Raw genomic sequence first — 224352 nt, 5'->3', positions numbered from 1 at the left:
AGGCGGTGCCTCCGCTCGACGCGCAGGGCGGGTACCTGACACCGAACCGCGATCTCAGCCCGGCGCAGACCAGCTGGCATGTACGCGCGGCGCTGAACGTCGCGGCGCTGGGGTGCCGCGACGCCCTGGAGGCTGAGACGATCGCCGAGTACAATCAGCTGCTGGCGGTGCATCGCGACGCGCTGGCGCAGGCGGATGCCAGCGTGAAGGCGCAGTTCCGCCTGCGCCATGCCGCCGAGTGGGAGAACGAGCATGATCACGCGATGACGCGGGTCTACAATTTCTTTGCACAGCCCCCGGCGCATGAAGCGTTCTGCGCGGTGGCGCATGAGGTGCTGCGCGAGGCGCTGGCGGTTAAACAGGAGGAGTTCGAGGCGTTCGCGCTGGGCGCGCTGCCCCGGTTGGAGGCGCCGTTCACCGGCTTCTATCGCGCCTACGACCAGTATCGCACCACACTCGCCGCCTGGCGCGAGGGCGCGGCGGGCGTGACCCTGGCTTCGATCGTACCCGCCAGGATGCGGATGCCGCTGGTCCCCTGAGCCGTGGCGTGGGCTGGCGCAATCTGTTAGCGCTGGCGCCATGGCCTTGACCGCAGCCGCATCCGCCCGTGAGATCCTCACTCGCCTTCACGACGTGATGGCCCGACGGCTGCCGGCGCAGGCGAAGCTGAACGCCGTTGTGGAGGTGATTGGCACGGCGCTGAATAGCGAAGTGTGCTCGATCTACCTGCTGCGGGAGGGCGTATTGGAGCTGTTCGCGACCCGGGGGCTGGCGCAGGAGGCGGTGCACGTCACCACCCTCGCGCTGGGGGAAGGCCTGGTCGGCACGATCGCCGCCAACGTCGAGACGCTGAACCTGGACGAAGCGGCGACGCATCCCGACTTCGCCTATCGCCCCGAGACGGGCGAGGAGCGCTTCCACAGCTTTGCCGGGGTGCCGATCATCCGCCGTGAGCGCTCGGTCGGCGTGCTGGCGGTGCAGCATGAAGAACAGCGCCGCTACGCCGATGTCGAGATCGAGGCGCTGCAAACCGTGGCGATGGTGCTGTCGGAACTGATCGCCAATGCCGACCTGATCGATGCGGCAGGCGCGCCGTCGACGCGCCTCCAGTCGACCGCCGCAAGCCATGCACCGGGTTTCAAGCTGGTGGACGGGATGGCCGCAGGCGTGGCCGTGTTCCACCAGCCGCGCATCGTCATCGAGCACACGGTCGCCGAGGATACCGAGGCCGAGCGCCACCGTGTCTATGCCGCGTTCGACAAGATGCGCGACCAGATCGAGCGCATGGCGAGCCAGGCCGAATTCGGCGGCGGGGGCGAGCATGACGAGGTGCTCCAGACCTACAAGATGTTCGCCTATGACGAAGGTTGGAGCCGGCGCATCAACGAGGCGATCGATTCCGGGCTGACTGCGGAAGCGGCGATCGAGCGGGTGCAGCAGCGCACCCGCCAGCGCATGCGCGAGATCGACGATCCGTTGTTGCGCGACCGCATGCACGACCTGGAAGACCTGTCCAACCGGTTGCTGCGCATCGTGTCGGGCCAGCTGGGTACCGCCGCGCAGATGGGGCTGCGGCAGGATTCGATCCTGGTCGCGCGCAATCTGGGGCCGGCCGAGCTGCTGGAATATGACCGGCGCCGGCTGAAGGGCGTGGTGCTGGAGGAAGGGTCGCTAACCGCGCACGTCACCATTGTGGCGCGGGCGATGGGCGTGCCGGTGCTGGGTCGCGTGCGCGACGTGCGCAAGCTGATCGCCGAGGGCGACCTGCTGCTGCTCGACACGGCTGAGGAGAGCCTGTTCATCCGCCCGAGCCAGGCGATGCAGGAAGCGTTCGAGGCCAAGCTGGCGCTGAGCCAGAAGCGCCGCGCCGCCTTTGCCCAGTTGAAGAACGAAGTGCCGGTGACCCGCGACGGGCAGCGGGTGACGGTGATGGTCAACGCCGGGTTGCGCGACGACCTGGCCGCGCTCGACCTGACCGGCGCCGACGGCATCGGGCTGTTCCGCACGGAGTTCCAGTTCCTGGTGTCCGCCACCCTGCCCCAGCGCGAGGCGCAGCGACGGCTGTACAAGGATGTGCTGGAAGCCGCGGGGGATCGCCCAGTGGTGTTCCGCACCGTCGACATCGGCGGCGACAAAGCGCTGCCCTATCTCAACCATGACGAGCATGGCGAGGAAGAGAACCCGGCCATGGGCTGGCGCGCGCTGCGGCTGGCGCTGGACCGCGATGGTTTGATGAAGGCGCAGGCCCGCGCGCTGGTCGAGGCCGCGGCGGGGCGGACGCTGAATGTCATGTTCCCGATGGTGTCCGAGCCCTGGGAGTTCGACGAGGCCAAGGCGCTGTTCGAGGCGCAGCGGGCGTGGCTGGCGGCGCGGGGCAAGAAGCTGCCGCTCGAGATCCGCTATGGCGCGATGCTTGAAGTGCCGGCGCTGGCCGAAGTGCTGGACGTGCTGCTGCCGAAGGTCGACTTCCTGTCGATCGGCACCAACGACCTGACGCAATTCCTGTTCGCGGCCGACCGCGCGCATCCCAAGCTGGCGCTACGCTATGACTGGCTGAGCCCGTCGATCCTGCGCTTCATCCTCCGGGTGGTGCAGCAGGCCGACGCCGCGGGCGTGCCGGTGACGGTGTGCGGCGAAATGGGCGGGCGGCCGCTGGAAGCGATGGCGCTGATCGGGCTGGGCATTCGCCGGCTGTCGATCACCCCGGCGGCGGTGGGGCCGATCAAGGCGATGGTGCGCTCGCTCGACCGCGAGGGGGTAGTGGCGATGCTGGCTACGTTGCTCGCCGAGCCTCGCACGCCGGTTCGCGACGCCCTTACGGCCTGGGCGGCGGAGCATTCGGTCGAACTCGCCTGATTATCCGGCGATTTGCCGCGTCGCGGCGTTGACAGCGGGGGCGGCGTGGGGGACATCCCCCGCCAACAGGCGCGGCAGCGGTGCCGACGCCTTGGCCGGAGACCAGGATGGAAGGCGACAGTGCCGCTAACGCCAACACGACGCCGGTAGGCGCGGGCGCCAGGCTGCGCGCCGCGCGCGAGGCGCAAGGGTTGGACCTGGCGGAGATCGCCGTGCGCACGCGTATCCCGCAGCGCCACCTGGAGGCGATCGAAACCGGCGATTATTCCGGGCTGCCCTCTTCCACCTACGCGCTGGGCTTTGCCAAGGCCTATGCCCGCGCCGTGGGCGAGGACGAAGTGGCGGTCGCGCATGACGTGCGCGGCGCGTTGGGCACGCTGCCCGAGCGTTCGGCGCCGCCGCAATATTATCCGCTGGACGATCCGGGCCGAGTGCCCTCGCGCGGGTTCGCGTGGAGCGCGCTGGTGGTCGCGGTCCTTGTGCTGCTGGGCGTCGGCCTGTGGTATGGCACTAGCCTGTTCCGATCGAGCACGCCGCCCGAAGACGTGCTGGCGCCGCTCGACACGCCGGCGGCGGGAAGCCCCTCGGCGCCCGGCGTCGCCGTCGCCCCCTCCCCCACGCCGATAGCCGGTGGACAGGTGACGCTGGTCGCGACCGAGACGGTGTGGCTGCGCGTACGCGATGGCGCGGGCAATCGGCTGTTCGAGAAGGAAATGGCCAAGGGCGAACGCTTCGATGTGCCGCAGAATGCGCAGGATCCGGTCGCGCGCACGGGCCGCCCGGACCGCGTCCAGGTGCTGATCAACGGATCGCAGGTCGCGCCGCTCGGCACGGGTGTGGAGACGGTGAACGTGCCGGTCAGCGCAAAGGCGCTGCAGGCGCGGGGCAGCGCCGGGGCGGATGCCGCCGCCGGCAATGCCAGCGCGCCAGCAGCCGAGTGAACGGGCGACAAGCCTGCCAACTTGCGCTATGACGCTGAACCTCAAGTTTTCTTTCAGCGAATCCACCGGGGGGTGTGACCTGATGCGTATCATGATGGCCGCGGCAGTTGCCGCCGTGGCGCTAGGAACCGGCGGCGTGGCGCAGGCCCAGACCGTGGAAGTCCGTGTCGACAAGCTGGAGCGCGAAATGCGCGCGGTGCAGCGCAAGGTGTTCCCCGGCGGCGCGGGCCAGACGGTCGAGCCGCAAATCACCCCCGAAGTGAACACTGTGGTTCCCGGCGTCCCGGCGAGCAGTCCGCTGGCCGACCTGACTCAGCGCGTGTCGTCGCTGGAAGGCCAACTGGCCACGCTGACCGGACAGGTCGAACAGAGCCAGTATCGCCTGCGCCAGTTGGAAGACGCGTTCAACGCGTACAAGGCCGCCACCGATGCGCGCATGAAGGGCTTTGAGGCGCCGCGCGCGCCCGCTCCCGGCGCGGCCGTGACCGGCGATACTGCCGAAGTCGACCCGGCGCCCGAGACCGCTTCGCGCCCTGCCCCGGCACGGCCCGCCGCTGACAAGCCGGCGGCCAAGCCGACCGGTGCACGCGCGCAGCAGCTGGCGGCGGTCGCCAAGCCGAGCAGCGGCGACCCGGCGGAAGACGCCTATACCTATGGCTATCGCCTGTGGCAGGCCAAGCTGTACCCCGAGGCGCGCGCGCAGTTCGAGACGGTGGTGAACAAGTATCCGCAGCACCGCCGCGCCAGTTATTCGCAGAACCTGCTTGGCCGCTCCTATCTCGACGCCGGTGCGCCGAGCCTGGCGGCAGTGGCGTTCTATGAAAACTACAAGAAGAACCCCAATGGCGAGCGGGCGCCCGACAGCCTGTATTACCTGGCCGACGCGCTGACCAAGCTGAAGAAGCCGTCGAGCGAAGTGTGCAAGGTCTATAACGAGCTGTCCCAGCTTTATGGCGACCGCCTCTCGGCCGAGATGAAGGCCGGGGTCGCAGAGGGCCGTGCCACCAACAAGTGCAAGTGAGCTGACGCCGCCCGCCGATCTGGTCGGGCGGTTCCGGCGTGATCTGGAGGCGCTGACCGGAGCGGCGCCATCGCCCGAGCGAAAGCTGGCGCTGGCGGTCTCTGGGGGTGGCGACAGCTTGGCGCTGCTGCTGCTGGCCGCCGCGGCATATCCGGGTGCGGTGATCGCAGCGACCGTGGATCATGGGCTGCGGCCCGAAGCCGCCGGGGAAGCCGCGTTCGTCGGATCGATCTGTGCCCGGCTGGGTGTGCCGCACCAGGTGCTCGTGGCGCCCGAAGACGCCGATCTCCATGGAAACCTTCAGCAGGCGGCGCGGCGGCTGCGCTATCGCTTGCTGGGGCGCTGGGCGGGCGACGCGGCGTGGCTGGCGGTTGCGCACCAGCAGGACGATGTCGCCGAAACCTTTCTGATGCGGGCGCGGCGCGGCGCCGGGGTCGGCGGGCTGGCCGGAATGGCCGGGCGCCGCACGTTGCGGCCGGGCCTCCAACTGGTGCGGCCGCTGCTGGGGTGGCGCCGCGCCGAACTCGCCGCTGTGGTGGAGGCGGCGGGGATCGAGGCGGTGGAGGATCCTTCGAATCGTCACCCACGCTTCGATCGGGCGCGGATGCGGCAGCTGCTGGCCGGCACGGCTGAGTTGCGGCCCGAGCGGCTGGCGCTCGCGGCGAGCAACCTGCGCCATGCCGAGGACGCGCTTGCGCACTATGCGGCGCAGGAATGGGAAAGCCGGGCGCGGGTGAGCGAGGATGGGCGGCGTGTCGCCCTAGTGGTCGCCTCCCTGCCCTATGAAATCAGGCGGCGCCTGGCCCGGCAGGCGATCCTGCAAGTGCTTGAGGCAGCGCAGCTATCCCCCGCGCCTGCGCTCGACCGGCTCGATGCGCTGGTGCAGCGGCTGGACGCGGGGGGCACCGGTACGATTGCGGGGGTGAAAGCGAGCGCCAAAGCTGCGACATGGGCGTTCAGCGTGGCACCGCCGCGGCGATCACACTGATCAACGTTGTTCCATTGCGATTAACCTGGACGCACCTATCTTGAGCGTCGGAAAGGTACCGAGCACCACATGAACGACAACGACAAGCAGCAGGGTCCGGAAAACGGCGGCAACCCGTGGATGAAGAGCCTGTTGATCTGGGTGGGCATCCTGGCGGCGCTGGCCCTGTTCGTCACGATGTTCGACGGCCGCAGCACGGCGGCGCAGGGCGATTCGATCGCCTATTCGAGCTTCTTGGACAAGGTGCAGTCGGGCGAAGTGAAGTCGGTGAACGTCACCGGTGGCACGGGCGGCACCAGCACGGTGACCGGTACGCTGTCGAGCGACGCGAAGTTCCGCACCAACGCGCCCTATGATCCCCAGCTGATCCAGACGCTGCGCGAAAAGAACGTCACCATCAACGCGCGCCCTGAAGAGCAGCCGTCGGTGTGGTTCTACATCCTGTATCAGTCGCTGCCGTTCCTGCTGTTCCTGGGCATCGCTTTCTTCGTGGTGCGCCAGATGCAGAAGAATTCGGGTGCGGGCGGCGCGATGGGTTTCGGCAAGAGTCGCGCCAAGCTGCTGACCGAAAAGCATGGCAAAGTGACCTTTGACGACGTTGCCGGCATCGACGAGGCGCGCGAGGAATTGCAGGAGATCGTCGAGTTCCTGAAGGTCCCGACCAAGTTCGCCCGTCTGGGCGGCAAGATCCCGAAGGGTGCGCTGCTGGTGGGTTCGCCCGGTACCGGCAAGACGCTGCTTGCCCGCGCCATTGCGGGTGAAGCGGGCGTGCCGTTCTTCTCGATCTCGGGCTCGGACTTCGTCGAAATGTTCGTCGGCGTCGGCGCCAGCCGCGTGCGCGACATGTTCGAACAGGCCAAGAAGTCGGCGCCGTGCATCATCTTCATCGACGAAATCGACGCAGTCGGCCGTTCGCGCGGCGGCGGTGTCGGCAACCAGAATGACGAGCGCGAGCAGACGCTGAACCAGTTGCTGGTCGAGATGGACGGCTTCGACGCAAATGAAGGCATCATCATTGTCGCGGCGACCAACCGTCCCGACGTGCTGGACCCCGCGCTGCTGCGCCCGGGCCGCTTCGACCGCCAGGTGGTGGTGCCGCGTCCGGACATCGAAGGCCGCGTGAAGATCCTGGAAGTCCATATGAAGAAGGTGCCGCTGGCACCCGACGTGGACAGCCGCACCATCGCACGCGGCACCCCGGGCTTCTCGGGCGCGGACCTGGCCAACCTGGTCAACGAGGCCGCACTGTTGGCAGCACGCCGCGGCAAGCGCCTGGTCGCGATGAGCGAGTTCGAGGACGCCAAGGACAAGGTAATGATGGGCGCCGAGCGCCGGTCGATGCTGATGACCGAGGACGAGAAGCGGATGACCGCCTATCACGAGGCCGGTCACGCGGTGGTGGCGCTGCACGAGCCGGCGTCCGATCCGATCCACAAGGCGACGATCATTCCGCGCGGCCGCGCGCTGGGCATGGTGATGCGCCTGCCCGAGCGTGACCAGAACTCGATGCACCGCGACCAGATGTATGCGCATCTGTCGATCGCGATGGGCGGCCGCGTCGCCGAGGAACTGATCTTCGGTTATGACCGGGTGTCTTCGGGTGCTTCGTCGGACATCCAGTCGGCAACGCGCCTTGCCCGATCGATGGTGACCAAGTGGGGCATGTCCGAGGCGGTGGGTCCGCTGGAATATGCCGAAGAGGATAATGGCTATCTGGGCTATGGCGGCAGCCGCGCGGCGCACATGTCCAACGAGACCGCGCTGCTGATCGATGCCGAGATCAAGAAGCTGGTCGAAGGCGGCCTCAACCGCGCCAAGCAGGTGCTGACCGATCATATCGACCAATTGCATGGCCTCGCCCAGGCGCTGCTGGAATATGAGACGCTGACTGGCGACGAGATCAAGCGGGTGCTGGCGGGCGAGCAGATCGACCGCGATGACCCCGGCGCAAAGGCGACGGTGGTGGCGACCGCGGGGACGTCGATCCCCAAGATCCGCAAGCCCAAGGGTCCGTTCGGGAACCCGGCACCGCAAGGGGCCTGATCTCCCAGCATCTATGTACAGGGATGAGCCCTCCTCCGGGATGCCGGAGGGGGGCTTTTCCTTTGCCTGTTCGTCTTCAGCGTAGAATTCCGGAGCCCGGTGACCAGGCTGTGCGGCCGCTTTCTTCCTACAAAGGCCTGGAGGAGCTTCGGCTCAACGCACAGGCGGAGGTTGCGGGCATGACACGGACGTTCCAGCGCTGGCACCCTTCCAGGAAGATGCTGGCGGCGCTTTCGGCGCTGGCGCTGCTTACGGGCGGCATTGCCGGCGTCGGCTATGTCATGGCCGACCAGGGCACGACCGCTCCGGTGATGTGACGCAGCGGATCGGCCGCCGCCGCTACCCCGTCGCGCCCATCGCCAGCAGGATCAGCACGAACAGCATGAGGATCAGCCCGATAAAGACCGACAGGATCACCGAGCGGACGATCGCGGAGGTCCAGCTGAGGCGGTAGGCCTGTTGCAGCTGCCGGGTGATGTGGATGAAGGGAACGAACAGCCCCAGCGTCTGGATCAGGCCGGACGATACGCCCACTGCCCTTCCCACGCTGAGCACGATGAACAGCAGCGACATGAACGCAATCGAATAGATGATGAAGATTGCGTGGTCGTAGAGCCTGAACTCGCGCTTCCAGAAGAACAGCAGCCACAGGAACGGCAAGGACAGCGGGATCAGCAGCCAGGAGAATTTATAGCCTGACGACTGCAGCTTGTAGAGCATCAGCGACGGGTTCTTCTGCCACTTCTCGATACCGTGATCGACGAAATAGTATCCGGTATAGCTGCCCTTCTCGGAGTCCGGGACCTCGCCCGCCTTGCGAAGCGGCAGGGCGGCGGCTTCGAGCACCTTCAGGCGAGCGTTAGCGTCGTCGATGCGTTCCTGCTCGTCGACCCGGTCGGGATCGCTGGCGGGAAGCTTGTCGCGGTCCTTGATGGCGTCGTCGCGGCGTTCGAGCACCGCCTTGTGCTCCTGCTCGATCGCGGCAAGCGACTTGACTGTGTTGGCCTTAAGATCGGTGCTGGGCGTGACGCCGACCCAGGAAAAGACCGCGAACATTGCGAACAGAGAGAAGAGGAAGATCGCCATGGGCGAGACGAAGCGCGCGCGCTCGCCAGCGATGTAGCGGCGGGTGAGGTCGCCCGGACGCCAGGCGAGCAGCGGCAGCGTGTGCCAGAACTTGCCTTCGAAATGAAAGACGCCGTGGACGATCTCATGCCCCACGGCGTGGAGCGAGCGGTGGACATGGCCCGGCTGCCCGCAATGGTGGCAATGCTCGCCGATCAGCGCGGTGCCGCAATTGAGGCAGAGGCGGCCATGGCCGTGCGCGCCGCTGTCCGGTGTGGCGTGATCCATCGCCCGCCCGAGCAGCGCACCCGTGACGAGTTCGCCCGCCGCTTCCATTCCCCCCATGGTGCACCTGTTCCGTTTCCCCGCAAGCATGCTAGCAGAGGCACATGGCCGATGCCGAGAGTGAAAATCTGATCGCCGACATGGGGGCGCGGGCCCGGGCGGCGTCGCGGGTGCTTGCGGGCATGCCGAGCGACGTCAAGCGTCGGGCGCTGCTGGCGGGTGCAGAGGCGCTGCGGGCAGCGAGCGAAGCTATTCAAGCAGCCAATGCGCAGGATGTCGCCGCGGCGGAGGCGGCCGGATTGTCGGGCGCGATGCTGGATCGGCTTCGGCTCGACGCGGGCCGTATTGCGGCGATGGCCGACGGTGTCGCCGCGGTGGCAGCGCTCGCCGACCCGGTCGGTGCGGTGATCGAGCGGGTGGAGCGGCCCAATGGGTTGCAACTCAGCCGCGTGCGCGTGCCGATCGGCGTGATCGGCATCATCTACGAAAGCCGGCCCAATGTGACCGCGGATGCCGGCGCCTTGTGCGCAATGGCGGGCAACGCCGTGATCCTGCGCGGCGGATCCGAGGCGATCCGCAGCAACCGGTCGGTGCATGCAGCTTTGGTCGAGGGACTGGTGGCAGGGGGTATGCCCGCCGACGCGGTGCAACTGGTGCCAGTGACCGACCGCGCGGCGGTGGGCGCGATGCTGCGGGCGGTCGGCATGATCGACATGGTGGTCCCGCGCGGGGGCAAGGGGCTGGTGGCCCGGGTGCAGGCCGAGGCGCGCGTGCCGGTGCTGGCGCATCTCGACGGGCTGAACCACACCTACATCCATGCCGCCGCCGATCCGGCAATGGCGCGCGACCTGGCGCTGAATGCCAAGATGCGGCGGACCGGGATCTGCGGCGCGACCGAGACGCTGCTGGTCGATCGTGGCTTTGGCGGAACCGCAGCGGTGCTGGCGGCGCTGGCCGAAGCCGGTTGCGAATTGCGCGGCGACAGCGACGTACAGGCGATCGATCCGCGGATATCGCCGGCATGTGCAGAGGATTGGGATACCGAATACCTCGATGCCGTGCTCTCGGTGAAGTTGGTGGACGGGCCCGACGCAGCGATGGCGCATATCGCCGCGCACGGATCAGGGCATACCGATGCAATCGTCACGCAGGACGCCCACGTGGCCGAGCGGTTCCTGGCGCAGGTCGATAGCGCGATCGTGATGTGGAACGCGTCCACGCAGTTCGCCGATGGCGGCGAGTTCGGGCTGGGCGCGGAGATCGGCATTTCCACGGGGCGGCTGCATGCGCGCGGGCCGGTGGCGCTGGAGGGGCTGACCACCTACAAATGGGTCGTGCGCGGAGCCGGTCAGGCGCGGCCTTGAAGCATTGCTGCACGAGGCGTAGTTTGGGCGCATGAACAAGCCCGCCGCCATTACGGCCCATGTGGACGCCGACACGCTCGCGATGGTCGAAGAATTGGCGGCGGCGCAGGGACGCAGTGTGGCGGACTTCGCCGCGGAGGTGATCCAGCGGGTCGCGGAGAGCGAAGCCGACTATCGCGCCTTCATACAGGCGGGAATCGACGCTGCCGATCGCGGCGAGTTCGTGTCGCACGAAGACGTGATGGCCGAGTTGGATGCGATGATCGAGCGGCATGAGGCGCGATGCCGAGGCTGAACTGGACGGTACCGGCGCGCGACGACCTCCGCCAGATCAACGCTTGGCTTACCGAGAACCGCACCGGCAGCTTCGCGGCACAAATCGTGAGGAAGATCCGGGCGCGCGCTGCCTTTCTCGAAAACTTCCCTACGGAGGCAGGCCCGGCAAGGATGGTATTCGCGTCTTGCGCGTCCACGACACCCCTTTGCTGATCTTGTACCGTCTGCCCGATGGGAACACTGTCGATGTCCTGCGCGTCCGCCACGAGCGCGAAGACTGGCTGATCGAGCGCTGAAACGCATCGGGCTTCTGGGCGGGTCGTTCAACCCGGCGCATCGCGGGCATCGGCGGATCTCGCTTGGCGCGATGCGGGCGCTCGGTCTGGATGAAGTGTGGTGGATGGTTTCGCCGGGCAATCCGTTGAAGGCCGAAGCGGGCATGGCACCGCTCGCGGCAAGGCTAGCGTCGGCGCGCAAGGTGGCGGGGCATGCGCCAATCCGGCCGAGCGCGATCGAGACGGAATTGGGGACGCGCTACACCGCCGATACGCTGGCCAAGCTGGTGAAGCGATACCCGCAGCACCAGTTCATATGGCTGATGGGCGCGGACAATCTGGCGCAGTTTCACCGCTGGCGCGCGTGGCGGCGGATCGCGCGGACGGTTCCGATTGCGGTTATCGCGCGCCCGGGCTATACTGCGCGGGCTCACGCAAGTCCTGCGATGAGTTGGCTGCGGCGCGCTGTGCGGCCCGCAGGCCAGGCAAAGAACTGGACGTGTTGGAGATTGCCGGCCCTCGTGTTGCTGCGCTTTCGCCCCGATCCGACTTCAGCGACAAGCCTTCGGGCTGTCGATCCCGCCTGGCACCGGCACTTCCCGGGCGGCAATCGAGACACCATATCGATTTCGTCCGTGCCGACACCAAGCGTCAGCACAGACGTTTTGGAACCTTAAGGAGCTATCTTGGCAACTACCCCCCATGTGCAGGCGATCGCCGATGACGCCGATGCGCTGCACAAGCTGATCCTCGACTCGCTGGAGGACGATCAGGCGGTCGAGACCGTCTCGATCCCGCTCGCCGGAAAGTCGAGCATCGCCGATTACATGGTCGTCGCAAGCGGCCGATCGACGCGCCAGGTGGCGTCCATGGCCGCCAAGCTGGGCGAGAAAATCAAGGCGCAGACCGGCCGCAGCCCGCGAATCGAGGGCCTGGCCACCGCCGACTGGGTGCTGATCGATGCCGGCGACGTGATCGTCCACCTGTTCCGCCCCGAAGTCCGCACCTTCTATAATCTGGAGCGGATGTGGGCGTTCGGAGACACTGCCCCGGCCGCCAAGGCCTGAGCAACCTCACCGATGCTGCTCCACATCGTGGCGCGGGGGCGCATCGGCCGGTCACCCGAAGCCGAGCTGGTCGAGCGCTACCTGAAGCGCGTGGCCTGGCCTACCCGCGTCACCGAGCTTTCCGATACCGGCGGCAAGGTGCCGCCGGTCGAGCCCGCCACCCGCATCGTGATGCTGGATGAGAAGGGCGAAAACCTGCCTTCCAAGACGATGGCCGAGCGGCTGGGCCGTTGGCGCGACGACGGCATCCGCGAGACGCGCTTCCTGATCGGTGCCGCCGACGGATTCGACGACGCGCAGCGCCAACAGGCCGATATGCTGCTGTCGTTCGGCAAGGCGACCTGGCCGCACATGATGGCGCGAGCGATGCTCGCGGAGCAATTGTGGCGGGCTTCGTCGATTCTCGCAGGCCATCCCTATCACCGGGAAGGGTGATGGGGGTGTTTTCGGTTAGAAGTGGGCAGATTGCTTCCCCTCCCTGCAAGGGAGGGGATCAAGGGGTGGGTTGTAGCGTCAGCCGGGGCTCGATGCCCCGGGTGGCGCTCTTCTGATGCGAGCTTGGAGTCTCTTGGGCGCGCAGACGCGCGCACCCACCCCTAGCCCCTCCCTTCTAGGGAGGGGAATTATCTGCGTGATTGCCCTCACCGCAATTCTCGCAACCGGGAGCCTAGCCGGAGCCCAAGCCCCCACTCTCGGCGACCAGCAAGTGCGGCTAAAATCCGCCGCAGCCGAGGCGTCGGCTGCACGGGAGCGAGCCCGGACGCTGGAGCGGGCGGCCGCTGCGGAGCGCGACCGGGCGGCGCAGGCAAAGGCAGAAGAAGCGGCGGCCAACGAGCGGATCCGGGCGGCGGAGGCGGACATCGCTGCGGCCGATGCGCGGATCGCGATCGTCGACCGCTTGCTGGCAGCGCAGCGCGCCGGATTGAGCGCGCAGCAAAGCCCGATTCTGAAGCTGCTCGCCGCGTTGCAGTCGATGGCGCGCCGGCCGCCGATCCTGGGGCTGATCCAGCCGGGATCGACCGCCGACATGGTGCATGTCCGCGCAGCGCTGGGCGCCGCATTGCCGCTGGTCGAAGCCCGCACCGCGGCCGTTCGCGCCGAATTGCAGCGGGTCGGCCAGTTGCGCGCCACCGCGGGCACCGCCGTCGCACGATTGCAGCAGAGCCGCGCGCGGCTGGAGGATGAGCGGCTGGCGCTGGTGCAATTGGAGGCCGAGCATCGGCTGCGCTCCGAGGCGCTGGGGCGCACCGCCCTCGTGGAGAGCGACCGGGCGATCGCGATGGGCGAGCGCGCGCGTGAGATCGCCGACCAGATGGAAGTCGCCGGGAGCGTGGCCGAGATACGGGCGTCGCTTGCCGGGCTGGAGGGGCCCCTGCCCCGCCCGAACGAACGCGACACCCTCTTGGCTAGATCGCCGGGTGGACGTCCCTATCTGTTGCCGGTCTGGGGCCGGCTGGCCACCGGGTTCGGCGAAATGTCCGCGACCGGCGTGCGCGCACGCGGGCTGACGCTTGCCTGTGCCGCTGGGGTGCCGGTGCGTGCGCCCGCGGCCGGTCGCGTCGCTTATGCCGGGCCGTTTCGCGGGTATGGGGGTGTCATCATCCTGGACCACGGAAATGGCTGGACGTCGCTGCTCGCCGGGCTTGGCGGGATGCGCGTGCGAGTCGGTCAGCACGTTGCGCAGGGCGCGCCGATCGGACGCGCCGGCAGCGGCGACAGCCCCCATGTGACGGTGGAACTGCGGCGGCGGGGAACGCCGGTGGACCTTGTACAATTGCTCGACTGACAGGCCGTGAAAAGGCCGCTATCTTTCCCCATATGCGGGGTAATCCCCAGAACTGAAAGTTCGTGTCGATGCTGCGTTCGTTTCTTCAGGTGACTGCCGCCGTAAGTGCTCTGGCGCTGGTTCCCATTGCCTCGGGCGCGATGGCAGGCGTCGATACCGGCAATTACCGCGAGCTCGACACCTTCATGGCCGTGCTGACGCAGGTGAAGGCGAACTATGTCGACAAGGTCGACGACAAGAAGCTGATGGAAGGCGCGATCCAGGGCATGTTGGCCTCGCTGGACCCGCACAGCAGCTATGCCGACGGGCTGGAGTACGACAATCTCCAGATCCAGACCCAGGGCAATTATGGCGGGCTCGGCCTGACGGTCACGGAAGAAGACGGCGCGGTCAAGGTGATCGCCCCGACCGAGGATACGCCGGCCGCACGCGCAGGCATCAAGCCGGGCGACTACATCACCCATATCGACGGCAAGTTCATCGTCGGCGGCAGCCTGGACGAAGCGGTGCAGCAGATGCGCGGCGCGCCGGGCAGCAAGATCGCGATGACCATCATCCGTCCGGGCGCGGACAAGCCGCTACAGTTCACGCTCACCCGCGAAGTCATCGTGCAGAAGCCGGTGAAGTGGGAAGTGAAGAACGGCGTCGGCATCATCAACATCAACACCTTCACCGCGCAGACCGGTGCGGACACGGTGAAGGCCATTCAGGCGATCGACAAGCAGCTGGGGCATAAGCCGAACGGCTATGTGATCGACCTTCGCGCCAATGGCGGCGGGCTGCTGAGCGAGGCGATCGCGGTGTCCGACGTGTTCCTGAGCCATGGCGAGATCGTGTCGCAGCGCGGGCGCGAGGCGAACGACATCGAGCGTTATTATGCCGAGAGCATGGTGCCCGGCGACTTGACCGCCGGCCGGCCGCTAGTGGTGCTGGTGGATGCGGGCACGGCGTCTGCGTCGGAGATCGTCGCGGGCGCGTTGCAGGACCATCACCGCGCGCTGGTGATGGGCACGCGCAGCTTCGGCAAGGGATCGGTGCAGACCATCCTGCCGATGGGCGAGCATGCGGCACTGCGCCTCACCACCGCACGCTACTACACCCCCTCGGGCCATTCGGTGCAGGAGGGCGGGATCAAACCCGACCTGCTGGTGCCGCAGATCTCCGACCCCGATTACAAGACGCGGCCGGTGCTGCGCGAGGCGGATCTGCGCCGCCACCTGATCAACCAAGACAAGGTGGATGATTCGGTGCTGGAGGACGATGCCCGCACCGACCCGCGCTTCTCGGCGACGCCCGACGAGCTGAAGAAGCAGGGGATCGAGGACTTCCAGCTGCATTATGCGATCCAGACGGTCTCGCGCACCGGCGCCAAGGCCGGCCAGGTCGCGGCCAAGAGCCGCTGACGCGATGCGCAAGGATGGACTCCGCACCGCGCGCTGGATCGCGCTGCTCCTGCCGGCGGCGCTGCTCGCCGGGGCTTGGGGATCGCAGCTGCTGGGACTCGTGCCATGCGAGATGTGCCATTGGCAGCGCTGGCCGCATTATGCCGCGGTGGTCGTCGCCGCGCTGAGCTTCGTGGTGCGGCCCCGAGTGGTGCAGATGCTTTTCGTGCTTTTCGCCGGCGTGCTGGTGGCGGTGAGCGGGGCGATCGGCCTGTTTCATGCCGGCGTGGAGTATCACTGGTGGCAGGGCATCACCGCCTGCACCACCAGCCTGGCGCAGCATAGCGATCCGATGGCGATGCTGAAGGAAGCACTGGGCAAGCCGATGATCCGGTGCGACGTGCCGCAATGGTCGTTGTTCGGGATCAGCCTGGCCGGGTATAACGCGATCCTGTCGCTCTCCGGCGCGGTGCTGATCTTCATCCTGGCGGCAAGGAGGCCGCGCGCATGAGCTGGAAGCCCGGAGACAAGCGCGAGGCGCCCGACATGATGGTCCGGGTCGACCAGGCCGGCGAATATGGCGCCACCCGCATCTATGCCGGTCAGCTGGCGATCATGGGCGACCGCACGCCGATGGCACGGATGATCCATGGCATGGCAGTGCAGGAAGAGGAGCATCGTGCGTTCTTCGACGCGATGCTGGCGCGGCGTGGGATCCGGCCGACGGCGCTGCAGCCCTTCTGGAACGTGGCCGGGTTCGCGTTGGGTGCGGCCACGGCGGCGATGGGCCCCAATGCGGCAATGGCGTGCACCGCCGCGGTCGAGACCGAAATCGACAAGCATTACCAGCAGCAGATCGACGATCTGGGCGAAGACGATCCCGAGCTGAGCCAGGCAGTGCTGAGGTTCCAGGCGGAGGAGCTGGAGCATCGTGACACCGCACTGGGCAACGGCGCAGAGAACGCGCTCGGCTATCCGGTTCTGTCGGGGCTGATCCGGCTGGGGTGCCGTGTCGCCATTGCAGTGTCGAAACGGATATGACAGCAAACGCCGCACGGATATGACAGGCGCGGTTAAGCGTTGACCGGGCAAGACCGGGTTCGAAGGAGTAGATCATGCTGAAGCGCATCGCCCTGTTCGCGGCTGTTGCCATCGCGCCGTTCTCGGTCCCGGGCGCTGCGCAGGCGCAGAACGCCGCGCAAAATGGCGTGCTGGTGATCTATGGCGAGGACAAGTGCCCGACCAACTCGAATGGCGAGGAAGTCGTGATCTGCCGCCGGCTGGACGAGTCCGAGCGCTTCCGCATCCCCAAGACGCTGCGTGAGCAGCCGGGCCCGCCGCAGCAGACCGAGAGTTGGGCGGTGCGCTCGCAAGGCGCGCTGGAGGAAGGCGCGTTCGGCACCGGCAGCTGTTCCACCGTGGGCGCGGGCGGCGGCACCGGCTGCTTCGTCCGCCAAGCGCGGCAGGCCAAGGCCGAGTCCAACGCCCGTCGCGAAGCGCAGAACAACCTGCCGCTGCCCTGATCGGCTAAGCCGCCCCGGCGCGGCGCTTATAGATACTCGTCCCAGTGGCGATATGCCGGCTCCTGCGTCAGTTGGGGCCGGTCCGCCTGATCGAGCGTCATATAGGGCGCGTCCTCGATATCCTCGCGCTTAAGGTGGAGGCAGTAGCCGCGTTCCTCCTTGCTATAGGTGAGCATCGACCACGGGATCGGGTAAGCGCGGGTTCCCAGACCCAGGAACCCGCCAAAGGTCAGCACGGCGTGCGTCGCCTGGCCGCTGACCTTCTCGATCATCACCGAATGGATCGCGCCGACTTTTGTGCCGCGCCGGTCGAATACCGGCGTGCCTTCGATCCGCCTGGAAGAGATAAGCTGGTGCGCGACGTCGATCGCGTCGGGCATTTCGGCTGTGTGTAGGTCCGTCATGGCAAGCCTCCGCTGCCCCCCACGACTATTTGGCTGCCGTCGCACTCGCGACTCCCCGCGCCGCCGCTGATTATGCGCCCTTTTTGAAGATGCCGCTACGTCTTGCGCGGATTTTCTACCCATGAAGGCGCGCGGCGAAGCACGCAATCGCCGATGATCCATAGCATCGCCGCGCCCCGGAAAGCTGCGGCCAGTGCGATGTGCGTCGGCGTGGCGGCGGGCCATGCCCCCTCCAGCCCCGCGAACCACCAGAACTCGGCAAAATAAGCGGCAACGTCGCCAGCGACGAACAGCGCGACGGGAAGCAGGCGCGGAGCGGTGAGCAGCAGCGCCGGGTACAGCCACAGGTCGAATTGCGGCGAGTACACCTTGTTGGTGAGCAGGAACCAGGCGAGCACCGGCGTGAACAGCACCCACATATGGTCCCGATGCTGTCGCCAGCCCAGCCTAACGATCAGCGCGAAGCCGCCGAGGAAAAGCGAGGCAGCGTACAGATTGCGCTGTTCGGTCCAGGTGAACCAAAGGCCCGAGTTGGCGAGCACTTCCCAGGTCGCGCCCGCAGTACCCTGGCGTTCCTGTGAAAAGCGGTAGAACTCGCTCCAATTGTCGGGAGCGAGCAACGCGATGGGCAGGTTCACCACGGTCCAGGCGGCGATCGCGGCGGCAGTCACGGTTGCGGCGCGCACGAGACGCTCGCGCCACCCTCCCCTGCCGAACAGCGCCTGAAGCCCGATCAACGGCAGGGCAAGTGCGGGGAACAGCTTGGCGGCGGCTCCCAGTGCGGCGGTGGCGGCGGCCGGCACAAGCCTGCCGGATCGGGCGAACAGCAGCGCGGCGAGCGCCAGGGTGGCGGCTGCCATGTCCCAATTGTGACCGAGGTACAGGACCAACGGCGGGGCTGCCGCCCATGCCCAGAGCCGGCGGCGCTCCACGCCTGCGCGCATCAACATGCGCAGGATCAGCGCGGCGAGCAGGGCATTCGCCAGCGTGACGATCAACAGGAATCGCTGGTCATTGGCGTGCCGCCCGAACACGGCGCGGGTGACGGCGCCCTCCACCCAGATCTGCGCACCGGTGAGAACCGGATATTCCATTCGCGTTTCGAGGTACGGGATCTTGCCCGCTTTGACCTCGCGCACATGCCAGAACGGAACCACATCGCTGTAGCAGCCGGTGGTATATTGCTCGGCATTCTGCCAGCCGCCGGGTGCGCAGTGGCTCTTGAACAGATATCCAAGCGAACAGGTGAGCGCGAGCGCAAGCCACAATGCGTCCAGCTGCCGGCCTGCCCCTGCCCCCCTCTTTTTCATGCCGGATTCCTTACCGGGTGCGGCGAAGCGCGTCCACTTGCTCTGGACTTTGGCCGACCCAGAACATAGATGGAACGCATGGCCCAGTTGGACGTCCGCGCCAAGCTCGCAATCCTGGCGGATGCCGCCAAGTACGACGCGTCGTGCGCGTCGTCGGGCACGGCCAAGCGCAAGTCGGACAAGGGCGGCAAGGGGCTGGGTTCGACGGAGGGTATGGGCATTTGCCACGCCTATGCGCCGGACGGACGCTGCATCAGCCTGCTCAAAATCCTGCTCACCAACAGCTGCATCTTCGACTGCCATTATTGCATCAACCGCAAGAGCTCGAACGTGCGGCGGGCGCGGTTCACGCCCGAAGAAGTCGTGGACCTGACGCTGAGCTTCTACCGGCGCAACTATATCGAGGGGCTGTTCCTCTCCTCGGGCATCATTGCGTCCTCCAACTACACGATGGAGCAGATCGTGCGCGTCGCGAAGCTGCTGCGGGAGGAACATGATTTCCGCGGCTACATCCACTTGAAGACCATCCCCGATGCCGACCCGGAACTGGTGCATCAGGCCGGCATGTATGCCGACCGCGTGTCGATCAACGTCGAGCTTCCGACCGTAGCCGGGCTGACGCGGCTGGCGCCGGAGAAGTCGGCGCGCCGAATCGAAGGTGCGATGCAGGACGTCCGCACGGCGATCGATGACGGCAGCGACGCGAAGAAGCGCTACAAGTCGGCGCCCCGATACGCGCCTGGCGGACAGTCGACGCAGATGATCGTCGGTGCCGACGCCGCGACGGATGGCGACATTATTGGCCGGGCCGCCGGGCTGTACGACCGGTTCAAGCTGCGGCGGGTTTATTACTCCGCGTTCAGCCCCATCCCCGATGCCAGCGCCGTGCTACCGCTCCAGCGCCCGCCGCTGATGCGCGAGCACCGGCTATATCAGTCGGACTGGCTGATGCGCTTCTACGACTATCAGGCGAGCGAGGTGGCCTCGGCTGCGGACGCGACCACTGGCATGCTGCCGCTCGATATCGATCCCAAGCTCGCCTGGGCGCTGAAGTTTCGCGACCGCTTTCCCGTCGACGTCAATCGTGCGCCGCGTGAGGCGCTGCTGCGTGTCCCCGGGCTTGGCGTGAAGGCAGTGGATGCGATCCTGGCTGCGCGGCGCTGGCGGCGTCTGCGGCTGGCGGATGTGGCGCGGCTGACCGCATCAGTCATGAAGGTGCGGCCGTTCCTGGTGGCCGAGGATTGGCGGCCGGTGGCGCTGGCGGACAAGGCCGAGCTGCGGCCGTTGGTAGCCCCCAAGCGCGAGCAACTGGAGCTGTTCGCCGCCTGAACTGCCGGAGCGAACGATTCGCAGGAGAAACATGCGCCCGCGCGCGCCGTTTGGTGGGGCGAAGGGAATTCCGACATGTCTAATATCTATGAAGTGCTGAAGGCCGATCATGACCGCCAACGCGCGCTGCTGAAGCGGGTTGGCGATCATCCCGGTACGGACCAGCCGCGCAAGGATGCGTTCGAGACGCTGCGGCTGGACCTGCAGGCGCATGCCGCCGCCGAGGAAGAGTCGCTGTACGCCACGATGCTGGGTGATCCCGAGCTGCGCGAGGATGCGCGGCATTCGGTGTCCGAGCACAAGGAAGTCGATGATTTCCTCGGCGAATTGCTGGAGCTGGAGTTCGGGACGGCGGAATGGGACGCCAAATTTGGCGAGATGCGCCACCGCTACGAGCATCACATCGACGAGGAAGAGGAAGAGATGTTTCCCACCGCCGACGAGCATCTCCCGGAGGAAGTGGAAGAAGCGCTGGGCGAGAAGTTCGAGGAGCGCAAGCCGGCCGAACTGGAAATCGCCAAGGAGCACAAGCCGGGCGACGAGCGGGAGTGAGGGGCTGCGACCTGAGGCCGGGATCGTTCCCCTCCCTGCAAGGGAGGGGCTAGGCGTGGGTGCGCGGCGCAGCCGCGCTCCATCGCGTGCCACAGGAGCCGCCGTTGGCGGCACCCACCCCCGACCCCTCCCTTGCAGGAAGGGGAGATCCTCATGCGCGTCGTAAGCCTCGCCGACGAGGACGACTTCGAAGGCTGGCGCGATGCGGCACGCGCGCTGGTGCAGGCGCGGGTGCCCGCCTCCGACGTCGTGTGGCAGGTCGGCGATGCGCCCGTCGATCTGTTCGGGGACGAGGCGGTGCTTGAGCCCGCTGCGCCTGCCCCGTTCCGCGTGCCGCGTGCCTTTGTCGACTTGGCCCAGACCGCTGTGCTGCATGCCGATCCGCAGCGCTTCGCCCTGCTCTACACGCTGCTGACAGGTTTGGTTGATCAGCCGAAACGCATCGAAGATCGCGCCGATCCGCTGGTGCGGCAGCTGGAGGAAATGGCCAAGGCGGTGCGGCGCGACATCCACAAGATGCGCGCCTTTGTCCGCTTCCGTGAGAGCGAGGAAGAGGGCGGCACGCGCTTCGTCGCCTGGTTCGAACCCGAGCATCACATTGTGCGGGCGAATGCGCGCTTTTTCGTCGACCGCTTCACCAACATGCGCTGGTCGATCCTGACACCCGAACTGTCGCTGCATTGGGATGGGGAGACGCTGCAGGAGGGGCCGCCGGCGACCAAGGCGGACGCGCCGGAGGGCGATCCCGTCGAGGACGTCTGGAAGACCTACTACGCGTCCACCTTCAATCCTGCGCGGCTGAAAACCGGGGCGATGCTGAAGGAAATGCCGCGCAAATACTGGAAAAACATGCCCGAAACGGCGTTGGTGAAGGACCTGATTGCAGGCGCACGGGCGCGGGAGACGGCGATGGTGGATGCGGCTCGGGCGACGCCCGCCGGCAGCAACAGCGTGGGCGCATGGGAAGCGCTGCGCGACGAAGCGATGGGCTGCACCCGCTGCCATTTGTACCAGCACGCGACTCAGACCGTGTTTGGCGAAGGGCCGGTGGACGCGCGGATGATGTTCGTCGGCGAGCAGCCCGGCGACCAGGAGGATCTTGCCGGCAAGCCCTTCATAGGCCCTGCCGGGCAGATGTTCGACCGCGCGGTGACGCAGGCAGGGATCGACCGCAGCACGGTGTACGTCACCAATTCCGTCAAGCATTTCAAGTTCGAGCCGCGCGGCAAGCGGCGCATCCATTCCAAGCCGGACGCGGGCGAGATCAGCGCATGCCGCTGGTGGTATGAGCAGGAACGGCTTATCGTCCGGCCCGAGATGACCGTGGCGCTGGGCGCGACCGCGGCGCGGCAGATGCTGGGTAAGACGGTGACGATCAGCCGCGAGCGTGGCCGGGCGATCGACTTGCCCGATGGCGGGCGCGGCTGGATCACCATTCATCCCAGCTTCCTGCTGCGCATGCCCGACAAGTCGCGAGTGGAAGACGAGTTCGCGGCGTTCGTCGAGGACCTGAAGGGCGCTGCCGCGACGCTGCGATAAACCGTGTGGAACTTAGGTTAGGTTCCGGCGCTTGGTGCCGCTGGTGCAACGACCTGAAAGGGTGAGGATGAAGTTCGTGATCAAGGCGGCAGCAGCCGCAGGCCTGCTGGCGCTGGGTGCGTGCGGCGGCAACGCCGATGACAAGGCAGCGGAGAACATCGAGGCCGCAGCCGAGAACAAGGCGGACGCGCTGGAAGCACAGGCCGACAACACGCAGAACGAGCAGGCCGAGGATGCGCTGGAAGAGCGCGCCGACGCAGTGCGCGACAAGGGCGACGACCTTGCCGAGAAGGCGGACGACAATGACGACGCCCGCGTCGAGCAGCAGGCCGCCAACCAGATGTAAGCGCCTCCGCCGTTACTGGCGGAACGACTTGGAAGCCCCCGCGTGGCCCTTTGGCCCGCGGGGCTTTTTGTGCCTCTAGCACACGCTCTACTTCCTCGGCCCGAAGTTCAGCCGGCGCGTGACGTTGTAGTCGAGCACGGCCATGACGAAGTACGCCCCAAACTGCTTCACCCGCGTCCACGGCCCAGTACGCTGCTTGTAGAGCTCGGGCGTAATCAGCTCTGACCGGGCAACTTCGCCATCGACATAGCTGCGGACATAGGCGGCAAAGGTCGGGTCGGCGATACGGAACATCAGCTCCAGGTTCAGGAACATCGAACGGATGTCGAAATTCGCCGAGCCGATATGGACGACATCGTCGATCACGAACAACTTCGTGTGCAGCTTGGTCGGTTGATACTCGTAAATCTCGACCTTCTTGCGCAGCAGCCCGGCATAGGTGAAACGCGCCGCCCAGATCGCCGCCCCATGATCGAGTTTCGACGGCAGCACCAGCCGCACGCGGCCACGGCGCCCCGCCTTGTCGAGCCGGCGCAGCATTGCGGGACTGGGGGCGAAATAGGCGGCGATCAAGTCGATGGTGCGCGCGCGCTGCATGTCGCGCTTTACCACCCGCGCCCAGGGCGAAAGCCGCTGCATCGGCCCGCCGAGCAGCCAGCGGGTGGTGCCGAGCGGCTCGCTCCATCGATGCAGCGTCCGCGCAAGCGATCGCATTGACGCGCGCGGGCGGCGGGTCCACTCGGCAAGCGCATCGAAATAGCCGACCAGCCGCGCGGCGGCGGGCCCCTCCACCAGCAGGCCGAGATCGCGCCAGCCATCCTGCTCAGCCGTTTGGAAATAATCGTCTTCGATGTTGAAGCCGCCGATCAGCACCCGTTCCTCGTCAGCGAGCGCCAGCTTCTGGTGGTTGCGCATCAGATAGCGACGGCCCAGGCGCGGCACGAACCGGCACACCCCCACGCCGGCTTCCCGAAGCGGATCGAAGAAGTCGTTGCTGGCGGCCGGTTCGCTGCCCAGCCCGTCGACGATCAGCTGAACCGTCACGCCGCGCCGGGCCGCATCGATCAGCGCGCGGCGAACCGCGTTGCCGGCATCATCGTCGACATAGATATAATAGAGCACGCGCAGCGTGCGCGTCGCCGAGCGGATCAACTCCAGCAGCATTCTCAGACGCTCGGGCCCTTCGGTGACCAGCGTCAGTTGGTTACCGTCGACGGTGAAGCTGGGCTGAGTGGGCATGGGCATCATCCGTCCATGAACGGATTGTGTGACCAGAGCGGGGCTGGCGCCGGCAAGCTCGGCATCGGAATTTCCTGTATGGTCGTGACGCGGATGCAACAGGCCAACCGATAAGGGCCCGCCGGGTTCATCACCCCCGCAAAAAGGCCGGTTTCCTTGACATTCCAGCCGGCCTCGCGTAAGCGCTTTCGCTTTCCGGACAACATAGACCAAGGAAGCGTTCAATGGCGCGCGTCACCGTCGAGGATTGCGTCGACAAGATCCCCAACCGTTTCGACCTGGTGTTGTTCGCTGCGCAGCGTGCGCGGCAGATCTCGGGCGGCGCCGAACTGACCCTGGATCGCGACCGCGACAAGAACCCGGTCGTGGCACTTCGCGAAATCGCCGAGGAAACGGTGCGCCCGACCCATCTGGAAGAAGCTGTGGTGTCGAGCCTGCAGCGCGTGCAGATCGACGACGAGGAAGCGCCGGACGAAGTCGGCTCGCTGTCGGCTCAGGCCGAGGCGCTCCGCCTCACCGCCGCCGCCCCGCCGCGCAACCAGAATCTGGGCGCGGATTACGAGGGCTAAGGCCTTCGCCGTTTAAGTTCCAAAGGCTCCGGAGCGATCCGGAGCCTTTTTCATGTCTAGCAGCGCTGCGGATTAGGAGGGATCGGCCTCCACCTCGGGCGGCCGTACGCCCTTGAAGCCCTGCGCGACCACGAACCATTCCACCGAGCCCTTGCGGCTGGCGGGGGGCTTGGCGTGCTTCACGGTGGTGAAGTTGCGCTTCATTTCCGCCACCAGGCTCGAATCGGCGCCGCCGGCGAAAACCTTGCTGACGAAGGTGCCGCCAGGCTCGAGGACGCGGAGCGCAAAGTCGAGCGCGGCCTCGACCAGGCCCATGGTCCGCAGCGCGTCGGTTTGCGGGTGGCCGACCGTGTTGGCGGCCATGTCGGACAGGATCAGGTCGGGCGCGCCGCCCAGTTCCTCGATCAGCCGCGCGGGCGCAGCATCGTCCATGAAGTCCATCTGAAGGATGGTTGCTCCATCGATAGGATCGACGGGCAGCAGGTCGATTCCGACCACGGCGGCGTTCGGCAGGCGCTTGCGCACGACCTGAGTCCAGCCACCCGGAGCGATACCGAGATCGACGATCCGCTTGGAACCGCGCAAGAAGCCGAACTTCTCGTCGAGTTCGGTAAGCTTGTACGCCGCGCGGCTGCGATAGCCCTCCGCCTTTGCCCGCTTCACATAAGGGTCGTTCAGCTGGCGCTCGAGCCAGCGGGTCGACTGGGCAGTGCGGCTGCGCGCCGTCTTCACCCGCGTATGGCCCCGCGCTCCGCCTCGGCTCACAACCCGCTCCCGTTCATCAATCTGCGCAAAATGCCCTCGCGTATGCCGCGGTCGGCGATGCCGAGCCGTTCGGCCGGCCATAGATCGAGGATCGACTCAAGGATAGCGCAGCCCGCGACCACGAGGTCGGCGCGTTCGTTGCCGATGCACGGTACCTGACCGCGTTCGGCAATGCTCATGGCACCGATCCGGCGGCTGACGTCGCGCATTGCCGCGGACGGCACGATCAGCCCGTCGATGATCGAGCGGTCATAGCTGGGAAGCCCCAGATGCACGCTGGCCAGCGTGGTGACCGTCCCGCTGGTGCCGAGCAGACGCGGCGTGCCGCGCGGCGGCTTCAGCCGGGCGACGAACGGCGCGAAGCTTTCGGAAACCCGCGCACGCATCTCGGCATAAGCCCGCGCGCGACCTTCCGGCGTATCCTCCGCCCTCGCCGACTCGGTAAGCGACACGACTCCCCAGGGCGCGCTGTGCCAGTCGAGGATGCGCGGAACCGGCGAACGCGAATCGACCAGCACCAGTTCGGTCGAACCGCCACCGATGTCGAACACGAGTGCGGGCCCGTCGCCGGGCTCGAGCAATGCGTGACAGCCGAGCACCGCCAGCCGCGCTTCCTCTTCAGCGGTGATGATATCCAGCGCGATGCCGGTTTCGGCATAGACGCGTTCGATGAAGGCGGAGCCGTTGGATGCCTGGCGGCACGCTTCGGTGGCGACCGAGCGGGCGAGCGCCACGTTGCGGCGCTTGAGCTTTTCGGCGCAGATGCGCAGCGCCGCCAGGGTGCGCTCGATTGCCGCGTCGGACAGCTTGCCGCTGCCGGCCAGCCCCTCCCCCAGCCGGACGATTCGCGAGAACGCGTCGATCACCACGAACGCCGAACCGGCAGGCCGCGCGATCAGCAACCGGCAATTGTTGGTGCCAAGGTCGAGCGCGGCATAATGGCGCCCCTCGGGCATCCGCGCACGGATCTGCCGCTCCTCTTGCGGCTTGGGCGCAGGCCGGGGTGGAACATTCCTCCGGCCGCGGGGCAGTCTGGCGGAGCCATCCCCCATGGTTTTACTCGCTTATGTTCTTCCGTCACGGCTCCAACACGGAACCGCCGGTGCTTGGAAGCGAGGCTAGCGCAGCGCGGAGGTCAGAGCAAGCAAGGTCGCAGGATGGCGTTGACAGGGCGGAATCAGCCGACTATTGCGCACCCCTCTTGGTGCCCTGTCGTCTAAAGGTAAGACTACGGACTCTGACTCCGTTAATTGAGGTTCGAATCCTCACGGGGCATCCAAGCTTTCATCTCTTTGCAAATCGTCCCGTCTTCGGGGTCGCGTAGAATTGCCCGCGAGACCCTTCGCGTAGCCGCACGAACCCTTGTCCGCTCGGTACGACGCCCTCGAACTAGTAGTAAGCCTCGCTCTCAGCGCAGCCACCGTAGCATCACCGGAAACGCCCGTGCGTCCGGCACTGCTCGTACCCAGCTTCTGGCTGCCCAAGCACAATCCTGAACCTCGCTGTAACCAGGGACATTCGCGCATAGGTACGCTGTTCGGCCAGCGAAGTGATTATCTTGCCACGGGTCCAGCTTGCCTTGGCGAAACGCGGCTCCGCCCTTTCGGAGGGACACTTCGGCAGATCAGCGCGCTTCCGCCAGCAACGCCGCCATGTTGGCACCCGCCCAGTCGCGTTCGCCCAGTGCGCGCCAGACTTCCTTGCCCGCCGAATCGTAGAGGATCGTGGTCGGCAGGTTCGCGCCCATCCCCAGGCTGAACGCCGCGTCGGCATCTAGATAGGGCTGGAGATGCTTGAAGCCGTTCTTCTGGAAGAACGGGGCGACGACTTCGCCCCCCTTGAAGTCCTGACTGACGGCGAGGACCTGGAGCGCGCCCGCCTTCTGGCCGGCAAGGGCGTCGAGGGTGGGCATCTCCTTAATGCAGGGGATGCACCAAGTCGCCCACAGGTTGAGCAGCACTGGCTTCCCCTTGAAACTGGCGAGCGTAACCGCCTTGCCGGCAGGATCCTTGAAGGGGATGGAAGGCGCCGCCTCTCCCTTGTGACTGCGGTCGACGGTGGTGGTCATGGGTGCGGGAGCGGCGGTGTTGTTCTGCGTCGCTTGCTGCGACGGCTGTGAGGGCCTATCGCAACCGCCGATTGCCACCAAGCCTGTGAGGAGAAGCGCGATAGCTGGGCGCAAGGACAGCTCCAATGCCATGTGGGGTGGGCGGTTCGCCGAAGGGCCGTCCGCAGTGATGCGTGAGATAAACGCGTCGATCCCCTTCGACAAGCGCATGTGGCGTCAGGACATTCGCGGCAGCCAGGCGCATGTCGCCATGCTGGGCAAGCAAGCCATCGTTGCGGCGGAGGATGCCGCGCGCATCGCGCAGGGGCTGGAACAGGTCGCGGCCGAGTTCGAGGCCGAGGGCGTGCCCGACGACCTGAGCCTGGAAGACATCCACATGCTGACCGAGGCGCGGCTGTCAGACCGGATCGGCCCGGTCGCCGGGCGGCTCCACACCGCGCGGTCGCGCAACGACCAGGTTGCGACCGATTTCCGGCTGTGGGTGCGCGACGCGATCGACCAGGTCGAGGCGGCACTCGACACCCTGCAGGACGCGCTGCTCGCGCGTGCGGAAGAGCATGCCGCGACGGTGATGCCGGGCTTCACCCATTTGCAGAGCGCGCAGCCGGTTACGCTCGGGCATCACCTGATGGCCTATTTCGAGATGATCGGGCGCGACCGGTCGCGCTTTGCCGATGCGCGTGCGCGGATGAACCTGTGCCCCTTGGGATCGGCGGCTTTGGCCGGCACTGGCTTCCCGCTGGATCGCGAAGCCACAGCGGCAGCGCTGGGCTTTGATGGTCCGACACGGAATTCGCTCGACTCAGTATCGGATCGCGACTTTGCCCTCGAATATCTGACCTGTGCCTCGCAGTGCGCGCTGCACCTGTCGCGGCTGGCGGAGGAATTCGTGATCTGGGCGAGCCAGCCCTTCGGCTTTGTCAGCTTGAGCGATCAGTGGTCGACCGGCAGTTCGATCATGCCGCAGAAGCGCAATCCGGACGCGGCCGAGCTGGTGCGCGGTCACTCGGGGCGGATCACCGGCGCGCTGGTCAGTCTGATGATGACGATGAAGGGCTTGCCGCTCGCCTATTCCAAGGACATGCAGGACGACAAGCCGCCGGTGTTCGAGGCGCACGACCTGCTGGGGCTCTCCATCGCGGCGATGACTGGGATGGTAGAGAGCGCCACCTTCCGGGCCGAGCGGATGCGCGCCGCCGCAGAGGCGGGTTTCTCGACCGCCACTGACCTGGCCGACTGGCTGGTGCGCGAGGCTGGCGTGCCGTTCCGCGAGGCGCATCACATCACCGGGCGTGCCGTGGCGAAGGCTGAAGCGGGCGGCGTCCGGCTCGATCAACTGCCGCTCGATGCCTTGCAAGCAATCGACGCGCGGATCGACGAACGCGTATATGACGTGCTGAGCGTCGACGCTTCGGTGTCGAGCCGCACCAGCTTCGGCGGCACGTCGCCCGTGCGGGTGCGCGAGGCGATCGCGGCAGCGCGGGCGATGCGCGAGGAGGACGGGCGATGAAACGACTCTTGCTGGTGGCAATGGCGGCGGCGCTGAGTGGGTGTGGGGCGCGTGGCGACCTGAAAACGGCCGAGGGCCAGCCGCTCCCGCCCGCGCCTTATGGCGCCACTGCGACGCCGACCCCGGCCGACCTGTTGCAGCCCGCGCCGCAGACGCGGCCGGCGCGCAGCGATGACCTGATCCAGAGCTCGGAGCGCCGGCGCAGCGACGAGTTCGACCTGCCTCCCCCGAACTGACGGACTCCGATGGACCATTTCGAACTGATCGACGGCGAACTTTACGCCGAGAACGTGCCGCTGTCGCGCATTGCCGCCGAAGTCGGCACGCCGGTCTACGTCTATTCTACTGCCACCTTCCAGAGGCACGCACGCGCGTTCCGCGAGGGTCTGGCTGGCATTCCGCGGGCGCGTGTTGCTTTTGCGATCAAGGCCAACCCCAACCTGGCGGTGCTGCGGTTGCTCGCCAATGAAGGCTTCGGCGCCGATGTGGTGTCGGGGGGCGAGCTGGCACGCGCCCTGGCGGCGGGCATGCCGGCGGGGGACATCGTGTTCTCGGGCGTAGGCAAGAGCCGTGCCGAGCTCGACCAAGGGCTGAAGGCGGGGATCGGCCAGTTCAACCTGGAGCTGGAGGAAGAGGGCGTAGTGCTCTCCGAACTGGCGGTGGCGCGAGGTTTACGGGCGCCGGCTACGCTGCGGGTCAATCCTGACGTCGATGCAGGCACGCATGAGAAGATCTCGACCGGACGCGCCGAGAACAAGTTCGGCCTGCCGATCAGCGAGGCTCGGGCGATCTTTGACCGGCTCGCGCCACTGCCGGGGCTGAACCTGCGCGGGGTGGCGGTGCATATCGGCAGCCAATTGCAGAGCTTGGAGCCGCTCGAGCGGGCCTATACCCGCGTAGGCGAACTGGTCGCCGAATTGCGCGCGGCGGGTCACACCATCACTCATGTCGATCTGGGCGGCGGTCTGGGCGTGCCGTACCGACCGAGCGACAATCCGCCCTCGCCCGCCGAATTCGGCGAGATGGTCGCGCGGGTGACACGGGACTGGGGTGTCGAGCTGATGTTCGAGCCGGGCCGGGTAATTGCGGCCAATGCCGGCGTGCTGCTGACGCAGGTGCTGTGGGTGAAGCCAGGCGTCACGCATCCATACGTTATTGTCGACGCGGCCATGAACGATCTTGCCCGTGTGGCGCTGTATGACGCCTATCACGATTTCGTGGCGGTCAAGCCGAGCGGCGAGACGATGGTCGCTAATGTCGCCGGGCCGGTGTGCGAATCGAGCGACGTCTTCGCCAAGGGGCGCGAGATTGACGTGGTGAAGACCGGCGACTTGGCGGTGCTGCGCAGCGCCGGAGCTTATGGGGCGACGATGGCGAGCACCTATAACAGCCGGCCGCTGGTGCCCGAGGTGCTGGTGTCGGGCGACACCTATGCCGTGGTCGCGGGACGGATCTCCGCCGAGACGATCATGGCCGAGGAACATGTGCCGGACTGGCTGAAGTGACACTGCCCGCCCTGGCCTTGTTCGTGAAACTGGCGGGGCGGCCGGTGATCCTGGTCGGCGAAGGCGAAGCCGCCGACGCCAAGCGGCGGCTGCTGGAGCGGGCCGGTGCGGCGATCGTCGGACTTGAGGATCAGGCGAGCCTGGCGGTTGTCGCCTTGGACGAACCCGAGGCGACAGTGGCGGCGCTTCGGGCGCGGGGCGTGCTGGTGAACACGGTCGATCGGCCGGAGCTTTGCGACTTCACGGTGCCGGCGATCGTCGACCGGTCGCCAGTGCTGGTGGCGATCGGGACTGCTGGGGTTTCGGCGGGATTGGCCGCGGCGTTGCGGCAGCGGCTGGAGCTGTTGCTGCCCGCAGGGCTCGGGCGATTGGCCGAAGCGTTGCACGCCGCGCGGGGCAAGATGCGGGCGCGGTGGCCCGATGGCGGCGTGCGGCGCAGGGCATTGGCCGAGGCGTTTGGCGGGCCGCTCGACCCGATGGTAGAGTGTGACGTAGAGGCGGTCGACAAGTGGCTGGCGGAGGGGGAAACCCCCTCTAGTTCGCTGGTGCGCTTCCGGCTTCAATCGGGCGATCCCGATGATCTGACGTTACGGCAGGCGCGGTTTCTGGCACGGGCGGACCGGGTGTTCCACCGGCCCGACGTGCCTGCGGCGATAGTAGAGCGTGCCCGCGCCGACGCGATTCGCATCGCATGTCCGGCACCGCCTGCCGAGCCGGGCGAGGGCATATCGGTGGATCTGGAGATGGCGCGGTGAGCGGCTTTGCCTATGTCGTCCATGACGGCAAGACGCGCAAAACGACGCTGCGCGAGGCGCTGCACGACCAGGCCGACCTCAGCTGGACGCACCTGACCACCAATGACGAGCGCGCCAAGGCGTGGCTGGGCGGCGAAGCGCAGCTAGGTTCGATCGTGCTGGAAGCGCTGACCGCCGCGGAAACGCGGCCGCGCTGCGATGCGGTGGGCGATGGCGCGGTGATCAACCTGCGCGGCCTGTCTTCCGAGGCGCTCGCCAGTTCCGACCCGCTCGCATCGATCCGCATCTATGCGCAGGGCGGTCATGTATTCTCGGTCACCCGCAAGCCGCTCAATGCCCTTGATCCAGTGCGCAAGCAGGTCGAGGCCGGCGAGATCCTGGACCCGGGCGACCTGATCGCCGCGATCGCCCAGGCGATCACCGAGGAACTCGACCCAGTGGTCGCCGATCTGGGCGACTCGCTGGACGAATGCGAGGAGCAGATCGCCAGCAGGCAGGTGTTCGATTTGCGCCGCAGCGTGAATAAGGCGCGCACGCAAGCGATCGGCTATCGCCGCTTCATCAATCCGCAGCGTGCCGCGCTGGAGCGACTGGCCACGCTGCCCGTCGAGTGGCTGCGCGACGACGACCGGCTGCACCTGAACGCCGCCGCCGACCGCGCGGCGCGCATGGCCGAAGAACTGGAGAGCATCCGCGAGCGTGCGGCGCTGATGCACGAATCACTCACTGACCTGCGCGCGGAACAGATCGACCAACGCTCACTGTTGATCGCAGTGGTGGCGATGGTGTTTTTGCCGCTGACGTTTCTGACCGGGCTGTTGGGCATGAACGTCGAGGGCATTCCCTTCGCGCATGCGCCTTGGGCGTTCTGGGGCGTGGTTGCGGTGTGCGTGGTGATGGCGGTGGGGATCGCCGCTTATTTCCTGCGGCGGCATTGGTTTGAGACTTGAGGGGTTGATGCGGAAGTCCTGCCTATAGCACCCTCGTCACCCCGGCCTTGAGCCGGGGTCCCGCTGCCTTTCTTGCCGGCCCTCAGAAGAAGAAGCGGGATCCCGGCTCAAGGCCGGGATGACGGGGGGGTGGGGTGCGGCTGATCGTGACGCGTTGCAGCTGGGCCCCGGCCTTCGCCGGGGAACTGGGCGGGCTTGGCTCAGCGGTTGAGGAAGCCGAAGATCTGGGCGACCATGGTGTCGATGGGGGCTGCCGAGCGGGCGATGGCGTCGCCGGGTTCGCTGGTGTTGATCGCCAGGCCAAGCGGGGTTGGCCAGCCGCGCAGCGAGTGGATGATCGTGCGCAGGGCGTGGAGCGTCGAGACGGCTGCCTGCCAGCCGCCGGCGGTGGCGATCAGGCCGACGGGCAGGCCGTCGAAATAGACGCGGTCGTCCGTACGCAGTTCTTCGACATAATCGAGCGCAGTCTTCACCAGCCCGGACAGCGTGCCGTGATAGCCCGGTGAGCCGACGATTACCGCGTCGGCGGTGCGCAACGCCTCAAGATACTGGGCAATGACGGGATTGCCCGCGCCCATGCCCGGTTCGTAGTGCGGGAAGGCGATGGCATCCCCGGTCAGCAGCGTCGTGCGCGCGCCGCGTGCTTGCGCCGCGGCAAGCGTCGCAGCGAGCAGCCGGCCGGTCGTCGATTCGGTGCGAAGCGTGCCGCCAAGCGCGACGATGTGAGGCTGACTCATGCTGCCTCCGCTAACCCAAAGCCCTGCGGCACGCCAGCGCCGCAGGGCCTGCGCGGGTCAGAAGAACAGCTTGCGCAGCGTCAGCCGCACCGTGCGGCCGGTAGGATCGAGCAGGTTGGGCTGATAGGCGTTGGGGACGACGCCCGCTTCGTCGGTGACGCGGCGGCGCGCGTCGAACAGATTGTCGACGCGCAGGCTGACGCGGGTGCCGCGCAGCCAGGGGTGCTTGAGCAACAGATCGACCTGCTGGCCGAGATCGGCCTGGGCCACCAGGTTGAATCGCGTCAGGCTGCCGAAGTTGAGCGTGTCCCCGCTGCCGAGCGTGCCGGTCGCCACTTGGCTTCCGCTCTCCCAATTGCCCTCCAGCCGCAGGCGCAACCCGTCGCGCTGAACACCGCTCTGGAACTGGATGCTGTGCGCAGGCGTGCCGCCCGACAGATTGCTGGACGCCGCGCCGTTCAGATAGTCGAGCACGGGAAGGCCTTCGCGGATCAGCCGCTCATCCTGGAACACCCAGGTGTGATAGAGGCTGAACTGCACGACATTGCCGCCGCCTCGGCCGCCCGGACCGCCACGCCCGCCGCCAAAGCCGCCACGGCCACCAAAGCCACCCGGGCCGCCGCGCGGCCGCGCCGCTGCCGCCGCGTCGGGGCCCTGCCCCTCCGCCTGTGCCGGGGGCGTGGCGCCGCCCGGAACAGGCGCCGCGCCTGCGGCTGTGGGCGGCGTAGCCTCAGCCTGGGGCTGGTTCGGCCCCTGCCCGCCCTCGCCCCGGTTCCGGCCTGCGCCGCGCTGGTTGCTGCCGAACAGGCTTGGCTGCTGCCCCAGCTTGCGGAACTGTTCGACCTGCGCAGTCAGTTCGGGCGGCAAGGGCTGGCCGGTGCGGCGCGCCTCCTGCATCGCGGTGCGCACTTGCGCGAAGCGCGCCTGCTGGCGCTTCTGCGCCGGTGAAGCGATCGGCAGAAACAGATTGAAGCCCCAGCGCAATTCCTTGCGATCATAGCGCGCGAAGTTGATCGGGCGCAGATCGATGCTGGTCAGGCGCCCGTCCAGGTCTCGTACGAAGCGGTCCGGAAACGCTGCCTCGACTTCAGCGGTGGCGCCGGGAAGGCTGCCGGTCGTGTTGCGATAACGCTGGTTGGTGTAGTTGGCGATCAGGTTGAGATTGGTTTCCTTCAAGGGACGGACATTGAGGCCCAGCTTGAAGACGCGGCGCGTGTCGGCGGACAGCAGCGGGTTGCCGCCGGTGATGGAAGAAACCTCCACGCTCTGGCCGCGCACATAATCGAACACGCGGACATTGGGCGTGACCAACAGCGGATCGCCGAGATTACCGGGGCTGGGCGCATTGCTGTCCCGCGTCCAGCTGACGATCGCGCGTACTGGCTCGATGGGCGACCAGTTGAAGCCATAGCCGGTGCTGGTCAGGCGGCCGAAATCGGAAAGCTCCTCGGCCTCGAAATTGGCGTTGAGCGACAGGTCGCCGATCGCGGAGAGCACTTCGCGGCGGCGGCTGGAAATCGGCAGGTCGAGATTGGCGCGGATGCTGCCGGTGTCGCGCGAAATATCGGCGGTGCGGGCCACACCGTTGCGGAAGGATTCGCTCGACAGGTCCTGGAAGCGGCCGCTGACGCGGATGCTGGCATTGACGTCGCCAGCCGGGAGCTTGAACAAGGCGCCATTGGTGAGCAGATCGATGCGCGCATCGCCGTTGCGCGAATGGCTGGTGTCATCGAGACGCGATGTGAACAGCGACGGCACGAGCGGGCCGAACGGATTGACGCCGGGCGACCGCGCGTCGAGCAGCGCTTGAAGGCCGGTTGGATCGATGCCGCGGTCAGTGGTCGCATCGTTGGTGGACACATCGTAGAGCGCGTTCAGCGACCAGCGCCAGCTGTTCGCCCAGGGCGTGCCATCGCCGTTGACCGTCACTTCGCCATGATACGCGCGCGAGCTGCTGGCGCGGGTGAGCGGAGCGCCGCCATCATAATAGCGCAGCAGCTGCACGTCCTGGCCAAAGGGCGAATAGGGGCTGCCGGCGGGAAGGCGCAGCGCATAGCTGGGCAGGCCGAGCAGCGCGCTGCTTTCGGTGCCGTCGACGCGGAAATTGGCGCTGGCACGGATCTTGTCCGTCAAGGGCCGGCTGTACACGCCGCCAATCGACAGGTTCTTCTGGGGGTTCACCAGCGTGCGGACGTCGGTGAGATCGGTGACATTGGCGCGGTTGGCACCAGCCGCGAAGGCGCCAAGCCCCAGCGGCCCGCCCGCCGCGGCATCGGGCACACCCACGATGCTGACCGCGCCGCCAGCGAGCGCGCTCAGCGCCGGATCAATCTCGCCGCCGCCAAGTGCGGTGATGTTGCCGCGCAGATCGTAGAGCGAGCCGTCCGAGCGCGACACGCCCCGCTCGCTTTCGAGGATGCCCGAGGACTGGTCGTACTGGACGGTGAGGTTGATGCGTTCGTCGCGGCGGATCACATCGACCTTCGCCTCGCCACGGCCACCGGCATTGCCGCCAGCGGTGGGCATCCGGCCCTCGATCTCGGTCGCGAGCGCGGCGAAGCGCGGACGCAGCACAAAGTTGATGACCTTTTGCGTGGCGGTGTAGCCATATTTGAGCGCGACTTCCTCGGGCAGGATGTCGACACGCTCGAGCGCCTCGGGCGGGATGTCGCGTACTTCGCTGAAGCTGGAGCGGCGGCCGCTGAGCAGCACTACCGGGCGTTCGCCGCCGCGGCCCTGACCGGTGCCGAGCTGGGCCGAAAGCTGCGTGATCAGTTCGGACACGCTGGAAGCGCCATAGGCGCGGATCTCGGAGGGCCCGAGCTGCTCCTCGGGCTTGATGTCGCCGGGCACCGCGCCGCGCACCGTGCCGGTGACCACCACTTCCTCAATGGATTCGTCCACCGGCTCGTCCACGGCGGGACCCGCTTTGTCGGCTGGGTGGGCCGGGGCGTCGGCGGGAGCCGTCGTCGTCGGCTGTTCCTGTGCCTGCGCGAGCGCCGGCATCGCGCCGACCATCAGGCCCGCCACCGCGCATCCCCACTTACGCATCGCACATACTCCGAATCTTACCTGCGGGCCGCAAACACCGGGTCCGCCTCTGGTTCGCCGGCTACAAGCGAGTTGTCGCAGAATTGTGCCAGGCCAGGAAAAGAATGGGCTGAAAAAAGAACGGCGCCCCGAAGGGCGCCGCTTTTGGTTTCTGGTGCGGTCGAGAAGACTCGAACTTCCACGGCCTTTCGGCCACAACGACCTCAACGTTGCGCGTCTACCAGTTCCGCCACGACCGCACGTGAAACTCCGTCGGAGACCCCGACGGCTGGTAAGGCAGCGGCCCCTAGCAGGCGGTCCGGGGCATGGCAAGCGGGGTTTGTGCACTTTCCTCGATCCGCATGGCCCCCTAAGCCAGCGGCGATGCTGCTGACCCCTGCCCTTCGCGCCGAAACGCGCCGCATCCTGGCGCTGGCATGGCCGGTGATGCTGACCAGCCTCAACTGGACGGTCCTCCACGTCACCGACGTGGCGGTGGTGGGGCTGACCGGCGCGCACGAGGCCGCAGCGCTGGGAGCGAGCCGGGCGATCACCTTTCCCGGCATCGTCATGGGACTGGGGGCGCTGACCGGGATCCTGGTGCATGTGTCGCGAGCAGACGGCGCGGGCGACCTGCGCGAGACGGGACGCGTGTTGCACCAGGGGTTGGCGCTGGCGGTGCTGCTGGGGCTGGTGAGCGGCGCGATCCTGTTCGCCTTTCCCGGGCCGATGCTGCGCGGGATCGGCGTGGCCCGGGAAACCGCGCCCGCCGCCGCGGCGGTGGTGCGGGTGATGGCGCTGGCCTACCCGTTCCAGCTGGTGATCATCGCCGCGAGCTTCTTCCTGGAAGGGGTGAGCCGGCCGAGGCGAGTGACGGTGGTCAATCTGGCGATCCTGCCGATCAACGCGCTGCTCGCCTGGGCGATGTCGGGTGGGCATTTCGGCTTGCCGGCCTTAGGTGCGGTGGGTGCTGCGGGGGCGACGGCGATCGCCTCGGCGCTGGGCGCGGTGGGGATGGTTGTGGCGGCCTGGACATTGCCGCGGGCCGAGCCCCGCGGCGTGAAGGACCTGTCCGACTTTGCCAGCGCGGCGACGTTCGCGGGGGCGGTGCGGCTGCTGGGGTTCGGGGTGGTGCCGGCGGTGGCGTCAGGGTTAGAGCTGGTGGGCTTCGCGATCCTGATCGCGCTGTCGACCCAACTGGGGGACGTGCAGGCGCATGCGTTTCAGATCGTGTTCTCGATCCACAACGTCACCTTTGCCGTGGCGTTGGGGCTGGGATCGGCGGCGGGGGTGCGGGTCGGCAATGCAGTTGGTGAGGGTGTGCCAGCGGCAGCGGCGGGGCGCACGGTGATCGCCGCGGTGCTGGCGGCGCTCGCGACCGGGCTGCTCGCGCTGGTGCTGGTGGTGATGCCGGGGCCATTCATCCAGCTGTTCCCGGCCGGAGCGGGGGTGCACGCGCTCTCCATGGCGATGCTGGCGATCTGGGCGCCGTTCATCCTGTTCGACGGGGTGCAGGTGGTGTTCGTCTATGCGCTACGCTCGCTGGGCGACCAGGTCGCGGCGGGGGTGAACGGCATCCTCGCCTTTTTCGTGGTGACGGGCGGCACGGGGCTGTGGCTGGTGCGCAGCGGCTATGGGCCGACCGGGCTGGTGCTCGCCTCGGGCATCGGCATGGTCGCAGCGGCGTTGCTCAATGGGAGCCGCTTCGCCTGGATCAGCCGCCGATCTCGCTTGCAAAGCTGAGCTGCACGACCTTGGCGTTGGCCGGCACGTCGACCTTGGCGCCAGTGAAATCGAGCTGGCCATTGGGCGCGAGCTGACGGTTTTCCGGGGTGATCCGCCAGCTATAGACCAGATCGTCCGACGCGTTGCGCAGCTCCACGCGCACATCGGGCACCTGTTGCCGGTCGCCGGTAGGATTGCGGATCTTGCCCGAGACGACCAGCGCCTCGCTGCCATTGGGCATGGTCTTAAGCTCGACGCTCTTGTCTGTGAACAGCAGCGGGGTTTCGACCGGGCCACCGATGCCGAGGCCCAGCTGCGCGGCGATGCCGGGGGCGCCGGAATACAGGATCGCGGCGAGGCCGAGCAGCATCGACACGCCCGCGACGATCGCGGCCGCAGTCCATTTGCGTGCCGGGTTCTTGCGCGGGCGGAAGGGCGGGCGCGGCGCGAAAGGATCATATTCAGGACCCGCATCGGCGAGCGGATCCTCGAACCTGCGCGCCGCCGCAGCCGGTTCGACAGGACGGGTGCGGGGCAGCACGGGTTCGGTGGCGCGCGGCACGGGCGCGGGTTCCGGTGCTGGGGGGGTGGGAACGGGTGTGGGTGCAGGCTGCACCGGCTCCACCGGCAGCTCGCGCTGGGCGAAGTCGGCAACCGCAGGGGCCTGAAACCAGCTGTGCTTGCAATTGGCGCACCGCACCGTGCGCCCCTCGGCGCCGACGGCGTGATCGGGAACGAGGTACCGTGTCCGGCACTGGCTGCATTCGAGGATCATGAAACGTCTCAAGCACCGGCTTGCCCACTGGCCGGCGCAGCGAACCTACCCCGTTCGAATCGGCGTCACAAGAGTCCGCGCCGCGTGGCCCCGTGCGATTCGGGGCGGTCCGCTTGAGCACATGGGGCGGACGTGCAATGGCTGCGCCACGCACAGTAGGGAGCCGGCGGCCGACCCCATGGCCAATATCGTCCAATTCGAGAATGTCGGGCTGCGCTATGGCAGCGGGCCAGAGACGCTCTCGGACGTCAGCTTCACGCTAAAAAGCGGCGCGTTTTATTTCCTCACCGGCGCGTCGGGCGCGGGCAAGACATCGCTGCTCAAGCTGCTTTACCTCGCCCAGCGCCCGTCGCGCGGCGTGGTGCGGCTGTTCGGCGAGGATGCCGGCGCCCTGCCCCGCGCGCGGCTGCCCGGCTTTCGCCGCCGCATCGGCGTGGTGTTCCAGGACTTCCGGCTCGTCCCGCATCTGTCGGCCTATGACAACATCGCGCTGCCACTGCGCGTCGCCGGCGTGCCCGAAAGCGATGTCGAGGCGCCGGTGCGCGAGATGCTCGCCTGGGTCGGGCTGACCGAGCGCAGCCGTGCCAAGCCGCCGACGCTGTCGGGTGGCGAGCAGCAGCGCATCGCCATTGCGCGCGCCGTGATCGGCCGCCCTGAGATCCTGGTTGCCGACGAGCCGACGGGTAACGTCGATCCGGCAATGGCCGAGCGGCTGCTGCACCTGTTTGAATCGCTGAACCGGCTGGGCACCACGGTGGTGGTGGCGACCCACGACTTCCACCTGATCAACCGCATTCCCGCCGCGCACATGATGCGGATCGAAAAGGGACAGCTGAACGACCCCACCGGCGCACTGCGCAACCCGCCGCCGATGCCTGTCTGATGGTGGAATACGGACCCGGCACCGGCGACCGTGGCCTGCTGGACGCGGGGCGGCGCACGCGCGTCATGACCTGGATCATGGCGATCATGCTGTTCCTCACCGTGCTGGCCGGCGCGCTGGGCCTGGGCATGTTCGCCGCCACCGCGCAAATGGACCGCCAGCTGACCGGGCGTCTGACCGTGCAGATCGTCGAACCCGACGCGCAGGCGCGCGATCGCCAGGCCGCCGCGCTGCTGCGCGCGCTTCGTCAGACGCCGGGTGTGGTCCGGGCGGCGGAAGTCGACCGCGCGCGGCTGGCCGAGCTGTTGCGGCCCTGGCTGGGCGATACCGGCCTCGACCCTGAGCTGCCGATGCCGGCGATGATCGACGTCGAACTGGCGGGCAACGACGCCGGTGGCGTGGAGCAGGCGGCGCGCCGCATCGCGCCCGGCGCGCGGGTCGACCGGCACGCGCAATGGCTGTCGCCCGTGCGCGGCTTCATGGTGACGATGAGCTGGCTGGCGGTGGGGCTGATGCTGCTGATCGCGACGGCGACGGCCGCGGTAGTGCTGCTCGCCACGCGTTCGGGGCTGGACACGCATCGGGACACCATCGATGTGCTCCACATGCTCGGCTCCACCGATGTCCAGATCGCCCGCCTGTTCCAGCGGCGGATCGCCTTCGATACGCTGACCGGCGGTCTGGGCGGCGCCGTGCTTGCGCTGGGCCTGGTGTGGTTCCTGCAGCTGCGCATGGCTTCGGTCGGTTCCGAAGTGCTGGCGGGCGTATCGCTGGGGGCGCGCGACTGGCTGATCCTGCTGCTGCTGCCGGTGCTCTTTGCCCTGTTGGCGACCGTGGCGGCACGCGTGGCGGTGCTGCGTACGCTTGGGCGGACGCTATGATCTGGCGCACGCTCCTGTTGCTGGCCGTTGCCTGGGCTGCGGGGTTTGGCATGTTCATGCTGTCGCTCGGACGGCCGCTCGATGATCGCAAGACCGATGCGATCGTGGTGGTGACCGGCGGGCCGGGGCGCATCGACCGCGGCTTGAAGGTGCTGCGCGACCGCGACGCTGAGCGGATGCTGGTGAGCGGCGTGGATGTCGATGTGCGGCCGGTGGAATTCGCCGTCGAGTACAAGATCGACCGCAAGCTGTTTTCCTGTTGCATCGATCTGGGCTGGCAGGCTGTGGACACGCGATCCAACGCCGAGGAGACCGCCGCCTGGGCGAAGCGCCACGACTTCAAGTCGGTGCGGCTGGTGACGACCGACTGGCACATGCCGCGCGCGCGGATGGAACTGGCGCACGCGCTAGGCAGCCGGGTGGAGATCGTCGGCGACGGCGTGCGCAGTGTCACGGGCTGGCGCGTGTTGATCCGGGAATACAACAAATATTTGGTGCGCCGCATCGCCTTGTGGCTGGGCGCGAGCTGATGGAGCGGCTTCGCGAACTGATCTTCAAGACCGCGTTCTTTGGCGGTTCGGTGCCGATCGTGCTGCTCGCGCCGGTGGCCGCCTGGTTCGGGGAGCGGTTCTTCCGCAGCTGGGTGGTGGGTTGGACGCGCTATCATGGCTGGTGCGCGCGCACCCTGATGGGCATCCACACGCGTTTCGACGGACAGCCGCTGCCGGGTGCGGCGCTGTATGCAGCCAAGCACCAGAGCTTCTACGAAACCTTTGAACTGGTGCGCCTGCTGGACGCGCCGGCGGTGGTGATGCGCCAGGAATATGCCCGCATCCCGTTTTGGGGTTGGGCGGCGCGGCGCTATGGCATCATCGTGATCGACCGCAGCGGATCGGCGTCCGCGCTGCGGCAGATGATGCGCGAAGCCAAGGCCGCGGGTGCGGCGGGGCGGCCGGTGGTGATCTTTCCCGAAGGCACGCGTGGCGCGATCGGCGACGCGCCGCCGCTCCAGGCCGGGCTTGCCGGGCTGTACCGTGCGGTCGGGCTGCCGCTGGTGCCGATCGCGCTGGATTCGGCGCGGGTGTGGCCGAAGGTCGGGCCGATGCATTCCGGCGTAGTGACGTTCCGTTTCGGAGAGGCCATCCCGGCCGGGCTGCCGCGCGAGCAGATCGAGGCGCGGGTGCATGCGGAAATGAATTATCTCAACAATCCTCCCCCGGAGGGGGAGGGGGACCGTGCTTGCGCGGTGGAGGGGTAGTTCGCCCCAAGCGGCATCGCTCGTGGAGAGTACCCCTCCGTCGCGCTTCGCGCGCCACCTCCCCCTCCGGGGGAGGACCTCAAGCTAGTCGTGCGAGCGGCCAAAGTCGGGGCGGGCGTCGTCCTGGCCCTGGTCGATGATCGAGCGGCGGACGGCGCGGGTGCGGGTGAACAGGTCGAACAGCTCGTCGCCTTTGCCCCAGCGGATCGCGCGCTGGAGGCTGGTCAGGTCCTCGGTGAAGCGCTGGAGCATGTCGAGCACGGCTTCGCGGTTAGACAGGAACACGTCGCGCCACATGGTCGGGTCCGACGCGGCGATGCGGGTGAAGTCGCGGAAGCCGCCGGCGCTGTACTTGATCACTTCCGAGGCGGTGACTTCCTCGAGGTCCGACGCGGTGCCGACGATGGTATAGGCGATCAGGTGCGGCAGGTGGCTGGTGACCGCGAGCACGCGGTCGTGATGCGCGGGCTCCATGGTCTCGACCATAGCGCCCAGGCGGCGCCAAAATTCGCAGACGCGTTCGGTGGCGAGGGCATCGGCGCCCTCGGGCGGGGTGACGATGCACCAGCGATGCTGGAACAGCGTCGCGAAGCCGGCTTCGGGGCCGCTATTCTCGGTACCCGCGACCGGGTGGGCAGGGACGAACAGCGCATGCGGGGCTGCCTCACGCACCGCGGCGAGGACGCTTTCCTTGGACGAGCCGACATCGCTCAGCACCGCGTCGGCGGGCAAATCGTCGGCGATCTCGCCGGCCACCTGTCCCATCGCGCCGACCGGCACGCACAGGATGACGAGATCGGCGTCGATCACCGCCGCGCCGGGTGTGTCGGCAACGTCGTCGCACAACTGAAGCCGGAGCGCGGTTTCGCGCACCTGCGGATCGGCGTCATGGCCGGTCAGGCGGACGCTCGGCATGTGCTGCCGCACCGCGCGCGTGATGGACGAGCCGATCAGGCCGAGCCCGATCACGCTCACGCGCGCGAAGGGGAGCATCAGGCGCCGACCAGCGTGCGCAGCGCCTCGACCACGCCGCGCATCTCCTGCTCGGTGCCGATGGTGATTCGCAGGCCATGGGCGAGGCCCTGGCCCGGCAGCCAGCGGACGATGTAGCCGGCCTCCATCAACGCCTTGTACGCCTGCTCGGCGGTCACATCCCCTTCGAACAGGACGAGCTGGAAGTTCGCCTTGGACGGGACGGCGCGCAGGCCCTTGTTGCCCATCGCGTCGACCTGCTGCGCGAACCAGCCGCGCCACTGCTTGTTGTGGCTGCGGCTGCGCTCGATGAAGGCCGAGTCGCCGAGTGCGGCAATTGCGGCGCGGCCGGCGCCGATGCCGAAGGCGAAGGGCGCGCGGATACGGTGCATCGCCGCGATCAGGTCGGGATGGCCATAGCCCCAGCCGACCCGCTCGGACGCCAGGCCGAAGATCTTAGAAAAGGTTCGGGTGACCAGCACGTTGGTCTGCGTGCGGGCGAGTTCGAGGCCGCCATCGTCGTCCTCGGGATCGAGATACTCGGTATAAGCCTGGTCGAGCACCAGCAGGACATGGGCCGGGAGCCCGGCGTGGAGGCGAGCGATCTCTTCGCGCGACGTGTAGGTGCCGGTAGGGTTGTTCGGGTTTGCCACGAAGACGACGCGGGTCTTGTCGGTCACTGCCGCAAGAATGGCGTCGACATCGGTCGCGTAATCCTTGTCGGGCGCGACCACGGGCGTGGCGCCGACGCGGCGGGCAGCGATGTCGTAGACCGCAAAGCCGTAGCGGACATAGATGATCTCATCGCCCAGGCCTGCGAACGATCCGGCGGCCAGGTGCAGCACTTCGTCCGAGCCGGTGCCATAGACGATGCGGTCGGCCTCGATCCCGTAGTGCGCGCTGATTGCGCCGCGCAGATCGGCTGCGCTGGCGTCGGGATAACGCTCGAGCTCCGCGGCGGCCATGGCATAGGCGCGGCGCGCGACTTCGGGCGTGCCGAACGGATTCTCGTTGGAGGAGAGCTTGGCGACCTTGCGGCCGTCATCGGTGGTGGCGCGCCCCGGGATATAGGGGGCGATGTCCATGACCCAGGGCTTGGCGACGGGAGCGTTCATGGGGCCGCGGATTGGCCCAAGGACAAGGGCTTGGCAAGCGCAGCTTGAACCCGGGGCCTCCCCTGCGTAACGCAAGGGAATGTCAGAGGATGCCCGTTTCGGCCTCAGCCGCTCGGTTACGCTGCCGGGGCCGCTCCGGCTGGATGGCGGCGTGCTGCTGTCGCCGGTCGACATCGCGTATGAGACCTATGGCACGCTTGCCGCCGACGGTGGCAACGCGATTCTGGTGTGCCATGCGCTGACCGGGGACCATCACTTGGCCTCCAACCACCCGATGACCGGCAAGCCTGGCTGGTGGACGCGAATGGTGGGACCGGGCAAGCCGATCGACACCGACCGCTATTTCGTGGTGTGCGCCAATGTGCTGGGCAGCTGTCTCGGCTCGTCGGGGCCGGCCAGCATCAATCCGGCGACGGGCAAGCCCTGGGCAATGGCGTTTCCGGTGATCACCATCAGCGACATGGTGCGGGCGCAGGCGATGCTGCTCGATCATCTCGGCGTCGCTAAGCTGTTTGCGGTGGTGGGCGGATCGATGGGTGGCATGCAGGCGCTCAGCTGGGCGGCGACCTTTCCCGAGCGCGTGGCGGCGGCGGTGGTGATCGCCAGCGCGGCGCGGCATTCGGCGCAGAACATCGCCTTTCACGAAGTCGGGCGACAGGCGATCATGGCCGATCATCGCTGGCGCGGCGGGGATTATTACGCCGACAACGATCCGCCGGCTTCGGGGCTGGCCGTGGCGCGGATGGCCGCGCACATCACCTATTTGTCGGAAGCGGGGCTGACCGCGAAGTTCGGGCGGCGGCTGCAGGCGCGTGAGGCCAAGACCTTTGGGTTCGACGCGGATTTCCAGGTGGAAAGCTATCTGCGGCATCAGGGGTTGAGCTTTGTCGACCGGTTCGACGCGAACTCGTATCTCTACATCACCCGGGCGCTCGATTATTTCGATTTGGCCGAGGAGCATGGCGGGGTGCTGGCCAATGCCTTTCGCGGCGACACGCGCTTTTGCCTAGTGAGCTTCGACACCGACTGGCTGTACCCGACCAGCGAGTCGCGGACGATCGTGCATGCGCTGAACGCCGCGGGCGCGCCGGCGAGCTTCGTGGAACTGTCTTCGCCATTTGGGCACGACGCCTTCCTATTGGAAAGCCCGGAGCTGGATCGGGTGATCTCTGGGTTCTTGGGCGCCGGGGCACGATGATGATCGGCACGCGAAGGCGCGAAGGCACGAAGAGAAGGTTAGAGGTTCGCGCAGAGGCGCAGAGGCGCAGAGAGTTTGCCCGGCGGCTGAGAGCGGGAGACCAACCAAGCGCGTGCTGTAGCGACATGCGGGGGGAGCTTCCTGCCGCTATCGCGGCGACTGCCCTTCTCCGCGCCTCTGCGCCTCTGCGCGAACCTCTTCTTCTCCGCGCCTCCGCGCCTTGGCGTGAACCAAAAGAAGCACAGCAATGACCCTGCGCCCCGACCTTTCCATCATCGCCGCCAATGTGCAGCCACGCAGCCGGGTGCTGGATGTCGGTTGCGGCGATGGCGCGCTGATGGCGGCGCTGCGGGACCGGCATGGCTGCGATGCGCGGGGGTTGGAGCTAGACCCCTCCGATGTCGCCGCCGCGATGGGGCGCGGGCTGTCGGTCATCCAGGGCGATGCCGATGTAGATCTGGCCGACTATCCCGACAACAGCTTCGACTATGCGATCCTCAGCCAGACGTTGCAGACCACGCGGCGGCCCGATTGGGTGCTGGACCAACTGCTGCGGATCGGACGGCGGGCGTTCGTGTCCTTTCCCAATTTCGCGCATTGGCGGGTCCGGGCATCGCTGCTGCTGGGCGGACGCATGCCGGTCACGCGGCTGCTGCCGATCGAGTGGTATGCCACGCCCAATATCCACCATGTCACGGTCGACGATTTCCGCGCATTCGTGAATGGCCGCGGGATCGTGGTCGAGGGTTGCTGGTTCCTCTCGGGTGACCAGCGCACCGGATCGGCGATGGCGAACCTGTTCGCCGAACATGCGGTGTTCCTGTTGAGGAGAGCGGTGTGAGCGAACGGACCATCCTGCGGCTGCACCAGGCGCGGCGCGACGATATCGGCGACCTCGTTACCCGCCGCCCGGTGCCCGGGCCAACGGTGGAGCATGTCGGCGCGTTTCTGTTCCTCAACCACCATGGGCCGCAGGTCTATCCCCCGAACAATCGCGGCTTGCCCTTTGGGCCCCACCCGCATCGCGGGTTCGAGACGGTGACGTTCATCCTCGAAGGCGAACTGGCGCATACCGATTCGGGCGGGCACGAAAGCATCATCCGCGAGGGCGGTGTGCAGTGGATGACTGCGGGACGCGGGCTGGTCCATGCCGAGATCTCGCCCGAGGACTTCAAGCGCGTCGGCGGGCAGCTGGAGATATTGCAGCTGTGGGTGAACCTGCCCGCGCGGCTGAAGATGTGCAGCCCGCGCTATGTCGGGGTGCAGGCGGATGCGATTCCCGCGATCGCCGCCGATGGCGCGACGGTGCACCTGGTGTCCGGCGATTGGGGCGGCCAGACTGGGCCGGTGGAGTCGCTGACCGGCGTGTTCATGACCTGGGTGGCGCTGGAGGCTGGCGGCAGCGTGACCTTTGAGGGCTTAAGCGGGCGCGACGTGTTCCTGTATGGCGTGCGCGGCGGGTTCGATGTTGGGGGCGTGCGGGTGCCGCAGTTCACGCTGGCCGAACTGGAACAGGGCGAGCGGGTGACGCTCAGTGCTTCGGAGCCGGCGCTGCTCCTGTTCGGCCATGCCGAGCCGATCGATGAGCCGATCGTGTCGCATGGGCCATTCGTGATGAATTCGGTGGAGGAGATCCGCCAGGCCTTTGCCGATTACCAGGCGGGGATGTTTGGGTCGGCGGAGATCGTGAAGGGCTGAACCTTACCGTTCCCCGGCGAAAGTCGGGGCGGCAGCCGGCCTTCTCGACTTTACCGCAACTGGGCCCCGGCCTTCGCCGGGGAACTCGGGTTGATTTATTGGACCGGTCCACTCCAGTTTACCGTGACCCGCGTAGCGCCCTGATAGGGTTCGGACAGGATCATCAGCTTGCGCCCCTGGTGCACGCCGGTGGTGAGCTTGTCGCCATAGACCGACGCGTCGGTCAGACCCGCCCCCTTGGCCTGGTCGAGCGACCAGGCGAGCACATCGGTCGGACTAGTGTGAGTGGTATAGACGATCGAGCCGCTGACATGGCGCGGCTGGCCGTCGGGGCCGGAGACGCAGGTGGTGATCTGTGCCTCGCGATAGATCGGCACGAATGTCGGCTTGTTGTTGCAATCGATCGCCGCGGTCACCGCCGCAGGGGTGCCTTCGGCGGCGGCCGCTACGACATTCTGCGCAGTGGGATCGTTGGTGGTCGCGACGGTGGCGTTGCCGGTGCCGTCCCCTTCCTCGCCGCACGCCGCGAGTAGCAATAACAGTCCCATCAGGCCGTAGCGCATCGTCGATCCTCCCGTTGGAGGAGGACCAACGAGCGCGAGCCTTAGGGGTTCATCAGAACGGAACGTCGTCGTCCAGATCGTCGGGGAAGCCGCCGCCGAAGTTGCTGCCGCCGCCGCCGCTGCGCTGGCCGCCACTGTTGAAGTTGCCGCCGCCCGCGCCGCCACGGGCCGGTGCGCTGCCGCCGCCGAAGTCATCGCCGCCGCCCCAGTCGTCGCTGGGACCGCTGCTGCGGCCACCGCCGCCGCCGCCCTGGCGATCGCCCGGACCATCGAGCATGGTGAGGACGCTGTTGAAGCCCTGCAACACGACTTCGGTCGAGTAGCGGTCGTTGCCCTGCGGGTCCTGCCACTTACGGGTGGTCAGCGCGCCTTCGATATAGACCTTGGAGCCCTTGCGCAGATAACGCTCGGCCACGTTGGCAAGGCCTTCGTTGAAGACCTTCACCGTGTGCCATTCGGTCTTTTCCTTGCGCTCGCCCGAATTGCGGTCCTTCCAGGACTCGGACGTGGCGATGCGCAGTTCGACCACCTTGCCGCCGTTCTGGAAGCTGCGGCTTTCGGGGTCGCGCCCGAGATTGCCGACCAGGATCACTTTGTTGACGCTGCCCGCCATGGAAACTCCGCTGAGGATTCTGTAAACTGAGAACGAAAGGCGTACTCGCAGTGGCAGAGATCATCAACCTCAACCGCGCGCGCAAGGCAAAGGCGCGTGTGGATAAGCAGCAGCAGGCCGAAGAGAACCGCGCGAAGTTCGGCCGGAGCAAGGCCGAGAAGCAGAAGGAGGCGGCCGAGCGGAACAGGGCCGAGCGGGGGTTGGACACTATCTTGTAGACGTGGATTTCGCCTGTCCACGTAGCGAAATCAAGAACTTAGAGGCCCAGCCCCACGGCGGTCCAATAGGTCAGGCCGGCAGAAATGTAGGCGATTCCAAAGAGATAGCCGATCATAAAGGCCGGCCATTTCCAGCCATTCGTCTCGCGCCGCGTCACTGCGATAGTGGAAATGCATTGGGGGGCGAAGACGAACCACATCAGGAAAGCGAGTGCGCTCGGCAGGCTCCAATGCGTCTGGAGGCTTTCGCGCAGGCTTTCTTCGCCTGCGGCATCGTCGGGATTGTCGATCGCATAGACCGTGCCGATCGCCGCGACCGCGACTTCGCGCGCCGCCATGGCGGGGATGAGCGCCAGCGCCATGTCGCGGTTGAAGCCGATCGGTGCGACCACCGTCTCGAGCGCGTTGCCGATGCGGCCGGCGACCGAATAGTTGACCGGGGAAATGTTCGACCCCTCGGGCGGCTTGGGGAAGCTGAGCAGCGCCCACAGCACGATGGTGGTCAGGAGGATGATGGTGCCGGCGCGTTTCAGGAAGCTTTCCGCGCGCTGCCAGAGCCCCAGGCCGATGTCGCGCAGGCGCGGCAGCTGGTATTTGGGCATTTCCATCATGAAGCCGCTGGTCGCCCCCTTGGTCACGGTGCGGCGGAGCACCAGCGCGGCGACGAACGCCCCGGCGATGCCCAGGATGTAGAGGGCGAACAACACCACGCCCTGAAGGCCGATGCCCGGGCCGATCGCACGATCGGGAATCAGCGCGCCGATGATGATGGTGTAGACCGGAAGTCGCGCCGAACAGGTCATCATCGGGGCGATCAGGATGGTGGTGAGCCGGTCCTTCTCATCCGAGATGGTGCGCGTCGCCATGATGCCGGGAACGGCACAGGCGAAGGAGGACAGCAGCGGGATGAAGGCGCGGCCCGAAAGCCCCACCCCCGCCATCAGCCGGTCCATCAGGAACGCCGCGCGGACCATGTAGCCAGTGGCTTCGAGCACCAGGATGAAGCCGAACAGGATCAGGATCTGCGGCAGGAAGACGATCACCGCGCCGACGCCGGCGATCACGCCATCGACCAGCATCGAGCGGAACAGCCCCTCTGGCAGGGCGTCACCGACCAGGCCGCCGAGCCATGCCATGCCGCTTTCGATCCAGCCGATCGGCGCTTCGGACCAGGCGAACACCGCCTGGAACATCACGAACAGCAGGCCGAGCAGCAGAATCGGACCGGAGACGGGGTGGAGCGCGACGGCGTCGAGCCGGTGAGTCCAGCGGCGCGCGGCGGTTTCGGACACAGTGACGGCCGCGGCGATCTGACGCGCGCGGCGCTGGAGCACGACCATGTCGTGTTCGATGGCGGGGTTCGGGCGCGCCTTGCCCGCGGCGCGGGCCAGGTCGCCGATGCGGTCCTTGAGCGCGTCGAGGCCGCGGCGGCGCACCGCCACGGTGGGGACGACGGGCACGCCGAGTTCGCGCTCGAGCTTTTCGGGATCGAGCTTCAGTCCGTCACGCTCGGCCAGGTCGACCATGTTGAGCGCGACCACGATCGGCAGGCCCAGCGCGATCAGCTGGAGCGTGAAGCGGAGGTGATTGTCGAGGTTGGAGGCATCGACCACGGTGACGATCGCGTCGGGCACCCGCTCGCCAGCCTGCTTGCCGAACAGCACGTCGCGGGTGACCTGCTCGTCGGGGCTGGAAGGATCGAGGCTGTACGTGCCGGGAAGGTCGATCAGCTCGACCGGGCGGCCATCGGGCAGCGCCATGCGGCCCGAATGCCGCTCCACGGTGACGCCGGGATAATTACCGACCTTTTGCCGCGCGCCCGTCAACGCGTTGAACAGCGCGCTCTTGCCGGCATTGGGGTTGCCGACCAGCGCCACCAATGGTGCGGGGTTCATGCGATCAGCCGGCGCTCGGCGAAACGTGGATCGCGGCGGCGACGTGACGGCGCAGTGCCACCGTCATGCGGCCGATGCGGCAGGCGACGGGGCCGCCGAACAGGCCGGCGCGGTGGAGCAGTTCGACTTCGACGCCTTCGTCGAGTCCCAGTTCGCGCAGACGGCGCGCCTCGGGCTCGGAAAGATGGCTCCAATCGACATCAGACACGGTGCCGGGCTTCATCCGGGGAAGCTGGGCGAGGCGCACTGGCACGGGAATCGCTGCGGCCATGTTCATGCTGCGAGTGATTATCAATAAGTGCGGGGGAAGGCTAGACTTTTGTGAAGGGGCGTGCGGATCGCAGGTCGGGGAGCCCAGCCGCCGCGTCCAGGCAGGAAGCCTAGACGGCGAGGGTGAGGGCGCGTGCGGGAATGGCGGCACCGGCCATGTCTGCGCGACGCTCCGGCGCAGGCCGTGCCGCGCCGAAGCGGACACCGCCGCCGGCGGCTTTTGCCTGGTACAGCGCCGTGTCGGCCTCACGCATCAACTGCTCGAGCGGCTTGGTGCAGTAGGCGTCGAACGTCACGCCGATGCTGCCAGCCAGGCTGACGCTTTCGCCGCCGATGACGAAGGGGCGCTGCGCGATGGCGGTGGCGATCACGCCGGCCGCGAACTGAGCGGCCTGCGCGTCGCTTGCCGGCACGAGCATGACGAACTCATCGCCGCCGATGCGCGAAAGGACACCGTCGCGCTCCGCTGCCGAGCGGAGCCGATCCGCGACTTCGACCAGAAGGCGGTCACCGGCCGCATGGCCGAGCGTGTCGTTGATTGCCTTGAATCCGTCGAGATCGAGATAGAGCAGGCCGAAGGGGCGCCCCGCCGCGCGTTGCTGGTCGAACGCTTTCCCCAGGCCCACGCGGTTGGTGAGCCCGGTGAGGCTGTCGTGACGGGCCCGGCGGTCGTTATCGCGCTCCGCCTGCATGGTGGTGATCAGGATCTGGTTCAGGCGGTACGACGCCTTGGTCATGGCGATCAGGTAGAACGGGATCTGCGCCGCGACGACCAGCAGGATGAACTCGCCCGATATCAGGCTGGCGATGACGCAGGGGCCAAGGCTGAGGCCGATCATCACTGCCACGAGGCGCGGCGCGCCGAAGTTGCGGAAGCAGATGCCGCCCACCATCGCCGCCGCCGAAAGGCAGGCCAGCGTACTGGCGACCCAGTCCCCACTGCAGATCGTGATGAAGCAGCCATAGCCGACGCTGCCCGCCCACAGCACGGCGAGCCACAGATACAGGTCCGTCGCGGTCTTTCGGCCCGCCCGAGCGGCCTTCAGGCTGTGCATCAGCACGACCAAGCGCACGACGCACAACAGGAGCTCCGCCCACAGCCAGAGCTGGAACAGCGATCCTGGATGGCGGAACGACACCAAAGCCGCCACGGCCACGGTGTTGAGGACGCCGCCGGCAAAGATCGGCAGCGTGCCGAACAGCGTGCGCAGCAACGCGGCCCTGATGTCGTCCGAGACGGAAAGGCCGGGATCGGTAAGCCAAAGCGTCGCTCCCGCGCGCGGTGCGCTGAACGACATGGTAGTTCTGAACATGTTGCCGACCCCCCGATCGGATCGCCAGTAGCGGCTGCCCCCCGCTAGGGCCGAAATGGTAAAGGGTTGGTTGTCGCTGTGCCCGTTGCCGGAGCGTGTCCACGATGTTTCGGCGGGTGTTGCGCAAAAGATGCGCAACTATGACCCTCTGCGCGATCTTGCTTATCGAGTACCGCGCAAGGCAGTGCCCGTGGCAGCGTTTTGGGAGAGAGAATGCAATGGTCGTGAATCGTAGAGGCTGGATCGGACTGCTGATGATGCTGGGCCTGGCGCCTGCCGGCACGACGTTGGCGGCGGCTTCGCGTGACAAGCGAATCGTCCACCATGTCTTTTTCTGGCTGAAGAACCCGGGATCGCAGGCAGACCGGGACGCGCTGATCGCCGGATTGAAGACGCTGCGCGCCATTCCCCAGATTCGCGAGATGCGCATCGGCGTTCCCGCCCCGACCGAGCAGCGATCGGTAGTGGACAGCAGCTATGCCGTGTCCGAGCTGATGGTCTTCGACACGGTAGAGGACCAGCGGCGCTACCAGGAGCATCCCATCCACCTGAAGTTCGTCGAGACGTGCAGCGGGCTGTGGGAGCGCGTGGTGGTGTATGACAGCGTCGACGTCTGAGGCCGGAGGCTAGGCCCGCTTGAAGGTGTCGGCGACGATGGTGGCGCAGCGGGCGATCACCGAGTCGCGCTGCGCCATTGGCGTGGGCGCGCCGGTGTAGAAGACCGACAGCAGGATCGGCGCGGCGCGCGGCGGGTAGAGGATGCCGGCATTGTTGCGGCTGCCATTGTCGCCCGACCCCGACTTGTCGGCGGTGTGCCAGTCGCGGGGCAGGCCGGCGCGGAACAGCTTGGCGGTGATCTCGCTGTCGAACATCCAGCCCTTGAGCCGGGTTCGTGACGCGTCGCTGAGCGCATCGCCGAACAGCATGGCGGCGAGCGCGCGGCTCATCGCTTCGGGGGTGGAGGTGTCGCGGGGGTCGCCGGGAACCGCGCTGTTGAGCTCGGGCTCGTAGCGGTCGAGGCGCGACACGGTGTCGCCGATGCTGCGGGCATAGCGCGTCCAGCCGGCGGGGCCGCCGATCCGTTTCAGCAGCAGATTGTCGGCGGTGTTGTCGCTCCAGCGAATGGCGGCTTCGCACAGCGTCTCGACGGTCATCGCGCCGGCGGGCAGGTTCCGGCGCGTGACGGGCGCGTATTCGAGCAGATCGTTCGCGCCATAGGGGATAGGGTCGTCGAGCCGCAGCGTACCGGCTTCGACCGCGGAAAGGATCGCGGCGCCGACCAGGACCTTGTGCGTGCTGCACATCGCGAAGCGTTCGGTCGTGCGGTGGGCGATGCGGGCGCCGCTGCCGGTATCGATTGCGAGCACACCCAGGCGGCCGCCAGCGCGCGCCTCCAGCGCAGCGATCTGGTCGGCTGCGGTGGCGGCAGCCGATGGGGCAAGGGTTGCGGCGGCGGCTCCGCCCAGCGTGACCGCAGCAAAGCCGCGGCGGGTGAGCGGCATGCCGGTCATTCAGACCGCAGGGTAGCGGAGGCGGCCGATGAAGCGCGAGAGGCTGGGGCGATGAGTGGTGCGGCCGAACAGCTGCGCCTTGGTACGCTCGAACTGCATGATGTTTTCGATGCGGCGGGCGAGGAAGGCGCGGGTTTCGGCGTGGCCGTCGCTGTCGTCCTGGAGGAAGACGGCGATCGTCGCGGCGTAGATGCCGCCGAGCATCGCGCGCTTGGTGTAGTGGTTATAATCGGCGGCGGTGTCGCCGGCGAGGCGCCACATGACGTCGGCCGAGCGCCAGCCGAGCTTTGCCGCGCGCGCGGCGTTCTGGGGCATGGCGAGGATCGCGATGGCGCGGCGCAGCGCTTCGCGATTGGGGGCGGCGATGTCCAGGCGGGTTTCGACGAGCGCGGTGATGCGCTGACGGATCTTCATCGCGGCTAGCGTTTCGGGCGGCAGGCGGCGGGCCATCTCGCGGTCGATGCTGGCGAACCAGGCGTCGATCATCGCCACTGCGCCACCGGCAAAGGCGAGCCGGGCGACGTCGCGGTCGACTCCCATGCCATCGGCCGTGGCGTCGAGCGCGGCCGGCGACCAGCCGTCGAACGCGGCATTGGCGGCGAGCGCGGGGGCGAGTGCTTCACGCAGCTCGTCCAGGGTTGCGTCTGCGAGATCCTGAGCCATCAGGCTGATTTAGGCTCCTGGGCGGCAGGCGCAAGCTGCTGGGGCTGCTTGGTGCCGCTCTGGCGGACGAGGACCAGCGCGACGGCCACGAGGATCGCGCCGAACGCGTCGGCGGCAGCGAGCTGTTCGTCAAAGATCACCCAGCCGAGCGCGGCGGCCACGGCGGGCTGGATCAGGAGGGCGATGCCGACCACCAGGGGGCTCAAATGGCCGAGCGCATAGATCATGCAGCCCTGGCCGATCAGCTGGCTGACGACCGCGAGTGCGAGCAGCGGCCACCAATTGCCGGGCATGACCTGTTCGCCCAGCGTCAGCGAGAGGATGAGCAGCGGCGGGATGGTCGCGAGCGAGGACAATGCGAGCGCGGGCACGGGGGCCAGACGCTCGCGGGCGCGGGCCATGAAGATGAAGTACACCGCGTAGAGTATGCCGGCGAGCAGGCAGAACAGGTCGCCGACCAGATGGGTCGAGGACAGGCTGGCCGAACGGCCAAGCAGCAGGCCGCCGCCCACTGCCGCGAGCAGCAGCGCGACCGCCTGCATCCGCGAGGGCCACATGCGCGCGGCGAGGAAGCCGTAGATCGGGAAGATCAGCGTCGCCGAATTGCCGAACAGGGTGGAGTTGGCGAGCGTCGTGCGGACGATGCCGATATGCCAGCTGGCGAGATCGGCGGCAAAGGCGACCCCGGCGATGGCGAGCACGCCCCACAATCCCTTGGTCGCCGAGATCGGGCGGCCGCCCGCCGCAAAGGCGACGACCAGCAGCACGGGCGTGGCAAGCGCCAGGCGCCAGAAGCCCGCGGCCACCGGACCGACATCGGCATAGCGCACGAACAGCGGCCCGAAAGCGAGCGCGACATTCGCCACCACGACGGCGAGCACCGCGGTCGCGGCATGGTTTCGGGCAATGGGCTGCGAGTCCATGGGGGCGCTGTAGCGTGGTAATTGATGGGCGTCGTGGGGGTATTGGGGCTGCGCGCCCCTCCTTTTCAGGGAGGGGAGTGCCGTTACCGTACTTGGTCCAGTGTATCGACGAAGCGGGTGCTGGCGTCGCGCAGCTGGGCGCGGACCTTGTCGCTGAGCAGGAAGCCGAGCACGCCGATCGCGAGCGGCCAGAACAGGAAGCCCAAGGCGACGAGCAGCGCGATGGCGATGGCGCCGCCGAAGCGGACGCTGTCCAGGCGCTTGCGGGTGACGAAGTTGATGCGGATCGTGCGGGGCGCCTTGGCGTCATAGAACGCCTTGGTGACGAAGGTGTCGGCGTCCAGGCCGGCGGTTCCGCTGGCCGGGGGGCTCTGCCGCAGGCGGCGCATCCTGGGGAAGAGGCTCTCGCCGCCCGACAGCGGCGGCGGGGGGGCGTGGTGCGAGCTCGCCGGCTTGCCGGTGCGGGTGTCGATGACTTCCAGCCGCCGCCCGCGCTCCACCACCTTGTAGCGGGAGGGGGGCGGCTGGGTGGTCATGGGATCAGGCGAACTTCTGCTTGAGCGCGAGCATTGCCAGCGCGGCCTTGGCAGCCTCGCCGCCCTTGTCCTTCTGCGCGGGATCGGCGCGGACCAGCGCCTGTTCGTCGTTCTCGACCGTCAGGATCCCGTTGCCGATCGCCATGCCGTCGAGGGCGAGGGCCATGATGCCGCGCGCGCTTTCGTTGGAGACGATCTCGAAATGATAGGTCTCGCCGCGGATCACCACGCCGAGCGCGACATAGGCGTCGTACTGGCCGGTGTCGGCCGCGAGCGAGATGGCACCGGGCACTTCCAGCGCGCCGGGGACGGTGATCACTTCATAGTCGTGGCCGGCCTCCTGCAGCGCGGTGCGGGCGCCGTCGAGGAGCAGGTCGTTCAACTCGGCGTAGAAGCGGGCTTCGACGATCAGGACGCGGGCCATCAGGATTCCATATCGATTGCACGCTCGCCGACGATCGACAGGCCATAGCCGTCGAGCCCGACAAGGGTGTGGTGGGTGTTGGTGAGCAGGACCATGTCCTGGACGCCCAGTTCAGTGAGGATGGTGGCGCCGACGCCGTAATCGCGCAGCTCCTCCATGTCCTTGGGCGGGAGCGTGCCGGCCTTGGCATCGAGCGCGACCGAGAACTGGTCCGGGCGCGGGCGGTTGATGACGACCACCACCCCTGCCCCTTCGCGACCGATGATCTCCATCGAGCGGCGCAGCAGCCCGCCGCGCGCACCGCCTTCGCCGAAGATGTCGGAGAAGGGCGACAGGGCGTGCATGCGCACCAAAGTCGGCTTGGCCGGATCGATGCGGCCCTTGACCAGCGCGACCTGTTCGGAGCTGGTCGCCTTGTTCCAGAAGGTCATGGCGGTCCATTCGCCGCCCCAGTCGCTGCTGAACTTCGCCTCCGAGCGCTTCTCGACCAAATGGTCGTGGCGGCGGCGATAGGCGATCAGGTCGCGGATCGTGCCGATCTTCAAGTTGTGGAACTGCGCGAAGGAGACGAGGTCGTCGAGACGCGCCATCGTCCCGTCGTCCTTCATGATCTCACAGATTACGCCGGCGGGGTTGAGGCCGGCGAGGCGCGCGACATCGACCGCCGCCTCGGTATGGCCAGCGCGGACCAGCACGCCGCCGTCGCGCGCGACGAGCGGGAAGACATGGCCGGGGGTTACGATGTCGGCCTTGTCCTTGGTCGCGTCGATCGCGACCGAGATGGTGCGCGCGCGGTCAGCCGCGGAAATGCCGGTGGTGACGCCCTCGCGTGCCTCGATCGAGACCGTGAACGCGGTCTCATGCCGTGTGCCGTTGGCGCGGCTCATCAGTTCGAGGCCGAGCTGGTCGACGCGGCTCTTGGTCATCGCCAGGCAGATCAGGCCCCGGCCGAACTTTGCCATGAAGTTGATCGCGTCCGGCGTCGCCATCTGGGCGGGGATGACGAGATCGCCTTCATTCTCGCGGTCCTCGTCATCGACCAGGATGAACATGCGGCCGTTGCGCGCCTCGTCGATCAGCTCTTCGGGGCTGGAGAGGAAGCCGTGCTTCAAGGTGGCGAGTTCAGGCTTTGGCACGGAGTGCCTCCATGCGCTGGAGATAGCGGGCGAGCACGTCGATCTCGAGATTGACGGCCTGACCGGTCTTGAGGTCGGCGAAGGTGGTGACTTCGGCGGTGTGGGGGATGATGTTGAGCATGAAGTGCACGCCGTCGGGCGTGTCGGCGACGTCGTTGACGGTCAGCGACACGCCATCGACGGTAATCGAGCCCTTGGCCGCGACATAGGGCGCAAGGTCCTTGTCAGCGGCGATGGTCACGCGGTGCGAGCCGCCTTCCTCGCGGACGTCGACCACCGTGCCGATGCCGTCGACATGGCCGGTGACGATGTGGCCGCCGAGTTCGTCGCCGAGCTTGAGCGCACGTTCGAGGTTGAGGCGACGTCCTTCAGTCCACTGATCCGTGGCGGTGCGCGAGATGGTCTCGTTCGACACGTCAAAGGCGATCTCGCCCGGTGCCTTGTCGACCACCGTCAGGCAGACGCCCGAGCAGGAGACCGAAGCGCCGAGGTCGATGCCGTCGGTGTCATAGGCGGTGGAGACGCGGACGCGCAGGTCGCCCTGTTGGTGCGCCTGGGTGATGGTACCGATGTCGGTGACGATTCCAGTGAACATTTCAGCTGCTCGCGTAGACTTCGAGACGGTCGCTGCCAAGCTGCCGTGCATCGAGAAGGGACCAGCGGCCATGTGCCGAAGCGAGATCTGGCAGGCCGATGTCGCCAAGCGCGGGCTTGCCGGCGCCCAGGAGGATGGGCGCGCGGTAGAGGAGGAGGCGGTCGACGAGGTTGGCGCGGAGGAAGGCGGCGGCGGTTTGCGCGCCGCCTTCGACCAGGAGATGGTCGACGCCATCGAGCGCGGCGATGTCTTCGGGGCTGCGCAGATCGCCGCTTGAGGACAGGATCAATTGGCGCGGTGCGCGGTCTTCGAGGCCGAGGAGGCGCACATCGAGCTTGGGCTGGTCGATTTCCCAGGTGCCTCGGCCGACCAGGATCGCTTCGTGGCGGGCGCGCTCCAGGTGCGCGTGGGCGCGGGCCTGGGAGCCGGTGATCCAGCGGCTCTCGCCCGAAGGAAGGGCGATGCGGCCGTCGAGCGAGGTGGCGAGCTTGAGCGTGACGTGGGGGCGGCCCTTCGCCTGGCGCGTGAGGAAGCCGGCCATGGCGTAGCGGGCTTCGGGTTCCAGCACGCCGGTGGTGACTTCGATGCCGGCGGCGCGGAGGCGGTCGGCCCCTGCCCCATCGGTGCGCGGATCGGGATCGCGCAGGGCGATCACCACGCGCGCGACACCGGCGTCGATCAGCAGGTTGGAACAGGTCGGCCCCCGATACGAGCGGTGGGCGCAGGGTTCGAGCGTGGTGTAGCAGGTGGCGCCCCGGGCGCGCTCCCCGGCCTGCTCCAGCGCCATCGCCTCGCCATGCGGGCGGCCGCCGGGCTGCGTCCACCCCCGGCCGACCACCACGCCGTCACGTACGAGGACGCAGCCGACATTGGGATTGGGCGCGGTTTGCCCGCGGGTACGCTGCGACAGTGTCAGCGCGGCCGCCATCCAGCGGCCGTCGCTCAGATGCCCCATTTTTCCAGGCGATCGTCCAGCCGCTTGAATTCTTCCTGACGCTTCTTGCGCTTCTTTTCGAGCTCGGCCTGCTGGGCGTGCTTCTTTGCCTGGTCGATCTTCTGCTGGGCCCGAATTTGTTCGTCGCTGCGGTCGAGCGGCCAGGATTCCACGTAGATGATGTTGCGCTTGTAGGGCACCGCGATGTTGGAGTCCTTCACGAACGCCCAGATCACCACCAGGGTGAGCACCATGGCGAGCATCAGGAACCAGATCTCGTACGCCGGACGGCCCGCGAGATAGCGGCGCAGGTCGCGGATCGCGCGGAGCGGCGAGAAGAAGCGGAGAAAGGTCATGCAGGGGCCAAGATAAGGGTGCTGGGGCTCAGCCGCAAACCCTCGTGCGCTGGCGCTGCAAGAACGATGCGTTTCTCCCTCTCGTCACCCCGGCACGGGCCGGAGTGACGAACCAGGCGATGCTACAGATTCTCGATCTGGAAGCGCGCGGTGATCTGTTTCCAGCTTTCCTGGGGCACGTCGCCGCGGGTGGCGGGCTTGAAGCGCCATTTGCTGAGCGCCTGGCGGCGGGTCGCCTCGAAAAAGGCAGGGCTGGTGGCGCTGACCTGGTGCACTTCCTTTACGCGGCCGTCGGTGCCGATCCGTATGCGGACCACGACCACGCCGTCGCGCTGGGCGCGCAGTTCGCCCGAGGGATATTCGGGCTGGAAATCGCCGGCGTAGCGCGGGTCCTGGGTGGCGCCGATCAGCGGCAGGAGGACGGGCCTGGGGGTTTCGGCCGGCAGGATCGTGGTGGGGCCGGGGTTCGGCACCGGCAATGGCGGCGGCAGGTCCCGCGGCAGCTCCGCGCTGCCCTCAATAACGGGCTGGGTGGGCTGCGGGGCGATCGGCGGTGGAATGTAAGGCAAAGGCGCCTGGGAGACGACGGGATCCTCAAGCTTGGGCTGGGGCTTGGGCGGCTCGGGCGGGGGCACCGGCGGCAGCGGGATGTTCTCGGTTTCGAGGACCTTCTCCGGCTCGATCAGGCCGATATGGGGCGCCGAGAACATCAAACCCGCGATGATCGCGCCGTTGATGAGAAACGCCGCACCGAAGCTGACGGTGCGGGATTTGGGAGGCGTGTAGCGGTCGGCTTGCATGCGTTGCACTCCTTCTCCTGAGGCCGGACTCGCGCCGGCTTAGGTGATGGTACAACGTTTCATTGGCGGGGCAAGTTGCAATTGCTTCGCGGGCAGGAGCCCATCCCAATCCTCCCCTGGGAGGGGGGGTCGCGTGCGTAGCACGTCGGAGGGGTGTCTCCGTCTCGACGAAGTCCTCCGCTGAAGCGGATACACCCCTCCGCCAGCCCTGCGGGCTGCCACTTCCCCTTCCAGGGGAGGATCTTTAGCGGAGCCGCTCTAGCGCCCGACGCTTGCCGATGAGGGGCAGCAGCGCGGCCATGTCGGGGCCGTGTTCTCGCCCGGTGAGGGCGAGTCGCAGCGGGAGGAACAGCGCCTTCCCCTTGCGGCCGGTTTCTTCCTTCAAGGCGCCGGTGAGCGCGCGCCACGGGTCTGCGCTCCAGTCGAGCGACTCGGCGATCGCGGCGGCGCGAGTGAGGAAGGCGCGGTCTTCGTCCGATCGCGTGGGGGCGTCGATCGGACCCTCAACAACCTGCCACCAGTCGACGGCCTGGGCGACGGTTTCTAGATTGGGGCGAATGGCGTCCCACGCCGCTTCGTCCATGCCCTGGGGCAGGCGGTCGGCCACCGCCGCGAAGGGCAGCTGGTGGACGATGCGGGCGTTCAGCTGGGCAAGTTCGGCTTCGTCGAAGCGCGCGGGTGCGCGGCCGAAGCGGGCGAAGTCGAAGCCGGCGATCAGCGGGGCAAGATCGGCGAAGGGCTCGACCGGGTCGCTGGTGCCGAGGCGACCGAGCAGCGAGGCGATCGCCTGGGGCTCGATGCCGATGTCGCGGAAATGGGCGATGCCAAGCGAGCCGAGGCGCTTGGACAGCTTGCCCTCGCTGCCGGTGAGCAGCGCTTCATGGGCGAAGGCCGGGGGCACGCTGCCGAGCGCCGAGAACATCTGGAGCTGAGTCGCGGTGTTCGAGACATGGTCCTCGCCGCGCACGACATGGGTGATGCCCATGTCGATGTCGTCGATCACCGAAGGCAGCAGATAGAGCCAGGAGCCATCGGCGCGGCGGATCACGGGATCGCTCATCGTCTTGGGATCGAAGCGCTGCGGTCCGCGGACGAGATCGTCCCATTCGATTGCCGCATCATGATCGAGGCGGAAGCGCCAATGGGGGGCGCGGCCCTCCGCTTCCAGCTTGGCACGGTCTTCGTCGGTGAGGGCAAGCGCGGCGCGGTCATAGACCGGCGGCAGGCCGCGGCCGAGCAGCACCTTGCGCTTGAGATCGAGTTCCTGCGCGGTCTCATAGGCCGGATAGACGCGGCCCGTAGCGGCCAACTCGGCGAAGCGCGACTCGTACCGATCGAAGCGGGCGGACTGGCGCTCCTCGGCATCGGGGTGGAGCCCCATCCAGGCGAGATCGGCGCGGATCGCCTCGACATAAGCCTCCTGCGAGCGCTCCTTGTCGGTGTCGTCGATGCGCAGCAGGAACGTGCCGCCATGGCGCCTGGCGAACAGCCAATTGTGGAGCGCGGTGCGCAGGTTGCCGACATGCAGCGTGCCGGTCGGGCTGGGAGCGAAGCGGGTGGTCACCGTCATGGCGCGCACGCCTAAGCCCAGCGCCGTTTAGCGGCAATGGGGCATTGCCTCTGGCGGACATCGGCCTAAGGAGTGCGCAAACATCATAGCCGACGGGACCTCGCGCACATGAAATTGATGGCCGGCAATTCGAACATGCCGCTCGCCAAGGCGATCGCCGACTATCTGGAGATCCCGCTGACCAAGGCGAATGTGCGCCGCTTCGCCGACGAAGAGATCTTCGTCGAGATTCTGGAGAATGTGCGCGGCGAGGACGTGTTCGTGCTCCAGTCGACCAGCTATCCGGCCAACGACAATCTGATGGAGCTGCTGATCATGATCGACGCGCTCAAGCGCGCGTCGGCCAAGCGGATCACCGCCGTGCTCCCCTATTTCGGCTATGCCCGCCAGGACCGGAAGCCGGGTCCGCGCACGCCGATCTCGGCCAAGCTGGTTGCCAATCTGATCACCAAGGCAGGTGCCGACCGCGTCCTCTCGGTCGATTTGCATGCCGGGCAGATCCAGGGCTTTTTCGACATTCCGACCGACAATCTGTTCGGCGCGCCGGTGATGTCGGCCGACATCCAGACTCGGTTCCCGGGGAAGCAGTGGATGGTGGTGTCGCCCGACGTCGGCGGCGTGGTGCGCGCGCGGGCGCTGGCCAAGCGGCTGGACAACGCGCCGCTGGCGATCGTCGACAAGCGCCGTGAGCGGCCGGGCGAATCCGAGGTGATGAACATCATCGGCCATGTCGAAGGGCGCTTCTGCATCCTGATCGACGATATCGTCGATTCGGCAGGCACGCTGTGCAATGCGGCGGCGGCGCTGAAGGCGGCCGGCGCCGAGGGTGTCGTGGCCTATTGCACCCATGGCGTGCTGTCGGGCGGTGCGGTCGCGCGCGTCGATGGTTCGGCGCTGACCGAGCTGGTGATCACCGATTCGATCGGCAATCATGCCGTGATCGCCGAGAGCCAGAAGATCCGCCACCTCACCATCGCGCCCCTGTTGGCCGAGGCAGTGCGGCGGATCGCGGACGAGGCGTCGGTCTCCAGCCTGTTCGACTAGGCCAGCGCTTCCCAAAGAAGCGCGGCGCCGACGGCGATCATCAGCACGTAGATGGCCGTGAAGAATCGCTCCGCCGGTACGCGGCGGACGAGCCACACGCCCGCCACCGTGGAAGCCAGCGCGAGCGGGAGCAGCGCGGCGGAGGTGCGCAGGTTGGCTGGGGTGAACTGGCCGAGCGCGAGGTAGGCCGGTACCTTGATCCAGTTGATCAGCGCGAAGAACAGCGCGGTGGTGCCGACGAGCAGCTCGCGCGACAAGTTGCGGGGCAGCACCCATAGCTGAAACGGCGGCTGCCCGGCATGGGCGATCTGGCTGGTGAAGCCTGAGGCGATGCCGAACAGCGAGCCCACCCATTCAGGCCAGCGGCTTGCCGCACGGGGCGTGGCATGGCTCGCTGCCCAGAGGCGATAGGCGCCGAATACCATGGAGATGGCGCCGACCGCGGCCATGACCGCCCGGGGTGAGACGCTCGCGGCAAAGGCATAGCCGAGCACGATGCCGACCACAGCGCCCGGCACCATCCAGCCGAGCAGCCGCCAGTCCACGGTACGCCGGAACGCCCACACGCCGACCACATCCTGCGCGATCAGCAGCGGCAGGGTGATCGCGGCGGCACGCACCGGATCGACCGCGAAGGTGAGCAGCGGCAGCGACAAGGCGCCCATGCCGGCAAACCCGCCCTTGGCGAGGCCGAGCAGGATCACGGCGGGGATGGCGAGCGCGTAGAAATGCCAGTCGGTGATCATGGCGGTGCGCTAGCGGCTTTGCGGGACGAGGCAAAACTTCTTACGCTGGGGGCATGGAACAGGACCGGACCGGCCAGACCGCCGTGATTTTCATCGCCGAGCGAACGGCGGACGACGATGCCGGTTATGCAGCAGCGGCCGCGGCGATGGATGCGCTGGCGGCTGCGCAGCGGGGCTATCGCGGCATTGATTCGGTGCGCGGGGCCGATGGCGTGGGGATCACCGTCAGCTATTGGGCGGACGAGGCGAGCGCGGTGGCGTGGCGCAAGCATCCCGAGCATGCGGCGATCCGCGAGGCCGGGCGTGGGCGGTGGTATCGCTGGTACCGGCTGCACGTCGCCGAAATTGGGCGGAGTTATGGGTGGAGCAGACCGGCGCGGTAAACTTCCCGTCATCCCGGCCTTGAGCCGGGATCCCGCTTCTTCTTCTGGTGGTCAGAAGTAGCGGGACCCCGGCTCGTGGCCGGGGTGACGAGGGTACTTTGGGCGGCCACTATCCTCCCCCCGCGAAGGAGGACAGCCCCGTCAGCCGCTGCCTTTCGGGCCCCGCCCCTCCAGCATGCCAGGAGCGATGAAGCCCAAGGGCTGGATTGCGCTGGCCTGTTGCTTGAGGCGGCCCTGCATGGCGCGGTATTCTTCCTCCATTTCGGGCGTCACCGTGGCGCGGCTGTCGCCCAAGGCTTCGTCGAAATGGGCCATCGTCACTTCGCGCGAAGTGAGCGACTGGCGCAGCGCGATCAGGCCGGCGCGGCGGACCACGTCTTCCAGATCGGCGCCGGTATAGCGCTCGGTGCGGCCCGCGACCTCGCCGAGATCGACGTCGCTGGCGAGCGGCATCTTCTCGGTCTGGATGCGCAGGATGCGCTCGCGGCCCGCCTTGTCGGGGACGCCGACATAGATGAGCTCGTCGAAGCGCCCGGGACGCAGCAGTGCGGGATCGATAAGGTTGGGGCGATTGGTCGCACCGATCACCACCACCGATTGCAGCTCCTCCAGCCCGTCCATCTCGGCCAGGATGGTGTTCACCACCCGCTCGGTCGCCTGCGGCTCACCCAAGCCGCCACCACGGGCGGGGACAAGGCTGTCGAGCTCGTCGATGAAGATGACGCAGGGCGCCACCTGGCGGGCACGCGCGAACAGCCGGGCAATCTGCTGCTCGCTCTCGCCATACCATTTGGACAGGAGGTCGCTCGATTTGGTGGCGATAAAGTTCGCCTCCGCCTCGCGCGCGACGGCCTTGGCGAGCAGGGTCTTGCCGGTGCCAGGCGGGCCATAGAGCAGGAAGCCCTTGGCCGGACGGATGCCCAGGCGGCGGAACGCGTCGGGGTCCTTCAAGGGCAGCTCGACGCCTTCCTTGAGCCGCATCTGCGCGTCGTCCAGGCCGCCGACATCGTCCCAGCGGACCTGCGGCGCCTGCACCATGACTTCGCGCATCGCCGATGGCTGCACGCGCTTCAGTGCCTCGACAAAGTCGTCGCGGGTGACTTCGAGCGTATCGAGCACCTCGGACGGGATTGTCCCGTCGGCGAGGTTGAGCTTGGGCATGATGCGGCGCACCGCCTCGATCGCCGCCTCACGGCAGAGCGCCGCCAGATCGGCGCCGACAAAGCCGAAGGTCGTGCGGGCGAGTTCGTTCAGGTCGACGCCCTGCGCCAGCGGCATGCCGCGGGTGTGGATGCCCAGAATCTCGCGCCGGCCGCGATCGTCGGGAACGCCGACCACGATCTCACGGTCGAAGCGGCCCGGACGGCGCAGCGCTTCATCGATCGCTTCGGGGCGGTTGGTGGCGGCGATGACGACGATGTTGGCACGGGCCTCCAGCCCGTCCATCAGCGTCAGCAGCTGCGCGACCAGGCGCTTTTCCGCTTCGCCCGAGACCTGACCGCGCTTGGGCGCGATCGAGTCGATCTCGTCGATGAAGACGATAGAGGGTGCGGACTTGGCCGCTTCCTCGAACACCTGACGCAGGCGCGACTCGGACTCGCCATAGGCTGAGCCCATGATCTCCGGACCGTTGATCAGGTGGAAGGTGGCGTCGCTTTCGTTGGCGACCGCGCGCGCCAAACGCGTCTTGCCGGTTCCGGGCGGCCCATGGAGCAGCACGCCCTTGGGCGGATCGACGCCCAGGCGCTGGAACAGCTCGGGATAACGCAGCGGCAGCTCGACCATCTCGCGCAGCTGATCGATCGTGCCGGCCATGCCGCCGATATCGTCATAGGTGACGTCGGCGCGACGGCTCTCCTTGGGCTCCTCATATTCGGAGCGCAGCTCGACCTCGGTATTCTCGTCGATATGGACGACGCCGCGCGGCACGGTGGAGATAACCGCGAGGCGGATTTCCTGAAGCGCATAGGCCGGCGCGCGCAGATATTGCGCGACGTTGGGCGGCACATCGGCGCGCTGGTGGCCGACCGTGGCGATAGTGTCACCGGCGGTAAGCGGGCGGGCGAAAAAGGTGCGCTTGAGCGCGTTGCTCGACCCCTGGAGGCGCAGATTGGCCTGAGCTGGAGCGAACACCACGCGAGTCGCGGGCTTCGACTCGGCTTTTTGCACTTCGACGAAATCACCGGAGCCGACGCCGGCATTTGCGCGCTGAAGGCCGTCGATGCGGAGCAGCTCGAGCCCTTCATCCTCGGTATAGGGCAGCACGGCGCGTGCCGGCGTCGAGCGCTTGCCCATGATCTCGATCACGTCGCCTTCGGTAATGCCGAGTGCCGCCATCAGCGAACGGGGGATATGCGCCAGGCCGCGGCCGCTATCCTCGGGCCGCGCGTTGGCTACCTGGAGCTTGCGCCCTCTTGTTTCATCGTCCGCCATGGGATCCTTCCAGAAGCATGAAGGGCGGAACATAGGAACGGCACCGGAGTGCCGCGAGAGGGGCAAAAAAAATGGCGGACCCGGGGGCCCGCCTTGGAAAGGTTTAGGAGAGGATGCCTGAAAGGCCTGCTCTATGTGCGGTGCGACGCATTTTTGTGCAAGTGCGAAAGATACTGAAGCGACGTGCAGGACTTGCAATCGCAAAGGTGCCAAACGATACCAGTGCGAGAGCAGACGCTGGCTGGAAGGGTGATTTCAGTCAGATTCGTTTGTGACGCAGTGCACAATGAGAACCCTATGCGCAGGCTTCCTCCCCTTACCGCCATCGAAGCGTTTGTGCAGGTCGCCCGCCTCGGCTCCATCAAGGCCGCGGCCGAGGAACTGGCGCTGTCCTCCCCTGCGCTCAGCCGGCGCGTGCAGTCGCTGGAGCGCTTCATCGGCAAGCCGCTGTTCGAACGGCGCCACCAGGCGCTGCGGCTCAATGCCGAGGGCGAGCGGCTGCTGGGGATGATCGCGCCGGCGCTGGACGGGATGACCGACGCGGTGGAGGCGATGATGAGCGGCAGCGAGCTGCTGCGACTGCGCCTGAGCGTATTCCCCCTGTACGCGACGCAACAGCTGATGCCCAAGATGCCCGAGTTGCGGCGGCGTCACCCCGAGCTGCACCTGGACGTCGACACCGCGGGTCATGCCATCGCACGCCTTGGCGACAGTCTGGACGCGGCGATCGTGATCGCGCGCGACATCGATCCTGGGCTCTATTCGCGGCGGCTGGACCGCAACAACGTCCATGTGATCGGGCATCGTTCGCTGCTGGAGGGGCCCGATCCGGTGACGCGGCCCGAGCAGCTGTCACGGCTGACCGCGCTGGTGCACCGCGACATGCCCGAGAGCTTCACCGCGTGGAAGGCGGCGGCGGGTGTTCCCGACCTGGAGCCGCTGGCGATCGACCATTTCGATGCGGGCAATTTGATGCTGGAAGCCGCCGCGCAGGGGCTGGGTGTCGCGTTCATGCTCGAATCGCATTTCGAGGCGGCGCGCGACGACCGGCTGGTGCGGCTGTTCGACCTGACGGTGGAGAGCCAGTACAGCTATTGGTTCGTATGCCGCCCCCGCGCGTTGACACAGCGGCCGGTGAAGGTGTTCCACGACTGGCTGGTCGAAGCGTTCGAGGCGGAATAGCTGCCGAAAAGCAAAAGGCGAGGCATCGAGCCCCGCCTTTAGTTGCCCCAGGTTTAGGGCGAATATTCTTCTTCGTCACCTCGGCCTTGAGCCGGGGTCCCGCTGCCTTGATCCGCCAGAAGAAGAAGCGGGATCCCGGCTCAAGGCCGGGATGACGGGAGGATTTCCGGCTTACGCTTCCGAGCGGGCCTTTACGATCTTGCCCGGGTTGCGGGGCGGCTCGCCCTTGGGGAGGGCGTCGACATGGTCCATGCCTTCGACCACTTCGCCCCAGACCGTGTACTGGCGATCGAGGAAGCTCGCATCGGCCAGGCAGATGAAGAACTGCGAGTTCGCGCTGTTGGGATCGTTGGTACGTGCCATCGAGCAGACGCCGCGGGCGTGGCGCTCGGCCGAGAATTCAGCCGGAAGGTTCGGCTCCTTGGAACCGCTCATGCCGGTGCCGGTGGGATCGCCGCCCTGCGCCATGAAGCCGTCGATCACGCGGTGGAACACGACGCCGTCGTAAAAGCCTTCATCGGCAAGCTTGACGATGCGGGCGACGTGCTGCGGGGCGAGGTCAGGGCGCAGCTTGATACGGACGTCGCCGGTTTCGAGCGTCATCACCAGCGTGGTAGGATCGGCCATGGGGAACTCCTGAGAAACAATGCGCCCGGACTTAAGGGGCGTGCCCCCAAACGGCAATGGCCAGGGTGCATTGGCAGGAGGAAGGCGGCGCGTTAGGAGCAGCGCGACCGGGCGCGACGAAGGAGGTCCACCATGAGCGAGACCGAACTTCTGGACGCCACGCCGCCAGCCGAAAGCGAGCTGGACGAGGACGACCGGCTGAAGCCCGAATTCGTCGACGCAGTGCTTGAGGCGGTCGAGGCGGGCGACGCGGAATCCGCACGGTTGAAGGTAGCGCCGCTCCATCCGGCCGACATCGCCGATCTGGTCGAGCTGACCCCCGCCGAGCAGCGCCCCGCGCTGGTGGCGGCGATCGGCGACCTGATCGACGGCGACGTGCTCGCCGAGATGAACGACTGGGTCCGCGAGACCCTGGTCGACGCGCTGACCGCCACGCAGGTCGCCGACATTGCCTCCGAACTCGATACCGACGACGCCGTCGCGATCATCGAGGACATGGAGCCGGAGGACCAGCGCGAAGTGTTGCGCGCGCTGGACCCGGACGATCGCGCCGCGATCGAGGAAGCGCTGTCGTTCCCTGAGGAATCTGCCGGGCGCCTGATGCAGCGCGAGCTGATCGCGGTGCCTGAGCATTGGACCGTTGGCGGCGTCCTTGATTACCTGCGCGGGCACGAGGAGCTCGCGACCGATTTCTGGGAAATCTTCGTGGTCGACCCAGCGCACAAGCCGGTCGGCACCTGTGCGCTGTCCTGGATCCTGCGCTCGCCGCGATCGGTGTCGGTCAGCGACGTCATGGCGCGCGAGCAGACGCTGATCCCGGTCGACATGGACCAGGAGGAAGTCGCGCTGCGTTTCCAGAAATACGCGCTGATCTCCGCCGCGGTGGTCGACGGCACCGGACGGCTGGTGGGGATGATCACGGTGGACGACGTGGTCCACATCATTTCCGAGGAAGCCGGCGAGGACATTCTCCGCCTGTCGGGAGCCGGCGAAGGCGACATCAACGAGCCGGTGTTCGACAGCTACAAGGGGCGCGTGCGCTGGCTGATCACCAATCTGGTGACGGCGCTGTCGGCGGCGACGATCATCAGCATGTTTGGCGGCACGATCGAGAAGCTGGTAGCACTGGCCGCGCTGGGGCCGATCGTGTCGGGGGTCGGCGGCAATGCCGGCACGCAGACCATGGCGGTGACCGTGCGCGCGCTGGCGACCAACCAGCTGACTCAGTCCAACACGCTGCGCGCCATCCGGCGTGAGGTGCAGGTGGCGTTGCTCAACGGGATTTCGGTGGCGTCTCTGGTGGGCATGGGCGTGGCCTTGTGGTTCGGCCATGCCGCGTTGGGCGGCGTGATCGCGGTCGCGATGCTGGTCAACATCGTGATCGCCGGCATGGCAGGCGTGGCGGTGCCACTGACGCTGGAGCGGTTCGGGGCGGACCCCGCGGTGTCGTCATCGGTGTTCGTGACGATGATCACCGATTCCATGGGCTTCCTGGCGGTACTGGGGCTCGCGACGCTCGTGGGACCGGCGCTGCTCGCTTGAACGGCGTGGGGCGAACGCCCAGCTAAGCCGCGTGCCGCTTCATCTGACCAAGGTCGCCTTTGGCTGCGACAGTATCGAGTTTTTGCAGGAACGCCTGGCGATGCGCGCGGCGCATGGGCCAAGCTATCTGAGCACGCGCTATCTGCCCAAGCGGCATGAAGAGATTGCAGGCGGATCGCTGTTCTGGATCATCAAGCACCAGCTGATCGGGCGGTCGCCGATCCTGGGCTTTGGCGAGGCCGAGGGCGGGCGCGTGGCGATCCATCTCGAGCCCCGGCTGGTGCTGGTCCACGCGCGACCCAAGCGGGCGCATCAGGGCTGGCGGTATCTGGAAGGGGCCGATGCCCCGGTCGATTTGGGCGAGGCCGGCGGGGGTATGGACGAACTGCCGCCGCACTTGGTGGGCGAGTTGGCGGGGTTGGGTTTGCTGTGACTTCAATCCTCCCCCGGAGGGGGAGGTGGCGCGCGTAGCGCGACGGAGGGGTACTCCCCACCCGCGACGCCGCTTGTGGTGACTACCCCTCCACCATGCTTCGCATGGTCCCCCTCCCCCTCCGGGGGAGGATTATTCAGTTTGCCAGCTGGGCGTAGGCGTTGCGGAAGGCAGTGACCTTCGGCTTGTCCCAGCGGGCGATGTAGGGGTGATTGGGGTTGCGCCAGAAGAAGTCCTGGTGCTCGGCCTCTGCAGGATAGAAGGTGCCGGTCTCCAGCTTGGTGACGATCGGGCGCGGATAGGCTTTGGCGCGACCGAGTTGGGCGATGTACGCCGCGGCCACGCGCTGCTGCTGTGCGTTCTGCGGGAAGATCGCCGAACGATAGCTGGGCCCCTGATCGGGGCCCTGGCGGTTAAGCGACGTCGGATCGTGCGCGACCGAGAAGAAGACGCGCAGCAGCGTCGCGTAGCTCACCTTGCGCGGATCATAGACGATGCGCACCGCTTCGGCATGGCGGGTGCGCTCAGTCGACACCTGCGAGTAATTGGCGGTCGCCCTGGTGCCCCCGGCATAGCCGTTTGTCACCGATTGGACGCCCTTCATCGACTGGAAAACCGCCTCCATGCCCCAGAAGCAGCCGCCGGCGAGCACGGCGACCTGTGGCCCCTTTGCCGGCGGCACATCCTGCTGTGCGGCAGGGATCGGCACCGCCCGCTCGGCGCCGACCGAGGCCGGCGCGAGGAACAAGGCTGCCACGACTGCCGCGGCTGGAAGCGTCCATTTGAGCATGAACGCCTAGATCGTGCGGCGAACGGTTCAGCGCAAGGCGGCGCAGGCGTCCTGAATGCGCGTGCACGCCTCGGTCAGCGCCTGCTCCGACGTGGCGTAGCTGATCCGCATCGCCGGTGAGAGGCCGAAGGCGGCGCCGTGCACCGCCGCGACCTTGGCTTCGTCGAGCAGATAGCCGATCATTTCCTCGTCGGTGGTGATCGTCTGCCCCTTGGGCGTGGCCTTGCCGATCAGGCCGGAGAACTCGGGATAGACGTAGAAGGCGCCCTCGGGCGTCGGGCAGGTCATGCCCTCGATCTGGTTGAGCATGCCGACCACCAGGTCCCGCCGCTTCTGGAAGGCGGCGTTGCGCTCGGTCAGGAAGCTCTGGTCGCCGTTCAGCGCCGCGACCGAGGCGGCCTGGCTGATGCTGCACGGGTTCGAGGTCGACTGCGACTGGAGCTTGCCGATAGCCTTGATCAGCCAGGCCGGGCCGCCGGCATAGCCGATCCGCCAGCCGGTCATCGCATAGGCCTTGGACACGCCGTTCGCGGTCAGGGTGCGATCATAGAGCTGGGGAACGACCTGGGCGATCGTCGCGAATTCGAAGCCGTCATAGAGGATATGCTCGTACATATCGTCGGCGTAGATCAGCACGTGCGGGTGGCGCAGCAGCACCTCACCCAGCGCCTTGAGCTCCGCGGCGCTATAGGCGGCACCGGTCGGGTTGGACGGCGAGTTGAGCACCACCCATTTGGTCTTGGCAGTGATCGCGCGATCGAGCTGCTCGGGCTTGATCTTGTAGTTCTGGTCCGCGCCCGCCGCGATGAAGATCGGCTTGCCGCCCGCGAATTCGACCACGTCGGGATAGCTCACCCAATAGGGGGCCGGGATGATCACTTCGTCACCCGCATCGATCGTCGCGCAGAAGGCGTTGAACAGCGTGTGCTTGCCGCCCGAGTTCACGCTGATCTGGTTCTCGGCATAGGTGAGGCCATTGTCGCGCGCGAACTTGGCGACGATCGCCTGCTTGAGCTCGGGCGTGCCATCGACATTGGTGTATTTGGTTTTGCCCGCGCGGATCGCCTCGATCGCGGCTTCCTTGACGAAGTCGGGCGTGTCGAAGTCAGGCTCGCCAGCGCCCAGGCCGATCACGTCGATACCCTGCCGCTTCAGCTCGAACACGCGGCTCGTCATCGCGAGCGTGGCGGAGGGCTGGATGCGCCCGAGCGCGGCGGAGGTCTGCATGAACGGCGGCCTTTCCGGGAGGAGAACGCCGCGGGCTATACGTCCGGGTTCGCGCTTTCCGCAACTGTAACGGCTGCAACCAATCCGCGCACGGCATTGCCGAGGAAGAAGCCGCCAGCGAGATCGGCGGGGGTGAGGTCCCCTTCCACTGCACGGCCGGTCTCCAGAAGCTCGGCGCGCAGCACGCCCGGCAGGAGCCCGCGGGCGAGCGGCGGCGTGATGAGGGTGCCGCTCCGTTCCACGAACAGCGAGGTGAAGCTGCCCTCGGTCAGATACCCATCAGCGTCGGTGAACAGCACTTCCCAGCTGCCCGCCGCCTCACGGGCGCGGTCGTAAAAGGCGCGGCGGGTGGTCTTGTGCGCAAGCCGGAAATCGTCGGGCGCAACCGGCAGCGGGCGGAGCGCGACGCCCACTGGTGCAGCGGGTGCCTGCGGAAGCGGGCGGGCCCCGATCGCGATCGCCCCCGATGGGCCGAGCAACAGGCGAACCTTGGCAGCGTGGCGCAGGCGGAAGGTGGCGGCCTGAAGTTCGTTGCGGACGGCGTGCCGGTCGAACGGAAAGCCCAGCGCCAGCGCACTCGCCTTCATCCGCGAGAGATGCCGCTCGAGATAGGCGAGCCCCTCCAGCGGATCGAAGCGCATCGTCTCGATCAGGTCGAACGCGGACTCACCAGCCGTCACGAACGCTCCCTTGGCAAGGCATTCCTCCCATTCGGCGCGCGGCCGCGAATCGGCGACGATGCCAGACCCCAGGCCAAGCACCGCCGTTCCTGCCCCATCGCAGACCAGCGTGCGGATCGCCACGTTGAACATCGCATCGCCATTCGGATCCAGCCTGCCGATCGTCCCGGTATATACGCCGCGCGGATCGGGTTCGACCTCCCCGATGATCTGCATCGCGCGGATCTTGGGCGCGCCGGTCACCGAGCCGCAGGGGAACAACGCACGCAGCGCGTCCACGGCGTCAAGCTCCGGGCGCAGCGTGGCCGTGACGGTGGAGATCATCTGGTGGACCGTGGGATAGCGCTCGACCCGGAAAAGCTCGGGCACCGCAACGCTGCCCGCTGTCGCGACGGTGGCGAGATCGTTGCGCATCAGGTCGACGATCATCAGGTTCTCGGCCTGCTGCTTGGCGTCGGCGGCGAGCGCCTGGGCAGCGGCGGCATCGCGAGCGTCGTCGCCGGTACGTGCGGCGGTGCCCTTCATCGGGCGGGCGGTGAGCTGACCGTCCTCCAGCGCGAAGAAGAGTTCGGGGGAGAAGCTGAGCAGCCAGTTGCGGCCGGTGGCGATCAGCGCGCCATAGCCGGCGCGGGCGCGCTGGCGCAGCAGGGCGAACAGCGCGGCCTCGCTGCCCGCGTAGCGCAGCGTGGCGCGGAAGGTGAGGTTCGCCTGATAGATGTCGCCGGCCCGGATATAATCGAGCACCCGGTCGCAAGCGGCGCGATACGCACTCCAGCTGACGCCGGGTTCGGGTGCGCCCGCCCAAGCGCCAGCGGGATCGGGAAGCAGTGCCGAAACCCCCTCTGGATCAAGCACTTGAAAGCCGCGGAACAGGCCGAACCACAGGCTCGCCCCCTCATAATCGAGATAGCCGGCGGCATGGAGCCCCCGCCTTGAGGCAGTGCGCAGCCCCTCTATCGCGCGCTCTACTTCTCGCTCGCCCTGCGCTTCGATGATCTCAACCGGGTCGCGATAGAGCCGCGCGGGCGCGCCGCCGTCGCGGGCGTCGTCGAGCAGGACGAAAGGAGGGGCCGGCAGCGCCATGCCGAGCGCATGCCGCTACCCGATCGCAGGAGCAACCCCGTGTTGCCGCCACGCCCCTGCCCGGCCTATCAGCGGATATGTCCGACCTTCCGCTTCGCGCCGTCATCGTCCCCGTCACCCCGCTGCAGCAGAACTGCACGCTGTTGTGGTGCACCCGCACCATGCGCGGCGCCTTCGTCGATCCCGGCGGCGACCTGCCCAAGCTGCGCGCGGTGGCGGCCGAGCATGGCGTGACCGTCGAAAAGATCCTGCTGACGCACGGCCATATCGACCATTGCGGCGAGGCCGGGGTGCTGGCGCAGGAACTCGGCGTGCCGATCGAGGGACCGCAAGAAGCTGACCGCTTCTGGATCGCGCGGCTGGACAATGATGGCCGCAAATACGGGATCCGCGGCGTGCCGTTCGAGCCCGACCGCTGGCTGAACGAAGGCGATCGCGTCACCGTGGGCGACCTGGGCTTCGACGTGTATCACTGCCCCGGGCACACGCCGGGGCATGTCGTGTTCCATCAGCGCGAGACCAAGCTGGCGCTGGTTGGCGACGTGCTGTTCCGTGGATCGGTCGGGCGCACCGACTTCCCCTTAAGCGACCACCAGGCGCTGATCGACGCAGTGGTCACCAAGCTGTGGCCGCTCGGCGACGATGTCGCGTTCATCCCCGGCCATGGCCCGGCGAGCAACTTCGGGCATGAGCGGCGGACGAATCCGTTCGTCGGCGACGTGGCATTGGGCCGGGGCTGAGCCGCCCCGGCAAGGCTCAGCGGGTCTGCTGGATGCGGAACACGGTGGTGCCAGGTTCCGGCGTACCGCGGCTCTGAAGCCCGGTCCAGGCGGCGAACAGCGCCAGCCCGACCATGATGAGCATGGTCGAGATGATGCCGACCTGGCGCAGGCGCATGGCTCCGTCCATGCCGAAGCCGTGCAGGATGCGGCCGATGATGAACACCGCCGCGACCACCCAAAGCCACAACTGGGTCCCGACTGCGAATTCGATCAGCGCGATCAGGATCAGCACGATCGGGGCATATTCGGCGAAGTTGGCATGCGCCCGCATGCGCGCGAGCAGCCGGGGGTGGCCGCCGTCGCCAAGCGAGATCTTTTTGCCGATTCGCAGTTGCCCCACGCGCATGGCGAGCCAGAAGTTGATCAGCGCGGCGGCGCCCGTGGTGGTGAGCGCGACTGGCAACAGCATGATATTCCCCCGGGTGTTAAGCGCCGGCACCCTACACAGACTTGCAACATGGGCAAGAATCGCTATAGGCGCTGCCTCGCTTCGTGACCTGTCCGCTGGTCCGGCGGGCGGCCGGCATCAGCCGTCGCTTGCCTGAACATCGACGCGGGCGTATCGCGACCTATATTCAAGTGTCTGTTTTGTAAGAAGGTGCCTCGATGGCCGTTCCTAAGAGAAAAACTTCGCCGTCGCGGCGTGGCATGCGCCGGTCGCACGACTCGCTCACCGTTGCAGCATTCCAGGAATGCTCGAACTGTGGCGAACTGAAGCGCCCGCACAACCTGTGCACCGGCTGTGGCCACTATAACGGCCGCGAAGTCATCGCCGCCGAGGCCTGAGCCAAACGCGGACAAGAGGCCTGCCGGCATGACCAGCTTGCGAATCGCCGTCGATGCAATGGGCGGCGATGAGGGTATTGCCGTCATGCTGGCTGGGGCCGCGCGAGCGCGCCGCCGTTTCGACGGGATGGAATTCATCCTTGTCGGCGACGAGGCGCGCATTCGCGAAGGGCTGAACGCCCACCCCCATCTGACAGCCGCGTCGGAGATCGTCCACGCGGCCGATGTCGTTGCGTCCGACGCCAAGCCCAGCCAGGCGATCCGCCGTGCCAAGACCACGTCGATGGGCATCGCCATCGACATGGTGAAGCAGGGCCGCGCCGGCGCCGCTGTGTCGTCGGGTAATACCGGGGCGCTGATGGCGATGTCCAAGCTGGCGCTGCGCACCATGCCGGGCATTGATCGTCCAGCTCTGGCCGCGCTGATGCCGACGCTGGGCGAAAATGATTCGGTGATGCTCGATCTTGGCGCCAACACCGAAGTCGACGCCCGCAACCTGGTGCAGTTCGCCGTGATGGGCGCCGCCTATGCGCGGATCGCGCTCGATCTGGAAAATCCCCGAGTCGCGCTGCTGAACATCGGCACCGAGGAGATGAAGGGCACCGACAGCATCCGCGACGCCGCGGCCGAGCTGCGCAATGCCACGCATCTGCGCCTGGACTTCAAGGGCTTCATCGAAGGCAACAAGCTGTCGCGCGGTGAAGTCGATGTGGTCGTGTGCGACGGCTTTTCCGGCAACATCGCATTGAAGACGATCGAGGGCACGGCCCGCTTCGTCGGCGATTTGCTGAAGCGCGCATTCTCCAGTTCGGTACGCTCGAAGATCGGCTTCCTGATCTCCAAGCCCGCGACCGAGCTGCTGCGCCACCATCTCGACCCCAACAATCACAATGGCGCGATTTTCCTGGGGCTGAACGGCATTGTCGTAAAGAGCCATGGTGGCGCCAACGAAGTCGGCATAGATACCGCCATCGGCTTTGCGGCGAAGATGCTGCGCGACGACCTGAATCGGCGCATCGCCGAGGATCTTGGGAATTTCGAGGCTAAGGCTGCGTGACACGGCGTTCGGTTATTCTCGGCACCGGTTCTTTCCTGCCGGCGCGGCGCGTCTCCAACGCCGAACTGGCGGAAACGGTGGACACCACCGACGAGTGGATCGTCGAGCGCACCGGCATCCGCTTCCGCCACATCGCCGCTGAAGACGAGACGACGGGCACGCTGGCTGCTGGCGCCGCGCGCGCCGCGCTGGAAGCCGCAGGGATCGAATCGACGTCGATCGACCTCATCGTGCTCGCTACCGCGACTCCGGACCAGACCTTCCCCGCCACCGCGACTCGCGTGCAGACTGCGCTGGGCATCGGCGATTGCGTGGCGTTCGACGTGGCGGCGGTGTGCTCGGGCTTCCTTTACGCCGTGCAGGTCGCCGATTCGATGATCCGCGCGGGCGCACATACCCGCGCGCTGGTGATCGGTGCCGAGACGTTCAGCCGCATCCTGGATTGGGAAGACCGCGCGACCTGCGTTCTGTTCGGCGATGGCGCCGGCGCAATCGTGCTCGAAGCGCAGGAAAGCGACGAAGCCTCTGGTGCCGGCATCCTGGCGACTCGGCTCCACGCCGATGGGCGGCACAACGACTTGCTCTATGTCGATGGCGGGCCGTCGACCACCGGCACCGTCGGCAAGCTGCGCATGAAGGGCCGCGAAGTGTTCCGGCACGCCGTGACCAACCTGGCCGCGGTGATGGGCGAATCGCTTGAGGCGGCCGGACTGAGCGCCGGTGACGTGGATTGGGTCGTGCCGCACCAGGCCAATGCCCGCATCCTCGACGCCACGGCGCGCAAGCTTGGCCTCGCGTCCGAAAAGGTCGTTGTTACTGTCGACCAGCATGCCAACACGTCGGCGGCGTCGGTCCCGCTCGCGCTCGACACCGCCGTGCGGGACGGACGAATCCAGCGCGGCGACCTGCTGGTGCTTGAGGCAATGGGGGGCGGCTTCACCTGGGGCGCGGCGGTGGTTCGCTTCTGACGCGACGCACGGTGCAAGGGATGCGCCGTTAGGCATGTTGCTGGTTTGCGAATTTTTCGCAATCTGCTAAGCTGGGGCAACACAGGTTAAGTTCGGGGGACATTCGTGGACAACGCCGATGCAGGCACGCTGACCAGAGCCGATCTGGCTGAATCGCTGCATCGCGAAGTTGGCCTGTCGCGCGCGGACGCCGCACGCCTGGTCGAGCAGATTCTTGCCCATATGTGCGAGTCGCTGGCCAAGGGGGAAAATGTGAAGATCTCCGGCTTTGGCAGCTTCATCCTGCGCGACAAGGGCGAGCGGATCGGCCGTAACCCGAAGACCGGCGTCGAAGTGCCGATCGCGCCGCGCCGTGTGCTTACCTTCCGCGCCAGCCAGATGATGCGCGACCGCATCGTGGCGGGTGACTGAATAACCGATGGCGGCGCCGGGAAAGGCAGCCGGCGCGCTGCGAACGATCGGCGAACTGGCCGATGAGATCGGGCGGCCGCAGCATATCCTGCGATACTGGGAAACGCGCTTTCCCCAGCTGCGCCCGCTGACGCGCGCAGGTAACCGCCGCTATTATCGCACCGAAGACGTCGCCCTGGTGCGGCGTATCCACCATCTGCTGGCGGACCAGGGCTATACCATCCGTGGGGTCCAGAAGCTGCTTGCGGAGGAAAAGGGCGTCAGAGCGCCTGCTCCTGAGGTGGTGGTACCCGACGGGAACCTGCGCGCGGTGCGGGATGCCTTGGCAGAGGCGCTGCGGGACGACCGGGACTAGGCGCGGTGCGGCTTGTGCGCGCTGAGATGCGTCGCGCAGGTGCGCAATAAGAGCTCCCCGGCGAAGGCAGCCGTGAACAGCTAAGGCGTGTCGGGGCCGAGCGTCGGGTCGAGATCGCGCGGGCGTACGAAGAAGGCCAATTCCGCCGACCCGCGCCGAACATCGGCCCACTCTCCTGCGAAGTGCAGCTGCGCGAGGCTGGCGGTGGGAAACTTGATCGCCACTTCGTCACGCAAAGCGCTGCCTTCGGGCACCAGCTGCAAGATCAGCTCCTCAAGCCCCGGATTATGCCCGGCGAGCAGCACTTCGTCGGCATCGGCTGGCAAGTCGTGGATCACGTCGAGCAAGGTCGCGGCGGAGGCCAAGTACAGGCGCTGGTCCCAGGCGGGCGCCAGCGCACTGCCATAACCGCGCCCGACATGGTCGAGCGTCTCCATCACCCGCAGTGCCGGGGAGGCGACGGCATGGCCGAAATGGAGCTTCAGGCTGCGCAAGTGGCGGCCCATCATCGCTGCGGCGCGCTGCCCCTTGGGGTTGAGCGGCCGGTCGAAATCGCGCGCGACGAGGTCGTCCCACCCGGACTTGGCGTGGCGCAGCAGCGTGAGCGTCTTCATGCGTCCCCGGGTGGTTCAGGCGGTTGCCGGCGCCTCATGCCGCAAGCGCGCTGCCAAGGAAAGCCGGACACGCTCGATCGCCTCGTCCAACGTCACCCGGGCCACCGGCGTTCCCACTGGAAACGCACTCAGCAAGCGTGACGGCATGGCGGCGGAGAGCAGCACGAAGCTGCCGCGATCGTCGGCGCGGCGGATCAGCCGCCCGAACGCCTGGGCGAGCTTGGCGCGGATGATGCGGTCGTCATAGGCGCTGCCGCCCCCGGCGAGCCGCCGCGCGGCGTGGAGCACGGTCGGCTTGGGCCAGGGCACGCCCTCCATCACCACCAGGCGAAGCGATTCACCGGGCACATCTACGCCGTCGCGCAGCGCGTCGGTGCCGAGCAGCGAAGCGCGCGGATCATCGCGGAAGATGTCCACCAAGGTGCCGGTGTCGATCGGGTCGACATGCTGCGCGAGCAAAGGCAGCCCTTCGCGCGCGAGCCGGTCGGCAATGCGGGCATGCACCGCGCGCAGGCGACGAATAGCAGTGAAGAGGCCAAGTGTGCCGCCCTCGGCCGCCACGATCAGGCGAGCATAGGCGTTGGCAAGGGCCGGCAAGTCGCCGCGCTTGATATCGGTGACGATCAGCACTTCGGCCTGCGCGGCGTAATCGAACGGGCTGTGCGCTTCGAACCGGGCAGCAGGGCGGATCAGGTGCGTGGCGCCCGAGCGGGCCTCGGCGATGTCCCAGTCGCCACCGGCACGCAGCGTTGCCGAGGTGACCAAAGCGCCGTGGGCGGGCTTGAGCACGGTGTCGGCGAACGGCTTTGACGGGTCGAGCCAGTGGCGGTGCAGGCCAATGTCGTATTCGCGGCCTTCGACGCGGTCGATCGCCAGCCAGTCGACATATTCGGGATCGGCCGGGCCACCGATGCGCGCGATCAGCGCCAGCCAGGCACCCACCGTCTCCGTGCGCCAGGCGAGCGAAGCGATCGCGCCTTCGATCCGCGCACGTGCCGGACCGTCCATCCAGTCGGGCGAGTCGGCGAGCACCGCTTCGAGCCGGCGGCCAAGCGCCACCATGGGGCGGATCAGCGCGTCGAGCGCGGTGGCGGCTGGGCCTGCGGCCTCGACCAGTGCGGCGTCAGGTTCGGCCAGTTCGGTTTCCAGGCCATAGCCGGCTTCCGCCGAACCGTTGACGTCGCGGGCATAGACCAGCCCGCGCACCGCGCCGAGCAGCGCCTCGACTGGGCCGAACGGCTCCCCTTCGGCGACGCGCTGAAGCCAGCCGTCGCTCGGCAGCGCGCGGGCTGCATCGACTGCTTCGGCAATGGCGATGCCGCCTGCCTCGTCATAGCTGGCGACGTCCGACAGCCGGGCGGCGAGGCCGCGGCGTCGGCCGCGGGAACCCGATTCGGGGCCAGTGACCCAACGGCGGATCTCGATCGACTCCTGCCCCGTCAGCGCGGCAGAGAACATCGCGTCGGCCGCGTCGAACAGATGATGGCCTTCGTCGAACACGTAGCGCGAGGGGCGCGTCGCCGATTCGCGGCCGCGCGCGGCGTTGACCATTACCAATGCGTGGTTGGCGATGACGATGTCGGCCTCGGCACTGGCGCGGGCCGCGCGTTCGATGAAGCATTTTCGGTAATGCGGACAGCCGGCGTAGATGCACTCGCCGCGGCGATCCGTCAGCGCAGTCGAGCCGTTGCGGCGGAACAGCGTGGGCAGCCAACCGGGCAAGTCTCCGCCGATCATATCTCCATCGGCAGTGAAGGCGGCCCAGCGCGCTACCAGCTGCGCCAGGATCGCCGCGCGCCCGGCGAACCCGCCTTGCAGCGCATCCTCAAGGTTCAGCAAGCAGACATAGTTCTCGCGCCCCTTGCGGGTGACGATGCGCTGGTGACGTTGCTCGGCGTCGGGGAACAGCCGTTCGCCCTCGGCGGCGAGCTGGCGCTGGAGCGCCTTGGTGAAGGTGGAGACCCACACCGCCCCGCCCGCCTGCTCGGCCCAGAGCGAGGCAGGGGCGAGATAGCCGAGTGTCTTGCCGATGCCGGTGCCGGCTTCGGCGAGGACGAGGTTGGGCGCGTCGCGCACCGCGCGCGGGGTGAAGGCGCTGGCGGCGGCGGCGGCATAGTCGCGCTGGCCCTGACGGCGTTCGGCGCCGCTGCCGGTGAGCGCGGCGAGGCGTTCCGCCACCTGTTCGGGATTGAGCGAGATCGTGCGCGGCGCAGGGCGCGGGGGTTGCTCCTCCCATTCGGGCAGCTTGGAGAACAGCCAGCGCTCGGCGCGCTCGGGCTTGGCGATCTGCTCGCTGAGCGCGGGCGCCCAAGGCCAGCGGAGGCGGTAGAGCGATTGGAGCGCGTGCCAGCCCCCTTCCCGCTCCTTCCACTCACCGTTCGGGACGGCGAGGAGTGCGGCAGCGGCTTCTCGGAGGAAGGCCGCGATGTCCGCGTCTTCGGCCGGTGCCGAGAGATCGGTGACACGCGCCAGGCCCTTGGGCGTGGGCACCATGAAGCGCGCGGGGTGGAGAAAGGCGAAGAGTTCGAGGATATCGAGCCCCGACAGTTCGGGGTGGCCCAGGCGCTGGCCGATCAGAGGCGCATTGAGGAGGATGGTGGGCGTGTCGGCGGCGATGCGGATCGCTTCGCCGCGACTGACGGCGCGGGTCTCCTCAGCAGTGGCGATCCAGATGCCGCCATGGCTGGCGTGGAGCGCGGGATAGGGAAAGGCGGCGGTCATCGGCACGCCACTATGTACGCGCTTCGTTCCGCCGGGAACAGGGTGTACGTCATTCTGTAGAGTGTGCCGTAGAGGCCCGAAGTGCCTTCCAGAGAGCCTGGACCTGATGATTGAGGGTGCCGAGCTGCTCGACGCCCATACCTGCACGATCCAGAAGATGCTCACCGAGGCAGCCACATTCCTCACGCATCGCCGCTCCGCGATCAGAGAGGCGGACGCGGACCTGGCGCTCGTCGTTTGGGTTGCGCTCGCGGGTGACGAAGCCGGCGGCTTCGAGGCGCTTCACCAGCGGGGTGATCGTGCTCGATTCCAGCGACAGCCGCTCAGCGATGGCGCCGACAGTGCGGCCATCCTGCTCCCACAGGGCGTGGAGCACCAGATATTGCGGATAGGTGATGCCGAGGCGGTCGAGCATCGGCTTGTAGGCGCGGGTGATCGCCATGCTGGTGGCGTAGAGCGAGAAGCAGAGCTGGTCGTCGAGCGGCAGGGCGGCGGGCACGGGGTTCTCCTGAGACAGATTGTATATCGCGATAAATAAACTGCTGGACAAGGGGGGCCCGCCGGCCTAGCTAGATAGTTATCGCGATACATATCTGTCCCCAGCAAAGGAGTTCGACCATGTCCGTCGATGTGAAATACACCACCCGCGCCACCGCCACCGGAGGCCGTGATGGCGAAGCCCGCTCTGAGGATGGCCGCTTCACCGCCAGGCTTTCCACGCCCAAGGAACTGGGCGGCGCCGGCGGTGACGGGACCAATCCCGAGCAGCTGTTCGCAGCGGGCTATTCGGCATGCTTTATCGGCGCGCTGAAGGCGGCGGGGGCGCAGCTGAAGCTGAAGGTTCCGGCGGAGACGACCGTGACCGCGACGGTGGGCATCGGCCCGCGCAGCGAAGGCGGGTTCGGGATTACTGCCGACCTGGAAGTCAGCCTGCCTGGGCTGGCGCGTGCTGATGCGGAGAAGCTGGTGGAGACTGCGCACCAGATCTGCCCGTATTCAAATGCGACCCGGAATAACGTGGATGTTGGGCTGAGCGTGGCCTGACGCCTTAGGTAGGTTCCCGCCTTCGTCACCCCGGCCTCGAGCCGGGGTCCCGCTGCCTTGCCCTGGTAGAAGAAGTAGCGGGATCCCGGCTCAAGGCCGGGATGACGGAAGGAAGGAGCTTGTGACACCATCGCTGCATCGGTTGCTGGAACCTGTCGCGCCAGTTCGCTAGAGGCGCGGGATGACTGATCTATCCGCCTTCCGCGACGCCGCACTCACTTCAAAGGCCTGGCCCTATGAAGAGGCGCGGAAGCTGCTGAAACGCTATGCGAACGGCGCGCCGGCCAAGGGGCATGTGCTGTTCGAGACCGGCTATGGCCCGTCGGGCCTGCCGCATATCGGCACGTTCAATGAAGTGCTGCGCACCACCATGGTGCGCCATGCGTTCGAGACGCTGTCGGACGTGCCCACCCGGCTGATCGCGTTCAGCGACGACATGGACGGGCTCCGGAAAGTGCCCGACAATGTGCCCAACCAGGAGATGCTGCGCGAGCATCTGGGCAAGCCGCTGACGCGCATCCCCGATCCGTTCGGCACGCATGAAAGCTTTGCCGCGCACAACAATGCGCGGCTGCGCGAATTCCTCGACCGGTTCGGGTTCGAGTATGAGTTCGCGTCGTCCACCGAATATTATACGGGCGGTCGTTTCGACGAGGCGCTGAAGCTGGTGCTGCGCCATTATCAGGGCATCATGGGCGTGATGCTGCCGACGCTGCGCGCCGAGCGCCAGGCGACCTATTCGCCGGTGCTGCCGGTCAGCCCCAAGTCAGGCATCGTGCTGCAGGTACCGGTCGAAGTACTCGACCCCGAGACGGGCATGATCGCGTTCGAGGACGAGGGCGAGCGCATCGAACAGAGCGTGTTTGCCGGCCAGGCCAAGCTGCAATGGAAGGTCGATTGGGCGATGCGCTGGGTGGCGCTCGACGTCGATTACGAGATGGCGGGCAAGGACCTGATCGACTCCGTCATTCAGTCGGGCAAAATTGCTCGCGTAATGGGCGGCAAGCCGCCCGAGGGCTTCAACTACGAGATGTTCCTCGACGATAAGGGCGAGAAGATCTCAAAGTCCAAGGGCAATGGGCTGAGCCTGGAGCAATGGCTGAGCTATGGACCCGACGAGAGCCTGGCCTTTTATGCTTATCGCGAGCCGAAAAAGGCAAAGGCGCTGCACTTTGGCGTGATCCCGCGCGCGGTGGACGAATATTGGCAGTTCCGCGGCAATTATGCCGCCCAGCCGGCCGAGCAGAAGCTGGGCAATCCGGTGCACCATATCCACAATGGCGATGTGCCGAGTGAGGCGCTGCCGGTCACCTATAGTCTGCTCCTCAACCTGATCGGGGTGCTGGGCGCGCAGGCGAATGAGGACGCGGTGTGGAAGCTGCTGGAGCGCTATGGCGAGGGCCTGACGCGCGAGAGCAACCCGGACCTGGCCAAGCTGGTGCCGCTGGTGCTGGCCTATTATCGCGACGTGGTGGCGAGCACGCTGAAGCGGCGAGCGCCGACCCAGATGGAAGCCGAGGCGCTACGGCGGCTGGACGCGGTGCTGGCGGAACTGCCCGAGGGCGCGTCGGCCGAGGATATCCAGAACCATGTGTACGAGATCGGCAAAACGGGCGGGTTCGAGAGTCTCCGGGACTGGTTCAAGGCGTTGTACGAGACGCTGCTCGGGTCCGAGCAGGGGCCGCGCATGGGAAGCTTCATTGCGCTGTATGGGGTGGAGAACAGCCGTAAGCTGATTGCTGAGGCTTTGGCGGCTTAGTCTCGGCGCTGACGCTCCCTTCGTCATCCCGGCCTTGGATGGCGGCGGGAGGATTGGCTCTTCTAGTTCCCCAGCGGAGGCCGGGGCCCAGTTGCGGGGCAGCTGTTGCATGCGTCATGCGCCATCGAGACGACATTGCAGCTGGGCCCCGGCCTTCGCCGGGGAATTTGTGGGGGTGCGGCGGCGGTGCCTCGCTGCTTTGACCGGCGGTGGCGATCCGGTACGGGTGGGGCATGCCTGCCCTGACACCCCTTCGCCGCGCGCGCTCCGCCACTCGTGACTTTCTGCACAGCGAAGCGGCGGGTGGTATCGTCCTGATCGCAGCGGCTGTGCTGGCGATGCTGGCGGCGAACTGGCCAGGCGTGGCCGAGCAGTACTTTCATCTGCTGCACATTCAGACCGGACCGGTGATCAGCCCGCATCACGGGCCGATGACGGTGCATCTGTGGATCAACGACGCGCTGATGGCGCTGTTCTTCCTGCTCGTGGGTCTCGAGATCAAGCGCGAGTTCGTCGATGGGCGGCTGGCCACCTGGGACCGGCGGCGCTTGCCGGTGGTCGCGGCGGCGGCGGGGATGGCGTGCCCTGCCCTGTTCTACCTGCTGGTGGTGGGGGGCTATCCCAGGCTGGTGCATGGCTGGGCTATTCCGGCGGCGACCGACATTGCCTTTGCGATCGGGCTGCTGGCGATCCTGGGGAAGCGGGCGCCGACATCGCTCAAGCTGTTCCTGACCACCGTGGCGATCGTCGACGATCTAGGCGCAGTGGTGATCATCGCCTTGTTCTACACCGCCGAGCTCGACTTGGTGTCGCTGGGCATCGCCGCAGCGATCGTCGCGGGCATGTTCGCGCTCAACCGGGCGGGGGTGAAGCGGCTTTCGGTCTATCTGTTGCTCGCGGTCATATTGTGGGTGTTCGTGTTCCGATCGGGCATCCACGCCACGATTGCGGGGGTGCTGGCGGCGCTCACCATTCCGATCACCAAGTCGCCGGCGGCGCCCGACGATGCAGAGTCGCCGCTGCACCGGCTGGAGCATGCGCTGCACCCCTGGTCGGCGTTCGTGATCGTGCCGTTGTTCGGGTTCGCCAATGCCGGCGTGTCGCTGGCCGGGAGCAGCCTGGGCGTGTTGGCGGAGCCGCTGCCGCTGGCCGTGCTGCTGGGGCTGTTCCTGGGCAAGCAGATCGGCATCTTTGCCAGTGTGGTGGTGGCGGACAAGACCGGGTTCGCCAAGCGCCCGGGCTGGGCGAGCTGGCCGCAGATTTATGGGGTGTCGCTGCTCGCCGGAATCGGATTCACGATGAGCCTGTTTATCGGCGGGCTGGCGTTCGCGGGCGAGGATATGTTGATCGACGAAGTGAAGATCGGGGTGCTTGCCGGGTCGGTGCTGTCGGCGGCGGCGGGGTATGCGGTGCTGCGCTTTGCGCCGGCGCGGCGGGTGTTGGCGGTGAAGGCGCTGGCGCGGCGTTCTGGGCGGTGATCTTCGGCGTGTAGCTGTTCCCCGGCGGAGGCCGGGGAACTAGTTGGGGTACGTCTTCTTCGTCACCCGGGATGACGGGGTCAGGCGGCGGTGCCGCCTACGGTCAGACCGTCCACCAGCAGGGTTGGCTGGCCCACGCCTGCGGGGACGCTCTGGCCGCCCTTGCCGCACATGCCGATGCCTTCGTCGAGGGCGAAGTCATTGCCGATGCCTGTGACCTTGTTGAGCACCGTGGGGCCGTCGCCGATCAGCGTCGCGCCCTTGATCGGGCGCCCAAGCTTGCCGTTCTCGATCAGATACGCCTCGGTGCAGGAGAAGACGAACTTGCCCGAGACGATGTCGACCTGGCCGCCGCCAAAGCTCTTGGCGAAGATGCCCTTCTTGACGCGCGACAGCAGTTCGGCGGGATCGTCCTTGCCGCCCTTCATGAAGGTGTTGGTCATGCGCGGCATCGGCGCGTGCTGGAACGATTCGCGACGGCCATTGCCGGTGGGCTCGACGCCCATGAGGCGGGCGTTCAGGCGGTCCTGCATATAGCCCTTGAGGATGCCGTCCTCGATCAGGATGGTCTCGCGGGTGGGCGTGCCTTCGTCGTCGATCGACAGCGAGCCGCGGCGATCATGAATCGAGCCGTCATCGACCACGGTCACGCCCGGCGCGGCGACGCGTTCGCCGATACGGCCCGAGAACGCGCTGGTGCCCTTGCGATTGAAGTCGCCTTCCAGGCCGTGGCCGATCGCTTCGTGGAGCAGCACGCCAGGCCAGCCCGGGCCGCACAGCACGACCATGTCGCCGGCCGGAGCGTCGACCGCGTCGAGGTTGACCAGCGCCTGGGCCAGCGCTTCGTCGATCGCGCGGTTCCAGGTTTCGGGCTGGAACAGGCGGTCATAAAGGGTGCGGCCGCCGGTGCCGAAGCTGCCCGTTTCGCGCCGGCCATTCTGTTCGACCACAATCGAGACGTTGAGGCGAACGAGCGGGCGGACATCGGTGGCGATGAAGCCGTCGGGGCGGACGATCTCGACCACGCTCCACGAGCCGGTGAGGCCGACCGACACCTGCACCACGCGCGGATCGCGCGCGCGGGCGGCGGCGTCGATCGACTGGCACAGATTCACCTTGTCGGCGAAGGGCACCAGGTCCAGCGGATCGGCATCGGTGTAGAGGTGGCGGTTGTTGCCCTGCGGTGGCGGGGCCTTGCCGGCCTTGCCGGGCTCGATCAGCGCCATGGTTTCCGCCGCGCGGCGGATCGCCTGGGGGGTGATCTCGTTGGCGTGGGCGAAGGCAGTGGTTTCGCCCGAGACCGCGCGCAGGCCGAAGCCCGACTGGGTGTCGTAGGACGCAGTCTTCAGGCGGCCATCATCGAAGCCGAACGCCTCGGTCTTGCGATATTGCAGGTAGAGCTCGCCATCCTCGGCATTCGCCAGCGCTTCGGCAGTGAGCCGGGCGGCGGTGTCGGGGTCGAGATGGTCGCGGTAGAGGAACGCGCGCGGATCGGAAGGAAGGCTCATCCTTCCGATATAGGACGCTTAGAGGCTGGCGCCAGACGCGATGTCGGGCTGACCTTCGGTGCCGGGCTTGTCGGCCGGGCCGCCAATCAAGATGAAGCGGCGATCGCAATAGCCGCAATCGATATAGCCATGCTCGTCGATCTGAAGGAACACGCGCGGATGGCCGAGCGATGCCGGCACGCCAGGGCCGCTGCCGTCGCACGACACGCGGGCATGGGAGGTACGGATGGTCTCGGACGGCGGGATCATGCCGACTCGCCTAGCAAAGCGCGGGAGGGCTCGCAATCGCCGCTTGAGAGTCTTATGCGGATCGTCATGACTCAGGCAGCGATCCAGATCGACCAGCTCTGCAAGACCTATGCAGGAGGCAAGCGCGCACTGGACGGGGTCAGCTTCGAGGTGCCGCGGGGGCAGATCTTCGGGCTGCTGGGGCCGAACGGCGCAGGCAAGTCGACACTGATCAACATCCTGGCGGGGCTGGTCAACAAGACCGACGGCCGCGCCACGATCTGGGGCTTCGACATCGACGCGCATCCGCGCAACGCCAAGGCGTCGATCGGGATCGTGAACCAGGAGATCGTGTTCGATCCGTTCTTCACGCCCAAGGAGACGCTGGAGATCCAGGCGGGGCTGTACGGCATTCCCAAGAGCCAGTTCGACGCGATGGCGCTGCTGCGCGCGGTACATCTTGAGGACAAGGCCGAGGCGTATTCGCGCACGCTCTCGGGCGGCATGAAGCGGCGGCTGATGGTCGCCAAGGCGATGGTGCATTCGCCGCCGATCATCGTGCTGGACGAGCCGACCGCGGGCGTGGACGTCGAACTGCGCCAGCAGCTCTGGGCCTATGTGAAATCGCTGAACGCGCAGGGCGTGACGGTGGTGCTGACCACGCATTACCTGGAAGAAGCCGAGGAGCTGTGCGACCGGATTGCAATCATCAACCATGGCCAGCTGATCGCCAATAAGCCGACCCGCGAGCTGGTGGGCATGGCGCAGGAGAAGGTGGTCGAGGTGACCGTCGATCGCGACGTGGTGACGGCGCCTGAGAATCACTGCTTCCAGAAGATCGAGGTCAAGGGCGAGCGGACGCTGGTGATCACCTATCGCAAGGACCAGGCGAATGCCGGCGAAGTGCTGGGCGCGGTGCAGGGTGCAGGGTTGGGGATCGTCGATGTTTCCACGCGGGAAGCGGATCTGGAGGACGTGTTCCTCAACCTTACGCGCTCGGCGGGCTGATCCTTCTTCGTCACCCCGGCCCTGAGCCGGGGTCCCGCTGCCTTGCTCCGACAGCAGAAGAAGCGGGATCCCGGCTCGAGGCCGGGATGACGGAAGCTGGGGTTAGCGGTGGTGTTTATCGAAGAACTGCCACATGGCTTCGTTGTCGGCGACCCAGCTATGGCCGGCTTGCGGATCGATGTGGGCGATCATGTCGGCGCCGTGGCGGCAGTTGGTGTAGCCGCGCAGTTCAATGCTTTCCGCAAGACTCTCGCGGCAGCCGTTGAGGTCGGCCCAGCGTGCTTCGGCGCGGCGCATCGGGTATTGCCAATAGCCGGCGCCACCACCTTGGACCGGGTTGGTAGTGTCCTTGGCACCGGCAAAGGCGATTACCGGCATCGGGCGCGCGGGCTTGCAGGTTGCGGGATCGGGGAAGCGCGGATCGGCGGCGGAAGGGTTGCCGGCGCGCAGGCCTACGACCGGAGCGATCGCGGCGAAGCGGTCCGCGGCTACGCAGCCGAGCCATGACGTCATGCGTCCGCCGCCGGAGAGGCCAGTGGCATAGACCCGCGTCCGATCGGCGCAGCCCTGCCTGGCCAGAACGTCGATCGCGGCGGCGAGATAGGCGACATCGTTGGGATCGCCGGGTCCGGGCAGCTTGCCGGTGACGGTGGGGACGCCGGGGATGTTCCAGACATAGCCCTGCCCCGCTGCGATGCCGCCATCGGGTGCGGCGACCACGAAGCCGTGGCGGTCGGCGGTTTCGGCCAGCCGCGATTCCGCAAGCATCTGTGCGCCAGTGCCGGTGCTGCCATGGAGCAGCAACACCAGCGGGGCGCGACCGGTGTAACCGTGCGGCACGTGGATCAACATCGCTCGCCCGGTGGTGCCGACCGCCACCCGCGCGCTGGTGCCCGGAGCAATGCCCAGACACTGCGCGGCGCGCGCCGAGGGCGCTGATACGGTGGCAAACAGGAGCGCGGCACAAGCGAGCATCAGTTGGCGCATAAGTCTCTTTCGTTGCAACGGGCCCATTCTAGCGCCTAGGCGGGGCGGCGAACCAGCGGAAGAACGTATGCCCGGCGATCCCACAAGCAGCGACATCCTCGTGATCGGCTCCGGCGCGGCCGGGCTTACCGCCGCGCTTAACCTGGCCGAGCGCTTCAAGGTGACGGTGCTGGCCAAGGGCGGGCTGGACGAGGGGTCGACCGCCTGGGCCCAGGGCGGGATCGCCGCGGTGCTGGAGCCCGGCGACACGTTCGAGAACCATATCGAGGACACGATGGTCGCAGGCGCGGGCCTGAACGACCGGGCGACGGTGGAGATGGTGGTCGAGAACGCGCCCGCCGCGATCGAGACGCTGGTGAAGCTGGGCGTGCCGTTCAACATGAATGGCGACGCGCTGCACCTGACGCGAGAGGGTGGGCACAGCCATCGCCGCATCGTCCATGTCGACGACGCCACCGGGCTGGCGGTGCAGACCGCTCTGCTCCGCGCGGCGCAGGCGCATCCCAACATCACGCTGGTGCCCGACATGGTGGTGATCGACCTGGCGACCAGCCAGCATGAGCTGCGCTATTCGGGCGCGGGCAATGTGTGGGGCGTTTATGCCTTCAGCCGCGCGACGGACCGGGTCGAGCTGTTCACGGCGCGCGCCACAGTGCTGGCAACGGGCGGCGCGGGCCGTACCTATCTGTTCTCCACTGCGCCCAGCGGTGCGACCGGGGACGGCATCGCCATGGCGTGGCGGGCGGGTGCGCGCGTGTCCAACATGGAATTCATGCAGTTCCATCCGACCTGCCTGTACAATCTGGAGGTCAAGAACTTCCTGATCACCGAAGCCGTGCGGGGCGAAGGCGGGCACTTGCGCAACCCCGAAACGGGCAAGCGCTTCATGCCCGATCTGGACCCCCGCGCAGAGCTGGCGCCGCGCGACGTGGTCGCCCGGGCGATCGATGCCGAGATCAAGCGGCACGGCCTGGACTATGTCCATCTCGACATCAGCCATATGGGCGCGGACTTCGTAAAGGCGCACTTCCCGACGATCCATGCCCGGCTGCTCGACCTGGGCATCGACATGACGCGCGAGCCGATCCCTGTGGTGCCGGCGCAGCATTACACCTGTGGCGGCGTGGTGATCGACCGCGACGGGCGGACCGACCTGCCCAACTTGTATGCCGCGGGCGAAGTCAGCCAGTCGGGGCTGCACGGCGCAAACCGCCTGGCGTCCAATTCGCTGCTGGAATGCTTCGTGTTCGGCGAGGCAGTGGCGCGCGACATCACCGCACGCTGGGGCGAGCTGGCGCCGCCGCCAGCGATCCGGCCATGGGACGAGAGCCGGGTGACGCATTCCGACGAGGAAGTGGTGATCAAGCAGAACTGGACCGAGATCCGGCGGTTCATGTGGAATTATGTCGGCATCGTCCGCACCACCAAGCGGCTGGAGCGCGCGGCGCATCGCATCGCCATGCTGCGGGAGGAAGTGAACGATTATTACGGGCATTTCCGGGTGACGCCGGACCTGATCGAGTTGCGGAATTTACTGGAAAGCGCGGATCTGATCGTGCGGTCGGCCTTGCACCGCAAGGAGAGCCGCGGGCTGCATTATACGCTGGATTATCCGGAGGCGCTGGATGTGGCGGCGGATACGGTTTTGGTGCCTTGATGGGGTGCAGGTGGGGTTGGCGCCCCCTCCGTCATCCCGGCCTTGAGCCGGGGTGACGAGCTAGGGGCAGGGCTTCCTGCCTCCTAGACCTTCTCGCAGCTGAATCTTGGCCTTAGCCGGGAACTGAAGATTTTGCGCCTACTTCGCAAAGTGTTGCAGCTTTTCTCACCATTCACCGCTATACACACCGTATTCGTCGCATACGGACACGGCCGGACTTTGCCCCACGGGCTGAGCGCCGCATGTTCGGCAGGAGTTATGGGGCGTACGCGTGAAGAAAACGGTGGGATTCTCGTCAATTGAACGCGCACTGACCATCGCGGGGCTAGGCCCGGCGATGCTGGTCGGGTGCGCGGTGCACGATGACTCGATGCTTGCCGCCTATCTTCCGGCACCAAGCTACAGCGTCGCGATGCCCTTCCCCGCCGCAGTGAAGCCGCCGCGGCGCGCCTATGCGCCTGCGCCGCAGCCGTTGATGTCGGCCTTGAGCGATATCACCGGCAATTTCGACGGGGTGGTCGGCGTCGCGGTGGAGAGCATCGAGGGCAATTGGATGGCCACCGCCGGTGCGCCGAACCGACCGATGCCGCAGCAGAGCGTCAGCAAGCTGTGGGTTACGATGACCATGCTGGACCAGGTGGATCAGGGGAAGATCCGCCTCGACGATCCGCTGACCATCACCCGCGCCGATTTCACGGTGTTCCACCAGCCGGTGGCCGCGTTGGTTAAGGGCGACCAGGGCTATACCTCCACGGTGGGCGAGATTGCCCGCCGCGCCATGCAGATGAGCGACAACACCTGCAACGACAAGATCCTGCGGCTGGTCGGCGGTCCGCAGGCGGTGCGTGATTTCGTTGCCAAGAACCAGTTGGGAACAATCGGCTTTGGTCCTGGCGAGCGGCTGTTGCAGGCCGGAACCGCCGGGCTGGAATGGCGGCAGGAATATTCCTTCGGCAACGCCTTTGCCGTGGCACGATCGCGGCTGTCGCCGGCGGTGCGGCTAGCGGCGTATGAAGCCTATGTGAAGGATCCGCCCGACGGCGCGTCCGCAGCCGCCATTGCCGGCGCCCTTGGCCGCCTGAAGCGCGGCGAATTGCTGTCGCCCGCTTCGACCCAGTGGCTGCTCGCCACCATGGGCGCGGCGCGGACCGGCCATGCCCGCGTGCGTGCCTCGGTTCCCGCGGGATGGGCTTATGGTCACAAGACCGGGACCGGCCAGGACCTGGGCAGGCGCACGGCCGGCTTCAACGATGTCGGCATCCTGACGGCGCCCGATGGCCGCTCCTATGCGGTGGCAATCATGATCGGCGACACGCCGCGTCCTCCGCGCGAGCGCCAGCTGCTGATGCAGGCAGTGGGTGCGGCGGTGGTATCGTTTCATGGCTTCTGAACTGGTGCAATTGGGCCACAGTTGAGAATGCCGGCAGGGTTGGGCTTGGCGCCCGGCGCTGCTATCTGACGCCGGATGCCTCATCTCTATCTTGTCGACGGCTCCGGCTATATCTTCCGGGCCTATCATCGGCTGCCGCCGCTCACCAACAAGCATGGTGAGCCGGTGGGCGCGGTCTATGGCTATACCACCATGTTGTGGAAGCTGGCCGACGAGCTGCACAAGGCTGATGGGCCGACGCACATGGCGGTGATCCTCGACAAGTCGTCGAGCACGTTCCGCAATGCCATGTACGACGCGTACAAGGCCAACCGTCCGCCGCCCCCCGAGGACCTGGTCCCGCAATTCCCAATGATTCGCGAAGCGACTCGCGCCTTTTCACTGCCGTGCATCGAGGAGGAAGGCTGGGAGGCGGACGACCTGATCGCCAGCTATGCCAAGGCGGCGCTGGCGCAAGGGTGGGAAGTGACCATCGTCAGCTCCGACAAGGACCTGATGCAGCTGATTGAGCCCGGGCTCGACATGTACGACACGATGAACAACCGCCGGCTGGGCCCCGAGGCGGTGATCGAGAAGTTCGGCGTGCCGCCCGAGCAGCTGGGCGAAGTGCTGGCGCTGATGGGCGACAGCGTCGATAATGTGCCCGGCGTGCCGGGTATTGGGCCCAAGACCGCGGCCAAGCTGATCCAGGAGCATGGCACGGTGGAAGCGGTGCTTGCCGCCGCGCCGGACATGAAGAAGAGCAAGCTGCGCGACAATCTGATCGAGCATGCCGACAAAGCGCGGCTTTCGCGCGAACTGGTCACGCTTGCCTGCGACGTGCCGCTGCCCGATCCGCTCGACTCGCTGGAGTTGCAGGGGATACCGGACGCGCCGCTGCGCGCGTTCCTGGAGCATCACGGGTTCAAGTCGCTGATCCTGCGGCTTTCCACCGTGGCCGATGCGCCGGTGGACAGCCCCGAATCGGTCGACCTGCCCGACGATCCGCCCTGCGATCACGATGCCTATGAGACGGTGGTAACGCAGGAGGCGCTGGACCGCTGGATCGCCGAGGCGCGGCACCAAGGCTGGGTGGCGATCGACACCGAAACCAGCGAACTGGACGCGATGCGGGCGGGGCTGTGCGGCGTCAGCCTGGCGCTGGCGCCCAACAAGGCGTGCTACATCCCGCTCACCCATGGCGGCAGCGACATGTTCGCCGAGAAGCCGGTTCAGCTCGACAAGCCGATGGTGCTGGAAAAGCTGAAAGGCCTGCTGGAGGATCCAGCGGTGCTCAAGATCGGGCACAATCTGAAGTATGACATGATCGTGTTCGCGCGGCGGGGCATTGCCGTCGCGCCCTATGACGACACGATCGTGATGAGCTTCGACCTGGACGCCGGGCTGCACGGGCATGGCATGGACGAACTGGCGGCGACGCACCTCTCGCACAGCTGCATCGCGTTCAAGGACGTGGTCGGCACCGGCAAGAAGCAGCTGAGCTTCCGCGAAGTCGATCTGAAGAACGCCACGCGCTATGCCGCGGAGGATGCCGACGTGACGCTGCGGCTGTGGCAGCGCTTCAAGCCTCGGCTTTCGGCCGAAAGCGCGACGCGCGTGTACGAGATGGTCGACCGGCCGCTGGTGGGCGTGATTGCGGGCATGGAGCGCGAGGGCGTCAAGGTGGACGCTGGCGTGCTCTCGCGGCTGTCGGACGACTTTTCCAGGCAGATCGCTGCGCTGGAAACGGAGATTCACAGCATCGCCGGCTTCCCCTTCACCATTGGTAGCCCCAAGCAGCTGGGCGACGTGCTTTTCGACAAGATGGGGATCAAGGGCGGGCGCAAGGGGAAGTCGGGCGTCTATTCGACCGACGTGAACGAGCTGGAGCGGATCGCGGCGGACAAGGATTCGCCCGGGCGCGAGATGGTGGTGAAGGTGCTCGACTGGCGCCAGCTGACCAAGCTCAAGAACACCTATACCGACGCGCTCCAGGCGCAGATCGACCCCGAGACGGGCCGCGTCCATACCAGCTATTCGCTGACCGGCGCGCAGACCGGGCGGCTGTCCTCGACCGACCCCAATCTCCAGAACATCCCGATCCGCACCGAGACCGGGCGGCAGATCCGCGACGCCTTCGTTGCCGAACCCGGCAATGTCATCCTCGCGGCCGACTATTCGCAGATCGAGCTGCGGCTGGCTGCGCACATTGCCGATGTGCCGGCGCTGCGCGAGGCATTCGCCAAGGGCGACGACATCCACAACATGACGGCAATGGAGCTGTTCGGCGAAGTGAACCGCGACACCCGCGGGCGCGCCAAGACGATCAACTTCGCGATCCTGTACGGCATCTCGCGCTGGGGTCTGGCCGGGCGGCTGGATGTCAGCGTCGACGAGGCGCAGGGGATGATCAACCGCTATTTCGAGCGCTTCCCCGGCATCAACCGCTACATCGCCGACACGCTGAACGAGGCCAAGGCGCGTGGCTATACGACTACGCTGTTCGGGCGGAAGACGCACTTTCCACGCCTGAAGGCCTCCAACCCCAATGAGCGGGCGGGATCCGAGCGGGCGGCGATCAATGCGCCGATCCAGGGCACCTGCGCCGACATTATCAAGCGCGCGATGGCGCGGATGGGGCCGGCGCTTGCCGACGCTGGCCTGCCCCGGGTGCGCATGCTGATGCAGGTGCATGACGAACTGGTGTTCGAACTGCCCGAGGAAGATGTCGAGCGCGCGCGCGGCGTGATCGAGCATGTCATGGCGACGGCGGCCGAACCGGCGGTGAAGCTGACCGTGCCGCTGGGCGTCGATATCGGTGTCGGCCCGAGCTGGGGCGCCGCGCATTGAGCACCGCCACGGCTTCTGAGGACATCAGCGCGCTGGCCAAGGGAGGGCGGACCAATGTGTTCGGCTTCCTGCTGCGCCTGCTTGCCCGCCTGCCCTTCCTGTTCATCGCCGGCCGTGTCTATGGGCCGGATATTGTCGGCCGCTTCGCGCTGGCCGTCGTCGTGGTCGAACTGGCCGCGCTGCTGGCCACGCTGGGGCTGAAGCGGGGACTCGCGCAGGCGCTGACCAATGAGGAGCGCCCGCAAAGCTGGGTGGTGTGGGACGCGATGGCGGTGGCGCTGGTGGCGTCGCTGATCGGGACCGCGCTGCTGCTGGTCTTTCCGCAGGTGATGTTCCCCAACAGCCCAGTGAGCGGCCTCGACCGGCTGCTCCCCTTGATCATCTTCGCGGTCGCCTTGTCGGACGTGAGTCTTGCGGCGTGTGCTTATCGCCTGAACGTCAAGGCCAGTGTCACCGCGCGCGCGGTGGTGGAGCCCTGGACGATCAGCATCGCGGCGTTCGGCTTCTCATTCGTGTCGCTGCGCGACGGGCTGATCCTGGCCTATATGCTGTCGATGGCGGCGGCGCTGGTGGCTTCGCTGATCCCCTTCATTCGCAGCTATGGCCTGCCGCGCGACTGGCGACCGCAGCTTCCGACCATGTGGGGGTTGGCGCGATCCAACGCGCCGCTGGCCGGGGCGGACGCGATCGAATGGGCGACTCGCAATGTCGACCGCTTCATCCTGGGGCTGATGTTCGCACCCGCGATCGTTGGCGTGTATTACATGGCGCAGCAGGTCGCTTCGCTGCCGCAGAAGCTCAAGACCAGCTTCGATCCCGTGCTGGGTCCGGTGATCACCCACAGCCTGCAAGTGAACGACCGCATGGCAATCGCACGCCAGGTGCGGCAGGTCGCGTTCTGGATCATGGCCGCACAGGGCATGCTGGCGCTGATGGGATCGGTACCGGGTGAGGCGGTGATGGGCGTCGTGGGCCCGCAATTCGTGCAGGGCACGGCTGCGCTCGCCTTCCTGCTCACCGCCGAAGTGCTCGCCTCGCAAGGTGCGGTATGCGAATCGGCGCTGGTCTATGTCGCGCGGCATCGCAATCTGCTGATCTCGATCTGCGTGCTGATCGTGCAGATCGTGCTGAGCTTTGGCCTGATCCTGGCGATGCGGGCGATGGGTTGGCCGATTGCCTATCAGGCGGCAGGCGTGGCGGTGGCGCTGATGCTGGCGGTAACGCTCGGTTCGATCCTGAAGTCGCAGTTGCTGCGCAAGCTGCTTGGCGCGCATGTCTCGGGCTGGCGGTGGCCGGTGGTGGGTGCGGCGGTCGTTGGCGTGGGCGTGGGGACCATCTTCACGTCGCTGCCTCAGGAATATGAATGGGCCGAGCTGGTGATCGGCATTCCTGCGATCGCGGCAAGCTATGCGCTGGTGCTGTGGAAATGGGCGTTCAAGGAGGAGGACCGGGCGCTGTTTCGGAAGGTGCCTAGCGCGGAGGCTGGGCCGACCTTGCCGGTGGAGGAGCGGATTTAGGCGGGGGCTTGGCGGAAGGGTTCCGCGTCCTTCTATCTTCGTCACCCCGGCCTTGAGCCGGGGTCCCGCTGAATTGCCCCACAGAAGAAGAAGCGGGATCCCGGCTCGAGGCCGGGATGACGGGATCGGGTTTTCAATAGTCGGCTTGCACCTCGGCCCGGCCTTCGCCGGGAACTGCAGCTGCGCGCTTAGTGCCGGAAGTGGCGCATGCCGGTGAAGACCATAGCGAGGCCCGTCTGGTCCGCGGCGGCGATGACTTCGTCGTCGCGGATCGAGCCGCCGGGCTGGATGACTGCGGTGGCGCCGGCTTCTACCGCTGCCAGCAGGCCGTCCGCGAAGGGGAAGAAGGCGTCCGACGCCACGGCTGAGCCGATCGTGCGCGGGCTTGCCCAGCCGGCCTTTTCCGCAGCGTCCTTGGCCTTCCAGGCGGCGATGCGCGCGGACTCAAGCCGGTTCATCTGGCCGGCGCCCACGCCCGCGGTGGCGCCATCCTTGGCATAGACGATCGCGTTCGACTTGACGTGCTTGGCGACGGTCCACGCGAAGCGGCAGTCGGCGAGTTCCTGCTCGGTCGGCTGGCGCTTGGTCACGACCTTCAGTTCGCCCAGTCGGCCATTGTCGCGCGACTGGACGAGCATGCCGCCGGCGATCGACTTGAGCATCAACCCCGGACGCGCCGGATCGGGCAGTTCGCCGGTCAGCAGCAGGCGGAGATTCTTCTTCGCCGCGAACACTGCGCGGGCATCGGCATCGGCGTCGGGTGCCACCACTACTTCGGTGAAGATGCCGACCATCGCCTCTGCGGTTTCTCGATCGAGCGGGCGGTTGACGGCGATGATGCCGCCGAAAGCCGACACGCTGTCGCACGCGAGCGCATCGAGATAGGCCTGCTTGAGCGTGTCTGCGGTGGCTACGCCGCAGGGATTGGCGTGCTTGACGATCACCACCGTGGGTGGACCATCCTTGAACTCGCTGACGAGTTCGAGCGCGGCGTCGGCGTCATTGAAGTTGTTGTAGCTGAGCTCCTTGCCCTGAAGCTGTTCAGCCTGAGCGACGCCCGATGCGCCGGTCTGCGGCAGATAGAGCGCGGCGGACTGGTGCGGGTTCTCGCCATAGCGCAGTTCCTGCCCCTTGGTCAGCGCGACGGGCAGGGTCACGGGCAGGCTCTCGCCCTGATCGGCAAAGGCAAACCAGCTGGCGATCGCCGCGTCATAGGCGGCAGTGGCGGCATAGGCCTTGGCAGCGAAGCGGCGGCGGTCGGCGAGCGTCGTGGTGCCGCCGGCGACCAGTGGATAGTCGGCGGGATCGGTGAGGATCGCGACGGCATCATGGTTTTTCGCAGCCGAGCGGACCATTGAGGGGCCACCGATGTCGATATTCTCGATGATCTCGTCGCGCTCGGCGCCGCGGGCGACGGTCTGGGCGAAGGGGTAGAGGTTCACCACCACCAGGTCGATCGCGCCGATTTCGTGCTCGTCCATCGAGGCGACATGCTCGGCATTGTCGCGCACCGCTAGCAGGCCGCCATGCACCTTGGGGTGGAGCGTCTTGACGCGGCCGTCCATCATTTCGGGAAAGCCGGTCAGGTCGGAGATGTCGCGGACTTCAAGTCCCGCCTCGCGCAGCGCCTTGGCAGTGCCGCCGGTGGAGACCAGCTCCACGCCTTGGGCGGCAAGTGCCTGGCCGAGTTCGAGGATCCCGGTCTTGTCGGAGACCGAGAGGAGCGCGCGCTTGATGGTGACCTGATCCATGGCCGGACGCTTTAGAGCCCGAGGCGTCCAGGGCAAGCCCCGGCGCGCTTACTTGGCGCGGTGGAAGACCCAGCTGAGATTGGTGCCGCCCGCCGGAGACTCACCGGTGATGACGAGCTGCTGCGCGCCAAGCGGGCGACCGCGCCCGTCGATCCACACGCTGTCCTCCAGCGTGAGCATGCCGCCCTTGCAGCGAAACTGCCACAGCGCGCCATCGCCGATGCGCAGGATTGCAGCCTGACCGTCCTGCGTTGGCGATACCTGAACCTGTGGGTGCAAGTGGAAGCGGATCGCGAAGGGCGTAGTGCCTCGCGTACGCTTTCCCTTTGCCGGGATCAGCATGTCCTCGCCGCGCACGTCCTTGCCGTCGGGCGAGAGGCCGAGGACTCGGCGGTGGAGGAAGCCGAAGCGGCGGCAATATCCGTCGTGGCTCGCCTCGATCCGGCTGCCATGGTCGGTTTCGTGCCGGGCGAGTTCGACTTCGATCACGCCGCGGCCGAGCGACCCATCGGCATGAATCGCTGTGGAGTTGCTGTCGGACAGCACCAGCGTGGAATGCGCAGCGGTGGTACGGAGCCCCTCTGTAAGCTGGGCCGGAAGCTGATGGAGCGCCGCACGCGCGCCGCCACAATTAACGACGATGCGGCTGGGGCCATCGGACAATTCAAACGCCAGCGTCGAGGCGCAGCCGCCTTCCACCAACCGTGCGAGCGGCGGCGGCGCGGCATCGATGACCACAATGCTGGAGCCGGCGGACAGCCGCTGATAGCCCCATTCGCGCGCCTGCTTGAGCGGGCGGGTGCGCACGCCCGTGGCTTCGATCACCTGCTGGATGCGATCGCCGGGCACCGGTGCGCTGCCCTGGAAGCTCGCCATCCCCTTGTCGCCGTGACAGACGCCGAGCAAGGCAGTGACCATCTTTGCCTGCACCTGTTGCAGGAATTCGGGCGGCTCCTGCCGTCGTGCGGCATAGGCCTCGATCAACACGGTGAGCAGCTGGATCGCGTCGAGCTGCGCGGCGGGCGAGCGGGTGACGATGCCGCCATCTTCGAACACCGACTGGTCGAGCGCGCGCTTCAGCCCCGCCTCTCCAAAGCCGCGGCGGGGATCGCCTCCCGGCATGATCAATCCGGCGACCAGGACTCCGCACCAGGCGGCGATGCGCGGCGGGCCGATCTGGACCCGGTCGCTGGCGCGGTCGAGGTGCCGGGCGCCTTTGGCCAGCGTGTGGAGGAGGGTCGAGCGATAGACCAGGTCCTTGCTCGACAGGATCAGCGGCGCATGGGCGGTCCAGGCGAGGATGCGCCGGCCCCAAAGGTCGCCGCGCCAGGCGGCGTCCGACACCCTGTCGGCATGTACGGCGAGCCAGCGCCGCATGATCTCTTCGGCGATGGGCGCGCCATGGGCTCGGGTGGTGACGCTGGACAAGTCACGCAGCCAGGCGAAACTTTGCAGATATTCCGTCAGCGCCGGGGAGCCGATCGGCTTGGCGAAATCGAGCGACAGGATATCGACCTGCTCACCGCGAAGCGTGACACGGCCGTCGAGCAGCGCTTCGCCGCGGGCGACGTCGCCGAAAAAGGGATCGTCGGGAACGGCGATCAGCTTGAGCGGATAGCGGCCCTTGAGCCGCATGGCGTGGAGCGGGGTTCCCCAGGTAAGGCGGGAGAGTCGGTCGGCAATGCGGTCGGCAAGCGACAGGCCACGGTCGCCGCCCACACGAATCAGCCGCTTGCCTTCTTCGACTCCGTCGGCAGCGGAGCCGGGGAGCGAGTCGCTCAACTCCCCCGCAACGCAGCGATGTTGGCGGCGTAGCAGGATGGCCCGCCCTTGAAGGTCGCGGTACCGGCGACCAGCGCGTTTGCGCCGACGGCAATGGCGCGGGGGGCGGTGGCCTGATCGATACCGCCATCGACTTCGAGATCAATGGCGCGGCCGCTCGCGTCGATGCGGCGACGCAGCTCAGCAATCTTGTCCAGCTGGCTCTCGATGAACTTCTGTCCGCCGAAGCCCGGATTGACGCTCATCACCAAGATCAAATCCACCATGTCGATAACATGATCCACAACGTCGATCGGCGTTGCCGGGTTCAGCACCACGCCGGCACGCTTGCCCAGGCTCTTGATGGTTTGGAGCGTGCGGTGGAGGTGCGGGCCGGCTTCGGGATGCACCGAGATGATGTCGGCGCCGGCGTCGGCGAAGGCTTCGAGCAGCGGATCAACCGGCGCGATCATCAGGTGGACGTCGAAGGTCTTCGTCGTGTGCGGGCGGAGCGCCTTGATGACCGCGGGGCCGATAGTGATGTTCGGCACGAAATGGCCGTCCATCACATCGACATGGATCCAGTCGGCGCCGGCTTCGTCAATCGCGCGGATCTCCTCGCCCAGACGGGCGAAGTCGGCGGACAGGATGGACGGCGCGATACGGACGGCGGACATGACCTCAGTCCTTAGCATGCGCCGAGTCACGCGCAACTAGAGCGTGCGATAGAGGCCGGAGTGCCTCAACCCGCGCGCTTCAGCCGGGCAATGAAGAAGCCGTCGCACCCGCCGGCTTCAGCAAGCGTGCCGGGGAGCAGGCGCAGGGTGCCGTTTTCACGTGGAACAATGGCGGCCGGCAGTTCCTCGGTGCGTACCGCATCGACTGCATAGTCGCTGTGGCTGGCGAGGAACCCCTCTAGTTGCGCCTCGCCTTCTTCGGGCTCTAGCGAGCAGGTGGAGAAGACGAGCGTGCCGCCTGGACGTACCCACTCCGCAGCGCGGGCGAGCAGGCGCGATTGCAGATCAGCCATCTCGCGGATCAAGGACGGGCGAACGCGGTGGAGCACGTCGGGATGGCGGCGGAAGATGCCGGTGGCGCTGCACGGCGCGTCGAGCAGCACGGCGTCGGCCGGTGCTTCCGGCTCCCACTGGAGCAAGTCGGCTGCGATCACGTGCAGCGGGAGCCTGGTGCGCGCGCTGTTTTCGCGAAGTCGCGCGAGACGACTTTCCGAAACATCGACCGAGGTGACATTCCATCCGGCCGCGGCGAGTTGGAGCGACTTGCCGCCAGGGGCTGCGCACAGATCGAGCGCATTCCCCTGCCCGGCACCGATCAGACGAGCGGGGATGGAGGCGGCGATATCCTGCACCCACCAATCGCCTTCCTCAAAGCCGGGCAGCTCGGGAACCGAGGTGCCAGGTGCGAGGCGCAGATGGCCGGGGGCCAGCGATTCTGCGCCGTCGATCTCGATGGGGCGTTGCAGGCTGAGATCGAGCGGCGGAGGCGCAGTGATGGCGTGCGCGGCGGCGTCGACCACCGCTTCGCCCCAATGGCGCTGCCAACGCTCGATGATGGCGTCGGGCAGCGCGGGCACTTCAGGAAATGCCACGTCGCGGCGCATCAGCGTGCCGAACACGCCATGGACGAGCTTGCGCGGACCGCCATCGACTAGCGGCAGCACCGTGGAAATTGCGGCATGGTGCGGCGTGCCGAGCCCCAGCGCCTGGGCTAGCGCGATGCGCAGCGCGAAGCGCGCCTTGGCATCATCAGGCAGCGGGCGCTGCGTCGCGGAATCGATCAGCGCGTCGAGATCGGGCAGACGGCGCAACGTTTCGGCGGCGATGGCATGGGCCAGCCCGCGATCGCTGGGCGCCAGACCCTTGGCCGCGCTGTCGAGCGCCTGTTCGAGCGCGAGGCCGCGGCGCAGCACCGCGTCGAGCAGGCGGAGCGCGGCGCGGCGGGCGGGAACGCCAGGGGGTTCGGAACGCGGCGCGGATTTTTGCGAAGGTTGAGCCATCGCCCTGCCCTAGCCCCTCCCTTCGGCACAGGGGAAGCCTTATAGAAGAGAGGAACCGACGGAGATCTACCATGGGCCAGCGCCCTGCCCACGTGAAGCCGCCTGAATATCTGACCGAAAGCCCGCCCGTGCCGCAGCCCGAGCCGGTTGCTGCGCCGGAGGGCGATCCGTTGGGGAAGGACCCGACGCGCTATGGGGATTGGGAATTGAAGGGGGTTGCTGTCGATTTTTAGTCGCCGAGCGGCGGGATCTCTTTCGTCATCCCGGCCTTGAGCCGGGATCCCGCTTCTTTCTTCTGCGGGGCAAGGCAGCGGGACCCCGGCTCAAGGCCGGGGTGACGGGGGTTTGGGGCTACGGCTTTCCTGGCCTTCGCCCGGGAACTGGTAGTTTGCGCTGGCTGGAGACTTAGCGTTCGCGCTTGAGCGGACGCGACAGCAAGGCTTCGATCACCTCGCTCACCGCTGCGCCTTCGAGGAGGGCGTTGACGGCGGCGGTAACAGGCATGTCGACGCCGGCTTCGGCTGCCGCTTCGCGCAGGACCGGGGCGGTGAAGGCGCCTTCGGCCACCGTGCGGCGGTCGCTTAGCAACTCGGCGGCGCTGCGGCCCTGGCCCAAGCCCACGCCCAGCGAGAAGTTGCGCGAGCTGGTCGAGGAGCAGGTGAGCACCAGGTCGCCGAGACCCGACAGTCCAGTCAGCGTTTCCGCCTGCGCGCCGCGTGCCAGGCCGAAGCGCGTCATTTCGGCGAAGCCGCGCGCGATCAGTGCGGCGCGGGCATTCTGGCCTAGCCCTGCTCCCTCCACCACGCCGCAGGCGATGGCGAGCACGTTCTTTACTGCGCCGCCAATCTCCGCGCCGACCACATCGGTCGAGCCGTAGATGCGGAAGGCCGGCGCGGCGAGGCGGTCGGCGAGCCGGGTGCGCAGCACATCGTCCTCACAGGCGAGGGTGACTGCGGTTGGCTGTCCCGCGGCGACTTCATGCGCGAAGGTGGGACCGGACAGGACGGCGATCGGCGCGTCGGGTGCGGCGGCCTGCGCGACGTCGCTGACCAGGCGGCGGGTGCCGGCCTCGATACCCTTGGCGCACAGCACGAGCGGCGTGTTGCCGATCGGCGCCTGGGCGAGCACGGCACCGACATGCTGGGCCGGCGCGACGACCAGGATCGCGTCGGCCACCGCCAGTTCGGCGAGGGCGCCGGTGGCGCGGATCGCGGGCGATAGCGGCACATTGGCGAGGAACTGGCTGTTCTCGTGCCGGGTGTTGATGCTCTCCACCACCTCAGGCTCGCGCGCCCAAAGCAGCACGGGTTGATCACCACGTGCCGCGACCTGCGCCAGCGCGGTGCCCCACGCTCCGCCGCCGATGACTGCGATCCTCATGCCTTCACTCCTGCGCCCCGGACCTTTTCCGCCTGCGGATCGAGCGGCCAGCGCGGGCGGGCGGGAACGTCGAGCGGGTCGAACAAGCCTGCGGCATGGCGCTCCACGCCCGCCCAGGCGATCATCGCGGCATTGTCGGTACACAGCCAAAGCGGTGGCGCGACAAAGGGAAGGTCGTGGCTTGCCGCCAGCGCCTGGAGCGCGTTGCGGACGGCGGTGTTGGCCGCGACACCCCCGGCGACGACCAGCGCGGTGGGACGCACCTTCGCCAGCGCAATGCGGGTGCGGTCAACCAGGCAGTCCACCACCGCCTGCTGGAACGAGGCGGCGATGTCCTCTGCACTGTACTGACCGACAATGCGGGCGACGGCGCTCTTCAGCCCAGCGAAGGAGAAATGGGGTTCACCCGAGCCGACCAGCGGCCGGGGAAGCTGGACGGCCTTTGGATTGCCCTTTGCGGCAGCGGCTTCGACGGCAGGGCCGCCGGGGAAGCCCAGCCCGAGGATCTTGGCGGTCTTGTCGAACGCTTCGCCGGCGGCATCGTCGATGGTGGTGGCGAGGCGGCGGTAGCGCCCTACCCCTTCGACCAGCAGAAGCTGACAATGCCCGCCCGAGACCAGCAGCAGCAAATAGGGGAATTGCAGGTTGCGATCGGTGAGGCGCGGCGACAGGCCATGGCCTTCGAGATGGTTGACCGCGATCAGCGGCTTGTTGGCCGCGAGCGCCAGCGCCTTGCCGGTGACGAGGCCGACCATCACGCCGCCGATCAGGCCCGGACCGGCGGTGGCGGCGATCGCGTCGACCTGATCGAGGGTCACGCCCGCTTCTTCCAGCGCAGCCTCCACCAAGGGCCCGAGCACTTCGACATGGGCGCGTGCGGCGATTTCGGGGACGACGCCGCCATAGGGGCGGTGCGCCGCCTCTTGCCGAGCGAGTTTGTGCGCGCGGATCGTGCCGTCGCTTTCCACCAGTGCCGCGGCGGTTTCGTCGCAGCTCGATTCAAGACCCAAAATCAGCGCCATTGCATCCATCTAAGCTGCCGGGGCATTAGCACAAGCCATGGCTAAGTTCCGTATCGGTACCCGCGGTTCGCCGCTGGCTCTCACTCAGGCCAACATGGTTGGCCAGCATCTGGTCGACGCGGAAAAAGTTGCGCGAGACGACTTGGAGATCGTGACGATCAAGACGACCGGCGACCGGGTGCAGGACCGGGCGCTGGCGGAGATCGGCGGAAAGTCGTTGTGGACCAAGGAGTTGGACCGCGCGCTGCTGGCGGGTGAAATCGACTGCGCAGTGCATTCGATGAAGGATGTCGAGACATTTCGCCCCGACATGATCGAAATTGCGGCCACGCTCCACCGCGCGGACGTGCGCGACCGGCTGTTGGGCGCCGATTCGATCGATTCTTTGCGCCAAAATGCCGTGATCGGCACCAGTTCGCCGCGCAGAGCCGCGCAAATGTGCAAGATGCGCCCCGATGTGAGCATCGTGCTGTTCCGCGGCAACGTCGACACGCGGCTGGCGAAGCTGGCCGCGGGCGAGGTCGATGCGACGTTGCTCGCCGCCGCAGGACTGGAGCGGCTGGGCCGGCACGATGTCGGCACCCCCATCCCGATCAACGTGATGCTGCCCGCAGCGACGCAGGGGATCATCGCCATCGAATGCCGCGCCGACGATTCGCACACCCGCGCCATGCTGAAGGCGATCGACGACCCGCAGACTCATGCCTGTGCCGACGCCGAGCGCGCGTTCCTGGCCGCGCTGCGGGCCGATTGCCATTCGCCCGTGGCGGCGCTGGCGACGCTGGAGGGCGGCATCCTGACGCTGCGCGCGGAATTGCTGTCCGAAGATGGCGCGCACCATCTGTATTCGCAGATCGAGGGGGCGCCGCTGGACCCGCAGCTGCCGCGGGCGGTGGCCGAGGATCTGCTGGGCCGCGCCCCGCCCGAGATCCGGCGGCTGTTCGAAGGATGAACCGTCCCTTTGCCGTGTTGCGGCCCGAGCCGGGCAACCGGATCATCGCCGCGGCCGCCGAAGCGCGCGGAAGGCGCGTGGTGCGAATGCCGCTGTTCCAAATCGCGCCTACGCCCTGGGAACTGCCCGATCCGGCCGCGTACGACGCACTGATCCTGACCAGCGTCAATGCCGTGCGGCATGGCGGCGCCGGGCTGTCGACGCTGCGCGACTTGCCGGTGCATGCCGTGGGCGCATCCACCGCCGAAATCGCGGAACGCGCCGGGTTCCGCATCGCGCAGGTGGGGCGCAGCGGCGCGGCCGAGCTGGTGACGCAGGCCGAGGCGATGGGCGTGGCACGAGCGCTGCACCTGGCCGGGCGCGAACGCACGCTGGCGCAGGGCGGGATCGTCGCGGAGATCCGCACCGTTTATGCCAGCGAGGAACTGCCGATTCCCGCCGAACTCGCCGCGCGGCTGCCCGGATCGATCGCGCTGGTGCAGTCCGCCCGCGCCGGGCAGCGGCTCGCCGAGGTGGTCGACATGCATGGGCTGGATCGCAGCCGGATTGCCCTGGTGGCGATGAGCGCGGCCTGCGCCCTTAGCGCAGGCGACGGATGGGCGGTCATCAGCGTCGCGGCCGAGCCGAGCCCGGAAGCGCTGCTCGACGCTGCGATCGCGCTCGCCGATTGACCGCGCCCCATGCGGGGCGAATAAGGACGCCATGAACGACGAGCCTCTCGCGCCCGAAACAGCCCGTACTGTTTCCGGACGGCGGAACACCCTGTTGATCGGCGGCGTCGCCTTTTTGGGCGGCATCGCCGCCACTGCGGGCCTGCTGCAATTCACCGGCTGGGACGCTGCGGCGGACCCGCAGCCGGTGCCGACGGTGGCGGTGCCGGTGCAGCCGGTGCCGGTGAAGGTGCCCGCGCTGCCGCCGGGTACCGACCTGGCGACGCTGAACGCGCGCGAACAGGAATTGGCCGGGCGGCTGAACCAGCTGGAGGACCGGCTGAACGAGGCGGGCGCCAGCGCGCGGACCGCATCCACCTATGCCAGCCAGGCCGAGCGGCTGATGATCGCATTCTCGGTGCGGCGCGCGATCGAGCGGGGCACGCCGCTGGGTGCGCTGGACGTGCAGCTGCGCCGGCGATTCGGCGACGAGCATGGCAATGCCGTGGCGGCGATCACCCGTGCCGCCGCCCAGCCGGTGACGATCGAGGATCTGCGGCTGGCGCTGGACACCATTGCGCCCAAGCTGCTGACCGGGCCCGACGACAGCCTGTGGATGCGCGCGCGCCGGGTGCTGGGCGACCTGGTGGTGCTGCGCGAGGCCGGATCGCCGAGCCCGAGGGCGCCTGAGCGCCTGCGCCGGGCGAAGCGCGACCTGAACGCCGGCAAGGTGGAAGCGGCTCTGGCCGAAGTGGCGCATTTGCCCGGCGTAAGCAGCGCGGAAAGCTGGGTGTCGGCGGCGCGGCGCTATGTCGAGGCGCGGCGTGGACTGGACGAAATCGAGCGGGCCACGGTGCAGCTGCCGGTAGTGGCGCCGCCGCCGCTGGCCCCCGCGCCAATCTCGCCCGACGCGATCTGAGGAATAAGAAACCATGGCAGAGATGGGCCGGTTCGACTGGCAGGACCCCTTCGCTCTTGAAGCGCAGCTGACCGACGAGGAGCGGATGGTGCACGCCGCCGCGCGCGATTATGCGCAGGGCGAGCTGTTGCCGCGGGTGACCCGCGCGTTCCTGGACGAGCGGTTCGACCGCGAGATCATGTCCGAGATGGGCCAGCTGGGGCTGCTCGGCGCGACGATTCCCACCGAATATGGCGGCGCCGGCCTGGGCTATGTCGCCTATGGCCTGGTGGCGCGCGAAGTGGAGCGGGTGGATTCGGGGTACCGCTCGGCGATGAGCGTGCAGAGCTCGCTCGTGATGTATCCGATCCATGCCTATGGCAGCGAGGAACAGCGGCAAAAGTACCTGCCCAAGCTGGCGAGCGGCGAATGGGTGGGCTGTTTCGGGCTGACCGAGCCCGATGCGGGATCGGACCCGGCCGGCATGCGCACCCGGGCCGAAAAGATCAACGGCGGATACCGGCTGACCGGCGCGAAGATGTGGATCACCAACTCGCCGATCGCCGACGTCATGGTGGTGTGGGCCAAGTCCGACGCGCATGACGGCGCGATCCGCGGCTTCGTGCTGGAACGTGGGCTAGCCGGACTGACCACGCCCAAGATCGAAGGCAAATTGAGCCTGCGCGCCAGCGTGACCGGCGAGATCGTGATGGACGGCGTGGAAGTCGGCGAGGACGCGCTGCTGCCCAACGTCCAGGGATTGAAGGGGCCGTTCGGCTGCCTCAACCGCGCGCGCTATGGCATCGCCTGGGGCGTGATGGGCGCGGCCGAAGCGTGCATGCACGCCGCGCGGCAATATACGCTGGACCGCAAGCAGTTCGGCCGGCCGCTGGCCGCGACTCAGCTGGTGCAGATGAAGCTAGCGAACATGCAGACCGAGATCGCATTGGGGCTGCAAGCCGCGCTGCGAGCCGGGCGGATGTTCGACGAAGGCACGCTGTCGCCCGACGCAATCAGCATCATCAAGCGCAACAATTGCGGCAAGGCGCTGGATATCGCCCGGGTGTCGCGCGACATGCACGGCGGGAATGGGATTTCGGCTGAGTTCCATGTGATGCGGCATGCGATCAACCTGGAGACGGTGAACACCTATGAGGGCACGCATGACGTGCATGGGTTGATCCTGGGGCGGGCGATCACAGGAATCGCGGCGTTCTGATGGACCCGGCTGCACCCGCTGCTGAGCACACCAGTTCCCCGGCGCAGGCCGGGGCCCAGTTGCTGCGCAGTGGCGATGGCTGACCTTCCTCTCCGAGTGCGCCGAAGCTGGACCCCGGCCTGCGCCGGGGAACTGGTATTGCTCGAGGGCTTGGTGTGAAGCCGCTTGAGGGCATCCGGGTTGTCGAGCTGGCGCGCATTCTTGCCGGGCCTTGGTGCGGGCAGTTGCTGGCGGATTTGGGCGCCGAGGTGGTCAAGGTCGAGCGGCCAGGTGCGGGGGATGATACGCGGCATTGGGGGCCGCCCTTCCTCCACGATGCGGCCGGCGAGAATCGCGACGCGGCCTATTTTCATGCCACCAATCGCGGCAAGACCAGCCGGTTTATCGATATCGCTACGCCTGAGGGTCAGGCGGAGGTGCGGGCGCTGATCGCGGGCGCCGACGTGGTGATCGAGAACTACAAGGTCGGGGGACTGGTGAAGTACGGGCTCGACCCCGCCAGCCTGCGCGCCGCCGATCCGCGGCTGGTGGTGTGTTCGATCACCGGGTTCGGCCAGACGGGCCCTTATGCGCACCGCGCGGGATACGACTTCATCATCCAGGGGATGGGCGGGTTCATGTCGCTGACCGGCGAGCCCGATGGCGCGCCGCAAAAGGCAGGGATTGCGTACGCCGACATCTTCACCGGGGTGTATTCGGCGGTGGCGATCCTGAGCGCGCTGCGGCGGCGTGATGTCACGGGCGAAGGCGCGCATATCGACATGGCGCTCCTCGATACGCAGGTGGGGGTGCTGGCGAACCAGGCGCTCAACTGGATGGCTTCGGGCAAGGTGCCGCATCGCATGGGCAACGGGCACGCCAATCTGGTGCCCTATCAGGCGTTCGAAACGCGCGACGGGGCGCTGATCGTGGCGGTGGGCAATGATGCACAATTCGCGCGGTTGTGCGGGGTGCTGGGGCTCGATCTGGCACAGGATGCGCGCTTTGCGACCAATCCCGGGCGCGTGACCCACCGCAAGGCGCTGCTGCCGCTGCTCGAGGCGGCGATCGCCGGCTGGGGCAAGGCCGCGCTGTACGAGGCGCTGGAGGCCGTGGGCGTGCCGGCCGGGCCGATCAATCGGATGGACGAGGTTTTCGCCGACGCGCAGGTCGCCGCACGGGGCATGCGGATCGAGCGCGACGGGTTGCCGGGGGTCGCAAGCCCCATCGTGATCGATGGCGAGCGGATGGTGGCGGAGCGGGCGAGTCCCCGACGGGCGAGCGGGCATGAAGCGAAGTAGCGGCGTGCGGTGCTTCGGGATCGCGTGGGTCTTGGGCTGGGCGGTGGCGATATACCTGCCCAGTGTGCTGATTGCGTGGGACCAGCTTGGTGGGCGGTTCGACCTGCGGCGGCTCTTGGCGGATACCTGGCATGTCGCCGACGCGATGGCGCCCGGGGCAAAGCTGATGCTGGGCGGGTTGATGCTGGTGGGGTTTCTGGCTGCTGACCGCTTCGGCCGCAACCGGCGGGTGGCTGTGGTGCTTGGCGCGGTAGCGGGAGCGGCGGCGCTGCTGCTGACGCTGCTGCTGCTTCCGGCGGAGTGGTCGCGGGGGTTCGGGATTGGGCTGACTGGCGAGCGACTGCCCCGTGGCTTGTTGCCGTTCTACCTTGGCGGTGCCGCGGTGGCGGGAGTCTTCAACGCACTGTCCGTAGCCGCGTGCCGGGCAAAGCTGGGCGAGGCCTGATACTCTTTTCGTCACTCCATATGATGGGCGCTTAGGCCAGGCGGCGGATCAGTTCCTGGGCGGCGGCGGGGGCGCGGACTTTGCCGCCGTGGATGAAGAAGACGAAGGTGTCGCGGGGTTCTGCCGGGGGCGTGTCGGCGGTGACATAGGGGAGGCCTTCGGGACGGTCCCCCTGTGCCCAGCTGCGTGCGGTGTCGAGCCAGCGGGGGAAGTCGGCTGCCGCATAGCAGAGCGGGTTGGTGTCCTCGCCGGCTTCGAGGCGGGCATAGACGAAGTCGGCGGTGATGTCGGCGAGCGCAGGGTATTGCGGCGAATCGGCGTAGACGATGGCGACGCCGGCTTCGCGGCACATGGCGACGAACTCAGGCACGTGGAAGCTGTCGTGCCGCACCTGCACCGCGTGGCGCAGCGCGATGCCGTCCTGGCTGCGCGGGAGAAGGGCGAGGAAGGCGCGGAAGTCGTCGGCGTCGAACTTCTTGGTGGCCATGAACTGCCACAGGATCGGGCCGAGCTTGTCGCCCAGTTCGGTGAGCCCCTGCCCCACGAAGCGCTGCACCGATTCGCCGGCTTCGGCCAGCACCTTCCGATTGGCGACGAAGCGCGAGCCTTTGACCGCATAGACGAAGCCTTCGGGGGCGGTGGCGGCCCAGCCGGCGAAGCTCGCGGGCTTGAAGGTGGAATAATAAGTGCCGTTGATCTCGATCGCGGTGAGCTGCCGGGTGGCGTATTCCAGCTCCCGCTTCTGAGTCAGGCCTTCAGGGTAGAAGGTGCCGCGCCACGGCTCGAAGGTCCAGCCGCCGATGCCTACTTTGATGCTGCCGCTCGTCATGGGCGCCAGCATAGCGCGCGATCAGCGCAGGCGCGACCAGGTCTGCGACTTGCAGACCAGCCCGGCGATCAGGCAGCCGCGGCCCGAAAGCTCGTCGCCACGCACGGTGATGCGGCCACTGAAGGTTTGGCCGATATCGGGGACATGAACCCTGCCGCGCCAGACCTGGGGGCCGGCGCTCTCGAAGTCGCGGAAGATGCGGGTGCCGACCAGGGGTGCCTTCGTACCGCGGGCAGCGTCGGCAATGGCCTTGTCGCTGGCCCAGACTACCGTACCGCACAGCAGCGCGCCGCACGGCGCAAAGCGGACATGAACGCTGTTGCTGGGGTTGCGCCAGGTGGTGCCCGCCAAGTCGGTCGACGTGGCTTGGTTCGGGCTGGCGATGGCAAGAACGAGCGAAAGCAATGCGGTCATGCGCATCAACTTGGTTCTGGCCAGGCGGGGGATCAATCCCCTTATGTGCGGAATGAAACCGCTGGAGCGGGCGAAGGGATTCGAACCCTCGACCCCGACCTTGGCAAGGTCGTGCTCTACCCCTGAGCTACGCCCGCTCTGGCGTTCTAGCCCGCTGCGCCGAAGCGCTTGGGCTGGGTGAGGCGCGTCCACTAGCGGTGGCTTTCCGGGTGCGCAACACCTTTTTCGACATTTCCGGAAAAAGCTTGGCGCGTGCCCGCTTAACGCCCACATAGCGGCCCAACCTGTTTTGCCGCTTAGGAGTGCCCCTTGGCCACGCTTGGAATGAGCCCCGCCGAAAAGGAAGCCGTCGACGCTTTCCGCCGCGACATCGTCGAACCGTCGATGACCAATCTGGTGATCATCGATTTCTGGGCGGAATGGTGCGGGCCGTGCAAGGCGCTGGGTCCGATGCTGGAAAAGGTCGCCGACGATTATGCGGCCAAGGGCGTGAAGCTGGCCAAGGTCGATGTCGACAAGAACCAGTTCATCGCCGCGCAATTCCAGGTGCGATCGATCCCAACCGTCTACGCGATGTTCCAGGGGCAGCTGGTCGCCGACCTGACCAGCGCGCGCACCGAATCGCAGCTGCGCACGATGCTGGACCAGATCCTGCGCCAGCTTCCCGTCGCGAGCGAGGAAGCGCAGGCCGAGGCCGAGCTGGAGCCGCTGATCGCGATGGGCGAGCAGGTGCTGGCCGATGGTGATGCCGAGCGAGCGCTATCGGTGTTCGACCAGATCGAGGAAATGGCGCCCGGGCATCCGGTGGTTGCCGCCGGACGCGTGCGCGCGCTGATTGCGCTGGGACGGATCGAGGAAGCGCAGGCCGCGCTGGACGCATTGCCCGAGGACGCCGCCAAGGCGCCCGAGCTGGCCGGCGCACGCGCGGCGCTGAGCCTGGCGCAGGAAGCCACGCCGGTGGACGACCTGGGTGGCCTGCGCGCGCAGGCTGCGACCGGCGACATGGAAGCACGCTTTGAGCTCGCCGGCGCGCTGATGGCGAGCGACCGCGAGGAAGCGGCGAGCACGCTGCTGGAGATGATCCGCGAGGACAAGGCGTGGAACGAAGGCGCGGCGCGCCAGCGGCTGTTGAAGCTGTTCGAGGCAGTCGGGCTGGAGGATCCCTGGGTCTCGGCACAGCGCCGCAAGCTGTCGGCGATCCTGTTCGGATGACAGTGACGCGCCTTTCGGTGTTTCCGCTGGCGGGCGCGCTGCTGTTCCCGCGGATGCACTTGCCCCTGCACATTTTCGAGCCACGCTACCGGGCGATGGTGTCCGACGCGCTCGCTCGCGACCGCCGGATCGGCATGATCCAGCCGCGTGGCGGCGGGGACAAGCCGCCGCTGTTCGCGATGGGCTGTGTCGGGCGCATCGCCGAGGTGGAGGCGTTGGACGATGGGCGCTTCGACATCGTGCTGGAGGGGCTGACGCGCTTCACCGTGCTGCGCGAGTTGGATGTGACCACCCCGTTCCGCCAGGTCGAGGCGGAGCTGGAGGCAGTCGGCGAAAGCGAGACATTGGCGCTGGCCGAGCGCGCCTCGCTGGAGATCGAGGCGCGGCGCTTTGCCGATGTGCTGGGCTATGCGGTGGATTGGGAAGCGGTGACGCGGCTGGATGATGAGTCACTGGTCAACGGCATTGCCCAAATCGCGCCCTTCGATGCGGCGTCGAAGCAGGCGTTGTTGCAGGCAGATTCGCTCGGCGAGCGCGCGGAGCTGGCGGTGCAGCTGATGCAGTTCTTTGGCCGGCATGGCGAGGAAGGGGCGACGCTGCAATGAGCCTCGATCCCTGGCTGGTGGAGCGGCTGGTGTGTCCGGCCACGCGGACGAAGCTGCGCTATGACGAGGCGCGGCAGGAGCTGGTCTCGGATGAGGCTGGCGTGGCGTATCCGGTGCGGGATGGGGTGCCGGTGCTGCTGGTGGAGGCGGCACGAAAAATCGACTGAGAGTTGCGGCGCGATCTAAGACGATCCGCTTGTGGCCCTCCCCTCCACCGCGCCCTGCGGGCGCGGTCCCCCTCCCCGTCCCGGGGAGGTTCTTAGACGCTCAGTCCTTGCAGCAGCTTGGGCACGTCGCCGCTTTCGCCGCGGGCTTCGGCCATGAACCAGTTCTTGAGCGGCGGCAGCTTGTCCACCGCCGAGAGCCCGAAGCGGCGGACGCTGGCTGCGGTCTTGCCCGGGATGCCGAACAGGCGGGTGAGGCCATCGGTGGCGGCGGCGACCATGAAGGTGTCGAAGCCGCGCCAGCGCTGGTAGCGCGCGAGGAGCTGGGGGTCGCCCAGGTCCATGCCGAGCCGCTTGCCGTCCACCAGCACTTCGACCAGCGTGGCGACGTCGCGGAAGCCGACGTTAACGCCCTGGCCGGCGATCGGATGGATGCCGTGCGCGGCGTCGCCGACCAGCGCGAGGCGATCGGCGGTGATCCAGGCTGCGTGGTGGAAGCCGAGCGGATAGCTGGAGCGCGCCGACAGGTTACTCAAGGGCCCCAGGAAACCGCCCATGCGCTTCTCGACCTCGGCGAGATAGCCGCGCTGGCTGATCTTCATCCATCCCGCGGCTTCGCTGGCCTTGACCGTCCACACCACTGCCGAGCGATGCCCCTCGTCATTGTCGGGCAGCGGCAAGATTGCGAAGGGGCCGTCGGGATAGAAAATCTCGAAGGCGATATTCTCGTGGCTGCGCGCGTGGTTCATCGTCGCGATCATCGCGGCGTGATCATAGGTCCAGCTCGCGGTCTTGAGCCCGGCGGCTTCGCGCATCGGCGAATTGCGGCCTTCGGCGGCGATCAGCAGCTGGGCGCGCACGGTGGCACCCGAATCGAGCGTGGCGGTGACGCCGAACTCGCCGCGTTCGACCGACACCGACCGCGTCTTCATCCGCAGGTCGGCGAGTGGGGCAGCTTGGGCGGCCTCCAGCAGGGCGGTGCGCAGGACGCGGTTTTCGAACATCGTGCCGACGGCGCCTTCGCCATCGGCGGGCGCGAAATCGAGCTTGCCGGGTTCCAGTCCGTCGCTGACGCGGATGCCCTGGATCGGGCAACCCTTGCCGGCCAGCCGTTCAGCCACGCCGATCGCTTCGAACATGCGCATCGGGGCGCTGGCGATCGCCGAGGCGCGACCGTCGAAACCGGCCTGGAGGATGAGTTCGGGATCGGCAGGGTCGACCACGATCGAAGTGATGCCATGGGCGTCGAGCGCGACGGCGAGCGCGCTCCCCACCAAGCCGCCGCCGAGGATGAGAATGTCCGCGCTATCCATGCCCCCGCCCTACCCCCGTTCGCGCGTACAGGCCAGCGGTACAAAACAGGCCCATAGTTGACGCGGGAGTCCCTTTGGGCGATCATCCGCGCGTACCCTGACAATCTGGAGGCTGGGCAATGGCGACCCGGGCACAACCGTCGCTGCTGCGCGACACGATGAAGGCTGGCGTGCTGCGCAGCACCGCGCTGATCGGCGGCACAATGCTGTTCGTGGCGACGGTGGCGCTGATGATCGCGATGCTGAGCTATCATGCGCAGGATCCGTCGCTGAACACGGCGTCGGGCGGCCCGGCGCGCAACCTGCTGGGCAGCACCGGGGCGTGGGTGTCCGACCTGCTCTATTCGCTGCTGGGATTGCCAGTGCTGCTGGTGATGCCGGTGGGGTTCATCGTGACCAACCGGCTGTGGCTGGACCGGCCAGTGGGCGCGTGGGGGCAGATGCTGCGCAACGCCGCGCTTTCGGCTGCGCTGGTGGCCGTGGGCCTGACGCTGCTGCACATCGACTGGTCGCTGGCGATCGATTGGCGGCTGCCCGGTGGCATGGGCGGGATCGTCGGGCTTGCGGCGGCGGGGTTCCTCGACTGGCTGATCGGGCTGGCGGGCAATCCCGACATGTCCTTCTGGGCCGGGCGCGTGCTTGGCACGGTGGCGACGCTTTCCGGCCTGTTCTTCTGGTGGCGCTCGCTGGACTTCACGCTGCCCAATCGGGTGATGCGCTTTCCTGGCCTGGCGGGGCCCGCCAAGCAGCGGCTGTTGCGCGGGCCGGAGCGGCTGGGCGGCGACGATGTCGCCGAGCTGCCTTCCGCCAATGCACTGTTCGACGCGGGCGAGCCGAGCGCGCCGCGCAAGGTGGTGGTGCCGGACAACCGCCCTGCCCCGGTGATCGCCGAGCGTGGCACCTCCCCTGCCCCGGCCAAGACGCGGCTGGCACCCGAGCAGACCAGCCTGGACCTGAAGGACAGCTATACGCTGCCGCCGCTCGACCTGTTGAAGGAGGGCCCGGTCAACCAGCACGCGACGATCGACAAGGCGGCGCTGGAGCGCAACGCCCGGCTGCTCGAAAGCGTGCTCGACGATTTCCATGTGCGCGGCCAGGTGGTCGAGGTGCGGCCCGGGCCGGTCGTGACGATGTACGAGTTCGAACCGGCCAGCGGCATCAAGGCAAGCCGCGTGATCCAGCTGGCCGACGACATCGCCCGTAACATGAGCGCGATTTCTGCGCGCGTGGCGACGATTCCCGGGCGCACGGTGATCGGCATAGAACTGCCGAACGTGAAGCGGGAAGGCGTGAACCTGCACGAGCTGATCGGCAGCCAGAGCTTCGAGGATCAGGGCGCGAACCTGCCGCTGGTGCTGGGCAAGAACATCGCCGGCGAGCCGGTGATCGCCGATCTAGCACCGATGCCCCACCTGCTGGTCGCGGGTACCACCGGGTCGGGCAAGTCGGTGGGCTTGAACTGCATGATCCTGTCGCTGCTGTACCGGCTGACGCCGGACCAGTGCCGGATGATCATGATCGATCCCAAGATGCTGGAACTCAGCATGTACAAGGATATCCCCCACCTGCTGGCCGACGTCGTGACCGATCCGCCCAAGGCGGTGCGCGCGCTGAAATGGGCGGTGGAGCAGATGGAAGACCGCTATCGCATGATGGCGAGCGTCAATGTCCGCAGCCTTGCCAGCTTCAACGACAAGGTGCGCCTGGCCAAGGCCAAGGGGCAGCCGCTGGGGCGCAAGGTGCAGACCGGCTATGATCCCGACACCGGCCGGCCGATCTATGAGGAAGAGACGCTCGACCTCCAGCCGCTGCCGCTGATCGTGGTGATCGTCGACGAGCTGGCCGACCTGATGATGACCGCGGGCAAGGAGGTCGAGTTCCTGATCCAGCGGCTGGCGCAGAAGGCGCGTGCCGCCGGCATCCACCTGATCATGGCGACGCAGCGCCCGTCGGTCGATGTCATCACCGGCGTGATCAAGGCGAACCTGCCGACGCGCATCAGCTTCCATGTGACCTCGAAGATCGATTCACGCACCATTCTCGGCGAACAGGGCGCCGAGCAGCTGCTGGGCCGCGGCGACATGCTGTACATGGCTGGCGGCAAGCAGATCCTGCGCGTCCACGGGCCGTTCGTCAGCGACGATGAGGTTCAGGCGGTGTCGGACTTCTGGCGTTCGCAAGGGACGCCCGATTACATCTCGGCGGTCACCGAGGAGCCAGAGGATGGCGGCTTCGCGCTGGAAGGTGGGCCGCAGGGCGACGACACGCCCGAGGAGCAGCTGTACCGCCGCGCGTGTCAGCTGGTTGCGGAAAGCCAGAAGGCTTCGACGTCATGGCTCCAGCGCCAGTTGCGGGTGGGCTACAACAGCGCTGCGCGGCTGATCGAGCGGATGGAAAAGGACGGGCTGGTCTCGCGCCCGGACCATGTCGGCCGCCGCGAGGTGCTGATGGACACCGATGGGCGGCCGCTGAACTGAGTCGGATCGTTTCGCCCAGGCGCGGGTTCAGGGGACATTCAAGCCGCGCCGCTTATGGTGCCATCCAGCATTTGGAGATTTGAATCGTGTTTGCACGGCCCCTTGCCTTGACCCTGCTTGCAGCGCCTGCGCTGATTGCCGCGGCGCCTGCCGGTGAGCTCGCCCAGGTGCAGCAGCATCTGCAGGGCGTGCGCAGCATGACGGCGAACTTCACCCAGACCGACCGGACCGGACGGACGGTCGGCGGTACGCTGACGCTGAAGCAGCCGGGGAAGATCCGCTTTCAGTACGAGAAGGGTGTGCCGCAGCTGATCGTCGCCGATGGGCGCAGCCTGTATTTCATCGATTATCAGGTGCGGCAGGTCGACCGCTGGCCGATCGGCAGCTCGCCGCTGGGCGTGCTGCTGAACCCGAAGAAAGACATTTCGAAGTTCGCCAAGGTGCTGCCGACGGGTGACCAGCGAGTCGTGTCGGTCGAGGTGCAGGATCGGGCGCATCCTGAATATGGGCGGATCACGCTGATCTTCCAAAAGAACGCGTCTGGTCCTTCGGGGCTGATGCTGCAGGGTTGGGTCGCGCTCGATTCGCAGAACAACCGCACCACGATCCGGCTGTCGAACCAGCGGTTTAACACGCCGGTTTCCGACGGAACGTTCCGCTGGAACGACCCGCGGCAGCGCAGCCGCTGATTTCTGAACATCGTTCATGCTGGCGACAGGTTCGGGCGCCTAAAAGCATATTTGCGGATGTGGGGCGGTACTCGGGATTTTCCCCCTGTTGCTCGAGGTCGAACCACTTCCCGCCTGCGTGACGAACGCTAGGTCGGCCCTCGCTCCATTGCCCCCGGAGCGGGGGCCTTTCCATGTCTGGCGAAGTTGCCGCCGCGTCGCTACATCGCGCGCGTGAAGATCGCCTCGTGGAACATCAACTCGGTCCGCTTCCGGATCGGCATCGTCGAACAATTCCTGCGTGAGGAATCGCCGGATATCCTGTGCTTGCAGGAGACGAAGGTCATCGACGGCGACTTTCCCGAGGATGCGTTTCGCGCGCTCGGATATGATCACATCATCAAGCACGGCCAGCGCATGCACCATGGCGTCGCGATCATTTCGCGCGTGCCGGTAGTGGAGGACGACCGGCTGGATTGGCAGGCGAACCAGGAAGCGCGGCATGTGGGCGTGAAGCTGCCCAACGGCGTGCGGCTGGAGAATGTCTACGTGCCCGCTGGTGGGGACGTGCCGAACCGTGAGGTGAACCCGAAGTTCGGGCAGAAGCTCGATTTCGTCGAGCGCATGACCCAGTGGTCGGCGCAGCTCGACACCCCCACCATCCTGAGCGGCGACTTCAACATCGCGCCGCTCGAATGCGATGTGTGGAGCCACAAGCAACTGCTCGACGTGGTCAGCCACACCCCTATTGAAGTCGAGGCGCTGGGCCGATTGCAGGCGGCGCATGATTGGGTGGATCTCGGGCGGCGCTTCATCCCCGCGCCCGAGCGTTGCTTCACCTGGTGGAGCTACCGCGCGAAGGACTGGCGCGCGAGCAATCGCGGGCGGCGGCTGGACCATATGTGGGCGAGCCCGAGCGTCGCGGACCAAGCCACAGCGCATAAGGTATGCGAGCCGTGCCGCGACTGGCTGAAGCCATCTGACCATGTGCCGATCGTGACCGAGTTCGCCTGGTGAGCGCACGGGCGGCGGCGCAAGCAGTGGACGCGCTGCGGCGCGGGTGGCCGGTGGCGATCCGCGGGCGTGACGGGACGCTGAGGCTGCTGGCGATCGAGACGGCGGATGCCGAGCGACTGAAGGCGTTCGATCCCGAAGGCCGCGCACCGGTGCTGCTGTCGGCTGGGCGCGCGGCGACCCTGAAGCTGGCAAATCAGCGCGACGCGGCGACCCCCGATGGACCGGTGCTGGTCGAGAGGGTGCCGTGGCTGGATTTCTATACCGGTACCGCACTGGCCGATCCGCAGCTTGATCTGGCGACGCCGCTCAAGGGGCCGTTCCGGGCGATGCCGATCGAGGCGAGCGAGGCGGCAGCAGCGGCATTGCGGCTGGCGCGGGTAGCCGGGCTGTTGCCGGCGTTCTTTGTGCTGTCAGACGATGATGCTGATGCCATCACGCCAGCCGATATCGACGCGCATGAGGATGCCGACCGGCTCCGCATCGTCGGCCGCGCGCGGCTGCCGGTTGAGGGTGCCGAGGACACCGAGATCGTCGCGTTCCGCACCGACGAGATGCCGGGCGAGCATGTTGCGCTGGTCATCGGACAACCTGACGGCTCGCCGCCACTGGTGCGGCTGCACAGCGAATGCCTGACCGGGGATGTGCTCGGCAGCCTGAAATGCGATTGCGGGCCGCAGCTGCGGGCGGCCATCGCTGCGATCGAAGCGAGTGGATGGGGCATCCTGCTGTATCTGCGCCAGGAAGGGCGCGGCATCGGGCTGATCAACAAGCTGCGGGCCTATGCGCTGCAGGACCAGGGGTTCGACACGGTCGACGCCAATACCCGGCTGGGGTTCGCGGTGGATGCGCGCAACTTCGCGATTGCGGGACGGATGCTGGTGTTAATGGGGCAGCCGGTGGTGCGACTGTTGACCAACAATCCGGACAAGGTGGCGGCGCTGGAGGCCTCGGGTGTCACGGTGCGCGAGCGGGTGGCGCATAAGCTGCCGCCCAACCCGCATAACGAGCGGTATCTGGCGACCAAGCGGGATCGTACCGGCCACCAGCTGTAAGGTTTGTTCGCGCAGAGGCGCAGGGGACGCAGAGGGGTCTCGCCTGCGGCTTCCGGGCGGGAGACCAACAAGGACTCTGATGATATGGTGCCGCTGTCGCGGCCCGCTTTTCTCTGCGTTCTCTGCGCCTCTGCGCGAACCTTTAAAAGACGAGCCGCCGCACGTCGTCGAAGCTGGTGGCAATGTCTTGGACACCGAGGGCGCGCAGGCGGTGGGCGTGATCGGGGGCGCAGTGGCTGGCGGCGCACATGCCGATGACGTGTGCACCGGAAGCGACCGCGCCTGTTGCGCCGACGGGGGAGTCCTCCAGGATCACGCAGCGGGCGATGTCGACGCCCAGCGCCTGGGCGGCGTGGAGGTAGATGTCGGGCGCAGGCTTGCCGCGCTCGACATGTTCGTGGCCGCTGAAGATCTTGTCGCCGAACAGATCGCGCACGCCGAGATGCTCGAGGTGGCGACCGATCCACTTGGTGCTGCTCGACGACGCGATGGCGCGGGGCAAAGTGGGCGGCAAATCAGTGAGGAAGCGGATCGCGCCGGCGACTTCGGGCAAGCCTTCCTCCAACACGCGGCGATCCTCGGCCCGGCGCGCTTCGTGGAAGCTGTCGGGAAGCGGGCGGCCGATATATTGCTCGACCGCACCCAGAAACGCGCTGCCCGACAGGCCCATGAAGTTGGCCATCGACTGTTCGGGCGTGGTCGGGTGGCCGATGCTGCCGAGATAGTCGGCAATCTGGCGGTTACCCGCAGCTTCGCTCTCCAGCAGCACGCCGTCGAAGTCGAAAATTATCGCGTCAAACTTCATGCGCGCGCGCCGAACAGCGCCGATCCGACGCGCACATGAGTGGCGCCGATGGTGACGGCGGTGGCGAAGTCGCTCGACATGCCCATGCTCAGGCCGCCCAAGCCATGGTCGCGGCGAAGCTTGGCCAGCAGCGCGAAATAGGGTGCAGGCTCCACTTCAAGCGGCGGCACGCACATTAGTCCGGCGAGCGGCAGGTTCGCGGCGCGGGCCTGCTCGATCAGCGTGGGCAGGTCGGCAACCGCGCAGCCTCCCTTTTGCGGCTCGTCGCCGATATTGACCTGTAGGAAGCACGCGGGGCGCTTCCCCAACTTGTCCATCGCCTTGGCGAGTGCCGTGACCAGCGACTCGCGGTCGACCGAGTGAATCGCGTCGAACAAGGCGACTGCTTCCTCGGCCTTGTTGGACTGGAGCTGGCCGACCAGGTGGAGCTCGATTCCCGGCGTTTCCTCGCGCAGGTCCGGCCATTTGGCTTCGGCCTCCTGCACGCGGTTCTCGCCGAACACACGCTGGCCGGCGGCGATCAGCGGGCGGATCGCGTCTGCGTCGTGGGTCTTGGACACCGCGATCAGCGTCACCGCTTCGGGCTTACGATCGGCGATGCGGGCGGCGCGGGCGATTTCGTCGCGCACCTGGGCGAGGCGCTGGCTGGCGTCGTCTGTAGGCATGGCGTGCGCTATAGGCAGGGGAATGCACGCCCGCCACCCCTCCCCGCCCCGCCTATGGCTGATGACCGACGAGCGCATGGGCGAGCGGTTGTGGACCGCGCTGGAACGACTGCCGCGGGGCAGCGGCGTTGTGTTCCGGCATTACCGCCTGCCACTGGCAGAGCGGCGGGCGCTGTTCGCGCGGGTGGCGAAGGTCGCGCGGCGGCGCGGGCTGGTGCTGTTGCGCGCGGGCGAGCAGTCTTTGGGGCGGTGGGAAGACGGGACGCACGGGACCCGGCGGCGGGCACGGGGCTGGTATAGCCGGGCGGCGCATTCGCGTGCCGAGATCGTGGCGGGGGAGCGGGCTGGCGCCGATCTGCTGTTCGTGTCGCCGGTATTTGCCACGCGGTCGCATCCTGGGGCGGCGGCGCTGGGAGCGGTGCGGTTCGGGTTGCTGGTGCGCGGGGTTGGCGTGCCGGTGATTGCGTTGGGGGGAATGGACGCGCGACATGCAAAGCGGCTGCGGGGGCTAGGCGTGCATGGCTGGGCGGGGATCGACGCCTGGGCGGGGTAGCCGGCCTGATACTACCTAGTTCCCCGGCGAAGGCCGGGGCCCAGCTGCAATGAAGCTTGAGACGGCACGCGCCATCGCCACGGCATGGCAACTGGGCCCCGGCCTTCGCCGGGGAACAGTTGGGTTCTTCGGTTAGCGCTTCACCCTGAAGCCGCCATCGCTTTAGAAGCGGAAGGCAGTGCCCACATAGACCGCCTGGCTGTCGCGGCGGTCGTCGGCGAGCTTGGGCAGGCGGTCACGCTCGCTCTTGTAGCGGACGCCGGCGGTCACATCGAGGTTGCGGGTCAGCGAATAAGAGCCGCCCAGATCCATCGAATAGCTCGGCTTGTCGCCGATCAGCACCGGCGTTCCGTCCAGCGGACGGTCGGCGGTGGCCTGAACCCGGCCGGTGGCGCGCTTGCCGTTGTAGCTGAAGCCCAGATTTGCGCGTTCGCGGCTGCCGGGCTGGCTGACCAGTTCGACCTTGGTTACGTCGCCCGAAACGGCGAAGCGCTTCCAGCCGACCGAGACGCCGAGATTATAGCCGATCGGAGCGAGGCTGACCGCAGCCGGTGCGGCAGCGGCGAATTCCTCACGTTCCAGGCGGACGGTACCCGTCCTGCGCGCGCGCACCGCCACCGTCACGCCGCGGCGGGTGCCGGTGCGTGCTTCGGACGGCGTGAAGCGGAAGCCGCTTTCGGGCATGCCGCTGCGCGCGAGGATCGCGGCAAGCTTGGGATCGGCTGCTGCGGGGGTGAAGGTGCCAAGGCCTCCGCGCGGCGTAAACGCCTGGCGCGGAGCGACGCGGCGGTCCCCGCCGGCACGGTCCTGCGCCTGCAGGGCGGGCGACAATGCGGCGCCGAGCGCGCAAAGCACGCCCACCCCGATCGCCGATTTCCACCCTGGCCGTCGCATCATCCTACCCCTCTTATGGACTCGCCCTACCACGAACTGGGGACGAGGTTCCACCGATGCTAGCGGTAACGCGCAGATTCCGTCCCAGTGTTGCCCGATCCCCACAGAATCGCCGCCATCGGCGTTCGCGGAGCGGCGCATCATCGGGCTGCGCAGGCGCCTTGCTACCGCCACATGCGGCACTATAGATGCAGCTTGCCATTTTATCTGCCTGTAGGAATGTGTCGATGAACCGCCTGTTGCGCGCTGCGATCCTGGGGTCGCTTGCTCTTTCGATCACCGCGTGCGGCGGCGGCAAGGATCGCCCCAGCGCCGACCTGGCCGCGTCGCGGGTCACCACCATCGGTGTGAATTCCTATCTGTGGCGCGCGAGCCTCGACACGCTGAGCTTCATGCCGCTGCTCCAGACGGACTCCAATGGCGGCGTCATCGTCACCGACTGGTATGTGAACCCCAACGTCCAGACCGAGCGGCTGAAGGTCACCGTGACCGTGCTCGACCAGGATCTGCGCGCCGACGCCGTGCGCGTCGCGGCGCTGCGCGAAGTGAACCGCAACGGCCAGTGGGTCGCGGCGCCGGTTCAGGCCGCGACCGTGCAGAAGCTGGAGGACATCATCCTCACCCGCGCCCGCGACCTTCGCCGCGCCGCCGTTGCCAACTGATCCATCGGCAATAGCATGGCGTCGCGTTTCAATCCGCTGAAGGCAGACGCCGCGTGGCAGAAGGCGTGGGACGACAACCGCACCTTCGCCGCGCGCGACGATTCGCCCAAGCCCAAGTCCTTCGTGCTCGAGATGTTCCCCTATCCATCGGGGCGCATCCATATGGGCCATGTCCGCAACTACACCATGGGCGACGTGCTGGCGCGCTATCGCCGCATGACCGGCCATGAAGTGCTCCACCCAATGGGTTGGGACGCGTTCGGCATGCCGGCCGAGAATGCGGCGATGGAGCGCAAGGTCCATCCGGGCAGCTGGACCCGCGCCAACATCGCGACGATGAAGGCGCAGCTGAAGCGCCTGGGCTTTGCGCTCGACTGGACGCGCGAGATCGCCACCTGCGAGCCCGATTATTACGGGCACGAACAGGCGCTGTTCCTCGACCTGCTCGACGCGGGACTCGTCTATCGCAAGGAAAGCGCGGTCAACTGGGACCCGGTCGACATGACCGTGCTCGCCAACGAGCAGGTGATCGACGGGCGCGGCTGGCGTTCGGGCGCGCTGGTAGAGCGCAAGAAGCTCAGCCAGTGGTTCCTCAAGATCACCCAGTTCGCCGACGATCTGCTGGAAGGCGTGCGCGGGCTCGAGCATTGGCCCGACAAGGTCAAGCTGATGCAGGAGAACTGGATCGGCAAGTCCGAAGGGCTGCAGTTCCGCTTCAAGCTGTCCGACGGCGGCGAGGTCGAGGTGTTCACCACCCGCCCCGACACGATGTTCGGGTCGAGCTTCGTCGCGGTGGCGGCGGATCATCCGATCGCCCAGGCGCTCGCGGCCGATAACCCGGAAGTGCAGGCGTTCATCGAGCGCTGCAAGCAGGGCGGCACCACCGCGGCCGAACTGGAGACGCAGGAGAAGCTCGGCTTCGACACCGGCATTCGCGCGACGCATCCGCTCGATCCCAGCTGGGAACTGCCGGTCTACATCGCGAACTTCGTGCTGATGGATTATGGCACCGGCGCCGTGTTCGGCGTGCCGGCGCATGACCAGCGCGACTTTGAGTTCGCGACCAAGTACCAGCTGCCGATCCGGCGCGTCGTCTCCGAGGGTGAGAAGACCGCGCCGGAATTCGACGGGACCGAGGCCTATACCGGCCCCGGCGCACTCGTGAACTCGCACTTCCTGGACGGGCTCGACATCGCCGCTGCCAAGCGCGAGGTCATCCGCCGCGCAGAGGAAGGTGGCTGGGGTACCGGCACGACCGTGTGGCGCCTGCGCGACTGGGGCGTCAGCCGCCAGCGCTATTGGGGTACGCCGATCCCGATCATCCACTGCGAAAGCTGCGGCCCGGTTGGCGTGCCGAAGGACCAGTTGCCAGTGGTGCTGCCCGAGGATGTCAGCTTCGACATTCCGGGCAATCCGCTCGATCGGCATCCGACCTGGAAGAACGTCGACTGTCCCAAGTGCGGCAGCGCGGCGCGGCGTGAGACCGACACGCTCGACACCTTTGTCGATTCGTCGTGGTATTTCATCCGCTTCGCTAGCCAGCCCTCGGATAAGCCGTTCGACAAGGCCGTCGCCGAGCAATGGCTGCCGGTCGGCCAGTATATAGGCGGCGTCGAGCACGCGATCCTGCACTTGCTCTACGCCCGCTTCTTCACCCGCGCGCTCCAGCATATCGGCAAGATCGATGTGACTGAGCCTTTCGCCGGACTGTTCACGCAAGGAATGGTCACCCACGAGACCTACAAGTCCGCGGACGGCCGCTGGCTCTCCCCCGAGGAAATCCGCAAGGAGGGTACGAGCGCAGTCGAGGTCGTCAGCGGTGGTCCCGTCACCTTGGGCCGCATCGAGAAGATGTCCAAGTCCAAGAAGAACACGGTCGATCCCGAGCCGATCGTGGACCAATATGGCGCGGACGCAGTGCGCTGGTTCATGCTGTCGGATAGCCCTCCCGAGCGCGATCTGGAGTGGAGCGAGAACGGCATCGAAGGCGCCTGGCGTTTCGTCCAGCGCCTCTGGCGGCTGTTCGATGGGCTGGAGGATGCGCAGGGTGAGGACAAGGACCTCGACCGTCGCCTCCACCGCACCATCGCCGGTGTCGCCGAGGATATCGACGCGCTGACCTTCAACAAGGCCGTGGCGAAGCTCTACGAACTCACCAATGCCATCGAGCGCGCCCAGCCCTCTGCGTCGCGCACCACTGCCATCCGCACGCTGGTGCGGGTGGTGGCGCCGATGGTCCCGCACATCGCCGAACAGGCCTGGGCGGAGATGGGTGGCGAAGGCCTGATCGCCGACGCCACCTGGCCCGAGGTGAACCCTGCCCTGCTGGTCGACGATGAAGTCACCATCGCGGTGCAGGTCAACGGCAAGCTGCGCGACACGCTGGTGATGCCCAAGGGCGCACCCAAGAACGAAGTGGAGGCCACTGCCCTCGCCGCCGAAAAGATCGTCCGCGCGCTGGAAGGCAAGGCGCCGAGAAAGGTGATCGTCGTGCCCGACCGTCTGGTAAACATCGTCGCATGAGGGCGCTGCTGCTCCTCGCCAGCGCGCTGGCGCTATCCGGTTGCGGACTGCGGCCGCTGTACAGCGGCGGCGCGTCCGGGCCGGTGCAGTCGGTGCTGTCATCGGTGCAGGTGGCGCCGATCGAGGGGCAGTCGGGCTGGCTTGTCTCCAACGCCCTGCGTGACCGGCTGAGCCTCGGCCAGGATGCTGCGGCACGCTATCGGCTCGAGGTGCGGCTCGACGAGCGGATCGCCGGTCTGGGCGTGCGTAGCGACGACAGTGTTTCACGTGAAAGATTGACGCTGCGTGCGCGCTACCAGTTGGTCGACCTCACCAACGGCACGGTGGTGCTCGACGCGACTGCTGGCTCGGACGCCGGCATCGACGTGGTCGGGTCCGAATATGCCACCATCGCTGCCGAGCGCACCGCGCTGGAGCGTTTGTCGGGCATCGTCGCCGACCAGATCGTCGCCCGGGTGGCACGCTACGCCAACGCCACCCCCGCCGCGCAATGAAGGCGAACGCGGCGCAGATCCGCGCCGCTGTCGACAAGCCCAAGCCCGACATTCGCCTGTTCCTGTTCCACGGCCCTGACGAAGCAGGCGCTGCCGAACTCGCCGAGCGGCTGGGCAAGGCAGTGGGACCGGACGCTGAGCGCATCGACCTGGACATGAAGGCGCTACGCGAACAGCCCGGACGGCTAGCTGACGAAGCGGCGTCGCTCTCTCTGTTCGGCGGCAACCGCTATGTCCGTGTCACGGGTCTTGAAGAGGCTGGCGGTGAAGCTGTCTCGCTGCTGCTCAAGGCCGAACAGGCGGGCAATCCGGTGGTGGCGATCGGCCCCGGGCTCAAGGCCAGCGGCAAGCTGGTGAAGATGGTCGTCGCGGCCCAGAACGCCCTGTCCCATGCCTGCTACGTGCCCGAGGGCATGGACGCGGTGCGGATCGCCTCCGACCTGGCTTGCGCGCAGGGGCTGCGGCTGACAGGAGACGTCCCGCAGCGGCTGGCGTCGGCAAGCGGCGGGGACCGCGCGATCCTGGCGCGGGAGATCGAGAAGCTGGCGCTCTATCTGGATGCCGAACCCGAGCATCCGCGCGAGGCGCATGGCGATGCGCTGGACGCCATCGGTGCCGATCTGGGTGAAGTGGAGCTGTTCCATGCCATCGATGCGGTGCTCGATGGACGCGTCGGCGAACTGGGCGTCGAGATCGGCCGACTGGTGCAAAGCGGCGGATCGATGATCCCGCTGCTGCGTCAGCTCGTGCGCCGGCTGATGACGCTATCCGATTTGCGCGCCGACATGGACCGCGGTCTGGCGGTTGACGAAGTGCTGGAGAAGCACCGCGTCTTCTTCAAGGAAAAGGCTTCCACCGCCCGCGCGCTGCGCCGCTGGAGCGCACCCCAGATCACCCGCGCTATCGAACGGGTGCGTGCGGCCGAGCGCGGCGTGATGCACGGCGGTAGCGCCGGCGACGTGCTTGCCGAAGCCGAATGCACCGCCATCGCGCGACAGGCGGCGCGAGCGCGAGGCTAAGCCTCGCGACTTTCCGGGAAGTCGGCGCCGAGCGTGACCGCCTCCCACTGCTCGATTTCGGCAGTAAGCGCCGCCAGCTTCTCGCGAAGCAGCTTGAGCGCCGGTGCACCCAGAACCAAGTTTAGCGGCGGATTGGCGCTGTCCACCGCCGCCACGATGGCCTCGGCCGCGCGCACCGGATCGCCGGGCTGGTGCCCGCTATAGCCGGCGACTTCGTCCAGGCGGCGGTGGACGGTTTCGGCATAAGCGGAGATCCGCTCCGACGTTTGCAGCGAGCGGCCTGCCCAGTCGGTGCGGAATGGCCCGGGCTCGACTACGGTCACCTTGATGCCCAGCGAGCCGACTTCCTTGGACAGCGCCTCGGACAGGCCAACCACGCCGAACTTGGTCGCGGCATAGTAGGACGATCCAGGATTGCCGACGAGCCCGCCCACCGAGGCGATGTTGACGATGTGTCCCGAGCCGCGGGCGCGCATGCCCGGCAGCACTGCCTTGGTCATCGCAATCAGCCCGAAAACATTGGTCTCGAACTGCGCGCGATAACCCGCCTCATCGCCTTCTTCAAAGGCGGTGAGGTAGCCATAGCCGGCATTGTTCACGAGGACGTCGACGCCGCCCGCTGCTTCCACCGCAGCAACTGCGGCGGCGATGTCGGCATTCGACGTGACGTCGACGGTAAGGGCATGGGCGTTATCGTGCCCGTCCACCAGATCGGCCAGCTGCTCCACGCGCCGAGCGGTCGCGAACACTCGTTCGCCACGCGCGATCAGCAGTTCGGCGAGCGCGCGTCCGAAGCCGGTCGAGCAGCCGGTAATCAGCCAGGTACGGTTTGCGGGCATAGGGACCTCGGGTCAGCCAGGATGAACGCCGCCAACGCGTGTCGCCCGTTTTGGCTGCGCAAGAGCGGCCATGCGGCCCGAGCAGGTCCTCAGATCTTCTCGCCGCTCAGCCGCTGGCAGACCATGTCGAGCTGGTCGAGCGTGCCGTAATGAACCGTCAGGGTGCCGCCCTTGGCGCCATGGGAGATCTGCACCTTCAGGCCCAGAACATCGCCCAACTGCGTCTCCAGCGCGGCGAGATCCGCGTCGCGGCCGGCGCCGCCTTCCCCGACCGTATCCTTGCGCCGGGCACTGGCGGGCTTGGCTTCGCGGGCGAGCTTTTCGGTATCGCGTACCGACAGGCCCTTATCCGACACCTGCCGCGCCAGCTTCACGGGATCGGGCGCGCCGATCAGCGCGCGGGCATGGCCCATTTCAATGTCACCGACCACCACCATCTGCCGCACAGGCTCGGGCAGATCGAGGAGGCGCATAAGGTTGGAAATATGGCTGCGCGACTTGTGGACGAGGCGGGCCAGCGCCTCCTGCGTGTGGCCAAACTCCTGGATCAGCCGGGCATAGGCCTCGGCTTCTTCGATGGCGTTGAGGTCCTGGCGTTGGATGTTCTCCACCAGCGCGATTTCCATCGTGTCCGCGTCGCTCAGGTCGCGAACGATGACCGGCACTTCGTGGAGCCGCGCACGCTGGGCGGCACGCCAGCGCCGCTCACCGGCAACGATCTGATAGCTGTGGCCGTGCGGGCGGACGACGATCGGCTGGATCAGTCCGCGTGCCTTGATCGACTGGGCAAGATCGTCGAGCGCGTCCTCGTCGAAATAGCGGCGCGGCTGGCCCGGGTGCGGCGCCATGGCGCTGACGGGAAGCTGGCGAACGCCGCTAGGAGTGCCGGCGCCGGGATCGCCGGAGACGGGCGCCTCGGGCAGGCTGTCGCCCAGCAGGGCACTAAGGCCACGGCCCAGGCCGGGACGGGCTTTGCGGGCGGCGGGGCTGGAGTCGGTCATGCAGCCTTCTTGAGTTTGGGCAGGCGCTCGATCACTTCACGAGCGAGCGCGATATAGGCTTCCGAACCGGCGCAGCGATGATCGTAGATCAGCGCGGGCATGCCGTGGCTGGGTGCTTCGGACAGGCGGACGTTGCGCGGGATGACGGTGTCGAACACCACCTTTCCGAGCACCGCGCGGACGTCATCCGATACTTGGTCGGTCAGCCGATTGCGGCGATCGTACATGGTCAACGCTACTCCCAGGATCGACAAGCCGGGGTTGAAGCGGCTGCGGATGCGCTCCACGGTGGTGAGCAGTTGGCTCAGACCTTCAAGCGCGAAGAACTCGCATTGCAACGGCACCAGCAGCGCATGCGCGGCAACCATGGCATTGATGGTGAGCAGCCCCAGCGAAGGTGGGCAGTCGATCAGGATCACGTCCCATCGTCCCGCGACATGGCGAGCGATCGCGGCGTCGAGCCGGTGGGTACGGGCGTCGAACTCGATCAGTTCGATCTCGGCGCCGGACAGATCCTGCGTCGCCGGCACGATGTCGAGCCGCGGAACCTTTGTGGCGACTGCGACGTCTTCCAGATCAGTGTCTGTGACCAGCAGGTCATAAGTCGAGCGGTCGCGATCGGCCCGGCCAATGCCCAGGCCGGTCGAGGCATTGCCCTGTGGGTCAAGGTCGATCAACAGCACGCGCTGGCCGGTCGCGGCGAGCGCGGTGCCGACGTTGATCGCCGTGGTGGTCTTCCCCACCCCACCCTTCTGGTTGGCGATCGCGATGCAGATCATCTTGGGCGTACCCCTTTGGCGACCACGATGCCGGAGTCCGGTTGCGTCATGCTCGGTTCCACGTGAAACGAACCTTGCCACTTCCGACGCGCGGCTTCCACCTCCGATTGCGCATTGCGGCCCTTTGGGAGCAGCCAGACCGTGGAGGAGTCGGTGCAATGCACCGTGCTGGCGAGCAGCTTCGAAAGCTCAGCAACCGCGCGCGCGGACACGACAGCGACGGGTTGGGTGGGTTGATACGTCTCCACCTTGCTGTGCTGAACCGTCACCTCTAGCCCTAGTGCGGCGGCAGCATCGCGCAGGAACTCGACCCGCTTTGCACGGGGTTCGACCAGCACCACCGGTCGATCCAGCAACGCTGCCACGACAATGCCGGGGAGCCCTGCCCCGCTGCCGACGTCAAGCCAGACGCCCTCGCGCGCTTGCGACGCAAGCGGCACGAGTTGCGCAGAATCGACCAGATGCCGAGACCACAGCGTGTCGAGTGTCGAGGCGGAAATCAGGTTCTGCTGCGAGGATCCGGCGCGCAGGATGTCGGCAAACGCGTCGAGCTTGTTTTCACGTGATATGCCAAAGGTGTTGCGGACCCACTCGCGGGCCTGGTCTTCGTTCATGCTGCGTGTCGCCGAGTGTGGAGCAGAATCGCGGACAACGCCGCGGGAGTGATCCCTCGAATGCGCGAGGCAGCCCCCAGCGTCGCCGGGCGCGACGCACTGAGCCGCTCTACCATTTCGTTGGAGAGGCCAGGTATCGCACCGTAATGCAGGTCCGGAGCCAGCCGCACGGCGTCGTTCGCACGAAGCTGGGCAACCTCCGCTTCCTGGCGTTCGAGATAAGGCGCATAGCGCGCATCCTCGACGAACTCACCGAGCAATGCGCTGTCTGAGCAGTCCAGATCGGCAGGCGCGACATGGTCGAGCGAGACGCTGGGGAAGCGCAGCCATTCCTTTGCGGAACGGCGTGCACCATCCTGGCCGACATCCGCTCCGCGCAGCCGCAACTGGTTCGCGGTCAGCACTTCAGCGAAGCTGGCCTCCAGCTGCTGCCGTTTCGCGGTACGTTTATGATAGTAGTTGAGACGCTCCGTACCCAGCAGTCCGAGTTCAGCCCCGACCGGGCCGAGCCGCGTTTCGGCATTGTCGGCGCGCAGCCGCAGGCGGAACTCAGCCCGGGCCGTGAGCATGCGATACGGTTCGGTCACGCCTTGGAGTACCAGATCGTCGATCATCACCCCGAGGTAGCTGGTGGCGCGATCGAGCAGCAGCGGCGCGAACCCACATGCATGCGCGGCGGCATTGCTGCCGGCTACAAGCCCCTGCCCTGCGGCCTCCTCATATCCCGTGGTCCCGTTGATCTGCCCCGCAAAGAACAGCCCCGGGATCGCCGACAAGTCGAGCGCCGCCCCAAGGGCACGTGGATCGATATAGTCGTACTCGACGGCGTAGCCCGGCGTGACGATCCGCGCCCGTTCCAGCCCCGGGATCGACGCAACCATCGCCGCCTGGATATCGACCGGCAACGAGGTCGACATGCCATTGGGATAGATCAGCGGGGTGTCGAGCCCTTCGGGTTCCAGAAATATCTGGTGCCCGTCACGGTCACCGAAGCGGTGAATCTTGTCCTCGATCGACGGGCAGTAGCGCGGCCCTTGCGCATCGATTGCGCCGGTGAACAGTGGGGAGCGGTCGAGACCGGCGCGGATCGCGTCGTGCGTGGCTGTCGTTGTTCGCGTCACCCCGCAATGCATCTGCGGCAGCACACGCTTCCCCAGCGGCGACATCGTCCAAGGTTCTAGCTCCGAGGGCTGCTCGGTAGTCCGCGCCCAATCGATCGTGCGCCCATCGATCCGCGGCGGCGTTCCCGTCTTCAGCCGCGCCATCGGCAGGCTGAGTTCGCGTAGCTGCTCGGCAAGCCGTGTGGCCGCAGCTTCATCGATCCGCCCGCCGGTCAGCCGTTCCTCGCCGCGGAAAATTCGACCGCCAAGGAACGTCCCGGTTGCGAGCACCACCGCCTGCGCCTGAAGCACGGTTCCATCGGCAAGCACCACGCCGGCGATGCGTCCGCTATCCAGGTGGAGCGCCGCCGCCTCCCCTGGAAACAAGGTAAGACCATCCTGCGCGGCAAGCGTCGCCTGGATGGCCGCGGCGTAGCGCGTGCGGTCCGCCTGAACGCGGGGGCCCTGGACTGCGGTTCCCTTGCTGCGGTTCAGCATGCGATAGTGGATGCCCGCCGCATCGGCGGCGCGGCCGATCAACCCGTCCAGCGCATCGACCTCACGGACGAGGTGCCCCTTACCGAGGCCTCCGATGGCCGGATTGCACGACATCGCGCCGAGCTTGGAAAGATCGAAGCTGAGCAGCGCCGTCCGTGCCCCGCGCCTTGCAGACGCGGCGGCAGCTTCGGTGCCGGCATGGCCCCCGCCGATCACGATCACATCGAACTGCATGGCGCCGCGGTACCGTATGCTAGGCGGCGCGTCAAAACCGTTCCACGTGGAACGCCTCTATTTCCCGATACAGAACTTCGAGAAAAGCGCGTCCATCATATCCTCGACACCGGCCCTGCCGGTGATCCCGTCAAATGCACGCTGCGCCGAACGAAGTTCCTCGGCAAACAGCAGCGGGTCTGGTTGCAGTGCAGCACGGCCCAGCGCTGCCGCCGCACGGGCAGTCAGCTCCCGCTGTCGCCGGTTAAGCGCAACCATGTCGGGCGCCGGCAACAGCGTTCGCGCAAGCGCATCCAGCGCAGCCCAAAACGCATGCATGCCCTCCCCCGTCTCGGCAGAAAGGCTCAGGTCCTTGTTCCCGCCATCGCTCCGCTCCGGAAGGTCCGCGCGGGTATGCAGCCACAAGCGCGCGGGATGCTCAGGTGGCGCCATGTCGCCAAGCCAGAGCAGGATGTCCGCCGCATCGATTGCGTCCTGCGCGCGCGCAACGCCGATCTCTTCGATCGCATCCCCGGGCGTATGCGTCAGCCCCGCAGTGTCGGTCAGCAGATAAGCGATCCCGCCGCGCATCACCGGCGCCTCCACCCGGTCGCGCGTCGTCCCGGCGATCGGCGAGGTGATTGCCGCCTCACGTTCCACCATGGCGTTGAGCAGGGTCGATTTGCCCGCATTGGGCGGTCCGGCCAGTACCACGCGCAACCCGTCACGCAGCCGCTCCACCGGCGGGCGCTCCGCGGCCTCCGCTACCTCAGCACCCAGCACCCCTGCCGCGTGCCGCAGCGCCTCCAGCGAATCCGCTTCGCCGGCGACATCATCCTCATCGGCATGGTCGAGCATCGCCTCGATCTGCGCGGCCAGCATCAGCAGCCGGCGGGTCCAGCCATCCACCTCGCGCCGGACCGCCCCTTCCGCCGATCGTAGGGCCATGCGCCGCTGCGTCTCGGTTTCCGCTATCAGCAGATCGCCAAGCCCCTCCGCCTCGCTCAGGTCGAGCCGCCCGTTGAGCAGCGCGCGCCGCGTGAACTCGCCGGCCTCGGCGAGCCGCAGCCCCGGCATCTGCCCAAGCACCGCCTCGACCGCCCGCACCACCGCACGGCCGCCATGCAGGTGCAGCTCAGCCAGATCTTCCCCCGTCGCACTACGCTGACCGGGAAAGACCAGCACCAGCGCACGGTCGAGCAGGCTACCATCGGCGGGATCGCGCAGCGCCCGCAGACTGGCCCGGCGCGGCGCCGGCAAGCTCCCGGCAAGCTGCCGCACCGCATCGAACGCCGCTGCCCCGCTCAGCCGCACCACGGCAATGCCGGCGGGAAGTGCGCCGCTCGACAGCGCAAAGATCGTGTCCATCTCAGCCGCCGGTCTTGCCGCCCTCGAACATCGTCCTCCAGAAGCTCATCCCCGCTTCCCCCATCGGCGCCCAGCTGCGGATCATCGCCTCCAACGCCTCGGGCGAACCCTGCTTGTCGACCGCCTGCACCATCAGCTGGACATAGCGCTCATGCACCGGCGACAGGTCGGGCAGCCCCATCGCCCGGCGCGCCTCCTCTGGCGTGCAATCGACTTCGACGTTGATCTTCATGGGGCTTTCTCTCCGCTTGAGCGCGCGCGGGCGCGGCTGCTAGGTCATGGCCATGTATGCGCGTGACCACGCCCTGATCGCAACGCCCATCGGCGTGATCCGCATCGAGGGCGACGATCAGGCGCTTACCGCCTTGCGCTTCGACGGCGAGGCGGCGCCCCGTTCCGGAACCGCGGCGCCGGTGCGCATCGCAGCCGAGCAGATCGCGCAATGGTTCGCCGGCGAGCGGCAGGACTTCGACATACCGCTCACCCCTGCCCCCACGGCGCGCGGCGACACGCTGCGCCAGGGCCTTGTCGCCGTCGGCTTTGGCGAGACGCTGAGCTATGGTGCGCTTGCGCAGCGGCTCGGCTCCAGCGCTCGGGCCATCGGCCAGCTCTGCGCGCGCAACCCGTTCCCGCTGATCGTCCCCTGCCACCGCATCGTCGGAAGCGGCGGCACGCTCGGCCACTATTCGGCGGGTGAAGGACCCACCACCAAATCCTGGCTGCTCGAGCATGAGCGGCGCTTTGCGAAAAGGACCATGTTATGACCGACACCAGCATCCCCGCGACTGACGGAAGCGGCAGCTTCAACGCCTATGTCGCCGAGCCACAGGGTACGCCGCGCGCGGCGATCGTCGTCATCCAGGAAATCTTCGGCGTGAACCCTGGGATCGCCAAGAAGTGCGACGGCTGGGCGGCGCAGGGCTATCTGGCGATCGCACCCGATCTGTTCTGGCGCATTCAGCCGGGCGTCGTCCTTGATCCCGATGTCGAGCCTGAGTTCCAGCAGGCGCTGAAGCTGATGGATCAATTCGACCAGAACAAGGGGATCGAGGACATCGAAGCGGCAATCAAGACCGCGCGGGCGCGGATCGGCGGCGGCAAGGTGGGCGTGGTCGGCTATTGCCTGGGCGGACGCCTCGCCTTCATGGCCGCGGCACGGACCGACAGCGACGCCAGCGTCGGCTATTATGGTGTCAGCATCGACAATCTGTTGGGCGAGAAGAACGCCATCGCCAAGCCGGTGCTGCTCCACGTGGCGGGCGCCGATCATTTCGTCACCCCCGACATCCAGGCCAAGATGCATGAAGGGCTGGACGATCACCCCAAGGTGACGATCTTCGACTATCCGGGTGAGGATCATGGCTTCGCCGCCGAGATGGGCAAGCGTCGCTCGGAAGCGGCAGCGCAGCTTGCCGACAAGCGCACCGCCGAATTCTTCGCGCAGCATCTCGGCTGATATGAAAAAGGGGCGGCGGCTCGATTGAGCCCCGCCCCTCTTATTCTGCTGCCGCTAGCGGTCAGTTGAAGAAGCTGGTGATCCCCAACGTGCCAGGGGTTCCGACCCAGCCTTCGTAGATCATCTTGCCGGCAACGAACACGATCACCGCCAGGCCGATATAGGCAATCCAGCGGTGACGGTCGATCAGCTTGGCGATGAAGTTCGCCGCCAGTCCCATCAGTGCGACCGACAGCAACAGGCCGACCACCAGGATGCCGGGATGCTCGCGTGCGGCCCCTGCGACCGCCAGCACATTGTCCAGGCTCATCGACACGTCGGCAACCGCGACCGCCCAGGCTGCGCCCGCGAAGCTGCGCGCCGATTTCAGGCCCGAACGCTCGTCCCCTTCAATCTCTTCGGAGCCATGGCTATCGCCGGCGCCATGGCGAATTTCGCGCCAGAACTTCCAGCTGACCCACAGCAGCAAGAGCCCGCCAGCGAAGATCAGCCCGACAATGCCCATCAGCCAACTGACCAGCAGCGCGAAGATGATGCGCAGCACCAGCGCCGCGCCGATGCCGATAAGGATGACCTTCTTGCGCTCAGCGGCCGGAAGCCCCGCTGCCAGCGCGCCGACCACGATCGCATTGTCGCCGGCCAGCACCAGATCGATCATCAGCACCGATCCGAACGCAGCCAGCACTTTCGGATCGCTGATGTTCGAGAAGTCGGCGACGATGTGGTCCCAGATCTCCAGCGGAGACCCGATACCTCCTGCGGCGGACGCAGCGGCGGATAGGATGAGATCGATCATGTGCTAGCCCTAGCGTGCATTGCGGCCCAGGCAAGGGGTACGCAGAGGGCAGCAGACCGGTTCCGCGGGTGAAGGCCACGTGGCCTGTATCACGATCAATCGGAGCACAGCGCCCCCTTCCTCCGTCATCCCGGCCTCGAGCCGGGATCCCGCTTCTTCTTCTTGCGGGCAAGGTAGCGGGACCCCGGCTCAAGGCGGGGGTGACGAAGGTGGAAGCAAGCCGGAGACAGCAGTTCCCCGGCGCAGGCCGGGGCCCAGCTGCGGAGGTCGTCGAAGCGCCCGCTACGCTTCAAACGTCCGTAGCAACTGGGCCCGGGCCTGCGCCGGGGAACACGGCGTTCAACGAAAAAGGCCGGGCATTTGCCCGGCCTCGCGATCAGTTGTTCATGCTGTCGAAGAAGTCTTCGTTGGTCTTAGAGTCCTTCATCTTGTCGAGCAGGAATTCCATAGCGTCGATGGTGCCCATCTGCATCAGGATGCGGCGCAGGACCCACATCTTGGTGAGCTTGGCCTTGTCGACCAACAGCTCTTCCTTGCGGGTGCCCGACTTGCCGACGTCCAGCGCCGGGAAGATGCGCTTGTCCGCCACCTTGCGGTCGAGGACGATTTCCGAGTTGCCGGTGCCCTTGAACTCTTCGAAGATGACTTCGTCCATGCGGCTGCCGGTGTCGATCAGCGCGGTGGCGATGATCGAGAGCGAGCCGCCTTCCTCGATGTTGCGCGCGGCGCCGAAGAAGCGCTTGGGACGCTGGAGCGCATTGGCGTCGACACCGCCGGTCAGCACCTTGCCCGAGGAGGGCACGACGGTGTTGTAGGCGCGGCCCAGACGCGTGATCGAGTCGAGCAGGATCACCACGTCCTTCTTGTGCTCGACCAGGCGCTTGGCCTTTTCAATCACCATTTCAGACACTTGCACGTGGCGCTGCGCCGGCTCGTCAAAGGTCGAGGAGATCACCTCGCCCTTCACGCTGCGCTGCATGTCGGTGACTTCTTCCGGCCGCTCGTCGATCAGCAGCACGATCAGGAAGACTTCGGGATGGTTGTCGGTGATCGCCTTGGCGATGTTCTGGAGCAGCACGGTCTTACCGACGCGCGGCGGCGCGACGATCAGCGCGCGCTGGCCCTTGCCCTGCGGCGCGACGATGTCGATCACCCGCGCCGACTTGTCCTTGATGGTCGGGTCGAGCTGGTCGAGCGTCAGCTTCTGCTCAGGGTAGAGCGGCGTGAGGTTATCGAAATTGACGCGGTGGCGGACTGCGTCGGGATCGTCGAAATTGACCTTGGAGAGCTTCACCAGCGCGAAATAGCGCTCGCCATCCTTTGGACCGCGGATCTCGCCTTCCACCGTGTCGCCGGTGCGCAGGCCGAACTTCCGAACCTGGTTGGGGCTGACATAGATGTCGTCGGGGCCGGCGAGGTAGTTCGCCTCGGGGCTGCGCAGGAAGCCGAAGCCGTCGGGCAGCACTTCGATCGTGCCCTCGCCCATGATCATGTCGCCCTGCTCGGCCTGCGCCTTCAGGATCGCGAACAACAGGTCCTGCTTGCGCAGCGTGGAGGCGCCCTCGACGCCGAGTTCCTCGGCCATGGTGACCAGTTCGGCCGGCGCTGTCTTCTTGAGGTCCTTGAGGTGCATGGAGAGTCCGGGTGCTTGGAAGCTTTGGGGAGAGCGTCGGTCGGCGGAATGCGCACGAAAATCGATGCTGGAGGGAGGTTGCCCGGAGATCCCGGACACCCCGGCGAATTAGGAGCGGCCTTTCCCCAAGTCAACCGCGAACGGCGCAGCGAATCAAGCTTTTCGCGCCGTTTGCGCGCAACTTTGTTAGAATGGCTTCACCACTGCCAGGATCACGATCAGCACCGCGGCAAGCGCAGGCACTTCGTTGAGCATCCGCAGCCGCCGGGTGGCGATGCGCCGCTCCCCCGCCGCCAGCTTGCGGGCATAGCCAACACTCCAGCCATGAAAGCCGCTCAGCAGCACCACCAGCAGCAGCTTGGCATGGAGCCAGCCAAGCCCCGGCTGTCCGTCGAACAGCCCCAGATTGACCGCAAGCGTCGCGCCCAGCAGCCACACGATGATCATCGATGGGGTCAGGATCATCCGCCGCAGCATCGTCTCGCGCTTCACCCAATCGGCGGCTTGGGGGCTGCCCAGCGCCTCCTGATGATGCACCAGATAGCGCGGCAGCAGGAATAATCCGGCCATCCAGAAGATCACGAAAATGACGTGAAACGCCTTCACCCACAGATAGGCATTGCCCAGGAACCCGGTCATGCGCCGGTTCCCCGAACATGGGCCAGCAGCTGCTCGACATGCGCGATCGGCGTGTCGGGCAGGATGCCATGGCCCAGGTTGAACACATGCGGCCGATCGGCGAACGCGCCCAGGATGCGATCCACCGCCTGGGTCAGCGTCTCCCCGCCCGCGATCAGCGCGAGCGGATCGAGATTGCCCTGCACCGGCATGCCTTTGGGCAGCGACGCGTTCGCCCAGACCGGATCGACGGTCTCATCCACCCCAATCGCGTCCGCGCCGACTTCCCGCGCATAAGCCGGCAGCTTGCCGCCCGCCCCCTTGGGGAAGCCGATCACCGGCACACCGGGCGCACGGTCGTGCAGCGCGGCGATGATCCTGGCGGTCGGGGCGATCACCCAACGCTCGAACTGCGCCGGCGACAGGCTGCCCGACCAGCTGTCGAACAGCTGCACCGCCTCTACGCCAGCCTCTATCTGGCCGAGCAGATACTCAATCGTGCAGTCGGCGATGCGATCGACCAGCGCCTGCATCAGCCCCGGATCACCATAAGCCAGCCGTCGCGCCTCGGCCTGCTCGCGGCTGCCCTGACCGTTGATCATGTAGGTCGCGACCGTCCAGGGACTGCCGGCAAAGCCCAGGAAGGTGGTCTGGAACGGCAACAGCCCTGCCACCCGCCGCACGGTGCCATAGACCGGCTCCAGCGCCTGAGGCGTGTCCTGAAGCCCGTCCAGCACGTCCTTCGCCTGCACCTTGGGCGCCAGCCGCGGTCCTTCGCCGGTTTCGAACCACAAATCCTGCCCCAGCGCCATCGGTACGATCAGGATGTCGGAGAACAGGATCGCCCCATCCATGCCGAAGCGTCGGATCGGTTGCAGTGTGATCTCGGCCGCCGCCTCGGGATCCATCGCAAGCGCCAGAAACCCGCCCTTCTCGGCCCGCAGCGCGCGATATTCGGGCAGATAGCGCCCGGCCTGGCGCATCAGCCAGATCGGCGGGACCGCCTGGCGCTGGCCCTGAAGCGTGGCGAGGAGCGGTTTGGGGGAGAAATGGTCGGCCATGATCGGCTGCTCTCTGCCAGTATCCACCGGCGCGGGAAAGGCGGTTCCGGACCCGATTCCCAAACCTCTCGATCACACCCATCGCCCGAACCGGACTCATCGCGATCCGCATTCCAACAAAGACTCAGAGAAGAATCTTAGGATTGTTGGAGTCTGTTGGCGCGTGGAAGCTGGGCATTGCGATTCCGCCCATGGCTTTCCCACAGTTTGACTCTGCGCCGCCCGCGATTCAGCCGGGATTCGGATAAACGCTCCCCGCTTTCCACAGGCTGTGGATCGGAACACGGGGTTGGGGACGGGGTTGTGGAAGAATCACCAGCCGAGTCCTCGGATCTGGTGCGCTTGGCCGCGGGCGGTGGTTGCGCTAGCGGTTGTCAGCCATGTTATCCACGGATCGATCCACCTAGATGAAGCTGCACCTCCATCTGCTGTCGGATTCTACCGGCGAGACCCTGGAAAACATCGCCAAGGCGGCGCTCGCCCAGTTCGACGACGTGGAAACGCTGCGCCACTTCTGGCCGATGGTGCGCTCCGAAGCGCATCTTGAGCGCATCCTTCAGGAAATCGCGCAAAATCCCGGGCTGGTGATCTTCACCCTGGTGAACAGCGAAATCCGCCGCACGCTGGAAACCCGTTGCCGGGCGATGGGCCTGCCGGCGATCGCCCCGCTCGATCCGGTCAGCCACGCGCTTTCCGGCCTGCTCGGCCAGGAAGCCAAGGCGCGGCCGGGGCGCCAGCACAGCCTCGACGCGGCCTATTTCGCCCGCGTCGATGCGATCCAGTTCACCATGGCGCATGACGACGGCATCGGTGCCGAGGATTGGGAGGAGTGCGACATCGTCTTGGCCGGCGTATCGCGATCGTCCAAGACGCCGACGTCGATCTACCTCGCCAATCGCGGCTACAAGACCGCCAACATCCCCATCGTCGTCGAATCGCCGCCCCCGCCCGAGCTGTTCACGCTTAAGCACCCGCTGGTCGTGGGCCTCACCACCAGCGCGGACCGGCTGGTGCAGATCCGCCGCAACCGCCTGCTGTCGCTCAACCAGAGCCCCGAAACCGACTATGTCGACCAGGACTCGGTGCAGCGCGAGATCGCCTTTGCCCGCCGTATGTTCGCTGACAATGAGTGGCCGGTGATCGACGTCACACGCCGCTCGATCGAGGAAACCGCCGCCGCGATCATCCAGCTGTGCAACGAGCGCGCGTTGAAGGCGCAAGGCGCATGACCACCCTCGTCCTCGCCTCGCAAAGCGCGTCGCGCCGCGCGATGCTCGACGCCGCCGGGGTGCTGCACGAAGCCGTCGCCGCGCAGGTGGACGAGGCAACCGCCAAGGAATCGCTGATCGCCGCTGGCACCTCGCCCCGCGACCTCGCCGACGCGCTTGCCGAGTTGAAGGCGCTCAAGGTGTCGCGGCTGGTGCCTCAGGCGCTGGTGCTGGGGGGTGACTCGGTGGTGGCGCTCGACGATGGCACCCTACTCGACAAGCCGGTGAGCCGGGAGGATGCCGCCGAGCACCTCCGCGCCATGTCGGGCCGCCACCATGATCTCTACAGTGCAGCGGTGATCGCCGAGCAGGGCCGCGCCGTGTGGCGGCATGTCGACCGCGCGCGCATGCATGTCCGCACCCTCTCGGAAGCCTTCATCCAATCCTATCTCGACGCCGAATGGCCCGCGATTGGCGGCTGTGTCGGCTGCTATCGGATGGAAGGTCCCGGCGTGCAGCTGTTCGCCAAGGTGGAGGGCAGCCATTTCACCATTCTCGGCATGCCCATGCTGCCGCTGCTCGATTATCTGCGTACCCGGAAAGTGCTGACGTCATGAAGCCATATGCCGAAGTGATCGGGGATCCGATCGCGCAGTCCAAGTCGCCGCTGATCCACGGCTTCTGGCTGAAGGCGCTGGGAATCGATGCGGAGTATCGGGCGGCGCATGTCACAACCGAAGGGCTTGCCGATTATTTCGCGACGCGTGCCGCCGATCCGGCCTGGCGCGGCTGCAACATCACCATTCCACACAAGATCGCCGCGCTCGACCATGTTGAGGATCGCGGCGGCGTGCGCGATACGATTGGCGCGATCAACACCGTGATCCGCGGCGAAGATGGCGTGCTGGTCGGCACCAACACCGATGCCGGCGGCTTCTATGCGCCGATCGCAGGGCTGGAGCTGGAAAGCCAGCATGCGGTGGTGATCGGCGCCGGCGGCGCTGCCCGCGCCATCCTCTTCGCCTTGTCGCGCGTCGGCATCGGCCGCGTCACTGTCCTCAACCGCAATGTGCTCAAGGCCGCGGCCTTGCTTGCGCGCTTCGGGCTGAAGGGCGACTCTGTGCCGCTCGGCAGCCCGCTTCCGCCTGCCGGGTTGGTGGTCAACGCGAGCGCGCTCGGCATGGTTGGTCAGCCGCCGCTCGACATCGACTTGTCGCCGCTGCCCGAAGACGCCGTCGTCTATGACGCGGTCTATGCCCCGCTCGAAACCCCGTTGCTCGCCCAGGCGCGGGAGCGTGAACTCGACACGGTGGATGGGCTGGAGATGTTGGTCGGCCAGGCAGCACTTGCGTTCGAAATGTTCTTCGGCGCCGAGCCGCCGCGCGACCGCGACGACGAACTGCGCACATTGCTAACCGCATGATCGTGCGCCGATGATCATTCTGGGCCTCACCGGGTCGATCGGCATGGGCAAGTCGACCGTTGCCGCCATGTTCGTCGACGAAGGCGTGCCGGTGTTCGACGCAGACGCCGTTGTCCACCAGTTGCAGGGGCCCGGCGGTGCGGTCGTTGCCGCGATCGAAGCCGAATTCCCCGACACCACTGGTGCGGAGGGCGTGAACCGCACGGCCCTTGGCGAAGCCGTGCTCGGCAACCCACAGGCGCTCGCCCGGCTGGAGGCGATCGTCCACCCCGCCGTCGCCGACGAACGCGAAAGCTTCCTCGCGCTATACTATGACCGCCCGCTGGTCGTCCTCGACGTGCCGTTGCTCTTCGAGGCTGGCGGCTGGAAGAACGTCGACAAGATCGCCGTTGTCTCGGCCCCGCCTGAGATCCAGCGCGAACGCGTCCTTGCCCGCCCGGGCATGACGCCAGAACGCCTCGCTGCCATCCTCGCCCGGCAATTGCCCGACTCCGAAAAGCGCGCCCGCGCCGATTTCGTCATCCCCACCGGCGGCACGCTGGAAGAAACCCGAGCCGGGGTGCGCGCGCTGATCGCTTGCCTCTACGATCCAGCGGGAGGATAAGGCGCCCATGCGCGAGATCGTGTTCGACACCGAAACCACTGGCCTCAGTTTCCCGAGCGGTGACCGGCTGGTCGAGATTGGCTGTGTCGAGCTGGTCAACCGCGTGCCGACCGGCAACCATTTCCACCGCTACATCAACCCTGAGCGCGACATGCCGGCCGAGGCCGAGCGCGTCCATGGCCTCAGCGCCCGCTTCCTCTCCGACAAGCCGCTGTTCGGCGATGTGGTCGAGGAGCTGATCGACTTTCTCGGCGATTGCCCGCTGGTCGCGCACAACGCCAGCTTCGACTTCGGCTTCCTGAATGGCGAGCTCGACCGCTGCGGCCGACCGATCTTGTGCACCACGCGCATGGTCGACACGCTCGGCATCGCCCGCATCCGCCATCCCGGCGCCAAGCACACGCTCGACGCGCTCTGCTCGCGCTATGGCATCGACTTGAGCGCGCGCCAGCTGCACGGCGCACTGCTCGACGCGCAGCTGCTCGCGCAGGTCTATGTCGAGCTGACCGGCGGACGGCAGATCACCTTGGGCCTGGCAGTCGACACGCCGGTGATGCGCGAGACCCCTGCCGAGGCGCCGACCCGCGTCCATGTGCGCCCGGCGCGGCATTTCGCAGTGCCGGCGGCGGAACTTGAACGCCACGCAGCCTTTGTTCAGAGTCTGGAGGAGCCACTCTGGACCCAGGCAGCGCACTGAACCGCGCTGCCGATGCCAAAGGCTCCCCCGTTTTGAAGTAAGCGGAGGTTATCAATGGAAATCCGGGTTTCTGGGCATCAGGTCGATACAGGCGACGCCCTGCAGACGCAGGTCACCGATCGGCTTCAGGCGATCGCCGACAAATATTTCTCTCGCGCGATCTCGTCCCAGGTAACCTTTGGCAAGGGCCCGCACGACAGCTTCACGTGCGACATCGTGATGCACGTGATGCAGGGCCTGGTGCTGAAGGCAGCCAATAGCGGCCAGGAAGCAAACGGCGCGTTCGACGGCGCGGCCGACCGGATCGACAAGCAGCTGCGACGCTATGTGCGCCGCCTCAAGGACCGGCATGCCGGCGAAGCGAACGCGATCGCCGAGGAAAACGCCTATGACAATGCCGGTTACACGCTGTTCCAGGAACATGCCGAAGAGGAAGAGGTCGCCGACGCCCCGCTGATCATCGCCGAGACGCGTGTCGACGTGCCGGAATCGACCGTGTCGGACGCGGTGATGATGCTCGACCTGCGCCACACCAACGCGCTGCTGTTCCGCAACACCGCCACGGGTGTCCACAACATGGTCTATCGCCGCGGTGACGGGACGATTGGCTGGGTTGAGCCCAACCGCACACAGGCCTAACAGTCGCCCCCGAAAGACCGGGGGGTCTGACTGGAAGACCAATGACTGAACTCAGCGATTTGCTGACGCCGGAGGCTGTGCTCGCCGGCGTCGGTGCCGCGAACAAGAAACTGCTGTTCCAGCACATGGGTGCCGCGGCGACGCGCGCCTATGGGCTGGACGGCCAGGACGTGACCGAACCGCTGCTCGAGCGGGAAAAGCTCGGCTCCACTGGCTTTGGCGGCGGCATTGCGATCCCGCATGCCCGGCTCGACGGCCTTGCCAAGGTGTCCGGCGTCTTCGCACGGCTTTCCACGCCGATCGATTTCGGCGCAGTGGACGAACTGCCCGTCGACCTCGTCTTCATGCTGTTGTCGCCTACCGGCGCGGGCGCCGAGCATTTGAAGGCGCTCGCGTCGATCTCGCGGCGCCTGCGCGATCGGAACTTCGCCGCCAAGCTGCGCGGCGCGGGCTCGACGGACGCGCTCTATGCCCTGCTGACCGGAGTCGAGGCGCGTGACGCCGCCTGAAGCCACCGGCGCGCAGGCGCATTTCCGCGCGCTGGAGGCGCTGTACGCTGCAGCCCCGATCAACCAGCTGTTCGAGTCGGTGCTGGAGATCCCTGAGCCGGGGATCGCCCGCATCCGCTTCCAGGTCGATGCGCGCTTCTTCCACGCCGCCGGCGCGGCGCATGGCACGAGCTATTTCAAGATGCTCGACGACGCGGCCTTCTACGCCGCCAACAGCCTGATCACCGACCGTTTCCTGCTCACCACCCAGTTCAACCTGCTGCTTACCAAGCCGCTGTCCGAAGGTCCGGTGGTGGCGGAGGGGCGCTGGGTCAGCGGCCAGCGCCGCGTGTTCGTTGCCGAGGCGCGGCTGGTGGACGCAAGCGGTGAGGAAGTCGCCCGCGGCACCGGCACCTTCATGCGCTCGCGAATCCCGCTCGCATCGCTGCCCGGCTACCGTTCGGAGTGACCGCCCGGCTCGCCAGCGGCACCGCTGTAAGCGCGCTGGTCCGCCGCGTGCATGCTGAGGGTGGCTCGGCGATGATCCTCGCGCGCGGCGACGTGATCGCTGGCGGCATCCTCATTCTCGCGCTGGAACGGGGCGTAAATCCCCGCTTTTTCGAACGCGGAATCGGTCCCGACGGGGCGCCCGCGCTGCTGCCATCCGGCCCCGCCGAACTGCCCGACGATGCCGCGGCCACCAGCTATTGGGGGCGCAGGCGGGCGAGCGACCCAGATCTATGGGTCGTTGAACTGGATATCGCAGAGGCCGAACGCTTCGCCGCTGAAACGCTTTCGTAACATTGACTCCCCGGACACAAACGGGAAAGGGAATGCCCACGTTCCAATAGCGTTGTGCCGTTCGGGGTCAGAGATCGATCGGTTACGCAGTCGGGGGGATGTCCGGCGGCCCGTTTTGGGGGGTCAGGCCGCACGCCAACCGCATAATGCAGATGTTACATGAAGTTCACGCCACTGGCTGCGACGATCGCAGCTGTGACTCTCTGCGCTGGCGCGCTTGCGAACGCTGCCACGCTCGACGGGACCTCGGATGCACAGATTGCACCGGTTCAGTCCCAACAAAACGCCCCGGAACCGCAGACGGTTCCCACGCCGCAACCCGCGGCCCTTGTGATCCAGAACAGCGGTGAGATCGTGCAGCCGATCCCGCAGGATGCGGTCCAGGAAGACGAAGATTTCGCATCGCTCTCGGCAGCAGTCGCCGCGCAGGACGCGCAGGCAGACCCCAGCGATGAACTCGAATGCCTCGCAGTCGGCATCTACTATGAATCCAAGGGCGAACCGCTCGCCGGCCAGCTCGCCGTCGCGCAGGTGCTGATCAACCGCACCCAGTCGGGCCGCTTCCCCAAGTCGGTCTGCTCGGTGCTGACCCAGCGCGGCCAGTTCTCCTTCATCCGCGGCGGCAAGATCCCTACGCCGCCGAGCAACGCTCAGTGGCGCCAGGCGCTCGCCGTGGCGCAGGTCGCGCAGAAGGATCTGTGGGATGGTCCGGCCGACGAGGCGCTGTACTTCCATGCCCGCCATTCCAAGGCGAGCTGGGCCCGTCCGCGGATCGCCTCGATCGGCAACCACATCTTCTATCGTTGATCACGCGGGGGTTTCCCCCGTTCGTGAAATGTTCTAGCAGCCGGGGATGAGCGCAGGTCCATCCCCGGCTGTTTCCGTTTCCCCAGACACCGCACCGATGGTCGCTGCCGACGTGGTGCGCGGCGTCACCCGCATGCTGCTGCGCCACGATTGCGTGGCGATCGGCGAAGTGCCGCTCGACGGCGGCCGCCGAGCCGATCTGATGGCGATCGATGCACGCGGCAATCTGGTCATCGTGGAGGTCAAGGTGTCGCGCAGCGATCTGCTCGGCGACGGCAAATGGCAGGATTACCTCGCGCATTGCGACCGCTTCTTCTGGGCAGTGCCGCAGGGGTTCGACCTGCGCCCGTTCGACCAGGAAGCGTTTCTACCGGATCGGGCGGGCCTGATCGTCGCCGACCGCTACGACGCCGCGGTCCTGCGCGAAGCCGCCACCGTGCCGCTGGCAAGCGCGACCCGACGCAAATGCACCCTGGCCTTCGCCCGCCGCGCCGCCCGCCGCGTCATCCACATGCTCGATCCGGACGCCGAGCAGGTTTCCTGAGTCGAGAACCCTCGTCATCCCGGCCTTGAGCCGGGATCCCGCTTCTTCTTCTTCCGCGGGCGAGGCAGCGGGACCCCGGCTCAAGGCGGGGTGACGAAAGAAAAGCGGAAAACCGCCCGTTAAAGCTTCGGCCCGGCCGCACCACCAGCGCCAGCCTTGGGCGCATCGGCCACCAGCTTCGCAATCGCCGCATAGCGCGACTCCCGCTTGGCGTACTCGCGCGCACTCATGCCCGTCTGGTAATCGGCACGATCCGGATCGGCCTTCGCCGCCAGCAACTGCCGCACCACATCCTCCTGATGCGACAGCACCGCCCGGATCAGCGGCGTCTGCCCGGCGCTGTTCGGCGTGTTCGGGTTGGCCCCGTACTTGAGCAGGATCGAAACCCCCTCGCCCCAGCCCTGGTCGGCGGCGATCAGCAGCGCGGTGTTGCCCTCGCGGTCCTGCAGATTCTTGTTCACGTCGTCCTGTTGCAGCACCACGCGCAGATACAGCTGGTCGCGCCGCTTGGTGACGATGTGGATCGCCCCCTCGCCCGTGCTGCGATCCTTGGAATTGATCAGCCGCTGGGTCGGGTTGCTCAGGAACTGGTTGACCTTGGTGCCGTCGGCCTTGCGCACCGCTTCCAGGAATTCGTGGCTTTCGGAGATTTGCTGCGCAGCGGCCGGCATTGCGGCGACCATGAGCGCGGCGCTGGCCGCGAGGCGGAAGGCTCGAAACTTCATGTGGCGGAACAACCCTTTGCGTGGACCCCGTTCTTGCAAGCGGCTGCCTAACAGATCATGGCTTGGGGCGCCATGAATAGGTCGCTTGTCCCCCTCGCCCTGCTTTGCCTCGCCCCGCTTGCTGCATGCGGCGGCGGCGCCGCCACGGAGGAACCCCCGCTTGCCGGCGCGCGCATTGGCGGCCCGTTCGCGCTTACCGACCAGAACAACCGGACGGTGCGCGACACCGACTTTGCCGGCAAATACCGCATCGTCTATTTCGGCTACACCTATTGCCCCGATGTCTGCCCCACCGACATGCAGAAGATCGGCCAGGCGATGAAGATCCTCGACAAGGAAGCACCGCGCACCAGCGAAAAGCTCGTGCCGATCTTCATCAGCGTCGATCCCGAGCGTGACACCCCCGCGGCGGTGAAGCAGTTCGTCGGCAACTTCTATCCCCGCACCGTGGGCCTCACCGGCACGCCCGATCAGATCGCCCAGGTCGCCAAGAGCTATGCCGTTTATTTCAAGAAGCAGCCCCCGGGTCCCGGCGGCGGCTATATGGTGGATCACTTCGCGGCTGCCTATCTAATGGGGAAGAGTGGGGAACCCCTGGCATTGCTGCCGCTGGAAAAGGGCGGCGCGGCGATCGCACAAGAAGTGAGGCATTGGGTCCGGTGAGTGGACGTTTTTGGGAAGACACGCCGTTGTCGAAGCTCGACCGCGCGCAGTGGGAAGCGCTGTGCGACGGCTGCGGCAAATGCTGCGTGCACAAGCTGGAGGATGAGGAGACCGGCGAGCTGCTCGCCACCAACGTCGCCTGCCGCCTGCTCGACCGCCGCATGGGGCTGTGCAGCGACTACAAGCATCGTCACGCCTATGTCAGCGAGTGCGTCCGCCTGACCAACAGCAATGTCGCCGGGATCGGGTGGCTGCCCTCGACTTGCGCCTATCGGCTGCGCGCCGCGGGCGAACAGCTTCCCGCATGGCATTATCTGGTAAGCGGTGACCGCGAAGCCGTGCACGCCGCCGGTGAATCCACCCGCGGCTGGACCATTTCCGAAGACGACGCCGGCGACTTCGAGCACCATCTGGTGGACCGCACCCTTTGAGCGCACGAATCGAGGTTGTTCGCAACGCTCGAGCAAAGGTGATGCGCCTGGCGGTCGATCCCCGCACCGGCGGCGTACGCCTCACCCTGCCCCGCCGCGCCTCCTTGCAAAAGGCACTCGCCTGGGCCGAGCAGCAGCGCGCCTGGATCGACGCGCAACAGGCGAAACTGCCTCAGGGCCGCCCCTTCGTCTCGGGCGCCCGCATCCCCTTTGCCGGCACCGAGCTGGAGATCGCCTGGGCTCCCACCCATCCCCGCACGCCGCGGGTGGAGGGTGACAAACTCGTCTGCGGCGGTCCGCTGGAAAGCCTCCCCGCCCGTATCGAACGCTGGCTGCGCGCCCAGGCGCTGGCGGTGCTCAGCGCCGAAACCGCCGAATATGCCGAGCGCGCCAATGTAGAGGTGGCCAGCGTCGCAGTCGGCGATGCCAAGGGCCGCTGGGGCAGCTGCACATCCTCCGGCACGATCCGCTACAGCTGGCGCCTGATCCTCGCCCCACCCGAAGTCCGCCGCGCCACCGTCGCGCACGAAGTCGCCCACCGCATTCACATGAACCACGGCCCCGCCTTCCACCGCCTGGTAGAAACCCTCTACGAAGGCGAAGTAGAACCCACCCGCCACTGGCTCCGCCGCCACGGCGCCGCACTGCATTGGGTAGGCCGCTGAGGCAGGGCAAAAGGCTGCCACTCCCCCGTCATCCCGGCCTTGAGCCGGGATCCCGCTTCTTCTTCTTCTTCTTCTGCCCACCACAAGGCAGCGGGACTCCGGCGCAAGGCCGGGCGACGAAGTTTATATCCGTCATACCAAGAGTTCCCCGGCGAAGGCCGGGGCCCAGTAGCCACATCGCCAAGAAGGCGCAGACCCTAAACGCCAAACAGCCCGAAGCTGGCCCCGGCCTCCGCCGGGGAACTAATCAGCTGGAAACTAGACAATCCTCGCGCAAGCGGGCGAGCTGGCACGGGAAACGAGACGGAGAACGCCTCACGAGCAACCCCGCGCCTCAATACCCCTCATCAACCGGCGCGGGCCGCTCGCGCGGCACCACGCCCGACCGCCCGGGCGCGTCGGGCGCCGGAGTCCGGATCGGTCCACGCGGCTGCTGCGGCTGGTTCTCGCCGCCGGAAGGCCGCCCGGTCATCCGGTCGATCCAGTCCTCGTCGATCCGGTCTTCGCTCTCCCCTTCGGGAGCCTGACCAGGCGCCGCCCCCTGCCGTTCCTCCACCGGATTGCCGTCCTGGTCGACGAACACGCTATTATCCGGCTCGGCATAATATGCGTTGTCCTCGGGCTCGAGCTGCCACTCGGGCAGCGTCACCTTGGTCTGGAACTCTTCCACTGGCCGCTTGGCCACGGCCTTGGACATGAAGCTGGCAAAGGCGCGTGCCGGCGCCGTGCCGCCCTGAAGCCCGCCCACTGCGCGCGCATCGTCGCGGCCCATCCACACGCCGGTGGTCAGCCCGCTGGAAAAGCCCATGAACCAGCCATCCTTGTTCGAGCTGGTGGTGCCGGTCTTGCCCGCTACCGGGCGCCCGATCTGCGCCGCACGGCCCGTGCCGGTCGCCACGGCAGTCTGGAGCAGGTCGATCATCTGCGCGGCGACATAGGGCGCGACCAGCACATGGCTGGTATCCACTTCATGCTGATAGATCACCCGCCCGTTCGCCGTCACCCGTGTGATGCCATAGGGCGTCACTGCCACGCCATTGCTCGCGACCGAGGCATAGGCCCGCGTCATGTCGAGCAGGCGGACATTGGACGTGCCCAGCACCATCGCCGGCTGGGTGTTGATCGGCGTGGTGATGCCGAAGCGCCGCGCCATGTCGGCCACCGTGCCGAAGCCCACTTCCTGGCCCAGCTTCGCGGCAACCGTGTTGATCGAATAGGCAAAGGCCGTGCGCAGCGACATCTGCCCGCTGTTGCGCCCGGAGCTGTTGCGCGGGCTCCAGCCGGCGATCGTCACCGGTTCGTCGACCACCACGTCGTCGACCTTGTGCCCGGCCTCCAGCGCGGCGAGATAGGTGAACAGCTTGAACGCCGAACCCGGCTGGCGGGTCGCCTGCGTCGCGCGGTTGTAGATGGAGGACACATAGTCCTTGCCACCCACCATCGCGCGCACCGCGCCGTCGCGGTCCAGGCTCACCAGCGCGCCCTGCGTCCCGTCCGGCGCGTTGCGGCGGATCGCCTCGTCGGCGGCGCGCTGCATGCCCAGGTCCAGCGTGGTCCACACCTCCAGCGGCGCTTCGCTTTCGTCGATCAGCACTTCCAGCTGCGGCAGCGCCCAGTCGGTGAAATAGCGCACGCTGTTCTGCCGGGGTTCCGGCGCGAGCTTCACCGAACGCGGATCGACGCTGGCGGCTTCCGACGCGCTGATCTTGCCGGTCTCGGCCATCACGTCCAGCACGACGCTGGCGCGCTGCACGGCGGCTTCGGCGTCGGCGGTGGGCGAGTAATGCGAGGGCGCCTTGACCAGCCCGGCGACCACTGCCGCCTCGGCCAGGCTCAGGTCGTTGGCGGGATGCCCGAAGAACTTCCGGCTGGCCGCGTCGATGCCGTACGCGCCACCGCCGAAATACACCTTGTTGAGGTACAGCTCGAGGATCTGGTCCTTGCTGAACTTGCGCTCCATGGCGAGCGCGATCACCGCCTCGCGCATTTTGCGGCCGAAGTCGTACTTGTTCGACAGGAAGATGGTGCGCGCGACCTGCTGCGTGATCGTCGACGCGCCCTGCAGACGCCGGCCCGAACCGCGCTTCAGATACGCCACCCGCAGCGCGCGGGCCAGGCCGAGGGGATCGATACCCCAATGGCTCTCGAAGCGGCGATCCTCCACCGCGACGATCGCATCCTTCATCACCCCCGGGATCTGGTCGTAGGGGATCCACTCGCCATAGCTCGGCCCGAGCGACACCAGCACGGTGCCGTCCGCCGCATGGACGCGGATCATCTGCCCATTGGGCGACGACTTCAGCTCGTCATAGCTCGGCAGCGACGCGCGGGTGGTGTACACCGCGATCAGCAATGCGACGATCGCCAGCACGCCCACGGCGATGCCGCTGATCAGCGTCCACAGGAAGAAGCGATTCCAGAAGGACGAACGGCGCCACCACGATGGGCGGCCTTTTGCGGGAGATTTGGAAGCCATCGGGTTGGGTGGAGTAAGCCCTAATCCGCCGGCTCACAAGGATCAGGAGCCGGTCGCCCCGTCATTAGCGCCGATTGCGTTGCCGCCCCGTGAACGGAACTCAAGGCTGACCGAGTTCATGCAATAGCGCAGACCCGTGGGCGGCGGCCCGTCGGGGAACACATGGCCCAGATGCCCGTCGCAGCGCGCGCAGCGTGCCTCGACCCGGCGCATGCCATGGCTGTTGTCGGCGTGTTCGGCGACATGGTCCTGCGCCACCGGCTGGGTGAAGCTGGGCCAGCCCGAACCGGAGTCGTACTTGTCGGCGCTGTCGAACAGGTCGAGCTGACAACCCGCGCAGCGATACACGCCATCGGCCTTGTTATCGTTATAGCGGCCCGCGAACGGCCGCTCGGTGCCCGCCTCGCGCAGGACGTGATATTGTTCGCGGGTCAGGCGCTTGCGCCATTCGGACTCGGACAGGTTCAGCGGTTCCATAGGTCCGATCATGTGGGTGGCGTGCCCCTGCCCGTCAATCCGCCTTTGTCTGCGCCCGATACCGCTTCAATTGCTGCTTCAGCTTCTCCGCCCGCGGCGCCACCAGGAAACCGAAGCTCACCGTGCCATGCTTGCCCTGTACGGCGTGGTGCAGCCGGTGCGCCTGCACGATCCGCTTCATGTAGCGCGACCGCGCGACATAGCGGTGGGGCAGGCGCTTGTGCACGATGATGTCGTGGAAGCCGAAATAGATGGCGCCATAGGCGGCAATCCCCGCCCCGATCCAGGCAAAGCCCGGCCACCACCCCAGCTGCACCCCGCCCAGCAGCAACACGAACGACGGCACCGCGAAGATCGCGGCATACAGATCGTTCAGCTCCCAATTGCCGGTGCGCGGCTCATGGTGCGACTTGTGCAGGAACCAGCCCGGCCCGTGCATAATCCACCGGTGCGCGCCATAGGCGAACGCCTCCATGCCCGCGACCGTGGCGATGAACAGCAGGATTCCGGCAACGGGATGCATGCCCGTCATATAGCAACCTCGCGCCGCCGCGACGAGCCCTCCAATCGCCGCCAGGCCTTATTGCAACTAATTCGCACCCGCGCTTGAGGCGAATAGGGGTGGATTCACGCGTCCCGTTGTGCTTTGGGCAAAGGCAGTTTTTCCCGTTTCGCCAATGATGAAGGGGCGTGCTCCCATGAACATCCACGAATATCAGGCCAAGGAACTCCTCGCCAAGTTCGGTGCGCCGGTCGCTGCCGGCCACGCAGCGTTCACGGTCGAAGAGGCCGTCGAAGCCGCCAAGCAGCTCCCCGGGCCGCTCTATGTCGTGAAGTCGCAGATCCATGCCGGCGGCCGCGGCAAGGGCAAGTTCAAGGAGCTCGGTCCAGACGCGAAGGGCGGCGTCCGCCTCGCCTTCACCCTGGATGAAGTCCGCGCCCACGCTACCGACATGCTCGGAAACACGCTGGTGACGATCCAGACCGGCGACGCCGGCAAGCAGGTCAACCGCCTGTACATCACCGACGGCGCCGACATCGCCAAGGAATTCTACCTCGCCCTCCTGGTCGACCGCGCCACTGGCCGCGTCGCCTTTGTCGTCTCGACCGAAGGCGGCATGGACATCGAGGAAGTCGCCCATTCGACTCCGGAAAAGATCCACACCTTCGCCGTCGATCCCGCGACCGGCTTCCAGCCGCACCATGGCCGCGCCGTCGCCGGCGCGCTCGGCCTGACCGGCGACCAGGCCAAGCAGGCCGCCAAGGTCGCGCAGTCGCTCTACAACGCGTTCCTGGAAACCGACGCCGAGCAGATCGAAGTCAACCCGCTCGCACTGACCGAGCAGGGCAACCTGCTGGTCCTCGACGCCAAGGTCGGCTTCGACGGCAACGCCATGTTCCGTCACAAGGACATTGCCGAGCTGCGCGACGAGACCGAGGAAGATCCCGCCGAGCTGGAAGCCTCCAAGTATGACCTGGCGTACATCAAGCTCGATGGCGACATCGGCTGCATGGTGAACGGCGCCGGCCTGGCGATGGCCACCATGGACATCATCAAGCTGAACGGCATGTTCCCGGCCAACTTCCTCGACGTGGGCGGTGGCGCCACCACGGAGAAGGTGACGGCCGCGTTCAAGATCATCCTCCAGGATCCGAACGTAAAGGGCATCCTGGTCAACATCTTCGGCGGCATCATGCGCTGCGACATCATTGCCGAGGGCATTGTCGCGGCCGCCAAGGAAGTGAACCTGTCGGTGCCGCTGGTGGTCCGCCTTGAGGGCACCAATGTGCAGCAGGGCAAGGACATCCTCGCCAATTCCGGCCTCGCCATCGTTCCCGCGAACGACCTGGGCGACGCTGCCAAGAAGATCGTGGCAGAGGTCCAGAAGGCCGCCTGATGCCGCTCTACGGCCTCATCCCGGCAGCGATGCTGGTGATGGGGTTCGTGGCTGCGGTCGCGGCACTGATCGGTCGCCAAAAAGGGGCGGGCAGGGCGTTGATCGCCATGCTCGCCCTTTTTGGTTTCGGCCTGTGCTTTGACGAGCCTTCCACGCCCGACGGCGCGCATCTGCGCCCGTTCCCGAGCGTCGTCCTGGTGCTGCTGCTCACCTTTCCCGTAATCGCCGCATCGGCGATCCTGAACGGCGTGATACGGCTGGGCGTACGTGTGGCACGGGCGCGGAACGGCAAGTGAGCGCGACTTTACGCTGCTTCGGACGTTTGCCTGGTCTGAACGGCTCATCCAGCGTTGCCGCTCGGTTGACGTTTGCGTAAACGTAACCCAATTGAGCAGCAGCGCTCCATAATGTTTTGCAAAGGAAGGATGCGATGAAGGTCTTGGTACCGGTCAAGCGCGTGCTTGATTACAATGTGAAGCCCCGCGTGAAGGCGGACGGGTCGGGGATCGACCTCGCCAATCTGAAAATGAGCCTCAACCCGTTCGACGAGATCGCCATCGAAGAGGCGGTCCGCTTGAAGGAAAAGGGCACCGCGACCGAAGTCGTCGTGGTCACCGTCGGCGTTCCCAAGGCGGAAACCGATGTGCTGCTGACCGCGCGCGCCATGGGCGCCGATCGCGCCATCCTGATCCAGAGCGAGGAAGAGGTCGAGCCGCTGGGCGTGGCCAAGCTGCTCGCCAAGGTGGTCGAGGAAGAAGCGCCCGGCCTGGTGATCCTGGGCAAGCAGGCGATCGACGACGACAGCAACCAGACCGGCCAGATGCTGGCCGCGTTGCTCAACTGGCCGCAGGGCACGTTCGCGTCCAAGGTCGAGGCTGATGGCGAGCGCGTGAAGGTCACCCGCGAAGTCGATGGCGGTCTCGAGACCGTGGATCTCAAGCTCCCGGCGATCGTCACCACCGATCTGCGCCTCAACGAGCCGCGCTACGCGACCTTGCCCAACATCATGAAGGCCAAGTCCAAGCCGGTCGCGAAGAAGACCGTCGCCGATTACGGCATCGACGTCGCGCCGCGCATCAAGACGCTCAAGGTCGCCGAACCCGGCAAGCGCCAGGCCGGCGTAAAGGTCGGCTCGGTCGACGAGCTTGTGGAACGCCTCAAGGGTATGGGAGTCGCCAAGTGAAGACGCTCGTCTGGGTCGAACACGACAACAAGAGCGTCAAGGACGCGACGCTCGCCACCGTCACTGCCGCATCCAAGCTGGGTGACGTCGATCTGCTCGTCGCCGGCAGCGGCGCGCAGGGTGTGGCCGATGCCGCGGCCAAGATCGCCGGCGCCGGCAAGGTGCTGCTCGCCGACGAAGCAGCCTATGAGCATGCGCTCGCCGAAAACGTCGCGCCGCTGATCGTCACGCTGATGCAGGGCTATGACGCGGTGCTGTTCCCGTCGACCACCACCGGCAAGAACGTCGCGCCGCGCGTCGCCGCGCTGCTCGACGTGATGCAGATCTCCGACATCCTCTCGGTCGAGGGTCCGGACAGCTTCACCCGTCCGATCTACGCCGGCAACGCCATCGCTACGGTCCAGACCAGCGACAAGAAGCTGGTCATCACCGTGCGCGGTACGGCGTTCGAGAAGGCGGCAGGCGAGGGCGGTTCCGCCACCGTCGAGACCGTCTCGGGTGAGGGCGACAAGGGCCTGTCGAGCTTCGTCGGGTCCGAGATCGCCGAGAATGCTCGTCCCGAGCTGACCAGCGCCAAGGTGATCGTCTCGGGCGGCCGCGCGCTCGGCAATTCGGAGAACTTCCATTCGATTATCGAACCGCTCGCCGACAAGCTCGGCGCCGCGGTCGGTGCCAGCCGCGCCGCAGTCGATGCGGGCTACGTCCCCAACGACTATCAGGTCGGCCAGACCGGCAAGATCGTCGCCCCGGAAGTCTATGTCGCCGTCGGCATCTCCGGCGCGATCCAGCACCTTGCCGGCATGAAGGACTCCAAGACCATCATCGCCATCAACAAGGACGAAGACGCGCCCATCTTCCAGGTCGCCGACATCGGCCTGGTGGGCGACCTCTTCAAGATCGTGCCGGAGCTCACCGAAAAGCTCTGAGAGCGATCTCAGTCCAGAATAAGAAGGGCGTCTCCAAGGAGGCGCCCTTTTTTTGGAACCTCCCCGGCACGGGGAGGGGGACCGTCCGCCGAAGCCGAAGGCGTAGGCGGATGGTGGAGGGGGCTCTCCCCAAGCCATTTTGCACGCGAAGGCGCAAAGACGCGAAGATTGTTCGCGCAGAGGCGCAGAGACCGCAGAGAAGTGAGAATAGATCCTCCCCTGGGAGGGGAGGGGGACCATGCGCCGAAGCCGGAGGCGTAGGCGGATGGTGGAGGGGTATCCCGCCCTCGAAGGCGCCACGCGCCTCCACAAGCCAACCCTGCGACCCCAACTGCCGCTTTTTTAAGCACAGCTTCGCACCTGCACAAAAATTAAGGCACCGGTAACACTCTCAACCCGCCGCTCCTCGCCAGCTCCCCTCCCGCCAGCAACTGGCACACCCCTTGCAACACTGTTCCCCGGGATCAATCGCACAGGGGGGCGAAGTGAAGCTCATCATCGCCATCATCAAACCGTTCAAGCTGGACGAGGTCCGGGAGGCGCTCACGGGGGTAGGCGTCACCGGCATGACCGTCACCGAGGTCAAGGGCTTCGGCCGGCAAAAGGGCCAGACCGAGATTTATCGCGGTGCTGAGTACAGCACGAACATGGTGCCCAAGATCAAGATCGAGGTCGCCGTGGCGTCCGATCTGGCGGACCGCGCCGTGGAGGCGGTGCAGGCTGCGGCGAGCACCGGCGCGATCGGCGATGGCAAGATCTTCGTGCTCGATCTGGGGCAGGCGGTGCGGATCCGCACCGGCGAGATGAACGAGACGGCATTGTGATGAAGGGGGTCACCATGAAGCTTTCGACGAAACTGGCGGCAGGGGCGGGGCTTGCCCTGTTCGCCGCGCTGCCCGCCTGGGCACAGGATGCCGCGCTCCAGGCGCCGGCCGCCGCGCCCAGCGCCACCGTGGACAAGGGCGACACCGCCTGGATGATGACGTCCACCATCCTCGTCCTGATGATGATCCTGCCGGGCCTGGCGCTGTTCTATGGCGGCCTGGCCCGCACCAAGAACATGCTGTCGGTGATGACGCAGGTCGGCGCCGTCGCCGCGCTCGCCATGCTGGTCTGGGTGATGTGGGGCTACACCATGGCTTTCGGCCCGGATTACACCTCGGGCCTCAGCAACATCGTCTCCAACTTTGACAAGCTGTTCCTCAAGGGCGTGACGTCGGCCTCACAGGCGGCGACCTTCACCGCCGGGGTCGAGATCCCCGAATATGTCTTCATCTCGTTCCAGATGACCTTTGCCGCGATCACCATCGCGCTCGTCCTGGGCTCGGTGGTGGAGCGGATCAAATTCTCGGCCGTAATGGTGTTCGCGCTGGTCTGGCTGACCATCGTCTATTTCCCCATCGCGCACATGGTCTGGGCCGCGAGCGGCCTGTTCTTCAAGGCTGGCGCACTCGATTTCGCCGGCGGCACCGTGGTGCACATCAACGCCGGCGTCTCGGCGCTGGTGCTGGCGCTGCTGCTGGGCAAGCGCATCGGCTATCCGACGGAGCGGATGGCCCCGCACAGCCTCACGCTGACCATGGTCGGCACCGGCCTTCTGTGGGTGGGGTGGTTCGGCTTCAACGCCGGCTCGGCGCTTGAAGCCAATGGCTCGGCGGCGCTGGCGATGATCAACACCTTCGTCGCGACGGCCGCCGCCGGCCTGTTCTGGATGCTCGCTGAGCGCTTCTCGGGCCACAAGGGTTCGGCCCTGGGCTTCTGCTCGGGCATCATCGCGGGACTGGTCGCGGTGACCCCGGCGGCCGGCAATTCCGGCCCCTTCGGCGCCATCGTGCTCGGCGCCATCGCCTCGCTGGTCTGCTTCGCCTTCGTGACCGTGGTGAAGCCCAAGCTTGGCTATGACGACTCGCTCGACGCCTTCGGCATCCACGGCGTGGGCGGCATGGTCGGCGCGATCGGCACTGCGGTGGTCTACGCGCCCTCGCTCGGCGGCCCGGGCGCTGCCGATTACGATATGGGTGCCAAGCTGCTGGTCCAGCTCAGCGCGGTCGGCACCACCATCGTGTGGGCCGCGATCGGCACCGCCATCGCCTACGCCATTGCCAAGGCAGTGACCGGAGGCCGCGTGAAGCCTGAAGTCGAAGCCGAGGGACTCGATCTCGGCGAGCATGGCGAGCGCGCCTACAATTATTGACGAATTCGGGGCGCCGCGGTGCGGCGCCTCACCCGATGTTCCTCCTGCGGACGCACTGGGCCGGTGGTGTAAAAACCACCGGCCCTTTTTTATCAACGGCTTAGCAGGAGTGGCCGCAAGTTTTCCGCGTCGACTAGATAGTTGCCTGACCCGAAAGCGCATCCAGCAACGGCCGAATGCCCTCAATGTCGTATCCCGCCCCCGCAGCCTTCGCGGTGAGCGCGTCGGGATCGCCACCCCGGCTCGCCTCGGCCAGCGCCCACAAGTTGCAAGACCGCGTGCCAGACCGGCAATAGGCCAGCACCGGCCCCTCCGCCTGCTCCAGCGCGTCTACCATCGCCTCGACCTGCACCGCCGAGAACCCGGCATGCGTCACGGGAATGGCCGCATAGCTGAGCCCGGCAGCCTCCGCCGCCTCGCGGAGCGCAGCGCCATCCGGCTGCCCGAACTCCTCGCCATCGGGACGGTTGTTGATGATCGCCTTGAACCCGGCTTCGGCGAGGGCAGGGACCTGCTCCGGCGAAATCTGGGGCGCCACCGAAATCTTGTCGTCGATCTTGCGGATCATGCCGCCTCCTGGATCACTTGCAGAAACTCCGACCCATAGGCTTCGAGCTTGCGCGCGCCAACGCCGGAGATCCGGCCCAGCTCGGCGAGCGTTCCCGGTTTGCTCAAAGCCATGTCGCGCAGCACCGAGTCATGGAAGATCACATAAGGCGGCAAGCCGGTTTCCTGCGCGATCTCCCGCCGCTTCGCGCGCAACGCTTCGAACAGCGGATTGCCGGTGGGGTTGATCCCGCCGGCCGCACCGCGCTTGCCGCGCCGCTCGCGCTTGGGCGGCAGCACCAGCTTCAGCCCCGTTTCGCCCTTCAGGATCGGCTTGGCGGCGGGCCCGAACTCCAACCCGCCATGGGCATTGGTGCGCAATGCGTCGCGCAGCAGCAGCGCGCGCGAAACCGGCTTCAACAGCGCGGCTTCCTCGCCGCTGACGATCCCGAACACCGACAGCTTCTCGTGCCCGTTCATCAGGCTCCGCTCACTGGACTGGCCCAGCAGGATGCTCTCGATATAGCCGGTGCCGAACATCATGCCGGTCCGGAACACCGCGGACAGGAACTTCTGCGCGACAACGCCAGCATCCACGGCAGCAGGCGGCGACAGGCAGTTGTCGCAATTGCCGCACTGCTCCGGTGTATTCTCCTCGCCAAAGTGCCGCAGCAGAATGCGCCGCCGACACTCGGCCGTTTCCACCAAGGCCCCCAGCGCAGTCAGCCGCGCGCGTTCACCCGGCTGCCGCCCAGGCTCCACTTCACCGATCCGCTGCCGCGCCCGGGCGAAGTCGTCCGCCCCCCAGAACAGATGCGCCACCGCCGGATCGCCATCGCGGCCGGCGCGTCCGGTCTCCTGATAATAGCCCTCGATCGACTTGGGCAGCCCGGCATGGGCGACGAAGCGCACATCGGGCTTGTCGATCCCCATGCCGAAGGCAACCGTGGCGACGATCACCATGTCCTCCGACGCGACAAACGCCGCCTGGTTGCGCCGGCGTATCTGGGGATCGAGTCCGGCATGGTAGGGAAGCACCGATCGGCCGGTTTCGGCGAGCTTCTCGGCCAGCTTCTCCACCCCCGCGCGTGTCTGGACATAGACGATGCCCGGTCCCGGATTGTCGGCCATCACGTCCATCACCTGACGCGTCGTGTTCTCACGCGGCTGGATCGTGTAGCGGATGTTCGGCCGGTCGAACCCGGCGACGATCATCCCCTCGGTCGGGATGCCGAGCTGTTCGCCGATATCGGCGCGGGTGTGCGCATCGGCAGTGGCGGTCAGCGCCAGCCGTGGCACATCCTCGAACCGGTCGAGCAAGGGCCGCAGGAGCCGGTAGTCCGGACGGAAGTCATGCCCCCACTCGGAAACGCAATGCGCTTCGTCGATCGCGAACAGTGACAGCCGCGCTTGCCCCAGCAGGTTGCGGAAATGCTCGCTCGAAGCGCGTTCCGGCGCGACATAGAGCAGGTCAAGTTCGCCTGCACGAAAGCGCTGAATAGTCTCCTCGCGGTTTTCGTCGACGCTGGTCAGCGTCGCAGCGCGAATGCCCACGGCTTCGGCGGCACGCAGCTGGTCGTGCATCAGCGCGATCAGCGGCGACACCACGACGCACGTTCCCTCCAGCGCCAGCGACGGCACCTGGTAGCAGAGCGACTTGCCCGCGCCGGTCGGCATCACCGCCAGCGTGTTGGCGCCGCGCATCACGCGCCCGACCACCTGGTCCTGCACCCCGCGAAAACCCGGAAAGCCGAAAGTAGAACGCAGGATTTCAAGGGGATCGGCCATCGGCCACGAACTAGGCGCGCCGCGCGACCCTGTCGAGGCGGCGGTTCCGTACCCGCAACGAGCACTCACAGCTTTTCACTGCTACGCCCTTGCCGCTGGGCCGCGCGACCGCCAAAGCAGCGGATAATGACGGTAAGCGTGGATATGGGGATGGACGCGGGCGGAGCGCCCGTGGGCATGGACCTGGAGGAACTCCTCGCCACGCGGCTTCTGGTCCAGGGCAATTCGGGTTCGGGCAAGTCGCACCTGCTGCGCCGCCTGCTGGAAAAGAGCGCCGGCCATGTCCAGCAGGTCATCATCGACCCCGAAGGCGACTTCGTCACGCTAAGCGATCGCTACGGCCACCTCTCCATCGAAGCGTCGGAGCACAGCGAACGTGACGTCGCTCGCATCGCCGCCCGCATCCGCGAACATCGGGTCTCGGTCGTGCTCAGCCTGGAAGGGCTGGAGGCCGAAGGCCAAATGAAGTGCGCCGCCGCGTTCTTGAACGGCATGTTCGACGCTCCCCGCGAGCATTGGTATCCTGCGCTGGTGGTGGTCGACGAGGCGCAGCTGTTCGCGCCAGCCGGCGGCGGCGAAGTCGCCGAGGATGTGCGCCGCGCCTCCCTTTCGGCGATGACCAACCTGATGTGCCGCGGCCGCAAGCGCGGGCTTGCCGGCGTGATCGCCACTCAGCGTCTTGCCAAGCTGGCCAAGAATGTCGCCGCCGAAGCGTCGAACTTCCTGATGGGTCGTACCTTTCTCGACATCGACATGGCCCGCGCCGCCGACCTGCTCGGCATGGAGCGTCGCCAGGCCGAAGCGATCCGCGACCTGCAGCGCGGCACGTTCCTCGCCCTCGGCCCCGCCGTAGCGCGGCGCCCCGTTGCGATCCGCATCGGCACCGTCGAGACGTCTGCGCGCAGCTCGAGCCCTAAGCTTACGCCTCTACCACAGGCTCCAGCTGAGGACATGAAGGAGCTGCTGCTCGCGCCCGCTGAGCCAAGCTGGACCCCGCCCGAGCCAACCACACCGATAGCTCCCGCGCCAGCACGCTCGGAAACGCTGCTCCAGGCGCTTGCCCGCTCAGTGCCCTCGGTCGCGGACACCGGCCCTGAGATGGAGCCGGAAGAAGCGGCGGGCCATGTCACCGACGTGCTGCGCGCCATCGTCGCCGACAGCGAGTCATCGTTCCGCTCGCCTTCGGTCTTGTACCAGGATTTCCTGGTTCGCTGCCGAATGGTCGGCCTTGCCCGGCCGCCACTCGATCTTTCTGCCTTTACCCGCCGGCTGTCGGCTGCCCGCGCCGGCATTCATGGCGATCCCGACCAGGATTGGTCGCAGGCGCTTGAAGCTGCGCGCGCGCTCCCCGACGACATGCTGGGGCCTTTCCTCCTCGTGGCGCGCGCCGCACGGGAGGGGGAGCCGTGCCCGAGCGATCAGGAGATCGCCGCGACCTATGGCACCAGCTCGCTCGGCCGCGTCCGCCGGCTGCTCCAATATATCGAGAGTCGCGAGCTGTTCGTGACGCGCATCGACTTGGCGGGAAAGCGCTCGATCACCATCCCGCGCCTGGGCTGGACCACACAGCCTTCTGAGTCCGGCTGACGGCGCCTGCCACATGGGCGATGCGCGCGTTAGCGCATCAACTCGCGCAGCCACGTCGCGGTCACATCAGGATGCGTCACCGGCAGCATGTGCCCGCCCTCGACCCGCGTCAGCGTGGCACCCGGAATCTCGCCAGCCGTTTGTTCGCCGTTCAACTGCGGGTCGAGCACGCGGTCCTCCCGTCCGAACAGGATCGCAACAGGAACCCGCATTTCGCTGTACCGCTCCCGCAGCTTGCGCATCTCACCGCGTACATTCAGGATTTCGAACGATCCGGCCATGTAGCTCTTCGGGCGCAGCGCCAGGGCGCCGCCGCCCCGCGTCGCGAAATCGTCGGGCACTGGATCGGGCGCGAACACGGCGCGCGCCGTTGCGGCGCGGCTGACTGCGCCTGCTGGAACTGCCAACAGCCAGGCGGCGGCAAAGCGCAAGGGGGCAGGGACCAACAGCCCCAGGAACGGCTTGGGCGCACGGTTTACCGGCTGGCTGAGCGGCGCGATCAGCGCCAGTCCCCGGACCAGCTCCGGCCGGTCTAGCCCCAAGGCCAGCGCCACCGCACCGCCTAGCGAGTGGCCGACGACCAGTGGCCGGCCCAATCCCAAAGCCTCGATCAGCGCGGCGGTAATGGCGGCCTGCTCGGTGATGCCCGGCCTTGCCCCGCGAACGGCCGAATGGCCCCAGCCGGGCCGGTCGACCAGGATCACCCGGTAGTCGGCCGTTAGCCGTTCCGCCAGCGAGTGAGAGAAGTTGCGAAGCTGCCCCATCAAGCCATGCACCATCACCAGCACAGGCGCGTCCCGAGGCCCCAGGTCCACATAGTGCAACTGCGCGCCGGCCAATTCGATGAACTGCCCATCAGCGGGCGCAAGCGCTTCCGCCTTGCGCGCAGCATAGGCAGACCAGGCCACCAGCGCCCCAGCAGCTGCCGCCCCCGCGCCCAGAGGCGCCGCCATCTTCCTTGTGTTCATCGACCATCCGCCCTTACGTACGTTCCAACAGGAACGCGCCAGCGAGCAAAGGTGCCCTATGAACGACGTCATCGACAATGCCGCCGAACAGCGCTTCGAATTGGAAGTGAACGGTCACACCGCCATCGCGGCGTATGAACGCGATAGCGGCGTGGTGACCTTCACCCATACTGTGGTGCCCTCTGCCCTGCGTGGGCAGGGTGTCGGCAGCCGCCTGATTGAGGGCGCCCTGACGCAGGTACAGGAAGCCGGTGAAAAGGTGCGTCCCCTTTGCACCTTCGTGGCCGGCTACATCGCCCAGCATCCGCAGTGGCAGGATCTCCGCGCCTGATCAGCCAACGGCCGATCCGTTACTCGGCTGCCAGATCCTCGCCTTCGTCGCTTTCCTGCGCCTGGCGCGTCCACATCTCCGCATAAAGGCCGCCCAGCCGCAGCAATTCGGCGTGGCTGCCCTGTTCGACCACTCGCCCGCTTTCCAGCACGACGATGCTGTCGGCGTGGACAATGGTGGAAAGCCGATGCGCGATGACGATCGTCGTACGCCCGCGCTCGATCGCTTCCAGCGTCGCCTGGATGTCCGCTTCGGTACGGCTGTCCAGTGCGCTGGTCGCCTCGTCCAGGATCAGGATCGGCGGGTTCTTCACCAGGGTGCGGGCGATCGCCACGCGTTGCTTCTCGCCGCCCGACAGCTTCAGCCCCCGTTCGCCGACGCGGGTGTCGAATCCGTCCGGCAGCGCCTGGATGAATCCGGCAATCGCGGCACCACGCGCGGCGTCGGCAATGTCCTCGGGCATCGCGTCCTCGCGGCCATAGGCGATGTTGTAGCCGATCGTGTCGTTGAACAGCACCGTGTCCTGCGGGACGATACCGATCGCGGCGCGCAGCGACTGCTGCGTCACTTCCCGTATGTCCTGTCCGTCGATGGTGATCCGACCGCCCGTCACATCGTAAAAGCGGTACATCAGCCGAGCCAGCGTCGACTTGCCAGCACCCGAAGGACCCACCACCGCCACCGTTGCGCCGGCAGGTATGTCGAGGTCGATGCCCTTCAGGATCTGCCGCTCGGGATCATAGCCGAACTCGACATTCTCGAAGCGGACACGCCCGCGTTCCACGTGGAGCGGTGCGGCAGTAGCGGCGTCGGTGACCTCGGCTGGCGTGTCGATCAGATCGAACATGCTGCCCATGTCGATCACGCCCTGGCGGATCGTTCGATACACCCAGCCTAGCATGTCGAGCGGACGGAACAGCTGGCTGAGCAGGGTGGAGACCAGCACCACATCGCCCGCGCTGAACTGACCCGAACTCCACCCGAACACGACCAACGCCATGCCGGCGCCCAGCATCAGGTTGGTGATCACCGCCTGGCCAATGTTCAGCCATGCCAGCGAGTTTTCCGAGGTGACCGCCGCCTTCATGTACGACGTCATGGCCGCGTCGTAGCGCTCAGCCTCGCGCGCCTCGGCGTTGAAGTACTTCACCGTTTCGAAGTTCAGCAGCGAGTCCACCGCGTGTGCGACCGCACCGGTATCAAGATCGTTCATCCGCTCGCGCAGCTTGGAACGCCAATCGGTCACCCAGCGCGTGAAGGCGATATAGACCACCACCATGGCCACCGTGCCGATCACTAGCCAGCTGCCGAAACGCGTGCCGAAGATGCCGAGCACCAGCGTCAGTTCCAGGATGGTCGGCGCGATGTTGAACAGCAGGAAGTAGAGCATCGTGTCGATGCTCTTGGTGCCCCGTTCGACCACCTTGGTAACCGCGCCGGTGCGCCGTTCGAGATGGAAGCGCAGGCTCAACCGGTGGAGGTGGCGGAACACGTCGGACGCGAGGCGGCGTGACGCGTCCTGGCCGACCTTTTCGAACACCGCGTTGCGAAGATTATCGAAGAGAACCGTACCGAGCCGCGCTGCGGCATAGCCGGCCACCAGCGCCACTACGAGCCACAGCCCGTCGCGCGATCCGCTGGCCATGCCGTCGATCGCGCCTTGCAACGCAAATGGGGCGCCATAGACCTGCACCACCTTGGAGATGAGCACGAGGATCATCGCGACGACGATACGGACGCGCAGCTCGCGCGCGTTTCGCGGCCACAAATAGGGCAGGAAGCGCTTCATGGTTCCGAGCAGGGGCCGCTCGGGTGCGGAGACGGGATTCAGGGGAGGCATTAACCCTCAACTTGGTGGTTCAAGCGCGTGCCTGCAATGTTTTGCTGGAACGGCCGCGTGTTCGCTTCGTTGTAACCCTCGGAAGGAAAAGCGAAATGGACCAGGTCTTCTACGTCCTAGCCATCATGGGTTGTGCCGATGATTCCGCGCTCTGTCAGCAGGCGCGGGTGGAACCCGCACGCTATACCTCCGTCGCTGCATGTCAGGAAGCCATGCCGATTGCGCTTGAGCGCAACGCGGATCTCTCTTTCCCGGTGATCAGCGCAACCTGCCGCCGCGATGGCCCGCAATGGGCCAAGAACGAGCGCAGCCGCACCCAGCGCGGCGGCTGAGCCTCAGCGCGGGCGCGTCCACAGGCCATCTGGTCTGGCGACGTCGCCGTACAGCCGCTGCCGATCCCTCGACTGCCGATACGCGCGCAGGATCCACCCCAGCTTCTCCACTCCCGATGTCGTGACGCGGTGGTCCCAGGCATGGTCGCCCCGCGCCGCAACCTTGCGCGCGATGTCGCCATAGATGCCGGCTGCGGCGAGGACGGCCCAGGCAGAGCGAAAGGACAGGGCAGGGGTGCCGCCCCGCGCGCTCGCCTCGAACGCTTCCGCTTGAGCCGCAAGCCGGCGTGCCAGCACCGTCAGGCGCGGGCGGAAGGGTGGCTTCATGTGCTCGCCGGGAGGAATGTCCATCTCGACCAGCCATTCTATGGGAAGGTAGCAGCGACCGACCCGGTCATCTTCTTCGATGTCCCGGGCAATGTTGGCCAGCTGAAAGGCCATGCCCAGATCACAGGCGCGGTCGAGCACGTCCTGGTCGTCGGGTGCCACCCCCATCACCACCGCCATCATGCAGCCGACGGCACCAGCGACATGGTAGCAGTATTGATACAGGTCCGCTTCGCTGCGCGGGCGCCAGTCCTCGGCGTCCAGCGCGAACCCGTCCACCAGGTCCCACACGAACCGGTGCGGCATGCCGGTCTCCGCAACCACGATGCGCAGCGCGTCGAATGCCGCGTCCCCGACCCATTGGCCGTCGAGCGCCGCCTGGGTGCTGGCGCGGATCGCCTCCAGCCGCGCGGGCGCATCGCTGACCAGCGCCATGCCATGCCCATGGTCCTGCCCATCCGCCAGGTCGTCGCACGCGCGGCACCAGGCATAAAGCAGCCAGGCGCGCTCGCGGGTCGCACGGTCGAACAGGCGGCTGGCGGCTGCGAAGCTCTTGGATCCGCGGCCGATCGACTCTCCCGCGGTCGCGACAATGGCCTCGCGGCCAGGGGTCACAGGTCGTCGCGCTTCATGTGGATGATCGGCGTGGTCGGCTCGAAGCCGCGCATTTTGTCGAGCAGCCGTTCGAGATCGTCGTCGGCGAGCAAGATGCCCTGATGCTGCGGGCGCAGGAAGCCGACGCTGCCCATCTTCGCCACGAACTCGAGCAGACCATCATAGAAGCCGGCGACGTTCAGCAGTGCGACCGGCTTGGCATGATAGCCCAGTTGCGCCCAGCTCATCGCTTCCCACAGCTCGTCCATCGTGCCGGTGCCGCCCGGGATGGTCAGGAACCCGTCCGATAGCTCCGTGAAAGCTGCCTTGCGCTCGTGCATGGTGTCGACGACGTGCAACTCGCTCAAGCCGCGATGCGCCACCTCGGCATTGACCAGCGCAGTCGGGATGACTCCGATCACTTCGCCGCCGGCCTCCAGCGCGCTGTCCGCAACAGCGCCCATCAGCCCCAGCTTGCCGCCGCCATAGACAACGCCGATGCCGCGCTCTGCCAGGCCGCGGCCCACCGCGCGCGCGGATTCGATGTAGATGGGGTCGCTCGGGGTGGCCGATCCGCAATAAACGGCAACGCGCTTCATCGATTTCCTTCCAACATCAGTGCCGCCGTGGCCTTGGCGCTGCCGACCACACCGGGAATGCCGGCGCCTGGATGGGTGCCGGCGCCAACGAAAAACAGGTTCGAGATCGCCTCGTCGCGATTGTGGACGCGGAACCAGGCGCTTTGGGTGAGGATCGGCTCCAGGCTGAAGCCCGCGCCCAGATGCGAGCGCAGATCGTTGGCGAAATCCGGCGGCGCGTACGAGAATTTGGTGACGATCCGCTCGCGAAGGCCCGGGATCATCCTCCGCTCGACCTCGGCCAAGATACGATCTTCTAGGATCGGGCCGATCTCGTCCCAATTGGCCGGGAACTTGCCCAGATGCGGCACCGGCGCCAGCGCGTAGAAAGTCGAATGATCCGGCGGGGCCATGCTGGGATCGGTGGCGGTCGGGTGGTGCAGATACAGCGAGAAGTCCTCGCTCAGCACGCCATGCTTGAAGATGTCGTCCAGCAGCCCCTTGTAGCGCGGGCCGAACAGGATCGAATGGTGCTGCACATCCGGGCATGCGCCACGCACGCCGAAGTGGACCACGAACAGCGACGGGGAGAAGCGCTTGCGCTCCAGCTTCGCTGCGGTGCGCTGGGCACTGCGCGAGTCCTTCAGCAGATGGCGATAGCTGTGCACCACCTCGGCATTGCTTGCGACCGCGTCGACTTCCATTTCAAAGCCGCTTTCGGTGCGTACCCCCGTCACGCGATCGCCCAGCGTGTCGATCGCCGCCACCGGGTCGTTCAGCCGCAGCACGCCGCCCAGCCGCTCGAAATGGCGCACCATGCCCGCCACCAGCTGGTTGGTGCCGCCCTTGGCGAACCACACCCCGCCGTCGCGCTCCAGCTTGTGGATCAGCGCATAGATCGCACTGGTCGCCATCGGATTGCCGCCGACCAGCAGCGTGTGGAACGACAGTGCCTCGCGCAGCTTCTCGTTCTTCACGAAGCTCGACACCATCGAATAAACCGATCGCCAGGCCTGCGCCTTCATCAGCGCTGGCGCTGCCTTGATCATCGCGCTGAAGTCGAGAAACGCGACATGGCCGAGCTTCACATAGCCTTCGCGGTACACTTCCTCCGAATAGCGCAGAAACTTGCGGTATCCCGCGACATCTTCGGGGTTCAGCCGCGCAATCTCGGCGCCCAATTGGGCATCGTCGTTCGAATAATCGAACATCGTCCCATCGGGCCAGGAAAGCCTGTAGAAAGGCGAGATCGGCAGCAGGGTCACGTCTTGCGAGATGTCGTGCCCGGACAGGCGCCACAGCTCGGCCAGCGCGTCGGGTGCGGTGATCACCGTCGGCCCACCATCAAAGGTGAACCCATCGCGCTCCCAATAGTAAGCGCGGCCGCCCGGCTTGTCGCGGGCCTCCAGCACGACCGTGTCCACGCCCGCCGACTGCAGCCGGATGGCAAGTGCGAGGCCGCCGAACCCAGCGCCGATGATTGCAACCCGCTTCATATCTTTCCCCGCAAGGCTTGGACCGCGCGTCCGATCGGCACCGGTGGCTTTCCGCTCAGCACCCGTACCCGGTCCCACGCGCTCGACTGGCCGGCATAGAACCGGGCGATGAGCTCCGCGTCCAGTCGATAGAAACGTTCAAGCACCTTGTAGCGCGCTTCGGGTTCGGCGGCCTTGAACAGCATCCGGCTGAGCATGCGATAGAAACCGCGAGCACGCCATGTCCGCCGCGCATGGCCGTGCAGCAGTTCGTGCAGCGCCGCGCCCTCGATCGACGCGGCCTCACCCACCAGAGCGGCGGTGCGCACCGCGTCGGGCATCGAGTAGCTGGTGAGCGGGTGGAACAGCCCGGCGCGCACGCCTGCCTTCGCCACGCCCTCGCCGCCGCTGCGCCAATACGCGTCGAAGTCGCCGCCCATCACCACCGGCAGCGCGCCGGCTTCCTCGCGCAGTACCTGTTCGACGTGCCAGCCCTGACGGGTGGCGTGGAGATCGATCCGCTCGCCCAGCGCTGCTGCGTCGATGTCGGGCGTGTCGCTGTAATAGGTGTCCTCGACGAACAGCCGGGTGGGCGTGAAAGGCAGGGTGTAGAGGAAGCGATAGCCGTCGATCTGCGGCACCGTCGCGTCCATCACCACGGGGTTGGTCACCGCATGCGGCTCGGCGAGTGCCAGTTCGCGGCCGAGAAACTTCTGCCAGCCCAGTTCGAGTGCCGACAGGTCGCCGGCGCCGCGGCAGTCGATCACGCCGCGCGCCTCGACCAGCCCACCGCCGGCCAGCTGCACGCTGGTGGGGGTTACCGTCACTACTTCGCGGCCGAACAGCAGCGCCGCTCGCGGCATTTCCTGGCGCAGCACTCGGTCGAAATGGCTCGATTCGACCGAGTAATAGCGCGCCTTCAGCGTGCGGGCGTGGTCCGGGAAGGCGATGTCATAGCGCGGCCAGCCATGCCCGATCAGCGGCGCCACCAGCCAGCGGTGCGCCGGATCGATGTCGCTGGCGAAGAACGACCACAGATGGTTGCCCCCCAGGCGCGACGATCCCTCGATCACCCGCACGTCCAGGTCGGGCCGCCGGCGCCGCAGCGCCAGCGCGATCAACCCACCCGCAAGGCCGCCGCCCACGATCGCGACGTCACAACTGATCCTTGCCGACATGGCCCGCGCCTAGCCCATGGCGGGGGTGCGATCCAACAAAAAGCCCGACAATCCGACTCTTCGGCGAAACACTTCGTCGCGCAGCGGCCTCAGAACGCGCCCGGCACGGCATGCTGGCCGGGGCTGGGCCGTTCAGGCATCAGCGGCTGGCGCACGCCTTCGGCCACGTTCTGCGTCCGCAAGGAGGCCGAGGGCGAGGCTCCGGAGATCGGCACGCAGCTGCGCCCGGCCAGGAAATCGAGCGCGACCTTGGTGGACGCTTCGGCAGGGTCGCCGAGAGGGCGGCTCAGATCGTCGCCGGCGCGGCAGGTCACGTCCATGTTGCTGGCCAGCCCGTTGAAATAGCGGCCCTGATGGTCGCGATTCTCGGTTGCAAAGGCGATCACGCGCAGCCGGTCGTCGCACGCGGGCCGGTCGATCGCGATCTGACCGACCGGCTTGCCATAGGTGTTGCTGCCCACCAGCGCCTCGTTAGCGCGCAGATAGGGCAGCATGCCGTTGATCACCAATTCGCTGGCCGATGCCGTGCCGCCGGTGCCGATGAAGGCGATACGGGTCGGCGCGATCGATTCGGGCTGCGGCGCGAAATAATCGACTTCGTTGTTCGACGCCTTTTCCGGACGGAAGGTCGTGTAGCCGAACACGTCCGAGGGCGTGCGATTGGCGCCCAGCAGATCGCCGAACAGTTCCGCGATCGAGACCAGCCCGCCGCCATTGTAGCGCAGGTCCACGATCACGTCGGTAATCCCCTGCGCCTTGAACTGGGCAAAGGCGCTGCGCAGCGCCGGATCGGCGGTGTCGATAAAGGTGCGCAGATTGACATAGCCGACCCGCTGCCCGCCATTATCGATGATCCGGGTGCCATAGCGGCTGGAAACCGGCGTCAGCGTGTAATCGGTCTTGGCGACGCTCACATCACGCGTTCCGGCGGCATCGCGCACGCGCAGCAGCCGGGTGGTGCCGACCGTGTCGGGCCCGAGCGCGTTCACCACCGCCTGCGGCCCGCCGCTCGCCACCAGGTTCGACACCGACTGGAGATTGCCCGCAGTGGTGCCGATCGCCAGGATCTCGGTACCGCGGTCGATGCCAGCGGTCAGCGCCGGCGCGCCTTCGAAGCTTTCGGTCACGGCCACACGCCCAGCGGCGGTGTCATAGGTCAGGCGGAAGCCGAAGCCCGCGCTGGAGCCGGTGCGGATATAGGCGTTCTCCTCCGCGATGGAGGTGCGGTAGGTGAAGAACCGGTCCCGGTTCTGCCCCCGCGCCGTCGCGGTCAGCGCGTCGATATAGGCGTCGAGGCTGGTAAAGCCCGCCGGGTCGAGGCTCGCCGGCAGCGTTTCGGGAAAGAGATACCATTCGCGCAGCACCGACAGCGCCCAATCCTGGCGCTCACGCAGCGAACAGCCGGCCGTGGGCGCCGGCGTGGCACCGGTGCCGCCAGTGGTACCCCCGCCCGCGCCCGTGCCGCCGCCAACCGCGACACTGCCGCCGCCTCCGCCGCCGCACGCGGACAGCAGCGCCAACGCTGAAAAAAGTGCCCCGAAACGGCTATGCTTGATCACGCCTTCGTCCTTTGACTTCAAGAACTTGTCGGCCGCAAGCTGACGCAGCTTGCCAATCCGCGCAAGCGGAAAGCCGCTGCTCGATCAATGTGCGACGGCGGAAGTTTAGAAAAGTTTAGGCCAAGTCGCTTTCTTCCTGCCGCTTCAAATCTTCAATCACCACGTCGCCCAGACCGTTGCTCGGCCACGTTCCATGACATACATGTAAAGCAAGGAGGCATGCTGGCATTGCGCATCGACGCCGAGCTGGAGAAGCGGCTGGAGGCGCTGGCGGCGAAGACCGGGCGCACCAAGACCTTCTATGCGCGCGAGGCGATCCTGGCGCACCCCGACGATCTGGAGGATTTCTATCTCGCCGAGGCGCGGATGAAGGACTTCCGTTCCGAAGACGCGATCCCGCTTGCCGATCTGAAGGCCGAGCTTGGCCTGGGCGATTGAGTTCGTCCCTGAGGCGGCGAACGAACTGAAGAAGCTGGGCCGCGGCGAAGCGGCACGGATCATCCGGACGCTGGAAGAGCGGATCGCGGTGCTGGACGACCCGCGTTCGCTGGGCGCGCCGCTGGTTGGCGAGCATGCGGGATATTGGCGCTGGCGGATCGGCGACTATCGCGTGCGGGTGGGGCGTCGGCGGGAGGTTTATCGATGATAAATGGGCGAAGGAAGATGAGCGGAATGGATAAGCTTCTTTTGTCGGCATTCAGCGCCATGCTCGGATTCATGCTGTCTCAATCATTCAACTTCATCAACTACATAAGACGCCCTCGTTTCGGGACAGATCACTTTGAGGACGGAGTGATTTCTACTTACATGGGGGACCCGCCGGAGACTCCTTGGGAGATACAACTAGGATTCTATTTGAAGAATTGTGGAAGAAACCCAGCGAGAAATACGCGTGTTTATGTATCCGCTGTAAAAGCGGCTTCAAAGTCCTCTGCCGATCTAAGCACAACTTCTACTGAAATATACGAACTCAGACGCCCGCTCGACTTCATACCTCCTGGCGAGAATGTCCGAGTAGAACTGGGCACGATCAAGGGTGACAGTTGCGATCTAAGGCTGTGTTTGAACTCGCCATTGGACGAAGAAGAGTCCGGGATGGTCGAAGCCGATACGCGCGGCATGGTACGATTTTCTGCAACCTTCTATGTAAGTTGCGACGATAAGAACTCTTTTCAAAGTTTCGTCCTTGAGTTCCGGCCGGATCTCAACGAGTGGGCGGCGAGCCTTTTCGAGGATTATACCGTCGATTACCTGGACTTCCTCACTCGGCCAAAACTCTGAGAAGAATCTTGATTAGGCTCAATCCCGCTCCCGCCCGCCAGCGCCCATGTAGAGCTCGCTGCCGGTTTCCTTGAACACCTTGCTCATCGCGGCCATGCCGGCTTCGGCATCGACCGGGTCGGCGGGTGCTGCCGATAGTGAGGTAGCGGCCAGGAAGGCGTTGGCGGGCTGGTTCTGCTTGGCGGCGAAGTCGCGGACCTCTTGCGTGATCTTCATCGAGCAGAATTTTGGGCCGCACATCGAGCAGAAGTGCGCGGTCTTGGCGCCTTCGGCGGGGAGGGTTTGGTCGTGATACTGCTCGGCCGTGTCGGGATCGAGCGACAGGTTGAACTGGTCGCGCCAGCGGAAGTCGAAGCGGGCGCGGCTGAGCGCGTCGTCGCGGACCTGGGCGGCGGGATGCCCCTTGGCGAGGTCGGCGGCGTGGGCGGCGAGCTTGTAGGTGACCACGCCGACCTTGACGTCGTCGCGGTCGGGGAGACCGAGATGCTCCTTGGGCGTGACGTAGCAGAGCATCGCCGTGCCGTACCAACCGATCATCGCCGCGCCGATGCCGCTGGTGATGTGGTCGTATCCCGGCGCGATGTCGGTGGTGAGCGGCCCGAGGGTGTAGAAGGGCGCCTCGCCGCAGGCCTCTAGCTGCTTTTCCATGTTCTGCTTGATCTTGTGCATCGGCACATGGCCGGGGCCCTCGATCATCACCTGGACGTCCTGCTTCCAGGCACGGTGGGTGAGCTCGCCCAGGGTGTAGAGCTCGGCGAACTGGGCTTCGTCATTGGCGTCGGCGATCGAGCCGGGGCGCAGGCCGTCGCCCAGCGAATAGGCGATGTCATACGCCTTCATGATCTCGGTGATTTCGTCGAAGCGCTCGTAGAGGAAGCTCTCCTTGTGGTGCGCCAGGCACCATTTCGCCATGATCGATCCGCCGCGGCTGACGATGCCGGTGACGCGCTTGGCGGTCATCGGGATGTAGGGCAGGCGGACGCCGGCATGGATGGTGAAGTAATCCACGCCCTGTTCGGCCTGTTCGATCAGCGTGTCGCGGAAGATCTCCCAGGTCAGCTCCTCGGCAATGCCGCCGACCTTTTCCAGCGCCTGGTAGATGGGGACGGTGCCGATCGGGACGGGCGAGTTGCGCAGGATCCATTCGCGGGTGTCGTGGATGTTGCGGCCGGTCGACAGGTCCATCACCGTGTCCGCGCCCCAGCGGATCGACCACACCATCTTATCGACTTCGCTGGCGACGTTGGAGGCAACGGCGGAGTTGCCGATATTGGCGTTGATCTTGACCAGGAAATTACGGCCGATCGCCATCGGCTCGGATTCGGGGTGGTTGATGTTGTTGGGGATGATCGCGCGGCCCCGCGCGACCTCGTCTCGGACGAATTCGGGGGTGACGTAGTCGGGGATTTCCGCGCCGAAGCTCTCGCCGTCGCGGATATATTCGGCCAGGCGCTCCCGGCCTAGGTTCTCGCGGGTCGCGACATATTCCATCTCGGGCGTGATGATGCCGCGGCGGGCATAGTGCATCTGGCTGACATTGGCCCCGGGCTTGGCGCGCAGCGGGCGCTTCACGACATTGGGGAACTGGGGGACGCCGCCCGAGCGGTCGGGGCCGAGCTGGCCATTGTCCTCGGGCCGGATCTCACGCGCGTCATAGGCCTCGACATCGCCGCGCCCGACGATCCAGTCGTGGCGCAGCTTGGGCAGGCCGCCCATGATGTCGATGCGCGCGTTCGGATCGGTATAGGGGCCGGAGGTGTCGTAGACGCGGACTGGGGCCTCGCCCGAACCGGGCTCCAGCTGGATCTCGCGCATCGCCACGCCGAGCGGGCCGACATGGATCTTTCGCGAGCCGCGGATGGGGCCGGTGGTGACGCCGATTTCGGTCTTTGCGGGGATATCAGCCATGCGTTCTCTCCAGTGTCGCATGGAGAGGGCGGATTTCGAGTGACCGCCTCCCTCCCTACGCCGGTGTCAACCGGATCAGGTTCAGCGGGTCGGAGGCTGCGGCCTCCCTCTCAAGCGCGACGAAGCGCTCCCCCGGGGATGCGTCGAGTCTTAGCAGGTTGGGCGGGGCGCGTAACCCCCGCCCGTGCGGGTTAGAACGAGAAGGCGAGGCCGAAGAAGCCCATCCACTGGTTGGGCGATCCGGCAACCCGGACGATCGGCGAGTCCGCGGCGTCCCCGGTCAGCTTGCGATAGGTGCCGCCGCCGACCAGCTGCAGCCCGCCGGTCAGGTCGCCGGTCAGCGAGATCGCCGTGCCCGCGCCCAGCGTCCAGCTGCGCCAGCCGCCATCGGGATCATAGGCCGCGAGCCCGCTTGCCACCGACTGGCCGGGGGTGACGCCGAAATAGGCGTCCATCTGGCCGTTCTCGGCACGCTCGGCCGAGGCGAAGACGGCGACCAGCGCCTTGCGGCTCAGCGGCGTCATGTAGCTGATCGAAGGGGTGAGGATGCCCGCATCGGAAACGCCGCTGACATCGGTGCGATAGCTGACGCTGACCGACAGGCGGTCATAGTCGCTGGTGATCACCCCGGTCTTGCCGACGCCGACATAGCCGCCCAGCTCGAACGCCGTGCCGAGCTCCCCCAGCGCCTTTACCTGCGGATCGTCGATGCTCTTGGTGCTGGTGCGGTTGAAGTTCACTACGCCGATCGGCCCGGCCTGGAAGTCGATGCCGGGTCCGCCGCCATCGGGGATCAGGTCGACGCTCAGCCGGTTGCCGAGCAGCTGGAAGTTGAAGCCCGACACGCGGCCGATCGCGGCGGGCACTGGCGACCAGCGGTAATCGTCCGAACCCTCATAGTCCGGCAGGATGCCCGCACCCGCGCCGACGATAGCAAAGTCGCCGCCGGCATCGGCCGGCGGCGGCGTGTCTTGGCTCTGCGCCAGAGCGGGCGTGGCGGCGAGTACCAGCAGCGGCAGCGCCAGCGTGCGGAAGAACATGGTTTGCGTCCCCAGGAATGTTGCACCCGCGAAACGCTATCGGTTCTACACGGTTCCTAGAGCAGGTAACGAATGCGGATTTGTTGCTTTTCCGCACCGGTGGTCACCGGAAACTGCGCGCTGGAAAAGCTTGGCGGGCCCAGGCGGATCGCCGGGTTGCGCGAAAAGCCAAAGCCTTCCTTGGGGATGCCGAACATGGTGTCGAGCTTGGCGTTGCCGTTGGCGTCATGGATCACCGCAACTGCGTAATCGCCGGTCGGCAGCGCGTCGAAGCGCGTCGACGCGGTGCTGGCGGGCACGTTGCGCCGGATCGCATTGGGATCATCGCGGCAGCTGGGAAAGGCATCGGCCTTGCGCGTCACGCAGATGCGCAGCACGCCCTTGGCCGATCGCATGCCGGCAAAGTCGACCTCAAGCTGCCCGACCGGCGTCATGCCTCCCAGCAGCGCCAGGCACCCGACGGCCATGGCGGCGCGTGAAATCGCCGAGCCCCTTGTCCGTGCCGCACAGCCGATCCCAGAAACGGAAATAAAGCCCAAAATTGCACCCATATTGCTCATGGTGCCGCTGGTGATGGCTCGCGGTGATCAACCACGCGCCCAGCGGCCCCCGTGTCATGAAACGGGGGAAAACCTCCCACCCCATGTGATTGGTTACACCCATTATAGTCATGATCGCCAGCACCGTACCCAGTGCCGCGACATGAATCGGGATCAGGAACACCAAAGCCGGGATGACCAGTGCGCCGGTCAGTGCCTCGACGGGGTGAAAGCTCATCGCCGCCCAGGCGGTGGGTGGGCGGCTGGCATGGTGCACGGCATGGGCGATGCGGAACCATTTGGGCACGTGCATCCAGCGATGCGTCCAATAGAACCAGGTGTCGTGCGCGAAGAGGAAGAGCAGCACCGACACCGGCAGGTACCAGAGCGGACAGGCCGAGACTTCGGTGTAAATCCGCGTCCAGCCCAGATTCTGCCAGCCCCAGGCGACCACCCCGGCGGGCACGCCATAAATCGCGGCCGAGGCCAAGCTCCAGCGGATCTCCTTCGCCACCTGCTTGTCGAGCCCGGCATAGAGCCCAGGATGCTTCACCCGCGTTGCCAGCGCAAAGGCGCCGCTGGTCAGCAGGTAGCGCACCCCGACAATCGCCGTCATGGCGAGCGCGGAGAGAAGGATGGCGAGCACAATGGTCACCGCCGCGCCTTAGCCGAAAAGCCCACGGGAATCACGGCGTTATCTCGCCGGCCGCCCCGCTCAGGGCCGCGCTCGCAAGGTGATGCGCGTCAGTTCCGAAGGGCGGCCGAGGCGCAATGCGAAGCCCGGCCACAGTGCGGTGCCGTTGCTGACATAGAGCGTCATGTCGCCCAGGCGGTACATCCCCGACACGAAGCCGTTATTTGCCGGCGCGACCAGGCGATCGAGTCCGACGATCATGCCGCCATGCGTGTGGCCGGACAGCTGCACCGCCACGCCGGCTGCCGCCGCGCGCCGCGCCTCGCGGGGCTGATGGTCCAGCAGCAGGACCGGCACGCCTGCCGGCCTACCCGCCAGCGCCGCGGCCAGATCCGGGCCCGCTTCGCCCACACTGGGCGCGGATAGGTCTGTCACGCCGGCAAGCACTAGCCGGTCGCCGCCCCGCGTGAGCACCGCTAGCCGGTTGGGCAGCATCCGCATGCCCAGCCCGGCCAAGTGCCGCATCCACTCAGGATAGCTGAAGAAATATTCGTGATTGCCGGGAATCGCATACACGCCATCGGCGGCGCGCAGGTCCCGCAGCGGCGCCACATCGTCCCGGCGCATCGCGACCGACCCGTCGATGAAGTCGCCGGTGACGACGATCAGATCCGCGCCGGCGGCATTGGTGCGCTCTACCATGCGGCGTGTCCATGCGGCCGGGAACAACGTGCTGATGTGCAGGTCGGTGAGCTGCACGATGCGATACCCGTTAAATGCGCGCGGCAGGCCGCGAACGGTGATCTCGACATCCTTTACCGGCGGCACCCGCACGGCGTTCCAGATGCCGATACACGCCAGAATGGCGGCTGCCACGGCCATCGCAAAGCGGAGCTGGTCGCCCGGCCCCGCCGCACTGCGCCGCGCCCACAGCGTGGCAAGCCAGCCCAGATCCAGAAGCAGCTGGAACACGGCAAGCAGCAGGATCGCCCCGAACGCCCAGTTGAACAGGAGCACGACCGCACGCGGGAATTCGGGCGCGAACACCGATCCCGAGGACAGCCGGCTCCACAGATGGAACTGCGATCCGACCAGCAGCAGCACGGCGACCACAATCTTCAGCTCGAGCATCACGCTCAGCGGCCAGAGCCAGCGCGCGATCACGTACAGGCACGGCAGGGCAAAGAAGAGATGAAAAATCGCGCGGACTCCTTGGCTTGCGGCCATGTACCTGTGCCGCGCGTGCAAAGATACAGCCGCGCTCGGCGGATACGCGCAGTAATCAGCAGACGTGAATAGGTTCCGGCTGGCGCGCATAGCAATCGCTTCATATGCTCGCCCCCGGTTCTTCAGGACCGGAGGGGATAGACATGCCGAGGGAGCGGTGCCACCGGCTTTTACTTCGGCGCGTCTTGCTCGGCACGGCGGGTGCCGGCGCGGCGATTTGCGGGCCGGCGGCTTGGGCACAGGAGGCGCCGGCGCCCCCCGTGGAGGCAGAAGCGCCGCCGCAGGGGGAAGAAGAAGTCATTATCCTGGGCACGCGCGGATCGGCAGTTACCGACATCGCGCCGCTGCTCACGCTGGACGAGAACAATGTGGCGGCGCTCGGCGCCTCGACCATGGACGAGCTGCTTCGGGCGATTCAGGGAAGCACGCTATCCGCCGACGGGTCCCCGCCGGTCTTCCTGCTGAATGCGCAGCGGGTGTCGGGATATGAGGAAATCGGCACCCTGCCGCCCGAGGCGATCGAGAGAGTCGAAGTGCTGCCGGAACTCGCGGCGCTGAAGTTCGGCTATCCGCCGACGCAGCGCGTGGTGAACTTCGTCACCAAGCGGGTGTTCGACCAGCTGGACCTGCGCGGCGCCCTGGGCAGCACCACGCGCTGGGGGAGTCTCAGCCAGAAGGGCAATGTCGGGCTCACCCGCCTGCGCGGCGACAGCCGGACGAGCCTGACGCTGGAAGTGCGCCATGCCGATGCACTGCTGCAATCGGACCGCGACCTGCTGCCTGATCCCGACGTGCCGTTCGACGCATTGGGCAACATACTGGGACAGTCTGGCGGTGAAGTGGACCCGGCGCTCTCGGCCGCTGCGGGCGTTCCGGTGACGATCGCGCCGGTGCCCGCCCGCGCAGAGGACCGGGGCTCGCTGGCCGCCTATGCCGCGGGGGCGAACCGGCCGCGGCTGTTCGACCTGGGGCCGCTGCGCACGCTGACCCCCGATACGCGCGCGGTAAAGGCGCAGGCGGTGCTCGCCGACCGGATCACCGCCACGCTCGCCGGCTCGCTTACCTTGAACGCCGAGCAGAACCTGGAGCGCAGCAGCACCGGCCCGGCGCCGGTATATCTGAACGTGCCCGCCACCAACCCGTTTTCCCCCTTTTCCGCCCCGGTGCGGCTGGCGCGCTATCTGACGGAGGCAGCGCCGCTGCGTCAGCGGCAGAAGACGACCACGCTAAAGGCTGGCTTCACCTTGCGCGGATCGGTCGCGCGTTGGCGATGGGACCTGAGCGGCGCATTCGAGCAGAAGCAGATCGACGGGCGCAGCGAGCGCGGGATCGACCCGGCTGGGGCCAATGCTGCGATCGCCGGCGGCACCGATCCGTTCGCGCCGCTCGCGCCCGCGCTGCTACGCGACCGGCTGGAGGACGTGGCGCGGCTGCGCACCCGTACGGGCGAGGCGAAGCTGGTGGTAACCGGTTCGCCGCTGCGGCTGCCCGCCGGCGCCGTGACGTTCACTGCCACTGCCGAGCTTGGCCGCGCCACCGCCGCTTCCGTGACGCGCGGACCCAGTCCGTTTGACCTGGAACTGGGCAGGACCCGAGCTGAGGGCGGTGCGGCGATCGACGTGCCGATCACCGGCACCGACGCGCTATCCTGGCTCGGCCAGCTATCGGCCAATGCCGCGTTTCGGGCGCGGCATGTCAGCGGGTTCGGGCAGTTGCATGACGCCAGTGCTGGGCTGGCGTGGACCGTGGCGAGCGGCGTCCAGCTGACCGCATCGCTGAGGCGGAGCGGCGCCGCGCCCGACCTGGCACAGCAATCCAGTCCTGAGGTGCGCGTGGCGAACGTGCCCGTGCTCGATTTCGGCAATGGCCGCACCGAGCTGGTCATGCTGGTAACCGGCGGCAATCCCGGGCTTCGCGCGGAGGAGCGGCTGGTGCGATCGCTGGGATTTAATCTGAAGCCCTTCGCCAGCCGCGAATGGAGCCTGAGCGCCACCTATGAGGCGACTCAGGTGCGCGATCAGACCGGCTCGGTCTACGCGATCACGCCACAGACCGAGGCACTGCTGCCCGACCTGTTCACCCGCGACGCGGCGGGGCGGCTTACGGACGTGCAGTTCCGCCCGCTCAACTTCCACCGCGAGCGCATCCAGGCGTTGAACCTGACGGTGAATGTGTTCAGCCAGCTCGGCAAGCCGGCGGCGCCCGACCCCGCGCGGCAAGGCCCCCCACCGCCGCGCCCGACCCTGTATCTCGGCGCAGGCCCCACCTACAAATTCAGCGACCGCCTGCAGCTGCGGCCCGACACGCCCGAGCTGGACGTGCTGCGCGGCGACACAGTGACGGGCGGAAGTCTGCCGCGCCTGTCCGGCTTCGTCTATGGCGGGCTCACGCATCAGGGGAGCGGCGTGACCTTTGACGGGTGGTATAGCGGCACCGGGCGCGTGCGGAGCGGCGATCCGGCCGCCGACTTCCGCTTCGGCGCGCTGCTGCGGCTGAACGTCAGTGCATTCATGGACCTGCACGACATCGCCAAGCGCGCGAAATGGACCGAGAAGCTGCAACTGCGGCTGGACGTCAGCAACATCGGCGATGGGCGGCAACGGGTGCGCGACGGCAATGGCAATACGCCAAACCGCTTCCAGGCCGATTATCTCGACCCCGTTGGGCGGACAGTCACGGTCTCGCTCCGCAAGCTGTTCTAGGGGGTGACCCACAAATGGGCTGCCCGGGTCGACGCTGTGGGATGTGCGCACAAGCGTTGGCGACCCGCAGGTCATGGATCCAATCACTTAGCGTCAGGAAAATGGTGCCAGAAGAGCTTGACTTGTGTTTAGCCAAGCAACTGATCTGACGAGCAGAATCATCGATCTTTTTGACCGCCGGAGCCCCTTATAGCACTTTCTTTATTCGTGGAAAAGGCTGGATGTACTTGGACGTTAAGTTCGAGTCCCGACCGGTACTGCGATGTGAGGGCGATGACCTTCTGCCAGAACAGTGGCGGCGTAAGATGGGTCGGTTGGGGACAGGCAGCGTTGAGGCAATCAACCTAGGAAGCTGCTCTCGCGGAGTGATTGCCGGGCACGGTAGCTACCGACCAGAGCCAGTCCTTCGCGAGCTTGGTTCTAAACGGCAGATTCTGACACAACTTGCCATTCGCTCTAGCGTGAAGCCACCTGGCAGCAACGCGCCTCGTTTTCAGCCACCGGCGAATGGAACTTCCGATCCTGAAAGTCGTCGTTTCTAAGTTCCTATCGAGATCCCGATAGGGTTCAGCGACACACTGAGTTCTGGACATGTAGCCCGTAAACCGATCCGTAGGAGCGAAGACGCCAACGATCTGCTATGGTCAGACCGCTGCATATAGAATTTGTGGCCGCGCGTGCGTGGAGAATCGATGCCAAAGTGGTTGAAGGCGGTACTGCACTTCTTGGTCGGCGAGCCGAATGTCCAGCGGCCAGCTTCCAGAACGTCCCGGCCGACAGGCGCTGCCTCGCGCCAGCGATCCTATCCGGTCGTCGGCCTCAAGGAGCATGCCGGAGAAGGTCGGCCGGAAAGGCTTCACTGGAAGGCGAGCCATCCCTCCACGATACGTCGCTTCAAGGCGGAGGTGACGTGCTCCCGCGGGCACGGCATCGCGCTTCGCGACCACACGATCGAAGCCGATGGCCGCGTCGTTCCCAGCATCGTGTGCAGGACTCCGGGCTGCGACTTCCACGAGATTGTCCGCCTCGAAGGCTGGCGGGCAGGCAGGATTCCCGCCGCGATCTAGGCAGCGAGGCAATCCGCTTCGCTGCGCAGATGGTCCGGCTCGATCCGAGTACCTTTGTCGTCGAACGCGTAGAGAAGCGATATCCGCTCACCGTTCCACTGGTAGCGATAGTGGACCGCCTGGAGGGTCTGCTCCAGAATCGACCCGTTCAGCACGGAGATCGCCGTCGCGCTGGGGCGTTCGATGGGGTGGAAGAGCACCCCGTCCACATCGTCCCCGATGGACTTGCCGAGCTCGCGCCCGCGGTCCCGCGCCTCCTCCGCGCCTAGGCCGCGCAGGTCGACGAACCGGCCAGACAGCGGCGTCTTGAACATCCGCATGTCCAGGCCGATCGGGCCCTCCGACGTGCAGGCGAGAAAGCGCTGACGCTTCGCCACCGAGATCGCCAGCGCCGTCTGGCGGTCAGCAGCGACCTCGAGGCACGGACGGTCGGCATCGAAAAAGGTGCTGCCGTCCGGATGGCCGTACGCGAAGGGAGCCAGGTTCCAGTTCTGGAGGCGCGCTGACGTCTTCGGGTCCTTGTTCTCGAGGCTAGCGATGCGAGCCTGCGACTGGAGGCGGGGGTTGGTCAGGTTCTCGATGTCGACCAGCGCGTTCAGGCGGTCGTTCGCGACCAGGCCTTCATACACTGAGACTGGCGGGAAGCGGGACGGGATGAGCCGGAAGGTTTCGCCCTTCCACGGCACGACGGGTCCGATCTCAGCCACCACGCTGGGCATCCAGGAAGCGCTTCACCTTGTAGAGGCTGGTGACCTTGCCTTCGAGCATCACGTCGAGCGCGCTGGCACCGTCGAAATACGTGTTCTTCTTGCGCACCCACTCCTCGCCGCGCTCGTCAACGGTGAAGAGGATCCGCAGCGATTTCCAGATGCCGAAGATATAGGAGAGCCGCTCCTGCGTGTCGGCGGGCAGGTTGCCGCCTTCCTTCTTCCATTTGAAGAAGGTCGAACGACCGGGAGACCCTAGCAGCAGGATCTGCTCGTCGGTGGAAAGGCCCCACCGCTCGGCCATTGCGAAGAAGGCTTCCAGCTCGGCTGGAATCCCTGATCGCACGACGACTGCATGGGCGTCGGGGGCGCTTATCGCCATCTCAAACTACTCCTTTGTCCATATGTGGACTTGACGCCGCAATTAGTCCCGATGCATACAGAGTCCAGATCGAGACCGATGAGACACTTTAGTCCAGATACTTCGATCGTCAAGAGTCCCGGCGGCGTGGTCGGCATCGTACTGGAGCAAAAGACATAATGACCATCTTCGACCCTGGGCGCGATCGCGCCGCCGACGAGTTCCCCGTCAATGGCGAGCTCATCAAGTTCGACGACGCCATCATCAGGGTGCGCGAGGCGCTCAATGCTGCCGGATTGACGCCCGCCAGCGAGCATCAGGCCGTCATGATCGAGAACGGACGCACCACCCATATGACCACGGACGCTAAGATCGTCCTCGCCGATCATCCTCATGGTCAGCTGCGCGCCGCCCTGTCCGACGAGGCCTACGCCTTCACCGTGAACGAGATCGGGCAGATCTGGCCCACGGATCAGATCGAGACGGACGAGTTCAACCGTATCTGGCCGGCCCCCGAGGGGCAGGACTGGGTTCTGGAGCGGAAGGACGAACCGGACGTGGTTCTCCGGCCGGGCAGCACCATCGCGTTCGGCCCGAAGGGCGTCGAGCACGTCGTCTCGCGCAAGCATCACGGTGCCGACAAGCTGCTGGTGACGGTCATGACGCTCAGCGGCGTGTTCCCGGCCGAAGGAGGTCTGCGCGTCAAGAGCGACGAGACGATCTCCTCCGTGCTGGAGAAGGCGGCGCGGAAGCTCGACCTCGCCGACACGTCGGGTTGGGTCGTCAGCGTCGCAGGCAACGACATCAACGCCTCGCTGAGCTTCGGGCAGGCGGGCCTGACCGGTACCGTCGAACTCGACTGGATGCCGCGCGAAGGTGGCGGCGGCAATGCTTGAGCTGATCTCGCGGGCGGCGTTCGAGGCGGACGTAAGCCGCCTCGACGTCGCCGCCGTGCGTCGCTGGGGGTGGGAGATCGTGTCGGCGAAATACCCCGTCTTCGACGTCATCTTCCACCATCCGACCGCGGCGGCGCTGCGCCTGCGGTTGGAATGCGAGCAGTGGAACGAGCTGTCGCCCAGCATCCAGCTCCTGCGTGCCGACGGCACGCCGGTGGATGCGGCGCCGCCTTCAGTGGGCAGCATCTTTCATCCTTGCCCCCATCCGGTGACGGGGCGTCTGTTCGTGTGCATGCGCGGGGTGCGGGAATACCATACCCATGAAAGCCACTTCACCGAGGCATGGTCGAACTATCGCGGCACGTCGGGCAACGATCTCATCGGCATCGTCACCCAGATCTACCGCTCATGGAAGAAGGCAGTAGGATGACCACGCTAAGCTGCACCACCGACACGCTCGCACGAACGATCGACATCCTGCGTACGGGCGGCGCACGTTCCGAGGAACGCGCCGTCCTCTGGCTGGGGCCTGTCTCCGGTATCCGCGAACCGATCCCGGTCACGGAGGTCTACGAGCCCGATCAGATTACCGACATCGACTATTTCAAGCTGGCGCCTGCAAGCCTGCGCGCCCTGATGAATCATCTGCGCGGCGCACGTCTGAAGATACTGGCGCAAGTCCATAGCCATCCCGGTCGTGCCTTTCATTCGGAGGCCGACGACGAATGGGCGATCGTCCGCCATGTCGGCGCGCTTTCGCTGGTGCTGCCGGAATTCGCTCGCAACACAACGCCGGCGAACTTCGCGGAGCAGGCCGCCAGCTATCGCCTTTCGGGCGAAAACGAATGGGTTCGCGTACCGACGTGCGGTCCCGACGGATGCATCGGAGTAGTGGGATGATCACCGCCAGGCAGGAGAATGCGCGGATGCTCGCGTCGGCGCTCGGCATCGACGAGGATGCTGCATCGGCCCGTTTGGAAGGCCGCATCCTGGTCACGGTGGAGGAGCGCGCTTCCTGCGCCGACTGGGCTCGGGAGGTCTGCGATCTGCTCGATCGCACCATGGCCGTGACGCGCGATCCGGCCGACGACGTGAAGGTCGAACTCGTCGTCGGCAATGCCGCACCGCGTTCGAACGCCACGCGGCTGTACGCGAGGATCAACGCCTCGAAGGCGGTGATCGGCCTCGAACCGTCGAAGACGGCGTCCTCCGATCCGCACCCGCTCTTCGCGGCGATCGCGGCGTGTCCGACGGCGGCGGCGGCTCTTTCTCTTGCGATTGGCGCCGAGGAACTTCCGAAGGTCAGCCTTCCGATCACCGTATGGATCGACCAGCTCGGCGTCCCGCGCGAGGCCCTGGATGCGTCTATCGACCTGGACGGCGCAGTGCTGATCGGCGCGGGCGCCGTCGGCAACGCGTTCCTGCGGGCGCTGCGTCATATCGACGCCCGGGGTACGCTACCGATCGTCGATCCCAAGGCAGTCGGCGGCGGTAATCCGAACCGATGCCTCTATTTCACCGAGGCCGACGTCGGGCAACCCAAGGCTGAAACTTTGGCCCGGAACGCCAGCCCCGATTTCCCGCGTGTCGCGCTAATTCCCTTCAACGGGGATTTTCACGACTACGTTGCGAAGAATGGCCCTCAGCGCACTGCGATCGTCACCGTCGATAGTCGTCGCGTCCGTCGCGCTATTCAGACCGAAGTTCCCGAACGCGTGTTCGACGCGTCGACCACCGATATCCGGGCGGTCGTCGTCCATTCGCACCGCCAACCGACCGCCGATGCATGTCTTTCGTGCATCTATCGCCACGTCCCCGATGAGCACGCACGGGAACGTGCCATCGCCGACGGGCTTGGGATCAGCCTGGACATGGTCAGGGAAAGTCTCATCTCCGCGGATGCGGCGGCGCTGATCGCTGGCGCCAACGCGGAAATACAGGCGGCGGCGATCGAGGGCATGGCCTATGACAGCCTGTTCAAGCAGCTGTGCGCCGAGCAGGCGTTGAAATCCGCTGAGGGCAAGCAGGTTCTCGCCCCTTTCGCGTTCGTCAGTGCTCTTGCCGGCAATCTGCTGGTGGTCGAGATGTTGCGCGTGCAGACCGGTCTGACAGACACCAATTACTGGCAGGTCGATCCATGGGGGTCACCCATCGGAAAGCTCCGCAGCTGCCGCCCCCGCATCGTCGACTGCGAATTCTGTTCGATCCCGCACTTCGTGGCCATCGCCGACCAGCTCTGGAGGGAGAAATCGGAGGCGGCGTGAGGAGTCGAGACGCTGGTCGCAGCAAGCGAACGACCGTTTTTCACTGCGAGCCTCTCTAAAGTGACCCGTCGGCAATCGGCCCAATTTCTGCCAACCCGCGGCGCCGGTCACGCAACCGCTATTCGTCCCTTCCTGGCGAGAGCTGCCGTTCGAGCTATCGCTCTGGAGCGGCAGGATTGTCGCAAGAACCGACTACGATTGGAGGGTCCGATTTCGCGCACGGGGCAATCTCGTTCGCATGGTGATAAGGTGTGCGCCCGGCCGCCTCAGGCAGGCGCTGGAGGGAAGAAGCCGGAATCAGCTTGGACGATAAGTTCGAGTCCCGACCTCGTTACGGCGGGCCGAAGGCGGTGATCTTCTGCCGGAACAGCTACTGCAGAAATGGGTCGGTTACGAATTGGTAGCTGCAAGGCAATCACTTAGGGAATCTGCCGTCGTCGGTTGACTTGCCGAGCACGGCAAGTGCCGACCAAAGATAGTCGCTGAGGACCGCGCTAACCAACGTCAGGTATCGACGGAAGATGCCATCTCGCCTGTTCCGAGCGAACCGTCTCTTGAAAGGGAGCGCCGCCACGTCCGCACCGACGTCGTCGCGAACGACGTCTTAGTGGCGGTCGATCTCCTGAATGGGATTTATCGTTCCTGCATGGCGCACATGCATGCGCCAGGCCGAAAAGGATCAAGGTCGCCGATCAAGTGCGCCCGCCGTTCGGTTCCTCGATAAACGAGCATGCCCACGATTGCGCGCGAACCATGTCCACCATGTCCTGATCGTACTTGAACAACGGTACGTGCAGGTGCCGGCCCGCTAGCGAGATCGCTCCTTCTTCCCACCGGGGGTCGGCTTCCACGAAATAGCGCAGCTCGATTCCTTCCAGGTGGAGGAGGAGCGCATCTATGTCCACCAGCTCCCCTCGGGCACGCATCTCGCCGAGCGCAAGCGACAGGAGCGGCAGCGTGATCCGCGCGATCCCTAGCGCGGGATCGAAGATCTCGGGTGCACCGAAGCACGACCGCGCGAGGATGCCGTGCCGGATGTCAGCCACCGCAACAGGCCGCCCGACGGCGGCACTCGCGATAGCTTCCTGCTCGGTAACCTCAAGTGCGCGGAACTTCTCCACTTGGCCGATGCCATCGCGAATGCGATCGGCCAATCGCTCCGTCAGGCGAGCCCCCTGCGGTGGCAGCGTTCCTTTGGCCTGGATGAGCAGCACCGGCCCGGTCTCGCCAGCGACGACCAGGTCGATTTCCCCACCCGCATAATCGTAGCTTGGACGGAGGAACCAGGGATGGCTTCGCCGCAGGAACTCGATCGCCTGGCGGATGAGCACCGGCTCCAGCTCGTGGGAGACGTGGTTCGCATAGGTGCGGGCATCCAGCGTGGAGAAGGCGAAGACGGCATTGCGGAGATGGAGGAAGTTCAAGACTAGGATTGGTGAGAAGACGTAGCTCTTCTCGAAGCGCGCGAACGGTGGGAACAGGCCATCCCCGCCGTTGTGGCGCTGGCGATTGCCGGAAATCAACGCAGAAGAATCGGATGAAGCGCTCGGCATCTCCGGGCTCGGCGGCCGACAGCCTCGCGATCAGCCCGACCAACCAGTCTGCCTCGACGTTGCACGAGATCCATTCGAGGGTCTCGTCGGAGATGCCCTTCCCGTCATTGTCGCGGTTGGACGTCGCCCCGAGGATCATCGATATCTCGAGGGCCAGCTCGGCATAAGCGAGGATCGCTGCGCGAATGCGATAGAAGCCGGAATATCCCGACCCGAAGATGCGCTCCATGCCTTGGGGCGCGACGAGGTTAGGCTCGGCGAGCGAGAAGAGCAGCGCCTCGATCTTGCGGCCCAGCAACGGGCCGACCAGGTCCCAGTTCGCATCTGGGAGATCCCGCACGATCTCGCGCAGGACAGGATCCAGTACCAGACCGCCCTGGCCTGCGCGTAGCTCGGGTCCTTGAGGACCTCGGTGCCGATCCTAAAGCTGCCCATGAGCAAGCGGCGCCAGGATCAATCGTTCACATCCGTGTCGATGACCGCCCGATCCTGACGGAAGCTGCCGTTTAGGTTAATCGAAGCCTGTGTGGGCAACAAGCCCATGACACCTAAACGATAGCGAGCCAGTCGGTCGATTGCTACAAGAGTTCTTGTAAAAGCACGGATACTTTCATGCTACGAGTTTTTCAATCTTCTTCTAGCCACGAACAGTTGATCGAGTTCGATCGCGCGGCCGTTGTCAATAATTTTCGAGTTGGCAGACAAACCAACATTATATTCGATACGAATGTGATGATCGAAATAGAGATGGCCTATCGAACAGAACAGCCACATAATAAACTTAAAGAAGCGGGCATTGCTCAATTTGCTAAAATGATATCGAAATATTCTAAATACGGCGTCTTCATATCTCCAGGTGCGGCATACCAGGAACTGCCGCCTGCACGCAGGGGGGCTGTCGAGATCGCATTCAGCAAGATGCTAAGATACTACCTTCCACATTTTAGATATGATCCAAACGCAAGGCCTATGCCTTTTACGGGCGAAAGCACAGTCCCCGAGGTGTTTTCAGAACTCCCGAGCGAAATGCAAGAATTTAAGTCATGCCCGTATGCCTCGCTGATGGCCATAAACATCATCCATCGTTCAAAGATCCTTGATCCCATCGAGAAATTCATTGCTTATATCGATTACTGTTCTGAAGTACTCAATCTAATTAGCGTAAAGGAAGCGTCAATCGCGAGATATGTATTTTCGCCAGACGTAGGAATGACCGACTCTCTTCGAGACCGAAAAAATGCCATAATGAGCAACTTTGCTAAAATTAAAAAAGGAGGCGGGAAAGGCTTATCTACAAGCGAGCTTATAAAGCGCATATCGCTGAACGGCGCCAATGATCTGATCATAATAACCGCTGCAGATGTCGTAAACAATACTAGAAAGCAGAATAACCACGATCTTATTGAGCACGATGTCTGGATCGCAACTAGCGATGAAAAGCTCTACGCGTTCTGCCGCGCATGCCCTAGCTTCCTCTTGGAAGACAGGACGGGGGCCATGGCTCGATTTCTTGACGTGCATGAAGATATCACTGGGACGCGTTACTGGAAGAAATCGGCCGAAATTTTAGCCGGGAGGCTCCAAGAGCGTCGAAGCAAAGTTGGCTTCAATGATGATATGAGCGTAATTGTGCAGGCCGCTCTGCAGGCCGAGGCCTTGCTTTTGGAGGGTGATGCGGAAAGTTTCTTCCAAACCCGGTCATGGCGACATCGGCCATGAGAGCCTGTTTCGATGAGCGGACGATATTGTCGGTCTAGCCAGGCTGAACAGGTCGATCCGCACGAAATACAGACCGGCGAACTGTCGTCATGGAGAGAAGCGCACGCGCCTGAAACGCATGGGCATTGATGGGAGGCATATGGGAGTCGCACCGGCCAAGGTCGTGGCATCGCTGCTAGAAAATGGCAGCGAGGAAGGTCACCTCGAGGAGATCGATCGCCGTCTCGCCCACGCAACGCATGTCATCTGCATCGTCGCTTTTGCCAAATACACCGGCTGGGGGTTCATCAAGAACGCGCTGAGGGAACGCGCCGCGAAGGGCCTGAAGGCGACGTTCGTCATTGGTCTGAACTTCTACCAGAGCGAACCGGTGGTGCTTCGCGGGATTCGGCGCCTGCAGTCCACAGCCAATGCCAACGGCGGCGAGATCAAGCTCTACATCAGTGAGCAGAGCGGAGCGACGCTTCATCCGAAGGTCTACTGGATCAAGGGGCGGAGCGGCCAGACGCTGATCGTCGGCTCGGCCAACATGACCTGGGGCGGCCTGTCCGGCAATCACGAACTCTCCGCTCTCCTGACAGGATCCGCCGCCAAGCAGGAGGCTTGGCTCAGGCGCTGGATCGATGCCCGGATCAAAGCGCATGACATTGTCGAGGCGACCGAGGAACTCATCAAAGCCTACGAGAGGCGCCGCGATATTCACCAAGCCGCGATGAAGATCGCCGAGCGGAAGGCGTCACGCGCGATGGAGGCCAAGCCGGGCGATCCTGTCACGCTGGCTGCTCTTCTGGTCGAGATGCGTGCCGACAAGGGTTCGGAGGGGTTCGATGCATCGACGAAGCGGCGGAGGGAGAATCTGCTCAAAGCCCGAGGCCAGTTGGAGGTCCTGACCCGGAAGCCTGACCTCAAGCGGCGTGGGTTTCTGGACGCATATGAGGAACTAATAGGGTATTGGCACTCGAGCGGCATGGCGCGCGGTAAGACGACAGTCGCAAAGAAGCCCGCGCAATTCCAGGCGGCCCTTCGCGCGCTAGTCGCGGAGCAGTCGGACGACCCGGCTCTGCTCTTCGATCTGCTCAAAGCCCATTTCGCCAAGATTCCGCGCGCTGGAACCAACGTGCTGACCGAAATCCTACATGTCCGAGATCCCGCTCGGTTTCCGGTCATGAATCAGAACTCGGTCAAGGGAATGGGCCTCGCCAATATCACCGATTATCCCCGGCTTCCAAAAAAGGCGACCGTCGACGGGGCCCGCTACGCGCGGTTCGCCGCACATGCTGAAGCGCTTCGGAACAGTCTCGACTTGGTCGACCTGAGCGAACTCGATGCACTCTTCAACTACGCCTACAGTCGGACCGGCGATGAGGATGACGACGAATAGCCGCGCTTGCACACGACACCTACGGTATCGATTTCCTGCTCCATGGAAAGGGTTTCGTGCTCGGCCTGCCGCTCGAGCCGGATTGGTTGTCTGCCCTTTATTTCAGCGAGCGCTAAGGTAGTACTTCCCGGCATCGCGGCGGCAACCATAACTACTGAAATTGGGGCGCTCATTCGTCCAAATCGGTCTTTGAGATGAAAACACCGGCCCCCCGAAAAGGCGCCTACCTAAAGCGATGACGACCACTTTCGCTAGCAGCGCCCCGCCAAACAGATGTGGTGGGTCTTCTGCAATCCAGGGACGGTAAGCGGCGCTCTCAGACCTTGTTCAGCAGCAAATGGCCGAAGACGGGTAAAAGTTCGCGCACCGCCGTAGATTTTTAAGATCGGATCCATAGAGTTGGAGACGGAGGGGGATTGATGATGGCATCAATAGCGGCGCTTGCGAGACACTTGTCCGGGCATCCCGCGTGAACGCGCCGGTGGGCAGCCTTGTCAACGTCGCAGCGCTCGGCCAGTTGGGTGTCGGCAAGCTCCATAAATATGATGAGCTTGGACGGGCGGTAGTCCACTTCGGCGGTGAAGGCACACGGACGCTGGCGCCCAGGACTCCGATCGCGCGCGCGCGCCTCAGCGAATCCACGCCGGTTCGATTCAAGACCGCTGCAGGCGTGGTTACCACGGGCGACATTGTCGACTTCCTGATCGAGCGTGAAGACGGAGGTTTTGTCTACCGGGTTCGCTCCGACGGCGAAATGCACGACGTCTGGGAAGGGCTGATCATGCCGATCGGTGAGACAACCGATCCCATGCAGTTGTTAAAGGCGTATCGCTGGGACACGCCGCGAAGCTACGTCGCTCGCTGGTCGATGGCGGACATTTATGGCCGTTGGTGCGCGGCATCGGGCGGGCTGCCTGCGATGCTGGGTGCCCGGGTATTGCCGCTCGGACATCAGATATATGCGGCACGTCGCGTCCTGTTCGATCGCACGCCGCGCTTCATCCTGGCCGACGAGGTCGGTCTCGGGAAGACGATCGAGGCCGGCATGATCATCCAGGCGCTGCAAGCGGAGAGGCAGGACTTCAGCGTCCTTGTTGTGGCGCCGGGGTCGATGTCGCGCCAGTGGCTCACAGAAACGTATCTTCGCTTCGGAGCGCGCGCCTACCATCACATTGATTGTGCGAGAATGGCCGAGGAGAGTCGCGCCTCGCTGAGCGCTCTCGTTAACGGTCAGCGGCTGGTCGTCGCCACCACGGCGCTTGAAGCCCACACTGAGCTTGCGGAGATGATCACCGCTCGCCGCTGGGATATGGTCGTGATCGACGAAGCGCACCAGATCCCGCCCGATCACGCCCTCTACCCCCGGTTGGAGCAACTTTCACGACAATCCGATGGGCTCCTTCTCCTATCTGCGACACCCTCCAAGCGCGACATGGCCGGGCTCGTGGGCCTGCTCGCATTGGTTGCGCCCGACGCATTCGCGGATGAAACGGCTGACAGTTTCCAGGCGAAATATGACCGCCAAAGCGCGGTCTGGGATCGTCTCAACTTTACCCGCAAGCTGATTGACGCAACCGCAACCGAGGGTCGTGAACTCGACCCCGATGAAGTCGAGTTCGTCGCCGAGGAGTGGGTGGGCCTGATCGAAGGGGACGACCTGTTCGATGCCCTTCTGAAACGTATGCGAGCCGGCGAAGCGGAGGCCGCGATCGAGCTCATCGCCTACGTGCAGGAGTTCCACCGGCTCGATCACCGGATTATCCGGACCCGGCGCGCGACCCTGGCGAGCGAGACCACCAGTTGGCCGGAACGAACCTTGGTGGAGCTGCCTTGGTCGGCCAGCCAAGCCGAAGCTATTTTTCTGAACCACCTTGAAGAACTGCCACAGGGCGACGGGGCTGAAGCCAAGGCGCTGCGCGCTCTTTACCAGCGGTTCTGCTCAACCTCTCCTAAGGCGGCGGTTCGCTTCCTGGAAGAGCGCCGAGAAGCGCTCGATGATGAGCCGGGCGGGGCTGCGGGCGACCCGATGGCGAGAATAGCGGCTGATACCGGCCCCAATGACGAGCCGATCATTCTCGCCGAACTCGTCCGGAGTCTGACTCGCCTGGATGGTGAGGAAAGCTGGCTCCGCACCGCTCTTGGTCTCGCGGAAGCCTGGCATCAGGAGGGCGGCTTCAGCCGTGCCGATCTCCTCGCCGACTGGCTGACGGACCATCTACGTGATCCCGAAAACCAGGTCTTGGTCTTTGTGCAGGATGCCGAAGCTGCCGATGACCTCGCCGACCGCCTCGAAGCTCGGCATGGCAAGCATGCGGTCGCGCGCTTTCATTGCGAAATTGACGAGGAAGACCTCGCGAGCACGGCATTCCGGTTCCAGCATGACAAGAGCTGCCGCGTGCTCGTGTCAGACGAACTGGGTGGTGAAGGCCGAAATTTCCAGAACGCCTCTGCCGTCGTCCACTTCGACGTCCCGGTCTCCTGCGCACGGCTCGAACAGCGCATCGGCCGGCTGGACCGCGTCGGTCGGCAGAGCGATCGCGAGGTTCTTTCGGTGATCCTTGAACCTGCAAGCTCCGCGGACCAGGCCCTGCTGGAAACCCACCGCGACGTCTTCCGGGTCTTCAATCGGTCAATCGGCGGCCTGGAATTCACTCTCCCCAAGCTGCAACTTCAGGTGCAGGCGGCCTACGGCGAGAGCCCCTCGGCCTTGCGGGCGATCACTGGCGACCTCCGTGCGGAAGTCGACGCGTCGCTCAGCGCCACCGACGAGGCATTCGATATCTCGCTCGACGCGACCAAGCCGCAGCTCGAACGATCCATCGCCCTGGTCGCGGGGACCGAGGACGAGAGCGACACGGCGGAGAGCGCATCGACGTTGCGGTCCTGGGCCTCGCGCTTAGGGATCCAAACGAAGAAGCGTGACGATGGAAGCAGCGAGTTTCGATGGACCAACGGCTCGCTCAATGTCAGCAGCGATCGATTGAAGATCGGCGCGGGCACCGACTCGGAAAGCCGCCTCCTCTGCGGAACGTTCGCCCGGCAGACGGCGCTTGCACGTGACGACCTGCAATTTTTCGCGCCTGGTCACAGCCTGATCGATACGATGATTTTCGAGGCCGAGCATGGACGGCACAGCCGGGTGACGGCATTCATGCTCGAAGGCTTTGCCAAGCATAAGGGCACCTTGCTCCTTCAGGTGCTCGCCCGGTCGGTTCTCGACGAAAGGCTTTGGCAGGGCCATGACATTGGTCCGGGCATCGCCGCACGAGCACGCTCGCTCCTCTGGCCCGAAGTCACCGCCGAGATCATGCTGCTCCGTGACGGTCGCGGCGCCCACCAGGATATCGTCACTCACGCGGGTCTTCGCGGCTTCCTTGATCACCCGCGGAGGGACCTGACCTTGAGACCGATCGAACCGTCGATGGTCAGCGAGCTGCCGTTTCTTCCGGAACTGTGGAACTCGATCGACAAGTCCGTTCCCCTGGCCCTCGCATCTATCGAGAAGCGCCGGGCAGCCACTGCCCACGAGCGCGGCGATGCGCTTGAAACGAGCCTGAGAGGCGAGCTTGGGTTCCTGCGATGGCAGGCGCGTACCGCTAAGGACCAGGACGCTGCTGATGCTTTCCAGGCCGCCATCGACGCGAGGCTGGCCCTTATACAGTCCACTCGCTCGCCGCGCACCGATCTCCTCGGCCTGGCCTTGATTGCCCTGGTCTGAGAGCCATGACAGCGACCGTCCGAAAACCCTGGTATATTCAAGCGCAGCAGCGCGCGGTGCGCGCATTCAGTGCGAGCAGCGAGCCAGGCGATCGCGGCGCCATGCTGCGTGAGCTTTGTCGCCTCCACGGTGGTTATCTGGATCTCACCGGAAGCGAATTCGCGGTCACCGACAATGATCTGGTGAATTTGCCGCGCTTCGGGCTGAAGCGGGTGACGGTGCCCGCTAGCGACGCTCTCATCATCGATGACGCCGAAGCTCTCCCAATCGCCGGCCTGTCCGATGTCCTGAGGCTCGATCCGACGCCGCGTCAGACTTATCCGTCTGCTTGCGCCGACGCGTTGCTACTGCGTCACAGCCCGTTTGACGGCTATCGCGCGCCCACGCAGAAGGCGGCGATCCGCGCACTGGCGACAATGCCTGATGGTGCCACGCTCCTCGCAACGCTTCCCACCGGCGCGGGCAAGAGCCTCCTGTTTCAACTCGCTCCTTTGTTGGCCTCCGCCCCAGGGGCATGCTGTGTCGTTATCGTTCCGACGGTGGCGCTCGCGCTTGCCCATGTCGACAGCCTGAGGACGATCCCTGGGCTCGAAGCGAGCGACTGCATCTATGGCGATCAGGACCAAGCCACTCGTTCGGGAATCTACAATGCGTTCGGCCGCGGCGAAGTGCCGGTGCTCGTCCTCTCACCCGAAGTGGCTTTGGGCGCCGCGCGCGAACTCCTGATCGAGGCCGCTCAGGATCCCAGCCAGAAGCTTCCGGGTCTCGACGCGCATTTGACGACCTTCTTCGTCGATGAGGCGCACATCATCGAATCCTGGGGACGGTCCTTCCGGCCGGACTTTCAGCGCCTGCCCGGGTTGGTCGAGGCGCTGCGCGACTCCAATCCGGCCCTGCGCACGGTCCTTCTCTCTGCAACGGTCAACGACGCTGCCCGAGCCGAACTCAAGCGCGCTTACGGTGCCGCCGAGTTTCTGGCCGTCGAGGCGAAAGTCGCCCGCTACGAGTTCGATCTTGTTCACGCTCGCATTGAAACCGCTGCCGAACGCGACGCCTTGCTGGTCCGATTGATCGATCGGCTGCCGCGACCGGCGATCATTTACACGACACTCGTCAAACACGCTGAGCGCCTTCACGACGCGATCAAGGCCAATGGCTATAAGCGGCTGGCGCTCTTCACCGGCCAGGTCGACGACGGCACGTCACGACTGCGGATCGTCAGTGATTGGCGCGCGGGGAATATCGATCTCGTCGTTGCCACGTCCGCCTTCGGCATGGGTATCGATAAGGACGACGTCCGCGCGGTGATCCACGCCTGCGTGCCCGAGTCTCCATCTCGCTACTATCAAGAGATCGGCCGGGCGGCGCGCGATGGAAATCAGGCGCTTGCCCTCATGCTCTGGACCGACGATCGCGGGGTCGCCGGAGATTGGCGACAGGCGCGACGCTTGTGGTCTGGCGGGTGGCTCCGCCCTGCGATGATGCTCAAGCGATGGCGCGCAATCGTCAGCGCTGCCGATGCGCTGGGCGAGAGCACGATCGTGTCAGGCATGCGCCGGTTGGTCGTGCCCCTCGACGCGGCACATGAGGATCTTGCCGCCGGCGACACCGACTATAACCGCGACTGGAACCGGAGCCTGCTCAACATGCTCCAGCGGGCCGACGCGATCACGATCCAAGCGACAGAGAGTCGGGGCGACGTGCCGGTCTGGCATGTGGACATACGAGAGCCGCTACTGCTCGATGCCGGGGAGAACGACGCCTACTGGGCGGGAATCGCGGATCTGCGAACGAAGGAGCGATCTGCCGCGCTGTCGGACCTCGACAACTTCAAGGCCGCGATCTTCAAGCCACAGATCTGCGTCTCGGCCGCCATTTTCGAATTGGTCGAAGCAGGAAGCCCACTGGTGCCGCCCTGCGGCCGCTGCGCCTATTGCCGCGGCCGGGGGATGGCGTCACCGAAGCTGGATGACATTCACTTCGAGGGGTTGGATCGGCGATGGAAGCATTCCCTGCGCGAGAGCGGGTTACGTCCTGGGGTGTCCATCCTTCATCCGTCGCGTGATGACGGAACGATCAGCGATGATCTCATCGAAGGGCTGATCAGTGCGGGCATCGAGCAATTTGTCGTCCAAGATCATCTTGCCGACGATTTCGCACACCGGCTTGTCCCGTTCGCCTGCCGCTATGGATTGGTCAGCAGCCATGCCGACGTGCAGGGAGACTGGCACCCGGCGCTGTTGCCCACCGCAGTCTTCATCGACAGTCAAAGCCGCGTCGAGCGGCTGATCGAGCGGATTGAAGGCTGGGCCGCTTCCAATCCCGCGCAGCGACTGATTATCGTCGCACCGCCAGAAGCAGCCGTCCGCGGCAAGCCGATCGTCAACATCCTCTCGAGTAGCGCACCCACCAGCGAGGCGGCGCTTCGAGCCTTCGTCAAGGAAGTGCTGCCCCAATGAGCCTGCTGAGCGACACCAACTATTCTCCGCAGCGCGTCTACGCCTTGCTCCGCCTGCTCGAGGCACAGGATGGGCAACTTGGCTTCGACAGTATTCGGACCTGGCTGAAGCCGACGCTCCGCGGGGTGGAGCAAAAGGGGTCGGAGGAGCACACCAACATCCGACAGCTGCTCGGTGCCACCGCCAGCCTCGGATTGATCGAATCCCCATCTCAGAATCAATACAAGCTGACGGCGCCCGTCCCGGCGACGATCGAGGGATTTGCCGATGCCGTTCACGATCGCCTTGTTGCGCTCGATGCGGACCATGCCGACTCGATCGTGCTCGAAGCGTACGCTGCGATGGTGGTGCTGACCGAGGCGGAACAGGGCACGTCATGGCTGGACCTCAATGCCAAGGACCGAGCGGCCAAGATCAACAAGGCTGTCCCAGCGGCCGACGCTGACGAGGAGGATGAGCAGAAGAAGCGGTTCAATGCGACCAAATCCTCTCCGTGGAAGCGCTGGATGATCTTCCTCGGCTTAGGGGTATCGATGCCAAGGAGCGACTTCTACCCCTACCCAGCCCAGCGCCTTGAGCGCGAGGTCGTTCGGCTGAGGTCGGAGCAATCCCTTCCCAAGGCGCTGGAGATCGAGGCCTTTATCGGGCGTATCGCCGAGCGGATGCCGTATCTGGATGGTGGCCGCTTATTCCTTGCGTCCGTCGAGCGTGTGCGACTGCCGCCGCTTGGACGACGTGTGTCTCGCGTGTTGAGCGGAACCCTCCGCGATCTTCACGATGACAAGCGTCTGGTGCTCGATGCCATCGGCGATGCGAAGGAGACCTACGCCCTGACCCAGGAGCCGCATCCCGTGAGGAACATCAAGGCCGTGACGCTGGAAGGACAGGCCAACAATGGCTGAAGCAATGCATGGTACCTGCTGGACCGAAGACCGCGCGCATGCGGTGCTTCGCTCGGTCGCGCTGGCGAATGACGAAGCGGAGTTCCTTGCCGTTCATCAGCCCATCCGCGACTTTCAAGTGTCTACGACAACCGGTCGGGGCATCGAGGCAAGCGATGAAGCTCTGCTCGCCGACCTTTCCGACCCAGAGACGCGTTACGCCTTTTGCATCGTCGAAGGCGAGCCTGGCGCAGGCAAATCGCATCTGATCCGGTGGCTGGACGTCAAGTGGAACGCGGACGATCTGGTGATGCTGATCGAGCGTGCCGACGGGAGCTTGACCGGCACGCTCAGGCAGTTGCGCGATCAACTCGGCGCCCAATACGGCTACCTCTTCGAGAACCTAGCTCAAAGCGTTGAAGCTTCGTTCGATGGGCGCGTGAAGCTGTTTCACGCCAATCTGGCGGCGTCGCTTAGCAAGTCCTTTTTCGAGACCCCGATGGGGGATGAGGATTGGTGCGCCACGTGGGAGCTCGAACGCCTGATCGGCCATCAGGCCGTTCAGGAGAGATGGGGCGGACCGGAGCGAATCCTCAAGGTCATGTCAGGGGACGGCGGACAGCGTAACTCGGCCTCGGCAAGCTTCAACCTCTATGACATTGCCGACCTCGCACAGGTCCAATTGGCGGTCGAAGGCCTTCCTCCCAAGGCGCTGATGCTGATGCGCACCTTGAAGAAGGAGACCGACCGTATCGCCCCGGCGAGGGCGGCAGATGTGCCTGCCGCTGAACTCGAACTCGATGAGACGCTCGAGATCCCGCAAGCCCGCAGGCTGCTGAAGGCTCTCAATGATCGTCGCAATTTCGCGGTTCAGCACATTCTCGGCATCACGGTTGATGGTCTCCGAGACATGTTCTTCAAGCTGCGCAAGGAGTTGCTGAAGGAGAAGCGGCGACTGGTCCTGCTGCTCGAGGACGTCACGAGCTGGGAGGGCATCGACGGCCAATTGATCGACTCCCTGGTCGTCGATGCGAGGACGCGAAGCGACGTCTGCGACATGATCTCCGTGGTGGGCATGACGCCGCTGTACCTGAAGGGCATCCAGGGCAACTACAGCGGCCGGATCACGCATGTTCTGCGTCTGGGCAGGGTGCGGCAGTCAGGTGGGTTCCAGGAAACAATTCAGCTTGCCACAGAGGAGTCGCAGGCCGAGTTCGCGTCACGTTATCTTCGGGCCGTGCGGATCGACCGACCGGAGTTGGAGGCTTGGCACAAGGCCGGCGCCCATCCGGAGACAGTCCCCAACAAATGCCAGACATGTGCTGGCCGTGATGCCTGTTTCGCGGCGTTTGGCGCATCGGACGGGATCGGGCTGTTTCCGTTCAATCGGAACGCCATCACGAACATGTTCGAAAAGCTTGAGGATCCGAAGGGGACACAGAGCCTCCACACCCCGCGAGGGATGATCCAAGGCGTGCTCGCGCCCGTGCTCCTTTATCCGTCCCGCCTTGAGGCGGGCGAGTTTCCACCTGCGGAAATCGAGTTCTCCGAATGGATGCCCGAGCGCTCGCTGCAGCCGAGCGGCTTCCTCGCTCAGGTGATCGATGCTGCCGAGCCCGACGTTGGTCGGCGGGAACAGCTGCGTCGGCTCATGATGCTGTGGGGCGATCGCACGAGCGAAGTTCACGTCGGCGTGACTGGGGAAGGCATGCGCTCCGTCTCGGGTGTGGCGGAGGGCGTCTTCGAGGCTTTCCGGCTTCCTTGGCTCGGCGAGGGCCTGGACTCGGCTGGAACCCCGTCGCCTCCTGTGGCCGTGCAGTCGGGCGCGCCGGCTTCGGAGGTGCCAGCGCCGGAGGCGCCCGCAGGCCGCACTCCGGCTGCCCCGCCTCCGCCATCACCTACGCCTATCAGCCCATTGAGCGCGACAACTTCTGGACGGTCGAGTCCGTCTGGCGGAAGGTCGTCGCCAACGAATCCAGCTGTCTCTACGACGCGCCTCAAAGCGCTCGCCGAGCAAGCGCTGCTCTGGCGTGATGGGAAGCCGATCAGCGATCCGAGTGCCTGGGAGATCCTGCTAATTGACCTGATGAACGAGGCACGGGAACTGCTTCCCGAGCCGCGGTTCGGGCTTTGGGAACGCGTCTTTACCAAGGACAATGTGAAGCTGGAGGGGTCGGGCAGAACCGACATTCGGCACTTCGTCATTCCACGCGAAGATTGGGCGACCCGCGGGATCGAAGCCTACATCACCAATCGGCTGGGCACAGCCCTCCAGCCGCTGCAGCTGGAGAGCCACCGCCGCGCGATTGCGAGATTGTTGCGACGTCTGGCCGAACTCGCATCGGCGCAGCTGGAGCGTCGCTTGGCTCAGGACGGACCATGGTCAATTGATGGGGCGACAGTTCAGGTGTTGCTGGCGCGAGCCTGGCTTCGCGGCGCGATCTCACCAGATTCTCCGCTGGAGGAGCAGTTCCAGGAACTGCTCTCGGAAGAGCAGGAGGCGAAGAGCCTTCCGGACGATCGGGTCGAGTCCTGGGGCGAGTTGGTCAAGGCGACGAGCTACTGGCACGACAAGCTTCGCGGAATGCTGAGGCAATCGCTGAACCTCCCGCTTGGTAGCGGTGCTCCGCTGATGAACGCGGGAGCGGTCGCGGGAGCGATGAAAAGCCTTCGCGACACGATGCGGACCGTGCCGGTTCCCGCGAAGCCGGAGTTCTCCAAGGGGCTTGAGGAAATCGGCAAGCTTGTTGAACTGGCCCGTCAGACCGATGGCCAATTGCGGCACATTCCCGAGCGCGAGAACAAGAGCCTATCGCAGCGCAAGGAGCGCGCCTTGGCTCTGCTTCGGCAATCGAGCTTCAGTCATCATCTGGCGAAGGTCGACGATGCAATGACGCGGACCGTCTCGGCGTTCGTCCAAGCCGCGCCCGTACAATATCAGGAATATTCCTCGGCCCGGACACGAGCCGCGAATGCAGGGCTGTTGAACGAGACTGAACCCGCCTGGGAGCGACTGGCAGACTATCTGCTCTCGGACGACATCGGTTTTCAAGGAGAGGCAGAGAAGCTGGCGCACACGCTTCAAGTTCCCATCGCATCCTTGCGGGTCGCTTTGGATACGCTGGAGAAAGCCGAACTCGCGGTTAACGCAGCCTATAAATACGCCCGCGCCTTCGTCGAGGGCAATCAGAGCGCCGGCGATCTCTCGGTCGTACAAAGCTTCGGCGGGCGATTGGCGGCCGCGGCCGAAGCGCTGCAGACCAAGCTTGATGAGGTCGCGTAATGGATGATGCAGCCGACACCACGCTCGCTCCGCTGGACGAATTGATCGAGCTATTACCCAAGATCGACAAAGCGAAAGAGCGGGCCCGACTTGGGACCGCGCTCCAAAAGGCGACAGCGTCAGCAGAGCGGCTGGATGGCTGTCCTGCTCTGCTTGAAGGCCTGGCCACACTGGTGGAAGCGGCCGATGCGGACTTCGAGGCCGTGCGATCTGAGATCGGCGCCTCGCTGGGCGAGATTGTGAAGATGAGCCGCATCCTCGCGGGTGAGCCCACGATCGAACAACTGGACGCAATCAACCAGATCGGCCTGACCCGCCTTCCCTTCGAGATGGAGAAGATCGAGAGGGGCATCGAGGGCGTTTGGCGCAAGGCCGCCCAGGATGCCCTCGGAGGACAGGCGGCACTGGGGGAAGTGCTGACCAATATTCCTGGGGTCGAGGCGCTCGGCAGCGATCTGCTGAAGCTGGCAGCCCGTGCCAAGAAGCTCGAGGATGCGAGCCGCCCGCCCGCTGATCGCGTGAAGGAGCGCGACACGCTCGTGGTGGAAGCCTCCGCGTTGAACGACCGACTGCTTGCGGTCGGCGTTGCTCCGCCGATCGCGGCATTCCTGGTGGCTGTCGCTGCTCGGCCGGTGCGATTGTCAGACCTGACGGACGAGATACTCGGCTGGATCCGAGATCATGACGCGCTGGCCCTGTTCACGGTATCAGCCCATGGCGCGACATGAATCCATGAAGCGCGTCAGCAGTCGGCGGCTTACCGCGACCTCCGCAAGGGTCGAGGGCATGAGGTCGCTGTCGGCGTGGAGGCAGGCCAGGCAGCCGTCGAAGCAAAGCCTTCCGCTGACGCGGTAAATCTGATCGGCCAAGCGTTCGCCCGGGGAGAGGCTGCCGTCCTGCGCCGCTCCTTCGATCTGTGAATACGCGCTCAGCATCATCGCTAGCGTGGGATAGATCCCGTCGAGCGCACCCCTGGAGGCCGCGCTGACAATCTCCCACCCGTCAGGCTCTCGTCCGATGAGGGATCTCAGCGCCGACCTTGCTGCCATCACCTCTTGCCAGATGTCATACAGGGCGACTTGTTGGCCACCGATCGCCTCGTTGGCGTAGAGCAGGCGGAGAAGCTGCTGGGGCGACGGCGCACCCTCGGTATGAAAGTCGATGCCGAGATCGCCGCCGATCGCGTCCAGCGTCTCGGGGCGCCGAGGATCGAGCGCGCGCCAATGCTCATGGTGAGCGCAGGCCAGATGGGCTGCTTCCACCAACTGGTCTTCAGCGGCGTTGGGGCAAGTGTCGGCGAAGCCGCTCATGAAGTCGCCAAACGCATCATGCGCCTGCTCGATGAATGTCCTGGTCGTGCCGTCACCGCCGACGCCATTCTCAGCGATCGTGATCACATCCTCTGACCGGCTTGCGAACTGCACCGGTAGCTTTACATGCGCGACCACGCGCCGCTCTTCGCCCCGGCCGTGCAGCACAAAGCTTTGGCGAAGGCGCACCGCCAAACTGTGGACCAACTGGCTGCGCAGAAATGCACGAAGATGGTCGTCGGATTTCTGCGCTTCCATGACATGGCGGAGCAATTCGTTGAAACGGGTGCCGGCGAGCGTGCCCATGAGACGGTCGATCCGGCGCTCGCTCAGCAGCGGATGGCTCGAGAGCGCTTCATGATAGGTGCGCTTGAACAGATTGCCGAGCGCTGTGTCGCTCCACATCTTGAGCAGCTTCGCGAGGTCGCCGCACAGGGCGGGACTATCGGCCGCAGTAACCACCAGTTCAGCGGCGCGTCGGGCTTCGTAGCCATTGATCCCCGCGTTTCGAGCCCGCCGCTGCACGATGTAGCGCAGCATCTGATTGCGATGCCATCGCTGGTCGGCGGAGTCGTCCGCGAGCCTTGCCATTTCCGCATCGAGGAACGCGTCGATGCGGTCTGAGCGAAGGGCGAAGCGGACACCTTCGCTCTCCATCGTATAGCCTATGAACTGCGATGTCTCGCCGGCCGCGTCCGTGAACGTCTGGGAGACCCCGATCGGGTCGGCCTGTTCGACAATTCTGACCTCAGCATCCGCCCCCCAATAGATACGCGACAGGTGAAGGCCGGGGCCGCTCGTCGCGCTGCCCACATAGGTCTCGAACCCGGAAAGGATCGGGCGCATGTCGCCAATATCGGCAGGCGTGCCCTCTCTGCCCAAGCGCAGGGTTGGAAAGCCACGGAGCGAACCTGTGCTGCGCATGTCGAGCGCCGCCGCCGGATCGACATTGTCCGGGATCGGCTTGGCGGCCCAGTTCTGGGCATCCCATTCGACAAGCGGGGTCCAGCCGCCACCGCGAACCAGGCCGATAAGGTCGGTGCCCAAGTTTGTGGGACGCAGAATCGTCGGCGAGATTGGAGCATCCCCGAGATCTTCGCGCGCGTCGATTGGCAAGCTGGCGAGGAGTTCAGCCGCGCTGCCAAGATCGATCCGTTCGGCGAGAGCCTCTTCCTGCGCGTTGAGATAGGGCGCGCGCCCGAGCTTCGGCGCCCGCCAATGAACCTCAATGCTGCCCCACCGGCGGGTCGCATTGCCTGGCGCTGCCGGGCCAAGGCCCAGCGAGATATCCTCGCTCTTGATGATCGAGTCGCCGCCATGAGTGGGGACGCGGATGTCGACACTCGGCAGGTCCGCAGCCCCGAACAGGGTCCGTGGCACCCACTCGATCCGGGCACGTCTGGCCCTGGCATGCTCATCGGCGGGAAAGGTGCCGAATTTGGACGTGATGTCTCGGATGAACGTTCCGGCGTCGGCATAGCCCAGCCGAGCAAAGGGATCGTCATCGAACAGGCGTAAACAGGCGTCGCTGAACTCCGAAACGACCTCGCTCGAAAGCTGGCCCCCACTCCCAACTGCAGGCAGGCGCAAGGCCTCGCGCCGTGCGATCAGATCAAGGAGCAGCGTCGCGAGTTGGCCGCGCGCCACGATCGGGTTTGAGAGGTTCAAGGGAACTTCGAAACCGCGGCTGTCCAAGAGTGCGGTTGGGCGGCGGTAGTACCAGGAGTCCCGAGCCGAGTAGATCGAAAGCGTGATGCCCGTGACCGGACGATCATCATTGCCGCGACCGCCCCGGCCTTTGCGTTGAACGAAGCTGGCGAGGTTCGAGGGAGCATAATGCTGGTAAACGAACGCCATGTCGGGATCGTCGTACCCGACCTCGAGCGACGCTGTTGAAAAGACCAGATCGCTCCGCTGGATTTCTGTTTCGATGCGGGCGCTACTCCCCGAGTAGACGGGAAAGCGGGCGACGCTGAGCGGATTGCCCGGGATGTACGGGCCACGCGCGGTCCACTGCCTCTGGTCGGTTGCGGCGAACGTCCAGCACTCGCCATCACGGAACAGGTCGCATCCGAGCGGATCACCGCAACAGGCGCGCCGTGAGAGACCGGTTGCGGGGTGGTCCGGGTAAATCCTCGTGCGGAGGCTGGCGAGGCTCTGACCTTCTTCGGCATCCATGTAATTGCCATGGAGCCGCTTCAGCTTGTCGATCGAGTCGACAAAGACGATGCCGCGAAACCCGCCCTCGCTGCCATGCCGGCGATGCATGTTGTGCGCGAGCGCCATCGCGGACTGGATCGTTGTCGATGCGCCGGCCACGTCACGATTGCGCGATTCGACCTCGGGTTGGACGAAGTAAAAATATTCCCGTCCCTTGGGATTTGGCTTTCGTTCGGCAGGAAGCGGCTCGATCAGCAGAGGCTCCGAGCCGCCGACCAGCTGATGCCAGACATGAGCTGGCCGCCCAAGCGTCGCGCTCATGCCGACTGCGATCGGCGCATCGCCGTTCAATGCGCATCGGCCAAGGAGACGGCGCAGCCCATAACCGATCTGCGCGCCTTGGATATGCGTGTAGAGGTGGATCTCGTCGGCGAGGATGCAGCGCGGTCCGGCCCCGCCGTCGCCAAAGAGGGCGCCATAGCGGCTATCGTTCAGCCACTGGTGAAGTGACTCGGTCGTGGGCAGGAACAAGGTCGGCGGTGTCGCTCGCAGGGCTTGCTTGGTCCCGATCCAACCATCGAACTCCCAGCCGCAGCCCTTGCAGTGGAGCGTGTCAGGCGTGTCGTTTGTACCAGCGGCGATGGAGAGCGGAGCGCCGCAGGCGGGCTCGGGGCACATGAAGAAGGGAAATTGATATTCGCCGGTACGGCCGGTGGGTTCCCATGTCTCCGGGTCCGCATATTGCCAGCTTTCGGGAACGGCACCGTTTTGCAAACCCAATGTGAGACGGGGTGCTCCATCCACGTTCCGAAGCGCCGCCAAATAGCGGGCGAGCCGCTGCGCTTGGTTGGCGGCGAGCCTGACGCGGGGATAAACGAGGATTGCCCGCGTGCCGTCGAGGGAGCGAAGCAGGTCCAGTGTCGCGCCAGCGATGATGGGCAGACAGGCTGCCTCGGTCTTTCCCGAGCCCGTGTCGGCCGCGATTACGAAGCGTTCGTCGCCAGACCCGACCCAAGCGTCGAATATCGCGGTGAACGCCCGATCCTGGAAGCCGGCAAGGTTCGGCGCTGGTGCGTTCCAGGCACGCCGCAGCATCTCGGCCACCATCCCGAACGCTGCCGCAGGCTCGCTGCCTTCCCCATGCTTCGCTTCAACGGCGGCAACGGCATCACGGAGCGGGCTGTCATAGGCCGGCTTTTCTCGATTGCGCAGTTCAACCTTCAGGCCGCGGACGAGATACGGCCGATCCCCGGCATCGTCCTTGCGGAAGCGCTGTTTCGAATAGCGGACGGTGCGCGCCATTTCCGCCATTCGGCTGCGAATACGCCCCTCTTCCGCAATGAGGATGTGCCCGTGGAGGCTGAGGCGGCGAAGCGACTCCGCGACGTCGGAGAGGCTAGCACCAAGCCCTCGCGCGAGATCGATCGGGGCATGCCATTCTTCGAAGACGCCGAAATTGATCCGTCGGGCCTCATGGTCCTCGAGGTGATTGAGGAGGATATAGTCCGCCGGCTGAAGATCTTCGCCGAGCGGCTCGGCCGTGTCGCGGGCGTCCGCCCGCTCGGCGCGGACCCGCGAGACATAGAGCCGGTTGTTGATCATCTCATATTGGACGATCTTGTCCGCCTCGAGACCATCAAGCACCGGCTTGAACTGGTCTTCGCCGTCTGCACCTAGCCAGTCAAAGGAGTCGCGAACCCGAGCATACGGCGCGCCTCGCCGGCCGGTCCCGGCGAGCATGATCGCTTCCTCGACGCGGTCGACCAACTCGTCCGCGTCGAGCGGATAGAGTGCCCGCTGATTGGTAAGCGGCTTGATGCTCCAAAAGGGCGGCGTACCAGGAACGCGATCCAGCGCGATGTGGCCGTGTCGCTGCAGGAGCCGCAGATCAGGGAAGATCCTCTTGGCGTCACTGCGCATTGCCCGGGCGAGCGTGTAGTCGGGAACAGTGCCCCACTTGTTGGCCTCGGCCATTTTGCGGATTTCTTCAAGGATCCGCAGGTGCCCGGGCGTGAGGTCAGCAAGGTCGTCCCGCACTGGCCGCGCGAGCGCGGCGATCTGCGGCAGCGGGGCCTCGTCGCTGAATGGAAGGACGCAGACATCGACGTTGACCTGGCCGTGATCGGGCACGGACAGCTTGATGCTGTCTGCATATTTGGCGCGAAAGATGAATTCGCGCAGGGTCTCGGCCTTGTCGACCAACTCCTCGTCGGACGGCACCACTTCGAGCAACCGCCGCGAAATGATCAGGATGAGCTTGCCGCGCGCGCGCGTCACGGTGACATTGAGACGCTCGGGACTGAAGATGAACTCCGCTTCCGCCAGTGCGAACTCGGGGTCGGCGACGGTGTAGCTCACGACCAATGCATCGCGCTCGCGGCCCTGGATGCGGTCGACGGTCTCAACGACTGCGCCCGCGCCTTCCGGCCCCTGGGCAAGCATGTTGCGGATCAGCGCGTTCTGCGCACGATGGGGGCTGACGATCGCGAGCCGATGCTGCCATTTCTCGGTATCGTCTGCGCCGTCCTTGGTCGGCGGCAGCCGGCGGAACAACAGGCGTCCGAGCCTGGCCGCGACCGTCGCTTCGAACGGGTTGGATGATCCGGTTGGCGGACCGTCATGGATCAGAACGCAGATCGGATACTCAGGGTCGAGCGCCACGCGCTCCCAATCCTCGAGCCCCTGTTCCCAGCTCTCAATCAGGGGGAGGCGCCGCTCCGGGACGACGCTCTGATAGCGGTTCTCGTAGAACCGATCGCGGGGAAAGCGCGTGAGCGGTTCGTTCAGCCGGAACGTCTCGTCGAACGGGAACTCGGGAACACCGGCAGCCTGGAGAAAGGCGTAGAGCGAAGATCCGAGCCGGCGGCCATCGACATCATGATCATGTTCGACCCGGATCGGGGGAAGCTGCTTGTTGTCGCCGGCAACCAGGATGCGGCCATTTTCGGCCATGCCGGCGATCGCCATCAGGCCATGGCTCAACACCATCTGCGACGCTTCATCGACGCAGGTCAGGTGGAAGAAGGCGCCGGTAAATCCGCCCTGCGCATCGATGAGCCGATTGAGGCCCCAGACCGTCATCCCAACGACGGCATAATCTTCGGTGAGGAGATCGGCGGCGTCGCCGACGTCGAGATGCTCGACGCCCGGCCCGAGCGGGCTGGATGGCTCGCGACCAACGAAGGCAATTCGGGGCGGCACGTCCAATTGCCGGCACCGCTCAGCGATGGCCTCGATGAGATTGATGATGGCGTTGCGCGTGAAGGCGGAGACGAGGATCCGGCACGGCAAGCCGGCCCGTCGCCGCGCTTCAAGATAACCCGCGGCCATCCACGCGAGCGCGTGGGTCTTGCCCGTGCCCGGGGGGCCGAGGATCAGGCCGGCGCGAGCGTGAGCAAGTCCATGCCACGCGTCGATCTGCGCCCGGCGCAATGGTATGTTCGCCGCTTCGGTAAGGGGCTGCGCAACGTCGCGCAGGCCGGCCTCCCAAATGTCCGCGTCGACCGGATCACCCGCGAACTCGAGCGGATCGCGCAGGAAGCGCAGGATTTCGGGAGCGCTCATGGCTGACCTCCCAATTGCAGGAGGAAGTCCTGGACCCGGGGCCCATTGACGTCCCGGTGGGTCTTGTCGATGCACCATCCCTTCGGTCCGGTCTGTCGCCGAAGGCTGGCCATGATCGCTGAGTCATATTGGCGCGCCGACATGTTCACGAAGAGCGACCCATGGTCCCCATAGCTGAAGCGGATCTCCAGTGGGCGCCAGTTTGCTGGATTGAGGCGGAGATCTGGATTGTCGTCGGTCAGGATGAGACCGATGTCGTCCGGCGAGATCTCGGCATCGCGGCTTTCCGCGGGGATCGAGAAGCGAAGCCAGCGGCATCCATTGGAATGCCTGCCTTCGCTCTCGAGCGTCAGACCAGCGAGGCACTCTCCGCGCTGCTGGCGCACCCGAGCGGGTTGTGCCAAGCGGACAAGCGTTTCCAGCAAGGCGCTGCGCGAATCCAGCAACTCGTAAGCATGCAGGAGATCAAGATCGCCGGCGTTCAGTGGGTTGAGGGTCGACTGGAATCGGAAGGGCTGCTTCTCAAGGCGCAAGAAGGGTGGCTGCGCCGTAGCGTTCTGGCTGGTCAGCCACTCGACGAGCCGCGCCGCGGTCTCCAGCCTTGCCCTGACATCCGCTTCCACTTGGGCGACGGTGACGCCATCGCGCAGGCCTTCGCGAAGCGAACGAATGGCCTCCATCGCGAGCAATGACGAGAAGTCCCGTCGAAAGGTGCCGACCGGCGCATAAGCAGCATCGATCTGCCCAGCTGTGTGAAGTGCCTCGGAGACCTGCCGAAGGTCGTAGGACACCATCGTCGGCAAGGCGTAGAGCTGCTCGATGACGGATCGGATCGCCGTGGCCGGAAGGTGGTGCGCCCCCTTGAATTCGGGCTCGGGTACGACATCCTCCGGCGGAAACAGCCGAACGGCGTGAAGCAATCCGGTTCGGATCTGAGGATCGTCGAGGTGACGACCGATCGCCGCCTGGATCGCGCGCGCTTCGGCCGGTTCATAGATGAAGATGTGGGCCTGGAGCTGCTGATCAGGATCGGCGGCTGCATTGTGGGCGTCGACTTCGCCGAGATCGGCAATGAGCGCGGTGAACACGTCGAGCATTGCCTGCCGCTCCGTGTCCGGGCTGCTCTTGTCGATGACGCGGATGACCGATCGAGGCGTTCCGCCGCGGCGCATGTAGGCGATGGTGACGAGATTATCTTCGACCGCGTCATGATCGGCGAGAAGGTAGAAGGCACGCTCGATGCGCGGTGGCATCAAATAGCTCATTACGTCCGGGAGACGGCGCACCTCATTCGCCGTGATCGCGCCCGCGCGGGCGATGATGGTATCGCTCCGGCGTTGCAAGGACCAACTTGTCGGCCCGGTTGCGCCGATCCCTGCCGATCCTGCGAGCAGCCCCACCGTCTTCAGGCCGCGCGCTTGCAGCGCGAGCTTGCCCTCGTGCGAGACTCCGGGAACCGCGGACACGTCGTTGTCGGCGGGGTTCGGGTGCCCGATCGCCTTGCGGCAATGGGCGAGATAATCGCACTGCTCGCACTTGAAATAGATGTGGAAGAACGTCTCATCGACGTTGGCGAGGACCTTCCGCTTCGCGATGCGCGGGGCATCGCGCTTCAAGAATTCCTCGACCAATCTCAAATAGGGCTTGAGCGGGAAGGTCGCCGGCTCGACAAGTCCCTCCGCCACGCGGCTTCCCGCCCGAATGTGCCAGACGGCGCCTGTCGCATCGACACTTGCGTCGATCCCGAGATCGGCGAGCATGCCGCGCAGCAGCAGCGCGTAGAATGCGACCTGGGCCTTGTGGAATGGCGTGGAACTGCGTGTCGCCTTGATGTCGACGATGCGAAAGCGAGCGCCTTCGGGCGTGGTCTCTCGAAACACGATGTCAGTGTAGGATCGATTGATCTGCAGACCGTCGGGCAGGCCGAGCGCCGCGCGGAATGAGGGTCCTTGCTCGAGGCCTAATTGGGTGGCGGCCTTTTGCTTGGTTTGGCCGCGGAGAAAGGCGATCGTCTCGGCCTGGCCCAGCCGGTCCTCGTTCGGACCGGGCCTAAGCAAAGGCTCCTTTTCTTGCAGCCTGGCGAGCACACGCTCCTCGAACTTATTTCCTTCGAGTGCCCAGGCTGCGCCGCTCTCTTCTTTGACAATGGTGGCGCTGTCGCGCTCCGCGCGGGACATCATGTCGTACCGCGTCTTGCGTTCGCAGCGATATTGGAACCACGATTTGACGGTGGACGCACTCAAACCCGACGCCATCATTTTCCCCCGCGCCGGCCCCTCGGCGTCTTGATCTGCTCTGTTATAGTACCGCGTTGTGGCGCGATGCGTCGAACCCTTCCCAGCCTTTAACCCGCAATTCGCACGAGGGGCAGGTGCCGCACCCATATCCCCAATCATGCAGTCGATCGTGAACGCCGAGATAGCAAGTGTGGGTCGATGACCGGACCAGCTCAACCAGCGGATCACCGCCAAGTCGCTCCGCCATAGCCCAGGTCTGCGCCTTGTCGAGCCACATGAGGGGCGTATGCAGGACGGATCGGGTACCCATGCCAAGGTTGAGGGTCACCTGAAGCGACTTGAGCGTGTCGTCCCGGCAATCCGGGTACCCAGAGAAATCAGTCTCGCACATACCCCCGACCAAATGGCGCAACTCGCGTCGGGACGCTAAGGCAGCGGCAAGCGTGAAGAAGATTAAATTTCGGCCGGGCACAAAGGTGTTGGGAAGTCCATCGGCTCGCAACGCGATTTCCGCCTCGCGCGTCAGTGCCGTCTCGCTGACTTGACCGAGGATCGAGAGGTCAAGCATATGGTCGGGGCCGAGGCGGGCGGCCCATGCTTGTTTGGTGGTGATCACGCCTTGTCGGAAGGCCTCGCGGCATTCAAGCTCGACCCTGTGGCGTTGACCATAATCAAAGCCAACGGTTTCGACCCAGCCGAACGTCTCAAGCGCCCAGGCAAGACAGGTGGCGGAGTCCTGGCCACCGGAGAAGAGAACGAGGGCACGCTCATCGGTCATCATGCGGCGATCTCCTCGCCCCAGTAAGAACAGGTCTCACCGCTACTGTCCCGGTGGACGCTCACGCGTGACAGGTTCGAGATGTTTGGCCTGAGGCGATCCCAGATCCAGCGGCAAAGATTTTCCATCGTCGCCGGCCCAAGATCGTTGATCTCGTCGAGAAAACGATGATCGAGCGCATCGCGGGCATCCTCCATCGACCGCTCAAGCAGGCCAAGATCGACGATCATGCCCGTCGCCGGATCGGGCCGCCCGCGCACCGTGACTTCGGCGCGGTAGCTATGGCCGTGAATGCGGCGGCTCGATTCGGTGTCGATTGTCCGTTGCAGCGTGTGCGCGGCGTCGAAACGAAATTGCTTGCTGAGCTCGAACATCAGCGGATCCCGATCGTTTTGTGTGACTGGAGCGAAAGCCGCCAGCGCGGGTTATGGATGCAATAGGTAATTGCAGCCTCGAGATTGGCGGCGGCCGTCGGCGAATCCATCGGTTGCAGAAAGAAATGCTCGAAAGCGAGACGCTCAAACCGCTCGGGCGCAATCTCTTCCTGCGGATAGACAAGCTTGAGCTCGTTGCCCGCGAGCAGGACCAGTTCGGCGTTGGCCTTGGGACTGACGCAGATCCAGTCGAGGCCCTGAGGCGCCGGCTGCGTGCCATTGGTCTCCACGGCGATACTGAATCCGCGTGCGTGCAGCGCATCGACCAATTCCTGGTCAGCCTGAAGCAGCGGCTCGCCGCCGGTCAGCACAACATAGCGATTGGCCTGGGGGCCAGCCCATTCCGCCTCGATCGCATCAGCCAGAGCCTGGGCGTCGGCGAAGCGCCCGCCGCCGTTGCCATCTATGCCCACGAAATCCGTGTCGCAGAACGAGCAGACCGAGGCGGCGCGGTCCACCTCGCGTCCCGACCACAGGTTACAGCCGGCGAAACGGCAGAATACCGCGGCGCGACCCATCTGGGCACCTTCGCCCTGCAGCGTCTTGAAGATCTCCTTGACCGCGTAGCTCATAACGAATCGACGGTCGGTTCGAGCAGAGGTGCCGGCGCGCGTTTGGCCTTGCTGCGCAGGTCGGCCTTTACGATGCCAACCAGATAATGTTTGAGCAGCGCAACATCGCGGTTAACGTTCTGCAAGCTGTTCCACCGCCGGACCTCGCCGTCCATATGCCACTCTCCAGCGGTCCATGCGGTTTTGCCCCTGAGGCACTCCATGCCGCTCCTGAAATCCTCGACCGTCCTCGCCTCACCGCGCTCGGCGAGCACCTCCATGACGTCCCCCATCGCCTGAATGCCAGCGCCATGCAGCAGGCGCGAGGAATTGGGCTTCTGGCCGTGCCACGCCTCAGGCCAGACCTTCTTCACCGCCTCGAAGAAATTGGACACGAGCCGCACGCAGCGCTCCCCGCCCTTGGGTCCCCGGATCAGCTCCCGCATGACCCCATTGCTGAGCGACTCCATGATGATCTTCTGCATCACGGTGTCGGCGATGATGCCTTCAGGACAGGTATGCTGTTTGATGTAACCTTTGAGCGCGGTGTTCTCGAAGTTGAGTCGCGCTGTCAAATCCGATGCGACCGAGCGCCGGCTGAGCCGGGGCGGCAGATTGTCGACCGTGGGCAGCAGCTCGTAGATTAGCGATTTGGGCAACGGCTTGGTGTTGTTGATAAGTACGAACTGCCGGCGCAGTTCCGCCTGGTCGCGGCAGATCAGCGCCGAGACGAACACCTGAAAGTCGCGCTCCATATCGGCGAGGGCCGACAGGCGCTGCTGGCCGTCCACCACGAGCCCCGGAACGCCGCTGCTCAAGTCGATTGCCAATTGCGCAGCACCGTTGCCGAGATCCTCGACGGTGACGCGGTCGGTGAAAGCGACGACGATGGGATTCGGTAGCACCGCGTTGGGCTTTTCCAGATAGTCGCGGATTTCGCGGATATGGGCGGCCACCTGCGGCCGCTGGAACCCGCTGAGTTCGCCCTGCGCGTCGCGCCCAATCCGCTCGATGGAGGCAAAGCGCAGTACGTCCGCGGCTTTTGCCGCGAAGCTTAGGACTGTGTGCTCACTGCTCTGCTGCGCATAGACGGCGAGATAGGTCATCACTTGGTTCGATGGCACGCTTCAGATCCAGTCTTTCAATATGGTCTTGGTAGATCGCGAGATTGTGAATTCCACGGCGCTTGTTGCGATTGCTCCCACGAAAGATGATCACGTCGATTGCGGCATCCTTGCAGATCTTGCAGGAGCATTGCTTCCAGGGCCGCTCGGCCAGGGTTTTGCGATAGCGCTCGCTTAGGCGCGCCAGGGATGAGCTCGCAGTGCAGTCCTCATACGGCTTTTCCTCGATCAGCGGTGCGTTGTAGACGAGCACGTTGTGGAGCGTCTCCTCAAGGCCCGCGGCTCCGCGATCGAATGCCCGCAGCGTGTCCAACGCCAGCGCTTCTAGTCGCAAAAGTTCCTCAGCGCGGAACACGCCCTTCTTAACGGCACGCTGGAGCTTGGGGTTCTCGATCGCCTGCGGCACCCGGATTGAAGTAAAGTAGCGCAGCGCAAGCCCGTCGCCTGGCAAGTAATAGTTTTGCTTTGCGTCCTTGAACGCGCGGATGAGCGGCGACGTCGTGTCGAAGCTGGAGATGTCGTAGCCGTGGAAGCTGTCGATATCGTCGGCCTTGGCGAAGCCGAGGATGTGGAGGCGCGTCGATGCCGGGATCACCTCGCGGATCGCTTCTAGGCACAGCTTGATCTCGGGCGACTTGAGCGGAACCATGCCGCCGAGCGCCAGATAGTCATAGCCCATGGCGACGAGCCGGCGCGCCGCGTCAGCCATACTGCCGGGAGACCAGCCCTGGATCACGCCCAGAGGTGTGAACCTCGCGTCCATCGCTTTGGCCTCCCGCAGGAAGCCTTCGGCATTCTCCAGCGTGATGTCGAAGCGCTGCCGGGCGTCGGCCGATCCGCCGGCCAGCCCTGTGAGACCGGCGTCGAAATCGAAGATGATATGGTCGACTGACGCGCCGTGGGTGAAGCCGCATTCGTCGTAGAATCCGGCCATCTCCGCGGGCGTATAAGGCGGCTTCTCATCCTGCACATAGGTGAAGGCGCCGCAATCGCCGAAGATGTCGAGATGCGCGAACTCGGGCTTGTCGAGACGCAGGAATTTACGCACGCCAACCAAGTGGAAGCGGCGCGCTTGGCTGGCGGTATATTTGCCTTTGACCCGGTGATCGCCGACAATCCCGCGCGAAACCAGCACCCCGTCATAGGGCGCATAGCCAAGGATCTCATGCGGATAGGCGTCATCCCAATAGGGCTGGCGCTCGGCCGAACTGCGATCGGCGATGAAGTCGAACGCCGGGTCTACATAGTCGAGGCTGTCGGCGAAGATGAACTTCATGCCGCCGCCCGCGCGAGATCGCGCTCGATATGCATCAGATGATCGCTGAGTTTGGTAATGTGCTGTGAGGTCGACTGGATCTCGTTCCATCCGAGCCCCAAACCTTCCCAGGTGCCGGCGGTCCAGCAGCAAGAGGGCGCGATGCGCTTGAGCATCGTGCGCACCGCCGCCGCCTTGTCCGGCGCCGCATCTGCTCGCAGCATGATAGTGTCCATCAACGCGCCCATTGCGCGGATGCCGGCCGAGTGCATCAACCGGCTCTCGACCGGCGGCTTACCCCAGGCCTCGGGAAAGGTGTCACGAACCGCCGACCAGTAGAGTAGCAGCGCATCGTACATCGCGACTGTATCGTTACCGTCGCCATTATGCTTGAACTGGCCGAGCGCTCCGGCCGGAGTCTTGAGGCTCACCTTCATCGTTTCGATCAGCGCATTGTCGGTGACGACGCCGGCGCGATCCTTCGTATCGGACTCACGCTTGATCAGGCCGAAGAACGGCGACTTGGGGTCCGTGTTAAGCGCTTCGCAAAGCGCGCTGGGTAACTGCCGCGCGGCGAGATCACGCGGCAGCAATACGCTAACTTCGGGCAACAGTTCATTGATCAGTCGTGTCGGCAACGGGCGCGCCTTGTTCACCAATATGAATTGCTCGCGCTGCGTCTCAAGCGCATCGGAGACGAACCCGACCACTGGCACGGCGATTGTCCTGTCCTTCGCGGCGCTCAGCGCAAGCGAGCGCTGCTGCCCGTCGACGATCCAGGCGGCGCGCCGGCCTTCAGGGTAGATCGGGATCGACAGCGTGCCCGCGTCGCCCACTTCGCACATATTGCCCGGTGAGCGGCCCCGCGCCGAGGCGAACTCCACCTCGGGGGAGATGGCGAGGATGATCGCATTGGGGAACAGCACCGGCCCGCTGTCCAGAAAAGCCGTGATCTCTTTGACGTGATCGCGGATCTCGCGGCGCTGGAAGCCCTTGAGTTCCTGATCGTCGCGGCGGATCCGGCTGATGTCCGCCACCCGGTTGACGTCAGCGCCATAGAGGAAGAAGGCGAAGACACTGGTCCCGCCGGCCTGCTCGGCACGCACCGCGCGGACCTTGAGATATTCGCGCCCGCTCATGCGCGCTCGCTCCGGACCCTACGTGCTAGGGCCGCGAACCGACCCTGCTCGCATGCGATCCCCAGATTGTCACGGAAGTGGCGCAGCAACCGCGACGAACTGCCGCCTACCGCATCCCAATCCGCCCGTATTAGATCAAGCATCGTAGTGTCATCATGGCGAACTCGGTCGATCCTGGCCGGCATCCGCCAGCCCTGCAGGGCCGCCGCCACCGCCTCAGAATCCTCAGCCGCCGAGCGCTCGGGTGGGTTGCCGCGCGTTAGTTCAGCGAAATGACGAAGCGCGCGGCCGGCGAAGTCGCTACGCGTGCCGCGATGGGGGCTGTCGGGCCCATCAAGTCGGTCGTCATAGGGCATGACGAACGGCTGTAATTCCAGTGGAACTCGATTGAGCGAAGCACGGGTGAAAAGTCTGAGTCGGCCGAGCACCGACGGCGGCAGAGCAAGAACATCGGCTGCGATCATCTCGATATAGGCGTCCGATAGCGCCGCGCAGATCGTCCCGCGCCCGTACTCCACTGCATCATGCACGGCGACTGCAAAGGGTGAGGCTTTGCAGATCGCCGCCCACCAGTCGGCGGCGCTGAAGGCGCCGGTCACGCGCGAACGCACGCTGTCAGGTGCGTCGACGAGCACGGTACAGGCATAGGGCGGAACCACGGTCGAAACCTCAATCAAGCCGAGTCCCGCAGAGACGACCAGTAGCTTCGCATCGAGCAGTTCGGCCGCGGCGACGGCTTCCCGAAAACCGCGACCGCCGTAGATGTCCTCCCCACGGAAACGCGTCTGCTCCGACGTGAGACGGTGTGACCATTGTTGGGCCAGTCCCTCAAGATCGGCTTCCGGCAGAGCAGACATGCGTAGAGCGTCGGCAACCGGCTTGCGCTTGCGATTCGTGCAGGTGGTGATCACAAGCGTCACAAAATTGGCCCCTCATGCCGGCGGCGCGATCCGATCTAATGACTACCACCTGAGACCCACAATCACCACAATTAATGCAGCTCGAATTGGGGCAAGTTGACCTCATAAATGCGGCCCTCAGGAGCAATCTGACAAACCACCTTTGCGGAAAGCCGGATTTACCCGATCAGCGGACCCGATCGACCCTTCCCAATCTGCCAGGTTATCCCGTCCCCGCGTAAAATCCCTGAGGCCGCCTTGCCGATGTTTCGGTCGAGCACGTCGCGCCACGGCGCCAGCGAGAAATCCCGCGCTCGCTCGACCAGCGCGTAACTGCCGCTCTCCAAGTCCACGCGCCGGCCGATCACACCCTCGACGCGCTCGCCGATCTCGGCGGGCTCGAACCGCTTGCCGACCTGCTGGGCCAGCCGCGTTCCGGCATCGCGCATTTCGCGCCGGCCGAGCTCCTCCAGCGCGTCGCTTCGCAACTTGAACTGCCGGCCTTCGCCTGATGCCAGCTGCTGCTCGATCAGCCATTGCCGTCGCGCCACCATGGGAGGTCGCCGTAATTCTCGATCCCGCCGAAATGGACCGCCGTCACCTATACGTGGCGATGACCCGAGGGGCGAAGCGACTGGTGATTTGCTCTCGCACGCAGCACCTGACGCCATCGTAGCCGGCACAGCACGTCATTGTTGCCGACTGATGGTATGTCTGCTTTCGGGAAGGCCGTCGGAACCGCTTAACGGCCGAAGCGGAGGCGCGAAGCTGCCGGCAGTTCATGACCCCAATGGATAGATTCCCACCCCGCGACCGATCGCGTCAATACAAGGCCATCACTCGCGCAAATAGGGTAGAAGGTTGAAGTGACAGAACAATCGGAAACCCCCGCCAGCGAAAAGCTCACTTGGATGACTTTCATGGGGCAAGGAGCGATGCAATGGGGCCATTCGGATCTTCTGGCCGTAGGGTCCGACAAGGACCTTGCCCGTTTGGGCGAGCTCGCCGCCTATTTTTCGATCCGCGGCGACAAAAATGGAGGCCGTCTGGCGGACCAGGTCTGGATCGTTCTTCCGCCCTCGACCGCGGACGAACAGGCGACCGCCCTGGGTCAGTTGAGAAAAGCTGTTGATGCCACCCTCACCGAAGTCTCCAGCGGCTCGGCCACTGCCGAGATGCGCGAGGCCGCATTCTCATTCCTATCTTTGCAGTTCACGGACAGCTACGACGGTGATGCGCTGGTCCGGGCGCTCTCGGCGGCGCCCACGAAGACTGCCATCATCGTTGTCGAGGCCGGCCGCTATCGCATGGCCGCCACACAAATTCCCAACGGCAGCCAGCTGGAGGAGACAGTGCGGGCAGCACATCTCCATCAGCTCCTGACCGAGGTCGACGCGCTTTGCCGGGCCAACGAAATCTACGTCACGCTCGATTCAGGCTTTCTTCCGCCTCAGCGAAAGGAGTCGCTGGATCTGCTGCAGTCGGTCGGTGACGCCGGATTTGTGTCCGGTGAGATCGCCGGAGCTGAGCCTATCGATGCCGACGAAGTTACTGCCAGGGTTTCGCGGTGGAATGATGCCGTCGATGCGGGCGGTATTGGGGGCGTGATCAAGGAAATCGATGGCCATGACAGCCTGTCCGAGCGGCAGCGCTTTTTCCTGAAACTCGAGTTTCTTTCCAGGGCAGGTCTTTCGGACCCGTTTCGCGATCTCCTTCAGGCCAAGTCGGACATGTTGGTCGAGCTGCCCGTGCAGCAGGCTTTGGCGATCGCGCGGCTGTCGGAAACTGCCGACATCGACGATTTCGCGGAAGCGCTTATCACGCAGGCGCTCCCGAACATTCGCGATAGCGAAGACTTCGCCCAGGCGCTCGACACCGCGCTGCGGCTGCGTGGTCAACGACTTCGGTCAGCCGTGCTGGAGGCGTTCCGTCGGCTTCATCCAAACGCGCCGACATTGCAGCGGCACGACGTGGTCATGGCGGCACGCCAAGGTGACTACGGTCGCGCGGTCACGATCCTGGAATCGATGACCAACGGCGATCACAAGGACGAAATATCCTTCTACCGCCTGCTTGCCGATGGCACGCAAGCCGATGGCTGGAACCCTTACACGGTTCACGCGACGATCGCCGATGACCTTCCCGAGTTCGTCGGCGATGGCGGCGTAGAGATCGCGCTCCAGCTCGAGCGCGCGGGTCGGGTGGCCGAGAGCTTCGCGTTCTTGCTCGGGCGCAATGCCGAGGTAACCAGCCGGGAGCTGCTCCTCCTCATTCGCCTGGCCAGCACGGCGCTCCAGGCAGCGGCCCTGTCGAGCGACGATCCGATGGTCGAGCAGGTCATGGACCGATCGATCGCGTTCCTGGCGACCCACCCAGGTGACGGACGCGTTCGCACGCGGCTGGCCAGGCTGCTTGGCCCGACTGAGACTGGTACGCGCGGGATCGCGATCCTCGTCACCGCCCTCCTCAAGCGTTCGGTCGCGAGGCCGCCGATCGATCCGCGACCCAAGATCGCCGACCGCCCGCCGGTTATTCCGGCGGATCAGACCAAGGCGCCGCTGGAGCGTATCTGGAAATGGCTCGCCGACAAGGGCCAAGGCATGTGGGTGGTAGGACAGCATAGCTTTCCGGCCGAGCTGCTCGACGTATCCGCGGACGCGCTCATCGCCTCGATCCTGATCCAAGCGGACTATGCCGGGGACCGCATCGCGGAAACGGATGATCTTGTCCTGCCCAACATGTATCTTGCGGCCGCCAACGCCATCGCCCCGCTCGCCGAGCAGCGTGACGAGGATCTGACGATCGCTCGGACCGTGGGCAGCAAGTTCGCGGTCGCGGGCAAGGGACAGGCCGCCCGCGACATCGCCGAGTTCATTGTCACGAACAGCGGCGACCGTCCGGAGCGGCACCGGATAGCCCTGTTCAGCTTCGCGGATATCTACGCGCGCGTTGGCATGAGCACCGAAGCGATGGTCGCGATGGCGGCTGCGCTGGAGACGCGCGCGAAGGCATCCTGGGATGAAATTTGGTTCGAGACGAACCTGCTGTTCCGGCTGCTTCGCGACGCCGGAATGGCCGACCTCGCTTTGCCGCTGCTTGATCGTTCGCAGGAAGCCCTTGAGCAGCTGGGCAGTGCTGAGCGTGACGGATTTCGCCTCGCAACCATGGTGCTTCAGGCCGCGACCGCTGTCTTTTCCCGCGATGGCGGGTCCGATGAGGAGCTGATCGAACTGTTCGACGCAGCGGCCGCCAACGCGGCGGAAGTGATCGACCGGAGCGATGACCTGCTGCCGATTGCGATGGTCCTGAACACGCTGGTCCACATCGGCGGCAACCGAGTTCCCGAACAGGTCGCGTCCGCCGAGGCACTCCTCAAGCAGATTGTTAGCAAGCTCCCGCCTGAGCGCCAGCCTATGATCCGGGCAGCGAGCCGGGTGCCGACACTTGCCGACATCGCCGACGTGGCGCGTGGCCTCGACAACGCCCGCTACGCTATCGATGCGGGCTACGACCTGAGGCACTTGCGCGTCATGACGCGCACGCTCGTCGGGAATGCCCTGGCCGAAGTCGACCCCAAAGCGCTGACCTACGCTGTGGAAGCCTCAGCGGACCGCGCGATCGAGCTTCGGGCTGCCGACGGCAGGCTTGTCGAGGTCGAGCGCCTGCTGACACGAGCAGAGGCTCCTTACGAGGCGGCGATCGAGCTCAGCCGAGCGGACACCGCGATCGTCGGCATGGCAATGTTCGACAGCCAGCTTGCCACCGTCGAGTTCGAGAATGGCGATATTTCCGACCTCACGGTCGAGCCGGAGAACACCTTCTCTGCTGAAGCGCTCAATCGCTGGAGCGAGCGTTTCCCCAGGGATTATTCCCTGGAGTCGGTGGATCAGGACGAGATGCGCGACAGCGTCGCGAACCTGGGGCTGACCAAGCTGCCCAAGCGGTCGATCATCGTTGCCGATGCGCGGCTGCAGCGTTTCCCGCCCAATCTCCTGACGATCGACGGTAACTGCGCGGGGTTCGACCATGCGATCGGCGTGACACCCTCGCTCGAATGGCTGACCGCATCACGTCGGCTCGACCGGAAGGGGAACGGTGCAGCGCGCATGTGGATTCCGGTTTCCCCGGCTGGCGGGGAAACTGGTCCCCTTGCCATGATGGCAGATGAGGTAGCGCCGATCCTGACCGGTCACGGTGTCGGGCTTGAGCGCGGCGACCAGCCATCGCCGGGATTTGCCGATGCCGACGTCGCGATCATCGGCGCGCACGGCGGACTGACCGAGGTGAACCGCTATTTTCGGTCGCTGAGCGACGACGGTCACGGCGTTACCGAGATTGCGCAGATCGCCGAGGTAACCCGCAAGGCCCGCCTGACGATCCTGTTCGTATGCTCAGGCGGCCGCATCGATCCTCACCCGGAAACCGGGATGGCGATCGGACTCGCAAAGCAAATCCTCGCGCGCGGCAGCGCCGCCGTGATCGGGCCGGCTTGGCCGATACCGTTTTTTGTCGCACGGCCTTGGCTGGACGCTTTCCTGAAGGCGTGGCAGGGAGGTATGGTAGTGCTGGATGCTTGCCACGTGGCCAACCGCCACGTTTCCGACAAAACCAGTTGGGACCCCAAGCGCGCTCTGGCCATGTCGCTCTACGGCGATCCTTTTATTCGCAAGGACGCCTGAGATGGCGGCGTTCGCAAATCATTGACGCGCACGGCTCGACGGTTTGCGATGGCGCGTAGGCCAATTATGGAAGTCGGGTCTCGCGCGACAAAATCCGCTATTCCGAAATCGGCCCAGTTTCTCTTGTTGCGCGACGCCGGGTGAGGTCTGAACGACGGCTTCTGACAGGAGCTGCCGTTCGATATGTCGCGTCTGAATGGCCGGAAAGTCCCAATGTCGGCCGTTCCCGCTGTCGCCCAGAGCCGGATGAACGAATGGCAGGTTTCAGGATCACGCTGAGCCAATCTGAACCGCGGCAATTGGGCGCTTAATCGCCGTTCCCGCTTGGCCATTCGGACAGGCAGCTCGGACCGTGCTTTTGCCCGGTTTCCTGTCAACGCTTGAACGCTCTCTCACACGCAGACTGCCTTTGGGCGACCGGAGGACTGACGGAGGAGCGCTTACTGTTGGACTGTAGGGTGGCCGCTTTTTGAAAGCTGTGCACCGTATATCCTGATCATCATGTTCCGCATTGCAGCACATAGTTTCGGGGCACCCGATCAAGCTCTCTCCCTTGAGACAGCCGACCGGCCGCTCGTCGACCGAGGGCAGGTCCTGGTGCGAATGCGGGCCAGCCCAATCAATCCGTCCGACCTGATCCCCGTTACCGGGGCCTACCGCCACCGAACCGCGCTGCCCTTCATACCCGGCTTCGAGGGCGTCGGCGTCGTGGCGGACGTCGGCGAGGGAATAAACCCAGTGTTGATCGGCCGCCGAGTGCTTCCGCTGGGCACGGCAGGATGTTGGCAGAGCTGGAAGACACTACCCGCCGACTGGTGTGTGACGGTGCCGGAGGACTTGGACGACGACGAGGCCGCCACCGCCTACATAAATCCGCTCACGGCCTTGCTCATGGTTCGAAAACTCGCGCCCAAGCGCGGAGACCGCATCGGAGTGACGGCGGCAGGATCAGCAATCGGGCGTATGCTGATACGAATGCTGGCGGCGCGGGCGCGCATCCTGTCGGGATTATTCGCTCCTCCGCGGCGCGCGAGTCCATTTCGACCGAGTGTGCCGAAGTCGTTGAGGAAGGATGCCCCCTTCCAGCACTGGACAGTGGTCTCGACGCGGTGGGGGGTGCGCCCGGCACTCTCCTTGGTGCAGCCATCAAGCCGGGCGGCCTGCTCCTCCACTACGGCCTGCTGTCAGGCCAGCCACTCTCCCACGGCGGCCAAGCCAGCATGACCCTCTTCCAGCTGAGAGACCATGTGCATGCGATGCCGAAGGAAGCCTTCCACAATGCGATGTCCGAGTGCTTTTCGGAGATTCGCACCGGCCGAGCCTCCTCTTTAATCGAGGCGAGCTATCCGCTTGGGGCATTTCGAGCAGCCTTGGCCCATAAACGCAGCAGCGGACGCCGGGGCAAGATCATCCTCCGGATGCAACCTGATACGTGACCTCCGCGCCAGACAGCACTCGACAGTACAGGGAGCATGGAACGCTCGCGTGGAGTGCCCTGCCAGCGCCCCACAGGCTCGTCAGCAGGCCCGGCTGCTCAGAGGAAAGTTCGGCCTCAGGATCTTGCCTCCGTCGCGCAGCTCGTCGAGGTAGTCGGACCAGCGCTGCATCAGCTTCACGCGTTCGTCCCAGTATTCGCCGCGGGCATAGGCGCGGCGGACCTGGTTGGTATCCACATGCGCAAGTTGGCGTTCGATCGCGTCGGGATGCCATTCGCCCATCTCGTTGAGAAGCGTGGCCGCCATCGCTCTGAAACCATGAGCCGTCATCTGGTCCGGCGTGTAGCCGAGCCGACGTAAACCCTGGTTCACGACATTCTCCGACATCATGTTGCGCGGACGCACACTGCAAGTGAACATATGCGGCCAGCGCCCGGTAAGCGCATGCAACTCCTCGAGCATGCCGATCACCTGACGGGATAGGGGCACACGGTGCGGCCGGCGCATCTTCATCCGTTCCGCTGGCACCGACCAGACCCTGCCCTCCAGATCGATATCGCACCATTGGGCTTGCCTGAGTTCGCCCGGGCGCAGGAGCACATGCGGGGAGAGACGCATCGCCATGCGCCTGACGGGCAAGCGGTCAGGACCGTCTATGGCGCGCAGCAGAGCACCGACTTCGGAGGGCTTGGTAATGGCGGCGAAGTGCCTGGGCTTCGGGGTCGCGATTGCGCCTCGCAGATCGGCCGCGACGTCCTTGTCGCATCGCACCGTCGCGACCCCATAGCGGAATACGCGACTGAGCACGCTGCGCATGCGCCGGGCGCTCTCATAGGCACCGGTCGCCTCGATCTTGCGCAGGACGGCGAGCGCCTCGTGAGGCGTGATCTGGGCGATCGGCAGGTCGCCGATGACCGGATAGGCCTTGTCGAGCAGCCACCGGATCTTGTCGATGGTGACCGGCGCCAATCCATCGCGCTCGCACTTCACCAGCCATTCCTTCGCAACCAGCTCGAACGTGGTGGCCGCGGCATGCCTGGCGGCGATCCGTGCCCGCTTCTTCTCGATGGCAGGGTCCATTCCGGCGGCAATCTGCTCGCGCGCCTCGTCCCGCTTCGCGCGGACGTCGGCGAGACCGACGGCAGGCCATTTCCCCAGGTGAAGCGTCTTCTGCTTGCCCAGGAAACGGTAGTTCATGCACCACAGTTTGGAGCCGTTGGGCTTGACCGCGAGATACAGGCCGAGGGTATCGTGAAGCTTGTAGAGCTTTTCTGAGGGCTTCGCGGACGTGATCTTGAGGTGAGTGAGCATTGGAATCATCCCAGCAAGCCGGGTCGATCCGGGGCCATCAAAGGCACCCCAATCGTGGGGGTGCTGTTGGTGGTCCTAGCCGGACGTCACCGGAAATTTAGCCGGCGATCATCCGTCGATTTATGCTGTAAAACCAGCCGCTTGCTGGACGTTGCTGGACGCACTTAGCGCCAGAAAGTGGTGCCCAGAAGAGGACTCGAACCTCCACGACCTTGCGATCGCCAGCACCTGAAGCTGGTGCGTCTACCAATTCCGCCATCTGGGCACGGGGTAGGCCGGCGCCTCTAGGGGAGGGTCGCGGGGTCTGTCAACGAACATTTCGCAAGAAAATTGCAACGCGGCCAAGCCGCTTGCCGTTTGGGCCCATGCGCGGCATGGGAACCGGCATTGGGACACAAGAGGCAGGCATGAAGGACAGGCTGGTAACGCTGATCGGCGGCGGGGGTTTTCTCGGCCGCTATGTCGCACAGGAACTGTACCGCACCGGCGCGCGCGTCCGTATCGCGCAGTCGCGGCCGCGCGACGCGTTTTTCCTCAAGCCCCTGGGCGGGCTGGGCCAGACCCAGTTCATCGCCGCCGACGTAACCCGGCCGGACACGGTCGCGCGGGCGGTCGAGGGCTCGGACCTGGTGGTGAACCTGGCCGGCACCTTCGGGCCTGCCATGCGCGCAGTGCATGTCGATGGCGCGCGCAACGTGGGCCAAGCTGCGGCAAATGCCGGCGTGCAGGCGCTGGTGCACCTCTCGGCCATCGGCGCCGATCCGCAGTCGGATTCCGACTATGGCCGCACCAAGGGTGAGGGCGAGCGCGCGATCCACGAAGCGTTCCCCCATGCGACCATTCTGCGCCCGTCAGTCGTGTTCGGGCGCGAAGACGCGTTCGTGAACCGCTTCGCCGGCATGATCTCGATGCTGCCGGTGGTGCCGGTGGTGCGCAGCGGCGCGCGCTTCCAGCCGGTCTATGTCACCAACGTCGCACAGGCGGTGCTGGCGGCGCTGACCGATCCGGGCGCGCATGGCGGCAAGACCTATGCGCTGGGCGGACCCGATGTGATGACGCTGGGCGAGCTGCATCGCTGGATCGCCGGCGCGCTGGCCCGCAAGGTGCATTTCCTGGAGCTGCCCGATGCCATTGGCGGCATGCTGCCGATGCTGCCGGGCTCCCCGATCAGCAAGGACCAGTGGCGCATGCTCCAGCACGACAATGTCGTGGACGCGGGTGCCGAGGGCCTCGCCGCGCTCGGCATTACGCCGACGCCGCTGGCGACGGTGGCGCCGGCTTGGCTGGTGCGCTTCCGCCGCAACGGGCGCTTCGGTTCGGTCGGCCAGACGGCCTGACGCGGTAATCGCCGCGGCGGGGGCCGCGGCGCCAAGCAGGGGGCGGGGAACAGCGAATGAACGAATATCTCGTGGCGATCCTGCTCGGCATCGTCGAGGGCATCACAGAATTCCTGCCGGTGTCCTCCACCGGACACTTGATCCTGGCCAGCGAGCTGATGGGCTATGACGCGGCGCAATGGGCGGTGTTCAACATCGCCATCCAGCCCGGCGCGATCCTGGCGATCGTGGTGCTGTATTGGCGCACCTTTCTGGCGGTCGGGCGCGGCCTACTG

Annotated in this window: 219 protein-coding genes, 4 tRNA genes, 1 pseudogene and 1 riboswitch (2 of these 225 running past the window's edge); of the genes and pseudogenes, 124 read left to right on the top strand and 100 right to left on the bottom strand. The window is 66.1% G+C overall.

Features of this window, described 5'->3' with window-relative positions; all coding sequences use genetic code 11:
• The 7 genes from LQ953_RS06510 to LQ953_RS06480 form a co-directional block, all read left to right on the top strand.
• Window positions 1-539, top strand: partial view of a hypothetical protein gene (locus LQ953_RS06510; protein WP_231029912.1) — the 3' portion only. It extends 115 nt beyond the left edge of the window; 539 of the gene's 654 nt are visible here — the last part of the coding sequence; its start codon lies off the left edge, out of view; its stop codon occupies window positions 537-539.
• Between the two features lie 40 nt (window positions 540-579).
• On the top strand, window positions 580-2856 hold the full coding sequence (gene ptsP, locus LQ953_RS06505) for a phosphoenolpyruvate--protein phosphotransferase (protein ID WP_231029911.1): 2277 nt from the start codon (window positions 580-582) through the stop codon (window positions 2854-2856).
• Window positions 2857-2963: 107 nt separating this feature from the next.
• Window positions 2964-3797: a helix-turn-helix domain-containing protein gene (locus LQ953_RS06500; RefSeq protein WP_231029910.1), complete on the top strand. Its 834-nt coding sequence runs from the start codon at window positions 2964-2966 to the stop codon at window positions 3795-3797.
• Between the two features lie 82 nt (window positions 3798-3879).
• Entirely contained in the window at window positions 3880-4818 is a 939-nt protein-coding gene (locus tag LQ953_RS06495; RefSeq protein WP_231029909.1) for a YbgF trimerization domain-containing protein, read from the top strand.
• On the top strand, window positions 4796-5806 hold the full coding sequence (gene tilS / locus LQ953_RS06490) for a tRNA lysidine(34) synthetase TilS (RefSeq protein WP_231029908.1): 1011 nt from the start codon (window positions 4796-4798) through the stop codon (window positions 5804-5806). The genes LQ953_RS06495 and tilS overlap by 23 nt, the downstream gene beginning before the upstream one ends.
• 69 nt (window positions 5807-5875) lie before the next feature.
• Entirely contained in the window at window positions 5876-7849 is a 1974-nt protein-coding gene (gene ftsH, locus LQ953_RS06485; protein ID WP_231029907.1) for an ATP-dependent zinc metalloprotease FtsH, read from the top strand.
• 179 nt (window positions 7850-8028) lie between these two features.
• Window positions 8029-8166 carry a hypothetical protein gene (locus tag LQ953_RS06480; protein ID WP_231029906.1) on the top strand — a complete coding sequence of 46 codons (138 nt, stop codon included), beginning with the start codon at window positions 8029-8031 and terminating at the stop codon, window positions 8164-8166.
• Between the two features lie 22 nt (window positions 8167-8188).
• On the opposite strand, the gene LQ953_RS06475 is transcribed toward LQ953_RS06480, so the two are convergent.
• Window positions 8189-9259 carry a DUF3667 domain-containing protein gene (locus LQ953_RS06475; protein ID WP_231029905.1) on the bottom strand — a complete coding sequence of 357 codons (1071 nt, stop codon included), beginning with the start codon at window positions 9257-9259 and terminating at the stop codon, window positions 8189-8191.
• Between the two features lie 44 nt (window positions 9260-9303).
• Between LQ953_RS06475 and LQ953_RS06470 the strand changes: the two genes are divergently transcribed.
• The 11 genes from LQ953_RS06470 (at window position 9304) to LQ953_RS06420 (ending at window position 16872) form a co-directional block, all read left to right on the top strand.
• On the top strand, window positions 9304-10563 hold the full coding sequence (locus LQ953_RS06470; RefSeq protein WP_231029904.1) for a glutamate-5-semialdehyde dehydrogenase: 1260 nt from the start codon (window positions 9304-9306) through the stop codon (window positions 10561-10563).
• Window positions 10564-10594: 31 nt separating this feature from the next.
• Window positions 10595-10858, top strand: a complete 264-nt coding sequence (locus tag LQ953_RS06465) for a CopG family ribbon-helix-helix protein (protein ID WP_231029903.1) — start codon at window positions 10595-10597, stop codon at window positions 10856-10858.
• Window positions 10859-11024: 166 nt separating this feature from the next.
• The gene (locus tag LQ953_RS16415) at window positions 11025-11135 is read left to right on the top strand and encodes a type II toxin-antitoxin system RelE/ParE family toxin (RefSeq protein ID WP_231029902.1); all 111 of its coding nucleotides are present in this window, start codon (window positions 11025-11027) and stop codon (window positions 11133-11135) included.
• A complete protein-coding gene (locus tag LQ953_RS06455; protein ID WP_231029947.1) occupies window positions 11132-11791 on the top strand; it encodes a nicotinate-nucleotide adenylyltransferase in 660 nt (219 codons plus the stop codon). The genes LQ953_RS16415 and LQ953_RS06455 overlap by 4 nt, the downstream gene beginning before the upstream one ends.
• 9 nt (window positions 11792-11800) lie before the next feature.
• On the top strand, window positions 11801-12181 hold the full coding sequence (gene rsfS, locus LQ953_RS06450) for a ribosome silencing factor (protein WP_231029901.1): 381 nt from the start codon (window positions 11801-11803) through the stop codon (window positions 12179-12181).
• Window positions 12182-12193: 12 nt separating this feature from the next.
• Complete coding sequence (locus tag LQ953_RS06445; protein ID WP_231029900.1) at window positions 12194-12616, top strand: 23S rRNA (pseudouridine(1915)-N(3))-methyltransferase RlmH; 423 nt, start codon at window positions 12194-12196, stop codon at window positions 12614-12616.
• 271 nt (window positions 12617-12887) lie between these two features.
• Window positions 12888-13967 (top strand): murein hydrolase activator EnvC family protein, encoded by a 1080-nt coding sequence (locus LQ953_RS06440; RefSeq protein ID WP_231029899.1) that lies wholly within the window; start codon window positions 12888-12890, stop codon window positions 13965-13967.
• Between the two features lie 68 nt (window positions 13968-14035).
• Window positions 14036-15370: a S41 family peptidase gene (locus tag LQ953_RS06435; RefSeq protein WP_231029898.1), complete on the top strand. Its 1335-nt coding sequence runs from the start codon at window positions 14036-14038 to the stop codon at window positions 15368-15370.
• Between the two features lie 4 nt (window positions 15371-15374).
• Window positions 15375-15860 (top strand): disulfide bond formation protein B, encoded by a 486-nt coding sequence (locus tag LQ953_RS06430; RefSeq protein WP_231029897.1) that lies wholly within the window; start codon window positions 15375-15377, stop codon window positions 15858-15860.
• A complete protein-coding gene (locus tag LQ953_RS06425) occupies window positions 15857-16390 on the top strand; it encodes a demethoxyubiquinone hydroxylase family protein (RefSeq protein ID WP_231029896.1) in 534 nt (177 codons plus the stop codon). Before LQ953_RS06430 ends, LQ953_RS06425 begins: the two co-directional genes overlap by 4 nt.
• A 74-nt stretch (window positions 16391-16464) precedes the next feature.
• Window positions 16465-16872, top strand: coding sequence for a hypothetical protein (locus tag LQ953_RS06420; protein ID WP_231029895.1), 408 nt, complete (start codon window positions 16465-16467; stop codon window positions 16870-16872).
• A 26-nt stretch (window positions 16873-16898) separates the two neighbouring features.
• Here LQ953_RS06420 and LQ953_RS06415 read toward each other — a convergent pair whose 3' ends face one another.
• Window positions 16899-17276, bottom strand: a complete 378-nt coding sequence (locus tag LQ953_RS06415) for a PRC-barrel domain-containing protein (protein ID WP_231029894.1) — start codon at window positions 17274-17276, stop codon at window positions 16899-16901.
• A 95-nt stretch (window positions 17277-17371) separates the two neighbouring features.
• Complete coding sequence (locus tag LQ953_RS06410) at window positions 17372-18586, bottom strand: glycosyltransferase 87 family protein (RefSeq protein ID WP_231029893.1); 1215 nt, start codon at window positions 18584-18586, stop codon at window positions 17372-17374.
• Window positions 18587-18664: 78 nt separating this feature from the next.
• Between LQ953_RS06410 and LQ953_RS06405 the strand changes: the two genes are divergently transcribed.
• The 4 genes from LQ953_RS06405 to LQ953_RS06390 all read left to right on the top strand — a co-directional run bounded on the left by LQ953_RS06405 (window position 18665) and on the right by LQ953_RS06390 (window position 22352).
• Window positions 18665-19915 (top strand): putative DNA modification/repair radical SAM protein, encoded by a 1251-nt coding sequence (locus LQ953_RS06405; protein ID WP_231029892.1) that lies wholly within the window; start codon window positions 18665-18667, stop codon window positions 19913-19915.
• A gap of 75 nt (window positions 19916-19990) precedes the next feature.
• The gene (locus LQ953_RS06400; RefSeq protein WP_231029891.1) at window positions 19991-20467 is read left to right on the top strand and encodes a hemerythrin domain-containing protein; all 477 of its coding nucleotides are present in this window, start codon (window positions 19991-19993) and stop codon (window positions 20465-20467) included.
• Between the two features lie 153 nt (window positions 20468-20620).
• On the top strand, window positions 20621-22006 hold the full coding sequence (locus tag LQ953_RS06395) for a UdgX family uracil-DNA binding protein (protein WP_231029890.1): 1386 nt from the start codon (window positions 20621-20623) through the stop codon (window positions 22004-22006).
• A 67-nt stretch (window positions 22007-22073) separates the two neighbouring features.
• Entirely contained in the window at window positions 22074-22352 is a 279-nt protein-coding gene (locus LQ953_RS06390) for a hypothetical protein (RefSeq protein WP_231029889.1), read from the top strand.
• An 87-nt stretch (window positions 22353-22439) separates the two neighbouring features.
• On the opposite strand, the gene LQ953_RS06385 is transcribed toward LQ953_RS06390, so the two are convergent.
• A complete protein-coding gene (locus LQ953_RS06385; RefSeq protein ID WP_443026549.1) occupies window positions 22440-23600 on the bottom strand; it encodes a phospholipase D-like domain-containing protein in 1161 nt (386 codons plus the stop codon).
• A gap of 215 nt (window positions 23601-23815) precedes the next feature.
• On the opposite strand from LQ953_RS06385, the gene rpoZ reads away from it, so the two are divergent.
• Window positions 23816-24160, top strand: coding sequence for a DNA-directed RNA polymerase subunit omega (gene rpoZ, locus LQ953_RS06380; RefSeq protein WP_231029887.1), 345 nt, complete (start codon window positions 23816-23818; stop codon window positions 24158-24160).
• Between the two features lie 72 nt (window positions 24161-24232).
• On the opposite strand, the gene LQ953_RS06375 is transcribed toward rpoZ, so the two are convergent.
• Both LQ953_RS06375 and LQ953_RS06370 read right to left on the bottom strand, forming a co-directional pair.
• Window positions 24233-24925 (bottom strand): RlmE family RNA methyltransferase, encoded by a 693-nt coding sequence (locus LQ953_RS06375; protein WP_231029886.1) that lies wholly within the window; start codon window positions 24923-24925, stop codon window positions 24233-24235.
• The gene (locus LQ953_RS06370) at window positions 24922-25977 is read right to left on the bottom strand and encodes a Ppx/GppA phosphatase family protein (protein WP_231029885.1); all 1056 of its coding nucleotides are present in this window, start codon (window positions 25975-25977) and stop codon (window positions 24922-24924) included. The genes LQ953_RS06375 and LQ953_RS06370 overlap by 4 nt, the downstream gene beginning before the upstream one ends.
• Before the next feature lie 153 nt (window positions 25978-26130).
• On the opposite strand from LQ953_RS06370, the gene LQ953_RS06365 reads away from it, so the two are divergent.
• Window positions 26131-26204: transfer RNA gene (locus LQ953_RS06365), tRNA-Gln, on the top strand.
• A gap of 345 nt (window positions 26205-26549) precedes the next feature.
• Here the strand turns inward: LQ953_RS06365 and LQ953_RS06360 are convergent.
• Complete coding sequence (locus LQ953_RS06360) at window positions 26550-26993, bottom strand: TlpA family protein disulfide reductase (protein ID WP_330999387.1); 444 nt, start codon at window positions 26991-26993, stop codon at window positions 26550-26552.
• A gap of 130 nt (window positions 26994-27123) precedes the next feature.
• Here LQ953_RS06360 and argH point away from each other — a divergent pair, with 130 nt between their 5' ends.
• Genes argH through LQ953_RS06335 form a run of 5 tightly spaced genes read left to right on the top strand, consistent with a single transcriptional unit; the run spans window position 27124 to window position 31713 of the window.
• Entirely contained in the window at window positions 27124-28503 is a 1380-nt protein-coding gene (gene argH / locus LQ953_RS06355; RefSeq protein WP_231029883.1) for an argininosuccinate lyase, read from the top strand.
• Window positions 28500-28739 carry a lipoprotein gene (locus tag LQ953_RS06350; protein ID WP_231029882.1) on the top strand — a complete coding sequence of 80 codons (240 nt, stop codon included), beginning with the start codon at window positions 28500-28502 and terminating at the stop codon, window positions 28737-28739. Before argH ends, LQ953_RS06350 begins: the two co-directional genes overlap by 4 nt.
• Window positions 28740-28748: 9 nt before the next feature.
• Window positions 28749-30008: a diaminopimelate decarboxylase gene (gene lysA / locus LQ953_RS06345; RefSeq protein ID WP_231029881.1), complete on the top strand. Its 1260-nt coding sequence runs from the start codon at window positions 28749-28751 to the stop codon at window positions 30006-30008.
• The gene (locus LQ953_RS06340) at window positions 30005-30763 is read left to right on the top strand and encodes a precorrin-2 dehydrogenase/sirohydrochlorin ferrochelatase family protein (protein WP_231029880.1); all 759 of its coding nucleotides are present in this window, start codon (window positions 30005-30007) and stop codon (window positions 30761-30763) included. The genes lysA and LQ953_RS06340 overlap by 4 nt, the downstream gene beginning before the upstream one ends.
• Window positions 30760-31713 (top strand): CorA family divalent cation transporter, encoded by a 954-nt coding sequence (locus tag LQ953_RS06335; RefSeq protein ID WP_231029879.1) that lies wholly within the window; start codon window positions 30760-30762, stop codon window positions 31711-31713. Before LQ953_RS06340 ends, LQ953_RS06335 begins: the two co-directional genes overlap by 4 nt.
• A 200-nt stretch (window positions 31714-31913) precedes the next feature.
• On the opposite strand, the gene LQ953_RS06330 is transcribed toward LQ953_RS06335, so the two are convergent.
• The 3 genes from LQ953_RS06330 to LQ953_RS06320 form a co-directional block, all read right to left on the bottom strand.
• Entirely contained in the window at window positions 31914-32450 is a 537-nt protein-coding gene (locus LQ953_RS06330; protein ID WP_231029878.1) for an NADPH-dependent FMN reductase, read from the bottom strand.
• A 57-nt stretch (window positions 32451-32507) separates the two neighbouring features.
• Window positions 32508-35501 carry a TonB-dependent receptor gene (locus LQ953_RS06325; RefSeq protein WP_231029877.1) on the bottom strand — a complete coding sequence of 998 codons (2994 nt, stop codon included), beginning with the start codon at window positions 35499-35501 and terminating at the stop codon, window positions 32508-32510.
• A gap of 152 nt (window positions 35502-35653) precedes the next feature.
• Window positions 35654-35740 (bottom strand) — tRNA-Leu (locus LQ953_RS06320).
• A 124-nt stretch (window positions 35741-35864) separates the two neighbouring features.
• On the opposite strand from LQ953_RS06320, the gene LQ953_RS06315 reads away from it, so the two are divergent.
• Window positions 35865-37223, top strand: a complete 1359-nt coding sequence (locus LQ953_RS06315) for an MATE family efflux transporter (RefSeq protein ID WP_231029876.1) — start codon at window positions 35865-35867, stop codon at window positions 37221-37223.
• On the opposite strand, the gene LQ953_RS06310 is transcribed toward LQ953_RS06315, so the two are convergent.
• Window positions 37195-37980: an MJ0042-type zinc finger domain-containing protein gene (locus tag LQ953_RS06310; RefSeq protein ID WP_231029875.1), complete on the bottom strand. Its 786-nt coding sequence runs from the start codon at window positions 37978-37980 to the stop codon at window positions 37195-37197. The two genes, LQ953_RS06315 and LQ953_RS06310, sit on opposite strands and share 29 nt — an antisense overlap.
• A gap of 178 nt (window positions 37981-38158) precedes the next feature.
• Between LQ953_RS06310 and ftsE the strand changes: the two genes are divergently transcribed.
• The 4 genes from ftsE to LQ953_RS06290 are packed head-to-tail and all read left to right on the top strand — an operon-like array spanning window position 38159 to window position 41002.
• Window positions 38159-38863, top strand: coding sequence for a cell division ATP-binding protein FtsE (ftsE, locus tag LQ953_RS06305; RefSeq protein WP_231029874.1), 705 nt, complete (start codon window positions 38159-38161; stop codon window positions 38861-38863).
• Window positions 38863-39744 (top strand): cell division protein FtsX, encoded by an 882-nt coding sequence (locus tag LQ953_RS06300; protein WP_231029873.1) that lies wholly within the window; start codon window positions 38863-38865, stop codon window positions 39742-39744. The genes ftsE and LQ953_RS06300 overlap by 1 nt, the downstream gene beginning before the upstream one ends.
• The gene (locus LQ953_RS06295) at window positions 39741-40274 is read left to right on the top strand and encodes a YdcF family protein (RefSeq protein WP_231029872.1); all 534 of its coding nucleotides are present in this window, start codon (window positions 39741-39743) and stop codon (window positions 40272-40274) included. The genes LQ953_RS06300 and LQ953_RS06295 overlap by 4 nt, the downstream gene beginning before the upstream one ends.
• Window positions 40274-41002, top strand: a complete 729-nt coding sequence (locus LQ953_RS06290; RefSeq protein ID WP_231029871.1) for a lysophospholipid acyltransferase family protein — start codon at window positions 40274-40276, stop codon at window positions 41000-41002. Before LQ953_RS06295 ends, LQ953_RS06290 begins: the two co-directional genes overlap by 1 nt.
• An 84-nt stretch (window positions 41003-41086) precedes the next feature.
• Here LQ953_RS06290 and LQ953_RS06285 read toward each other — a convergent pair whose 3' ends face one another.
• Both LQ953_RS06285 and hisC read right to left on the bottom strand, forming a co-directional pair.
• The gene (locus tag LQ953_RS06285) at window positions 41087-41995 is read right to left on the bottom strand and encodes a prephenate/arogenate dehydrogenase family protein (RefSeq protein WP_231029870.1); all 909 of its coding nucleotides are present in this window, start codon (window positions 41993-41995) and stop codon (window positions 41087-41089) included.
• Window positions 41995-43089, bottom strand: a complete 1095-nt coding sequence (gene hisC, locus LQ953_RS06280; protein WP_231029869.1) for a histidinol-phosphate transaminase — start codon at window positions 43087-43089, stop codon at window positions 41995-41997. The genes LQ953_RS06285 and hisC overlap by 1 nt, the downstream gene beginning before the upstream one ends.
• A 79-nt stretch (window positions 43090-43168) precedes the next feature.
• Between hisC and metX the strand changes: the two genes are divergently transcribed.
• The 3 genes from metX to LQ953_RS06265 all read left to right on the top strand — a co-directional run bounded on the left by metX (window position 43169) and on the right by LQ953_RS06265 (window position 45985).
• Window positions 43169-44287, top strand: a complete 1119-nt coding sequence (gene metX, locus LQ953_RS06275) for a homoserine O-acetyltransferase MetX (protein WP_231029868.1) — start codon at window positions 43169-43171, stop codon at window positions 44285-44287.
• A gap of 247 nt (window positions 44288-44534) precedes the next feature.
• Window positions 44535-45128 (top strand): methionine biosynthesis protein MetW, encoded by a 594-nt coding sequence (gene metW / locus LQ953_RS06270; RefSeq protein WP_231029867.1) that lies wholly within the window; start codon window positions 44535-44537, stop codon window positions 45126-45128.
• Complete coding sequence (locus LQ953_RS06265; protein ID WP_231029866.1) at window positions 45125-45985, top strand: pirin family protein; 861 nt, start codon at window positions 45125-45127, stop codon at window positions 45983-45985. Before metW ends, LQ953_RS06265 begins: the two co-directional genes overlap by 4 nt.
• A 95-nt stretch (window positions 45986-46080) precedes the next feature.
• Here the strand turns inward: LQ953_RS06265 and LQ953_RS06260 are convergent, their stop codons facing one another.
• Window positions 46081-46548, bottom strand: coding sequence for a hypothetical protein (locus tag LQ953_RS06260; RefSeq protein ID WP_231029865.1), 468 nt, complete (start codon window positions 46546-46548; stop codon window positions 46081-46083).
• 52 nt (window positions 46549-46600) lie between these two features.
• Window positions 46601-47161: a single-stranded DNA-binding protein gene (ssb, locus tag LQ953_RS06255; protein WP_231029864.1), complete on the bottom strand. Its 561-nt coding sequence runs from the start codon at window positions 47159-47161 to the stop codon at window positions 46601-46603.
• 50 nt (window positions 47162-47211) lie between these two features.
• Between ssb and LQ953_RS06250 the strand changes: the two genes are divergently transcribed.
• The gene (locus LQ953_RS06250; RefSeq protein ID WP_231029863.1) at window positions 47212-47379 is read left to right on the top strand and encodes a DUF4169 family protein; all 168 of its coding nucleotides are present in this window, start codon (window positions 47212-47214) and stop codon (window positions 47377-47379) included.
• Between the two features lie 38 nt (window positions 47380-47417).
• On the opposite strand, the gene feoB is transcribed toward LQ953_RS06250, so the two are convergent.
• The 3 genes from feoB to LQ953_RS06235 form a co-directional block, all read right to left on the bottom strand.
• Entirely contained in the window at window positions 47418-49274 is a 1857-nt protein-coding gene (feoB, locus tag LQ953_RS06245; protein ID WP_231029862.1) for a ferrous iron transporter B, read from the bottom strand.
• A gap of 4 nt (window positions 49275-49278) precedes the next feature.
• Window positions 49279-49551 carry a FeoA family protein gene (locus tag LQ953_RS06240; protein WP_231029861.1) on the bottom strand — a complete coding sequence of 91 codons (273 nt, stop codon included), beginning with the start codon at window positions 49549-49551 and terminating at the stop codon, window positions 49279-49281.
• A gap of 103 nt (window positions 49552-49654) precedes the next feature.
• Window positions 49655-50842 (bottom strand): GGDEF domain-containing protein, encoded by a 1188-nt coding sequence (locus tag LQ953_RS06235; RefSeq protein ID WP_231029860.1) that lies wholly within the window; start codon window positions 50840-50842, stop codon window positions 49655-49657.
• Window positions 50843-51075: 233 nt separating this feature from the next.
• Here LQ953_RS06235 and LQ953_RS06230 point away from each other — a divergent pair, with 233 nt between their 5' ends.
• On the top strand, window positions 51076-51474 hold the full coding sequence (locus LQ953_RS06230; protein ID WP_231029859.1) for a Dabb family protein: 399 nt from the start codon (window positions 51076-51078) through the stop codon (window positions 51472-51474).
• Window positions 51475-51483: 9 nt separating this feature from the next.
• Here LQ953_RS06230 and bla read toward each other — a convergent pair whose 3' ends face one another.
• From bla to gltX, 11 genes are all read right to left on the bottom strand, one after another.
• Window positions 51484-52368, bottom strand: a complete 885-nt coding sequence (bla, locus tag LQ953_RS06225; protein ID WP_231029858.1) for a class A beta-lactamase — start codon at window positions 52366-52368, stop codon at window positions 51484-51486.
• Complete coding sequence (locus LQ953_RS06220; protein WP_231029857.1) at window positions 52369-53031, bottom strand: COQ9 family protein; 663 nt, start codon at window positions 53029-53031, stop codon at window positions 52369-52371.
• Complete coding sequence (locus LQ953_RS06215) at window positions 53031-53954, bottom strand: DMT family transporter (RefSeq protein ID WP_231029856.1); 924 nt, start codon at window positions 53952-53954, stop codon at window positions 53031-53033. Before LQ953_RS06215 ends, LQ953_RS06220 begins: the two co-directional genes overlap by 1 nt.
• An 83-nt stretch (window positions 53955-54037) precedes the next feature.
• Window positions 54038-54490: a hypothetical protein gene (locus LQ953_RS06210; protein WP_231029855.1), complete on the bottom strand. Its 453-nt coding sequence runs from the start codon at window positions 54488-54490 to the stop codon at window positions 54038-54040.
• A gap of 4 nt (window positions 54491-54494) precedes the next feature.
• Window positions 54495-54914, bottom strand: a complete 420-nt coding sequence (locus tag LQ953_RS06205) for a 6,7-dimethyl-8-ribityllumazine synthase (protein WP_231029854.1) — start codon at window positions 54912-54914, stop codon at window positions 54495-54497.
• Window positions 54914-56050, bottom strand: coding sequence for a 3,4-dihydroxy-2-butanone-4-phosphate synthase (gene ribB / locus LQ953_RS06200; protein WP_231029853.1), 1137 nt, complete (start codon window positions 56048-56050; stop codon window positions 54914-54916). The genes LQ953_RS06205 and ribB overlap by 1 nt, the downstream gene beginning before the upstream one ends.
• Entirely contained in the window at window positions 56037-56645 is a 609-nt protein-coding gene (locus tag LQ953_RS06195) for a riboflavin synthase (RefSeq protein WP_231029852.1), read from the bottom strand. The genes ribB and LQ953_RS06195 overlap by 14 nt, the downstream gene beginning before the upstream one ends.
• A gap of 1 nt (window position 56646) precedes the next feature.
• On the bottom strand, window positions 56647-57573 hold the full coding sequence (gene ribD / locus LQ953_RS06190) for a bifunctional diaminohydroxyphosphoribosylaminopyrimidine deaminase/5-amino-6-(5-phosphoribosylamino)uracil reductase RibD (protein ID WP_231029946.1): 927 nt from the start codon (window positions 57571-57573) through the stop codon (window positions 56647-56649).
• Window positions 57574-57587: 14 nt separating this feature from the next.
• Window positions 57588-57935 (bottom strand): hypothetical protein, encoded by a 348-nt coding sequence (locus LQ953_RS06185; RefSeq protein WP_231029851.1) that lies wholly within the window; start codon window positions 57933-57935, stop codon window positions 57588-57590.
• 122 nt (window positions 57936-58057) lie between these two features.
• Window positions 58058-58735: an energy transducer TonB gene (locus LQ953_RS06180; RefSeq protein ID WP_231029945.1), complete on the bottom strand. Its 678-nt coding sequence runs from the start codon at window positions 58733-58735 to the stop codon at window positions 58058-58060.
• A 244-nt stretch (window positions 58736-58979) separates the two neighbouring features.
• A complete protein-coding gene (gene gltX / locus LQ953_RS06175) occupies window positions 58980-60305 on the bottom strand; it encodes a glutamate--tRNA ligase (RefSeq protein ID WP_231029850.1) in 1326 nt (441 codons plus the stop codon).
• A 108-nt stretch (window positions 60306-60413) separates the two neighbouring features.
• On the opposite strand from gltX, the gene LQ953_RS06170 reads away from it, so the two are divergent.
• Window positions 60414-61349: a ribose-phosphate pyrophosphokinase gene (locus LQ953_RS06170; RefSeq protein WP_231029849.1), complete on the top strand. Its 936-nt coding sequence runs from the start codon at window positions 60414-60416 to the stop codon at window positions 61347-61349.
• On the opposite strand, the gene LQ953_RS06165 is transcribed toward LQ953_RS06170, so the two are convergent.
• Window positions 61346-62095 carry a sulfite exporter TauE/SafE family protein gene (locus LQ953_RS06165; protein ID WP_231029848.1) on the bottom strand — a complete coding sequence of 250 codons (750 nt, stop codon included), beginning with the start codon at window positions 62093-62095 and terminating at the stop codon, window positions 61346-61348. The genes LQ953_RS06170 and LQ953_RS06165 overlap by 4 nt on opposite strands.
• A gap of 53 nt (window positions 62096-62148) precedes the next feature.
• Here LQ953_RS06165 and LQ953_RS06160 point away from each other — a divergent pair, with 53 nt between their 5' ends.
• Complete coding sequence (locus tag LQ953_RS06160; RefSeq protein WP_231029847.1) at window positions 62149-62478, top strand: antibiotic biosynthesis monooxygenase family protein; 330 nt, start codon at window positions 62149-62151, stop codon at window positions 62476-62478.
• A gap of 141 nt (window positions 62479-62619) precedes the next feature.
• Here LQ953_RS06160 and LQ953_RS06155 read toward each other — a convergent pair whose 3' ends face one another.
• Entirely contained in the window at window positions 62620-64911 is a 2292-nt protein-coding gene (locus LQ953_RS06155) for a CDC48 family AAA ATPase (RefSeq protein WP_231029846.1), read from the bottom strand.
• A 297-nt stretch (window positions 64912-65208) separates the two neighbouring features.
• Between LQ953_RS06155 and LQ953_RS06150 the strand changes: the two genes are divergently transcribed.
• Complete coding sequence (locus LQ953_RS06150; protein ID WP_231029845.1) at window positions 65209-66093, top strand: LysR substrate-binding domain-containing protein; 885 nt, start codon at window positions 65209-65211, stop codon at window positions 66091-66093.
• 171 nt (window positions 66094-66264) lie between these two features.
• On the opposite strand, the gene LQ953_RS06145 is transcribed toward LQ953_RS06150, so the two are convergent.
• On the bottom strand, window positions 66265-66720 hold the full coding sequence (locus LQ953_RS06145; RefSeq protein ID WP_231029844.1) for a peptidylprolyl isomerase: 456 nt from the start codon (window positions 66718-66720) through the stop codon (window positions 66265-66267).
• 132 nt (window positions 66721-66852) lie between these two features.
• Here LQ953_RS06145 and mgtE point away from each other — a divergent pair, with 132 nt between their 5' ends.
• Both mgtE and LQ953_RS06135 read left to right on the top strand, forming a co-directional pair.
• On the top strand, window positions 66853-68262 hold the full coding sequence (gene mgtE, locus LQ953_RS06140) for a magnesium transporter (protein ID WP_231029843.1): 1410 nt from the start codon (window positions 66853-66855) through the stop codon (window positions 68260-68262).
• Window positions 68263-68293: 31 nt separating this feature from the next.
• The gene (locus LQ953_RS06135) at window positions 68294-68695 is read left to right on the top strand and encodes a DUF1489 family protein (protein ID WP_231029842.1); all 402 of its coding nucleotides are present in this window, start codon (window positions 68294-68296) and stop codon (window positions 68693-68695) included.
• Window positions 68696-68831: 136 nt separating this feature from the next.
• Here LQ953_RS06135 and msrA read toward each other — a convergent pair whose 3' ends face one another.
• The 3 genes from msrA to pabB are packed head-to-tail and all read right to left on the bottom strand — an operon-like array spanning window position 68832 to window position 72475.
• A complete protein-coding gene (gene msrA, locus LQ953_RS06130) occupies window positions 68832-69485 on the bottom strand; it encodes a peptide-methionine (S)-S-oxide reductase MsrA (RefSeq protein WP_231029841.1) in 654 nt (217 codons plus the stop codon).
• A gap of 27 nt (window positions 69486-69512) precedes the next feature.
• The gene (locus LQ953_RS06125) at window positions 69513-70712 is read right to left on the bottom strand and encodes a pyridoxal phosphate-dependent aminotransferase (protein WP_231029840.1); all 1200 of its coding nucleotides are present in this window, start codon (window positions 70710-70712) and stop codon (window positions 69513-69515) included.
• A 35-nt stretch (window positions 70713-70747) separates the two neighbouring features.
• Window positions 70748-72475, bottom strand: a complete 1728-nt coding sequence (gene pabB, locus LQ953_RS06120) for an aminodeoxychorismate synthase component I (protein ID WP_231029839.1) — start codon at window positions 72473-72475, stop codon at window positions 70748-70750.
• Between the two features lie 77 nt (window positions 72476-72552).
• On the opposite strand from pabB, the gene LQ953_RS06115 reads away from it, so the two are divergent.
• Window positions 72553-73215 carry an MBL fold metallo-hydrolase gene (locus LQ953_RS06115; protein WP_231029838.1) on the top strand — a complete coding sequence of 221 codons (663 nt, stop codon included), beginning with the start codon at window positions 72553-72555 and terminating at the stop codon, window positions 73213-73215.
• A 16-nt stretch (window positions 73216-73231) separates the two neighbouring features.
• On the opposite strand, the gene LQ953_RS06110 is transcribed toward LQ953_RS06115, so the two are convergent.
• Window positions 73232-73666, bottom strand: a complete 435-nt coding sequence (locus LQ953_RS06110; protein WP_231029837.1) for an MAPEG family protein — start codon at window positions 73664-73666, stop codon at window positions 73232-73234.
• A gap of 197 nt (window positions 73667-73863) precedes the next feature.
• Between LQ953_RS06110 and rpmF the strand changes: the two genes are divergently transcribed.
• The 5 genes from rpmF to LQ953_RS06085 all read left to right on the top strand — a co-directional run bounded on the left by rpmF (window position 73864) and on the right by LQ953_RS06085 (window position 76834).
• Window positions 73864-74043, top strand: a complete 180-nt coding sequence (gene rpmF / locus LQ953_RS06105) for a 50S ribosomal protein L32 (protein ID WP_231029836.1) — start codon at window positions 73864-73866, stop codon at window positions 74041-74043.
• Window positions 74044-74071: 28 nt separating this feature from the next.
• Complete coding sequence (gene plsX, locus LQ953_RS06100) at window positions 74072-75100, top strand: phosphate acyltransferase PlsX (RefSeq protein ID WP_231029835.1); 1029 nt, start codon at window positions 74072-74074, stop codon at window positions 75098-75100.
• A complete protein-coding gene (locus LQ953_RS06095) occupies window positions 75097-76068 on the top strand; it encodes a beta-ketoacyl-ACP synthase III (RefSeq protein ID WP_231029834.1) in 972 nt (323 codons plus the stop codon). Before plsX ends, LQ953_RS06095 begins: the two co-directional genes overlap by 4 nt.
• Window positions 76069-76173: 105 nt before the next feature.
• Window positions 76174-76479 carry an integration host factor subunit alpha gene (locus tag LQ953_RS06090; protein ID WP_231029833.1) on the top strand — a complete coding sequence of 102 codons (306 nt, stop codon included), beginning with the start codon at window positions 76174-76176 and terminating at the stop codon, window positions 76477-76479.
• Between the two features lie 7 nt (window positions 76480-76486).
• Window positions 76487-76834 (top strand): MerR family transcriptional regulator, encoded by a 348-nt coding sequence (locus LQ953_RS06085; RefSeq protein WP_231029832.1) that lies wholly within the window; start codon window positions 76487-76489, stop codon window positions 76832-76834.
• Window positions 76835-76914: 80 nt separating this feature from the next.
• Here the strand turns inward: LQ953_RS06085 and LQ953_RS06080 are convergent, their stop codons facing one another.
• From LQ953_RS06080 to LQ953_RS06070, 3 genes are read right to left on the bottom strand one after another with little or no spacing between them, the layout of a single operon-like run.
• A complete protein-coding gene (locus tag LQ953_RS06080) occupies window positions 76915-77448 on the bottom strand; it encodes a SixA phosphatase family protein (protein WP_231029831.1) in 534 nt (177 codons plus the stop codon).
• A 15-nt stretch (window positions 77449-77463) separates the two neighbouring features.
• A complete protein-coding gene (locus LQ953_RS06075; RefSeq protein ID WP_231029830.1) occupies window positions 77464-80169 on the bottom strand; it encodes an ATP-dependent DNA helicase in 2706 nt (901 codons plus the stop codon).
• A gap of 49 nt (window positions 80170-80218) precedes the next feature.
• The gene (locus LQ953_RS06070; protein WP_231029829.1) at window positions 80219-80668 is read right to left on the bottom strand and encodes a MarR family winged helix-turn-helix transcriptional regulator; all 450 of its coding nucleotides are present in this window, start codon (window positions 80666-80668) and stop codon (window positions 80219-80221) included.
• A gap of 119 nt (window positions 80669-80787) precedes the next feature.
• On the opposite strand from LQ953_RS06070, the gene LQ953_RS06065 reads away from it, so the two are divergent.
• From LQ953_RS06065 to nhaA, 3 genes are all read left to right on the top strand, one after another.
• On the top strand, window positions 80788-81213 hold the full coding sequence (locus LQ953_RS06065; protein ID WP_231029828.1) for an organic hydroperoxide resistance protein: 426 nt from the start codon (window positions 80788-80790) through the stop codon (window positions 81211-81213).
• A gap of 181 nt (window positions 81214-81394) precedes the next feature.
• Window positions 81395-82972: a lysine--tRNA ligase gene (locus LQ953_RS06060; RefSeq protein ID WP_231029827.1), complete on the top strand. Its 1578-nt coding sequence runs from the start codon at window positions 81395-81397 to the stop codon at window positions 82970-82972.
• 233 nt (window positions 82973-83205) lie between these two features.
• Complete coding sequence (nhaA, locus tag LQ953_RS06055) at window positions 83206-84450, top strand: Na+/H+ antiporter NhaA (RefSeq protein WP_231029826.1); 1245 nt, start codon at window positions 83206-83208, stop codon at window positions 84448-84450.
• A gap of 80 nt (window positions 84451-84530) precedes the next feature.
• Here nhaA and tldD read toward each other — a convergent pair whose 3' ends face one another.
• Window positions 84531-85958: a metalloprotease TldD gene (gene tldD / locus LQ953_RS06050; protein WP_231029825.1), complete on the bottom strand. Its 1428-nt coding sequence runs from the start codon at window positions 85956-85958 to the stop codon at window positions 84531-84533.
• An 18-nt stretch (window positions 85959-85976) separates the two neighbouring features.
• The gene (locus tag LQ953_RS06045) at window positions 85977-86207 is read right to left on the bottom strand and encodes a zinc-finger domain-containing protein (RefSeq protein WP_231029824.1); all 231 of its coding nucleotides are present in this window, start codon (window positions 86205-86207) and stop codon (window positions 85977-85979) included.
• A 66-nt stretch (window positions 86208-86273) separates the two neighbouring features.
• On the opposite strand from LQ953_RS06045, the gene LQ953_RS06040 reads away from it, so the two are divergent.
• Window positions 86274-87194 (top strand): ABC transporter ATP-binding protein, encoded by a 921-nt coding sequence (locus LQ953_RS06040; RefSeq protein ID WP_231029823.1) that lies wholly within the window; start codon window positions 86274-86276, stop codon window positions 87192-87194.
• Between the two features lie 102 nt (window positions 87195-87296).
• Here LQ953_RS06040 and LQ953_RS06035 read toward each other — a convergent pair whose 3' ends face one another.
• A complete protein-coding gene (locus LQ953_RS06035) occupies window positions 87297-88181 on the bottom strand; it encodes an alpha/beta hydrolase family esterase (RefSeq protein ID WP_231029822.1) in 885 nt (294 codons plus the stop codon).
• A gap of 67 nt (window positions 88182-88248) precedes the next feature.
• On the opposite strand from LQ953_RS06035, the gene nadB reads away from it, so the two are divergent.
• From nadB to LQ953_RS06015, 4 genes are all read left to right on the top strand, one after another.
• Entirely contained in the window at window positions 88249-89838 is a 1590-nt protein-coding gene (nadB, locus tag LQ953_RS06030) for an L-aspartate oxidase (RefSeq protein WP_231029821.1), read from the top strand.
• Window positions 89839-90109: 271 nt separating this feature from the next.
• Window positions 90110-91228, top strand: a complete 1119-nt coding sequence (locus tag LQ953_RS06025; protein WP_231029820.1) for a serine hydrolase — start codon at window positions 90110-90112, stop codon at window positions 91226-91228.
• A gap of 75 nt (window positions 91229-91303) precedes the next feature.
• Window positions 91304-94057, top strand: coding sequence for a DNA polymerase I (gene polA, locus LQ953_RS06020; protein WP_231029819.1), 2754 nt, complete (start codon window positions 91304-91306; stop codon window positions 94055-94057).
• Entirely contained in the window at window positions 94054-95574 is a 1521-nt protein-coding gene (locus tag LQ953_RS06015; protein WP_231029818.1) for a lipopolysaccharide biosynthesis protein, read from the top strand. Before polA ends, LQ953_RS06015 begins: the two co-directional genes overlap by 4 nt.
• 188 nt (window positions 95575-95762) lie before the next feature.
• Here the strand turns inward: LQ953_RS06015 and purH are convergent, their stop codons facing one another.
• The 4 genes from purH to LQ953_RS05995 form a co-directional block, all read right to left on the bottom strand.
• On the bottom strand, window positions 95763-97325 hold the full coding sequence (gene purH / locus LQ953_RS06010; protein WP_231029817.1) for a bifunctional phosphoribosylaminoimidazolecarboxamide formyltransferase/IMP cyclohydrolase: 1563 nt from the start codon (window positions 97323-97325) through the stop codon (window positions 95763-95765).
• 48 nt (window positions 97326-97373) lie between these two features.
• On the bottom strand, window positions 97374-99107 hold the full coding sequence (locus tag LQ953_RS06005; RefSeq protein WP_231029816.1) for a heparinase II/III family protein: 1734 nt from the start codon (window positions 99105-99107) through the stop codon (window positions 97374-97376).
• On the bottom strand, window positions 99104-99763 hold the full coding sequence (gene rpe, locus LQ953_RS06000) for a ribulose-phosphate 3-epimerase (RefSeq protein WP_231029815.1): 660 nt from the start codon (window positions 99761-99763) through the stop codon (window positions 99104-99106). Before rpe ends, LQ953_RS06005 begins: the two co-directional genes overlap by 4 nt.
• A gap of 65 nt (window positions 99764-99828) precedes the next feature.
• Window positions 99829-101103 (bottom strand): RsmB/NOP family class I SAM-dependent RNA methyltransferase, encoded by a 1275-nt coding sequence (locus LQ953_RS05995; RefSeq protein WP_231029814.1) that lies wholly within the window; start codon window positions 101101-101103, stop codon window positions 99829-99831.
• A 71-nt stretch (window positions 101104-101174) separates the two neighbouring features.
• On the opposite strand from LQ953_RS05995, the gene LQ953_RS05990 reads away from it, so the two are divergent.
• Complete coding sequence (locus LQ953_RS05990; protein WP_231029813.1) at window positions 101175-101336, top strand: DUF1674 domain-containing protein; 162 nt, start codon at window positions 101175-101177, stop codon at window positions 101334-101336.
• 172 nt (window positions 101337-101508) lie between these two features.
• Here LQ953_RS05990 and LQ953_RS05985 read toward each other — a convergent pair whose 3' ends face one another.
• Together LQ953_RS05985 and tsaD are read right to left on the bottom strand one after the other, a co-directional pair.
• Window positions 101509-102483 (bottom strand): NAD(P)H-dependent glycerol-3-phosphate dehydrogenase, encoded by a 975-nt coding sequence (locus tag LQ953_RS05985; protein ID WP_231029812.1) that lies wholly within the window; start codon window positions 102481-102483, stop codon window positions 101509-101511.
• Window positions 102480-103505 (bottom strand): tRNA (adenosine(37)-N6)-threonylcarbamoyltransferase complex transferase subunit TsaD, encoded by a 1026-nt coding sequence (gene tsaD / locus LQ953_RS05980; RefSeq protein WP_231029811.1) that lies wholly within the window; start codon window positions 103503-103505, stop codon window positions 102480-102482. Before tsaD ends, LQ953_RS05985 begins: the two co-directional genes overlap by 4 nt.
• Window positions 103506-103542: 37 nt before the next feature.
• Here tsaD and hemC point away from each other — a divergent pair, with 37 nt between their 5' ends.
• The 6 genes from hemC to LQ953_RS05950 all read left to right on the top strand — a co-directional run bounded on the left by hemC (window position 103543) and on the right by LQ953_RS05950 (window position 108949).
• Entirely contained in the window at window positions 103543-104457 is a 915-nt protein-coding gene (gene hemC / locus LQ953_RS05975) for a hydroxymethylbilane synthase (RefSeq protein WP_231029810.1), read from the top strand.
• Window positions 104454-105128 (top strand): uroporphyrinogen-III synthase, encoded by a 675-nt coding sequence (locus LQ953_RS05970; RefSeq protein WP_231029809.1) that lies wholly within the window; start codon window positions 104454-104456, stop codon window positions 105126-105128. The genes hemC and LQ953_RS05970 overlap by 4 nt, the downstream gene beginning before the upstream one ends.
• Window positions 105129-105159: 31 nt before the next feature.
• A complete protein-coding gene (locus LQ953_RS05965) occupies window positions 105160-106026 on the top strand; it encodes a hypothetical protein (protein WP_231029808.1) in 867 nt (288 codons plus the stop codon).
• Between the two features lie 13 nt (window positions 106027-106039).
• Window positions 106040-107224, top strand: a complete 1185-nt coding sequence (locus LQ953_RS05960) for an acyl-CoA dehydrogenase (RefSeq protein WP_231029807.1) — start codon at window positions 106040-106042, stop codon at window positions 107222-107224.
• A gap of 155 nt (window positions 107225-107379) precedes the next feature.
• On the top strand, window positions 107380-108504 hold the full coding sequence (locus LQ953_RS05955) for a CaiB/BaiF CoA transferase family protein (protein ID WP_231029806.1): 1125 nt from the start codon (window positions 107380-107382) through the stop codon (window positions 108502-108504).
• Window positions 108491-108949, top strand: a complete 459-nt coding sequence (locus LQ953_RS05950) for a hypothetical protein (protein ID WP_231029805.1) — start codon at window positions 108491-108493, stop codon at window positions 108947-108949. Before LQ953_RS05955 ends, LQ953_RS05950 begins: the two co-directional genes overlap by 14 nt.
• 31 nt (window positions 108950-108980) lie before the next feature.
• Here LQ953_RS05950 and LQ953_RS05945 read toward each other — a convergent pair whose 3' ends face one another.
• From LQ953_RS05945 to LQ953_RS05935, 3 genes are all read right to left on the bottom strand, one after another.
• Window positions 108981-109778, bottom strand: coding sequence for a DUF72 domain-containing protein (locus LQ953_RS05945; RefSeq protein WP_231029804.1), 798 nt, complete (start codon window positions 109776-109778; stop codon window positions 108981-108983).
• A 21-nt stretch (window positions 109779-109799) separates the two neighbouring features.
• Window positions 109800-110192 (bottom strand): DUF2147 domain-containing protein, encoded by a 393-nt coding sequence (locus LQ953_RS05940; RefSeq protein WP_231029803.1) that lies wholly within the window; start codon window positions 110190-110192, stop codon window positions 109800-109802.
• A gap of 62 nt (window positions 110193-110254) precedes the next feature.
• Window positions 110255-110329 (bottom strand) — tRNA-Gly (locus LQ953_RS05935).
• Window positions 110330-110516: 187 nt separating this feature from the next.
• Between LQ953_RS05935 and LQ953_RS05930 the strand changes: the two genes are divergently transcribed.
• The 3 genes from LQ953_RS05930 to LQ953_RS05920 are packed head-to-tail and all read left to right on the top strand — an operon-like array spanning window position 110517 to window position 112176.
• Window positions 110517-111404 carry a tetratricopeptide repeat protein gene (locus LQ953_RS05930; RefSeq protein WP_231029944.1) on the top strand — a complete coding sequence of 296 codons (888 nt, stop codon included), beginning with the start codon at window positions 110517-110519 and terminating at the stop codon, window positions 111402-111404.
• Window positions 111401-112009: an LON peptidase substrate-binding domain-containing protein gene (locus tag LQ953_RS05925; RefSeq protein ID WP_231029802.1), complete on the top strand. Its 609-nt coding sequence runs from the start codon at window positions 111401-111403 to the stop codon at window positions 112007-112009. Before LQ953_RS05930 ends, LQ953_RS05925 begins: the two co-directional genes overlap by 4 nt.
• Entirely contained in the window at window positions 112006-112176 is a 171-nt protein-coding gene (locus LQ953_RS05920; RefSeq protein WP_231029801.1) for a Trm112 family protein, read from the top strand. Before LQ953_RS05925 ends, LQ953_RS05920 begins: the two co-directional genes overlap by 4 nt.
• Window positions 112177-112268: 92 nt before the next feature.
• Here LQ953_RS05920 and LQ953_RS05915 read toward each other — a convergent pair whose 3' ends face one another.
• Window positions 112269-113486, bottom strand: a complete 1218-nt coding sequence (locus tag LQ953_RS05915; RefSeq protein WP_231029800.1) for a UbiH/UbiF/VisC/COQ6 family ubiquinone biosynthesis hydroxylase — start codon at window positions 113484-113486, stop codon at window positions 112269-112271.
• A gap of 119 nt (window positions 113487-113605) precedes the next feature.
• On the opposite strand from LQ953_RS05915, the gene LQ953_RS05910 reads away from it, so the two are divergent.
• The 4 genes from LQ953_RS05910 (at window position 113606) to ribA (ending at window position 118700) form a co-directional block, all read left to right on the top strand.
• On the top strand, window positions 113606-115963 hold the full coding sequence (locus LQ953_RS05910) for a DNA translocase FtsK (protein ID WP_231029799.1): 2358 nt from the start codon (window positions 113606-113608) through the stop codon (window positions 115961-115963).
• Window positions 115964-116070: 107 nt separating this feature from the next.
• Window positions 116071-116652 (top strand): LolA family protein, encoded by a 582-nt coding sequence (locus LQ953_RS05905; protein ID WP_231029798.1) that lies wholly within the window; start codon window positions 116071-116073, stop codon window positions 116650-116652.
• A gap of 213 nt (window positions 116653-116865) precedes the next feature.
• Complete coding sequence (locus LQ953_RS05900) at window positions 116866-117648, top strand: exodeoxyribonuclease III (protein ID WP_231029797.1); 783 nt, start codon at window positions 116866-116868, stop codon at window positions 117646-117648.
• A complete protein-coding gene (ribA, locus tag LQ953_RS05895; RefSeq protein ID WP_231029943.1) occupies window positions 117642-118700 on the top strand; it encodes a GTP cyclohydrolase II in 1059 nt (352 codons plus the stop codon). The genes LQ953_RS05900 and ribA overlap by 7 nt, the downstream gene beginning before the upstream one ends.
• A gap of 142 nt (window positions 118701-118842) precedes the next feature.
• Here ribA and LQ953_RS05890 read toward each other — a convergent pair whose 3' ends face one another.
• Window positions 118843-119505: an HAD family hydrolase gene (locus LQ953_RS05890; RefSeq protein WP_231029796.1), complete on the bottom strand. Its 663-nt coding sequence runs from the start codon at window positions 119503-119505 to the stop codon at window positions 118843-118845.
• The gene (locus tag LQ953_RS05885; protein ID WP_231029795.1) at window positions 119502-120170 is read right to left on the bottom strand and encodes a YggS family pyridoxal phosphate-dependent enzyme; all 669 of its coding nucleotides are present in this window, start codon (window positions 120168-120170) and stop codon (window positions 119502-119504) included. The genes LQ953_RS05890 and LQ953_RS05885 overlap by 4 nt, the downstream gene beginning before the upstream one ends.
• 22 nt (window positions 120171-120192) lie before the next feature.
• On the opposite strand from LQ953_RS05885, the gene LQ953_RS05880 reads away from it, so the two are divergent.
• Window positions 120193-120723, top strand: a complete 531-nt coding sequence (locus tag LQ953_RS05880) for a thiamine phosphate synthase (RefSeq protein ID WP_231029794.1) — start codon at window positions 120193-120195, stop codon at window positions 120721-120723.
• A gap of 162 nt (window positions 120724-120885) precedes the next feature.
• On the opposite strand, the gene LQ953_RS05875 is transcribed toward LQ953_RS05880, so the two are convergent.
• Window positions 120886-121620, bottom strand: coding sequence for a hypothetical protein (locus tag LQ953_RS05875; RefSeq protein ID WP_231029793.1), 735 nt, complete (start codon window positions 121618-121620; stop codon window positions 120886-120888).
• Window positions 121621-121844: 224 nt separating this feature from the next.
• On the opposite strand from LQ953_RS05875, the gene LQ953_RS05870 reads away from it, so the two are divergent.
• Genes LQ953_RS05870 through holA form a run of 4 tightly spaced genes read left to right on the top strand, consistent with a single transcriptional unit; the run spans window position 121845 to window position 126315 of the window.
• Complete coding sequence (locus tag LQ953_RS05870; RefSeq protein ID WP_231029792.1) at window positions 121845-122279, top strand: DUF3576 domain-containing protein; 435 nt, start codon at window positions 121845-121847, stop codon at window positions 122277-122279.
• Window positions 122280-122294: 15 nt separating this feature from the next.
• A complete protein-coding gene (gene leuS, locus LQ953_RS05865) occupies window positions 122295-124802 on the top strand; it encodes a leucine--tRNA ligase (RefSeq protein ID WP_231029791.1) in 2508 nt (835 codons plus the stop codon).
• A complete protein-coding gene (gene lptE, locus LQ953_RS05860) occupies window positions 124799-125296 on the top strand; it encodes an LPS assembly lipoprotein LptE (protein ID WP_231029789.1) in 498 nt (165 codons plus the stop codon). Before leuS ends, lptE begins: the two co-directional genes overlap by 4 nt.
• Window positions 125293-126315, top strand: coding sequence for a DNA polymerase III subunit delta (gene holA / locus LQ953_RS05855; protein WP_231029788.1), 1023 nt, complete (start codon window positions 125293-125295; stop codon window positions 126313-126315). Before lptE ends, holA begins: the two co-directional genes overlap by 4 nt.
• Here the strand turns inward: holA and LQ953_RS05850 are convergent.
• The 7 genes from LQ953_RS05850 to LQ953_RS05820 all read right to left on the bottom strand — a co-directional run bounded on the left by LQ953_RS05850 (window position 126312) and on the right by LQ953_RS05820 (window position 132959).
• The gene (locus tag LQ953_RS05850) at window positions 126312-127154 is read right to left on the bottom strand and encodes an oxidoreductase (RefSeq protein ID WP_231029785.1); all 843 of its coding nucleotides are present in this window, start codon (window positions 127152-127154) and stop codon (window positions 126312-126314) included. The genes holA and LQ953_RS05850 overlap by 4 nt on opposite strands.
• 89 nt (window positions 127155-127243) lie before the next feature.
• Window positions 127244-128155: a ParB/RepB/Spo0J family partition protein gene (locus LQ953_RS05845; protein ID WP_231029783.1), complete on the bottom strand. Its 912-nt coding sequence runs from the start codon at window positions 128153-128155 to the stop codon at window positions 127244-127246.
• A complete protein-coding gene (locus LQ953_RS05840) occupies window positions 128152-128934 on the bottom strand; it encodes a ParA family protein (RefSeq protein WP_231029781.1) in 783 nt (260 codons plus the stop codon). The genes LQ953_RS05845 and LQ953_RS05840 overlap by 4 nt, the downstream gene beginning before the upstream one ends.
• Entirely contained in the window at window positions 128931-129548 is a 618-nt protein-coding gene (gene rsmG / locus LQ953_RS05835; protein WP_231029779.1) for a 16S rRNA (guanine(527)-N(7))-methyltransferase RsmG, read from the bottom strand. The genes LQ953_RS05840 and rsmG overlap by 4 nt, the downstream gene beginning before the upstream one ends.
• Complete coding sequence (mnmG, locus tag LQ953_RS05830) at window positions 129545-131380, bottom strand: tRNA uridine-5-carboxymethylaminomethyl(34) synthesis enzyme MnmG (protein WP_231029778.1); 1836 nt, start codon at window positions 131378-131380, stop codon at window positions 129545-129547. The genes rsmG and mnmG overlap by 4 nt, the downstream gene beginning before the upstream one ends.
• A gap of 57 nt (window positions 131381-131437) precedes the next feature.
• Window positions 131438-132727, bottom strand: coding sequence for a tRNA uridine-5-carboxymethylaminomethyl(34) synthesis GTPase MnmE (gene mnmE, locus LQ953_RS05825; RefSeq protein ID WP_231029777.1), 1290 nt, complete (start codon window positions 132725-132727; stop codon window positions 131438-131440).
• Window position 132728: 1 nt separating this feature from the next.
• Window positions 132729-132959, bottom strand: coding sequence for a DUF6489 family protein (locus LQ953_RS05820; RefSeq protein WP_231029775.1), 231 nt, complete (start codon window positions 132957-132959; stop codon window positions 132729-132731).
• A gap of 46 nt (window positions 132960-133005) precedes the next feature.
• Between LQ953_RS05820 and LQ953_RS05815 the strand changes: the two genes are divergently transcribed.
• Complete coding sequence (locus tag LQ953_RS05815) at window positions 133006-133491, top strand: methylated-DNA--[protein]-cysteine S-methyltransferase (protein WP_330999386.1); 486 nt, start codon at window positions 133006-133008, stop codon at window positions 133489-133491.
• The gene (locus LQ953_RS05810) at window positions 133488-134183 is read left to right on the top strand and encodes a dienelactone hydrolase family protein (RefSeq protein ID WP_231029773.1); all 696 of its coding nucleotides are present in this window, start codon (window positions 133488-133490) and stop codon (window positions 134181-134183) included. Before LQ953_RS05815 ends, LQ953_RS05810 begins: the two co-directional genes overlap by 4 nt.
• 61 nt (window positions 134184-134244) lie before the next feature.
• Here the strand turns inward: LQ953_RS05810 and LQ953_RS05805 are convergent, their stop codons facing one another.
• From LQ953_RS05805 to hemE, 4 genes are all read right to left on the bottom strand, one after another.
• A complete protein-coding gene (locus LQ953_RS05805) occupies window positions 134245-134979 on the bottom strand; it encodes a YjbE family putative metal transport protein (RefSeq protein ID WP_231029772.1) in 735 nt (244 codons plus the stop codon).
• A gap of 376 nt (window positions 134980-135355) precedes the next feature.
• A complete protein-coding gene (gene rho / locus LQ953_RS05800; protein ID WP_231029770.1) occupies window positions 135356-136612 on the bottom strand; it encodes a transcription termination factor Rho in 1257 nt (418 codons plus the stop codon).
• 186 nt (window positions 136613-136798) lie between these two features.
• Window positions 136799-137251: a CopD family protein gene (locus LQ953_RS05795; RefSeq protein WP_231029768.1), complete on the bottom strand. Its 453-nt coding sequence runs from the start codon at window positions 137249-137251 to the stop codon at window positions 136799-136801.
• Window positions 137248-138291 carry a uroporphyrinogen decarboxylase gene (gene hemE / locus LQ953_RS05790; protein WP_231029766.1) on the bottom strand — a complete coding sequence of 348 codons (1044 nt, stop codon included), beginning with the start codon at window positions 138289-138291 and terminating at the stop codon, window positions 137248-137250. The genes LQ953_RS05795 and hemE overlap by 4 nt, the downstream gene beginning before the upstream one ends.
• Window positions 138292-138698: 407 nt before the next feature.
• On the opposite strand from hemE, the gene LQ953_RS05785 reads away from it, so the two are divergent.
• From LQ953_RS05785 to LQ953_RS05735, 11 genes are all read left to right on the top strand, one after another.
• Window positions 138699-139520, top strand: a complete 822-nt coding sequence (locus LQ953_RS05785) for a pyruvate, water dikinase regulatory protein (protein ID WP_231029765.1) — start codon at window positions 138699-138701, stop codon at window positions 139518-139520.
• Window positions 139521-139561: 41 nt separating this feature from the next.
• A complete protein-coding gene (locus LQ953_RS05780) occupies window positions 139562-140116 on the top strand; it encodes a Maf family protein (protein WP_231029941.1) in 555 nt (184 codons plus the stop codon).
• The gene (aroE, locus tag LQ953_RS05775) at window positions 140113-140922 is read left to right on the top strand and encodes a shikimate dehydrogenase (protein WP_231029763.1); all 810 of its coding nucleotides are present in this window, start codon (window positions 140113-140115) and stop codon (window positions 140920-140922) included. The genes LQ953_RS05780 and aroE overlap by 4 nt, the downstream gene beginning before the upstream one ends.
• A gap of 10 nt (window positions 140923-140932) precedes the next feature.
• Window positions 140933-141526, top strand: coding sequence for a dephospho-CoA kinase (gene coaE, locus LQ953_RS05770; protein WP_231029762.1), 594 nt, complete (start codon window positions 140933-140935; stop codon window positions 141524-141526).
• A 7-nt stretch (window positions 141527-141533) separates the two neighbouring features.
• Window positions 141534-142223: a DNA polymerase III subunit epsilon gene (dnaQ, locus tag LQ953_RS05765; protein ID WP_231029760.1), complete on the top strand. Its 690-nt coding sequence runs from the start codon at window positions 141534-141536 to the stop codon at window positions 142221-142223.
• Window positions 142224-142277: 54 nt separating this feature from the next.
• Window positions 142278-142862: a ribosome hibernation-promoting factor, HPF/YfiA family gene (gene hpf, locus LQ953_RS05760; protein ID WP_231029758.1), complete on the top strand. Its 585-nt coding sequence runs from the start codon at window positions 142278-142280 to the stop codon at window positions 142860-142862.
• Window positions 142863-142903: 41 nt separating this feature from the next.
• The gene (gene ptsN, locus LQ953_RS05755) at window positions 142904-143371 is read left to right on the top strand and encodes a PTS IIA-like nitrogen regulatory protein PtsN (RefSeq protein WP_231029757.1); all 468 of its coding nucleotides are present in this window, start codon (window positions 142904-142906) and stop codon (window positions 143369-143371) included.
• Window positions 143358-143819, top strand: coding sequence for a PaaI family thioesterase (locus tag LQ953_RS05750; RefSeq protein ID WP_231029755.1), 462 nt, complete (start codon window positions 143358-143360; stop codon window positions 143817-143819). Before ptsN ends, LQ953_RS05750 begins: the two co-directional genes overlap by 14 nt.
• A complete protein-coding gene (locus LQ953_RS05745; RefSeq protein ID WP_231029753.1) occupies window positions 143816-144151 on the top strand; it encodes a DUF1491 family protein in 336 nt (111 codons plus the stop codon). The genes LQ953_RS05750 and LQ953_RS05745 overlap by 4 nt, the downstream gene beginning before the upstream one ends.
• Window positions 144152-144481: 330 nt before the next feature.
• Window positions 144482-144958 carry a cell wall hydrolase gene (locus tag LQ953_RS05740; protein ID WP_231029751.1) on the top strand — a complete coding sequence of 159 codons (477 nt, stop codon included), beginning with the start codon at window positions 144482-144484 and terminating at the stop codon, window positions 144956-144958.
• Window positions 144959-145055: 97 nt separating this feature from the next.
• A complete protein-coding gene (locus LQ953_RS05735) occupies window positions 145056-145502 on the top strand; it encodes an MmcB family DNA repair protein (RefSeq protein ID WP_231029749.1) in 447 nt (148 codons plus the stop codon).
• 119 nt (window positions 145503-145621) lie between these two features.
• Here the strand turns inward: LQ953_RS05735 and LQ953_RS05730 are convergent, their stop codons facing one another.
• Entirely contained in the window at window positions 145622-146227 is a 606-nt protein-coding gene (locus LQ953_RS05730; RefSeq protein ID WP_231029747.1) for an ankyrin repeat domain-containing protein, read from the bottom strand.
• A gap of 72 nt (window positions 146228-146299) precedes the next feature.
• On the opposite strand from LQ953_RS05730, the gene LQ953_RS05725 reads away from it, so the two are divergent.
• Genes LQ953_RS05725 through LQ953_RS05715 form a run of 3 tightly spaced genes read left to right on the top strand, consistent with a single transcriptional unit; the run spans window position 146300 to window position 147986 of the window.
• Window positions 146300-146890 carry an SCO family protein gene (locus LQ953_RS05725; protein WP_231029745.1) on the top strand — a complete coding sequence of 197 codons (591 nt, stop codon included), beginning with the start codon at window positions 146300-146302 and terminating at the stop codon, window positions 146888-146890.
• Window positions 146887-147321, top strand: a complete 435-nt coding sequence (locus tag LQ953_RS05720; RefSeq protein WP_443026548.1) for a YcgN family cysteine cluster protein — start codon at window positions 146887-146889, stop codon at window positions 147319-147321. Before LQ953_RS05725 ends, LQ953_RS05720 begins: the two co-directional genes overlap by 4 nt.
• A gap of 41 nt (window positions 147322-147362) precedes the next feature.
• Window positions 147363-147986, top strand: a complete 624-nt coding sequence (locus tag LQ953_RS05715) for a M48 family metallopeptidase (protein WP_231029742.1) — start codon at window positions 147363-147365, stop codon at window positions 147984-147986.
• 334 nt (window positions 147987-148320) lie between these two features.
• Here LQ953_RS05715 and LQ953_RS05710 read toward each other — a convergent pair whose 3' ends face one another.
• The 3 genes from LQ953_RS05710 to LQ953_RS05700 are packed head-to-tail and all read right to left on the bottom strand — an operon-like array spanning window position 148321 to window position 151471.
• A complete protein-coding gene (locus LQ953_RS05710) occupies window positions 148321-150462 on the bottom strand; it encodes a transglycosylase domain-containing protein (protein WP_231029740.1) in 2142 nt (713 codons plus the stop codon).
• A 42-nt stretch (window positions 150463-150504) separates the two neighbouring features.
• Window positions 150505-150939: a peptide-methionine (R)-S-oxide reductase MsrB gene (gene msrB / locus LQ953_RS05705; protein ID WP_231029738.1), complete on the bottom strand. Its 435-nt coding sequence runs from the start codon at window positions 150937-150939 to the stop codon at window positions 150505-150507.
• Between the two features lie 34 nt (window positions 150940-150973).
• Window positions 150974-151471 carry a sterol desaturase family protein gene (locus LQ953_RS05700; RefSeq protein WP_443026547.1) on the bottom strand — a complete coding sequence of 166 codons (498 nt, stop codon included), beginning with the start codon at window positions 151469-151471 and terminating at the stop codon, window positions 150974-150976.
• A 166-nt stretch (window positions 151472-151637) separates the two neighbouring features.
• Here LQ953_RS05700 and sucC point away from each other — a divergent pair, with 166 nt between their 5' ends.
• From sucC to LQ953_RS05670, 6 genes are all read left to right on the top strand, one after another.
• The gene (sucC, locus tag LQ953_RS05695) at window positions 151638-152837 is read left to right on the top strand and encodes an ADP-forming succinate--CoA ligase subunit beta (protein WP_231029736.1); all 1200 of its coding nucleotides are present in this window, start codon (window positions 151638-151640) and stop codon (window positions 152835-152837) included.
• The gene (locus tag LQ953_RS05690; protein WP_231029734.1) at window positions 152837-153133 is read left to right on the top strand and encodes a hypothetical protein; all 297 of its coding nucleotides are present in this window, start codon (window positions 152837-152839) and stop codon (window positions 153131-153133) included. The genes sucC and LQ953_RS05690 overlap by 1 nt, the downstream gene beginning before the upstream one ends.
• A 134-nt stretch (window positions 153134-153267) precedes the next feature.
• Window positions 153268-154020 (top strand): electron transfer flavoprotein subunit beta/FixA family protein, encoded by a 753-nt coding sequence (locus LQ953_RS05685; RefSeq protein ID WP_231029732.1) that lies wholly within the window; start codon window positions 153268-153270, stop codon window positions 154018-154020.
• On the top strand, window positions 154017-154946 hold the full coding sequence (locus tag LQ953_RS05680; protein WP_231029730.1) for an electron transfer flavoprotein subunit alpha/FixB family protein: 930 nt from the start codon (window positions 154017-154019) through the stop codon (window positions 154944-154946). Before LQ953_RS05685 ends, LQ953_RS05680 begins: the two co-directional genes overlap by 4 nt.
• A 485-nt stretch (window positions 154947-155431) precedes the next feature.
• Entirely contained in the window at window positions 155432-155770 is a 339-nt protein-coding gene (locus tag LQ953_RS05675) for a P-II family nitrogen regulator (protein WP_231029728.1), read from the top strand.
• 14 nt (window positions 155771-155784) lie between these two features.
• Window positions 155785-157140, top strand: a complete 1356-nt coding sequence (locus tag LQ953_RS05670; RefSeq protein ID WP_231029726.1) for an ammonium transporter — start codon at window positions 155785-155787, stop codon at window positions 157138-157140.
• 133 nt (window positions 157141-157273) lie between these two features.
• Here the strand turns inward: LQ953_RS05670 and LQ953_RS05665 are convergent, their stop codons facing one another.
• Both LQ953_RS05665 and recQ read right to left on the bottom strand, forming a co-directional pair.
• The gene (locus LQ953_RS05665) at window positions 157274-157708 is read right to left on the bottom strand and encodes a TIGR01244 family sulfur transferase (protein WP_231029725.1); all 435 of its coding nucleotides are present in this window, start codon (window positions 157706-157708) and stop codon (window positions 157274-157276) included.
• Window positions 157705-159474, bottom strand: coding sequence for a DNA helicase RecQ (recQ, locus tag LQ953_RS05660; protein ID WP_231029723.1), 1770 nt, complete (start codon window positions 159472-159474; stop codon window positions 157705-157707). Before recQ ends, LQ953_RS05665 begins: the two co-directional genes overlap by 4 nt.
• Before the next feature lie 126 nt (window positions 159475-159600).
• Here recQ and LQ953_RS05655 point away from each other — a divergent pair, with 126 nt between their 5' ends.
• Window positions 159601-161061 carry an ATP-binding protein gene (locus tag LQ953_RS05655; RefSeq protein WP_231029721.1) on the top strand — a complete coding sequence of 487 codons (1461 nt, stop codon included), beginning with the start codon at window positions 159601-159603 and terminating at the stop codon, window positions 161059-161061.
• A gap of 29 nt (window positions 161062-161090) precedes the next feature.
• On the opposite strand, the gene LQ953_RS05650 is transcribed toward LQ953_RS05655, so the two are convergent.
• Complete coding sequence (locus LQ953_RS05650; RefSeq protein ID WP_231029719.1) at window positions 161091-162029, bottom strand: alpha/beta fold hydrolase; 939 nt, start codon at window positions 162027-162029, stop codon at window positions 161091-161093.
• Window positions 162030-162087: 58 nt separating this feature from the next.
• Here LQ953_RS05650 and LQ953_RS05645 point away from each other — a divergent pair, with 58 nt between their 5' ends.
• Window positions 162088-162360 (top strand): GNAT family N-acetyltransferase, encoded by a 273-nt coding sequence (locus LQ953_RS05645; RefSeq protein ID WP_231029717.1) that lies wholly within the window; start codon window positions 162088-162090, stop codon window positions 162358-162360.
• Window positions 162361-162379: 19 nt separating this feature from the next.
• Here LQ953_RS05645 and LQ953_RS05640 read toward each other — a convergent pair whose 3' ends face one another.
• Entirely contained in the window at window positions 162380-164200 is a 1821-nt protein-coding gene (locus LQ953_RS05640; RefSeq protein ID WP_231029715.1) for an ABCB family ABC transporter ATP-binding protein/permease, read from the bottom strand.
• 95 nt (window positions 164201-164295) lie between these two features.
• Here LQ953_RS05640 and LQ953_RS05635 point away from each other — a divergent pair, with 95 nt between their 5' ends.
• Window positions 164296-164532 carry a hypothetical protein gene (locus tag LQ953_RS05635; RefSeq protein WP_231029713.1) on the top strand — a complete coding sequence of 79 codons (237 nt, stop codon included), beginning with the start codon at window positions 164296-164298 and terminating at the stop codon, window positions 164530-164532.
• A gap of 3 nt (window positions 164533-164535) precedes the next feature.
• On the opposite strand, the gene LQ953_RS05630 is transcribed toward LQ953_RS05635, so the two are convergent.
• From LQ953_RS05630 to LQ953_RS05610, 5 genes are all read right to left on the bottom strand, one after another.
• A complete protein-coding gene (locus LQ953_RS05630) occupies window positions 164536-165474 on the bottom strand; it encodes a phytoene/squalene synthase family protein (RefSeq protein WP_231029711.1) in 939 nt (312 codons plus the stop codon).
• Window positions 165471-166052, bottom strand: coding sequence for a TIGR00730 family Rossman fold protein (locus tag LQ953_RS05625; RefSeq protein WP_231029709.1), 582 nt, complete (start codon window positions 166050-166052; stop codon window positions 165471-165473). Before LQ953_RS05625 ends, LQ953_RS05630 begins: the two co-directional genes overlap by 4 nt.
• Entirely contained in the window at window positions 166049-167527 is a 1479-nt protein-coding gene (locus tag LQ953_RS05620; protein ID WP_231029708.1) for a phytoene desaturase, read from the bottom strand. The genes LQ953_RS05625 and LQ953_RS05620 overlap by 4 nt, the downstream gene beginning before the upstream one ends.
• Window positions 167524-168684, bottom strand: a complete 1161-nt coding sequence (gene crtY, locus LQ953_RS05615; RefSeq protein ID WP_231029707.1) for a lycopene beta-cyclase CrtY — start codon at window positions 168682-168684, stop codon at window positions 167524-167526. The genes LQ953_RS05620 and crtY overlap by 4 nt, the downstream gene beginning before the upstream one ends.
• Window positions 168685-168773: 89 nt before the next feature.
• Window positions 168774-170243 (bottom strand): S41 family peptidase, encoded by a 1470-nt coding sequence (locus LQ953_RS05610; protein ID WP_443026546.1) that lies wholly within the window; start codon window positions 170241-170243, stop codon window positions 168774-168776.
• A gap of 219 nt (window positions 170244-170462) precedes the next feature.
• Here LQ953_RS05610 and relB point away from each other — a divergent pair, with 219 nt between their 5' ends.
• From relB to LQ953_RS05595, 3 genes are read left to right on the top strand one after another with little or no spacing between them, the layout of a single operon-like run.
• The gene (gene relB / locus LQ953_RS05605) at window positions 170463-170681 is read left to right on the top strand and encodes a type II toxin-antitoxin system RelB family antitoxin (protein WP_231029706.1); all 219 of its coding nucleotides are present in this window, start codon (window positions 170463-170465) and stop codon (window positions 170679-170681) included.
• The gene (locus LQ953_RS05600; protein ID WP_231029705.1) at window positions 170665-170889 is read left to right on the top strand and encodes a type II toxin-antitoxin system RelE family toxin; all 225 of its coding nucleotides are present in this window, start codon (window positions 170665-170667) and stop codon (window positions 170887-170889) included. The genes relB and LQ953_RS05600 overlap by 17 nt, the downstream gene beginning before the upstream one ends.
• 26 nt (window positions 170890-170915) lie before the next feature.
• Window positions 170916-171524 (top strand): hypothetical protein, encoded by a 609-nt coding sequence (locus LQ953_RS05595; protein ID WP_231029704.1) that lies wholly within the window; start codon window positions 170916-170918, stop codon window positions 171522-171524.
• 18 nt (window positions 171525-171542) lie between these two features.
• Here the strand turns inward: LQ953_RS05595 and thiC are convergent, their stop codons facing one another.
• The 5 genes from thiC to LQ953_RS05570 form a co-directional block, all read right to left on the bottom strand.
• On the bottom strand, window positions 171543-173432 hold the full coding sequence (gene thiC, locus LQ953_RS05590; protein ID WP_231029703.1) for a phosphomethylpyrimidine synthase ThiC: 1890 nt from the start codon (window positions 173430-173432) through the stop codon (window positions 171543-171545).
• Window positions 173433-173480: 48 nt separating this feature from the next.
• A riboswitch (TPP riboswitch) is annotated at window positions 173481-173571 on the bottom strand.
• Between the two features lie 52 nt (window positions 173572-173623).
• Entirely contained in the window at window positions 173624-174472 is an 849-nt protein-coding gene (locus LQ953_RS05585) for a MipA/OmpV family protein (RefSeq protein WP_231029702.1), read from the bottom strand.
• A 56-nt stretch (window positions 174473-174528) separates the two neighbouring features.
• On the bottom strand, window positions 174529-174906 hold the full coding sequence (locus tag LQ953_RS05580) for a DUF2141 domain-containing protein (RefSeq protein WP_231029701.1): 378 nt from the start codon (window positions 174904-174906) through the stop codon (window positions 174529-174531).
• Window positions 174884-175660 (bottom strand): sterol desaturase family protein, encoded by a 777-nt coding sequence (locus tag LQ953_RS05575; protein WP_231029938.1) that lies wholly within the window; start codon window positions 175658-175660, stop codon window positions 174884-174886. Before LQ953_RS05575 ends, LQ953_RS05580 begins: the two co-directional genes overlap by 23 nt.
• A 66-nt stretch (window positions 175661-175726) precedes the next feature.
• Window positions 175727-176872 (bottom strand): metallophosphoesterase, encoded by a 1146-nt coding sequence (locus LQ953_RS05570; RefSeq protein ID WP_231029700.1) that lies wholly within the window; start codon window positions 176870-176872, stop codon window positions 175727-175729.
• Between the two features lie 260 nt (window positions 176873-177132).
• Here LQ953_RS05570 and LQ953_RS05565 point away from each other — a divergent pair, with 260 nt between their 5' ends.
• Both LQ953_RS05565 and LQ953_RS05560 read left to right on the top strand, forming a co-directional pair.
• A complete protein-coding gene (locus LQ953_RS05565; RefSeq protein WP_231029698.1) occupies window positions 177133-179574 on the top strand; it encodes a TonB-dependent receptor domain-containing protein in 2442 nt (813 codons plus the stop codon).
• Window positions 179575-180266: 692 nt separating this feature from the next.
• Entirely contained in the window at window positions 180267-180641 is a 375-nt protein-coding gene (locus LQ953_RS05560; protein WP_231029697.1) for a hypothetical protein, read from the top strand.
• On the opposite strand, the gene LQ953_RS05555 is transcribed toward LQ953_RS05560, so the two are convergent.
• Window positions 180638-181348 carry an RES family NAD+ phosphorylase gene (locus tag LQ953_RS05555; protein WP_231029695.1) on the bottom strand — a complete coding sequence of 237 codons (711 nt, stop codon included), beginning with the start codon at window positions 181346-181348 and terminating at the stop codon, window positions 180638-180640. The two genes, LQ953_RS05560 and LQ953_RS05555, sit on opposite strands and share 4 nt — an antisense overlap.
• A complete protein-coding gene (locus LQ953_RS05550; RefSeq protein WP_231029694.1) occupies window positions 181341-181730 on the bottom strand; it encodes an MbcA/ParS/Xre antitoxin family protein in 390 nt (129 codons plus the stop codon). Before LQ953_RS05550 ends, LQ953_RS05555 begins: the two co-directional genes overlap by 8 nt.
• Window positions 181731-181888: 158 nt before the next feature.
• Between LQ953_RS05550 and LQ953_RS05545 the strand changes: the two genes are divergently transcribed.
• From LQ953_RS05545 to LQ953_RS05530, 4 genes are read left to right on the top strand one after another with little or no spacing between them, the layout of a single operon-like run.
• Complete coding sequence (locus LQ953_RS05545) at window positions 181889-182605, top strand: hypothetical protein (RefSeq protein WP_231029693.1); 717 nt, start codon at window positions 181889-181891, stop codon at window positions 182603-182605.
• Window positions 182598-183035, top strand: a complete 438-nt coding sequence (locus LQ953_RS05540) for a putative metal-binding protein (RefSeq protein ID WP_231029691.1) — start codon at window positions 182598-182600, stop codon at window positions 183033-183035. Before LQ953_RS05545 ends, LQ953_RS05540 begins: the two co-directional genes overlap by 8 nt.
• A complete protein-coding gene (locus LQ953_RS05535; protein ID WP_231029689.1) occupies window positions 183032-183505 on the top strand; it encodes a Mov34/MPN/PAD-1 family protein in 474 nt (157 codons plus the stop codon). Before LQ953_RS05540 ends, LQ953_RS05535 begins: the two co-directional genes overlap by 4 nt.
• On the top strand, window positions 183502-184869 hold the full coding sequence (locus tag LQ953_RS05530) for a ThiF family adenylyltransferase (protein WP_231029688.1): 1368 nt from the start codon (window positions 183502-183504) through the stop codon (window positions 184867-184869). Before LQ953_RS05535 ends, LQ953_RS05530 begins: the two co-directional genes overlap by 4 nt.
• Window positions 184870-185561: 692 nt before the next feature.
• Here the strand turns inward: LQ953_RS05530 and LQ953_RS05525 are convergent.
• Window positions 185562-186293 (bottom strand): hypothetical protein, encoded by a 732-nt coding sequence (locus tag LQ953_RS05525; RefSeq protein ID WP_231029686.1) that lies wholly within the window; start codon window positions 186291-186293, stop codon window positions 185562-185564.
• Window positions 186294-186378: 85 nt separating this feature from the next.
• Between LQ953_RS05525 and LQ953_RS05520 the strand changes: the two genes are divergently transcribed.
• The 8 genes from LQ953_RS05520 to LQ953_RS05485 all read left to right on the top strand — a co-directional run bounded on the left by LQ953_RS05520 (window position 186379) and on the right by LQ953_RS05485 (window position 200591).
• Complete coding sequence (locus LQ953_RS05520; protein WP_231029685.1) at window positions 186379-186813, top strand: hypothetical protein; 435 nt, start codon at window positions 186379-186381, stop codon at window positions 186811-186813.
• A gap of 341 nt (window positions 186814-187154) precedes the next feature.
• Entirely contained in the window at window positions 187155-188141 is a 987-nt protein-coding gene (locus LQ953_RS05515) for a hypothetical protein (RefSeq protein WP_231029683.1), read from the top strand.
• Window positions 188142-188280: 139 nt separating this feature from the next.
• Window positions 188281-189522 carry a phospholipase D family protein gene (locus LQ953_RS05510; protein ID WP_231029682.1) on the top strand — a complete coding sequence of 414 codons (1242 nt, stop codon included), beginning with the start codon at window positions 188281-188283 and terminating at the stop codon, window positions 189520-189522.
• A 469-nt stretch (window positions 189523-189991) separates the two neighbouring features.
• Entirely contained in the window at window positions 189992-193240 is a 3249-nt protein-coding gene (locus LQ953_RS05505; protein WP_231029681.1) for an SNF2-related protein, read from the top strand.
• 5 nt (window positions 193241-193245) lie between these two features.
• Window positions 193246-195699, top strand: coding sequence for a helicase-related protein (locus LQ953_RS05500; protein ID WP_231029680.1), 2454 nt, complete (start codon window positions 193246-193248; stop codon window positions 195697-195699).
• Window positions 195696-196601: a hypothetical protein gene (locus LQ953_RS05495; protein ID WP_231029679.1), complete on the top strand. Its 906-nt coding sequence runs from the start codon at window positions 195696-195698 to the stop codon at window positions 196599-196601. The genes LQ953_RS05500 and LQ953_RS05495 overlap by 4 nt, the downstream gene beginning before the upstream one ends.
• Window positions 196594-199863, top strand: coding sequence for an ATP-binding protein (locus LQ953_RS05490; RefSeq protein ID WP_231029677.1), 3270 nt, complete (start codon window positions 196594-196596; stop codon window positions 199861-199863). Before LQ953_RS05495 ends, LQ953_RS05490 begins: the two co-directional genes overlap by 8 nt.
• Entirely contained in the window at window positions 199863-200591 is a 729-nt protein-coding gene (locus LQ953_RS05485; RefSeq protein ID WP_231029676.1) for a hypothetical protein, read from the top strand. Before LQ953_RS05490 ends, LQ953_RS05485 begins: the two co-directional genes overlap by 1 nt.
• Here the strand turns inward: LQ953_RS05485 and LQ953_RS05480 are convergent.
• The 11 genes and pseudogenes from LQ953_RS05480 to LQ953_RS05430 form a co-directional block, all read right to left on the bottom strand.
• Window positions 200571-205610 carry a DEAD/DEAH box helicase gene (locus LQ953_RS05480; RefSeq protein ID WP_231029675.1) on the bottom strand — a complete coding sequence of 1680 codons (5040 nt, stop codon included), beginning with the start codon at window positions 205608-205610 and terminating at the stop codon, window positions 200571-200573. The genes LQ953_RS05485 and LQ953_RS05480 overlap by 21 nt on opposite strands.
• Before the next feature lie 21 nt (window positions 205611-205631).
• A pseudogene (locus LQ953_RS16410) lies at window positions 205632-206897 on the bottom strand (AAA domain-containing protein); the annotation flags it as partial.
• Window positions 206894-209152 carry a PD-(D/E)XK nuclease family protein gene (locus LQ953_RS05470; RefSeq protein WP_231029672.1) on the bottom strand — a complete coding sequence of 753 codons (2259 nt, stop codon included), beginning with the start codon at window positions 209150-209152 and terminating at the stop codon, window positions 206894-206896. The pseudogene LQ953_RS16410 and the gene LQ953_RS05470, both read right to left, overlap by 4 nt.
• A gap of 43 nt (window positions 209153-209195) precedes the next feature.
• A complete protein-coding gene (gene queC, locus LQ953_RS05465) occupies window positions 209196-209915 on the bottom strand; it encodes a 7-cyano-7-deazaguanine synthase QueC (protein WP_231029671.1) in 720 nt (239 codons plus the stop codon).
• Window positions 209912-210286: a 6-pyruvoyl trahydropterin synthase family protein gene (locus LQ953_RS05460; protein ID WP_231029670.1), complete on the bottom strand. Its 375-nt coding sequence runs from the start codon at window positions 210284-210286 to the stop codon at window positions 209912-209914. Before LQ953_RS05460 ends, queC begins: the two co-directional genes overlap by 4 nt.
• Window positions 210286-210918, bottom strand: a complete 633-nt coding sequence (gene queE, locus LQ953_RS05455; RefSeq protein ID WP_231029668.1) for a 7-carboxy-7-deazaguanine synthase — start codon at window positions 210916-210918, stop codon at window positions 210286-210288. Before queE ends, LQ953_RS05460 begins: the two co-directional genes overlap by 1 nt.
• Complete coding sequence (dbpB, locus tag LQ953_RS05450; protein ID WP_231029667.1) at window positions 210915-212003, bottom strand: DGQHR domain-containing protein DpdB; 1089 nt, start codon at window positions 212001-212003, stop codon at window positions 210915-210917. Before dbpB (LQ953_RS05450) ends, queE begins: the two co-directional genes overlap by 4 nt.
• Entirely contained in the window at window positions 211966-213297 is a 1332-nt protein-coding gene (gene dpdA / locus LQ953_RS05445) for a tRNA-guanine transglycosylase DpdA (protein ID WP_231029666.1), read from the bottom strand. The genes dbpB (LQ953_RS05450) and dpdA overlap by 38 nt, the downstream gene beginning before the upstream one ends.
• Window positions 213294-214415 (bottom strand): DGQHR domain-containing protein DpdB, encoded by a 1122-nt coding sequence (gene dbpB / locus LQ953_RS05440; RefSeq protein ID WP_231029665.1) that lies wholly within the window; start codon window positions 214413-214415, stop codon window positions 213294-213296. Before dbpB (LQ953_RS05440) ends, dpdA begins: the two co-directional genes overlap by 4 nt.
• Window positions 214412-215335 carry a hypothetical protein gene (locus LQ953_RS05435; RefSeq protein WP_231029664.1) on the bottom strand — a complete coding sequence of 308 codons (924 nt, stop codon included), beginning with the start codon at window positions 215333-215335 and terminating at the stop codon, window positions 214412-214414. The genes dbpB (LQ953_RS05440) and LQ953_RS05435 overlap by 4 nt, the downstream gene beginning before the upstream one ends.
• A 158-nt stretch (window positions 215336-215493) precedes the next feature.
• Window positions 215494-215868: a DUF3363 domain-containing protein gene (locus LQ953_RS05430; RefSeq protein ID WP_231029663.1), complete on the bottom strand. Its 375-nt coding sequence runs from the start codon at window positions 215866-215868 to the stop codon at window positions 215494-215496.
• Between the two features lie 312 nt (window positions 215869-216180).
• Here LQ953_RS05430 and LQ953_RS05425 point away from each other — a divergent pair, with 312 nt between their 5' ends.
• The 3 genes from LQ953_RS05425 (at window position 216181) to LQ953_RS05420 (ending at window position 221429) form a co-directional block, all read left to right on the top strand.
• Complete coding sequence (locus LQ953_RS05425) at window positions 216181-219993, top strand: hypothetical protein (RefSeq protein ID WP_231029662.1); 3813 nt, start codon at window positions 216181-216183, stop codon at window positions 219991-219993.
• Between the two features lie 501 nt (window positions 219994-220494).
• Window positions 220495-221217 (top strand): alcohol dehydrogenase catalytic domain-containing protein, encoded by a 723-nt coding sequence (locus LQ953_RS16405; protein WP_443026545.1) that lies wholly within the window; start codon window positions 220495-220497, stop codon window positions 221215-221217.
• Entirely contained in the window at window positions 221214-221429 is a 216-nt protein-coding gene (locus LQ953_RS05420; protein WP_231029661.1) for a hypothetical protein, read from the top strand. Before LQ953_RS16405 ends, LQ953_RS05420 begins: the two co-directional genes overlap by 4 nt.
• A gap of 81 nt (window positions 221430-221510) precedes the next feature.
• Here LQ953_RS05420 and LQ953_RS05415 read toward each other — a convergent pair whose 3' ends face one another.
• On the bottom strand, window positions 221511-222740 hold the full coding sequence (locus tag LQ953_RS05415) for a tyrosine-type recombinase/integrase (protein ID WP_231029660.1): 1230 nt from the start codon (window positions 222738-222740) through the stop codon (window positions 221511-221513).
• Window positions 222741-222918: 178 nt separating this feature from the next.
• Window positions 222919-223005 (bottom strand) — tRNA-Leu (locus tag LQ953_RS05410).
• Window positions 223006-223147: 142 nt separating this feature from the next.
• Here LQ953_RS05410 and LQ953_RS05405 point away from each other — a divergent pair.
• Both LQ953_RS05405 and LQ953_RS05400 read left to right on the top strand, forming a co-directional pair.
• Window positions 223148-224077, top strand: a complete 930-nt coding sequence (locus tag LQ953_RS05405) for a complex I NDUFA9 subunit family protein (RefSeq protein WP_231029659.1) — start codon at window positions 223148-223150, stop codon at window positions 224075-224077.
• A 56-nt stretch (window positions 224078-224133) separates the two neighbouring features.
• A protein-coding gene (locus tag LQ953_RS05400; protein ID WP_231029658.1) for an undecaprenyl-diphosphate phosphatase crosses the window boundary here: on the top strand, window positions 224134-224352 show its 5' portion. It continues 582 nt past the right edge of the window; 219 of the gene's 801 nt are visible here — the first part of the coding sequence; it begins with the start codon at window positions 224134-224136; the stop codon falls past the right edge of the window.

Source organism: Sphingomonas sp. IC-56 (assembly GCF_021043375.1).
Taxonomy (GTDB): Bacteria; Pseudomonadota; Alphaproteobacteria; order Sphingomonadales; family Sphingomonadaceae; genus Sphingomonas.
This window is presented reverse-complemented; position numbering and strand designations above follow the sequence as displayed.

Bases quoted from the DNA above. Each gene is read 5' to 3' on its own strand.
- hpf (WP_231029758.1), top strand. From the start codon at position 142,278: ATGGAAATCCGGGTTTCTGGGCATCAGGTCGATACAGGCGACGCCCTG.
- LQ953_RS05490 (WP_231029677.1), top strand. From the start codon at position 196,594: ATGGCTGAAGCAATGCATGGTACCTGCTGGACCGAAGACCGCGCGCAT.
- LQ953_RS05515 (WP_231029683.1), top strand. From the start codon at position 187,155: ATGATCGAAATAGAGATGGCCTATCGAACAGAACAGCCACATAATAAA.
- LQ953_RS05595 (WP_231029704.1), top strand. From the start codon at position 170,916: ATGGATAAGCTTCTTTTGTCGGCATTCAGCGCCATGCTCGGATTCATG.
- LQ953_RS06065 (WP_231029828.1), top strand. From the start codon at position 80,788: ATGTCCGTCGATGTGAAATACACCACCCGCGCCACCGCCACCGGAGGC.
- LQ953_RS05580 (WP_231029701.1), bottom strand. From the start codon at position 174,906: ATGACGCCGGTCGGGCAGCTTGAGGTCGACTTTGCCGGCATGCGATCG.
- LQ953_RS05915 (WP_231029800.1), bottom strand. From the start codon at position 113,486: ATGGATAGCGCGGACATTCTCATCCTCGGCGGCGGCTTGGTGGGGAGC.
- bla (WP_231029858.1), bottom strand. From the start codon at position 52,368: ATGACCGGCATGCCGCTCACCCGCCGCGGCTTTGCTGCGGTCACGCTG.
- LQ953_RS05735 (WP_231029749.1), top strand. From the start codon at position 145,056: ATGGTCGCTGCCGACGTGGTGCGCGGCGTCACCCGCATGCTGCTGCGC.
- LQ953_RS06430 (WP_231029897.1), top strand. From the start codon at position 15,375: ATGCGCAAGGATGGACTCCGCACCGCGCGCTGGATCGCGCTGCTCCTG.
- LQ953_RS06035 (WP_231029822.1), bottom strand. From the start codon at position 88,181: ATGCGCCAACTGATGCTCGCTTGTGCCGCGCTCCTGTTTGCCACCGTA.
- dnaQ (WP_231029760.1), top strand. From the start codon at position 141,534: ATGCGCGAGATCGTGTTCGACACCGAAACCACTGGCCTCAGTTTCCCG.
- LQ953_RS05815 (WP_330999386.1), top strand. From the start codon at position 133,006: ATGGCCATGTATGCGCGTGACCACGCCCTGATCGCAACGCCCATCGGC.
- ptsN (WP_231029757.1), top strand. From the start codon at position 142,904: ATGACTGAACTCAGCGATTTGCTGACGCCGGAGGCTGTGCTCGCCGGC.
- LQ953_RS05570 (WP_231029700.1), bottom strand. From the start codon at position 176,872: ATGGCCGCAAGCCAAGGAGTCCGCGCGATTTTTCATCTCTTCTTTGCC.
- aroE (WP_231029763.1), top strand. From the start codon at position 140,113: ATGAAGCCATATGCCGAAGTGATCGGGGATCCGATCGCGCAGTCCAAG.
- LQ953_RS05925 (WP_231029802.1), top strand. From the start codon at position 111,401: ATGACAGTGACGCGCCTTTCGGTGTTTCCGCTGGCGGGCGCGCTGCTG.
- LQ953_RS05950 (WP_231029805.1), top strand. From the start codon at position 108,491: ATGAAGCGAAGTAGCGGCGTGCGGTGCTTCGGGATCGCGTGGGTCTTG.
- LQ953_RS05625 (WP_231029709.1), bottom strand. From the start codon at position 166,052: ATGAAGCGCGTTGCCGTTTATTGCGGATCGGCCACCCCGAGCGACCCC.
- LQ953_RS05635 (WP_231029713.1), top strand. From the start codon at position 164,296: ATGGACCAGGTCTTCTACGTCCTAGCCATCATGGGTTGTGCCGATGAT.
- ssb (WP_231029864.1), bottom strand. From the start codon at position 47,161: ATGGCGGGCAGCGTCAACAAAGTGATCCTGGTCGGCAATCTCGGGCGC.
- mgtE (WP_231029843.1), top strand. From the start codon at position 66,853: ATGAGCGAGACCGAACTTCTGGACGCCACGCCGCCAGCCGAAAGCGAG.
- gltX (WP_231029850.1), bottom strand. From the start codon at position 60,305: ATGACGGTGACCACCCGCTTCGCTCCCAGCCCGACCGGCACGCTGCAT.
- ftsH (WP_231029907.1), top strand. From the start codon at position 5,876: ATGAACGACAACGACAAGCAGCAGGGTCCGGAAAACGGCGGCAACCCG.
- crtY (WP_231029707.1), bottom strand. From the start codon at position 168,684: ATGTCGGCAAGGATCAGTTGTGACGTCGCGATCGTGGGCGGCGGCCTT.
- LQ953_RS05550 (WP_231029694.1), bottom strand. From the start codon at position 181,730: ATGGCGATAAGCGCCCCCGACGCCCATGCAGTCGTCGTGCGATCAGGG.
- LQ953_RS05645 (WP_231029717.1), top strand. From the start codon at position 162,088: ATGAACGACGTCATCGACAATGCCGCCGAACAGCGCTTCGAATTGGAA.
- LQ953_RS06150 (WP_231029845.1), top strand. From the start codon at position 65,209: ATGCGCAGGCTTCCTCCCCTTACCGCCATCGAAGCGTTTGTGCAGGTC.
- LQ953_RS06180 (WP_231029945.1), bottom strand. From the start codon at position 58,735: ATGCAAGCCGACCGCTACACGCCTCCCAAATCCCGCACCGTCAGCTTC.
- LQ953_RS05665 (WP_231029725.1), bottom strand. From the start codon at position 157,708: ATGATCCGCAAGATCGACGACAAGATTTCGGTGGCGCCCCAGATTTCG.
- nadB (WP_231029821.1), top strand. From the start codon at position 88,249: ATGCCCGGCGATCCCACAAGCAGCGACATCCTCGTGATCGGCTCCGGC.
- LQ953_RS06045 (WP_231029824.1), bottom strand. From the start codon at position 86,207: ATGATCCCGCCGTCCGAGACCATCCGTACCTCCCATGCCCGCGTGTCG.
- LQ953_RS05810 (WP_231029773.1), top strand. From the start codon at position 133,488: ATGACCGACACCAGCATCCCCGCGACTGACGGAAGCGGCAGCTTCAAC.
- LQ953_RS05585 (WP_231029702.1), bottom strand. From the start codon at position 174,472: ATGTTCTTCCGCACGCTGGCGCTGCCGCTGCTGGTACTCGCCGCCACG.
- LQ953_RS05495 (WP_231029679.1), top strand. From the start codon at position 195,696: ATGAGCCTGCTGAGCGACACCAACTATTCTCCGCAGCGCGTCTACGCC.
- LQ953_RS05535 (WP_231029689.1), top strand. From the start codon at position 183,032: ATGACCACGCTAAGCTGCACCACCGACACGCTCGCACGAACGATCGAC.
- LQ953_RS06325 (WP_231029877.1), bottom strand. From the start codon at position 35,501: ATGCGTAAGTGGGGATGCGCGGTGGCGGGCCTGATGGTCGGCGCGATG.
- LQ953_RS05730 (WP_231029747.1), bottom strand. From the start codon at position 146,227: ATGAAGTTTCGAGCCTTCCGCCTCGCGGCCAGCGCCGCGCTCATGGTC.
- dbpB (WP_231029665.1), bottom strand. From the start codon at position 214,415: ATGAGCGGGCGCGAATATCTCAAGGTCCGCGCGGTGCGTGCCGAGCAG.
- LQ953_RS05560 (WP_231029697.1), top strand. From the start codon at position 180,267: ATGCCAAAGTGGTTGAAGGCGGTACTGCACTTCTTGGTCGGCGAGCCG.
- hemE (WP_231029766.1), bottom strand. From the start codon at position 138,291: ATGGCCGACCATTTCTCCCCCAAACCGCTCCTCGCCACGCTTCAGGGC.
- LQ953_RS06315 (WP_231029876.1), top strand. From the start codon at position 35,865: ATGCTGCTGACCCCTGCCCTTCGCGCCGAAACGCGCCGCATCCTGGCG.
- LQ953_RS06170 (WP_231029849.1), top strand. From the start codon at position 60,414: ATGAAATTGATGGCCGGCAATTCGAACATGCCGCTCGCCAAGGCGATC.
- leuS (WP_231029791.1), top strand. From the start codon at position 122,295: ATGGCGTCGCGTTTCAATCCGCTGAAGGCAGACGCCGCGTGGCAGAAG.
- LQ953_RS05415 (WP_231029660.1), bottom strand. From the start codon at position 222,740: ATGCTCACTCACCTCAAGATCACGTCCGCGAAGCCCTCAGAAAAGCTC.
- LQ953_RS05485 (WP_231029676.1), top strand. From the start codon at position 199,863: ATGGATGATGCAGCCGACACCACGCTCGCTCCGCTGGACGAATTGATC.
- ptsP (WP_231029911.1), top strand. From the start codon at position 580: ATGGCCTTGACCGCAGCCGCATCCGCCCGTGAGATCCTCACTCGCCTT.
- LQ953_RS05965 (WP_231029808.1), top strand. From the start codon at position 105,160: ATGAACGACGAGCCTCTCGCGCCCGAAACAGCCCGTACTGTTTCCGGA.
- LQ953_RS05990 (WP_231029813.1), top strand. From the start codon at position 101,175: ATGGGCCAGCGCCCTGCCCACGTGAAGCCGCCTGAATATCTGACCGAA.
- LQ953_RS06210 (WP_231029855.1), bottom strand. From the start codon at position 54,490: ATGACCACCCAGCCGCCCCCCTCCCGCTACAAGGTGGTGGAGCGCGGG.
- LQ953_RS05805 (WP_231029772.1), bottom strand. From the start codon at position 134,979: ATGATCGATCTCATCCTATCCGCCGCTGCGTCCGCCGCAGGAGGTATC.
- LQ953_RS05430 (WP_231029663.1), bottom strand. From the start codon at position 215,868: ATGGTGGCGCGACGGCAATGGCTGATCGAGCAGCAGCTGGCATCAGGC.
- LQ953_RS05840 (WP_231029781.1), bottom strand. From the start codon at position 128,934: ATGATCTGCATCGCGATCGCCAACCAGAAGGGTGGGGTGGGGAAGACC.
- LQ953_RS05640 (WP_231029715.1), bottom strand. From the start codon at position 164,200: ATGCCTCCCCTGAATCCCGTCTCCGCACCCGAGCGGCCCCTGCTCGGA.
- LQ953_RS06285 (WP_231029870.1), bottom strand. From the start codon at position 41,995: ATGCTCCCCTTCGCGCGCGTGAGCGTGATCGGGCTCGGCCTGATCGGC.
- LQ953_RS06360 (WP_330999387.1), bottom strand. From the start codon at position 26,993: ATGACCACCACCGTCGACCGCAGTCACAAGGGAGAGGCGGCGCCTTCC.
- LQ953_RS06425 (WP_231029896.1), top strand. From the start codon at position 15,857: ATGAGCTGGAAGCCCGGAGACAAGCGCGAGGCGCCCGACATGATGGTC.
- LQ953_RS05940 (WP_231029803.1), bottom strand. From the start codon at position 110,192: ATGACCGCATTGCTTTCGCTCGTTCTTGCCATCGCCAGCCCGAACCAA.
- LQ953_RS05885 (WP_231029795.1), bottom strand. From the start codon at position 120,170: ATGCCTACAGACGACGCCAGCCAGCGCCTCGCCCAGGTGCGCGACGAA.
- argH (WP_231029883.1), top strand. From the start codon at position 27,124: ATGTGGGGTGGGCGGTTCGCCGAAGGGCCGTCCGCAGTGATGCGTGAG.
- LQ953_RS05545 (WP_231029693.1), top strand. From the start codon at position 181,889: ATGACCATCTTCGACCCTGGGCGCGATCGCGCCGCCGACGAGTTCCCC.
- LQ953_RS05405 (WP_231029659.1), top strand. From the start codon at position 223,148: ATGAAGGACAGGCTGGTAACGCTGATCGGCGGCGGGGGTTTTCTCGGC.
- LQ953_RS05845 (WP_231029783.1), bottom strand. From the start codon at position 128,155: ATGACCGACTCCAGCCCCGCCGCCCGCAAAGCCCGTCCCGGCCTGGGC.
- LQ953_RS06195 (WP_231029852.1), bottom strand. From the start codon at position 56,645: ATGTTCACTGGAATCGTCACCGACATCGGTACCATCACCCAGGCGCAC.
- LQ953_RS06185 (WP_231029851.1), bottom strand. From the start codon at position 57,935: ATGACCTTTCTCCGCTTCTTCTCGCCGCTCCGCGCGATCCGCGACCTG.
- relB (WP_231029706.1), top strand. From the start codon at position 170,463: ATGCTGGCATTGCGCATCGACGCCGAGCTGGAGAAGCGGCTGGAGGCG.
- LQ953_RS05510 (WP_231029682.1), top strand. From the start codon at position 188,281: ATGGGAGTCGCACCGGCCAAGGTCGTGGCATCGCTGCTAGAAAATGGC.
- LQ953_RS06405 (WP_231029892.1), top strand. From the start codon at position 18,665: ATGGCCCAGTTGGACGTCCGCGCCAAGCTCGCAATCCTGGCGGATGCC.
- LQ953_RS05880 (WP_231029794.1), top strand. From the start codon at position 120,193: ATGCACGCCCGCCACCCCTCCCCGCCCCGCCTATGGCTGATGACCGAC.
- LQ953_RS06435 (WP_231029898.1), top strand. From the start codon at position 14,036: ATGCTGCGTTCGTTTCTTCAGGTGACTGCCGCCGTAAGTGCTCTGGCG.
- LQ953_RS06085 (WP_231029832.1), top strand. From the start codon at position 76,487: ATGGCGGCGCCGGGAAAGGCAGCCGGCGCGCTGCGAACGATCGGCGAA.
- LQ953_RS06215 (WP_231029856.1), bottom strand. From the start codon at position 53,954: ATGGACTCGCAGCCCATTGCCCGAAACCATGCCGCGACCGCGGTGCTC.
- LQ953_RS05650 (WP_231029719.1), bottom strand. From the start codon at position 162,029: ATGAACACAAGGAAGATGGCGGCGCCTCTGGGCGCGGGGGCGGCAGCT.
- LQ953_RS06060 (WP_231029827.1), top strand. From the start codon at position 81,395: ATGACTGATCTATCCGCCTTCCGCGACGCCGCACTCACTTCAAAGGCC.
- tldD (WP_231029825.1), bottom strand. From the start codon at position 85,958: ATGAGCCTTCCTTCCGATCCGCGCGCGTTCCTCTACCGCGACCATCTC.
- LQ953_RS06470 (WP_231029904.1), top strand. From the start codon at position 9,304: ATGGCCGATGCCGAGAGTGAAAATCTGATCGCCGACATGGGGGCGCGG.
- dpdA (WP_231029666.1), bottom strand. From the start codon at position 213,297: ATGAAGTTCATCTTCGCCGACAGCCTCGACTATGTAGACCCGGCGTTC.
- sucC (WP_231029736.1), top strand. From the start codon at position 151,638: ATGAACATCCACGAATATCAGGCCAAGGAACTCCTCGCCAAGTTCGGT.
- LQ953_RS06040 (WP_231029823.1), top strand. From the start codon at position 86,274: ATGACTCAGGCAGCGATCCAGATCGACCAGCTCTGCAAGACCTATGCA.
- LQ953_RS06165 (WP_231029848.1), bottom strand. From the start codon at position 62,095: ATGATCACCGACTGGCATTTCTACGCGCTCGCCATCCCCGCCGTGATC.
- metW (WP_231029867.1), top strand. From the start codon at position 44,535: ATGACCCTGCGCCCCGACCTTTCCATCATCGCCGCCAATGTGCAGCCA.
- LQ953_RS06495 (WP_231029909.1), top strand. From the start codon at position 3,880: ATGCGTATCATGATGGCCGCGGCAGTTGCCGCCGTGGCGCTAGGAACC.
- recQ (WP_231029723.1), bottom strand. From the start codon at position 159,474: ATGGCCGATCCCCTTGAAATCCTGCGTTCTACTTTCGGCTTTCCGGGT.
- msrB (WP_231029738.1), bottom strand. From the start codon at position 150,939: ATGGAACCGCTGAACCTGTCCGAGTCCGAATGGCGCAAGCGCCTGACC.
- LQ953_RS05655 (WP_231029721.1), top strand. From the start codon at position 159,601: ATGACGGTAAGCGTGGATATGGGGATGGACGCGGGCGGAGCGCCCGTG.
- LQ953_RS05985 (WP_231029812.1), bottom strand. From the start codon at position 102,483: ATGAGGATCGCAGTCATCGGCGGCGGAGCGTGGGGCACCGCGCTGGCG.
- rho (WP_231029770.1), bottom strand. From the start codon at position 136,612: ATGCACCTCAAGGACCTCAAGAAGACAGCGCCGGCCGAACTGGTCACC.
- msrA (WP_231029841.1), bottom strand. From the start codon at position 69,485: ATGCTCAAATGGACGCTTCCAGCCGCGGCAGTCGTGGCAGCCTTGTTC.
- LQ953_RS05850 (WP_231029785.1), bottom strand. From the start codon at position 127,154: ATGCCCGCAAACCGTACCTGGCTGATTACCGGCTGCTCGACCGGCTTC.
- LQ953_RS05930 (WP_231029944.1), top strand. From the start codon at position 110,517: ATGAGCCCCGCCGAAAAGGAAGCCGTCGACGCTTTCCGCCGCGACATC.
- pabB (WP_231029839.1), bottom strand. From the start codon at position 72,475: ATGGCGCTGCCGGCCCCTCCTTTCGTCCTGCTCGACGACGCCCGCGAC.
- LQ953_RS06445 (WP_231029900.1), top strand. From the start codon at position 12,194: ATGCTGCTCCACATCGTGGCGCGGGGGCGCATCGGCCGGTCACCCGAA.
- LQ953_RS05700 (WP_443026547.1), bottom strand. From the start codon at position 151,471: ATGACGGGCATGCATCCCGTTGCCGGAATCCTGCTGTTCATCGCCACG.
- LQ953_RS06480 (WP_231029906.1), top strand. From the start codon at position 8,029: ATGACACGGACGTTCCAGCGCTGGCACCCTTCCAGGAAGATGCTGGCG.
- lptE (WP_231029789.1), top strand. From the start codon at position 124,799: ATGAGGGCGCTGCTGCTCCTCGCCAGCGCGCTGGCGCTATCCGGTTGC.
- LQ953_RS06300 (WP_231029873.1), top strand. From the start codon at position 38,863: ATGGTGGAATACGGACCCGGCACCGGCGACCGTGGCCTGCTGGACGCG.
- LQ953_RS06160 (WP_231029847.1), top strand. From the start codon at position 62,149: ATGGAACAGGACCGGACCGGCCAGACCGCCGTGATTTTCATCGCCGAG.
- LQ953_RS06080 (WP_231029831.1), bottom strand. From the start codon at position 77,448: ATGAAGACGCTCACGCTGCTGCGCCACGCCAAGTCCGGGTGGGACGAC.
- rpe (WP_231029815.1), bottom strand. From the start codon at position 99,763: ATGTCCGCCGTCCGTATCGCGCCGTCCATCCTGTCCGCCGACTTCGCC.
- LQ953_RS05890 (WP_231029796.1), bottom strand. From the start codon at position 119,505: ATGAAGTTTGACGCGATAATTTTCGACTTCGACGGCGTGCTGCTGGAG.
- hemC (WP_231029810.1), top strand. From the start codon at position 103,543: ATGGCTAAGTTCCGTATCGGTACCCGCGGTTCGCCGCTGGCTCTCACT.
- LQ953_RS06390 (WP_231029889.1), top strand. From the start codon at position 22,074: ATGAAGTTCGTGATCAAGGCGGCAGCAGCCGCAGGCCTGCTGGCGCTG.
- LQ953_RS06500 (WP_231029910.1), top strand. From the start codon at position 2,964: ATGGAAGGCGACAGTGCCGCTAACGCCAACACGACGCCGGTAGGCGCG.
- LQ953_RS06295 (WP_231029872.1), top strand. From the start codon at position 39,741: ATGATCTGGCGCACGCTCCTGTTGCTGGCCGTTGCCTGGGCTGCGGGG.
- rpmF (WP_231029836.1), top strand. From the start codon at position 73,864: ATGGCCGTTCCTAAGAGAAAAACTTCGCCGTCGCGGCGTGGCATGCGC.
- LQ953_RS05470 (WP_231029672.1), bottom strand. From the start codon at position 209,152: ATGGCGTCGGGTTTGAGTGCGTCCACCGTCAAATCGTGGTTCCAATAT.
- LQ953_RS05970 (WP_231029809.1), top strand. From the start codon at position 104,454: ATGAACCGTCCCTTTGCCGTGTTGCGGCCCGAGCCGGGCAACCGGATC.
- LQ953_RS06260 (WP_231029865.1), bottom strand. From the start codon at position 46,548: ATGCGCTACGGCCTGATGGGACTGTTATTGCTACTCGCGGCGTGCGGC.
- LQ953_RS06465 (WP_231029903.1), top strand. From the start codon at position 10,595: ATGAACAAGCCCGCCGCCATTACGGCCCATGTGGACGCCGACACGCTC.
- LQ953_RS05960 (WP_231029807.1), top strand. From the start codon at position 106,040: ATGGCAGAGATGGGCCGGTTCGACTGGCAGGACCCCTTCGCTCTTGAA.
- hisC (WP_231029869.1), bottom strand. From the start codon at position 43,089: ATGAACGCTCCCGTCGCCAAGCCCTGGGTCATGGACATCGCCCCCTAT.
- dbpB (WP_231029667.1), bottom strand. From the start codon at position 212,003: ATGACCTATCTCGCCGTCTATGCGCAGCAGAGCAGTGAGCACACAGTC.
- LQ953_RS06310 (WP_231029875.1), bottom strand. From the start codon at position 37,980: ATGATCCTCGAATGCAGCCAGTGCCGGACACGGTACCTCGTTCCCGAT.
- LQ953_RS06410 (WP_231029893.1), bottom strand. From the start codon at position 18,586: ATGAAAAAGAGGGGGGCAGGGGCAGGCCGGCAGCTGGACGCATTGTGG.
- LQ953_RS06350 (WP_231029882.1), top strand. From the start codon at position 28,500: ATGAAACGACTCTTGCTGGTGGCAATGGCGGCGGCGCTGAGTGGGTGT.
- LQ953_RS05785 (WP_231029765.1), top strand. From the start codon at position 138,699: ATGAAGCTGCACCTCCATCTGCTGTCGGATTCTACCGGCGAGACCCTG.
- LQ953_RS06475 (WP_231029905.1), bottom strand. From the start codon at position 9,259: ATGGGGGGAATGGAAGCGGCGGGCGAACTCGTCACGGGTGCGCTGCTC.
- LQ953_RS05710 (WP_231029740.1), bottom strand. From the start codon at position 150,462: ATGGCTTCCAAATCTCCCGCAAAAGGCCGCCCATCGTGGTGGCGCCGT.
- LQ953_RS05795 (WP_231029768.1), bottom strand. From the start codon at position 137,251: ATGACCGGGTTCCTGGGCAATGCCTATCTGTGGGTGAAGGCGTTTCAC.
- LQ953_RS06145 (WP_231029844.1), bottom strand. From the start codon at position 66,720: ATGGCCGATCCTACCACGCTGGTGATGACGCTCGAAACCGGCGACGTC.
- LQ953_RS06075 (WP_231029830.1), bottom strand. From the start codon at position 80,169: ATGACCGCCGCCTTTCCCTATCCCGCGCTCCACGCCAGCCATGGCGGC.
- LQ953_RS06370 (WP_231029885.1), bottom strand. From the start codon at position 25,977: ATGGGGGATGGCTCCGCCAGACTGCCCCGCGGCCGGAGGAATGTTCCA.
- rsmG (WP_231029779.1), bottom strand. From the start codon at position 129,548: ATGAACGAAGACCAGGCCCGCGAGTGGGTCCGCAACACCTTTGGCATA.
- queE (WP_231029668.1), bottom strand. From the start codon at position 210,918: ATGAGCTACGCGGTCAAGGAGATCTTCAAGACGCTGCAGGGCGAAGGT.
- mnmE (WP_231029777.1), bottom strand. From the start codon at position 132,727: ATGGACACGATCTTTGCGCTGTCGAGCGGCGCACTTCCCGCCGGCATT.
- thiC (WP_231029703.1), bottom strand. From the start codon at position 173,432: ATGGCTGATATCCCCGCAAAGACCGAAATCGGCGTCACCACCGGCCCC.
- ftsE (WP_231029874.1), top strand. From the start codon at position 38,159: ATGGCCAATATCGTCCAATTCGAGAATGTCGGGCTGCGCTATGGCAGC.
- LQ953_RS06330 (WP_231029878.1), bottom strand. From the start codon at position 32,450: ATGAGTCAGCCTCACATCGTCGCGCTTGGCGGCACGCTTCGCACCGAA.
- lysA (WP_231029881.1), top strand. From the start codon at position 28,749: ATGGACCATTTCGAACTGATCGACGGCGAACTTTACGCCGAGAACGTG.
- LQ953_RS05460 (WP_231029670.1), bottom strand. From the start codon at position 210,286: ATGTTCGAGCTCAGCAAGCAATTTCGTTTCGACGCCGCGCACACGCTG.
- nhaA (WP_231029826.1), top strand. From the start codon at position 83,206: ATGCCTGCCCTGACACCCCTTCGCCGCGCGCGCTCCGCCACTCGTGAC.
- LQ953_RS06125 (WP_231029840.1), bottom strand. From the start codon at position 70,712: ATGCAGACCTCCGCCGCGCTCGGGCGCATCCAGCCCTCCGCCACGCTC.
- LQ953_RS06400 (WP_231029891.1), top strand. From the start codon at position 19,991: ATGTCTAATATCTATGAAGTGCTGAAGGCCGATCATGACCGCCAACGC.
- LQ953_RS05690 (WP_231029734.1), top strand. From the start codon at position 152,837: ATGCCGCTCTACGGCCTCATCCCGGCAGCGATGCTGGTGATGGGGTTC.
- feoB (WP_231029862.1), bottom strand. From the start codon at position 49,274: ATGAACCCCGCACCATTGGTGGCGCTGGTCGGCAACCCCAATGCCGGC.
- purH (WP_231029817.1), bottom strand. From the start codon at position 97,325: ATGGATCAGGTCACCATCAAGCGCGCGCTCCTCTCGGTCTCCGACAAG.
- LQ953_RS05715 (WP_231029742.1), top strand. From the start codon at position 147,363: ATGCGCCTGGCGGTCGATCCCCGCACCGGCGGCGTACGCCTCACCCTG.
- LQ953_RS06235 (WP_231029860.1), bottom strand. From the start codon at position 50,842: ATGTCGTTCAGCGCACCGCGCGCGGGAGCGACGCTTTGGCTTACCGAT.
- LQ953_RS06230 (WP_231029859.1), top strand. From the start codon at position 51,076: ATGGTCGTGAATCGTAGAGGCTGGATCGGACTGCTGATGATGCTGGGC.
- LQ953_RS05780 (WP_231029941.1), top strand. From the start codon at position 139,562: ATGCTCGACGCCGCCGGGGTGCTGCACGAAGCCGTCGCCGCGCAGGTG.
- LQ953_RS05820 (WP_231029775.1), bottom strand. From the start codon at position 132,959: ATGAAGATCAACGTCGAAGTCGATTGCACGCCAGAGGAGGCGCGCCGG.
- plsX (WP_231029835.1), top strand. From the start codon at position 74,072: ATGACCAGCTTGCGAATCGCCGTCGATGCAATGGGCGGCGATGAGGGT.
- holA (WP_231029788.1), top strand. From the start codon at position 125,293: ATGAAGGCGAACGCGGCGCAGATCCGCGCCGCTGTCGACAAGCCCAAG.
- LQ953_RS06115 (WP_231029838.1), top strand. From the start codon at position 72,553: ATGTCCGACCTTCCGCTTCGCGCCGTCATCGTCCCCGTCACCCCGCTG.
- coaE (WP_231029762.1), top strand. From the start codon at position 140,933: ATGATCATTCTGGGCCTCACCGGGTCGATCGGCATGGGCAAGTCGACC.
- polA (WP_231029819.1), top strand. From the start codon at position 91,304: ATGCCTCATCTCTATCTTGTCGACGGCTCCGGCTATATCTTCCGGGCC.
- LQ953_RS06240 (WP_231029861.1), bottom strand. From the start codon at position 49,551: ATGAACATGGCCGCAGCGATTCCCGTGCCAGTGCGCCTCGCCCAGCTT.
- LQ953_RS05670 (WP_231029726.1), top strand. From the start codon at position 155,785: ATGAAGCTTTCGACGAAACTGGCGGCAGGGGCGGGGCTTGCCCTGTTC.
- LQ953_RS05540 (WP_231029691.1), top strand. From the start codon at position 182,598: ATGCTTGAGCTGATCTCGCGGGCGGCGTTCGAGGCGGACGTAAGCCGC.
- LQ953_RS06155 (WP_231029846.1), bottom strand. From the start codon at position 64,911: ATGGCGGACGATGAAACAAGAGGGCGCAAGCTCCAGGTAGCCAACGCG.
- metX (WP_231029868.1), top strand. From the start codon at position 43,169: ATGTCAGAGGATGCCCGTTTCGGCCTCAGCCGCTCGGTTACGCTGCCG.
- LQ953_RS06395 (WP_231029890.1), top strand. From the start codon at position 20,621: ATGCGCGTCGTAAGCCTCGCCGACGAGGACGACTTCGAAGGCTGGCGC.
- tsaD (WP_231029811.1), bottom strand. From the start codon at position 103,505: ATGGCGCTGATTTTGGGTCTTGAATCGAGCTGCGACGAAACCGCCGCG.
- LQ953_RS06290 (WP_231029871.1), top strand. From the start codon at position 40,274: ATGGAGCGGCTTCGCGAACTGATCTTCAAGACCGCGTTCTTTGGCGGT.
- LQ953_RS05910 (WP_231029799.1), top strand. From the start codon at position 113,606: ATGGCGACCCGGGCACAACCGTCGCTGCTGCGCGACACGATGAAGGCT.
- LQ953_RS05685 (WP_231029732.1), top strand. From the start codon at position 153,268: ATGAAGGTCTTGGTACCGGTCAAGCGCGTGCTTGATTACAATGTGAAG.
- LQ953_RS05870 (WP_231029792.1), top strand. From the start codon at position 121,845: ATGAACCGCCTGTTGCGCGCTGCGATCCTGGGGTCGCTTGCTCTTTCG.
- LQ953_RS05920 (WP_231029801.1), top strand. From the start codon at position 112,006: ATGAGCCTCGATCCCTGGCTGGTGGAGCGGCTGGTGTGTCCGGCCACG.
- LQ953_RS06420 (WP_231029895.1), top strand. From the start codon at position 16,465: ATGCTGAAGCGCATCGCCCTGTTCGCGGCTGTTGCCATCGCGCCGTTC.
- LQ953_RS05500 (WP_231029680.1), top strand. From the start codon at position 193,246: ATGACAGCGACCGTCCGAAAACCCTGGTATATTCAAGCGCAGCAGCGC.
- LQ953_RS06205 (WP_231029854.1), bottom strand. From the start codon at position 54,914: ATGGCCCGCGTCCTGATCGTCGAAGCCCGCTTCTACGCCGAGTTGAAC.
- LQ953_RS05945 (WP_231029804.1), bottom strand. From the start codon at position 109,778: ATGACGAGCGGCAGCATCAAAGTAGGCATCGGCGGCTGGACCTTCGAG.
- LQ953_RS06385 (WP_443026549.1), bottom strand. From the start codon at position 23,600: ATGATGCCCATGCCCACTCAGCCCAGCTTCACCGTCGACGGTAACCAA.
- LQ953_RS05725 (WP_231029745.1), top strand. From the start codon at position 146,300: ATGAATAGGTCGCTTGTCCCCCTCGCCCTGCTTTGCCTCGCCCCGCTT.
- LQ953_RS05995 (WP_231029814.1), bottom strand. From the start codon at position 101,103: ATGGCTCAACCTTCGCAAAAATCCGCGCCGCGTTCCGAACCCCCTGGC.
- queC (WP_231029671.1), bottom strand. From the start codon at position 209,915: ATGATGACCGATGAGCGTGCCCTCGTTCTCTTCTCCGGTGGCCAGGAC.
- LQ953_RS05875 (WP_231029793.1), bottom strand. From the start codon at position 121,620: ATGATGCGACGGCCAGGGTGGAAATCGGCGATCGGGGTGGGCGTGCTT.
- LQ953_RS06220 (WP_231029857.1), bottom strand. From the start codon at position 53,031: ATGGCTCAGGATCTCGCAGACGCAACCCTGGACGAGCTGCGTGAAGCA.
- LQ953_RS06415 (WP_231029894.1), bottom strand. From the start codon at position 17,276: ATGACGGACCTACACACAGCCGAAATGCCCGACGCGATCGACGTCGCG.
- rpoZ (WP_231029887.1), top strand. From the start codon at position 23,816: ATGGCGCGCGTCACCGTCGAGGATTGCGTCGACAAGATCCCCAACCGT.
- ribD (WP_231029946.1), bottom strand. From the start codon at position 57,573: ATGGCGGCCGCGCTGACACTGTCGCAGCGTACCCGCGGGCAAACCGCG.
- LQ953_RS16405 (WP_443026545.1), top strand. From the start codon at position 220,495: ATGTTCCGCATTGCAGCACATAGTTTCGGGGCACCCGATCAAGCTCTC.
- LQ953_RS05420 (WP_231029661.1), top strand. From the start codon at position 221,214: ATGACCCTCTTCCAGCTGAGAGACCATGTGCATGCGATGCCGAAGGAA.
- mnmG (WP_231029778.1), bottom strand. From the start codon at position 131,380: ATGCAGTTCGATGTGATCGTGATCGGCGGGGGCCATGCCGGCACCGAA.
- LQ953_RS06110 (WP_231029837.1), bottom strand. From the start codon at position 73,666: ATGCTGTTGCCAGTCGCGCTCACCACCACGGGCGCCGCCGCGCTGATC.
- LQ953_RS05530 (WP_231029688.1), top strand. From the start codon at position 183,502: ATGATCACCGCCAGGCAGGAGAATGCGCGGATGCTCGCGTCGGCGCTC.
- LQ953_RS05620 (WP_231029708.1), bottom strand. From the start codon at position 167,527: ATGAAGCGGGTTGCAATCATCGGCGCTGGGTTCGGCGGCCTCGCACTT.